We start from the raw sequence: 230,686 nt of genomic DNA, 5'->3' as shown, positions 1-230,686 counted from the left end.
GATTCTACGATATGATCCAACATAGTGAGGAGATGCAGTCAATATGAGTGAAGTAATCAGAGTTGCCGTGATCGGAGCGGCTGGCCGTATGGGCCGTGAAGTTGTGAAATTGGTACTTCAGGACCCGGAATTGGAGCTTGCAGCGGCTGTCAACCGCTCCGGAGCAGGCACGGATGCAGGAACCCTTGTTGGTTTGCCAGCGTGCGGGGTGCTGGTGACTGATGATATCGAAATGGCTTTTGCCGAAACAAAACCTCAGGTTATGGTTGATTTTACAGTGCCGCAATATGCTTTTACACATACCGAAATCGCAATCCGTCATGGAGTCAGACCTGTCATGGGTGTTACCGGCTTTACGCCGGAGCAGATTGAACAGTTGGACAAGCAATGCCAGGACAAAGGAATTGGAGGGCTTATTGCCCCTAACTTCTCGATTGGTGCCATTCTGATGATGCGATTCGCAGCACAGGCTGCCAAACATATGCCAAATGTGGAGATTATCGAATATCACGGGGATCAGAAGCTGGATGCTCCTTCCGGAACTGCGATCAAAACTGCCGAACTGATTGCTGCCAATCGGGAAGAACTTCGTCAGGGTAATCCGAATGAGGAAGAAACGATTGAAGGATCACGCGGCGGTTATTACAACGGCTTCCGAATTCACAGTGTACGATTGCCTGGCGTATTCGCGCAGCAGGAAGTTGTTTTCGGAGACTATGGACAGTCTCTCAAAATTCGGCATGACTCCTATGAGCGCGCAGGTTATATGCCTGGTGTTAAGATTGGTGTGCAAAAGGTTATGGAATATACAGGAATGATCTACGGATTTGACCACTTTATCGACTAAAGGAGATTGTCATGTTGAAAATAGCATTTATCGCCCATGATCGTAAAAAAGAAGAGATGGTTAACTTCGTGACGGCATATGAGCCTGTTTTTACGGACCATCAATTATATTCTACAGGAACAACAGGCCTTCGTATTATGGAAGGAACGTCTCTGAAGATTCATCGATTCGAATCAGGCCCACTGGGCGGAGATCAGCAGATTGGAGCTTTGGTTGCGCAAAATGAGATGGATCTGATTATTTTCCTGCGCGATCCACTGATGGCACAACCTCACGAGCCGGATATTAATGCGTTGCTGCGTCTTTGTGATGTGCAGGGAATTCCACTTGCCACCAATATCGCAACCGCTGAGATTCTGGTTAAGGCTCTGGATCGTGGCGATTTTGCCTGGAGAGAGCTGGTACATAAATACAAGCCGGAGGCTGGATTGAATTCGGGTGATTCCGAATGAGTCTGGATATTCTCATCTTTGGAGCACATGCAGACGATGCGGAGATTGGTATGGGTGGAACGATTGCCAAACATACCGCTGCTGGCTTGAAAGTAGGCGTGTGTGATCTGACTCGTGCTGAGATGTCTTCCAACGGAACAGTAGAGCGCAGAACCGAGGAAGCGGAGCAAGCCTCCCGCATCCTCGGTCTTTCGTGTCGAACGAATCTGGGGCTTCCTGATCGTGGCTTGTATCTTACTCCTGAACATGTAGAGGCGGTAACGGCTGAGATACGGCGTCATGCCCCTCGGATGGTGTTTGCTCCGTATTGGGAAGATCGTCATCCGGATCATGTCAATTGCAGTAAGCTTGTGCAGGAGGCTGTATTTAACGCCAAGCTTCGGAACTACATGCCGGACATGCCTGCCGTGCAGGTGAAGGAACTTTATTTTTACTTTATTAATGACATCGGCCCTACGGATTTGATTGTCGATATTACGGAACACTATGGGCAAAAAGAAACATCATTGCTCTCTTATCGTTCCCAATTCGAACTGGGAGACGGAGCGGTCTCGACGCCATTGAATCAAGGGTATATCGAACGTGTAAGAGCCCGTGATTCCTTGCTCGGACAACGCAGTCTTATCCCGTTTGCAGAAGGTTTTGCTACAATTACGCCTTACGTGGTTCATCAATTTGGGCCGGGTGCCCAATGAACGATTTCACATTTTACGTTTAATGAAACGAAGGGTTTCATTATTCTGTTGTATTATATCAACCTGCATGAAGCGGGAGATCAAAGGAGCGTCCACAGGATGGATAAAAAGCTAAAAATCGGCATCACCTGTTATCCGTCCCTCGGCGGGTCTGGCGTTGTCGCAACGGAGCTGGGCAAATTACTTGCCGAACAGGGGCATCAGGTTCATTTTATTGCCAACAGTATCCCGTTCAGACTGGGTACGTTCCAGAAAAATATTTTTTATCATGAAGTTGAAGTAAATGATTATTATGTTTTCCGTTACCCTCCGTATGACCTGTCACTGGCAACAAAGATGGCTCAGGTGGCTAAGTCACAGCAGCTGGATCTGCTGCATGTTCATTATGCCGTGCCGCACGCAGTATGTGCTTTTCTTGCGAAACAGATGGTAGGAGACGGTCTTAAAGTGGTTACCACCTTGCACGGAACGGATATTACGGTTCTGGCTCAGGATGAATCTCTGAAGGATCTGATCCGTCTAGCCATTAATGAAAGTGACGCGGTTACTGCCGTATCACAAGATTTGATTCGGGAAACGGTCGAATTGCTGGATATTCAGCGCCCAATCGATCTAACCTATAATTTCATTGACAAACGAATATATTATCCGCGGGATGCTGCCAGTCTGCGAAGAGACTTTGCTGCGCCCGACGAAAAAATATTAATGCACATCTCCAATTTCCGACCGGTGAAGAGAACTCAAGATGTGGTAGAGGTCTTCCGTCAGGTCCAGGAGCAGGTTCCTGCCAAACTGTTATTTGTTGGTGAAGGACCAGATTTGCCGAAGATGCAATGGAAAATTAATGATCTCGGCTTGAATGATAAAGTTCATTTCCTTGGCAAACAGGATGACATTGCTCAGGTCATTTCCATGGCAGACGTGTTGATGCTTCCATCGGAGAAGGAGAGTTTCGGACTTGTGGCGCTCGAAGCAATGGCTTGTGGCGTACCGACGATCGGTTCACAGGCCGGGGGAATTCCGGAACTGGTCTTACATGGTAAAACGGGGTATTTATCCGCGATCGGGGATACACAATCCATGGCCGAGAACACCATCCGTTTGTTGACGGACGATCGTTTGGCTGCGGAGTTCAGGGAAGCATGTCTTCAGCGTGCGCATCACGACTTTTGCAATGATGCTATCCGGCATGAATACGAACAGATTTATTACCGGGTGTTGGGAAGGGAAGTTCCGAATCTGAAGCCGGTTTGTGGTTAATCATTTCTTTGACGAAATCATACTGTGCATACCACAACAGGCAAGAGAAGAGGTGATATGTGGTGGTTCAATGGACACAGGTAGATCATGAAATGGCAATGCAAAGTGAGAATGTACTCACAACATTAAACAAACATGGCTACAAGGCATATTGGGTAGGTGGTTGCGTTCGTGACGAATTGCTGGGACGAGTTGTAGACGATATGGATATCACGACATCTGCTTCTCCTGAGCAAGTCATGGAACTGTTTGACGATTGTATTCCTACAGGTCTGCAACACGGTACGGTTACCGTTCGTTCAGGCGGTTATTACTTTGAAGTGACCACATTTCGAACAGAATCCGAATATCAGGATAACCGCAGACCTGCTACGGTTCAATTTGTTCAGGATATCAAGGAAGATTTACAGCGGCGCGACTTCACGATGAACGCTCTAGCCATGGACGTCACTGGGACAATCGTTGACCCTTTCGGTGGGCAGGCAGATATCAAGGAAGAGCGAGTCAGATGTGTAGGTTCTGCGATGGAACGATTTGGTGAAGATGCACTGCGCATGCTCCGCTGTGTTCGGTTTGCTTCCGTATTTGATTTCAAAATTGCCCATAACACGTGGAAAGGTCTTGTAAGGCAGAAAGACCTGCTTCAACATATAGCAATGGAACGGGTACGTACCGAGATGGTAAAAATGATGTCTGGACCGCATCCTTTAAGAGGGTTGGAGCTGTTATACAGAAGTGATTCCCTTGCGCATATCAAAGCGCCGGTAAGCTCGACCCGATTTAACAAGATGTTGTTATCCAATCTGGAACAATTGTCAGGTCAGCATGTGTTGCTTCGTTGGTCACTCATCCTGATTGCTGGCGGTTATAGCAAGGATGAAGCAGATGTATTATTACGTCAGTGGACATTCTCCAATGAACATCGTTCTCGAATAACAGGGGTTCTTCAGGTGGAACAGTTGATTCATACTTCCGTTCAGGAGCAGAAGGATATGGTCAGTCTTCGTTCCGATTGGATCGTTACTGTTCTGGCTTGTGGCGTTCAGGCGGCGGATGATTGGCTTCGAATACAGTCTACATTGCCAGCAGGATGGCGGAATCAGTCCGAACAGGCAGAAATGCAGGTTGTTTTGGTTCAAGAGCTTGCAGGCGAATGGAGTCAATCGATCCCTGTGCATGACTTGAAAGAGCTGGATATCACAGGGGAACAAGTGTTACAAATGGTACAGCGCAAAGGCGGACCTTGGCTGGGTCAACTGATGAAACATTTGTTACGAGAAACAGCGATTGGAACGATAGAGAATCAGCATGCAGCACTAAGTGCAGAAGTGAAGCGGGTGGTTCAAGATGACCAAACATGAAGATCTGTTACATATGTTATTAAATGCAGAAGGACGATTCGTATCGGGTGAAGAGATCAGCCGTAATCTGTCCATCAGTCGGACCGCTGTGTGGAAACATGTGAACAAGTTGCGAGACATGGGTTATGAGTTTGAAGCCGTATCCCGCAAAGGATACCGTCTGGTAACGAAGCCGGATAGCATTGACGCTACTGCCCTCCAATTGGCACTGGATACAACCGTATTTGGCCGTAAGGCTGTTTTGTTGACTTCGACCCTGACTACGCAAGGGGATGTTCTCAAGCTAGCTGAGCAAGGGCAGGCAGAAGGTGCTGTGGTCGTTGCGGAAGAACAAACAGGAGGAAGAGGACGTTTTGGTCGACAGTGGTTCTCTCCTCCGGGTAAAGGAATCTGGATGAGTGTTCTGTTACGCCCTGATCTACCACTTCAGCACACGCCGCAGCTAACTTTATTAACAGGAGTGGCTGTATGTCGTGCCGTTCGAGCTTGTTCAGGAGCTGATGCAGGCATCAAATGGCCAAATGATCTGTTGATTGATGGACGCAAGGTATGTGGCATATTGCTTGAATCCACGGTGGAAGATCATGAAGTCAGATACTGTATTGCAGGTATAGGTGTTGACGTGAATTTTGATCCAGAGGATTATCCGGAAGATCTTACAACTATAGCTACTTCGCTCAAGATGGAGACGGGTCAACCCGTTGATCGCACCAAACTAACGGCTGCCATTTTGACGGAGCTTGAACAGTTGTATTATTTGTATCAAAAAGAAGGATTCGGCGTGATCTCAGCACTATGGGAGGCCCTGTCCGTATCGATGAATCGAGAGATTACTGTGACGAATCCTCATGGTGTCATTGAAGGGAAGGCCATCGGTCTTGACCCTTCTGGAGCACTTATCGTGGAGAAGCGCGATGGAGAACATACACTAATCATCTCTGGTGAGATTTCCTGGAAATCATAAACAATTTGTCGAATTTTCACTGGTAAAATGAACATAAGACGTGAAGTTTGAGCAGAACTTTGGTATACTGTGTTCGTGAGGCGATATCGGCTAATGCAGACCGAATTGCACTCCCGTAACAGTAACCTTTGTTCTGCTTGAATGGTTTTATATAAGCAGACCGCAGTGCAAGAATGAAATACGTTTAAGTGAGTTGTTGGATTCTGCTCTGAGCCGAAGAGGACCGAGACAGAAGGGACGATCGCAAGTGACTCTTTTTTGACTTTTCGGGACTTTTTAGTGGAAAACTAAAAGGTTTTTTTTGTTGCGTTTATTTGAAAAGAAGAAAGGAGCCATGAGAGAAAATGGCGAACAAACAAGCGTTGAATATTGTGAAAATGAAAAAATATAAGCAGGATGGCGTGCCACTTACCATGATCACGGCTTATGATTATCCAACAGCGCTCCTCGCAGAGGAAGCAGGTATCGATCTGATCCTGGTTGGTGACTCACTTGGTAATGTAGTACTGGGTTATAATTCGACGCTTCCGGTAACCATCGACGACATGGTGTACCACACACGTTCCGTAGTGCGCGGTGCTGAGAAGACGTTTATTGTGGCTGATATGCCTTTTATGACTTATCATGGCAGCGTGGATGAGACGCTTAAGGGTGTACGTCGACTGATGCAAGAGGGGCATGCCCATGCGGTTAAAATGGAAGGCGGAGTTGAGATAGCAGACACCGTCAGAGCAGTCGTGCAAGCAGGCGTGCCTGTTCTTGGACATATAGGACTTACACCTCAATCGGTTAATCAGATTGGTGGTTACCGTATTCAGGGCAAGGATGCAGCGGATGCAAAACGTCTGATGGACGAAGCCAAAGCCTTGGAAGCTGCAGGCGCGTTTGGCATTGTGCTTGAACTGGTTACGGAAGAAGTTGCACGGGCGATCTCGGAGGAACTGTCCATCCCTACTATAGGAATTGGAGCAGGACGAGGCTGTGATGGTCAGGTACTGGTATTCCATGATGTTGTTCAATACGCCTCTCCGTATACGCCCAAACGTTTTGTCAAAACCTATGGAGATGTGGGTACATTAATCAGAACCAGTATCGAAGCTTACGTAAAAGAAGTGAAAGATCGTTCGTTCCCGGCCGAAGAGCATGTATTCAATGCTGCGGATGGTGTTCTGGATCAACTGTACGGCGGACAACGCAAGGAAAAGGTGGGGAATAACTCATGAAAGTATTACGGACAATCGCAGAGTTAAGACAGGAACTAAGCTTGAAGCGTCAAGCGATTCGGTCCAGTGCGTCCGTTGTAGGTCTGGTACCAACAATGGGTTATCTTCATCAAGGTCATGCAAGCTTGATGCAGGCAGCCAGACAACAGAGCGATATCGTGGTATTAACCATATTTGTTAATCCAATTCAATTTGGACCTAATGAAGATTTTGACAGCTATCCGCGGGATGAAGCCAGAGATGTGGAGACAGCACGTTCACAAGGAGTGGATATCGTATTTATTCCCTCTGTTGAAGAGATGTATCCACAGGCAACGCAAACGACGGTATCTGTCTCCAAACTGACGGAGCGCCTATGTGGCGCTTCCCGTCCGGGGCATTTTGACGGGGTAACGACCGTAGTCTCCAAACTGTTTAACATTGTACAGCCACAGCGTGCATTTTTTGGAATGAAAGATGCTCAGCAGGTTGCGGTCATTCAACAGATGGTGAATGATTTGAATATGCCTGTAGAAATTGTACCTTGTCCGATTGTTCGCGAAGAGGATGGTCTTGCCCTCAGTTCACGTAATGTCTATCTTAACGCAGAACAGCGTAATCAGGCTTTAGTTCTGTCGAAGGCACTGTGTGCAGCTCAAGAAGCGGCAGATAAAGGTGTAGCTATAAACGCCGCAGATATCCGTCGTATTCTGCGCGAGCAGATTGCAAGTTCACCGCTTGCTGTTATCGACTACGCCGAGATTCAGGCTTTTCCAAGTCTGGAGCCGCTCGCAGATCAGGAAGAAGTTCAAGGACGTGACGATCTGCTCATCGCACTTGCGGTGAAATTTGGAAAAACAAGATTGATTGACAATATAAGGTTGCAAAAATCGGAGGTACTGTCCCATGTTTAGAACACTGATGAAATCCAAAATCCACCGGGCTACGGTAACGGAAGCCAATTTGAACTATGTGGGTAGCATTACCATAGATGAAGACTTGATGGAAACATCCGACTTGATGGAAAACGAAAAAGTGCAAATTGTGAACAACAACAATGGTGCACGTCTGGAAACTTATGTGATTCCAGGGCCGCGCGGAAGCGGGGTCATATGTCTTAACGGCGCAGCTGCACGTCTGGTGCAGCCTGGAGATAACGTCATTATCATTTCTTACGCCATGATGTCGCAAGAAGAGGCAAATACTCACAAACCAACCGTTGTATTTGTAGATGGACAGAATAAACCTGTACAAACGATGAAACAGGAAGTCCACGCAACAATTATGTAATCGACTGGTAAGGAGAATGAAATCGGACCTTGAAGCAAAAAATGAGTACAGGTCACTGCACTAATCCATTTTTTCAAGGGTGGGGATGCATCGATGTTCCAGCATGTTTTCGCAGAAATGAACGACATGTTAGATGAAATTATCAAGAGCTATCCTTCCGCTGAAGGCCTGAACAAACAGGAATTGCTGCAAAAGTGGAATTTGCTTAAGCGGATGAGTGACGGAATGCTGGATGAATGGCTGATGTTTGAAGAAAAGATGAGCCAGGTGAGGGAGCGGGAGATGGATAAGCCTGCTTCCCTTGAACCGGAACAGGAAGCTGTTACCGCTCTGCCTGAACTCCATCTGGAATGTTTCAGTCGAGGTCAGGGCTATTTCAAATTACAGATGTATCCGCAGGCGATCATGCAGTTCTCCCGGGTTGTGACCGACCATCCGGAGAGTGCATTGACTCGTTTTTACCTGGCGCTCGCGTATCTGAATCTGGAACAAATGGCGGAAGCCGGGACACATTTGCAGCAGATCATGTATCTTAAGGGTTCGCCTCGCTTAAAAGGGCTTGTATGTAACGCCCTGGGCTGTATTCAAGCCAAGCTTGCGAATCCCGAAGCTGCATGTTCACTCTTTGCACAGGCCCTTCAGTATGACCCGACATTGACCGAACCACTGTACAACATGGAAGCTTGCAGGTTGAACAGGGGAAAATTGCAATATGCTAATCAGCTGACGACCCTTCATTAAGCGGGAATTCGGCGACAAAAAACGGTGTTCCCTCCTTTGGCATAGCGGCGGGGACACCGCTTTTTTGTCAGTTAATTTTCAAATCCCCTTTTTTTTGCTATGCTGTAACATAGACTGGAATGGAAGGGACCGTACATTGCAATGAAATTTGCCGTATTGGATTTCGAAACAACCGGCACGCAGTCCGACGGTGAGATTATACAGGCCGGACTTGCCATCATAGATCATGACTACAGCATAACTCAAATATATAGTTCTTATGTGAACCCTGGTGTACCGATTCCCCCGTTTATTTCGGGGTTAACGGGTATTACCGATGAAGATGTGGCGGACGCTCCTTCACTCGAAGAGATGATGATGGAGATGGTTCCGCTGCTTAATGATGTGGTGCTTGTTGGACACAACGTCGCTTTTGATTTTCACTTTTTGCAGAATGCTCTCGACCGTTGCGGTTATTTGCCGTTCACTGGCCGCATTCTGGACACGATTGATTTTCTGAAGATTACATTCCCATCACTGGGTTCTTATCAACTCGGTTATGTGTCTTCCGAATTTGGATTTCAACATGACCGCCCTCACCAGGCAGACAGTGATGCACTGGCGACAGCCTATGTGCTTCTCAAGTGTCTGGATGAGTTAAAGGAATTACCGCTCATAACGATTCAGCGCCTCAGTGACCTGTTTGCACCAGAAGACAGTGACTTGGGTTGGTTCTTGGACGGAATGCGCAGTGAGAAGGAAGCAGAGCCGATTCAGGATCTGGACGGACATACCTATTATCGTCAGCTTGCTCTTAATGTAAGTGATTGGACCGATATTGGTGCACCACGCGATGAGCGGGAGGCTAACCCCCTTGATGGTGTAAGCTTCGAACAGTTTATGGACCAGGTTCGGGAGAACCTGAAGGATACACTGGATCATTACGAAGAGCGTGAAGCGCAGACTCAGATGTTCAGCAGTGTAAGGCAAGCCCTGGATGAAGAGAAACATCTCTTGATCGAAGCAGGAACAGGCACTGGTAAATCTCTGGGTTATCTCTTGCCTGCTATTTACGAAAGTGTGAAGCAAGAACAGAAAGTTATGGTTAGCACGCATACAATCAATCTGCAGGAGCAATTGAGAGAGCGAGACATTCCGATGCTGACCCAAGTGGTTCCGTTCCCGTTTAAAGCTGCTGTCTTCAAAGGGCGTGGACATTACCTGTGCCTGCGCAAATTTGAACACAAAATCAATAAACGTGAATTCGCCACACCTAAAGAGGATTATTTCACAGCAGCTCAGATGATTGTCTGGCTTACGCAGACCGAAACCGGAGATGATGAGGAGCTTAACCTTAGCGGACGCGGAGGGGACTTCTGGGAGACCGTACAGAGTGAATCCGAATCATGTCTGGGAAGATCCTGTCCATGGTTCCGCAAATGTTTCTACCATCGTGCCAAACATGAAGCAGGGTTGTCTGATATCGTAATCACCAATCACTCCAAATTATTTACGGATGTGAAAGCCGCGCATCAGCTGCTGCCAGCCTATGAGAGTCTTGTGATCGATGAGGCACATCATCTGGAGGATGTCGCTGGTAAACATCTTGGAATGCATATGAAATATTTCACCTTGGTTCATACACTGACCCGCCTATTTAAAGACAGTCGTAATGGTCAGCTGCCTATGCTTCGTTCCCAGTTATCCGGGCATGAAAATTCAGTGCAATGGGGCTCCATGGTGGATCAGATGTTCCCGCTGGCTGTTGAGGTCAAGGAACTGTGGGATCGTATGAGCGATGCCTTGTTCGGTCTGTTGCCTGAACGAAGTGATGCTTCACCGGGAGAGACGGGGCAATTTTCACTGCGTCTGAAAGCATCTCAGAAACCGGCAAAATGGGAGGAGCTGCAGGATCTGGAGAACCAGATCTATGTGACTCTGGGTGATTTGGTTCGCAAAGGGGACAAATTGCTGCTTGAGGTGAAAGAGGATCAGGATGATTATCAATCGGATAGTCTGATCACGGACATTACAGGATTGTTGAAAGATCTGACCACATTGAAGGAGAATCTTCGTTTCTTCATGCGCATGGATGATGCCAAAACGGTATACTGGATGGAAGCTAGCGGCCAGTTCCGCAGTAAATCTCTCCAGCTGTATGCCGTACCTGTAGATGTCAGTGCACAGCTTAAGGATTTGTTTTTTGACAAAAAGAAAAGTGTTGTGCTTACATCGGCTACGCTCTCTGTGGATAAGTCATTCCAGTTCATGATTGAACAGCTTGGCTTGCAGGAAGCTTCCGAGAATAATCGGCTGTTAACGTCGATGCTGCCATCACCTTTCAACTATCGCGATCAGGCACTTCTGGTGATTCCGCGTGATTTCCCGAGTGTGAAGGGAAGTGTGGGTGATGCGCACTTTGTTAATATGCTGGTGCAATCACTCGCAGAGACGGCAATTGCTACGCGTGGACGCATGATGGTTCTGTTTACTTCATACAAGATGCTGCGACAGGTCTATGATCCGCTGAAGGAGGCACTGTCTGGTAACGACATCTCGTTGCTTGGGCAAGGCGTTGACAGTGGAAGTCGTTCCAAATTGACTCGCAGGTTCCAAGATGCCAAAGCAACGGTACTTTTGGGCACAAGCAGCTTCTGGGAGGGTGTAGATATCCCGGGAGAGGCCCTAACCTGTCTCGCTATTGTTCGACTGCCTTTCCAGCCACCGAATCATCCGTTGGTGGAAGCCAAGAGTGAGCTGCTTCAGGAACAGAAGAAAAATCCGTTCATGAAACTGTCCGTGCCGCAAGCGGTCATTCGTTTCAAACAGGGATTTGGCCGGTTGGTGCGTACAGCGAAGGACAGAGGAATTGTCATTGTTTATGATACACGGGTGATTGAAGCGTACTATGGTAAATTCTTTTTATATTCATTACCTGGTCCCAAAATGGAACACATGCTCACGGAGCAGATGGTTCCACGAATTACCGAGTGGTTGGAAAAACCTGCTAATGAACAAAAATAATGGTTGTTTTGTTCGTTACATCATTGCATGACACTATTGTTTGGCGTTAAACTTTATTAGATATTTCCGTATCCGATTAAAGCAGTTGCACGTAAGAACTTATAACCTAAATTACAAGGAGCATTCTGTATAAAATGTCACGTTTATCTTTGAGTTTATACAGAATGCTCATCTTTTCATCTATTATTTTATCGTGGTCTTGGTAAGGGGGAGCAAGAATGAAATCGGATAAAATTTCGGAAGCGGTGGTACGACGTCTGCCTGTATACTTGCGTTATTTGAACGAGTTGCATCAGCGTGAGGTGGCTACTGTTTCTTCTCAAGAGCTTGGACAGAGGCTGGATCTGAATCCGGCCCAAATTCGTAAAGACCTGGCTTACTTCGGTGATTTTGGTCGTAAAGGGATCGGGTATGATGTATCCTATCTGATCGAGAAAATTCGTCACATTCTCAAGATCGATCAGCAAATTAATGTAGCTCTGGTAGGCGCGGGTAATCTAGGTCAAGCCTTGTCCAACTACAACGCATATCTGAAAGACAACATGAAGATTGTTGCTGTATTTGATGCATATGGACCGAAGATTGGTAGTCAAATCAACAGTTTGACGGTAAAACCAATGGATGAATTGACGGAAGCGGTTAAAACGGATAACATCCGCATCGGAATTATCACGGTTCCGGATACGGAAGCCCAAAATGTAGCCGATCAGCTTATTGAATCCGGAATCGAAGCGATCCTTAATTTTGCACCAACAATTCTAAAAACACCGCCGCATATCCGCATTCACCATGCTGACTTTACAACGGATCTGCTTAGTTTGGCCTATTACTTGGAGACTGGAAAGGACGACGAGGAAGATGACAACAAATAGATGGGTAATCCACAACGGCAAATTTGCCGTTAATGAAGGCGGCACAACATGGAACGTGGTCCAAGGATACATGGTTGTTGAGAATGACAAGATTGTGCATATTGGTGAGACATTGCCGGATGAAGACAAAAATAGTACCAAGGTAGATGGAAAAGGACTGTTCTTCCTGCCGGGTCTGATCAATACGCATGGTCATGCAGCGATGTCGTTGCTCAGAGGGCACGGAGACGATCTTGCATTGCAAGTATGGTTGCAGGAAAAAATGTGGCCGATGGAAGCGAAAATGACTTCAGAAGATGTATATTGGGGAACCTCGCTATCGGTGCTTGAAATGTTGAAAGGCGGAACTACAGCTTTCCTGGACATGTATGATCACATGGATCAAGTGGCCAAAGTTGTGGAGCAATCCGGCGTTAGAGCAGCACTGGCACGTGGTGTAATCGGGCTGTGCTCGAAAGAAGAGCAATTGCGGAAGCTGGAGGAGTCGGCAGCGTTTGCACGTGAGTGGAATGGACAGGCAGATGGTCGTATTACAACCGTAATCTCGCCACATGCCCCATATACATGCCCTCCTGACTACATAGAGAAGCTTGTACAGGTCGCGAATGACCTAAACCTTCCTCTCCATACACATATGTCTGAAACGCTTCGTGAGGTGGAGCAGAACGTGGCTGATTATGGACTGCGTCCTGTGGCACATCTAGAGAAACTGGGATTTTTCTCCCGTCCATCCCTGGTTGCACATGCGGTGCATCTGAATGATGAAGAGATTGAGATTCTGGCCCGTCATGATGTGGCTGTATCCCATAACCCGGGAAGTAACCTGAAACTCGCTTCCGGTGTTGCGCGGGTACCTGCGATGCTGAAAGCAGGAGTTACCGTGTCACTCGGAACAGACGGACCAGCAAGCAACAACAACCTGGATATGTTCGAGGAAATGAGACTGGCTGCATTGATCCACAAAGGTGTATCTGGTGACCCGACGGCAGTACCGGCAGGCGAAGCGTTACTACTCGGAACGTTATATGGTGCCAAATCCATCTTCTTGAACAATACCGGAGCGCTTCAGGTCGGCATGAAGGCTGATTTTATCGCCCTTGATATTGAACAGGCACATTTCTATCCACATACAGACCTGATCTCACATACGATCTACTCGGCTTCTGCCAAAGATGTTGAGCACGTATGGGTGGATGGAAAACAAGTGGTGAAACATGGCGAATGTCTGACGCTGGATGAAGAACGTATTTTGCGTGAGTCTCAATTGGCATTTGATGGTCTGCTTGCTCGTTAATTGCAGGACAGCATCATAGGGAAAGGAAGTTCGGCTTTTGAAGAAAAAAAAGAAGTGGATATGGATTTCGCTACTTGCACTGGTTCTGATTCTGTTTGGACTTCAGCGTTATTACGTCTATGTCACGCAGGACCAGCGCAAGGAAGAAGCGCTCGCTATAGAGGCAGCACAGAAGCAACTGGGCATTACATCCTATGATGAATTGCGCAAGTACATCTGGGGAGACAAAGAAGGCTCTGACAATATCTACTGGACCCTGATCGGCAAAAATAAGGATAACCAGGATGTTATGGTCTGGGTTAAATTCGATGCAAACAATCAACCGGCTAAGGGTGCAAACGCTGTACACAGTGAGCTGCTGCAGAATGGCATGTCCGAAGCGCAGATCCGCAATCGCTTCAGTTCTGAAGTTCCTGCCGGTGAGATTAAGCGAATCATGCCCGGAGTTGTGAATGGAATATATGTGTGGCAAGTGTATTATAAAGACGGTACGCATAACCACTATCGCTTTTATCGTTTTAGCAACGGAGAACAGGTGGACCTGGTCTACACCCTCCCGAACAGCTAGAACAAATAGAGTGACATAACTAGAGAATTTAAAGAAATGAAAGAACCGGCAGACGGATATCCGACTGAACCGGTTCTTTGTGTTGTCTGTAAACATTTTTGATTTAAATAGTTAAAATTAATAATTTATTCATATTTTCGCCTTCGAAATTGTATATACGATGTGATATACTCAGATATGTACTCAAAGTTACATTCAAAACAAATAAACCTGTCGAAATTATCGCAGGAGTCAATGTGCACATATTCGTATATACCAATAAGCCAGTAGGTTAGGCCAAAATCTGGGAGGGGTAATTCACTTGAAGCTAAAAGTATTGCCTATTGCTTTAACTGCCGTCATTTCAGCCGTTGTGTTGTTTGGAGGTTGGTTTGTATATCGTCAGGTGGCCGTGCAGAATCCGATTGAAAAGATGGTTACCCAGTACGATGGAGTCAATGACGTTCAATTAACTATTAACCGCAATGACGTACAATTGAAACTGGATCTGCAACCTGATGTTGATTTGGGCAGACTGGTACAATATATTCACAAAGAAGGACAGACGGTGATTGGTTCACGCTCGTTAAAGCTGGATGTTGTGGATCATTCCAACGAGGCGCTTGAGAACTGGTGGGGTGATGCCATGTTTACCGTAGCCCAGGCGATGGAGAACAAGCAGTACACCGAAATTACACCAACGTTGTCGAAGATGGCGACGAACGGGATTAAAGTGAATACAGCTATGGATGACAACAATGTATATGTCAGTCTCAGTGACGGAGATGCTAGCAAGTTTATAATTCTGCCGCGTGTGCCCGGTCAGATAGGAGTGTGGCCTAATGCCTAAATGGACAAAAGAAGTTGCCATCGGATTTTTTCCTGTGTTGATTATTTTCCTTGCGTTTACTGGTGTTAATATTGTTCCGATTCTTATTGCGGCGGCGGTTGTCGGTGGTCTGCTGTTCATGATGCAAATGCGTGGCGGGATTACAGTAGGCGCTGCACAGGAACGTAAACGTAAGAAAAAAGGACCTTCCAAGCTTACTTTTGAAGAAATTGGCGGACAGGACAGTGCCAAGCAGGAATTGCGTGAAGCGCTTGACTTTCTGATCAAACATGAAGAAATCCGGAAGTTCGGGATTCGCCCGTTAAAAGGGATCTTGCTGACGGGCCCTCCAGGGACAGGGAAAACGTTGATGGCGAAGGCTGCTGCACATTACACCGATTCTATTTTTGTAGCAGCATCGGGTAGTGAATTCGTGGAAATGTATGTTGGTGTGGGTGCCAGCAGAATTCGGGATTTGTTCAAGGACGCGAGAACCCGTGCCACCAAGGAAAATAAGGAAAACGCTATTATCTTTATCGATGAAATCGATGTCATCGGGGGGAAACGTGAGGGTGGTCAACAGCGTGAATATGATCAGACTCTGAATCAGCTCCTGACGGAAATGGATGGAATCTATTCTTCCGATACGCCAAGAATTCTGGTTATCGCTGCAACGAACCGTAAAGAGATGCTGGATAGCGCCCTAACGCGACCGGGACGTTTTGACCGTCACATTCAAGTGGACTTGCCTGACAAAAAGGGCAGAAAGCATATTCTGGAACTGCATGCGGTGAACAAACCTCTGTTGAAGGAAGTTAATCTGGAGAAAACAGCGGAAGAATCATATGGTTTCTCTGGTGCACAACTCGAAAGTGTGATGAACGAAGCGGCAATATACGCCATGCGGGATGGGCTGTTGAACATCGAACAGCGGCACTTGTCTCTGGCTATTGATAAAGTCATGATGGGTGAAAAGACAGACCGTGAGTCCAGTGTGGAAGAGAAGAAAAGGGTCGCTATTCATGAGTTGGGACATGCCATTATGGCTGAACTTGTTCGTCCAGGCAGTGTTAGTCAGGTGGCACTCAGTCCGCGTGGTCAGGCGCTGGGATATGTCCGTCATAACCCGCAACAGGAACAGTTCCTATATACGAAGCGCTTCCTGGAAGAGCAGATCATGATTGCACTCGGAGGAGCAGCTGCGGAGGAAATGTACTACGGTGGTCGTTCCACAGGTTCACGCAATGACTTCGATCAGGCAACCAATGTTGTGCAGACGATGATGGCTTCCGGATTGACTTCACTTGGGATTGTGAACATGGATATGGTGACAACCGAGGAACTGATGAGAGAGAATAAATTAATTCTGCAAGAACTGATGGAACAGACGAAGCGGTTGCTTGAAGAACAACGGACAATTTTCGACAATTCACTCGACATCTTGATTCGTGAGGAAGTTTTGTCTGGCGAACAATTTCGTTGTCAATTTCGTGACAGTGCCCTTCTACCAGCATAATTTATTTATGCTGGTTATTTTTTTTTACATTTCACTCGTGCTAAGATATTATTATATGTTGGGTCGAAATTTGTAATTTTCGGCGAACAGGGTACAATAGAGAAATAGAGAACCGAAAGGATGGAGCAGAACCATGTTTTTCAAAAAAATAGGAGTTGTCGGCGGCGGTACGATGGGACAAGGTATTTCCCAGATGCTCGCAGCCAAAGGACTTGATGTGCTTCTCGTGGAGCATACAACACAAAAGCTGGATCATGCATATGACATGATCGAAACCAATCTGGATAAACAACTGGAGAAATGGGCGATTACAAAAGCGGAGAAGAAATTGATTCTTTCCCGCATTACCAAGGTAGCTCATTTAGCTGAACTTGGAACTTGCGACATGGTCATTGAGACAATTTCAGAGGATCTGGATGCGAAAAAAGCAGTATTCAGCCAACTGGACCAAGTTTGTCCAAGCAATGTCATTCTGGCAAGTAATACATCCACGCTGAGTTTGACCGAGCTTGCAAGCTCGACCAAATATCCAGAGCGTGTTATTGGCATGCACTTTATTCACCCGGTATCCCGGGTTGATCTTGTAGAGATTATTCGTGGACTGAAAACTTCGGATACAACATTCGAAGAGACCAGACGTTTTGTTGAAGAAGTAGCGGACAAAAAAGGAGTCATGATTTATGAATCCCCTGGATTCGTAACTTCCCGTCTGATCTGCCTGCTGATTAACGAAGCGTTGCATGTATTGCAAGAAGGTGTTGCATCTGCTGAAGATATCGATGATGCAATGCGTATCGGATACAACTTCCAACATGGACCACTCGAAATGGCTGACCGTTTCGGATTGGATTCTGTTGAAGCTGCACTCGAAAGAATGTTCCGTGAATTCGGAGAATTGAAATATCGTCCTTCTACAGTCCTGAAGAAAATGGTGCGTGCAGGACACCTGGGTGCCAAAACAGGCGAAGGATTCTTCAAGTACGACAAGGATGGTGACCGACTGTGAAAGTACTCGTAATTAATGCGGGGAGTTCCTCGCTCAAATATCAACTGTATAATATGACTGACGAATCTGTACTGGCTAAAGGTTTGGTAGAACGGATCGGAATGGATTCCTCCATCCTGACACACAAACCGACAGGCCGTGAGGATGTTACAGAAGTTAGTGAGATTCTGGAGCATACAACAGCGATCCGTAAAGTCATTGATATTTTGACTCACAAAGAAAATGGTGTACTGGATTCTGTAAGTGAAATTCAAGCTGTTGGACACCGTGTTGTTCACGGTGGTGAAGCATTTAAAGAATCTGCATTGGTAGATGATGCTGCCAAAGCTGAAATTCGTCGTTTGTTCGACTTGGCTCCACTTCATAACCCTGCAGCAATGATGGGTATTCGTGCGGCTGAATTAAATATGCCTGGTGTGCCACAAGTTATGGTCTTCGATACAGCGTTCCATCAGACGATGCCTGAAAAAGCTTACCTGTATGCTATTCCGCGTGTACTTTACAAAAAATATAAAGTACGTCGCTACGGCGCACATGGTACTTCCCATGATTTCGTAAGCAAGGCAGCTGCTGAATATCTGGATCGTCCAGTGGAAGATCTGAAAATTATCACTTGTCACGTCGGTAACGGCGGTAGTGTAACAGCAGTTAAAGGTGGCGTATCCGTTGATACTTCGATGGGTATGACTCCGCTTGAAGGATTGATGATGGGAACGCGTTCTGGTGACCTTGACCCAGCCATCGTACCTTATGTAATGAACAAGGAAGAACTGAGCGTAAGTGAAGTGAACTCCATGTTGAACAAACACAGTGGATTGCTTGCGATCTCCGGAATCAGCAGTGACATGCGTGAGATTACGGAAGGTATGGAGAATGGCGATGCCAACTCCACGCTTGCTTTTGAAATGTACGAATACCGTCTGCGTAAATACATCGGCTCATATGCAGCTGCAATGAACGGTGTAGACGTGATCGTCTTTACGGCTGGTGTAGGTGAGAACTCCGTTGTACTTCGCCAAAAAGTATGTGAGCAACTCACTTATCTGGGTGTTGAACTGGATGAAGCGTTGAATGCCATTCGTTCTGGCGAACCACGCCGGATTACAACAGCGAACTCCAAAGTGGAAGTTCTCGTTGTGCCAACAAACGAAGAATTGGTAATTGCACGTGATACACACCGAATCGTATTGAATTCTCAGTAATCTAACTGTAAAGTAAATATAGAATGACAAGGAAGTGCAGGGGACAGGCATAAGCCTGCCCGCTGCATTTTCAAATTCAGGAACCAAGGGGAGATATGGGCATGAATACGAATTGTGTAATTCGTAATGTGAACGAGCATGTAGGCGAAACCGTAACAATCGGTGCCTGGATTAACAACAAACGTTCCAGCGGTAAAATTCAGTTTTTGCAGCTGCGTGATGGAACCGGATATATCCAAGGGGTTGTTGTAAAAAGTGAAGTTAGTGAAGAGATCTGGAACAATGCCAAGAGCCTGACCCAAGAAAGCTCTTTGTATGTTACAGGTATTATTCGTGAAGAACCTCGCAGTGCGTCCGGTTACGAGATGACTGTTACAGGGGTTGAGATTATTCACCTGACTGAAAACTATCCAATTACGCCTAAAGAGCATGGTGTTGATTTCTTGATGGATCATCGTCATCTGTGGCTTCGTTCCACGAAGCAGCGTGCTGTTATGGTGATTCGTGCAGAGATTATTCGCGCTGTTCAGCAGTTCTTTGATGGTAACGGATTCACACAAGTTGATCCTCCGATTTTGACACCATCGTCTGCGGAAGGAACAACGAACCTGTTCCACATCAAATACTTTGATGAAGATGCTTATCTGACACAAAGTGGTCAATTGTATATGGAAGCTGCAGCTATGGCGCTGGGCAAGGTATATTCCTTTGGTCCAACATTCCGCGCAGAGAAGTCCAAAACACGTCGTCACTTGATTGAGTTCTGGATGATTGAGCCGGAAATGGCATTTGTAGATCACGAGGAAAGTCTGCGTGTACAAGAGAAATTTATCGCTCATGTCGTTCAATCCGTGGTGAAAAACTGCCGTGCAGAACTGGAATCTATCGGTCGTGACGTATCCAAACTCGAAGGCATCGTAGCGCCATTCCCGCGTATTACGTATGATGAAGCTATTGAATTCCTGCATGGACAAGGCTTTGATATTCCTTGGGGAGAGGACTTTGGTGCACCGCACGAAACAGCAATTGCTGAGAAGTATAATACACCGGTCTTTATCACACATTACCCTGCTGGAATCAAGGCTTTCTATATGAAACCAGATCCAAATCGTCCTGAAGTTGTTCTCTGTGCGGATATGATTGCACCAGAAGGCTACGGAGAGATTATTGGCGGTTCGCAGCGTATCGATGATCCGGAATTGATGCAACAACGTTTTGAGGAGCACAATCTCTCGGATGAAGCTTACCAATGGTATCTGGATTTGCGAAAATACGGATCGGTTCCTCACTCCGGTTTCGGTCTGGGATTGGAGCGGACGGTAGCATGGATCTGTGGATTGGATCATGTACGTGAAACAATCGCATTCCCACGTATGCTCTATCGTCTGTACCCTTAATGTTTAACCGAGGAGCGTCTATGGAAGACACTACATCCAAAGCTTGGTTGGATGGAGCAGCTTATGGCATGACTTCGGGTACAGCCCATCTGCCGTATGCCTTGTTACGTTATTATCACCAGCTTGGCCTATCAGATGCAGAAGTTCTTCTTCTGATTCAACTGCTAGGGTTCCGTCAGGCAGAGTTCAATGAGTTTCCCACGCTTGAAGAGCTTGCGGCGCGCATGGGACTTGCACCTGAAGGCATTGCCAGAATGTTGCAACGTCTAATGAGGGATGGGTATATTGCTATTGACGAGCACCGTGACGAAGAACGGGACATCCAGTACGAGCGATATGATTTACATGGATTATATGCCAAGCTTGCAGCATGTACTGCTGAAGAAGTAGCCGCATTCCGTGCGGAGCAGCAGCGCAGCAATACAGCACGTCAAGATTCGAACAGTGTTCAAAAAGAAGAGGAAGAACGGAACATGTTCTCCATTTTCGAAAAAGAATTCGGACGTCCGCTCTCGCCAATGGAGTGTGAGACGATATCCGGCTGGTTGGATCAGGACCGTTATCAAGAGGAATTGATTCTCATGGCTCTGAAGGAAGCGGTGTTTGCAGGCAAAGTACATTTTCGGTATATCGATCGAATCCTGCTTGAGTGGAGTCGCAATCGTGTCAAGACCGTTCAAGACGCGAAGGCGTACACACAGCGGTTTCGTAATGGTGGACGTTAATTCCAGCGTAGACAGGGACAAGAAACAGGCCAGAAGTCATTCTGTGCCTGTTTTTTTTGGATTAAAGATTGGATGAGTGATCAGCAACATCAACCTTTCAGGCAATGATTTCATTTTGTTTTACAAAAATTTGATGGATCACGCAGGGGTTAACACACAAGCTGTCGTCTATAGTATTGGAGAGGAGGGGAGAGTTATTGATGAAGCGCGCGTAATCGAACAAATCCGTCAAGGAGATACATCCCAGATGCGTACTCTGATTGATAAGTATAGCCAGCATGTATACCATGTGGCCTATTCCGTACTCAGGAACGATCAGGAAGCACAGGATGCAGCTCAGGAGGCGTTCATACAGATGTATAAGTCTCTCCCCGACTACCGTTCTGAAGGTTTCAAAACGTGGTTAACCCGAATTGCCTTTCACAAAGCGATTGATGCCAAACGCAAGCTGGGCAGACGAGCTGCTGAGGATCCGGGTGGAGAAGAAAAAATAATCAATATGCCCGGACGGGATGAAGACGTTCTTACCCGTCTCGTTCGTGAAGAACGTCAGGATAAACTTCGCGAACGAATTAATCAGTTGCCTGCTCAGCATCGTGACATTATCACTGCGTATTATCTAAGCGAAAAAAATTATGAGCAGATTGCCAGTGATGCACAGGTGGCTGTGAAGACCGTGGAATCCCGCTTGTATCGTGCCCGGCAGTGGATTCGAAAACATTGGAAGGAGGATGAATGGCGTGAGTAAACAGGAGAAGTATACCGCTGCGCAATGGACTGATTATATTGAAGGCCATATGAGTGAAACTCAAGCGAACCAAATGGAACAGCTTCTGCTGGAAGATCCGGATGCGATGGACATATATTTGGAAGCGCTCGGTATCCATGGGGAACTGCCTCCGTTGTCTGACCCGGCAGGGTTTGCGGATTCAGTCATGCATCGGATTGAAGACATTCAATCCTCTAAGTCTCAACGTAAATCCCGCGCTGGACGAAACCGGCGCTGGCTTGAACATAAAGTGTTTCATTATGCGGTAGCAGCCTGTCTGACATTGATCTTCCTCTCATCTGGACTTTTTGACAAGGTAGCCCCTTATCACAAGTTCCAGGATGGCGACCACAGAGGGTCTTTCACCGAGAAATGGACGGAGACAGCCACTTCATGGCTGGATAACCTCAAGCCTAAACCATAAATGGTTTCGCATTGCCTGAAAAGAAAGGATGACGACTGTGCACTCAGATCGTAACAAATTACTCGCATTTCTATTAAACCTGATACCCGGTCTTGGTTTCATGTATTGGGGACGGGCTGCAAGAGCCGTGATTTATCCATTGCTTTTCTTCGGAACAGCTGTTGGTTCATTCATGTTAGCCATGGTCACTAATGAACAAGATTTATTGATTTTCGGTGCACTTTTTGCTGCTTTCTTCTGGGGGATCAGCATGCTGGATATGGTTATTGTTCTGCTCCGTACACCTTCTGCCCGAGAAGCACATTATAGGGGATACGGTGCGGCTTATGGAGCGCCTCCACACCAAGGGGCAGCCTACCAGGGAGCATACATGGGTCAGCAAGGGCCTATGGAGCAGATGAATGAAGATGAGCTGCATCAACATCCAGGTGGTGAATATGGCCATCCTGAGGGGCCCTATGGTCAACCCATGTACCAAAAAGGCAGTGAGGGTGAACGATTCTTCACTATTTTGCTCTCATTTGTTCCAGGATTGGGACATCTTCATCTGGGATTGTTGCATCGCGGGTTGTCCTTCCTGATGGCGTTCTTTGGTTCATTTGCCATGATGGTTTTTGTAGCTTCGATCACCAATGAATCGGTATTTTTGATGTTCCTACTCATACTGCCTGTAATATGGGTATACTGCATGTTTGACGCGGTACAGCATGTCCACCGTAAGCAGGCTGGTGAGATATTGCAGGATCGGACATTATTCGAAGAATTGGAGATGGGCAGAGTAGCCGGACGACGTAGCAAAGTGCTTGCAACGCTGCTATCTGCTTTTCCAGGTGCAGGTCATCTATATCTTGGATTGCAGAAAAGAGGCATGCAATTGATGTTCCTGTTCCTGGGCAGCATCTATGTTCTGGACCTGCTTCATTTATCGGTGTTTCTGTTCATGATTCCGTTGATCTGGTTCTACAGCTTCTTTGACGGGCTACAGTGCTCCAGTCGCTATGGACGCGAGCCTTTGGTTGATCAACCGATCTTCAAGGACTGGGCCCGCCATCAGCGTCTGATTGGATTCGGGATTGCCGCGCTGGGTCTATATTACCTGGCGATCCGTCTTGTCATTCCTCAGCTGAATGAACTCTTCCCTAATGCATTTATGACGTATGAGATACGTTCCTATTTAAATACCGTCATCGTATCCTTGCTGCTCATTTTTGGCGGTTTGAAACTGCTGTTTGGCAAGCAACGGGGGACGGGTATCCAAAGTGGTACTCATCGAAATGATGAGGGAGCAGACAGTCTCTTTTTATTCAAGGATCGGGATGATCGACTGTAGAGTGACCTAAAGATTATTTACACTGACACTACGATGACAGAGCAACCTTTCAATCGCTGTTATCCCACAACAAAAACACGCCAAGGGCTATGTATATCAGCCTCTGGCGTGTTTTTGGTTGTGCAGCTTTGATTTCGAATAAATGATTGCTATTTCGTAGCGCCCTTCAGCAGAAGTTGACGGTACATCACTTCGAACAGGAATTCGAACGCTTCCAGATGACGTTTCGCTTCAAAAGCATCTTTACCCCACGCATATATGCCGTGGTTCCGAAGTAAGATCCCTGGTACGTTGGCATCAAGTACACCTGGCACCAATTCAGCGATAGATGGAATATCTGCAAAGTTAGGAAGGACAGGTACACGAATCTCCGTATTTTCTTCCCAGATGTTGAAAGCCTTGATCAATTCAATACCTTGAATCGGTACGTGTCCATCTGCTCCAAAAAATTCGCTAATCAGGTTGTTAAACACGGTATGCACGTGGAATACAGCACCACAACCGGTCAAACGATAGATTTCACAGTGAATCAACGTTTCGGCACTTGGTTTCAACGTTGTTGTCTCAATCGCTTTGCCGTGTTTGTCCACAAAAAGGAAGTCTTCCGGTGTGCGAAGAGATTTGTCTTTGCCTGAGGCGGTAACCGCAAAATAAAATTGCTCCGGATCAAAGTCTCCTACACGCATCGACAGATTGCCACTTGTTCCAGGGAACCAGTTACGACCGGCAAACAACGCTTTAATATCAGCCAGTTCTTCCAGGACCTGACGTTTGTGTTCCAATGTAATCTTTTCAAAGCCCATCGTTTACAGCACTCCTTGTGTTTGCTTCTGTTTCATATCTTCGATGATATCGTAAAAGGTAACGAATGGCACATGGTCCACACCAAGTTCAATACATTTATCCGTCAAAATGGAGCGGGAGTAGACGAGATCGGCAATCTTTGCACCCTCAAAATCTGTCAGGCTGTCTCCAATAAGAATTCGATTATATTGACCTTCCGGGAAGGTACGAATCACTGTTGTTTTGCACATGCCGCAGCCATTCTCACAAGGAGGTTGACAGGGATTCGGCCATTCAATCTTAATGGTTTCACCCGAGAAGTCAGCTCCGTTGCAATAGACATGATCCTGCGGGATATGAAATGGTGCGAGTAACGGTTCAATGAAAAAGTCCATGCCACCACTGGTCACATTGAATTCGATCCCTTCGCTGCGAACGTAGTCAAGAAACTCGCTGAATCCTTCACGGATCCCCGCTTGTCCAAGCACGAATTCCACAATTTCTTCTTTCTGCGACGCAGGCAGAAGAGCAAACATAGCTCCAACACCTTCACGCAACGAGATGTTCTGCTCAATCGTATCTTTCATAATCGCTTCAATGCCCTCAGGCTTGAAATGTTTCATGATCGCTACGATGTTGTCCGAGAGGGTAATCGTACCATCAAAGTCACAGAAAATGACTGTTTTTTTATCACTTCTCATCGTTCGCCACCCCACAGGTCCAATGCGCTTTTCAGCTCAGGATGCTCGGTTGCATATTGCGCGAGTGGAATGGAACGCTGGGCTGCCTCAATCGCTTGCAGGAATGCACGTCCGCCTGCCTCAGTGCCCATCGGATGCCCATGTATACCGCCACCAGCATTAACGATGACATCTGTGCCAAAGTCGCGCAAAATAAGCGGTACAAGGCCTGGGTGTATACCGGCTGAAGGCACTGGCATACTGGTTCGTACTGGCAGATCAGCTGTCAGTAATTGCTCCGTGATCGCCATGTTTTCTTCCTTCGGCATCGTAACCGAACCATAAGGAGAAGGGAAGAGCACCAGATCGGCACCCGCAAGACGCATCAGCTGGCCAAGTACAACCGAAGCCGAGATGCCGTAATGGGGTGAAGGATACAGTGCACCTGCAAGAGCAGGGTGAGCCATAATCGGCACATTGATATCAGGATCACTGCTGAGTTCATGCAGGACATCATATCCGTATGACAATACGTTGAACAATAATGCATTTGCTCCAGCGCCAATGGCACGTTCAGCTTGTTGCTTCAGACGAGATGTAGGTCCTGTAAGATTGGTTGCATACAGAAGTTTCTTGCCGGTCTCCTTGCGTGCCTGTTCGGCAGCTTTCATGCAGACCTCGACTCTTTTTTCGATGGGTGTCAATTTATTCTCGAACAGAATTTCATCGTCCTTGATCAGATCAACGCCACCAAGAGCCTGACGAATAAATTGTTCACGCAGTTCGTCTGCATTTAGCCCAATAACTGACTTAAAGATACTCATTAACAGTGGACGATCATGCACACCAAGCAGATCACGAACACCATTCAGTCCAAACTTGGGTCCAGGGAATGCACTGAGGAAGCCATCCGAGAAACCAAGCTTTGTTAGTTTGATCCGGCCATCCATTGAGATTTTGCCAAAGACCGTCACGAGCAGGGCAGGGATATCACGGCTGAAGTTAACATCAGGATATCCAATGGTAATATCAGCGTAACGCTCACCCGCAGCCATTCCTTCAGCTTCATGGACTTCTACGCTGATGACTTCGCCCAGATGTTTCTGCATCGCTTCACGCTGGGCTTGTGGCAACTCCGTCCAGCTACCCACGGTCATGCCAATCGCGATGGACTGAGCTTTCTTGCGAAAGTCTGCATGATCATCATGCAGCCGATATGTGGCTGTACACATGTTATTCATTTTAAATCCCCTTCCAAAGCAGCTCCCATCTCCCGTGAGCGCTCTGCACAGCGGTTGACGGCTGCGATTACATTTTCAAAGAAATCTCCTTCGTCCAGCGTTTTCAGTGCTGCCTGGGTTGCCCCTCCCGGGGATGTCACATCACTACGAAGCTTCATCGGTTCCAAACCGGTTTGTTGTACCATTCGTGATGCGCCCAGCACCGTCTGAACAGTGAGATCACGAGATTGCTGGCTGGATAAACCACCACGAATACCTGCGGCAATCATGGCCTCCATTAAATAGTATACATAAGCAGGGCCGCTTCCGGAAATCCCTGTGAGCACTTCGAGTTTATCTTCAGGCACGATGGTCACGATACCAACCGCTTCAAACATGGTCATTACCGTACTGCGCTGATCATCCGTAATCTCCGCAGAGAAGGCAAGACCGGTTGCGCCAAGTCCGATGGTACTGGATGTGTTCGGCATGGTTCTGGCGATCGGTTGTTTACGACCGAGCAAGGAATGCATCGTGCGGATTGATAATCCGGCAATGACAGATACGATCAGTTGATCAGGTGATAACAGCGGACCCAGTTCGCGCAGTGCTGCGGCAGCATCTTTGGGTTTCATACAGAGTACAATGACTGGAGTGGAGGCAAGATGATCCAGAGATTGTGAAGCCGTTCCGGTATGTACTGCATAACGGGTGCTGAGCTCCTCCTGACGTTTCTGGTTGCTGCGGTTCAGCATCGTAATATCCTGAGGACGAACGACTAGGCGGGAGATCAGTCCGCGCACGATGGCTTCAGCCATCGCGCCTGCTCCGTGGAAAGTAATCTTCTGTTGTAGTAACGTCTGTTGCTCTTGACTCATATTTATCGTTCCTCCTATATAACTGGTGCTGGGATATTATTGACGAATCTGTCCATTGCCTGTAATCCGATATTTGGTTGATGTCAGTGCTGGTAGTCCCATCGGTCCACGAGCATGCAGTTTCTGAGTACTGATTCCGATTTCGGCTCCATAGCCAAATTCAAATCCGTCGGTGAAACGTGTGGACGCATTGTGATAGACGGCTGCTGCATCCACATCATGCATGAAGCGCTCTGCATGGGCTGTATCCCGGGTTACGATACACTCGGAATGTTTGGTTCCATAATGTGCGATGTGCTGCATCGCTTCGTCAAGGTTCTCGACCACCCGGATATTTAAAATGTAGTCGTTGTACTCGGTCGCATAGTCTTCCTCGGTTGCCTCAAGGGCAGAAGGAACAAGACGGCGCACCGTGTCGCAACCTTTCAAGACCACACTGGCCTCACGGAATTGCTCGGCAAGAGCAGGCAGATGCTCTTCCGCGTATGCGGCATGCAGCAGCAACGTTTCCATGGAGTTACATACGGATGGACGTTGTGCCTTGGCATTGATGGCAATTTCGGATGCCATAACTGGATCGGCTGATTCATCCACATAGGTATGGCAGATGCCAGCCCCGGTTTCGATGACAGGTACCGTTGCGTTGTCAACCACATTACGAATGAGGGAAGCTCCTCCGCGTGGAATGATAACGTCCAGCAGCCCGTTCAACTTGAGCATCTCATCTACGGAAGCACGATCTGCATCTTCAACCAGTTGCAAAGCATCAGCAGGCATGTCTGTCGTTGTGAGTGCCTGATGCAGCACCTCCACAATTTTACGATTGGAAGACAGGGCAGAGGAGCCGCCGCGCAGAAGCACCGCATTACCTGTTTTGAGACATAATCCGGCTGCATCCACGGTTACATTAGGTCGAGCTTCGTAGATGATACCGATCAGACCAATCGGCACTCTAAGTTTTTCAACATGCAATCCGTTAGGACGGGTAAATGTCTCCAATACTTCACCGACTGGATCAGGGAGATCCGCAATCTGACGTAATCCTTCAGCAATGCCAACAATGCGCTCTTTATTGAGGGCGAGTCGATCCAGCATGGATTCCGGCGTACCTTGTTCTCTGCCGCGTGCCAGATCTTCGGCGTTTGCCGTAATGATGGAATCTGTCTCCTTAATCAAAGCATTTGCCATGACACGCAGGGCTGTATTTTTCTGTTCTGTATTCAATCGGTTCAGCTGTGGAACCGCGGCTTGGGCCTTGATGGCTTTTTCTCTGACTTCACTCATCTTAATTCCTCCTCATATATATAAAGTTAAAATTTTAACCACTATATAGCTTCATAGTTATTTTAACGTAATCCATTCGTCTCTATGAATAACTTCAAGTCTGTGGATGCTAGAAAGTTGTTTCATCACTTCGCCACTGGGAAGTCCGGCAATAAGTCGAAGCTGGTCATCATCATAATTGACGATACCGCGACCGAGCAAGGTTTCATCCAAGCCAATCACCTCTACGACGTCTCCTGCATGGAATGTTCCCAGTACTCGCTTGACCCCTACAGGTAGAAGACTATGGCCCCCATGGACAAGTGCTTCTTCAGCACCATCATCCACAACGACGGTTCCCAGCGGTGTAGACATGAAGCCGAGCCACTGCTTTTTACGAGATAACGAAGCGAGTCGTGTCTCAAAGTAAGTTCCTTTGCCCGTGCCATCAACCGCCTTCTGCATATCTCCGGGTTCTTTCACACTTCCCACGAATACAGGTACGCCTCCACGTGTAGCAACCTTGGCTGCATCGACTTTGGATCGCATTCCGCCTGTACCAACCGTTGATCCTGAACCGCCGGCAAAAGCGTAGATCTCAGCCGTTATCTCGGGGATACGGTCGTAACGAACGGCAGAAGGATCTTTACGCGGATCTGCGGTATACAGTCCGTTGGTATCGGTAAGAATGATCAGATGCTGTGCCTTCACCAGGTTCGCAACCAATGCGGACAACAGATCGTTATCACCAAACTTCAATTCATCCACCGATACCGTATCATTCTCATTGAAAATTGGAATCACTCGCTGTTTGAGCAGCTCTTCTACGGTCATGCCTGCATTACCCATGCGTTTACGACTGTGAAAGTCTGTACGAGTTAACAGAATTTGCGCCGTAGTAACGCGGTGCGCTGCAAAAGCCTGTTGATATGCCTGCATCAGTAATGCCTGCCCAACGGCCGCTGCGGCTTGTTTCTCATGTAGTAGTTTGGGGCGCTGAGGATAACCGATCTCCCGGAATCCGGCCGCTACCGCTCCAGAGGTGACCAAAAGCACTTCATGGCCCTGATCAGCCAATGCTGCAATTTCTCCGGCAAAAAAAGTGATCGAACTGCGATCCAGACCGCCTTCTTCCGTTGTAAGCGAGCTGCTTCCAATCTTAACTACAATACGTGAAGTCATGGTTTCACTTCCTTAAACATGATTAATAAGTGCTTCTGGAGCAGGCTTTTGCGGGTACAAAAAAAACTCCCGCCCTTTAGTTAAAAAGGACGAAAGTTCGTTACTTCCGCGGTACCACCTTTATTGATGATTAAATCATCCGGCTTCATGCCCTGTAACAGAAGGCACTGTCCTGTACGTAACAGGCCGCTCAGGGGTAGGTTTCAGAGAAGAGTCACGGTAAATTCTTTCAGCAGGGTGGAATTTACTCTCTGGGCGCGACTGATATTCTCTTACTGGTCCCGTCATCACGTTTCGTTCAATATTTCTTATAACATACCATGGAAACTTGGCATATGCAAAGGGGTTATGGTCCTGTAAATTACTTGAATAAATTCAGCTTGCCAATCCGCTCCACAGCTTCGCGTAATCGGTTTTCATCACTTAGCAGTCCTGCGCGCACATAGCCTTCACCATGCGAACCAAAACCAATACCTGGGGCTACGGCCACCTTGGCTTCTCGCAGTAACAAGTCTGCAAATGAAGCGGAGGTATAACCGGCAGGTACAGGCAACCAACTGAAGAATGAACCTGCTGGTTTCGAAGCTTGCCAGCCAATGGAGGATAGAGCGTCATAAAACGCATTGCGACGGGATTCGTAACGTGAAACCAGCGAGGCAACACATTCCTGGGAGCCAGTCAGTGCTTCTGTTGCCGCAGCTTGAATCCCACCGAAAAGACTGACATAGATATGATCCTGAAGCAGATTGATTTTAGAGACAATCTCTGCGTTACCGAGTGCGAATCCAACACGCCATCCAGCCATATTGTATGTTTTGGATAACGTATAGAATTCAATGCCCACTTCTTTGGCACCAGGGGCTTGCAGGAAACTTACTGGACGATGTCCGTCGAATCCAATTGCACCGTAAGCAAAGTCGCTGGCTACTACGATTTGATTTTGAATGGCGTATTCTACCGTATCTTCGTAGAACGAAAGGGGCGCCGTTGCTGACGTTGGGTTGTTGGGGTAGTTCAGGAACATCAGCTTGGCCTTCTCCCGATCTTCCGCAGTAACGGCTTCGTAATCAGGCAGGAATGCATTGGACTCCAGTAAAGGCATAAATGACATGTTTGCTTTGGCAAGTGCAACACCAGACCAGTAATCCGGGTAACCCGGATCTGGAACGAGAACGGTGTCGCCGGGGTTAAGCAGGACCTGGGGTAACTGAACTAGACCTGTTTTGCCTCCGAACAGAATCGCAACTTCAGTCTCGGGATCCAGATCAACGTTGTAATCTTCCTTATAACGTTTGGCGACAGCTTCTTTCAGGAAAGAGTACCCTCTAAAAGGGGAGTATTTGTGGTAGAGGGGATTTTCAGCCGACTCTTGCAGTGTTTTCACAATATGGGCTGGTGTCGGTGTGTCCGGGTTCCCCTGACCCAGATTAATCACGTCATGACCATTTGCGATTTCACGATTTACATTTTGAACAAGGGTAGCAAAAAATTGCGTTGGCAGCTGTGCCATCACATCAGAAGTCGGTATCGTAAAGGCTGAACGAGCAGTTATATGGTCTGAATGGGTCATTATATTCATCACTCCGGTTATTAAAAATGGCAAATAGTTCTCATTAATTTATCACGCCAATCCCGAGCTGTATAGAGGGAAATCCACTTGAATATGCAGTACACGGGAGCAAAGAGCGGAGTATTGTACAAAATTGAAAGTGCTCATTTCGTTTTGTCCATTGAGCTGAGAGAAGCCATGTTTTATGATAATATCCGATAATGATAATCAATATCATTAATTCCTTACACTACGCACATGATATAGGGGGAGAAATAGAAATGAAAAAGGGCATACGAAATACGGGAGTATTATTAACGATCACATGGTTATCCATTCTGCTACTGGCTTGTGGAAATCAGGCTGCAACACCTGCTGCTGGCGCTGATGATTCCAAAGCAGCCACAGAAACAACAGAGACCACGACTGCAGTGGAAGAAACGAATGAGGGCGAGACCCGGATATTCAAAGACTGGACTGGCCATGAAGTTGAGATTCCTGTAAATCCGAAGCGAGTTATCTATCATGGAGAAGTTACAGGGGATCTGCTCGCGCTTGGTGTTGTTCCTGTCGGCATACTTCGTCAAGAGGGAACCGTATTTGATGATCAGGTTGCTCAGGCAGAAGATGTAGGATTTCCGATCAGTGTGGAAAAGGCGTTAGACCTGAATCCCGATCTGATCATTTTCTCTAACAGTGATGAAGCTCAATATGATCAGATCGCAAAGGTTGCACCCACAGTTACATTTGATTCGTTTGGTTTAATAGAAGATCGCATGCGTATCCTTGGCGATTTGTTGAATAAGAAGCAAGAAGCGAAGGATTGGATTACGGCTCATCAAAAAGCGACGGAAGAGATGTGGACGCAACTTCATGAGAACGGATTAAAAGAAGGGGAGACAGCCTCGGTATTCACCATGTATCCCGGGAATCGTCTGTTTGTCATGGCGGGTGCAGGATTGCCACAGTTGTTATACGGAAAAGACGGGCTGAAGCCAACCGCGGAAATCCAGAAAGTATTGGATGAAGACATGGGATTCGTAGAGATTTCAACTGAAAAATTATCTGAATTTGCCGGTGATCGGATATTTATTCTGGATCCCGTGACCGACGATGCGAAACAATCCACCAAGGAATTGCTGGATAGTTCGATCTGGAAGAACCTGCCTGCGGTGAAAGAAGGGAAGGTATATCGCTTTGATATCGCAAAAGCTTCGAGCGATGCTCTTTCCAGAGAGTGGCTGCTGAAAGAGTTGCCAAAACAGATGATCCAATAATTGTTGATGAGTTAGCAAGGCATGATGAACACTATTTGCGGAATGCAGTTTCCAAAAAAGTAAGAGGGGCCTTCAACATTTCGTTGAACGCTCTTTTTTGCTGAATAAAGTCATATCTGGATTATTAACAATCGCTCGCTTATAATCAGACCATACAGAATGATTGATAATTATTCTCATTTTAGAAAAACGAGGTGAACCGACATGCAGGCTTTGGATGCCGATGGGGGAGCGTTGTTCTTTTCAGCATTCATGTTTCGGCTGGATCATCTGGTACGTCGAATTGAACCACCTGAACAGGTGATGCTGGAAGTTGCTTGCGAGAAACATGCCTTCCTGATCTGTGAAGAAGGGGATGGGCGTTTATATATAGGACATGAACAGTTTCCGTTTACTACGGGATGTGTTTATCCACTTTCTTCGGGAGAGGGGTACCAGATTGAACATCGTAATAACTCGGAATTGAAATATATCATAATGGCTTTTGATGTTATTAATGTGTTGACGGGTGATCCCGAGCTCTTTACCCGACCTGTATTTGAGCACAGAAACCAATTGAATGGTTATCCCTATGCTCCGTTAAGTGGGTTGCTTGAGCAAATGTATGTCCTTCGGAATTATAAAACAGATGCCGAATACAGTCATTTGAATGCACAGTTCCAAAAATGGATGGAGGTGATCATTACCCGGTACACTTCTCCAAAGACGGAACAGAGTATTGAAGCAAGACTACACAGTACGATTCAGTATGTGGACGACCATTATGCTGAAGAAATCACTGTACAGAAACTGGCACGTCTTGCGGAGATCAGACCTGTACAATATACGACTCTTTTCAGACAACTCACGGGTCACAAGCCGCTCGATTATGTGAATCATGTTCGCATCAAACATGCCAAGGACTGGCTTCGCAAATCAGATGAACCACTTCGGGATATAGCGAGTCGCGTGGGGTTTAAGGATGAGTATTATTTCAGCAGGCGTTTTCGCCAAATGACTGGTTTGTCTCCTCGTCAATATGACAGATCGATTCAGCAGCAGACATTAGTACAAGATTGGTTGGGTCATGATGTGAATATTCCAGTAAATCCGGAGCGAATGATGTATTACGGAGATTCCGCTGGGGATCTGATGATACTGGGCATTCAGTTACTGGGAGATCAGACATATGACGCGGTCGCTCCAGTTAATGTGGAAGCCGCTGTTATCATGAAGCCGGATTTGATTATTTTTGATAGCAGCAATGAACAACAGTATGAACAACTTTCCCGGATTGCACCGACGCTTGCTTACAATTCACATGCCACGTTGGAAGAACGAATGCGCAGATTGGGCAGCTGGTTTGACAGACAACCGGAGGCTGAACATTGGCTAACCTCCTATGCGGAGCGTACTGAGCAGATGTGGGCGAAGATCCATACTGTGATTGAAGAGGGGGAAACGGCATCCGTATTTACATACCATCGGGGTGCACGATTATTTGTTATGGGCAATATCGGTCTGGCGCCTATATTATATCATCCAATGGGATTCAGGCCAGTTACCAAAGTGAAGGAAGCACTTGCGGCAGGCAGAGCCTATAAGGAAATTTCGGCTGAAGCGGTACGTCAGTATGCGGGAGATCATGTATTTGTTATGCTGCCTGAGGAAGTTGTGGCAAGACAGGCTACAGAGATGCTGATGAAAAGTCCCAGTTGGAAGGTTCTTCCGGCTGTGCGGAATGGACGGGTATACCCTGTGGAGGAGTCAACATGGAATGTGGGTGATGCGCTCACGAGTGATCGATTGTTGACCCTGCTGCCTGAGTTGTTATGTGGAAGTTCATAACAAAAACAGGCTTGCAGTCTTCAGGAGGATCAAGCTATGATAGCAGGTATTACGGTTCAGAGGAGTGCTTGTCATGACAGAAAAACAACAGGGAGAAATGCGTGTAGCCCTGATTCAGGGCGATATTCAACTCGGAGACCCTGAGGCCAATCATAAACATATGCAGATGTTGCTTGAGCGTGCGGTAGAACAATATCCGGATCTGGGGCTGGCTGTGTTACCTGAGATGTGGAATACGGGCTACGCTCTGACGCAAATTCATGAACTCGCTGACCCGGAAGGCCAGAAATCTCGGGAATGGCTGTCTGCATTTGCTCAAAAACATCAAATTTCCATCGTTGGCGGGTCAATCGCTGAGAAACGGGATGGTCAAATATACAATACAATGTATGCTTATAATCGTGAAGGAAAACAGGTAACACGATACGATAAATTACATTTGTTCCGTCTGATGGATGAGGAGAAATATTTACAGCCAGGTGCGGAACCTGAAATTTTTGAATTGCAGAACGGTCTTACAGCGGGGGCTTCGATCTGTTATGACATCCGCTTCCCGGAGCTTGCCCGCACCCTTGCTTTGAATGGTGCCAAGGCATTGATTGTACCCGCCGAATGGCCGAAACCTCGTCTGCACCACTGGCGTACGTTACTTACCGCACGAGCGATTGAGAATCAGATGTATGTGATCGCATGTAACCGTGTGGGTAAAGGGGGAGAGACTGAATTTTTCGGACATTCCCTCATCATTGATCCTTGGGGTGAGATTGTGGCTGAAGGTGGCGAAGGGGAAGAGATCGTGACCGGAATTATTCGTCCATCTCTGGTAGATGAGGTTCGCGGAAGGATTCCCGTATTTGAAGACCGTCGACCTGGCGTTTATTTTGGCGAAAAATAAAAAAAAGCGGCAAAAAATTTTCGTAGAAGTGTTTATTCTTCCAGGACGCGGGTAATGATAACTATCCCGTCACCAAGGAGGATGATCAATCAATGGACAACCATGTGAAAGATACGCTCAGGAGACTGGAACAGGATAACACAAGGGAAGATCACTTAAGGGCATTCTTAGAGAATGGAGCAGGAGGGCTATCACCCCCTGATTCAACTGTTCAGGACGAAGGCCGTGTAATGAATCAGCAAAACAGGCTGACAAGCGATCGTAATTTGCGTAAATAAACCGCCAGACATGGAGTTTTCTTATGTACGTTTCTACGTTAACATTATAAATTAGCACTGTAGCTAAACAGCTTAACAAGCAACATTGTACTGTAATCAGTTACTGTGATTGCAATGTAAGAACTCTATCCTGCGGATGCGGGAAACGAGTATATGACAAAGGCTTGGCCCATAAGGGTCAAGCCTTTGTTTTGGTTCAGTACCATATGTCTCCATACCCATAGGAGCAATTCCTTAGTCTCCCTTTGACAGTTCGGCCACGGTTTGTTGAAACGTATGGATGAATGCTTCGGCTGCCTTCGACAGTACTCTTCCTTGACGATAAGCGACAACAAGTGTTCTGCTGGGAGTAGGCTCAGCAAGTGGCACATATACAGGTACGAATTCACTGCGCGGTGCACGGGCAATAAAGCGTGGAACCAGGGTAATGCCCATACCTGTGGCCACGAGCGACTGAACGGTTTCAATATTGGTGCTCTCAAACACAACTTGGGGATCAAAACCGGCCTGCTCACAGAGATCAAATGTAAGTTTGCGGAAGCCCTGTCCTTTTTTCAATACAACAAAGGGTTCATCCCGAAGCTCTTCAATTCGCACAGGAATCGGATGTTCCGGATCTGCCCTGCGTGCCAAAGGGTGATTCGGGGGAACAGCCAGATCAATCCGTTCCTCTCCAATGGTTACATAAGACAAGCTTGGCTCTTGTAAAGGAAGAGATAGCAGACTGAGATCTGCTTTGCCGCTTGCTGTCAATTTCTCAAGCGTAAGACCGGAGTCCTCCAATAAGGTGACCTCAATCTCGGGATAAGCTTGTTGGAACGCTGGAAGCACATGTGGGAGCAAGTGTGAGCCCGTGATCGGCATGCTGCCTACAACGACTTTACCTTTGCGAAGCTGGGAGATGTCTGACATTTCCTGACGCAATAGCTCCATGGCATCTACGATCTTTTGGGCTTGCTCGACAAACGTAACACCCGCATGGGTTAACTCCACGGTACTTGTATTACGCTGAAATAGCAGGACTCCCAATTCTTTTTCCAATTTGGATAATTGCTGGCTTAATGAAGGCTGGGCAATATGCAGCTTCTCTGCTGCCCGGGAGAAATTGCGTTCGGCCGCAATTTGAAGCGTATATTGAAGTTGTCTGAATTCCATCGTCATTGGTCAGTCCTTTCGTTATGCCACCATTATATCATTACAGGTGAAGAAATCATTAATTTCGCTTAACCGCTTGCACTCCATCAGAAGAGTTGATATACTGATTTTGAAAACGCTTAATAAGAATCACTTACCCGGGTAAAACAAAATCAACGTTTTCATGCGTGCCAGTTTCAAATGTTAGTACGGAACCATTTCAAATGTTCATATTCTTTTTCGTTTATATAATTGAATAACATTCATCCAACGATGGCGTGTTACTGTTCGGCAGGCAAGACCTAGATTGGGTGGGAAGAGTTTCTCTTTTCCTACCCTTTTTAGGTCTTTTTTTGTTCCCATCAAGAAAAAAATGGCGGAGGTGCACCATGAATCACAAACAATTAGCCCAATCGATTATGGAGCTGGTCGGTGGCAATGATAATATCAACACGTTAATTCATTGCTCTACCAGGCTCAGACTTACCCTGAAGAATCCGGATATGGCGAAGACCCAAGAAATTAAGAGCCTTGATGGTGTTATTGGCGCAGTGAATAGCGGCGGGCAATATCAGATTATTATCGGTAATGACGTCGCGTACGTCTACAATGAACTTGCCAAGATGATGGATACTCGGCAATCAAACGAAATTCAGGAGAAACAAAAAGCGGATTATAGCCCCAAAGGACTGTTTAATACTTTTGCCAGTGTTATTGCAGGCATTTTCCAACCTATTATCCCAGCCATTGCTGCCTCGGGCATGCTTAAGGCACTGTTGCTACTGGCGACCGTGACCGGCCTGATGTCTAAAGAGAGCCAGACATATACCGTTTTGAGTGTCATGTCTGATGCTGCCTTTTACTTTCTTCCGATTCTACTGGCCTATTCCAGTGCAAATAGATTTAAAACCAACCCCTTTGTTGCCGTTCTGTTTGGTGGAATCATGTTACACCCGAATATGATTGGTCTGCTAGGCGATGAAGATCCGGTGTCCTTTATTGGCATACCTGTTGCATCCGTTCAATATGCGACATCCGTGGTACCGATTATTTTAACGGTCTGGTTCATGTCTTACATTGAAAAGTTCGCGGACAAGATCTCACCAGGGCCGGTCAAAATTTTCCTTAAACCTTTGATTGTTATTCTCATTGTTGCTCCAGTTGCCCTGATTATACTTGGACCTCTAGGGATGTATCTCGGAACGGGAATGTCCAACCTGATCTATTGGATTCAGGATAAGATTGGATGGTTGACCGTTGTCATTATGGCTATACTGATGCCTCTGATTGTCATGTTCGGTATGCATAAAGTATTTTATCCTATTATTTTCGCAGCCTTGGCTTCCCCTGGATATGAAACACTGGTGCTGGTCGCGATGCTGGCATCCAATATGGCGCAGGGAGCAGGCGCACTAGCAGTGTCATTCAAAACCAAAGACATCAAGCTGAAACAAGTCGCTTTGTCTGCAGGAATTTCAGGTGTATTCGGTATCACGGAACCCGCTCTGTACGGTGTACATTTAAGGCTCAAGAAAACGCTGTTTGCCTGCATGATCGGCGCCGGAGTGGCTGGGTTGTTCGCAGGTATTGTGAATCTCAAGGCATATGCTGCCGTGGGTCCGGGGATTGCATCTATGCCTATGTTTATCAGTGAAGATCATATGAATATTATCTATGCGATCATTACCATGCTGATTTCTGCCATTGTCGCGTTTGTCGCCGTATATATCATTGGATTTCAGGATGTTGTTCCAACAGCAGTTTCGATGGAAGGCAGTCCTACAAACAAAGCGAGAGGTGAATCTGAAATCCAGCCATCCACAGGGATCAAATCGAAAAAGATCGTTTTTGCTCCTTTGGAAGGTAAAGTTCTGCCATTAAGTGAGGTGAAGGACGAGGCCTTCTCGCAAGAAGCGATGGGACAAGGTATGGCGATTCAGCCAAGTGTTGGCAAGGTGTTTGCCCCGTTTGATGGTACCGTTGAGACGGTGTTCCGCACCAAACATTCCATCGGTCTGAGATCGGTAGAGGGAGTTGAACTTCTGATTCATGTCGGATTGGATACGGTGAAACTGAAAGGCCAGCATTTTGATGTCAAAGTGAACGAAGGAGAACAGATCTCTCATGGTCAGCTCCTGATCGAGTTTGATCTTGAAGCTATACAAGCCGCAGGTTATGACACGACGACCCCTGTAATTGTGACCAATTCCTCCGATTATCTGGAGGTACTGGGCAATGAATCTGCAGCGATGACGGGACCGGGAAAACCATTAATTACGGTGTTATAAACCGCTGAAATATGAATGAAAGGCAGGCAGCCTGATATGGAAGTCATAAAAATATTGAATTCGAGCATTGTTCTTGCCAGACGTGGTGAGGATGACAAGGAAATTATTGTGATGGGAAAGGGCATCGGCTACAGGAGCAAACCGGGAGATGTCGTGGGCGAGGATGAGATCGAGAAGATCTATGTCCTTGAAAATGAAACGATCTCTTCGGATCTCACCGCTCTGATGAAGGAAACGCCAAAAGAATATCTGATTCTGGCTGACGAAATCATCTCCCATGCCAAAAATACATTGTCCCGCCATCTGAGTGATCATCTCTATGTCGCATTAACGGATCACCTGTACATGGCCATGAAGCGATTCAAGGACAATATGACGATCCAGAACCGAATGTTGTGGGAAGTGAAAAAGTTCTATCCGCAGGAGTTCAGTATCGGGTTGCATGGTCTGTCTCTCATTCAAAAACAGCTCGGTCTCTCCCTGCCTGAGGAGGAAGCGGCAAATATTGCCTTTCATCTCGTTAATGCGCAGCAGAATGATGACAATATGAATCAGGTCATGATGATGACCAATACAGTCAAGGATGTACTCAATATTATCAAAATTCACTACCAAGTGGAGCTGGATACACATAGCATCAACTATTCACGCTTTTTGACCCATTTGCAGTTTTTCATTCAACGGCTCTTTGAGCATAAAACATTAAACACGCAGGATCATGAGCTCTTTGAGCAGATCGCGAATAAATACCCGCAGGAAGAAGCCTGCGTACTACTAATCAAGGATTATATTGAAGCCCGGTTTGAACATACGATCTCCAATGAAGAGATGATGTATTTGATTATTCATATCAATCGGGTCATGAGTCGCAATTGAGCAAGAATGAAAGAGTCACAGAGATAATCCAAGGAGGAATACACAATGACCAATACAACAAGAACGTTTCCAGAAGATTTTCTATGGGGAGGAGCGATTGCTGCCAATCAGGCAGAAGGAGCGTGGAATGTGGATGGCAAAGGTCTGTCTACAGCCGACATTGCTATCTATCGCAAAGGTGTAGCCAAGAGTGAGTATAAAAAACATAATGCGATCAATGAAGAGCAGATCAAAACTGCGATGGAGTCTACCTCGGATAGAGAATACCCGAAACGCAGAGGCATTGATTTCTACCACCGTTACGAGGAGGATATTGCCCTGTTTGGGGAGATGGGACTCAAAACGTTGCGACTATCCATTGCATGGACCCGAATTTTCCCAAATGGCAATGAAACAGAGCCGAATGAAGCTGGTTTGCAGTTCTATGACCGTGTTATTGATGGCATGCTGGAACAAGGAATTGAACCTTTGATTACGTTGTCCCATTATGAAATGCCGATGTATCTGGTGAATTACTATGGTGGATGGACGGATCGGAAAGTCGTCGATTATTTTATTCACTTTTGCAAAACCGTGTTCACCCGTTATAAGGACAAAGTGAAGTATTGGATTACATTTAATGAAATTGACAGCATTGTTCGTCATCCGTTTACGAGTGGTGGTATTGTTCCGGAGCGTTTCGAAAATGTGGAGCAGGCCGTATATCAGGGGTTGCACCATCAATTTGTAGCAAGTGCGCTCGCAGTGAAATACTGTCATGAGATCATTCCCGGTTCCCAGATCGGATGTATGCTTACCAAACTGACGACGTACGCTCATACATGTAATCCCGAAGACGTACTCGTTGCTTCCCGGGATAATCAATTCAATCTTATGTTTACGGATGTACAGGTGCGTGGAGCGTATCCGTACTTTACGAAGAGATTTTTTGCCGAAAAAGGAATTAACCTCGATATGCTTGAGGGGGATGAAGAGATTCTGAAAGTGCACACTGTGGACTTTATCTCATTCAGTTATTATATGTCCCTGGTATCAAGTGTGGATGGCGACCGATTGGAGCAGGTGAGTGGCAATACAACTGGAGGGGTGAAGAACCCGTATCTGCAAACGAATGATTGGGGCTGGCAGATTGACCCGGTAGGTCTGCGCATCTCACTGAATGAACTGTATAGCCGTTATGAGGTGCCCTTGTTTATCGTTGAAAATGGGATTGGAGCGGTAGACACGATTGAAGCTGATGGCAGCATTCAGGATGATTATCGTATTGATTATTTCCAATCTCACATGGAACAGATGCATGAGGCAATTCTGGACGGTGTTGAACTGCTGGGCTACACCAGTTGGGGAGTGATTGATCTGATTAGTTATTCTTCTTCAGAGATGGAGAAACGATATGGCTTTATTTATGTAGATCAGGATAATGACGGCAATGGAACACTGGAGAGAAAACGCAAAAAGAGTTTCTATTGGTACAAAGATGTGATTGCGAATAACGGTTTGTAATACAGTAGTCGGACAAGCGCTCTCTATAGAAGGCGTTGATATGATAACTTTCATTTTATAACAGCAACTAGGAAAGCAGCTCTGGATTCAGGGCTGTTTTGTTATGATCTAGATAAAAAGCATTGACAGCGAAGCAGCGAAAACGTAGTATAAGACTTATCTGATAATGATAATTGTTATCAATTGAAACCTCTGCGATGAGCAGTGGTTTATTTGCTTTTCCCTCACTATAGGTTAAACCTATTACATCTATAGATATCAAGCAGTGGAAAACACTGCTGTATAAGCATTCCTAGGGTGGTGTTATAGTAAATGGGGACGGATTGGGGACGATTACTTAATTTCTTTATTTTTTGTGCTAAACATGTCGTCAAACTTGTTGGCTGCATCATGGTCAGCTTTACGGAAAACGTGGCCATAAACATTCATTGTTATGGCTATGTCTGAATGACCCAAGCGTTCTGAAATGACTTTTGAATGTACACCTTGATTAATTAATAAAGACGCTGATGTATGTCTTAAAGCGTGAAATTTAATGGGACGTAATCCATGTTTACGAACAAAGTTGTGCCATTTGCTTGAAACATACTCTGGTCCAAATGGAGAACCAGACGAAGTGGTGAAGACAAATTGACGCTCTAAACTACCTTTCCACTCTGAACCCATTTTATCAATATTGACAACTGTCTGCTTACGCAAAGTTTTTAGGAGATCTACCACTACTCTAGGGATCGATACTTTCCGGTTGGCATCCGCCGTCTTCGGTGGTGTTATAGCTTTTTGGGTTTCCTTTGTGTATACCATTTGCTGCTCAATTTCGATAATTCCTTTATCTAAGTTAATATGTCTCCATTCGAGACCACAGATTTCACCTCGACGCATACCGGTTGTTATTGCTAAAGTAACAATTGCCTTCCAAACTAGGGGTTGCGACTCTAAGGTTTCTAAAAGTTCCTTGCTCTCTTCCTCATCGTAGCACTCAGCCTTAACTTTAATTTTCTTTGGATACTTCAATCCTTCCATGGGTGAGTCCTTTATAACCTTCCAGGTTACGGCTACACCAAATATATTCCGCAATATTCTGTGAAGGGATATAAGAGTAGATGAGGACAGTGCCCCTTTGTAACTGAAAAGCCTTTTTTCGGAATCTTCTATATTACTGAAATACTGTACAATATGCATTGTTTTAATATCACTCATTTTTTTGTTCCCTAAGTGTGGAAGTAGGAGAGTAAACATGTACTCGTTTAGTTCAGTTGTTTTAGGAGCATACTTTTTCCCTTTTGCAAACTTCTCTCTCCATTCATCTACGAATGCGGCAAACGTCATTTTTTCTGGTGCAATATACTGTCCAGATTCTACTTCTATTTTGAATTTAACTAATTCTTCATTGAGTCTCTCATCCAATTTCTTTGGTGATAATTTTTCATCGATGCGAATCGTTTTCTTTTCACGTAGCCTTTTCCCGTTAGAATCGTAACCAGCTTCAACGGTTAATCTCCAAGAATTGGTCCCACGAGCTTCAATAGATGCCATTTTCCTTACTCCTCTCAGTAAAGTAACAGTTGAATCTAGAATGGTATTTCATCTAAAATTTTAAATTGTGGTGCTGTACGTTCTCTTTTTTCTTCTTCATATTCCATCTCCGCTTCCATTTCAGCTTCTTCATCAAGATGTTCAAGATAACTTTTGTGTTCTTGCTTTTTCCCGAGTTTATATTCCAGTTCCCAAGGGAGAAGTAAATCATTTTGGTAAAAGGTTGTTGCGTGACCACATTTAGTACAAAATCTTGCGTCACCTTCAGCTAATTCATCGCAAATAATTTCAAGGCTGTCATTCCAACCGGTTGTTCTGTTATCACAACGATTTATCACATAAATGCCGCAAATTTTGCAATAATTTCCTCCGTGTATTTCCTCGTTATTACATTTAGGGCATACCATGGCACGGCTAAATTCATCAAGTTGCACTTTGTCATATTTCATATCAAATTCAACCCTTTTATTAGAGATTTTTTTAGATGCACATACTGGACAATAATTGGGGTTAGTCTTTATGAAGCTGTGTTTACAATTATTGCAATGATGTTCGTTGTTTATAGTAAAAATGAAGTCTGAATATTTTTTTACTAAGAAGTCTTTAGGATTATGTGTCTTACCAAGTGTAGTACCTTTACTAAAAAAACTTAGAATGTTTTTAGCAGCAAGAAATGAAATATCAAACCAATTGCTCAGATCCTTAGCGTTGAATTTTTTGAGGGCATAAAGAACACTTGACGGAACTAATAAAGATCGAGCAAAGCAATCTGCTTCTTGTTCAAATGATTTGTATTGATCTTTTGTAAGGGAACTTCTTGAGATTATTGTCTTGTTAGAAATTTCATTGTGCCTAAGAACGTAATGACCGATCTCATGGGCAATTGTCCAACGTTTTCTACCGGGGGTAGAAATTTTTTCGTTGTAGAGTATTAAATATTGGTGATTTTTTTTTTGATAATAACAACAGCCTTCTTCGCTTTCAGCAAATGTACAAACCTCTTCGAATGTCATATTTCTGTTTTTTGCAAACCAGGTGTAAGTTCTAATTTTTAGATTTTCAAATTCCTTTGCCATATCCTTTACTTTTATGGGGAATCTGTCGGTTGGAATTTCTCTCAGTAACCTGTATGCTGACGTTTCTGCTTTTTTAAAATTTGGTTTAAATATCATCATCATCCTCATAATCTTCTTCATTGAAGGCATCTTCGAAGGCCGCATCTAAAATTTTTACTGCTTTTTCTAAAACATCTGGAGACACCTTCCTTGCGAATCTTTCAATTTTTCGATAATTCTCGTCTAAAGTGGCATCTTCTTCATCAGATATAGTCTCTTTAGGTTCATCAGTTCTTCCTAACAAATAGTCTAAAGATACATTAAAGAAGACTGAAAGATGCCTCACAGTATCAAGACGAGGATCTCCAAGATTGTTTTCCCATTTTGATATCATGCCTTTATTTATAGTTGTATTGAACTTTTGATTAAGTTTTTCTGCCAGTTCATCTTGTGAAAGTTTGTGTTTATTACGTAAACTTTTGATAATTTTTCCGATTGGTTGACTCATCTCAATTCTCCTAATTATTCAATTTAGAACTGTCTAAACTCATAATAAAGTACAGGTTTCGAAAAAGCAACTTTTGTTTAGATATTCAGCAATAAAGTTATTGACATTGAAACCAGAGATAGATATACTCACCTCACAAGGTTTCAAAACAGAAACCGGAAAGGAGTGGTGAAATTGAAGCAGACAAAGCGTAGACACATCCCATACACTAAGTTCAAGGCATATTTAGATGAATGTGGTGTTCAACAGAAACATGTTGCTGAAATGCTAGGCAAATCACCGTCTGCATTTAATCAAAATCTTAATGGTACAGGTGGAGATTTTTCGATTGCTGAGTTAAGGGTTCTTTGTGAGAATTTCAAAATTAGTGCTGATGATTATTTTTTACGCCCTGAGGTTTCTAATAAGAAACTTTAAATGTTTTGAAAATAAATGACTATAAAGCTAGGAAGGAGTCTTCATTATGACAGAAGATCAAGAACAAATACTTGGAGAAGTCCGTTTAGAAGTGGCACGTATCATGGCAGTTACTATTGATCAAACACGTCTTACTGTTGCTGAAGCGGCTAGATACTTAGGGATGTCAGAAGATACTGTTCGCGTGCTTTGCAGACAGAAAAATCTTCCTCATTACAGAGCCGGGGGATCAACTTCTACCAAAGCTAAAATTTTATTTAGAGTGGAAACCTTGGACAAATGGATGGATCAACAGGAAAAAGAAAATTGCGTTGGTTGGGAAGGAGAGAGTGTATGACTCAAAATAAAATGGTGTTATTTGAAGGACAACTATCAATCACTATCCTTATGCCAGAGGAAGTCAATTTTGATTTTGTAGGGGACTTCATCATTGCGGCTAAGGACGTCGCGGTCGGTCTGGAGTATCAAGGTGAATCAGCAACAAACGAGGTATTGAAGTTTTGTAAACCTGATCATATTTATCATGTGAAAAACTCTAACATGGCGAATCACCATGTTAGGAAATTGCATAACACTGGCGAGAAATTCATTTCTAATCTTTCTTTAAATCGTGTACTTGGTCAATCAGACCAACCTAAAGCATTACCATTTCAAGATTTCTTGTATGAAGAAATGCTCCCTTCTGTTCAAAAGACCGGAAGATATGAAAGACCTGGAATTGCTGAACCTGATCTAGCTCATCTTAAGAAGGAAGCATACATGCTTGGTATATCAGCGGAAATCCTTCGCTTACCTGAGAGCGGTAGATTGAAACTGTTAGGTGACTTTAACAAGCAACACGGTTTTAACATACCATTGCCAGCATATGCCGATGAGCCAGATACCAAGTCAGCAACGATCCTTCTGAAAGAGCATGGGCTACAAATCGGGGCGAAAACATTTAACGAATTTCTCATTCAGCAAGGATTGTTGGAAGTAAAGGAAAGACCGTCACGGGGTAGTGGTGTCAAATATTTTAAATCTCTTACGAAGGAGGGCATTGAGTTTGGTAAAAACTTGATCAGTCCTAACAACCCAAGAGAAACAGCACCACATTACTTTCCTAATAAATTTGTTGATCTACTAAAACGAGTCGGCTTAGAAAAGTAACTTTAGTAATGGAATTCCAAAAAACATGCGGTAATGATCCGCACCAAAGGAGAAAACACAAATGACAACAACTGTAACTATCCCATGCACTGCAAAACATGTTCAGCATCTTATCAGCGTCTTGGAAAGTGAAAATGTCGGCTGCGGAGCAGAAGTGCAAATCGAACTTACGACTGATCCGTTGATTAGAATTCCCTATGCACCAACTTCTACGGATTATGTAAGTTCACCAGATGGTGATTGTTTAGTCATTGATATTGGTGATGCTGAATTTGGTTTTAATGTGAACGACATTGAATTCGCCTATCACATTTCAGATATTCAAATCACTGTTGTGGCAATGCATGAACATTATGCTGTTTGGTTTAACAGTAGCATCCTCACTGCGGAAGGAATTGCAATGGCACGAGGCTATGAAACTGATTTCGAAGACAAAATCATTCATATGGAAGTTACCTCAGATGACTTCGAGGATGCTTTCCAGTTCTTAACGAACCTGATCCGTGAAGGAAGAGTCATCAAGAGTGTGAAGGTGCTGGGAGACGCGAATCAAGTACTGACGGTGGGTTACGTTGGTAAGGTGAGTTCATGACCCTTCCTGAACTGGCTCGACTCTGGTTCGGTAACCCCCTTCAACACGCCATTATTGTACGAAACATCCGAAAACAAATCAAAGGAGCGAAAATCCATGAAGCTGTCTGATCAAGAATCAGCCCTGATCCAATACATTCGAACGCTGAAGTTTGAAACCATGTTAGACGCCTGTGATGCAATCGGGGAATCATCTCGTGAATCCAAACGAAATGCCTTAGAAGAGTCCTATGAACGTAGTAACGCCGCTAGCGTTGCAGTGTGGTTTGTTCGTCACGATCAATTAAGTAAATTACAAAAGCTGCTTGGAGCGGCGAACAAAGACTACCAGGAGCGGATTTCTGATGAATCCAACTGAGATTCAAACTTTGCTCAGCCGCCCCCTCACCCATGTAGAACGTCAAAAAATAGAATGGATGAACGGATGGAAGCGGGATACTCAGACTGTGGTTTTGGGTTTGCTACAAGCGGCGTATAAAGCCGGAGCGAAGGCGGCTCCCGCTCTTGCTCCGGATGTTATCCAGGACTACAAGGAACGCATGGTTAAAGAACTGGATTATCACGGTTTTGTACGTGAAGAGTCCTACACTATTAACGCACATGCAGTCATGAGTACCGATCTTCCCGACAATCAGAAGTTTGAGTATGTTCAAGCGTTGGACGATGTGTACACGGATTTACAAGATAAGGAGGGGAAGCTATGACCCATTCTAAAACAAAAAACCGTGGTATGAGGGAAGAACTTCGGACGATTTACAGTCAAATCCTTGAAACTACGGATGTCGAACTGCAAGCGAATTTGAGAGTGAGAGCCCAGCGGATTTCGAATAAGTTGAAAGATAAAGAAGAAAACAGAAGCATGGAAGAATTCAGAATGGACAGGTATACCGCGGGTTATTGCATGAACTGCGAATATCACGTTCATGTCTGCGATCCGAGGAAAGTTATTGTGAAGGGTTACCTGTATTGCTGTGAAGGTTGTGCGGTTCATGATCAAGAGATGTCAGGGTATAGAAAAATGACCGCGTCTCGCGAACGCAGTCACCCATTTGAGCACTTTTACAATTCATATGCAGTCATCTTACCAAAGTTCATTAAAAAGGACAAGCATGCGTATTCTGGTGGTCTTTCATGACATTCGAATATCGCCCTTACACTAAATCGCAACAGACCGGCAGTAAGCGTATCAAGCCCACACAACGACAGTTGGGTGACATTCGCAAATCGGTAGACAAGTCACTTAAAAAGCGTTCAGGTGGTGTTTGTGAAGCATGTGCCGAAGCGAGGGCAACGGAACGGGCTCATTTGACTGGCCGTAAGCAGCTGGACCATCGCACTGAGGTTTATGATTTAGCTCATTTATGCAAAGAGTGCCATGTCATGTTGGACGAGACGATCCAAGGGTTAAGGTTTCGACGCATGGCGGCGACGATCATAGCATCAATTTTGAAATAAAGAAAGAGTAGGTGAGACGGGTGACCGACTCTCGCAGGAAGAACGGATATGTAGCCATTGCCAACGAGATATGGGATGAGGTCATTCGTCGGGATTTCACCAAGCGCCAGAAAGATATTTTATTCTTCATTTGGCGGCTTTCCTACGGCTGTAATCAACAGGTTGCAGTAATCCCGATGCAGAAGGACTTCTCTCTCTGTGGCGTGGGCAAAGGTCACATAGGAGCTGAACTGAAGCATCTGGAAACCTGTAAGGTGATTACACGAACGGACGCCGAGTATTGGTTTAACGAAAATTATGACTTATGGAAAATCGACTCGGTTCGTGGTTGGGAAAAAGAACGCTTTCATGAACTCATACATTTGAACTTAAAAAATAGTCGCTTATCTCGGCAAAAAGTTACTGAAACAGGAACCGAACCACTACCAGATTTGAACGACAAACCGCCAGATGATGGTTACCGAAACAGTAACTCAGAACCTGTTCCAGAGTTACCAAAACAGGAACCGAAGATTATTCCTAAAGTTACTGAAACGGGAACCGGAATCGGAAACGAGTTACCAAAACAGGGACTTGAGGTTACTGAAACGGGAACTGAGAGTGCCGATGATCCTATACAGGACGCGGCTTCTCAGTCCTCTAAAGACAGTTTAAAGACATTAAAAGATAAAGACAGTAAAGATATGTCTGTTTCGGATTTCGAAACCTTCTGGTCTGCCTATCCAAAAAAGGTTGCGAAAAAAGCAGCATTGAACATGTGGGAGAGAGCAATCAAAGCGAAGGTAAATCCCGCGCTATTGATCCGCTGTTCCGAGAACTATGCAGCACATTGCAAGGTAAGCAGAACGGAAGATAATTTTATCCTTCACGGTTCAACCTTTTTAAACCCAAAAAACGAACGGTATGCCGATTTTGAAGAAACTCCAGAACAAACAACAGTTGCTCCGGTGATTAAAGGCCAAGGCAATTCCCGGTCAGATCGGAACAAGGAAATTTTACAAAAGCGGATGGAGGCAGCGCGATTTGAACAATCAAGAGGTACTGAGCATTTTGGCGGTAGTGGTTACAGCCTACCCCATAGTGGAACTTACCAACGAAATGGTCACGCTTTGGGAACGAATGCTTCACGATGTTCCTTTTTCACAAGCTGAACAGAACCTTTCACACCACATCAAGACATCGCATTTTCCACCAGCGATTTCACAGATATACGGAAATCCAGCACCTTCTAACGTAGATCGTCTCCGGGCTGAGACACAGGAACGTTTTGCTCTTATGGAGTCTTGGGAGAAAAGCGCTGTGCCGCTTCTGAAAGCCGGTGAACCGAATGAATAACCTTTACAACCTACAGGCTGAACAAGCGGTAATAGGCAGCCTTCTGCTAGATCGTTCAGGAGATAATACAGCACTTGCTGTAGCTCTACTTACCCCGCAGGACTTTTCTTCACAGCACCGCCTAATTTTTGAATCGGTAATAGTGTTGCATGAATCCGAGAAGGCCGTTGACCTGGTTACGCTCTATTCAGATCTGGAGACGCGAGGTGTTACGGAAGACATCGGAGGTATTGACTATCTTGGCAATCTGGTTGAAGCGGTACCGACCATAGCGAATGCAAAGGAATACATCTCGATTGTTCAGAGTCTCGGACTGAAACGGCAGGCATTGCGATTGTTGGAGGAACAACGCCAATCTCTTGAAGAATCTGCGGACCCGCTTGAAGTGATTGCGGGCATCAAGGCAGGGGCGGAAGAGTTATCAGGACGATCACCAGTTGAAGGTGGCATGGTCAAGATTAATGACGTGATGACAGGCCATGATGACGATCTGGAGACACGTAGCAAATCCAAAGGCATAACGGGCGTTCCTACGTGCGGTGTTGACCTGAACAGGCTCACGGGTGGTAGACAGAAGCAGGATTTAATCATTGTCGCTGCAAGGCCTTCGGTGGGAAAGACAGCTTTCATGCTCAACAACTCCAGAGCGGCGGCCATGTCTGGTGTGACTGTAGGGATATTCAGCCTTGAAATGCCTGGTAAGAAATTAGGGGAACGTCTGATAGGCAGTATCGGGAATTTGGATGGTACTTTACTTCGGACTGGTCAACTTGGACCTGAACACTGGCCGGAATACACGATGTCCCGATCTATTTTGAACGAGCTGCCAATCTACATTGACGACACTCCTGGTATCACCATTCAGCAGATAGCAGCCAAGGTGAAAAAGCTCAAGAAAGAGCATGATAACTTGTTTATCCAGATTGATTATCTCCAGTTGATCAGCGCAGGCAAAAAGTTCTCAAGTCGTGAACAGGAAATCGCCTATATCAGTCGTTCCTTGAAGCAAATTGCCCGAGACAATGATTGTCCGGTGGAAGTCCTTTCACAACTCAGCCGGGGTGTTGAGCAACGACAGGACAAGCGTCCAATGATGTCAGATTTGAGGGAGTCCGGTTCTATTGAACAGGATGCAGACGAAATTGATTTCTTGTATCGGGATGACTACTACAACGCCGAGACAGAGAAGAAGAACATCGTAGAAATCATTGTAGCCAAGGGACGGAATACAGGTACCGGACTTGCAGAGATGATCTATCTCAAGAATTTCAGCAAATTCGTAAATATAGAACGCATGCAGTACTGATGCAGTGCTGATGAGAAAGGCGGGGTGAAGATGACAAGTTCAGCAGATGAACTGGAGATCGAAAACAGCGTAAGGCTGATCATGAGATATCAAATCATGTTGATCAGCCATTTGGAAAATGCGTTGAAAAACGGTCGAGTCGACGAACACACATTCACCCGTCTGAAAAGTCAGGGCTGCATTGCTCAAACGCATGACGAAATATTGGATCATTTCGAGGGGATTTTTCACGAATTGCTGGCCTATTATCAGGATCGGTTACGAGAACGGATTGTGAGGGGCGCGGAATTTATTGATTCGCTTTCCCCAACAGATCCACGCAGGGAACCAGCGTTAGAGAAATACGACAGGCTGTGTGAGCAGCTAAGGGGGAGCAAGGTTCCCGGATAACAGAGGAAAGGAGCAGATGAAACGTGGAAGCACTTAACATATACGAAATCTCATACCCTGGGTTCTTTGATGATTATCCAGATTATTCAGTAACTAAAACCGCAAAATCAGCAGGAGCTGCTAAATACGATGCTTACCTTGGGTTCAACGATGGTTATGTCATGACATTCCGAGAATACCTGAAAATTATTAAGGTTCGTAAGATCGGGCAATCAACTCCGGTGAGAAACGAAAAGCCGTTCCCGGGCCAGAACAGAATTGACACGGTAAACGCCTTAATTCGTGAGATTGGCAGCAGGGGAAGGAAGTTTTTGTATTCGAGCAGGCATGACAGATTTGCTTCTTTCCATTGGGCAGGAGGAAAGCTGTGGTTAACGGACGATCACACAGGTCTACCCCTTGTTATGCATGAATCAATGCCTGATGAGCATTACCATTTCAGTCATGGTGGAACACTTTGGGCATTGATGTGTGATTTCCGAGATTATATCAGCGGTGACGACAACGCGAATCATAACAACGGATACGGCGGTCTGTACTGCCCTCATTGGGGATACCCAGCAGAGGATATGGAAGTCATTCGTGCTTATGCTACTAAACTCGGATATTTAAAACCACGGGTGTAGGCCCACCAAAGGAGAGATATACCATGGGCAGCTTAATTACAACAGTCATTGGCAGGTTCAAGTTGTTCAAGCAGCCTTACAAGGTCGGACAAACCATAGAAGTTCGTGGTGAACCGTTGCTTGTATTAGGGATTGAGAATTTCGAATTATTCAGCTCTACGATCCTTATACGGTACACCTGCCAACGGCTCAATAAGATGGATTTTGTGAGTAAAGCGAAAGCGTATAGGCAACCTTTCAACGTTGAGCTGGTCATTGAAATTCCCCACAAACAGTGGGAAGAAATAGTTCCAGGCATCCTATTAGGTTCTATTCATTCGATAAAGGGAGAAGTATACAAGGTTACAGAATACACGGGCATAGCGTTGAAGAGCACGGATCTGGTCATAGACATGATAGCCCGTCCTGTTTACCCGATAGATCGTAAAGAGGCAAAAGCCAAGTTGTTTAGTGAACGGCGGAAAAAACTGAAAATTGAAGTGCTATAAGGAGGGAGAACCGTGATGAAGGCTATAACAATTATTCAACCATGGGCGACTCTGATTGCCATTGGAGCAAAACAATATGAAACACGCAGCTGGCCTACAAAGCATCGGGGAGAGATTGCCATCCATGCCGGGAAGAAGATTGACAACGAAGTCTGCAAAGAGCCTGAAATCCGTGCAGCACTGGAACAGCACGGGTACACAGTGGACAATCTGCCGACAGGCGTGGTTGTGGCGACAGCTAAATTAACCAACTGCCTTAAATCGGTTGATACATGGACGGATGGGTATGAGCTTGAGGGTAACAGATTGGTTTACTCTCCAGAATACGAATTTGGAGACTTTACACCCGGCCGGTATGCATGGGAAATGTCGGATGTAAAACTTCTGGACGAGCCGATATCAGCTAAAGGGCAGCAAAGGCTTTGGAATTGGAATGAGGAGGAAGGAAATCAATGAGTAATGAAAAAGTAAAAGCTAATACACATTGGGTATGGACAGCAAAGGCTGCTGCTAAAAACCCAGCGAATTCTCTTGTGGGCGAACCCATATGGCCCCATTTCAAAACAGCTGCTCCAAAAGATTGGTTGGAAGAGGGTTTGATCCAAGATGCATCGGAAATTGAACTCGAAGGGCAAACGACTATAGATGATTTTATATAAGGGGTGTAAGGAATGGGGGAAACTGGTCAGATGGAGTTATTCCCGTCCCCCAGCCCTTCAGACATCCAACAGACTCGCGAACTGTTGAACAAGTATGTTCGGATGAGGAAGGCAGTTCAGGAAATTGGGACAATGACTAATCCATCAGAAAGATGGAAACAAGTTCAGGTGGAGTATGAGGAGAAAACAGCTAATATTGAAATGGCTGTACGTTTAATTGTTGATGATAATGTACGGAGAGTCATGGACTTTCGGTTCATCCGAGGTAATCCAAGATGGGGAACTATTAAAAGATTCAGCAGTGTAACAGATAGATCAATAGATAGGCAAATTGTTAGAGGAATTGAGTCAGTGGCAGAAACTCTCAAACTAATTGGAGTAATTTAGACAAACTTTAAATTATTACAAAAAAAAGAGGGTGTACATCCCTCTTTTTTTGCTCCACAGCTATGTAGTTCGGCCATACTTTCTTAAAACTTTCTAAGTATGAAATACAACATTGCCCATAATAGCGTAGCTGGTACTAATCCCATTGAAGATGCATATACACCCAATAAGAAGAGCATGTACTCCAACAATGTCCTGGTAGTTTGATAACCCATTTATTTCGCCTCCTCTAACAAATATACAAGGGTAGTCCCTTGCTGGGGAAAGGATTCTCACCTTTCCCCAGAGTTAGAAGAAGTTAATTAATGGGAAATACCAAGATATTGCGGTGGATATTAGTGTGAGGTAGTAAATCAGGCTCAATGACATAAACCATAATAGAGGAGTTCTAAATGGGCCGGTTACCCTACCAGGAGTAAGCCGTTCATAATTACCAGAAAAATTAACGATCAATGATCACTTTGATAAATGGTATTTAATCAAGTAATACAACAAGACGTTAATTTTCTCTTGAAACATCCTTCCCTATATGTATTTTATGTACGCTTGATTTTCCTCACGTAAATCATTATATTTTCGAATGAGAAAACAATCAAGGGATTATATGGTAATTCTTATTCGTTTATAGTTTGGCATGTCTGTATCGTGTCTTGAGTTAGACACTAGTATGACAACATGCCGTCTTGGGTTTGGAACTAAACTAAGAGACATAAGGCAATTGCCTGGGTGTCCCTGCAAACCCGACGTCTATTCGATGCAGGACTCGACCGTACTGTGGGAATAAATCCTTAGACGTGGATCGTCAGGGGTGCGGATTGTGGGGAGCACGGGTAAGATTCCCGTGATTTAAATGTGACCTATTGGTATGAGCCGGGTTCGATTCCCGGATAGGTAGGTAATAGTTCTAATGACATAGGAAAAAAAGACTACCACTATATTGATTTTAAAGTTACAATATCCTGTATATTCCAATACAGGAGGGTATCTATGAACTATAGAAAAGTTAGGTTTGAATATTATCAATTAGCGTATCGACAAAGTACCGATCGCGAACACGATAGAGACCGTTTGTTTGACTTGCCTCAATGGATGGAGCTAGCTCAAGGCAAATCGCTAGAAGGAAGAACATATAATTATAGGCAAGAACAAGCGAGACTGGAAGACGCCTACTGGGATGACGAACTGAGCTACTATTTTTTACATTTTGTAAGATTGAGAGAAACAAACATACCTTCTACGGCCAGACAAGCCGGGCAGGTAGTGCCATTAGAGCTTGAAGACGACGAGTTCATCGGTGAAGAAGTTTCTGCTTTGTATGATGAAAATACTCACGTACTTATGCTACAGCGTAATAAATACAGTTTGGGACCCGAGGGTATAGAGGAATATTTGAACCTTTTGTGGAATAATTCAGACGAGACTATTTACCTTAGACCTATCTGTCCGCCTAATACGTTTGAACTTGCTCGTAGAGCTGCCGAGTACAGAAAAATTAACATTAGACTAGCGGATATGCGAGAGACTAATGTTGCAAGATTAATGGAGAGATTCAGATCTCCGATTAAACATATTATAGGCTCTTGTAGTGAATATAATGGAGCTAATGTACAAATCACGATTACTGTAGGTAATTCGAGAAGTTCTGTTCTTGACGATGATACAGTTAGCGATACCTTGACTGATATTGAGGAGAATCCAGAAGTTTTCCAGAGAGCTGAATTGGCTGTTAAAGAAGAAGAGGATTCAAGAATAGAACTTATTGATTTGTTTGAACATAAGGCACATGATTTTGGAACATTTCGAATGGAACGCAGAGGTACCCTTAGTCATTTTGCTATTGCGGCAGAAATGCACTCAATCTACAGTCCTGCTGAAGGGTGTTCAAATCGACAAAGTGATATAAATCATTATCTTAGGTAGGAGTGTTGCCTGTGAGTGGAAACTCACGTTGGAGTATCGTTGGAAAAATCGCAACTTTGATTTATCCCTTGCTTATTTCTCTAATATGTATGTTCTTCGCTTTAAGGTACGGATTAACTTACAAACTTCCAAACTTTGACAAGGTTTTAGATGGAGCTATCACTTTCAGTTCTATTGTTGTGGGTTTCTTAGGAGCTTTGCTAGGTATCCTTATTAGTATTAAAGATTCTGAAATTGTCGACAAAATATTTAGATCAAAAGAAAAACAAACAATTAAATTCTTATTCTACGAACCTTTCATTTTAGGACTCCTTGTGGTCGTGACATCGGCTCTTATGCATGTTATGAGGGCATATGAGAATTTTTCTTCAGAGATCACATTTTTAGTTTGGTTCTTTGTAACAGTGTGGTTTGTTCCTTCGACGTTCAGAGTTGTAAATACCTTCATGAGTGTGTTCTTTGTTTCAAACAATACATCAAGTAGACCTAGCGGAAATATCGAAACGGATTCTGTGGCTAGGCAGCAAAGAAGAGATAGGTTACGCAGAGATAATAACAGTTCAAATGATATCAATTAAATGTCTAATCTAATCGCTGATAAAAGTTGGTGCTTACAGATAGTTAAAGAGCGAACAGTTGCCAAGGGAGTGTTTGTATTAAATGGATAAGTATCTTGTGAATGGATTTGGGTTACCTGGCCAACGAAATGTGGAACGTGAGTTAGAAACGCAGAATGGGGTTCCTATCTGTTGTGGTGAGGTTACAGAAGTAATAAAAGCTGCACCGTTGGGAGATTTCCACTGTAAACAATGTAGGTCCATGTACACAGGTCCAAAATAAGCGCAACCAAAGCATCCTTTTCTGGATGCTTTTTTTATATCCATAATGTGAGGTGGTGGTATGAATGAGGTTCAACCGATCCGGGACAAGGCGGTTGTCGAGCAGATCAAAAATTACCTAAAGGTGACAAACTTCCGGAATTACATTTTCTTTAGTATGGGCGTTCATAGTGGATTGCGTGTATCAGATTTGTTGCAGCTCAAAGTGGTTTCCGTTCGGGATCAGGAGCATATCAATTATGTGGCTCAAAAGACCAAGAACCGGAAACGCAAGAAGCGCAAGCGAAAAAAATTCATTATTCACCCTGATATCTATGATGATCTGATGATTTACATTGCAGATATGGACGATGATGATTATTTGTTCCCTAGTAGGCAGCGTAAGAAGATCACAGGAGCCGTAAGAGAACCGATTCATAGAGTAACAGCCTATAAAATGATCAACGGCATAGCCAAACGTTTTGGCCTTACAGACATCGGTGTCCATTCACTCAGGAAGACGTGGGGTTATCACCTTTATAACGATGATCCACGCAATCTGGCGTTACTAATGGAGATGTTCGGGCATGAGGATATGGCAACCACACTGATGTATTTGGGTATAACCCAGGACGCCATGGACGATGCTATACGCCGTTTGAGTTTTACACAATCCGGCTAATGTTGCACTCAAACGTGGGAATGGGACAAAGCTTGATTTAATAAGATTCTTGATCTTTCTCCAGTGCAACAGAAATAGAGTTATGTTTCACTCTACTTACTTAATTTGGTTTGAAATGGATCAAAAATGGTTTTTATTTTGGGTTGGATTTGATGAAAAACAATTAGAAGTTTGTCTATTTAGACTGATTCTAAGAAAACCGACTCAATTATGTCTGTATAAACGATGAATAAACGCCCCATTTGAGGGCAATAAGCCGGGAAATAATCAAAATCGGCAAAATCGAAAAATACAGTAATGACGCGGGTTTTCGGGTTTATGCATAAACTATGTATAATCGCACAATTCAGTTAGGTGCCAAAAAGCCCGTAAAATCAGGGTTTTCGGCGTGGTTGTGGGAAAGTACATATGTACAAAACACTGGGTTTTGAACACATGTCTTTGCATAAATATTGCATATACGATGTCAGGGGTGAGGTGCATTATGTAATGGCGAGAGAGAGAAGCCCGGACCGCAAGAAAGCATTAGCGATGTGGTTCGCCAGTGGCAAAGAAATGAAGCCAGGGGAGATTGCCGAAAAGCTTGGAATCAGTGCTGGTCTTGTTCGTAAATGGAAAAGCCTTGATGAATGGGAGAAGCAGCCTGAGCCACGCCCGGGAGCGCCCAAGGGCAATCAGAACGCAGTAGGCAATAGAGGTGGGCACGGTGGCCCATACGGCAACGATAAAGCCGTAAAGCATGGTTTATTCCGTAAGTTTCTGCCAGATGATGAAGAAACGCAAGAGATTTATGACACGACAGCCGAGCTTTCCACGTTGGACATCCTGTGGGAAGGCATACGCATCCAGCTCACGAACATTATACGCGCTCTTAAAACACAGCATGTAACGGGCAAGGATGAGATGATAAAGGAAGTCAAAAAGCAGAAATTTGAGATCCATAACACGGGTACCAAGAAGGAACCTAAGTTTGAACAAATGATGACCGAACAGGAATACGAATTCCAATTTTCGTGGGAACGATCAGCAAACAGCCTGAAAGCCATGGCTGCTGCATGGACGGCGCTGGGCGGCTCCATTAAGAAGTATGAGGATGTTTTGCGGCTGGCTTCCCCCGATGAGGTGAACGAAGTCCAGAAGCAGCGCCTGGAGCAGATCAAGGCCAGCATTGCCGTGATGCGTGGCAAGGTGCCAGATAACAGCAAGCTTGACCTGAATCAGCAAATTACCGCCTTGGCTGACTTGATTAACAACCCTGTGCCGGAACGGGTGATAGACGATGACTGACACAGCCCTGATTCCATATGCTCCATTTAATACGAAGCAGTCGGAATATATCCGGCGTTGCCAGGACTCGTGGCTGAACGTAGCTGAGGGCGGCAAGCGTGCAGGCAAGAACATCATTAACCTGATTGCCTATGCCATGTGCTTGGAGGTTCACCCGGACAAGCTTCACTTGGTCGCTGGGGTGAGCATGGCAGCCGCGAAGATGAACGCCATTGACTCGAACGGGTTCGGGCTGCAATGGCTGTTCAAGGGGCGTTGCCGGGAAGGGGAATACAAGGACCGTGCAGCACTCTTCATTCAGACCAAGACAGGCGAGAAGATTGTCATTATTGCTGGTGGCGGTAAGGCAAACAACGCCGCACTGATCAAGGGTAACTCTTACGGGACAGCCTACGTGACGGAGGTTAACGAGTGTCATCCATCGTTCGTCAAAGAGGTATTTGACCGGACGTTGGCGTCCACCAAGCGGCAACTGTTCTTTGACCTTAACCCGAAACCCCCAGCCCATTGGTTCTATGCAGACATCTTGGACTTTCAGGATGAGTTGTTGAAGCAAGGGGAGAATGAGGGGTACAATTACGCACACTTTACCGTGTTTGATAACCTGAGTATCCCAGACGACCGACTCAAGGCGATGCTGATCACTTATGACAAGTCCAGCCTGTGGTACAAGTCAGAGATTAAGGGTGAACGGACGGCAGCTACAGGACGGATATACACGGGCTACACTGTCAAGGATGTCATTATTACTCGGGAGCAGATACGGGCCGAGCGGTTCATTGAGTTTTCGATTGGCATAGACGTTGGGGGCACTGACGCCACGGTTGCCACGCTAACCGGATTCACGCCACGACATGGCACGGTTATGTTGCTGGATGGCTATTACCATAAGCAGGGCAAAGAGAATGGCTATACACATGACCGGTACGCCAAGGAAGTCGTGAATAAGATTGTCGAGTGGTCGGAAACCTATCCGGCCTTTTTGTCGTGTGCCCACATTTTTGCGGAATCCGCTGACAAGTTGTTTCGGCAAGCCCTGGCTAATGAGCTAAGGCGGCGGGGTATACACATTCCAGTTGTGCCTGCTTACAAGAAAGAGGGCATCGTGGACCGGATCCGGCTCACAACTATTCTCATCAACCAGGGCAGATACAAGGTGATGGCCCATCTAAAGCAGTGGCAGGAAGCCCTAGAGAATGCCACATGGGATGAGAAGGAGCGCCAGAAAGGTGAATGGGTCCGGACGGATGACGGCAGTTACCCGGTTGACTGCTTGGATAGTAGTGAATATGCCGTGCAGCCGTTCAAGCGCAGATTGGAGGTATGAGGATGTTCAAGGCAGATGGACAGTGTAAGGATTGCCTATTTTTGCGACTTTGCATGGCTGCTGAATTACCGCATTGCGATGGAGCATATGCAGTAGATAGGAGTGGTGAGAGTGGGGTGGTTTCAGAATATGGTCATGAAGATATTAAGAATTCAGCCAGCACCGGAGAACAAGTCATTCATCATTCGTGAGCCGTTCAGCTATCGGACCAGTGTCCTGCGTAACCGGCTCTGGTATCGTGGAGATCCATCTGAGCTGGAACAGTTCTACAAGCAGTCGGTCACAGATAACGTGAGTCGTTCCCGATTCTGGGCAGCGGTACCGAGTGAGAACCGGCATATTCGGAAGATCCATTCAGGGCTACCAGCTATGATCGTGGAACGTCTGTCTGACATCGTGGTTTCGGATATGGACCAGATCGAGCTGAAGACATCGGAGCAGACAAAGCTGTGGGAGGAAATCGCCAAGGATAACAACTTTGATGAGTTGCTGGGTAGTAGTCTGATTGAAGCGCTGGTAGAGGGGGACGGGGCGTTCAAGGTGACTCTGGATACAGACATTACCCCGTACCCGATTATTGAGTTCTATGCAGGAGATAAGGTTCAGTATAGACGAGAACGTGGCAGGCTCCAGGAGATCATCTATTACACGGAGTACCGTCATAACGATAAGGATTACCAGCTCGAAGAGACATTTGGCAAAGGGAAGATCAATTACAAGCTGCTGAGTGCGGACGGGAAAGAGGTTCCTCTGGCTATGGTGCCTGAATTGGCTGGCTTAGATGAAACGACATTTACGGGTGACTTCATTTGGGGCGTGCCGCTGTCTGTGTTCAAATCATCCAAGTGGCCGGATCGAGGCAAGTCCATCTATGAGAGTAAAGCAGATAGCTTTGACGCTTTGGATGAGGTTATCAGTCAGTGGTGGGATGCCATTCGATCCGGACGAGTGCAGAAGTACATTCCGGAAGACCTGCTTCCTCGGGATCCGAACAACGGAATGCCCATCAAGCCGAATCCATTTGATATGGACTTTATCGCTGCGGGTAGGACGATGGCCGAGGATACCAAGGATCAGATTTCCCTGGTGCAACCGGCAATTCTCTATGAGGCGTTCGTATCGTCATACGCCTCTGCATTGGACATGTGCTTGCAGGGGATTGTATCACCGTCAACGCTTGGCATCGATCTGAAGAAGACGGATAATGCCGAGGCGCAGCGGGAGAAAGAGAAGGCAACGCTGTATACCCGTGGCAAGATCATTGAACGCTTGAATGAAGTCATTCCGGAATTGGTGTCTATTGTGCTGAGGGTACACGATAACAACCTGCAACGGAATCTAGGGGAGTATGAAGCATCCGTCAAGTTCGGTGAATACGCTAGTCCTTCATTTGATGCTGTTGTTGAGACGGTAGGCAAGGCCCGGACGTTCGGTGTAATGAGCGTAGAGCGTGCGGTCGAAGAGATGTATGGCGATACTTGGACGGATGAAGAGAAGGCAGAAGAGGTTAAACGCCTGAAAGATGAACAGGGGATCACCTTTGAGGAACCGGCACTGAATCGTGATGCTCCACCAGATACAGAGGAAGAGGATCCAGAAGAGGATGAGGTATGAAGAAGAGATATGACATCCGTCAAATCTTCTCTGACATGGAAATGGATCTGATCAAGTCCATGAAGCGCAACCTGAAACGTCATGAGCTTTCCGAAGAAGAGGAAGGCAAGGAATGGGAGCAGTGGCAACAACGCAAGCTGCAAGACATCCAGCAGTACCGCAAGGAGACACGCCAGATATCCAAGCGCTATGAACCGGAAGTCAAGAAGGCAGCCGAGGAAGAGGTTAAAGGCTCCTGGCGGCGTGGGGCTGATCGGGTGAAAGATACGGTAAAGAGCCTGTGGAACAAGATCACGGGCAAAAAGCCGGATATAGAGCCGGAAGATGGTTCAGACCGCAGCTTCTTCAAGCTCAATGAGAAACGGGTTAACGCTCTGGCTGATGCAGCACAAAACAATCTGCAAATTGCCCGTCATGCCATGCTAAGACAAGCAGATGATGTGTACAGACTGACCATCTACAAGTCCCAAGTATATTTGAACAGTGGTGCCGCTTCGATGAATCAGGCTATAGATATGGCGACCAAGGAGTTTCTGGAGAAGGGGTTTGACAATATCACCTATGCCAATGGACGGCGGGTGAACATTGCTTCCTATGCTGAAATGGCGTTGCGTACATCTTCACAGCGTGCGGTGTTTGCCGGAGAGGGTGCCAAACGGGATCAACTCGGCATTCGAACCGTGGTCATATCTTCACACGGCAACTGTTCGAAGCTGTGTCTGCCTTATCAGGGCAAGGTGTTCATTGACGATGTGTATTCCGGGGGATCGGCTGCAGACGGGGAGTACCCGCTTCTGAGTACCGCCATAGCCGGGGGCTTGTTCCATCCGAACTGTCGTCACAACATGACCACGTTCATTCCAGGTACCAGTTCATTACCAAAGCCTGTTGACGATGAGAAGGCACTATCCAACTATCAGGCCGAACAGAAGCAGCGATACATGGAACGCCAGATACGCAAGTACAAGCGCTTGGAAGCAGGGAGCGTGGACGAAGAGAACCAAGCGAACTACAAGGCCAAGATTAGACAATGGCAAGCTCAGATAAGGATGCACCTGCGAGAACATGATTACTTACGTAGGGATTCCAAACGTGAAAAACTTAGGATACCGCCAATTTAGCACCTTCTCATGCAGAGGGTGCTATCTGTGTTGCCGTCTTTTTGGTATTGAAGACGTTAAAGAACAAGACATCACCGGACGCGACCGGGTAAAAAGCGAAGATGAATAGGGAGGCAATTGATATGAACAAGGAACAGTTTATTGCATTGGGATTCACAGAGGAACAAGCGGAGAAAGCAGCTACTGCTTCTCAAGATGAGCTGAAGGGCTTTATTCCTAAGACGCGATTTGATGAAGTAAACACAGCAAAGAGTAAAGCGGAGAATGATGTTGCTGATCGAGATAAGCAGATTGCAGAGTTGGGCAAAACTGCGGGACTGTCTGAGGATCTGAAACAACAGATAGAGACGTTGAAAACTGAGAATCAGATAGCCAAGACGCAATATGAATCCGATCTGAAGGAAGTCAAGATCAGCAACGCCATTACGGCTGCATTAACCGGCAAGGTTCATAACGAGAAAGTTGTAACGGGGCTGATCGATAAGACGAAGCTGGTCCTTGGAGACGATGGCAAGATTGTTGGTCTTGATGAGCAGCTGACGGGATTGAAGACGTCGGATGCGTACTTGTTCAAATCGGATGATCAGGAACAGCAACAACAGCAGCAACCAGGCATTAGAGTAGGTGCTGGTAGAACAGAGCCGCCTGCTGGTGGACAACTCTCCTTGGGAGATGCAATTGCTGCACAATTAACAAAATAGAATAGGAGCTGATTTGAATGGCAGTAACATTGGCAGAAGCAAAGAAAAACGTACAGGATGCAATTACACTTGGGGTGATTGATGAATTCCGGAAGAATAACTTCCTACTGGAAAACCTCACCTTTGATGATGCGGTTTCCCCAACTGGCGGGGGCTCTACATTGACTTACGGTTATACCCGTTTAGTCACGCAACCTACAGCTCAGTTCCGTGCAATTAATACTGAGTACGTACCACACGAAGTAACTAAGCAGCGTCACACCGTTGATCTGAAGGTGTTCGGTGGTACGTTCCAGATTGACCGAGTTATCGCTAATATGGGCGGAATCGTGAGCGAGGTTACGTTGCAAATGGAACAGAAGGTTAAAGCTGCACAAGCGCTGTTTAACGATACGGTTATCAACGGTGATTCCGCAGTGGACGCTTTGGCTTTTGATGGCCTTGACCAAGCCTTGACAGGTTCCAGCACAGAGTTTATCCCTGGAACCGCTCTTGACCTTTCGAATGCTGCGGCAGTTAAGGAAAACTACGTTGATTTCCTCCACATGCTGAATAAATTCCTGAAGAAACTGGACGGAAAACCTTCCGTTATCGCTAGTAACTCAGACATGATTACAGCAATTCAGCTTTGCGCTCAGTTGGCTGGACGTTATCAAATCTCTACTAATGAATTTGGAGAGCAAGTTGAATCATACAATGGCATTCCTTTGCTTGATTTGGGTGAGAAAGCAGGAACAAATGATCCTGTAGTAGCGACAAATGGCGCCGGAGAAGCACCGCTTTTCGCTATGCGTCTTGGTTTGGACGGATTCCACGGTGTATCTATGGCAGGCGTAGCGCCTGTACAGACGTGGTTGCCTGACTTCACCACATCGGGAGCAGTGAAGACGGGTGAGGTGGAGATGGTTGCGGCCGTGGCACTGAAAGCGACCAAGGCAGCTGGCGTAATGCGTAAAATTAAAGTTTCCTAGGGAGGAATAGATCATGGCTAAAGTAATTGCACCAAATAAGGAATACACAGGGTTGTCTGCAGGTGTTGCTTTCGCAAATGGCGTGGGTGAGACAGACAACCCTCATTTGCTGAACTGGTTCGAGTCGAAGGGCTACGAGGTTGAGAAGGATCCCGTAGATCAACCTGATGATGTACCTGTTCTTAATCTGGAGCCTGGTGATATCACAGGTGATGAAGCAACGGATCTGCCCGCTGATCCGCCTGAAGATAAATCGGCAAAAAGCACTAAAGCCGGAAAGTAGGTGCCATATGCCCTACGCTACACCGGATGAATATGAACTGTATGGGGGCGACATGATTCCGGCTGAGGACCTGAATAAGGCTCTTAGTCGGGCATCCGACCAAATAGACAGCCTGACATACAATCGCATCGTGCAACGTAGCCTGGACGGCCTGACAGCCTTTCAGCGGGGGAATGTGGTCAAGGCCGTATGTCAACAAGCGGATTTCCAGTTCCAATATGGGGATTACCTGGACTTTCCTCTCTCTGGATACTCCGCCGGCAGCGTCAGCGTATCATTTAAGGCCGTTGAAGGTGCTGGTGGGGTTAAGACTACCGAAGGCGTTACAAGCCTGTTGAGGGCAACCGGGCTGATGAATAGGGGGTTGTGAGGATGCGAGGTAAGTTTCCGTTTCCGCACTGGATTAATAACGCAACGGTTGAAGTATTTAAAACCGAGCTGTCAGAAGACGGGGAGCCAGTTGAGACACAGCTCTATTCAGGGCCTTGTAACTATGATGAGAAATCAAAACAAGTGCTGGATAAGGAGCGCCGACTGGTCCGCCTGTCTGGCCGAATAATCATTGAAGGCGATATAGCCCCCGGTCAACAGATCGAGGGGCTTGTTCGTATTGTTGGTGCTGAAAGAACAATTTTTCGATCCGAGCGGCCACGAAATCCAGATGGCAGCATATTCAGTACTGAACTGGAGCTGAGCTGATGGTTAAAGTGAAAGTGACTATGGATCCCCGGGCTATGCGGGAGCTTGCAAATGCCCCGATCAAGGCGCTTGAAGTCGTAGCGAACGGGAAGGAACAGAGCATTTTGACCGAGATTGCCAATGCTGCTGTTGTTCCGAAGCAGACAGGTGAGTTGGAGCGAAGCGCCTGGGTAGACAAAACGGGGCTGAAAAAGGGCCAGGTCAAGATTGTCTATGACACGCCGTACGCACGCCGTCTATACTGGCACCCAGAATACAACTTCCGCAGGGATAAGAACGCCAACGCCCAAGGGTTGTGGCTGGAAGCTTGGCAACAAGAGCAGAAGGGTTGGATACGCAAGACGTTTGAAAAGCTGGTCAAGAAGTTTGGGGGTGGGTTCATCAAATGATGCTGTCCGAGATTCGGGATTGGCTGAAAACACAGATCGATTCCCCAAATTGGTACATTGGCAAGATCGACGGCAAAAAGGAACAGTCCGTTGGGATTTACAACTTGAACACCGGACAACCTTACATTGCCATCGGAGGGCTGGAGAACACCAGCTATGCCAGCAAGTCCATATCCATCCTGGTTCACTGGTCAAAGAATGCAGATACAGCGGAGCGTAAGGCCCATGAGGTCTATGCTGCGCTATTTGGTCGTACCGATGGTGAGATTGCGGGCCATCGTGTCATTGCCTTTGAGATGCGGACACCATGGCCTATTGATGTGGGCACGGATGATGCAGGGACTTACGAATACGTGATTGAGACAAAGATTTATTACGAGAGGTAGGGGAATGGAATGCCGACAACGGGCGTATTTCCGGTTCATAACAATATTTTCAAAGTAGGTATCAAGGGCCGTGCTTCCACAGATTCAGAAATGATGATGATCAAGGATCTGGAGAATTTCGCGCCAGCCATCGACGGTAATACCGAAGAATGGAGTTCGATGGACCAAGCGGGCTGGACAAGACGTGCGGTAACAGGTAAATCCTTGTCGTTCAGTTTCAGTGGGAAGCGGAACTATGGCGATCCAGGTAATGATTACATTGCAGGTTTGATGTTGGGGACGGGTCAACAGGTGGAAACGGTATTTGAATGGACCATGCCTTCCGGTGCGAAGCTGACCATGAATTGCGTTATTAACTTGACCACACCAGCAGGCGGCGACAGTACGAACATTGACGGTCTGGAATTCGAGCTGCTGTCTGACGGTAAGCCGGAGTTTGAGATAGCACCAACCACACCATAACTCATAAACCAAGGGGGATTTTAAGATGGCCAACATTATTAATCTTACAGATAAATTTGCAACAGACGAGGTAGCATCCATTCAGATCGGAAACAAAAAGTATCCAATCAACAATTCCGTTGAAGCTGTATTGGGTTTTGAAGAACTGGCAAATGACGCATCCGTGAAAGGACTCCTGAACGCAATCGAAGGGTCTTTGGGCGAGAAGGCCGTTACTGAAATCGGTGTGAGAAAAATGAGCGTCGAAAACTTGAAAGTGCTTATGTCTGGTCTGGTTGCAGCCATGCAGGGCCTATCCTACGAGGAAGCCGCCGCCCGATTTCGACAATAGTGCCGCGCCGGAAAACTGGTACGATTTGCGCGAGGACTGGTCTTTAATTGAAGCCAGTCTTGCCAAACAGTACGGTATCCGCATCCGGCAGCACGGAGACATGCCGTGGGAAGAATTTTGCACATTGGTTGGGGGCCTTATGCCGGATACACCATTGGGAAGCATCGTAACCATCCGAGCGGAGAAGGACCCGAAGACGATCAAGGGTTTCAGTGCGGATCAGCGCCGCATTTACAATGACTGGCGTAAACGGCAAGCAAACCAGAAGTTGACTGATCCTGAGAAGTTAGATCAGGAGATGAAGAGTCTGGAAGCGGCAATGGCCCGGATGTTTGGGGGTGGGTAGATGGCTAGCGCAGGACGGGTAGATTTAGACCTAGGACTCAATTATGGGCCGTTTCAAAGTCAACTTAACGGAATCGCTGGCACAGCTACCAACCTTGTCGGCGGGGCCTTTAGGGGCCTTGGCGGCATCATTGCTGGAGCCTTTGCGGTTCACAGCATAAAGAAATTCGGCGAGGAAGCCATCAACCTGGCATCGGATCTGGCGGAAGTGCAAAACGTGGTGAACGTTACGTTCCGTGCAATGACCAGCCAAATTAACAACTGGTCCACTAACCTGATTGACGACTTTGGTTTGTCGGAGCTGGCAGGGAAGAAATATGCATCCACTATGGGTGCAATGTTGAAAAGTTCGGGAATCACAGGAGAAGCCATGAAACAGATGTCCGTTAAATTGACGGAATTGTCTGCTGACATGGCTTCTTTTTATAACCTGAAAACAGACGATGCTTATTACAAAGTGTTCTCAGGTATGGTCGGTGAAACTGAGCCACTGAAGCAATTGGGTGTCAATATGTCCGTGGTCAATATGGAAGCCTACGCGATGTCCCAGGGCATCACGAAATCATGGCTATCCATGACACAATCGGAACAGGCCATGCTTCGGTATGGCTACTTGCTACAGGTAACGGCCGATGCTCAGGGTGACTTTGCCCGTAACGGCCAATCATGGGCGAACCAGATTCGAATCATGGGCGAACAGTGGAACATCTTTAAAGGCACGATGGGTGCGGGCTTTATCAACATATTGGCCCCTATCGTAAAAGGGCTCAATTGGGTTATAGCTAAGTTGCAGATTGCAGCAGCCTATTTCAAGGCATTTACGGAACTGGTCTTTGGTGATGCCGTGAACGCTGGTGGTGCCGGAATGACAGTGGCTACCGATGCCATGGGCGGCATGGGGGATGCAGCGGCCGCGGCAGCTCCTGCTGTAGAAGATACAGGGAAAGCGGCTGAGAAGTCAGCCAAGAAGGCGAAGAAAGCCGGAAAAGACATGAAGGGCAGTCTGGCCGGATTCGATCAGCTCAATACACTTGCTCAGTCCGCGGCGTCCGCTCTGGATGATGCAGGTTCTAAAGCTGCTGGAGCTGGCAAAGGAATAGGCGGGGGCTTGGGCGGTTTGGCTGGGTTTGGTGACTTGGACTTGGGAACACCATCCATTGAGGTGGACCCGATCAAGCAGCAAGTGGCCGCTTTCCTGGAAGACATCAAATCTCGTTTTGCTCAAGCTTGGTCTTTCATATCCGCAGGCTGGGCGGGAATCGCTCCGGCTTTCCAGCCTTTTGTGGACATGATGGGCCCTATTGGTAAGTCCATTGACAATATGGGCCAAACTTTCCAACGGCTCAAAGATGGCGTCCTGGTACCGATGGCAAAATACATTTTAGGGAATTTCATCCCATCTATTGTTGGTGGGTTTGTGAAGTCTTTCGCCCCGGTGATTGCGGATCAGATCGTGTGGGCGTTTGATTTGCTTGATCGGACATTCGAGAATTCAACTAATCAATCCATTAAGCTATGGGATACTGTGTGGTTGCCGAGTCTTAATAAGGTGAAGAACGCATTTGTTACTAACATGCCGCTCATTGCAGCATCGTTACAAAGCTTGCTGGATGGGACGCTTAACCCATTCACCGACTTCATGCTTAATGAATTTGCCATTCCTATATCGGCTACATTGACCGAGACACTTGTCCCGATCTTCACGGATACACTGGTCTGGGCGATTGACACATTCGCAAAAACGTTTGATAACGCAGTCAATCACATCAACGATTTGTGGGCTGGTACGTTGAATCCGGCACTGGAGAAGTTCAGGGATTTGTTCTTGGACATCATTCCACAGATCGGTGATGCATTTGATAACTTGCTGAATGGCACAATTAAACCATTTGTGGATTATGCATTAAATGAATTCATCATTCCTATTGCCGCAAAGATCATTGATACGCTGGTGCCGATCTTTACAGACGTTTTGGTGAAAGCATTTGAGGAAGCGGCCAAGACATTCAAATGGGCCGTAGACATGATCAATGATATCTATAACACGGTGTTGAAACCCGTCTTTGACCTGATCAAGAAAATTGTCTTGGATACGCTCCAGATCGTTAAGGACCTATGGAATAAGTATGGGAAGGATATCCTTGACAAGATATCTGAGATGATGGAATCCACACGAAAGTTGTTCCAGAAGCTATGGGACGATATCCTGAAACCGATCATAGAGCCGTTCCTCAAAAAGCTGAATGAAATTTGGGACGGTACGCTCAAAGGGATCATTAAGCAAGTGGGCGAGGTTGTCATGAAGCTGGTAGCGGCGGCGCTGGATATCTACAACAAGTTCATTGTTCCATTAATCAGCTACATTATTGACAAGCTGGCTCCGAGCTTTACCAAGGGGTTCAATATCGTATTGAACATTGTCACCACTGTAGTTAAAAGCGTAGGCGACATCATCAAGGGTCTGCTGAAAACGCTTGGCGGGATCATTGATTTTGTTGCAGGCGTATTTACGGGTGATTGGAAAAAGGCCTGGAACGGTGTCAAAGACATCTTCGGTGGCATTTTCGATTCATTGTATGGCTTGGTTAAAGCGCCATTGAATTTGATCATTGACGGAATTAACAAGGTAATCGGAGGGTTTAACAGCCTTAGCGTTACCATTCCGGAATTCGAGATATTCGGAAATAAAGTGGGCGGGGGCAGTGTCGGCCTTCCTAATCTTCCGAAGATACCGAAACTGGCGAAAGGTGGTTTGGCCTATGGTCCAACGCTTGCCATGGTCGGGGATAACCGGGGCGCTTCCGTTGACCCAGAAGTCGTGTCGCCGCTGTCCAAGCTTCAAGACATGATTGGCGGCAACAATCAGCCTATGGTTGAACTTCTATCCATGATCTTGGATGCCATACGGAACAATGACAAACAGACTGTCATACAGCTCAATGGTACGGAGCTGGGGCGTGCTGCTGTAAGTGCCATAAACGACATTACAAGGCGTACAGGCCGTTCGCCATTAACGACATAGGAGGGATTACAGTTGGAAATAAAAATTAATGGTCAGGAAATTGCCGCTTATCCCTCCACGTATCAGGTGACGGTGCTTGACTTGGATGACGCTAATTCATCCGTTCGTACAGCAAACGGCACGCTGAACCGGGACCGGATAGCAGTCAAACGGCAGATCGACATGGCTTGGGGGATGCTGACCTGGGCTGAAATGTCCTCCATCCTACAAGCCATGTCCAATGTGTTTTTTGATTTTACCTACCCGGACCCACAAACTGGCAAGCACGAAACGAAGCGGATGTATGTCGGCAATCGGCCTGCACCCTTCAGTGTGATGAGTGGCGGCGTGATATACTGGTCCGGGCTCAAATTGACGTTGACAGAGAGGTGATCACATGTATCCAATATCGCCGCTCTACACGGATTATTTAAGACGACCGGACAGGGAATTTATCGTTAAAGCCCTGGTACAGTCAGAGGAATATGATAGCAGTAAAATTGTGGACTTTAGTATTGAAAATAGCTTGAGCCTGAACGATGGCTTTGAGATCGGAACGGCCATTCCGAGCAAACTTACGATCAGGTTGCGAACGAATGAAATCATCCCGGCAAATGCGCGAATCGTGCCGTACCTGTCCTTATCCATGGCGGGGATGACTTGGCTACAAGCGCAGTACCCATGGCAGGATATGCATGTGTCTTGGACAGGGGACGGAACGGACTGGCTTCCGCTGGGAGAGTTCTTTGTTGATGGCCGAGAGAAGATCAATGACGTATGGACCTTTACCTGTTATGACAAGCTGGTTTTTGCGGATGTGGCTTACATATCATCCTTGACGTATCCGACCACGCAACGTGCTGTGTTCAATGAGATTTGCAACCGGCTTGGATGGACGTATGACAGCAGCGTGGTGATCAATCCAGCGTATCAGATACAGGCAGGGCCAGCGGGGTACAGTATGCGTCAGGTGCTGTCCTATATTGCTTCTGCGAATAGTGCCAGCATTTACATCGACAAGGCGGGTACCGTGAAATTCAAACGGTTCACGGCTGCTGATACTCCTGTGTTCGATATGACTACGGCTGATTACGTACAGGTGAAGCAAACCAATCCAGTGAAGACATACACACGGGTTGTGGTCACCTACAACACCGAAGATGAATTGAAGTATGAAGCTGGGACAGGTGATGATAACCATACGCTCTATGTGGAAAATCCCTTTGCTACACAGGCGGTCACAAACGGCCTTCTAGCAGCTTTGAACGGGTTCTCCTATCTGCCGCTCACAATGGACGCTAGGGGATTCCCACAGCTAGAACAGGGTGACGTCATCGGGTTTGAACAGCAGGAAGGCACAACCTGGGACGAGACGGTATCGACATGGCAGGATACACATATTCCGTGGGATGGCATCATGCGATACAAGACGGTCATTCTTCATCAAGTGTTCAACTTTGCTGGTGGTCTACGGATGACGTTAGAAGCACCTTCTGTATCGGAGCAGCAAAGTGAATTTGTGGTGGATGGCACGTTAACAACCGCTGTCAATAAGCTGAACAAGGAAGCTGTGAAGGAAGGTAAGTCCTATTACGGTGCAACCATTACCCGTACTGAGGGACTGACCATTGAGCGCGAGGACCATGCCAGTAAGGTGATTCTGAACAGTGATAAGATGTCGTTCCAGGTTGACGGACAAGATGCTATTTATTTTGACATCCCAAGTAGAAGGTATAAGTTTAACGGGACGCTAGAAGCCACGGATGGGGTCTTTACTGGAACGCTTCAAGGTGTTGACGGGACATTCAGTGGTACAGTATCTGGTGGTCGCATTGTCGGCGGTAGCATCCAGATTGGCAGTTCATTTTCCGTCAACGAGTCCGGCCATATGGTTGCGGTTGGCGGGGAGTTTAGTGGCACGATCACGGCAGCAGTCATCACAGGAGGGCAGATCAATGGTGGTAACATCAACGGTTCAACCATCATTGGTTCGGTCCTGAAAACAGCAAATAGCGGAAGAAGAATTGAGATCGATACGGCTGGCTTCCGATCCTATGATTCCAATGGGCGTAATCGTGTACAGATTGCCACCTCAACTGATTCCTCTGTTGCTGCGGTAGTTTGGAGAGATACCAACGGGTCATCCGTGGGAGAGATCAACTCCTATGAATCTAGTGGGCAGCTGACTATATTCAGTAATAATCTGTGGCTAGGATCAAACAGCAACGCAAACCCAATTCGCCTACAAGGTGCTGTGACGTTTGGTGGGGCAGTGAATGGCTTGGATATTTCAGATATAAGTGGGTTACAGAGTCAAATACAATCTCTTCAGAATCAAATAAACACATTGAATTTCACACTAAGCAACCATAGACACACAGTAACTACAAGTAATCATAACCACGGCAATTCTGCAAACCTACCGAATACTGGTGGCGGAACCTTTACGACCTCTACTCCCTAATGTAGAATAATAGGAAAATAGCACTAATACGGAGGTAGAGTCATGAAGAAGTTTGCACATAAAGTTGCATATATTGCTGGTGGTATCATTATCGGTGTGGTTTTTTCGACATCAGCAGGGGCATTTGCGGATACAGTTAAGAGTATGGTGGGGAAAAAGGTGACTGGAGAATACACAGTCATTGTGGATGGTGAAAAATTGTCGGACAAGGGAGCAGTTATTGATTCCCGAGCAAATGTACCAGCGCGCGCATTGTCCGAAGCTTTAGGAGCTGATGTGAAAGTGAGTGGTAAGACAATAAGTATTACTTCAAATACTAATGAGAACAATGGCTCAGTTAGTGCAGAGCCTGTTTCACCTGCCCAGCCAAATAAATACTTTGGGGGATCGAAATCAAGCTTAGAGGATCTTAGAGATAGCACAAAGAATCTCGTACTTGCACCTGCCGTAGCTGGTCTTGAGAAGGTCACTAAAGAATACGAAGCCATTAAAGCTGCTGGACAAGACGACGTTACCGCTCTGGCTAAACAAAAAGTTGATGAGTATCAAAAATTGGTGGATGATGCACAAGCTGAACTGAAGCTGATCGACGAGGCATTGGCTGCAATTAAGTAGCCTATCTGGCGTAAGCGACAAATAATTCCAAAATAACACTTAACACATCCAGTTATGCATGGTACTATATTCCTATATAATAGGAATATAGTGGGGGTTATGGTGTGAACAAGAAACCATGGTACAAAAAATGGTGGGTATGGTTGATTATCATTTTCGTTGTAGGTGTTTTTGGATCAAATATGCAAGACGATGAGGCAAAGCCTGTTACTGCTGAAGCAAAGAAGACATCTTCAACTTCAACAACTGAAAAGAAAGAGGCTGTTAAGGAAGAGCCAAAAGAACTTGCAATTACAGAGATCGGAACAGGTATTCAAACCAAGAATTTTAAGGTTTCTGTTGAAAGTTTGACTAAACCAAAAAGCGATAATATGTTTGTTACTCCTGAAGAAGGAAACGAATTCGTTTCGGTAGGTCTGTTAATTGAGAACATCTCTGAAAAAGACTACACGATTAGTTCAATGATCATGTTCGATGCATATCAAGATGGTTTCTCTATTAATGAAGACATAACAGGTCATGCGTTAAAAGGTTCGGAAAAGACGATGGATGGTGCTTTGGCCGCAGGAAAAAAAATCAGAGGTACTCTGGTTTACCAAGTACCAAAAGACTGGAAAGAACTTGAAGTTAATGTTGATCTCACAAAGCTAAGTTTTAGTAACGATGGTGAGGTTAAGATAGTTTTGCCAAATAAATAGATCCAAATGAGAGTCCATATGCATGGGCTCTTTTTTGTTGCTCAGAAAGGGGATGACGTCTTGGAAGTGAACGGTATTATCTATAATAAACCATTGGCGTGCTGCGGATTTTGTGGCACGTCTGTTTTTGTTTTGCACAAGACTGTCCGGGCAAATGAACAGATTTTTGAAAGTATTTTGAAATCTAAAGGGATTCCACCACAGGCTGATCCCTTCCCTGATCAACAGCCACGCTGTGCTACTTGCGGGGAGGCTTGGACTCAATCTGATTTTACGTTACGGGAGGGTGAGTTTGATGAAGATTAAGAAAGTATTAGAACTAGCAATTGACGTTGAGGACATTGCAAACGAAGTACCCCAGGTGCTCAAGGCTCTGCTGGAGATAATGCCAACCCGAGATGGAAAGCTTGGTTTACTTCGGCTAATCAAGATGGACGTAGATAATTTTTTGGAAGGAGCTGAGACAGATGGCGAACCGGTTCGCGAACCTGGAGGGCAACAAAAAGATCAGTGAGGATTTTAATAATATCAATATTGGATTTGATCGGGTTCAGGCTGAAATGGACACCAAGGTTACTCCTGCAGATGCCCAGGCTAAAGCCGATGCAGCTAAGACGGCTGCTATTGCCGCGGCTTCTGCTGATCTGACAGCCCACAAGGCCCGCGGGGCAGATGAACACCCAACCGCAAAGGGTAACGCAGCGGGGTTCATGAGTGCGGCCGACAAGCTCAAATCTGATGCCAGTACCAACGCCGCAACCCCTGACACGCTCATGCAACGTGATGCAGCAGGCCGCGCCAAGGTGACGGCTCCAATAGAAGCGGATGACATTGCCCGGAAGGCAGAGACAGACGCCGTACAAACGAATCTGGACAGCCATGCAGCGGATATGGATATTCACGTTACTGCTGATGACCATGCAAAGTTGGATGGCATTGCTGAAGGTGCTGAGGTCAATCAGAATGCCTTTGCTCAGGTGAACGACGTTGTGGCTTCTGACCCATCCGATACAGTTACTTTTGTGGGTGGTACAGGGATAGCCGTTACAACGAATCCGTCTACCAAACAGGTAACGGTAACCGCTACTGGAACGGCCACTCCTGGTGCCCATGCATCATCTCACGTTACTGGTGGGTCTGACGTGGTTCCAGATGCTGTGACAGACGGAGCCAGCGGCCTAATGAGCGGTGCAGATGCGAAGTTTGTCCGAGTGGACGGGGAATCTAAGGCAGGGGCGCAGGCAAAGGCAGACGAGGTTAAGGACTACATTGAGAGCAGATTGGACAACCCTGAGCGTGCAGCTATTACACTCCAACCAGGTATCCGCGTAGTTCAGGCAGATCAGGACGCAGCGTTCAGGCTGGCGGAGCTACAAGGCCGGACAGTGCTTAACTACCAAAGTCAGGTCGGTATCTATGGGGTACTTAACCCGTATGTCATCCGGTACGGGGAGAATTTGATTCCACCGTTTTATGAATGGACGAAAACCGGACATACAAGCAACGATACCGACCCATATGGCTTGCTTGGTACATTGGTTTCTGCTGCAATCGGGAGTGACGCATTCGCTTCTTGCAATATAGATGTGATTGGTAATCAGGATTATACCTTGAGCAATCCGGTCATCTCTACAGGCTTCTTGCGTATTTCAACATACAATAGCGCTGGTACAAGGATTCAGGGTATTTTCGTTAAGCCGGGGGAATCCAAAACAATAAAAATGGCTGCTACTGCTGTGCGTTTGAGTGTGGTTCTGTCGGGGGTAACTGCATACACAGATGAATTCGACTCAACTAAATGGACTTGGCAAGCAGGTACAAGTCGTATTTTCACAAATCCAATGCTAGTCATCGGAAACACAGCAAAAACTTTTGTCCCTCGTCAAGATGCCATCCTTGCCCTTCAAACAGAGCTACACGCCAATCCAGATACAGGAGCTAACCCGGATATGGTGTTTGAGCGAGATGGGCAGTATTATAAATTGGCGAAGTGGCGTAAGGTTGTACTGGATGGCAATCTTGGTTGGGCGGTTGCATTAAGTCCATCAGGATTTAAGCAAATCGAAATGAATTCTTATAACTTTCCTGTAACCGGAAATCAAGGATATACGACCAAATATAATGGAGCCGTTTTACCTAACTTTTCAGGGATTCCTGTATCGGCGGATTTAGGAACAATCAGTCAGGCCACAGGAAGATATTATGTTACACTCGCCAACGCAGATAGTGGATGGGGAGACTCCTACACACCTACAATAGAGGAGATTAAGGCGTATTTCATGGGATGGGTAATGTTCAACGGATCGGCGGGTACAGGATCAGGTAATAGTCCTGATAGGCCTGCAAACAACGTATACAACGGTACAGGAACAAAGTGGTGGGTACGGAGATCAGATGGAGTAACACGTACTTGGGCAGATGCTACTAGTATAGTGCCCACGACCCTAGCGCCAAACTGGACTCCATATCAACTCCTATACCAGCTTGCAACGCCAGTCGTGGAACCGATCACGTCTGAGGGGCAATTGACGTTTGTTGAGGGAGCTAATCAGGTCGAGGTTGGTACAGGTATTGTGTTACGTGAGAGTGCAAAGCCTCAAATAAGTGATTATGGGACGTACATCAACTCGGCTTTTCCGGGCTTCGAGCAAACAAAATTAAAGTATCGGACAAGCAAAATTCTCACTCTATTTAAAAACGGAAAATTTGATCCTTCTTGGGTAAGGAATACGTTAGATGCATACGGACTAGAGCGAGCGGTGCTATCCGCCTACGATCCTTCGGCAGCTTACAGCGTCACATACCAGATGCTGGACAAGTATCCATCTGCTGATTTCATCGGAACATATGCAGAGAATGAAAAGGCTCTTTTGCTGGATACTGTTCGGACGCTCCATGAGAATACGACACGTATATCGGTGCTGGAGTCGAAAAAGGCTGAGAAGGACGCTCCCGCATGGATTGCACCAACGCTGCTTAATGGATGGACGAACTATTCAACAACATATCAGCCTGCTGGTTATTACAAAGATAGCCAAGGTGTAGTCCACTTGCGCGGTTTAATTAGTAGCGGAACAAGTAACACCGGAACATTCGTTTTTAATTTGCCCAAAGGATATCGCCCTCAAAAGGCAACTCTATTTAGTGTGCTTACATCTAATGGCACCGTTCTGGTGGCCGCCACATTGGAAATTGCGTCGAATGGAGTCGTGTACTTAGGCTTTGCAGGCGGTAACACCTGGCTGAGTTTAGAAAACATTTCATTTCTAGCTGAACAATAAAGGAGGGGTCATATGAAAGCCGTACCTAAAGTGAATACAGACGGACTCTATTTGGAGGACGAGTTGGTGGACGATGCCTTTTCCGGTGTCGTCCCTTTTTATGCTGATCCTGAGCCTATGGTGTTTGATCCCGAAGCGCCTGAACAGCCTACCGAGACTGATATTCCGGAAGACGAGGAAGAAGAAAGGGAGATTGCGGGGTATATCATAGGCGTGCCGGTTCCTGCTGGCCTGTTTCGTCCTCGCTTTGACTTAGCAGCTTGGGAAGCCTACCAGGGCGCTATGAAGGATGGTCCGCAGGAAACTTTTCCTGACCTGTGGGTGGAGGGATTAAGCCAGGCAGAGATTGACGAGTTGACCAAGCCGTTACCTACGGAGCCAACCGAGCTGGATCGTCTTGGCGAACAGCTTTTACAGCGAGAGCTGGAAGCCCTCGAATTAAAGCAGCAGAATGAAATCTTGGGTCAACAGATTGTGATGAGGGAGTTGGAAGGCGCTGACCTAAAGGCACAAAATGAAGCGTTAGGCGGCCAGATTGTTGGTCTGGAATTACGAGTATTAACTGTGGAAACACAATCGAAGGGAGACGAGGCAAATGTTTAATTCTGACTTTGAAAGACTCCAATACTACTACGAAAAGAAATGGGCCAAGGAACTGCAGCTCAAGCAGTATGTTTCCTTTGGGGTAATTACACCAGAAGAATTTGAGCAGATCACAGATAAGAAATTCGAGGTTTAAGGCGTTCCGGAAATCGGAGCGCTATTTTTGTGCCCTCTGGAGTGGTCAGGGGGCTTTTCATATTATACAGATCGGGGATAGAACATTGGAAAACGTGGGGAAATGGCTTTTGGCTGTGGGTAGTTGGTCGGTGTCTTATTTATTTGGGGGTTGGTCTGGAGTGTTGGGAGTATTGTTGGTGTTCGTGGTGTTTGATTATCTAACGGGTGTTGCTGCTGGGTGGATGTCAGGTGAGCTTAGGAGCAAAATCGGGATGTTTGGCATCGCCCGTAAGGTATTTATTTTTGCCATGGTGGCTGTCGGTCACTTGGTGGATGGCATCCTTGGTGATGGCCACTTATTCAGGGATACGGTGGCGTTCTTCTATATTGCGAATGAGCTGCTGTCCATCACCGAAAATGGCGGCAAAATGGGAGCGCCTATCCCGGCCGTAATTAAACAAGCCATTGAGGTTCTGAAGGGCAAAGGCGGCAACGATAACGATAAAGGGGTGCAATCGTAATGACACTCACATTGGATTATGTAATGAGCAAGTCTGCTGCCAAGCTGACTGGTTTATTACCTGTCGTGCGTACAGCTTCGGAGCGGCTTATACAGCGCTCTTTTGCTATGGGCATATCAATACTTATAACACAGGGTTTGCGGACTGTAGCAGAGCAAGATGGTCTGTATGCGCAGGGTCGTACAAAGCCAGGTAAAGTCGTAACTAATGCACGAGGTGGATACAGCTATCATAACTTTGGTGTGGCCGTGGACTTTGTGCTGTTAATGCCTGATGGCAAGGCAGTGAGCTGGGATACTGTTCGGGACGGTAATGGAGACAAGCGGGCTGACTGGCTGCAGGTCGCTGGAATCGGCAAGGAGTTAGGTTTCGAGTGGGGTGGCGATTGGACGAGCTTTAAGGACCTTCCTCACTTTCAGATGACTTTCGGACTTTCCACAGCTCAATACCGATCCGGGCAACGTCCAACACAGGCTCAGATTAATGTTGCTATGTCAAAATTACAAATCAAGGAGGATGAGCCAATGACACAACCAGTGATAACAAGAGACATTAACATGTCGAGCAAATGGGCAGAAGCAGCATGGGCAGAGGTTACAGCCAATGGTTATTTGGACGGTACCCGTCCGGGGGCACAGATCACGAGGGAAGAAACGGCGGTAGTCCTTAATCGGCTCAGGAAAAATTTCCTTGCCTTGATTGCAACGACAAATGGCAATGTTACCGACCTGGACAAGCGCCTGAAACAGATCGAAGCAGATGCCTAAGTATCATCAAATAAAAAGAATCCCTACTGTTATATTTGCAGTAGGGATTCTAAATTATGGTATTAACTTTCTCATTAGCGCGGTAAGTATTGTCCCCATGACAGTCACGCCGATTCCTACGGACCAAAGTATTATGGACAATTTTGCTTTGCTTACTTTTGAATCAACAAATGTTTCTGTGGCGATTTTGTTGGTAGAAAATTGCTCATTCATAATAGTTTTGACTTTATCCTCATTTGGTATTGATCCAATGTCTTCTTTTAAAGCAAGTCTTAATTCTAAAGACATATTTTTCAAATCAGCTTTTGATGGGATATTATCAAGGGTTTGCTTTAACTCTCTTTGGTTACGCTCAAGATCATCTAGCCTACGAAGAACGTCATTCATACCGCCGCCACCTCCACTTCCGAATTCGTGTCCTACAGAGATTTCCTCTTGTGCTATTCCTGAATAATTTAAATATTCCTGCTGCTTCTTACTTTTACTACTTTCTTTCTTTTTCATTACGCCACCCGAAATGACTACTAAATTACTATCATTTGATAGATTATTTTTTATAAAATCATTCATTGGCATCATCACTTTTAGGCTTAACAAGTACACTGGCCCTACCTAATTCAGTTTCTCCATTAAGCAGAACTACAAAACTATATTCACCGTATAGTTCCATTTCAAAACCTAAGGTACTGGCACTAATATTCGCGCTAAATGATTGGATTTCATCCAAATTTTCCTCATCGCTAAAAATAATATCATTTAGGATTATTGTGCTTAATGGTTTACCTTCAGGATCTCTGAACTCAGCTGTCAAAGCATTCTTTGAAGGATCTACTATCAGTACTCCCATAACAAATGTAAATGGCAGCAGAGTTGGTAATTTTAGCTCTTTTCTAAAGAAGGGCTCATAAATCATTACCTTTTTTACTTCACCTGGAGTACTTCCTACTGAAGCCAAGTCTTCAGCAAGAACTACGTAATAAACCTTCGATTGGGACTCAAGTTCCATATGTATTTCAGCTCCTACGATATCTTTACGTTAATGATACTATACGTGTTCAAACTTTACTAGTTTATCCATGGGATAATGTTCCAAAAATAATGATATTATTAAAGATCAGTTCACTAGTTAAAATTTTTAAATTTACAAATTTGATTATCCTCACTAATCATCTGATGCAAAGTTCTATTGATAAATGGTGACTCCAAGCGATTAAAAACATAAAGGCCCTACCAGTTTAATCTGGCGGGCCTTTTTTGTTCACATACCTTATTGAAAAGAACAAAACCCAGCATAATTGCTGGGGTCAAGTTGGGGACGATGGGGACGGATTGGGGACGATTTGTACAATAATCTACATATTCATACCCGACACTACCGTAGTATCGTGGTGTAGAAACCCACATACAGCAATATTTGTACGTATTTGCCCCAAACCACCCTATAGGATAAAGCTATTACATCTATAGATATTATATCTTGGAACAATGAAGGACAGGGTGATATATTTATGTCATTCAAGAGCTTCACTTTTTAAAGAAAACAGAGGCTCTTCCAAGGACCGAACTTATAATGAGGTGAAAATGATGAGTAAAAAAACGATGTTTGAGAAAATTTGGGAAAATCACGTAATTCATCAAGAAGAAGGCAAACCAAGCATTCTGTATATCGATCTGCATCTGGTGCACGAAGTAACTTCTCCACAGGCATTTGAAGGTCTTCGTCTCAGCGGACGTAAAGTTCGCCGCCCTGAACTGACATTTGCGACAATGGACCACAACGTTCCAACGAAAGACCGTTTCAACATTACAGATCCTATCTCCAAACAACAAATTGATACACTTTCGCAAAACTGTCGTGATTTCGGCGTGAAATTGTATGATCTGGACACGATTGATCAAGGCGTTGTACACGTTATGGGACCTGAACTGGGTCTGACTCACCCGGGTAAAACGATTGTATGTGGTGACAGTCATACGTCCACACACGGTGCGTTTGGCGCACTGGCATTCGGAATCGGAACAAGTGAAGTTGAGCACGTTATGGCAACGCAATGTTTGCAACAAGCAAAAGCCAAAACGATGGAAGTTCGTTTTGTCGGCAAACGTAACCCGGGTGTAACCGCAAAAGACATGATCCTCGCAGTCATCGCCAAATATGGTACAGACTTTGCAACAGGTTATGTTATTGAGTACACAGGTGAATCCATCCGTGAGTTGAGCATGGAAGAGCGTATGACGGTCTGCAACATGTCCATCGAAGGTGGAGCAAGAGCAGGATTGATCGCTCCGGATGAAACAACATTTGAATATCTGCGTGGACGTGAATACGTACCAGCGGATGCGAAGTTTGATGAAGCGGTAGAGGGTTGGAAACAACTTGTAACCGATGAAGGTGCCGAGTTCGACCATGTGGTTGAAATCGATGTGGAGACATTGATTCCGCAAGTAACTTGGGGAACAAGCCCAGGTATGGGAACCGACATTTCTTCGAAAGTTCCTGTTCCGGCTGAATTGCCTACTGAAAACGAACGCAAAGCGGCTGAAAAAGCGCTTGAATATATGGGACTTGAACCGGGAACACCAATCGCCGAGATTCCAATTGACTATGTATTTATCGGTTCTTGCACCAATGGACGGATCGAAGATCTTCGTGCAGCAGCACAAGTGGCTAAAGGTCACACGGTATCTAGTCAGGTTACAGCAATTGTTGTACCAGGCTCAGGACGTGTTAAAATTCAGGCTGAACAAGAAGGTTTGGATAAAATCTTTACGGAAGCCGGATTTGAATGGCGTGATGCGGGATGCAGTATGTGTCTGGCAATGAACCCGGATGTATTGAAGCCAGGTCAACGTTGTGCTTCGACGTCCAACCGTAACTTTGAAGGACGCCAAGGACGCGGAGGACGTACGCACCTGGTATCCCCGGCAATGGCAGCAGCAGCAGCGGTTAAGGGTCACTTTGTGGACGTACGGGACTGGAATTTCAAAACAGAAGCAGCGATCTAATCTATAACAGACAGAAGGGAGAACGTTTAATATGGAAGAATTCAAAACATTACAAGGCATCGTTGCACCGGTAGACCGGGTCAATGTAGATACAGACGCAATCATTCCAAAACAGTTCCTGAAACGGATTGAACGTACCGGATTTGGACAATTTTTGTTCTATGAATGGCGTTTTGATGAAGAGGGCAACAATAATGCTTCCTTCGAAATGAACAAACCTCGTTATGAAGGGGCATCCATCCTGATCTCACGTGCCAACTTTGGCTGTGGATCTTCCCGTGAGCATGCGCCATGGGCGATTTTGGACTATGGATTCCGTTGTGTCATCGCTCCATCTTATGCAGACATCTTCTATAATAACTGCTTTAAGAACGGAATCTTGCCAATCAAGTTGTCAGAAGAGCAAGTTGAAGACTTGTTCCAACGTACAGCGACACATGAAGGCTATGAGATGAATGTAAATCTGGAAAACAAAACGATTACTGATGCATACGGACTGCATATCGATTTTGATCTGGATGAGCACCGTCGTCAATTCCTGTTGCAAGGATTGGACGATATCGGTCTGACTCTTCAACATGATGATGAGATCGCTGCTTACGAACAACGCCACGCGGCAAAACTGTTCGGTTAATTACTAAAGTATCGTATAGAAGAAAGCTTCTGCCTCGCCAAAGGGACCTGTTCCCATCGGTGAGACAGAAGCTTTTTGTAATTTCAGAAGCTAAATTAGCTTAATAAGTCAGCCATACATAGAACTCTTAATCCTTCTTGGCCGAACACTTCAACAGATACAATAACAGCCGACGAAATAGAGAATCTAAAAATCCATTACTGAGGTGAATCCAAACGGTCGTTTTTTGTATTCTGAAAATAGACATAGATATAACAAGCCAAATGCACGAAGTTCACAAGTGACCATACCATAAGCCATATGATTGGAGTTGATAGGGTAGTCCAGATGCCAAACCAAGGCAACACACGTCCTCCGCCGATAAATGTAACTAATGGGAACAGAGACAAGAGAATTAGAACCGGGATCAGTCTACCCACCGTGATCATAATCAATTTGCTGATCGTTAGGCGGTGGTTTTTCCGAAGTATGCGAAAATAGCCGTAGATGCCCCATGCAACCGTAGCGATGATCAGCACAATCATGATCATTTCCATATTCCGACCGTTTACAAACGAGGTTTGGGGTTCCTGCCCCCTCATGATATCCGCTATTCCATCAATAAATGCCGAGTAATTCACATAAGCGTTTATACCAGAATTAAACATTACGGCAATGCCCATTTGCTCGTTCAAATAAACCAGTTCTTCTGACTTGTAGGTCCAGAAAATGCCGCTGTGGGAGATCGTTTGGCCGCTAGACGCATCTTGGTTTGCAAGCCAGCCCATGCCGTAAGGACCGATCGCTCCTGCGGCATGATATTGTTTCATCAGCACAGGGGAAACGAGGCGGCCATTATATTGGGAAAGCATCCAAAGGGACATATCCTCTGCGGTTGAAACGATGCCGGCGGGGCCCTCAATGAACCAAAGCGGTTCGGATTGACTTATAGCGCGTCCCAAACTCAGGTAATGTCCTAGCGGGATAGTATTATTCTCATAGAATTGCTGCGTTGTACTGACACTGAAGGTATGATTCATTCCTAGTGGTTCAAAAATATGTTTTTTCAGATAATCCGAAAAGCGCTCTCCGCTAACACTTTCCACGAGGTTCGCCAGCAGCACGTAATTGGGATTATGATAGCTGTAGGCTGTTCCGGGGATATGAGCAAGTTGAACCGTGTTTAATAATTGGTTCGCTTCAGCCAGCGATTGGAATTGCGGAGTCTTTGTCATATCGGGATTTATCTTGTCATTGAGACCACTCGTCTGATTCAGTAAATGACGAACCGTGATATCAAGAACGCGGGGGTCCTGTGGAGAAAGCTCTGGAAAATAGGAAGCGTAAGTAGCATCCAAGTTGATCCGACTCTTGTCCACTAGCTGCAGAACAGCCAATGCAGTAAAGGACTTGCTTAGTGAAGCAATGGGAAAAGGGGTGTTGCCCGTAACCTTCTTGCCGTCCGCGAATGTCCCGTAGCCTTTTGCGTAAAAGACCTCATCGTTATTGGCAATTGCCAGTGAAGCAGCCTTAATGTGATTGGCCTTCATGCTCCGATTCATATATTCGTCGATCTCCTGCAGAACTTCTGTCCTGTCTCTGGCTTCATTGGCGGATAAGGGGGACGCCCACGCGGTACATAACAACAAACAGCTAATGGTGATATACATTCTTTTTTTCAGTTTTAGCATGATAACACTCCTTGAATTCAAGATAAGGAGATGTTATCAGATCATTTTCAACTATTTATCAACTTGCGTCCCAATACTTGCCGTTACGCTTCCACCTCCGTTAGGACCGTTTGCAATCCGAAGACTACCTTCATGTTTTTCGCAAAACACCTTGCAAACGTAAAGGCCCAGCCCGCGATGTTCGCTCGCATCCCATACTTCGTCTCGGTAAAAAGGGAGAATAGCCTTACTCAGGGCTTCGTTAGAGAAACCAGGACCGTCCTCGGAGACGGTAATCTTCATAATGCCCCCCTGCACGTCATAGTGAACGTTTAATTGACTGGCTGCGTATCTTGCCCCATTAGCCACTATATTCTCGAAAATCTGCATGACGAGATAGGGATCTACATGTACTGAGGCATTATCATATTCCACGGAAGAGACGAAACGTATACCGTACTGTTTCGCGATTTGTTCAGCGCTGCCGTCCAGCAAAGCCGTCAATGAGATCGTATCCATCGATTGGATGTTCAACGGCACATCCTCCAGCCTCTGAATGGAGTTCATGGCCTCTGTATAACTCTCCAGACGCAAGATGTGAAGGTTCATGGTATGGATCAGCTCCAGCACCTTTTCTTCCGACAACTTCTTCTCTGGAAGATAGGTGGCGAGAAGCTCGGCGTTTCCTTTTAACACGGACAGGGGTGTTCTCAGATCATGGGCAAAAATAGCATTGATCTGCTTGCGCTCTTCAACCGAACGCCAAAGTGTCTTATGGTTTTTTTCCAATTGTGAGCGCATGTTTTCAAATAGAGCGATCAGCTCGCCCATCTCATCCTGGCTGTCATAGGAAATGCGGAAGTCTAGATCGTTGGCCGAAATGTTTTCGGATGCTCGTTTTAATAGCTCGAGCGGACGTTTTAGCTTCCATCTGTAAAATAAAACGGCCATGGTGACAATTCCAGTCGCTACGGTGAGCAGAACCGCCGTGACGAGGGAGGGCATCACCCAATCCGTTTCTCCGAAACGCAGCCGAAGCTTCTCCGCCCAAGCAAACTCCATGGTTATGATGGCCAGCACGGCAATGAGTGTGACCACACACAACAGCATAAAAGAGTGCAGTAAGGACAATCGCTTTAAAAACAGGAGTCTAGTCATGAACTTGGCCATTTGTAGCCTACTCCCCAAACGGTCTCAATTTGATTATCACAGCCGTATTCCTTTAATTTATAGCGAATTCGCCGGATATGCTCTGCGATGACGTTACTGTCGCCTTGCTCGTCCATGCCCCAAATCTTTTCGTATATGCGTTCCTTTCCAAACACCATATCAGGATGCGTGGACAGCAATTCGACAATATCAAACTCTTTTTTGGGCAGTGAAATTCGCTTATCCAGGTAGTAGAGCTCCCTGGCCGTATAATCAATGACCAATTCATTGCTAAACCTTACCGAAGATTTAGTTTGGATTCGTTGTTCCCTGCGTATATGTGCTTCGACCCTGGCGCCCAACTCGCGAATGCTGAAAGGTTTCAGAATATAGTCATCACCTCCGGCACGAAATCCCGCTATTTTATCAGAATCTTCGATTCGGGCCGTTAAAAATAAGATCGGGCAAGAGACGAAGTCCCGAATTTTCTCACATAATTGAAGGCCGTTCTGTTCAGGCATGTTGATATCTAACAAAACGAGATCGGGCTGTTTTTCCACTTTCCGCAGCGCTTCCCGGCTGTCCTTGGCCGTCATCACGGAATATCCGTTAATTTCAAAATAATCAGTCAGTAGCTTTCGAAGATCTGCTTCATCGTCCACAATCAGTATTTTAGGCATCAAGGCTCAATCTCCTGTATTCAAGTATTTGAACTCAGCATAGCAAAAATGGATGAGGAATGTAATTTCCATATGATTTTGGGAACTGGACTAATGAAGAAAGTAAGCTTTTCGCCACTCTGTTTCCGACTAAATATGACAACGTTGTAACCGGATGATCAGACAATTTCTGATAAACTGATTAGTAGATTATGGAAGGTTACATATTGTCATTGATGTTACGCTGCAGAGAGTCAGGTCGGATGTTCAAAAGACAAAAAGAATGGTGGATGAGGTATGAAAAAATGGTCGGCAGCAGTCGTTTTTCTTCTGTTCCTATGTTTATTCCCAGTCTTGGCCCATGCAGACACCACTCCCTCGATTGTACTCGACGGTGTAACCATTAACCAGCAGACGGGTGCACCTGCAGAGAATATCGGGAAAACGGTCATGGTTCCAATTCGAATTGTATCCGAGAACCTGGGTTATAAGGTGAAGTGGGAGAAGGAAACTCAGTCAGTCCAGGTTCAAAAAGGAAACAGCATGATTCAAATGACGGCTGGCAAAGATGCAGCTACAGTGAATGGAAACGTGGTGAACTTGGATTCGCCCCCACTGATCAAACAGGGAACTACGCTTGTTCCGTTACGCTTTGTTGGGGAAGGCATGGGTCTGCGTGTTGGCTGGGACAATGGAACCAAGACAGTAAGCCTATTTAGTATTCCTCCCGTAGTTGAAACGGAAGGTGACAGTGACCCCGTCGAGGCACCTGTCCCGGATGGTTTGACAGAACTTCAAGGCATCAGCTTCAGCGGAGATCGCTTGATTGTAGCAACCAACGGTAATATTAGCCCCAAAGTATCCAGTATTGGTGGGCCAGACCGAATTATTGTTGATCTGCCTTCAGCGACATTCTCTCAGGAATTCATACAGGGACAAGCCTCTAACCCGGATGGCAGTGGACAGATTCTCGTTACGGATTCATCAATAGTTTCCAAAGTCCGGTATGCCATGTTCAGTAAATCGCCTTCTACCGTGCGTGTCGTTCTGGATCTGAATCAGACGGCTACAGCCAAATGGTCTGTTGGAGATAACAATGTCTTGCTCGTTGACCTGACAGCCACGAGTGGAGAACCGACAAGCCAACCGGCAGTACCTACCAATGATGGCAAAACGATTGTGGTCATTGATCCGGGACATGGTGGTCGTCAATCGGGTGCAGTGAGTTTGTCAGGAGCTTATGAGAAGGATTTCAATCTGGCTGTAGGACTGAAGGTACAGGCGATCCTTCAAAAATACCCAAATATTCAAACAGTCATTACACGCCAGGATGATACAGAACTTTCGCTCAAACAGCGTGTGGATATTGCCGAATTGAATCAGGCAGATGTTTTTGTATCCATTCATGGAAACAAATTCACTACACCGGTACCAAACGGCATTGAAACGCTCTACAGTCGTAAAGAAAGCAAGACTTTGGCTGACACCCTTCACAAATATGTGTTGCCGGTAACAGGACTCAAGGATCGTGGGGTCAAAACGGCTAGTCTGCATGTGACGCGTGAAACAACCATGCCTGCTGTGTTACTTGAACTTGGTTTTTTAAGTAACCCTACCGATGAAGCAGTCATGCTCACGGAAGAATACCAGGACAAATGTGCACAGGCAATTGTGGACGGAATTGTTGAATTTTTGGGACTGTAAATTGAATTGTGCGCAAATATGAAGGTTAGGGTATTACGTTGTTTAGAGATGTATATTTGATAAATAAGGAAAAAAGAAGACATTAAAATGTAAAAAAAGCTTGATCTGACAACGTTTTTTTTCTGTTATGTTGGAATATATTCGCAACTTTTGAGAGCGAGGGGCGTCTAATAGGTGTCTGGTAATGCCCAAGCGGTCAGTCGGAGTTGGAAAATGACAACATGCGGCAAAAAAATATGAGAATGGTAGGGGTGAAGGATGAAGAAGTTCGGTTTTTTGGTACTGTTATTTGTCTTTGGGCTCGTATTCCCGGGCTATAGTCACGCAGCAACAGACACGAAAATTATCCTAGACGGAAAAGAAATCGTACAGCCATCGGATGCAAAGGCGGAAATTATCAACAGCAAGGTGATGGTTCCGATCCGGGTTGTGTCTGAAAATCTTGGATATAGCGTGGAGTGGAAGCAGCAAACGCAAACGGTGACTATTAGCAAAGACAACACTGCCATGCAGATGATTGTTGGACAGAAGACGGCAACGGTGAACGGCAGTAACGTAAACCTGGATGCCCCGCCACTCGTGAAAAATGGTACTACGCTCGTACCTCTTCGATTTATTGGTGAGGAAATGGGTCTTAAGGTGGGTTGGAACAATACCACGAAGACGGTAACATTAGTTACCCAGAATTCAGGTTCCGGAAACGGGACAACCACACCTCCGAACTCTGGCAATGAAGGCGGAGGATCGGATCAAGAAGGTCTTGTACTGGTGAACGGCATCAGCTTCAGCGACAACCGCTTCATGATTGCAACAAGCGGAAGTTCGAAGCCGAACGTCTTCACGATGACAGGACCAGATCGAATCGTTATAGACTTGCCGAATACCGCATTTGCTGATTCGTTCAGTGAAGGACAGGCTCTAGACAGCAACCAGAATGGACAACTCGTCGTTAGCGGTTATCCGGATGTGTCTAAGATTCGTTACTCGTTATACAGCAACAGTCCATCTACAATTCGTTTTGTAATCGATCTGTCCAGTTCAAAAGGGTACAGTGTGCAAAATGATTCCGGACTGGTTATGATTAACCTCGACAATCAAAGTGGTACACCTGCTCCTCCAGTTGGAAATAATGGCAAAAAGGTTGTCGTTATCGATGCAGGTCACGGAGATCAGGATCCTGGGGCAATCGGTGTAACTGGTAAACGTGAAAAAGACTTCAATCTGGCAATGGCTCTGAAAGTGGAAGCCTTGTTAAAAAAAGAATCCAAAATGGACGTTGTGTTAACGCGCAGCGATGATACATTTTTGGCATTGAAAGAACGTGTGAAGATTGCACAAGACATAAAAGCGGATATTTTCATCTCCATTCATGCTAACAGTGGCCCTGCTGCTGCGAACGGTGTAGAGACATTCTATACACGCTCCAACAGCAAAGCACTTGCTACAGTGATGCACAAGTATCTTTTACAGTCTTCCGGACTGAAAGATCGTGGAGTGAAAACGGCAAGTCTCCATGTGACCCGTGAAACGACAATGCCAGCAGTTCTGCTGGAAGGTGGATTCCTTAGCAATAAGAGCGACGAAGCAGCCCTGTTCACGGAGAGTTTCCAGAACAGTGTTGCCAAAGGGATTGTTGCAGGAATCAAGGAGTATCTGGGAATTCAATAAGGGACAAGCCCTTATGTTGAGGAGGCGGAGTTAGAATGAACAAGAAAATATGGATTGCAGCCTTGCTGGTAACGGTTATGGCAGTTGCTGCTGGATGTGGAAGCAAGCCAACAGCTGCTCCGAATCAGACGCAAGGCGCAGGAACTGAAAACAATGTAACCGAGGTTGAAGGTGAAACAATTACCGAACCGGTAACTGCTGAGCCTGAAGAGAATACAACGCCTACAGAATCGACGGAAAGCAGTTCGGAGGAAGAGACTACAACTACTCCGCCAAGCGAAACGTCTACGGAGAAGCCGGCAACTTCCGAAAGTAATGAAAAGAAAACGATCACTGTATTCTATACGGATGAAGAAGAACTGGAGTTGCACAAAGCTTCGGCAGAGATTTCATACGCATCGGATGATGCCAAATATAAAGCTGCCTTTGAATCACTGCAACAGAGCAAAGACGCTAAACTTGTTCCGCTGTGGTCTAAAGAAATTGAATTGAAGTCTGTTCAGTTCAAGGATGGAGCTCTTACGCTGGATATTCATATGCCAGATACGGCACGTCTTGGAGCAGGTGGAGAGTCTTATGCACTGGATGCTCTAAAACAAACGTTCTTCCAGTTTGATGAAGTAAAATCACTTGATTTACTGGTGGATGGTCAGCAGACGGAGAGTCTGATGGGCCATGTGGATCTTGAACATCCAATGACAAGATCCGAATAGGCTGTACAGCATACTGTTGTACCGTGAATCCACGGAATATGGGTCGTTTTACATGAGAGAGGGGAATCATAGGTGACTTTTAAATATAACAATCCATCACACTCTAAAAAAGTAGTATCAGCCGTGCTTGCAGGCATGATGGCCCTTAGCGCCGGCGGAGCTGCCATGGCAGCAGAATCAACAGAAACGGGGCAGGGTCAGACTGCTGCAATAACAAATACGGCTGCACCAACTGGTTTGTTCAGTGACATCAAGGTCGGATACTGGGCTGAAAAACATGTCTACAAACTGGCATATCAAGGTATTCTTCTCGGTAACAACGGCCTGTTCCGTCCAGGAGATGCGGTAACACAGCAAGAAGCTGTAACGATGGCAATCCGTTTTATGAATCAAGAGGGCCAGTTGAATACCGACACGGCTGCGGCATTACCGACAAACATGGAAGTGGGAAATTATTTCAAGCCATATGTCGCGCTGGCACTTCAACTGGGACTGATTGACAAAACGGAAGAATCAACGGTGGATGTATCCAAGACCTCCTGGGGTCAAAAGCCGGCTTCACGGGAATGGATTACGAAATTGTTAATCCGTTCATTGGACAAGGATGCTGAAGCGAAGGCACAAAACAATCAATCTACCGGATTTGCTGATAATGCAAGTATTTCCGAAAGTGGTAAAGGTTATGTCAATCTGGCTGTTAGCCTGGATCTGGCCAAAGGTGTGGAAGGCAACAAATTCAATCCAACCGGTTCCGTAACCCGTGCTCAACTGGCTACCTTCTTCAGTCGTGGTGAATCGTTAACGGATACAACGTACCCGAACACATCCACGGGTTATGTGACAGGATTGAAAGATGGGCAGATCACGCTGGTTGTGGACGGCAAAGCCGTTAACTTCGCAGTGAACAGCAGTACGCCTTACTTTACGAAAGACAGTGAAACTCGTGCTTCCGCCACAGATGTGAAGCTGTATACAAAAGTTATGGTTGTAGGTTCTGCAGGTGGGGCTTCCTATGTGGAAGTTGTTGATGCTACACCGCAGGTGGAAAGTGTTGAAGGTACATTTGCACGTTCATTGTCTGGTAATAAAATTGGTATCTTTGTGGGCGAGAATTACGAAACGTACAGTTATGATGAGGCAACTGCATTCATCGATCAGAATGGTAATGCAATCAAACTGTCCGATATTACGGCAGATAGCATCATCGAAGTACAGCGTGAGACGTTCTCGACTGACAAAAAAACAGTTGCTATTCGTGTGAAATCCGGCATTGTTAACAAGAGTGATAATGGCGTAATTGCTGAAGTATCCACTTCTGGCAAAACGATCAAACTTGTCAATGCAGCGGGTGCAACAGAGCAGTTTGCATACAATGACAATCTGCTTATCACATATCAAAACCGTATCATGTCAGTAGCTGATCTTAAAGCCGGCAGTGCCGTGAAATACACTGTAAAGGACAGTGTTCTGCAAACTATCGCATTGTCTCAAGGTGTGGAGCAATCTGTGCGCGGAACATTGGTTGAGATCGGTGGCAACCAGTCCACGTTAACGTTCAAACGTGAAGGGGGTTCCCTTGAGGCGAAACTGCTGACTGAAAAGCCGGAAGTCATTATCAATGGCATTCAGGATGCAACGCTGAATGATCTCATCACGGATGCAACGAACGGGGATCAGGTGGAGTTGACATTGAACTCTGACGACCAGGTAACGCGTATTCAGGTGATTGGACGTCAAATGGAACCTATGAACGGAGTAAAGGTTGTATCTTACAACAGCAAAACAAAGGTACTTACCGTGTTGGACACCAACAAGAAACCGTTTGTATTTACATTGGATGAGAAAACCAAACTGGACTACAATACGACCAAACCTACACTCGCTGGTCTGGAGTCGATTTTAAATGATGGCCGCAAATTGGATCTGACCTATGTGGGAACACGTGCGTTGTCCGTTAAAGTGATTTACAAGTACGAAGGTACGATCAGCAACATTGACACATCGGGCAGAAAAATCAGTTTGTTGTCTGGTAATCAGACGATTACAGTGCCTTATACTACCGCACCTACGGTTGAGATCTATAACAAATCGGGCGCAAGTCTGGGAGATTTGAAGATTGGTGACAAAGTGACTGTAACGCTTGGGGCAAATCAGGATGTAGTGCAGAAGGTTGCACTGAACACTGTGGCTCAATTCGAAGTGGTTGCCTTGGAAGCAAATAGTCGTATTCGCGTAAAATCCGATCTGTTGACAAGTCAGTTCTACGTGGATCAAGCGGTACTGACAGGAGAGAGTGGTCAGACGATCACACCTTCACAACTGACAGCAGGCAACCTGATTAATGTAACGTTTGAAGGAGCTGCGCCAAAAGCGGTTCAAGTCGTGAAGCGTACGCTGGCTGAAGTTACAGCGGTGGATGCTTCATCTGTAACGCTCAAGCAGTTTAACGGCCAGACTGAAACCGTGCCTGTTAGCGGTTCGGTTAAAGTCGTAAAATCTGGCTCCATATTAACTTCATTGACTAGTCTTACGGTCGGAGATCGTGTGGAAATGACAAAAGATACGGATAATTCCACACGTTTCAGAGTACTGACTGTCATGAGCAAACAATTCTGGTCTTATGATGGCGTGGGTAACCAGATTTTGGTTAAACGGGAAACGACAACAGACACCAACTATCGTTTTGCACTCGGATCAAGTGTATTTGTTCACCAGGGTGACAATACTTTAAGCGTGCAATCTCTCAGAGATAATGATAATATTGTATTGTATCTCCTGAACAATGTTATTCTGGAGATTCAAAAACAGTAATCGTTTCTTTTCGAGGATCAAAAGAATGACCGTCTTGATACGGGATCTTTCCCGCATCAAGACGTTTTTTTTGCAAGCTTTTTGAGGTCCCCGCAAAGTACTCGGATGAAGCTTCGAAGTAAGGCTCCGCAGAGTGGAGTCATTTTGTGGGAGGTAGCTCTTCATGAATGCAGCGACGGTTAGACATATACTCGAAACTATGGAAGCAATGTTTCCTGATGCACATTGCGAATTAAATCACAGCAATGCATTTGAATTGACGGTAGCTGTCCTTTTGTCTGCCCAGTGCACCGATGAAACGGTGAACAAGGTAACCGCAGATTTGTTCCAGAAGTACAGAAGCCCAGCAGATTATCTGGCAGTTCCTCTCGAAGAGTTGGAACAGGATATTCGGCGAATCGGTTTGTACCGGAACAAGGCCAAGCATATTCAGAACATGTGCCGAATTTTAATAGAGCAGTATGGCGGTGATGTACCGCAGGAACATGATCAGCTTGTGACGCTACCAGGTGTCGGGCGGAAAACCGCGAATGTAGTTGTTTCCAATGCGTTTGGAGTACCGGCAATTGCGGTAGATACTCATGTTGAACGTGTATCCAAGCGGCTGGCGCTTGCGGGTTGGGATGACTCCGTACTTGAAGTCGAAAAGAAACTAATGAAGCGCGTACCCCGGGACGAGTGGACTTTAACTCACCACCGGTTTATATTTTTTGGACGCTACCATTGCAAGGCACAGAACCCTGCGTGTCATATCTGTCCATTGCTGGACATATGCAGGGAAGGGAAAAAACGTATGAAAACGTCCCAAATCAGGAAAGATAAGGAACGTGTCACCACCCGAAAACGAAAAATAAATTAATGAGTAGAAAAGGATGAATAATCATGAAATGCATTTCCGTGTACACTGACAATTTTGAGGCCTTCTCCGATATCTTTGAACAAATCGTTGAACAGGAAATGGCTGAAAATGAAGAAAAAGAAGTAGAAGGTATCACAGTAAGCCACTCTGGCGACGTGCCTGAACATTATCTGGAGCGTATGTCCGTTAAACCAGAAGTTGTTGTTATGAGAGACAAAGGCAGAGACATTACAATTCTGCAACATGGACAAGTATTTGAAATCTTGCTGCCTTCCATGGAGAACGCAGTTTCATAAGAAGTGATTACACTATTGTTTCTGTTGTATTAATGTCATGAGGATCGTTGTGGTTAAGGTGATCACATCGCATTCATGCAACAGACACTTGGCGTAAGCATTTGCTAAATACCGAGTATAAAACGTATTACAGATAAAACCGACTTGTTCGGTTTTATTTTTTTTAGATTATAGAACTTATACGTCCATTTATGTATATTCAATTCCAACCGTTCAAATTCAAACTTGATAATGTTAAAATAAATGTTGTAAAAGAGATAGACGTCGAAACGGATGTCAAATTAGAGGAGCCAGGGGGAAGGCCAGTCATGTCCAGAACAGATTACCCAAAAGAAATGGCCAAACCTCTGCTTCCGCTGCGTGAAGCGATGGAGCAGACAGGGGACCATACGGCTGTACAGGCTATAACGGATTTAATCAGCAAGGCTGAAATGAAACATCTGACGATTGCGTTCTGTGGTCATTTCTCTGCAGGCAAATCGAGTCTCATCAACAGTTTATGCGGTAAACGGGTCCTGCCTTCAAGTCCCGTGCCAACAAGTGCAAATGTGGTATCCATACGTAATGGTAAGCCAAGAGCGCTTATTTACACTACGCCAAACGTAAGCGCTGACAATGGAGCAGGAACACTTGAAGTTTCTCCAGAGGAATTGGAGGCGTATTGCAAAAATGGTGGAGCTTACAGCTCGATTGAGGTATGGGATGATATTCCTCTGCTGAAAGATGATGCTGTCCTGCTGGATACACCAGGTGTGGATTCAACAGATCGCGGACATAGTCTCGCGACCCATTCCGCGCTTCATCTGGCAGATGTGGTCTTCTATGTCATGGACTATAATCATGTTCAGTCCGAGACAAACCTTTCATTTGCCAAGAGTCTGTCGGATTGGGGCAAACCGTTGTTTTTGATCGTGAATCAGATCGACAAGCATCGGGAGCGTGAGCTTTCCTTTGACCAATATACCGAAGGTGTCGAAGCTATATTTGCGGCCTGGGAAGTCAGATATGACGGACTATTGTTTACTTCCTTACGCGACAAGCAGCATCGCTACAACCAGTGGGATATGCTGCCGGAACTTATTGGACACATGATGCAAGAGAAGGAAGCGTTAATTACGCACAGTTTGGCAAGTTCGGCCAGTCATGTAACGGAGCAACATCTGACGAGAGAAGCGGAGAAACGTGAAGACGAAGAGAATTCCCTGCTGGATGAGATTGGTGGCAAGGAAGGAATTGAACGCTTGGAACGAGAGTTGGAGCTTCTTGATATACAAGCAACAGACATTCGTACTGGGCCTTCGCGAGTGCGTGAGAAATTCCGGGCGGAGCTTGAACCTCTTCTGGCAAATGCAAATCTTACACCTGCGGATATTCGTGCGTCGGCTGCTGCCTATTTGGAGAGCCGCAAACCAGGTTTCAGGGTAGGTTTATTGTTCTCAGGTGGCAAAACCGAGCAGGAGAAACAACGCCGAGCTTCTGAGCTGGTCAGACTGTTACAGGATCAGGCTTCCGGACAAGTTGAGGTACATATTCGTACGATGCTTAGACAGCTGGGTGAGTCCCATCAGCTATGGGGAGCGGAGTGGGAGCAGGCGCTTAATACGGAGCTGCCTGCTGTAGATGAAGCACTATTGGAGATGAAACGCAGTGCCAGTGCAGAGGTATCTCCAGAGTATGTGATTCAGTTCAGTAAAGATGTGCGGGGCGAGATTGAGGCCCGCTATCGCAGATCGGCCATGATGCTGGCCGACCGCATGCTGGAAGCGCTGGCAGCGCAAGGCGAAGCCGCGCTCCAGGCGCTGGACGCCAGCCGCGCAGCGCTGCTGGCGCAATCCGCGGCGGCGGCGCGCTACACGGCGCTCCAGCGCAGCGCCGCCGCAGAGGCAGCAGGGCTGCGCAGCCTGCTGCCTGATGCGGGCCCCCTCCCCTCCGGGCTATTGCCGGAGGTGAAGGGCCCGCACGTGCCCGCGGTGCCTGAACCGGGCGAAGCCCCCGGTCCGCATGCGGGCACGTCAACGTCTGTGGCTGCGCAGCCACAGACGCCAGAGGCACCGCCGCAGCAGCGCGCAGTCGCAGCGGCGGTGCCTGGGCCATCGGCGGCGGCTGGCGCTGAACGCCGGCGACGCCTGGACGCAGCAGCGGCACGCCTTGAAGCCGCTGCTGCGCTGGTAGAGCCGTACCCCGCCATGGGGTCGGCGGTACGGGATCTGCGTGCCCGCGCGGCTTCGCTTGCGGGTGGCACGTTCACTCTGGCGCTGTTCGGAGCATTCAGCGCCGGCAAATCCTCCTTCGCCAACGCGTTGCTGGGCGAAGCTGTACTACCCGTCTCGCCGCATCCAACAACAGCGGCGATTAACCGAATCATGGCTCCTGCCGGGGGCGCGGAGCATGGAACAGCCCGGGTCCGCATGAAGACCCGGGACGCCTTCCAGGAAGACCTCGCTTATTCCTTCCGTTTGCTCGGACTGGGTGAGCCTGGAGCGGAGTGGCAGAAGCGAGTACGCTCCCTCTCACCACAGGATGTGCATCCGGCGGGGCGCCCGCATTACAGCTTTTTGCAGGCGGCAGCAGCCGGCTGGGAAGAAACAGCGGACCAGTTAGGTCAGGATGTGCTGGTGGATCTGGACGGTTATCGTAACTTTGTCGCAAACGAGAAGAAGTCCTGTTTTGTGGACAGTATCGATCTCTATTACAGTTGCGATGTGACTGAACAAGGCATTGTACTGGTAGACACACCAGGAGCGGACTCCGTGAATGCTCGTCATACGGGTGTAACCTTCAATTATATGAAGAATGCGGATGCACTCATTTTTGTAACGTATTACAACCATGCTTTCTCACAAGGAGATCGCCAGTTCCTCAATCAGTTGGGACGCGTTAAGGATAGTTCTGCCATGGATCAGATGTTCTTTGTTGTGAATGCCAGTGACCTGTCTTCCTCCGAGGAAGAACTGGAGCAGGTTCTCGATCATGTGAGCACCCAACTGCGCAGTAATGGAATTCGGGCACCACGACTCTTCCCGGTATCTAGCATACTGGCGATGGAAGGCAAGATGGCAGGTGATTCGAAGTTGCTTGAGCAATCTGGTTTTAACCGTTTTGAGGAAGAGTTCAACCAATTTGCAGGCAGAGAATTAGCCGATCTTGCTGTAAGTGGAGCTTGGGAAGAGATGGCACGTGTCATTCAGCGGCTGAAGAATCGTGCAGAGGATGCGGCTCAGGGTGAAGAAGTATTGCAGCAGCGGCGGGATGAACTAGGGACTATTCAGGGGCAGTCACGTCAGCGCATACAGCAACTTGCAGCAAGATCGATGAAGGAAGAACTGTCACAGGAAACAGCAGAATTACTCTTCCATGTGCGGCAGCGGCTTGCCTATCGCCTTGGTCTATTCATGGCAGAAGCATTCCATCCATCCGTACTTCGGGAGGATCGAGGCAATCTGAAGATGGCTTTTGCAGCCTGTGGACGTGAACTGTTACGCATGATTGCCATTGAACTGGAGCAGGAACTGCTTGCTACCACCCTCAGACTTGAACAGGCAGGTCAGACCTGGCTGATGAAGCAAGTTACGGAATGTATAGATGAGGTGAGACAGTTATCAGGGGGCGTGGATGTGTCACTGCCACTGAACGAACGCTGGACTACACCTGTGCTTGAAGAAGTTCGTCTGGAAGAACCGTCTGGATGGAAAAGCTATTTGAATTATTTCCGCAATCCGAAACAGTTCTTCGAAGGGGATGGACGTCAGCGGTTACAGGGGGCACTTGATCCTGTCCTCAAACAGATGATCATTGAAGTTCTTCCTGCTGCGCAAGAAAAACTGATTCAGTTTTATGACAACCAGCTTTGTCAATCATTGCAACACCAATCCCGTCAGTTGGAAGAGCGTCTAGACGAGGCGGTAAGTGGAATTCAAGATACACTGGAAAGCGGAATTCCGGCGGAGCAATGGACCAGCTTGTCTAACCAACTGGAACAGATCGAACACAGTTAAAATCACGGCATGACGTGTATTCTCTGGAAGTCTTTGTAAAACAAAATGAATGATACAGCAACACATTGAAAATGTTGCGAAAATCAATCCAAAAAGGCCCCTGCCGAAAAGGCATATAGGGAGCCTTTTTTTGCTACGAACAACCTGAAATAAAGAGAATATTCAAACATTTGATTGAAAGGTGGGTATTTACCTTCGTTAATGCGTCAATAAGCTGAAAGCAGGCAGAATATGGTCTGTTATTCGCTTTGCCGCGAATGGGGTACGGTGATAAACTTCATAAATGTTCATAGTATTTTTGAACGACATAAGAGGAGGAGAAACATGGATGTTCTTAGGCAACTGCAAATCTTTTTTTGGGAAAAGCGAACGTATTTATTTGTATCAATCTTGTTCCTCGCCTTAGCGACCGCACTTGGGTTGGTGTATCCGTACATGCTGAGGATACTGATTGATGATATTATTGTTCCGCGAACTTTTGAAGACGTTCCCATCATTGCTTTGACTGTGTTAGGTGTAGTTATTTTGAAAGCGGGAATGCAGTTTTTACACGGTTTTTTTGGAGGACGCTTGGGTAACTTCCTGGCGTACAGACTTCGTAACGCATGTTACGAAAAGCTTCAATTTTTATCCTTCCGTTATTATGATACGGCCAAGACAGGTGATCTGATGTCCCGCCTCACGGGAGATTTGGAAGCCATCCGTAACTTTATCGGATTTGGTTTCGCCCAGATTCTCAACATGGTTTTGATGGTCGTGTTCGGCGCAATCATGATGATGACCATGAGTTGGCAGCTTACGCTGTTCACACTCATATGCATCCCATTACTTGCCTTCGTTGCGCTGAGATTCGAATCCAAAATTCACCCTGCATTTCAGGAGATGCGGCTGGCGCTCAGTTCACTGACGACAGCGGTACAGGAGAATATCACTGGAGTACGTACGGTAAAATCCTTTGCACGTGAGCCTTATGAAGTGGAGAAATTCTCCACACGCAATGAGCGTTACAAGACGAATCAGATTCATGCCGCAACATTGTGGAGTCGCTATTTTCCAATCATGGAGATTCTTGCTTCGGTGAGTATCGTTTTGTTGCTGATAATCGGTGGAAGAATGGTTATACAGAAGACGCTGACACTCGGTGAACTCGTTGCCTTTTTCAGTTTGATCTGGTACATAATCGGTCCAATGTGGAACCTTGGGTTCCATATCAACAACTATACGCAATCCAAAGCTTCAGGTGAACGGGTGCTCGAACTGCTCAATACGCCAGTGGATGTGGAAGAAACGCAAGATCCGGTCATTGTGGAGGCAGATCAGGTCAACGGCCATGTAACGTTTGAATCCGTTACCTTTGCCTACGGCAATAAAATGCCAGCGGTAACCGATATTAATTTTGATGCTGCACCCGGTTCTGTAATCGGTTTCCTCGGGGGAACAGGGTCAGGTAAATCGACCATTATTCAGCTCCTGATGCGTGCCTATAACGTGAACTCGGGAACGATCAAGCTGGATGGCAAAAACATCAAAGATATAGGTATCCGTAGTTTGCGGAGTCAGATCGCTTCTGTTTTCCAGGAAACATTCCTGTTCTCATCCAGCATTCGCAATAACATATCATACGGACTTAAGAACGTCACTATGGATGAAATTATCCGTGCAGCCAAGCTGGCCAAGGCTCATGAATTCATTATGGAGTTCCCGGACGGATATGACACGGTGGTTGGTGAACGCGGTATGGGATTATCGGGTGGACAGAAACAGCGGATTGCGATCGCAAGGGCTTTGCTGAAAAATCCGAAAATTCTGGTACTTGATGATGCAACCAGCGCCGTGGACATGGAGACAGAACACGAGATTCAGTCCGGTTTCCAGGAAGTTATGCGCGGCAGAACAACATTTATTATTGCACACCGGATATCTTCACTACGACATGCAGATGAGATTCTGGTGCTCGATGAAGGTCGCGTGGTACAACGTGGCAAACATACCGAACTCATTGAAGTGCCTGGACCATATCAGGATGTTTATAAAATTCAATATGCAGATTATATTGCCCGCGGTAAGCGGGAGGCTGGGGAGCAGGTGAATTCATGAGTGCCGAAACGATAGCAGACAGGCGCGAGGCAAAAGTGGCCTCTGAGAAGAAACTGAATGAACGATTTGTGTATCAGGATGATGAAATTATTGAAAAACCGTTTAACTGGAAAGAGTTCGGACGTTTATTTGCATACATGAAACCTTATGCAAAACAATTGTTACCACTCGTTATTCTAATGATGATCTTGGGTACCATTACGAAATTGTCCGTACCTTTTCTAATCAGTCTGGCGATTGACCGGGCCATCGCACCGGCAACGGGGTTGCCAAGCATGACTATGCTATATCTTATCGCAGGCTCCATATTTGTGTTGTATCTCATTCAGTGGGCTGCCAATACGTACCGGATCAAATTGACAAACATTATCGGACAGCGTGTTATTTATGACCTTCGCTCGGATCTGTTCAAGCATATCCAGAAGCTGTCCTTTAACTTTTTTGACAAAAGACCGGCAGGTTCCGTACTGGTACGTGTTACAAATGATATTAACTCCCTTCAGGATCTGTTCACGAACGGTGCAGTTAACGTCATGATCGACTGCGTACAGTTGCTCGGCATCATTGTGATCTTGCTGTTGATTAACTGGAAACTGGGTCTTGCCGTGATCATTACGGTGCCAATCATGTTTATCATCTCGACCAAACTGCGGGTGCTGATCCGTCGGGCTTGGCAGGATGTGCGCATGAAGAACTCTCGGATTAACTCCCACTTGAATGAATCCATTCAGGGGATTCGAGTGACTCAGGCTTATACCCAGGAAAAAGAGAACATGAAATACTTTGACAACATGAACCTGTCCAGCAAAAAGTCATGGGATAGAGCATCAGCGATGAACCAAGGCTTCGGACCGCTGATTGAGATTACCGGCGGTTTCGGTACATTAATCCTCTTCTGGTTTGGTGCTTACCTGATTCAGGAAGGTCAGTTGACTGTGGGATTACTTGTGGCTTTTGCCAACTATGTCGGCAACTTCTGGGACCCAATCAACCGTCTGGGACAGATGTACAATCAGTTGCTGGTTGCGATGGCATCATCGGAGCGTATCTTCGAATTCATGGATGAAAAACCAAGTATCGCGGATAAACCAGGTGCCAAGCCACTTCCTTCTATTAAAGGAGATATCGCATTCGAAAATGTGGTGTTCGAATACGAGAAGGGCAGACAGGCGCTGAAAGGAATCAGTTTCTCGGCGGCTGCGGGACAATCGATTGCACTTGTTGGTCATACGGGCTCGGGTAAAAGTACGATCATCAATCTGATCAGTCGTTTCTATGATATATCCGGCGGACGTCTCACCATTGACGGACAGGATGTGCGGGATGTAACGGTAGAGAGTTTACGGAGCCAGATCAGCATTGTATTACAGGATACTTTCATCTTCTCGGGTACGATTCGTGACAATATTCGATTTGGACGACTGGATGCAACAAATGAAGAGGTGGAGGACGCAGCCAAAGCAGTCAATGCACATGAGTTCATCATGAAGCTGCCTGGCGGATATGATACCGAAGTAGAGGAACGCGGGAACGTATTATCCATGGGACAACGACAACTGTTATCCTTTGCCCGTGCGCTGCTTGCTGATCCACGCATACTGATTCTGGATGAAGCTACAGCGAGTATTGATACAGAGACAGAGCTTAAAATCCAGGAAGCGTTGAAGGTGCTGTTGCAGGGAAGAACATCCTTTATGGTCGCTCACCGTCTCTCAACCATCCGGAATGCAGATAACATTATCGTCCTGGATCATGGTGAAATTAAAGAAGAGGGCAACCATGAGCAGCTTATCCAAAAACAAGGCGTCTATAATGGATTAATAGAAGCTCAATACAGATTTTTGTGATGAAAATGAAAACTTCGGATGCTTGTGAAGCGTCTGAACATCTATGAACTTATAACACTCTGGTGTTCTATAGCCTGTTCTTTCAATAATAAGTGCATCTTATTCATTGAAGACAGGTTAGAGGATAGCCGGAGTGTTTTTTTTAAACGTTAGTGTGGTATGTTATATTTTTGAAGAATGAAATCAATACTATCGTTCATGGCTGGAGGGAGATCAATGCAGATGGACAACAACGAAATAAATTCAAAGCATTTGGATCACCTGGATCATATGATTTTTAGGCTCCTTCACGTGAATTATACAAGTGATCCTGCGACGGAGTGGTTTCTGAGGAAACACTTCATTGAAACATACATGTTAATATTTGTAGCCAGTGGACAAGGGTGGTTGAAAATAGATGGCAGTTTCATTGAATTAAAGGCGGGAGGACTGTATGTAGGCTTCCCGGGGCAACTGGTTGAGGCAACTGTGCATTCGTTGGATGAACGAGGTGTGTATCACATGGATTTTGATGTCATGTACGCACTGGAGCAGGAGGGTGGAACAGCCCTTGAAATGATGAAGCAACTTTTACGTAATGAAGTGAATGGCGAGGTCAGCTCATCTTCGCTCGTTGCTGTTGGCGTGATCTGTCAGATGATTTACCACCACACGTTGAAGAAGGATGGTTTGCAAAGGTACTATGGTCAGATTCGTTTTCAGGAACTATTGTATACCATGTTTTACGAGGTGGCCTGTGCCGAAAAGACGGATCTGGCTTCACCAATTGAACATGTTAAAAGTTACATGGAGCAGAATTATTCGAAGAGATTAACCATTGAGGAATTAGCAAATGTGGCACGAATGAGCCCTCGACACTTCATGCGTTTATTCAAGAAAAGGTATGGTTACAGTCCAGTGGACTATTTAACGCTATACCGAATTAAACAAGCCCAGATCTTAATGAGAAATGATCACAGTTATCGACTCAAGGATGTGGCATCGTACGTGGGTTATCAGGATGAGACGTATTTCCGGCGTAAATTCAAGCAAATCTCTGGCATTCCACCAGCAGCGTTTATACGTAATAGCAAACAAAAAATTGCTGCGGTTCATTCTGTGAGCATTGGTATACTGCTTGCATTGCAGATCATTCCCTGTGCCGCGCCGGCAAGTCATCCGTGGACATACTATTACCGACGTAAATATGAAACGGACAAAGTTATGCCACTCGCAGAGAGTGAGACCACCTGGCTGGAACAGCTTCGATTAGTTAAACCTGATTATATTATTACTGTTGGGACGGAGTCTGAGGATTTGCAAAAACAGCTTCATTCCATTGCTCCTGTGTGTGACCTCCCGTTGGGAAAAGGAGATTGGAGAGAGCATTTGAGATATGTTGCAAGCTTTTTGGACAGGTCTGATATTGCAGAGGTATGGCTTCAAAGATATAAAGAGAAGGCAACGACCATAAAGGACCAGCTTGAGGATTTCATACGAAAAGACAGATTAGTTGTACTCAAAGTTTATGGTGAAGCGTTGCAGATGTTAGGCCCAAGGAGTATTGCTTCCGTTTTTTACGTTGATATGCAAATGGAGGGTCCCGAAGGAGTTGAGACTTATTGGGAACGGGGCACAGTAACCATTAGGGAGTTGTCTGTTCTCAACGTTGAAAGAATATTACTGATTGTGGGTGATGATGAGACATCCAGGCAGACATGGTCTGCTGTGCGTAAGTCTGAAGAATGGCTTGCGTTGTTAGCGGTACAGAATGGCAGAATGGATATGCTTTTGTCGAGCGTCCTGCTGGACTACACTGCATTTACCCATGAGCTTATGTTGGATGAAATATTAAAGTTATGGCAAGATCGTCCATAGCAAAAAGTCTGAATAGTCAATATCATACCTGAACATATTTTAATATACTTACTCCTATATCAAATGATAATGATAATTATTATTAATTAGACGTTGTCATAACTAAATGCCATATAGGGGGTACATAAAGAATGAGATTCAGATGGTTAACGGTACTATGCACCATGATGTTGGTGCTCATTATTTCGGCTTGTGGTGCAGCGGGGCAAGATGAGGCTACGAGCGAAGGTCAGAAGACTGGTTCTACCAATACATCCACAACAGAAACAAGTCAGGTAAAAAAAGTGAACACGGAAATGGGAGAAGTTGAAATTCCGGTGAACCCACAAAAAATAGTTGGTTTGTCGGTTGTATATCCAGAATTTTTATATTCACTTGGCATCGTACCCATTGCTGTACAGAACTACCATGAGGATTTTCCTTCTTACTTGCAAGAAGCATTCGCAAACACGATGAAAATGGGAATAGGAAGAACGCCTAACTTTGAAGCACTCATGGAGGCAGCTCCGGATTTAATTACCGCTCCTGACTGGTGGTCCAAAAAGGACTATGATCAGCTTACTCTGATTGCACCTACCGTACTTTTGCCACAGCGTGATGATTGGCGCGATGAACTGCGGGATATGGCCAAAATTTTGGACAAAGAAGAACAGGCAGAAAAGGTGATTCAGGATTTGGTGGATAAGGAGAAGGTAGCTGCTGCCAAATTGGATAAGCTGATTGGAGAGGAGACTGTTCTCTACATTAGAGTGATGGAAAAAGAAATCGTACTTCATGGTGAGAACCTTGACCGAGGAAACTTTGTCCACAAACGATTGGGAATGAATCCACTTCCTAATTTCCCGAAAGATCAAACTGCCATGTCCGTATCCTTGGAAGTACTGCCTGAATACAACGCAGATCATCTGATCGTTCAGCTGGATGATGAGACTAATCCGGAAATTAAAAAGAAATTTGAAGATATGTTATCTTCATCATTATGGAAAAATCTGAAAGCAGTCAAGCAGGACCACGTCTATATGGTGGGTGGCAAGGAATGGTTCAATCTGGGAATGTCTCCACTTGCCGATGAATATGTCATTGATGATATTGTTGCTACTTTTGAAGCAAAAAACAAATAAAGCAAACGGGTAAAGTGACATGTATCTAGAGTTCATAACTAAATTAACAAGGTGTGTTTAAAATGAATGAAGAAGATATCTATGATGTAACCATCATCGGAGGCGGCCCTGCTGGCATGTATGCGGCTTTTTATGCAGGGATGCGTGATATGAAAGTTAAAATCATCGAAGGTAAAGACCAGCTTGGTGGATTTCTGCACACCTATTCGGAAAAAACAATTTGGGATGTAGGCGGTCTACCGCCTATGAAATGTTCGAAGTTGATCGAGTGGCTTGTTCAGCAGGCAAATACATTTAATCCAACGGTTGTATTGAATTGCAAAGTGGAAAGGTTCACTCGACTGGATAACGGAATATGGAGTATGTATATCACTGGAGGGAAGATACATTATACGCGCACGATCATTGTTGCAGTGGGCCGCGGTATCGCAGAAATTCAAAAATTGAAGCTTCAAGAGCCAATGGAATGTGAGTATGAAAATCTTCATTATACCGTCCAAAATCCAGAACATTTTTCAGGGAAACGTGTGCTCATTTCAGGAGGAGGCAACAGTGCAGTAGATTGGGCAATTGAACTTGCTCAACTTGCTCGCAGTGTAGTTGTAATCCACCGGAATAATGAGTTTCGTGCAATGGAACGCAATGTTAGCGAGATGAACAATGTAACGGATGTCAGAACACCATATAGCATCACACGGCTTCATAATCATGGTGAACGTATCCATCAGGTTGTAATTACGCATATGGAGAGTCAGGACAATGTATTTTTAGATGTGGATGAAGTCGTCATTAGTCATGGGTATAAAAGCAATCTAAGTGATCTTGTCAGTTGTGGCTTAGCAATGGACGATGGAATGGTTCTAATGAGTCATCATGCACAGACGAGTCTGTCGGGTGTTTTTGCAGCAGGAGACTGTGCGACGCACGAAAGCAAAGTTAGACTCATTGCAGGAGCCTTCAATGATGCGATCGTGGCAGTTAATAGTGCGAAACAATATATGACGCCAGGTGCACCAAAGATGGCTTATGTTTCTTCCCATAATGAAATCTTTAGAGAAAAAAATCGACAAATCCCAAGTCTTTAAACTTGGGATTTGTTTGCGTATTTTGATTCGTTGGAGTATTAAAGTCTGCTCTGTTAACATTTCCTTAATTTTGGGAGGAATGGAAGGAGTATCGAATCCGAGAGCAGTAATTGTAAAATTTGATCGAAAAAACACAAAAAATCTTGTAAAATTCACAAGAAAAATAGGGAGCACTCTTGCAATCTTTAACCAAAACCCCGAAAATAGAGAGACAGACAGATATAGAAGATTTCTCTTTGGGAGGATTGGAAAGAACATGTGGGGTGCTCCTTTTACGGCTCAAGCCAAAAAAATGCTGCTACTAGGCAGTGGAGAATTGGGAAAAGAGGTCGTTATTGAGGCCCAACGACTGGGAGTAGAGACGATCGCTGTTGATCGTTATGAGAACGCACCTGCGATGCAGGTCGCGCACCGGTCTTACTGCATCGACATGCTGGATGCCGAAGCTTTGAAACAATTGATCCGTAAAGAAAAACCTCATTACATCGTACCTGAGATTGAAGCTATTGCAACAGAAGCTTTACTGGAGCTTGAGGAAGAGGGATTTTGTGTAGTACCTACTGCCCGAGCTGCACGTTTAACGATGGATCGCGAAGGCATCCGTCGGCTTGCAGCCGAACAATTGAAACTTCCGACAGCTGACTACCTTTTTGCGGACAACCTGGAACAACTTCAGGAAGCCGTACGTAAGCTTGGCACACCTTGTGTCATTAAACCATTGATGAGTTCTTCCGGCAAAGGGCAGAGTGTATGCCGAACACCGGACGACGTGGAGGATTGCTGGAATATTGCTCTTTCGGGGGCTCGTGGCAAATCCGTTCGTGTTATCGTGGAGAGCTTTGTGCAATTTGACAGTGAGATTACATTACTCACCGTTAGATCTGTATCAGGCACCGTATTTTGTCCTCCGATTGGTCATATTCAAAAGGATGGGGATTATGTCGAATCCTGGCAGCCTCATGCAATGACTCCTGAGCAATGGCAGCAAGCTTGTCATATTGCCAAATCCGTCACGGATGAACTTGGCGGGTATGGACTGTTTGGAGTGGAATTGTTCCTCACATCGGATGGGGTTGTGTTCAGCGAGGTATCTCCTCGTCCGCATGACACGGGTATGGTTACAATGGTGACGCAAGACAGTTCCGAGTTTGCGCTGCATGTACGTGCAATTCTTGGTTTTCCGGTCACAGGTGTACATCTGTTGACACCGGGAGCTTCAGCAACGCTGAAGGCTAATGATGAAACATCTGACTTTACTGTAGGCGGGATTGAAGAAGCACTGGCTCTTCCTCGTACTCAGATTCGTGTATTTGGCAAACCTGAGACCAAAGTAGGACGCCGAATGGCTGTAGCCTTAAGTGCTGGCCAAGATGTGGAAGAAGCTCGTAAAACAGCGGTGCAAGCCGCTAATATGCTGAAAGTGGAGGTAAATCATGTCCAATAATGTTGAGGCCCCTGTACTGATGATCCGAGAGTGTGAGCTGCGAGATGCTGAAGCGGTAACGGGACTGATGCGAGAGGTCAGCTATCCGACAACAACCAATGTCATGAAAGAACGTATTGAATGTTTGGAAACCAATCCAAATGCATGCATGCTTGTTGCCGAAGTGGATGAACAAATTATTGGTGTGATTGGCTTGCAATGCGTGCAAAGTCATGCCTATCCAGAACCTGCCGCACAAATTACTTCCCTGATTGTAGGTCAAGAACATCGTGGTGGTGGGATTGCCCGTCGTCTGATGGCTCGTGCCGAAGATTGGGGCAGACAGCAAGGTGGTAAACAACTGTTTGTCACGGGTGCAAACCGTGAAGTGACTTCAACAACGTACTCTTTTTATGAGCACATTGGTTTTCAGAAGAGAGGTTATCGGTTCAGTAAAGTTCTTCTATAGTATAAATAAAGTTTCTTCTATTGCATGGAAATTCTCATGATATCCTGATCTGCAGATTCTTGTGTGGTGAATGATAAATAGATGGTGAAGCGACATTCGACTAGCATTTTTAGTCCGAATGTCTTTTTTTTATGCTTTTGTCGATGGGGGGAGAGCCTTACAGGATAAGCCCTCAGTCAAATCTGTAACATTCTAAAAAATGACAAAAAAGTTACTTTTCCATATTTTATAGGTTCACAATCTCCGGTTGAATTGATATACTGCTAGAGTATTAATTACAAAGTTGTAATAACTAATCTTAAGGAGATGAATGAATTTGAAAAAGAAATGGATGAAAACTGTCGTAACGAGTAGTCTGACAGCCGTACTGGCCGTAGGGGTAATGCTTCCTGCTTCCGCGTCTGCTGCAGATTCAACATATAAGACTATCACAACGTACAAAATTACAAGCACAGACAGCTTGAAAGCTTATATTGAGAAATGGCTCAAACAAAATGGATACACCGTATCCGAGGGGCAAATTGTAGAGAAACCTGCTACGCAGCCTGATCAAACGACAAAACCTGCTGAGCCGACCACAAAACCAACTCAACCAACAACAAAACCTGCTGAGCCTACAACTAAGCCGGAGCAACCGACTAAACCAGCACAACCAGCTCAAGAAGAAAAACCGGCAACTACACCGGCAAAAGATCCTTCAAACACAGGTAACAATACAAGTAATAATGGTAGCGAAAGCACACAATCCGACTTTGCTACTCAAGTTGTAAAACTTGTGAACGCTGAGCGTGCTAAAGCAGGTCTGAACGCACTGACTTCAGATGCACTTCTGGACAAAGTAGCTGTTGCGAAAGTAAAAGATATGAGTAACAACAACTATTTTGACCACCAGTCACCTACGTATGGTTCTCCGTTTGATATGATGAAACAATTCGGAGTAACATACAGCTATGCAGGTGAGAACATTGCCCAAGGACAAAAAACACCACAGGAAGTGGTTACAGCTTGGATGAATAGTGAAGGTCACCGCGCTAATATCTTGAGCAAAAACTTTACACATATCGGTGTAGGTTTCTATAACGGATACTGGGCACAAGAGTTTATCGGTAAGTAATCGATTTATAATGAAGAAAGTATGATTTTCTTTTCCACAAGGTTATGCCAGTACACAGTTCATATCTGTGTATGGTATAACCTTTTTTCCGTAAAATGACATATAAAAAATGAATTCTGCGAATGCAGCGCCAAAGTTTGCAAATTAACGACAGAACATTTATGTTATTTAGGAATAGCATCATCAAGGCGTGTCTGAAAACTCCGAAGTAAGCGGATTTTCAGACACGCCTTAATGTAAAGTCATTATAAATTATAAAGCACCCGGATTGGTGTACATGAGCGGAGATGTGATGATGAAAAAGAAAAAAAGCCTTGATTCAGCACCATGGATCTGGAGAACTGTCAGTACAGTATCCATCTTGGCAACTTTGCTGTTGTTATTTGGATTTGGATACGCCATAAAAGACGTGATTTTCCCCGAGGGAGATTCCGCATTAACTACAGGTCAGGAGGCAACTGCTCCATCTAAGGATATCGAGGGGAAACCCGCTGTCGTGGAAGATGGCAAGATTCGGATGGCCGTCATCGGCGATTCCCTGGCAAGAGGCACGGGGGATGATGAAGGACTCGGTTTTGTGAGACGTGCAGGGAATCTGCTTAAAGATAAAGGATATGATGTTCAGGTTCTTAATAATCTGGGTGTGAACGGTTTGAGAACAGATGCTTTATTGGAAAAACTCGATGAGCAAGGCGTGCGTTACGTCCTGCAACAGTCCAATTTTATTTTGCTCTCGATCGGCGCAAATGATTTGTTCCAGGGAGGACAAGTTCTCCAGGGGGAAGATCCGCCAACAGCAGAGCAGCTGGCAGCGGCTTTGCCGGAAACGTCCAAGCGCCTTCAAGAGATATTGAAGAAAGTCAAAGAAATTAATCCCGATGCACAGATTGCGTACATAGGGCTGTACAATCCATTTGGTGATGTGAAGGAACTGGAGAAGCCGGGTAATGCAGTAGTTGCTGCATGGAACGATGCTGCACTGGCTATTTTGAACAATGAGGACAAGATGACACTGGTCCCTACATTCGATTTATTTGAAAATCATCTGGGGGAGTATCTCTCGTCAGATCATTTCCATCCCAACGGACAAGGTTATGAGCAAATTGCAGTTCGGATTGCACAGGAATTCCAGGCAGATACATCGGCAGAAGGGAGCGGAAATTAAATGGCAGAGCAGCAGTATGATTCCGTCCTATCCGTACAGAATCTGAAAAAGCGGATCGGACGCAAATGGATCATTAAGGACGTTACATTTGACGTGAAACCGGGTGAAATCTTCGGATTTCTCGGTCCCAACGGTGCCGGCAAAACAACTACGATACGGATGCTGGTCGATCTGATCAAACCAACAGAAGGAAAAATTAAAGTCTGTGGTTATGATGTGAATCGGGACCCTGAGCGTGCTTTGAAGTATGTAGGCTCCATTGTTGAAAATCCGGAGGTATATACATATCTGACAGGGTGGGAGAACCTGGAGCATTTCGCTCGCATGCAACCAGGTGTGGACAATGAACGAATTCAGGAAGTTGTAGATATTGTGCGTCTGGATCAGCGGATTCACGATAAAGTCAGAACGTACTCATTGGGTATGCGTCAACGGCTCGGTATTGCACAAGCGCTGCTTGGGCGACCGCGTCTGCTTATTCTGGATGAACCGACAAATGGTCTTGATCCAAAAGGGATTAAGGAACTTCGTGTCTTTATTAAGCAACTTGCCAGTGAAGGTATGGCTGTATTTGTCAGCAGTCACTTGTTAAGTGAGATCCAGCTTCTCTGTGACAGAGTAGCCATTATCAGTGCTGGGCGTGTGCTTGCTGTTGGAGGTGTAAGCGAACTGATTGAAGATCATTCCAAGTTGGCCATATGGCATGTTTCACCACTGGAGCAAGGCAAAAAAATGTTGCAGGATGCAGGCATTGCTCTGGTAGGTCGACCTGCGGATGTGATGGATGATACCATTGTTGCGGGCCTTGGTCCCAACGCTGTGGTTGCCGAGATGCACGAAGATCGAATTCCTGATATGGTGCAACAGATGGTTCAAGCTGGTGTACAGGTTGAAGGGGTACAGCGGATTCAGCCTACGCTTGAACAACTATTCTTAAAAATGACAGAAGGTGAATCCATTGAGTAATATCATGCCGCTGATCCGCAATGAAACGATTAAGATGGTGAAGAAAAAACGGCTTTATATTATATTTATTGTACTTGCGGTCCTCGTACCGATGTTTACGTATGCCCAGATGAAATCTGCGGAGAATAATCGCGACAAGTTTGGCGGCGATTGGCGTCTTGAACTGCAACAGGCCATCACAGACAATCAAAATTCGCTCGGTAGCGATCGGGTACCTGAAGAGTACAAAAAATATAGAACAGTATATATCCAGCAGATGCAGTATTATCTTGAGAATGACATCAATCCCAAAGAACCGGGCGGTGTCACCTTTACGCGGGAGTTCATGAACAACGCGGTTGGATTGTTTATTCCACTGTTAATCATGGCTATTGCTTCAGATCTTGTTTCTGGTGAACGTACGACAGGGACGATTAAAATGCTTTTAACGCGTCCGGTTAGACGCTGGAAAGTGCTTCTGAGTAAATTAATTACGCTGATTATGTTTGTTTCGATCATAGTGGTATCAGCCTACATTATATGTTATGTCATATCGGGCGCGGTCTTTGGTTATAAAGGCTTCAACATGCCAATCTTCACAGGATTCAAAGTTGTGGGAACAGATGTCGATATGTCGGCAGTGCATGCTGTAGACCAGTGGCTTTATATGCTAATGCAGGCAGGACTGATCTGGTTTGTGAGTGTAATTGTGGCTATGCTTGCATTTATGGTATCCGTGCTTGTGCGCAGTACTGCTGCAAGTATCGTTATCATGATGGCCGCGCTGATTGCAGGAACAATCTTGACCAGTATGGCAGCATCTTGGCAGACAGCGAAGTATTTGTTCATGGTTAACCTCGAACTTCCGAATTATTTGTCTGGCGGGTTACCTCCAATCGAGGGTATGAATTTAGGTTTTTCCCTTATTGTGCTTAGTGTTTGGGGCATTGCTTCACTCATTGTGTCATTCCTTGTCTTTACGAAACGGGATATCTTGAATTAAAATGGACAAGGATAAGAAAACATCTGTTTGCATTTTAGGCATTTTTTTAGTTGCAAGTTAAGAAGGGGGAGCATGAATGGTCGAGCAAATCGATATGTCGGCAGGTTCGACAGGCGGAGGACAGGGGTCTTCAGGCTACGACGCGGACGACATTCAAGTACTTGAAGGGTTGGTAGCGGTACGGAAACGGCCGGGGATGTATATCGGCAGCACCAGCACTTCAGGTTTACATCATTTGGTATGGGAAATTGTCGACAACGCTGTCGACGAACATCTCGCCAAATTCTGCTCCAAAATCGATATCACGCTGCATAAGGACGGTTCTATTACGGTTCAGGATAACGGAAGGGGAATTCCGACAGGTATACATAAAACAGGGATTCCTACTCCCCAGGTCGTGTTTACGATTTTGCACGCAGGCGGAAAGTTCGGTGGATCAGGATACAAAAAATCAGGCGGTTTGCACGGTGTAGGTGCGTCAGTTACAAACGCATTGTCCGAGTGGCTTGAAGTCGAGATTTTCCGTGATGGCAAGATTCATCGTCAGCGATTCGAGTATTGGAAGGACAAAAAAGGGATTGAACATGTCGGTGAACCGGTCTCCGGTCTCGAAGTGTTGGGCAATACCAATCGGACAGGTACAAAAGTTACATTTAAACCGGATATTCGGGTGTTCCAGAGCGGCATTCAATTCAATTATGATACATTGGCAGAACGTCTTCAGGAGATTGCTTTTCTGAATTCGGGTCTGAGAATTGTGCTCAAGGATGAACGTTCGGGCAATCAGGATGAATACATGTATGAAGGCGGAGCAAGCCAGTTTGTTGCTTTTCTTAACGAAAATAAAGATGTGTTGCATGATGTAATTCACTTCTATGCGGAGAAGGATGACATTGAAGTCGAAGTGGCAATCCAGTATAACGCGGGTTATACGGAAACACTGGCTTCGTTCGTGAACTCAATCCCTACTCGGGGCGGCGGTACTCATGAGACCGGATTCAGGGCTGCGTATACCCGTGTAATGAATGATTACGCGCGGCGTACCAGCATGATCAAGGAAAAAGATAAAAATCTCGAAGGTAATGACCTGCGTGAAGGTATGATGGCCGTCATCAGTGTCAAAATGTCAGATGTTGAGTTCGTAGGTCAGACCAAGGATCAGCTCGGCAGCGCTTCCGCTCGAAGTGCAGTGGATTCGGTCGTGTCCGAAAATATTCAGCGGTTCCTGGAAGAAAACCCTCAGGTAGCGCAAACGTTAATTCGCAAAGCGGTTCAAGCTTCCAGAGCCAGAGAAGCGGCTCGCAAAGCACGGGATGATATGCGTACAGGCAAAAAGCGCAGTGAAAGTTCCAACCTGAACGGCAAGTTGACGCCGGCGCAATCGAAGGATTTTACCCGAAATGAGTTATTTATTGTCGAAGGGGATTCCGCAGGTGGTTCTGCCAAACAGGGACGCGACTCGAAGATTCAGGCTATTTTGCCGCTCAAGGGAAAACCGCTCAATCCGGAAAAATCGAAGCTGGCTGATATTCTCAAAAATGAAGAATACCGCGCTATTACAGCGGCGATCGGGGCGGGCATTGGAACCGAATTTGCAGTTGAAGACAGCAATTATTCCAAAATTATCATTATGACCGATGCTGATACCGATGGTGCACATATTCAGGTGCTGCTGTTGACCTTCTTTTATCGTTATATGAAGCCTTTAATTGATGCAGGCAAAGTATATATTGCTCAGCCGCCATTATACAAACTTACTCGTAAGTCTGGTAAGCTTGCGACAGTTCGATATGCATGGACGGATGAAGAGCTGGCTAATTACATGAAGGAATTCGGTAATAATGTTGAGCTTCAACGTTATAAAGGACTAGGTGAAATGAACCCGGATCAACTGTGGGAGACCACAATGAATCCGGAAACTCGTGCGATGCTGAAGGTACAGATTGTTGATGCAGCAAAAGCAGAACGTCGTGTATCTACGCTCATGGGTGATAAGGTTGATCCGCGAAAACGCTGGATTGTAGAGAACGTCGACTTTACAGAGTACGAAGAATAGAAGGTGCTTGGAATGAGTCCATCAGAACAATTTATGCCGGCCTTTCTCGAAGAGGTCGTTGGGGACCGTTTCGGTCGCTACTCCAAATATATTATTCAGGATCGAGCCATTCCGGATGTCCGGGATGGGTTGAAGCCAGTACAACGGCGTATTCTGTACGCCATGTACGATTCAGGTAATACGCCTGACAAGACTTACCGCAAGTCTGCCAAAACCGTTGGGGACGTAATGGGTAATTATCATCCACATGGTGACTCATCCATCTATGAGGGCATGGTGCGGATGGCTCAGCCATGGAAAATGGGCCATATGCTCGTGGACGGTCATGGTAACTGGGGATCACAGGATGATGACCCGGCAGCGGCGATGCGGTATACGGAGGCCCGTTTGTCGCCCATCGCGATGGAGATGCTTCGCGATATCGAGAAACGGACGGTTCTGTTTAAGGATAATTTTGATAATACGGCCAAAGAACCGGTTGTATTGCCATCCCGTTATCCGAACTTGCTGGTTAATGGCGTCAGCGGCATTTCCTCTGGATTTGCAACGGAGATTCCTCCACACAATTTGCGTGAAGTCATTGATGCTTCGATCGCTGTGATGGAGAAACCGTCGATTGAGCTGGACGAAATCATGATGTTTATGAAGGGTCCTGACTTTCCAACAGGCGGATTGATTATGGGCGGTGACGGCATTCTGGATGCCTATCGCACAGGTAAGGGACGGATCTATATCCGGTCCAAAACCGAGATTGAAAACATGCGCGGTGGCAAACAGCAGATCGTCATTACCGAAATTCCTTATCAAGTCGTGAAATCTCGTCTGGTTACAGCGATGGAGAACATCCGACTTGAGAAGAAGGTTGAAGGTATTGCCGAAGTGCGTGATGAGAGCGGACGTGAAGGTCTGCGAATCGTGGTTGAGTTGAAAAAAGAAGCGGACGCACAAGGTATTTTGGCTTATTTGCTGAAGAAAACCGACCTGCAGGTCACCTATAATTTCAATATGGTTGCGATTGTGAATAAAGCACCTCATCAATTAGGATTGAAATCGATTCTCGAGGCTTACATTGCCCATCAGCGGGAAGTTGTAACATTCCGTACCCGGTTTGAGCTGGAGAAGGCGCAAGACCGTGCACATGTGCTCGAGGGCTTGGTAAAAGCACTTAACATCCTTGACGAGGTCATTGCAGCGATCAAAGCGTCGAAGAACCGGCAGGATGCTCAGAATAACCTGATGTGGATGTTTGGATTCACGGAACGCCAAGCGGATTCCATCCTTACGTTGCAATTGTACCGTTTGACGAATCTGGAGATCAATTCTCTGGAGAAGGAACTCGGTGAACTGATGAAAAAGATTGCACAACTACAATCCATTCTGGATAGTGACCGCAAGCTCATCGGAGTCATCCGCAAAGAATTGATGGAGATTCGCGATAAATACGGAATAGACCGTCGTTCTGCGATTCAGGGTGAAGTGGAAGAACTCAAGGTTAATCTCGAAGTACTTGTGAACGCGGAAGATGTATTTGTTACGTTATCCAAAGAAGGATACGTGAAACGTACAGGCATGCAGTCCTTTACACGTTCTGGTGGTGAACGGAGCGGAAGTGGTGTGAAAGACGGCGATTATATCGCTCAGGTTCTGGAAGTAAATACGCTTGAGAACTTGCTTGTCTTTACGAGGAAAGGTCAGTACTTCCTGTTACCTGTTCACCAGGTACCTGAATTCAAGTGGAAAGATCCAGGCACAGCCATTGTGAATGTCATTCCCCTTGCGAAAGATGACCGTATTGCAAGTGTGCTTGCTGTGAAATCCTTTGAAGAGCCAAATCACAGTCTGGTCTTCGTTACGCGAAGAGGACAGGTGAAACGAACGGAGCTGAAGGATTACGTTACCAAGCGTTCCGGTGCAGTTGCGGCTTGTAAAGTGGGCAAGGAGGATGAAGTGTTATCTGTACATCTAAGTACAGGTGGTCAAGATATTATGTTGATTACAAAAGAAGCTATGGCGATTCGTTTCCGAGAGGATGAGGTTAATCCAATGGGACGTGTATCCGGTGGTGTTCGTGGTATTCAGTTAAGAGATACAGATGAAGTTGTATCCGCTCTATGGGTAGAAGGAGATGAAGGTGAAGTTGCCGTGTTGTCCGATCTGGGATATGGTAAACGATCATTACTTCTGGATTACGCTATACAGAGCCGTGGAGGCAAGGGGCTTGCCACATTCGAGTTCAAAGAAGGCAAACGTGTGAAACCGAATGGTAGCCGTATTGCTGGAGCGTTTTATTGCAAAGAGCAACGTAAGATCACTGTAATGACCAAAGAAGGCCAAGTGTTCCCGATCTCTTCGGAAGGTGTTCCGATTAGAGAGCGCAAACATATTGGCAAGCTGATCGTTCATGTGGATAAACAGGACGAGATCGTTGAACTTCTAAGGGACTTCAATGAGAATCAACCAGCATCATCTTCATAAAAACAAACAAACGAGACTTTTCGCAGAACAGCTAATCCTGTCATGCGAGGAGTCTTTTTTTGTTGTTCGAAGGCGGATTAGAAGAGGGCATTCATGCGAAGTTTAACAACCTTCGTCGATTACGGTCGATCGCTAGGAAATTGAAAAAAGGCAGCAGGAATGCGGCTTTGGAGCGCGAAAACTTAAGCAGGTGAAGTGATAACCGGTTGCAGAGAGGAGCGATGGAAGATGTATAATTCCGATTTTGCCAAGTGCTGGTCCAGGTTGACCAAAGATTATAAATTGCATATGGATCAAGAGCTGGCACCCTCATTAACGGAGGCTCAGCTGGCTGTTCTGGAGGTACTTGAAGATCATCAGAAGATGAAACCTTCGGATCTGATTCCTTATCTGTCGACTACGCCAGCTGCTGTAACCATGCTGCTCGATCGAATGGAGAAAAATGATTTGATTCGCAGGAATCGGGATAATCAGGATCGACGCATTGTGTGGGTATCTCTGTCAGAGAAAGGAAGAATGGAAACAGAACGGGGAATCACCATCCGTAATGAATTCATGAACTCTGTTCTCAGTAACATTTCGATGCACAATCAACAATTGCTGGTATATCTGTTAGGCAAAATGACCTCACCCAAGACCAAAGAGCCTGCCTTATCTACTTCGGTATGATACCATGCTGATTCTTCTGAATAACCATAGGAGTGCCTGCTCGTTTCATGCAGGAACCCTATGGTTATTTTATTTACAAATTACATATGATACAGACTGTGTCCAGGTTAGTTGAGTAAAGGCATGGATGTAACACAGTTAGTATGTCCTAATATTATTTTTGTGAATTCATATGTAAAGAGTTGACTATGTAAATATTTTTGTTATAATAAATAATTGTTCCCCTGATATTTCGTGTACGAAATATTATATTCCAAAAGTAAAAGGGTGAATCAATGACTGATACGTATGAAGTATTCTATATTATTAATTCGTTCCGCCAAGTGAATCAAATGCTTTTTCGAGCATTTTGGAATGAAAACAAGGAGATCGAGCTGACTTCGATCCAGTTTATGGTGTTATCCATCCTGAGGGAGCGTCCTTCCATTGGCATCAACGAAGTGGCTGAGCTATGCCATATGGGCAGCAGTTCCATGAGCGCTGTTGTGGAGCGGCTCGTCAAAGGCGAGTATATCGTTCGCACACGTTCAGATGCTGACCGCCGATCCGTTAAGCTTCAGATTACGGATAAAGGGGAACAGGCCCAACAGGAAACGCACCATTTGTGGATGGAAAGAGTGTCACCCATTCTGGATATATCGAAGGAAGACCTTGAGCACCTACTTAGAATTCATAGTCAAATGATTGAAAAGTTAGAAGGAAGAGAGATGAACAACATATGAGTACGACTACTGCTGCAGCTCCATCCTCAGCGATGGACAACATCAAGAAAGGCCCGATTGTAGCGGCATTGTTAATTGGTGCCTTTGTGGCATTCCTGAACCAAACCCTGATGAACGTAGCACTTCCTAAAATCATGGAAGACCTCGCGATCAATGCAAACAAAGCCCAGTGGTTAACCACGGGTTACATGCTTGTGAACGGTGTACTGATTCCGGTTACGGCATATCTGATTGCCAAATTTTCAACGCGTCAAATTTTCATTACAGCCATGACTCTATTTACCATAGGTACATTAGTCTGTGGTCTTAGTCCAACCTTCACCATTCTGATGGTAGGTCGTGTCATTCAAGCGGCAGGTGCAGGTATCCTGATGCCTCTGATGACCGTTGTATTCCTGACCATCTTCCCGATTGAGAAACGCGGTCAGGCCATGGGAACCATGGGGATCGCGATGATTCTGGCTCCTGCGATTGGGCCTACACTTTCAGGTTATGTGGTTGAGCATTATTCCTGGAGATTGTTGTTCTACATCATCTTGCCATTCTCTATTATTGCAACGGCAATTGGTATTGCTTTTGTCAAAAACGTAACACGTCAATCCAGACCTAAACTGGATTATCCAGGCGTTATTTTATCTACACTAGGTTTTGGTAGTTTGCTCTACGGATTTAGTGATGCGGGTACCGATGGATGGGGCAGTGCAATTGTCATTGGATGTCTCGTCGTAGGTGCGATATCCCTGATTCTGTTCGTTATTCGTCAACTGACAACAGATCATCCGCTCCTCGAGTTCCGTATTTTCAAGTACAACATGTACACATTAACAACGATTATCAATATGCTCGTGACAATGGCGATGTTTGCAGGTATGATCCTGCTTCCTATTTTCCTGCAAAACATTCGTGGATTCTCACCGATTGAATCAGGACTTCTGATGATGCCCGGTGCGATATTGATGGGGATTATGTCCCCAATTACAGGTCGCATATTTGATAAAGTGGGCGCACGCTGGCTTTCGGTTGCGGGTCTTGCCATTACGGCGATTACAACTTTTGGACTGAGTCGTCTGGCAATCGATACGACCTACGGCTACATGATGTTTATCTACACGGCTCGTATGTTCGGTATGTCGATGCTGATGATGCCAATCCAGACAGCAGGTCTGAATCAACTGCCTCAACGTCTGAACGCGCATGGTACAGCGATGTCCAATACATTGCGTACAGTTGCCGGTGCGATCGGTACAGCCATTCTGGTTACTATCATGAGTAGTAAGCTCAAAACACATCTGGCGGATGCAGTGGCTGCTGGCCAAGTTGACCCTAATAATAAGACAGCGATGTTAGCAGCTACAGCAGATGCAACGATTTACGGTGTTAACTATGCATTCATCGTGGCTACAGGAATGACCGTGGTTGCTTTGATCATGGCGTTCTTTATTCGGAAAACAAAACCAGCTGTTGAACCTGTTACTGTAGAACAGGAAAAAGCGACGGCTACAGCGTAACGAACATCAGATAAAAAAACAAAAAAGAGAACTCTAGCAGTTGAAAAGGGGTACCCCTAACTGCTTGAGTTCTCTTTTTTTGGTGTGCGCCATAGGAGGAGAGCACTTTTATTATTCGTGCTGGATCGTTGGATCGATAAGAAATACAGGATCGGGCTCATGACCGAACTGTTTGAGATTAATGGTTCCGTTTAGTTGAAACTCCACACCTTCGCTAATCAGTTCTGTTTCCTGCATCATGCGCGAGTGTTCATCTGGTATGGAGATTTCTCCTTTTGCATTGACGACACGGTGCCAGGGCAGACGTTCCTTGCGGCTCATCGAGTGCAGAATACGTACGACTTGTCTCGCAGCTCTTGGACTTCCGGCATGGGCTGCAATCTGACCGTAAGTCATCACTTTACCTTCGGGAATCGCCGCGATGATCGCAATGACTTGTTTGGTAAACGGGGTCACTAGGATGTCTCCTTTCTGTAAATTAGTTAATTAGCAGAAAATATGAAAAAACGTGTCGTTCAGATACAGAATCTGAACGACACGTTGTATGGACAGATGTAACCTGATCCTGTGCACTTATAGAGGTTGTTCAAAAAAACCGCTTTTGATTACGAATGATGCCTATCGGCCTCATAAGCATCGAATATGGAATTCAGCCGAAATGTCCGTTGCTCACGTAGCTTTTCTACGCTCCGCTACTCCATTTCTATCTTCATCCCATCTTCTCGGTACTGAAAACCAGTCTTTTTGAACACGTACTTATTGAGGTTGTCCAAAAGCCTTTTGGTACACGGCAGCGGGCCATTCTGCCCATGGGAATTCTCTTGCAGGTAAAGATTGCAGAATAACTTCTTCCTTGGTAACTGGATGAGGAAAAGCTGCAATCACAGACCATAGAGCAATCTGTTGCCCGGGTTTATTCACGCTTGCGCCGTATTTCTGATCCCCGTACAGAGGACAGCCCATTTCTTTCATTTGCACCCGAATCTGATGAGATCTGCCGGTGTGCAGTTCGATATGAATGAGACTGTATCGATCTGTTTCTCCAATAACCTGGTAATCCAGAACGGCATCCTTACCGCCAGCCGTACCTTTAGGTACAACAGTAACAGTATTTGTACGTGCATCTTTCAGGAGCGTGTGTTTTAACGTTCCCTGCTGTGCAGGCAACTTGCCGTGTACAACAGCTGCATATATTTTACGGAAATGACGTCCCCGCACAGTCTCGGACAATCTCGAAGCTGCTTTGGAAGTCTTGGCAAAAATCATTGCCCCTCCAACAGGACGATCAAGCCGGTGTACTAACCCGAGATACACATTGCCAGGTTTGTTGTATCGTTCTTTCAGATCCTGCTTCAGCAATGTAAGCAAATCCGGATCACCTGATGAATCTTCCTGGGTAGGTACATTGACCGGCTTCGTAATGCCTAACAGATGGTTGTCTTCGAACAGAACCGGAATCGCATCGTGGTCATGCCGATGTTCTGACATGATTAAGACTCCCAACGGCCCAGAATACCACAAGGCAGATCAAGACCACTACGTGTGATTGGCAGACCAATTTCACCTGCAGTAATGTCACCACCGTACTGAGCAGACATCGTCATGGTCAACATGTTGCGCAGAACCGTAGAGGAAATGCCCGTAGTGTAGGAGTTAACCAGCATGAATAATGGATTATCCGACAAGATTGTCATACAAGACTTCAAGAAAGGATATAGGTTCTCTTCCAGTTTCCATGTCTCTCCATTAGGGCCTCGGCCATATGAAGGAGGGTCCATAATAATGGCGTCGTAACGATTTCCGCGACGTTGTTCCCGTTGTACGAATTTGAATACATCATCTGTAATAAAACGAACAGGGCGATCAGCCAGTCCGGATAATTGAACATTTTCCTTGGCCCATTGAACCATGCCTTTAGCTGCATCCACATGCACAACAGAAGCGCCAGCGTAAGCTGCGGCTACCGTTGCTCCACCTGTATAGGCAAACAGGTTCAAGACAGAAATAGGGCGTCCTGCATTGGAGATTTTATCCATCATCCAGCTCCAGTTGGCAGCTTGTTCAGGGAACAGGCCAGTGTGCTTAAAGCTGGTAGGTTTAATGTGGAATTTCAGGTTTTCGTATCCGATCGTCCAACGCTCGGGAATGGGCTTTTTCATATCCCAGTTACCGCCACCGGAAGAGCTGCGATGATAGTGACCATGCACCTGACGCCATTCATTGGTTTCTTGCTCAAGGGGCCAGATAATCTGTGGATCGGGTCTGCGTAAAATCACATCTCCCCAACGCTCCAGTTTCTCGCCGCCTCCTGTATCGATTACTTCATAGTCCTTCCAATTCTTAGCTACGTACATAATGATTTATCCATCCTTCAAAAGTCATTTGGATACTATTGTACAACAAAAAAGGGCTTGTACGCCAGTTGGGGGACGGGAGTGCACCATATACTGAAAAACAAAGATAACCAAAAATTTAATTTGACAATGATAATCATTATCACATATGATTTTGTTAATCCAAAATTCATTCTTTCTTCATGAAGAGAATATAACATGATCAAACTAAAGCGAGGGAAAAATAGATGGCTAAATTGTTAGTGGCTTATGCAAGCATGACGGGAAATACAGAAGAAATTGCAGAACTGATTGTGGAAGGAATTACACAGGGAGGCCACGACGCAGATCTGAAATCCGTAACGGATTGTAATGCATCCGATGTATTGGACTATGACGGATTCATGATCGGTGTGTACACCTGGGGAGACGGGGAGTTGCCAGATGAATTCCTTGATTTCTATGAAGAGTTGGATGAGCTTGACTTGAGCGGCAAGAGAGCAGCTGTGTTCGGTAGTGGTGACACGTCTTATGAGCAGTTCTGCGGAGCGGTTGATCTCGCGGCTGCCAAGCTGCAAGAGCGTGGGGCGGAGGTATCTCCAGAGATGTTGAAAATTGAATACAGTCCGCTTGAGCAGGAGAAGGAAACATGCCGTGACTTTGGCAAACGCTTCGCTGCTGCCGGATTAAAGGTATCCTAAAGATCATGTTAAGACATAATGTTCAGGCAGCGATACCATTGGGAAGGAATGACCTTCCTGGACGTCTGCTTGAAGATTACAGATTGGAAGAAATGCTGCGCAGCCCACACCGATTCATCCGCCCTGAACCAGTGTCTGAGCAGCGTTCTCCACTGCAATGGAGGCATCGTGTACAATATGCGGTGAGTCACGCGGTCAATTCCTTTTACAGTCTCGACCCCGATGTTCGCAAAGAGGTACCTGTACAGTATTTACTTGAGAAATGGTGGCCCAGAAAGACGGATGGTTTCGAATCTGTTCTCCATTACTGGGATGTGAAGAACAAGATTACGGATGAATTGTCACTCGCCATTGCAATGAACGATGATCTGAAGCATCCAGCCATTCTTTTTGAACAGTGGAGAACGGAGTTACCTTCATTATCCATGCATTTATCGATGATATTCCAGGCGGCTTGGCAACCAGAAGGCTGGGATTCGCTGCTTATTCAGAAATATATGGTTGTCCACGATCCAAACGTAGTTGAGGCGTTTCAGCATATGGTCAGTGCATTCTGCTGGGAAGCCTTCGGTAAATTACCGGGTATGATCGAGATATACTGCTTGTTGGAAGGACGCAAAATTAGGTACATCCCTGGACGCCAGTCTCTGATCCGTTCCATGGACTACATTCGCTTGATACGTGACAGCATGCCTCAAGCAGAAGTGTTGGAGTCAGAACAGTTTACGACGCGTGATAAAGCGCGCATCCACGAAGAGGTGGATCGCTGGAGAACGGAAGCCGTTGAACCGAAGAAAACATGGTTGATGTGAAGGCGATTGAAGGATAAAGATATATCATGCAGATAGAGGAGGGGAAGTTGCCATGTCTACCGGTCTAAGTCAAGATATAAGCAGTGGTAAGAGACGTGCAGGAACTTGCGAATTCAGTCCGTTGCCAGTACCCCAGTCGGTTATACGAAAGCTGCTTGATGAAGCAGATCCTTCATTATATGTGATGAGTTCAGAACCGTGGAGGTTTATGTTGTTTGCAGGCGAAGGACGACAGCTTTATCTGGAAGCGGTCAGACAGAGCTATCCACCCCATCTGGCTGATCGCTACGGCGATTGGGCTACATATCAATACACGGAAGCAATTCCAACCCATCTGGTTGTCGTGGCGCATAGAAATGCCCGTGAGGATGATCTTCTGCCGGCCAAAGCCTGGAGCAAACGCTTTAGTATTCTGGCTGCGGAACAGGGGTTGAATGCTGTCTGGAAGATCAATGATTATCAACAACATCCTGTGTTTATGAATTTGATGGGTTTGACAAGTGAAGAGAAGGTGCTGGGGGTATTCCATATCGGTTACGGAGACCAGCCTGCATTGCGGGATATGGATGCAAGCAGACCAGCCTCTGAACTGATGACGGTCTATGACCATCTGGTATAAAAAAAGATTCATTAGTTCTCTTATTTGCTGGTGTTGAATAGAAAATCACGAACGAGCTGACGATTTGTCTGATCTTTCTTGTAAACGGAGAACAACCGATTGGATACCGTAAGGACATTTCCAAAAAAGAATCGTTCGAATTGGGTCTGTCTGCCCCCGAATGATCCAGCCCCAAGCTCCCAGATCAGGCGGAACAGAGCGTTGCGTTCGTGAGAAGCCATATCGTTCCCTTTCAGATATATATTCAGTGAAGGAGCGATATCGGATTGAAACTCTTCTTCCTGAGGGATCATAATCACACCGCTCGAACCCAAGAGCTGCAGAATTTCAATCATCTCAGGATAAAGTTTCGGAAAAAGGAGATTGGCTGCCATCAATGGTTTGGGAGCAGGTAATACAAATCCTCTTCCGTCTGGTATTGCACCTGCCTCCGCGGCCAAGGCCAATGCTTTTAACGATTCAAGACCTGCGAACACACGCGCGGTTTTCTCGACAACATGTGCTTCCGTATTCAGATCCAGCGTATCCGTGAGAAGCTGGATTGTACCGAGAACAAATTCCGTTTTGGCAATATAACGACACAATACCTGATGACCTGCGTGAATATGAAAGTTACTACCACTGAAGAGACGCGAGGACATTTCCTCACTTCCTGCAAAAAATATTCGTTCATGCGGAACGTGCACCCGGTCAAAGATGACGATATTGTCCATTTCTTCATATCTGGAACTCAAGGGATAATTAGTGTGAGATTCGGCTGCGTAGGTATCCCTGCAGACCAGACTGATTCCCGGAAGATCATTGGGGACAGCAAAAGAGAATGCAAATGGATTTTCGTCATCAAATGGGGCGGGAGAAGGTGACGGATAGACAAAAATCTCATCCGATGTGGCTGCTTGTGTAGCCATCATGAATGCTCCGCTAATGATGAGGCCTTCCTCGGTGCGATCTACGACCTTTGCAGCAATAGCATCTTCAGTAGCATCCAGTTGCCCTGAGATTTTGCTGGCATATGGCTGAATGAAGGCATGGGATAGCGTGATATCATGATCACGGCAATACGCATAATAGTTCTTGAGATTTTCTGCATATTGGGGAGATAGTTCGTTCAGGAGATCGGCACCTGTGTAAAAGGACATTATGGCTGTATTCATGTAATCGGGTGAGCGACCAAGAAAGCCATGATGCACATTTGTCCAGATATTCATCCCTTCCCGTCGTTTACGGAGGTCGTCGGCACTGGTTGGAGGCAGGAAGGATATGCCCACAGGTTTGCCGTCTGCCGGGGAGGCATACGTCATCGTTTCTGCAAATTTAGGATCAGATTGCAGATCATACATGTGCATCTGAGTCTCCATTAAACCAGCAAATGCTACATGTTCAGAGCGTTTTCCAGTAATAAGGTTACCTTTGTACCAACAAGGGACGGACTGTGCATCAATTCGTTCGCTATACTGTGTACCACTTTTAACAGGCATTGTTATTCACCTCTTGGTTCTAATCGTTCATAGGCATACTGACTTCTTACGTAGTGTACGTAGGTCATCTGTCCAATGTGCATTGAAGAGGTGAGAAGGATTTTTACAGAATAGGGCTTGATAATAATTATCATTCTTGTTACAATAGACAAAGAAAAAAGGAACCGGTAAGGGCTCCTTTAAGTGAATCACATGAAATTACTTATTTTACTTCAAAAGTCTTACAGTCTGTTTCAGCAGACTGACTTGCTTCTTTGTTACTGTGACTCACGATGTAGATCGAGGAAGCATTACATTTGTTCTCTTGAGCCCAGTGACGACAGGAATTAACTTCACACAATACGTCTTTTGCCATGATTGTTAACCTCACTTTAAATGGATTACAGTCGTTGGTATAAAGAATCCGGATATAACAAGTTGCCGCTTGTCAATCTGGAAAATTTTGTTGCTCTCACGAATCTAGAGGGCTTTTTTGCGTTATACACAACGATGCACACTTAGAATAGCAAATTTAATTGAAGCTTGCAACCAAATGCCCCCATCTGTGGCAAAATAGTGGACGTGCTGTGGTTATATTTGCAAAAAGGCAGTAGTATGTTATTATTTAATAGTAATAATTACGATTAAAAGTCTAATTGATTCTATATAAATTGAACTAAACATTTACACGAAACCAGAGAGGGCAGAAAGAACCTGAAGAAGCGGAGCGTTCGCCTTTATCCCCGGATTTCCCCTCAAGGAAATAACCAAAAAATCTGGGGATAACAGCGATCGGAAGGTTGTTCTGTCATCGAAGTGGTCAGTGTAAATATTCATTAGTTCAACTTAAATAACTTGAATCACGGACTGAAACCATAAATGAAGGAGCATGTGAATACATGAGCAAAATAAATCATATGAATCGGATTCCCCGAGCGAAAGGGATTGATATGGCTGCTTTTTACACGCCAAAAGAGTGTGGGCGAAAAGCCCAGCATATTGTATTTTCCGCAGAAAATGAGCGTATCATTGATGAATTTATCACCATTCTGGGCATGAAAGAGAAGTTCAGGGAGCACGATGTATCGATCCCCAACAAAATGGTCATGTTCGGGCCACCCGGTACGGGAAAAACATTAACGGCTTCACATCTGGCGGAGCGCCTTGATCTGCCATTGGTACTTGTGAGATTAGATGCAATCATTCATAGTCATCTTGGGGAGACCGGAAGTAATGTACGCAAGTTATTCGAATATGCACGTATTAATCCCTGTGTACTATTCTTGGATGAATTTGATGCCATAGGCCGGACACGTGAGAGCAATGATGAAGTGAAAGAGATGGCTCGTGTCGTCAATACGTTATTGCAATGTCTGGACGAATTCGATGGGGACAGCATTCTGGTGGCTGCAACGAATCTGGAAACCCAACTGGATCACGCCATTTGGCGGCGGTTTGATACCAAGATGACCTACGGTATGCCTGATGATTCGAGTCGCAAATTATATATCAATAAGTTGGTGGGATCATTTGAACAGGAGACTCGGCTGGAAGATTACATATGTGAACACTTGACTGGGTGCAGTTATGCGGATATAGAGCAGATCGTTTTGAAAGCAAAGCGGAAAGCAATCATTGCCAGTAGTGCACTTCATAAGCAATTGATCTCGGATGCTTACGATGAATACAGACCACGTGTATTAGAGTGTTGACTGTTTCCGTTTTGGATAGTTTGGATAAAGCAACAAGGAACACGTTGAACTAGCCCAGTCTCCTGAATGGAGTTCTGGGCTAGTTGTCATGTTAGCGAGGTGCGTTATACTTTAACGGCTGCTCCGTATGCTTTTTCTGTATTCATGGCTTCTTGTGTAGCAGTCCAGCGTGGCAGGCTTAATCTGAACATGCTGCCTTCCGGGCTGCTGGAGACAAGTGTCAGTTCACCACCCTGTTCCTGAGCGAGTAGACGGCTATATGTTAATCCTAGACCCAGACCGCGGTTACGACGTTTTTTGAGTTCTCCACGATAGAACCGTTCGAAGATTTTGGGTTGTTCTTCGGCTGCGATGCCTGTGCCGTGGTCCTTAACATCAACGTACAGCATCTGTTCTTCTACGCGTAGATAAATATCGAAGACAGCCTTTTGTTCAGGAGCTGTGGCATGAAGTGCGTTATTAAGCAAATTGACAAGGATCTGCTGAATGCGGAGAGCATCCCCCATGGTAAAGAAGTTAATTGGAGGGGCGTGCAGCTGAACCTCTGGCATTTTGTCCTCGTACGCAATCTTCCACTGATAGATGATCTCACCGACCAACAGCTTCAGATCCGTCCGTTCCTTGCGAACGGCAACACTTCCTGCAGCCATGGCATTATAGTCAAGCAAATCTGCGACCATTCGCTCCATGCGTTCAGATTCCTTCAAAGCGATATCCAAAAATTCTTTTCCTTCCTGTGGACTCACGACATCGTCACGTACTGCCATAACGAGCCCCTTGATGGAAGTTACCGGTGTCTTGAGTTCATGACTTACCCCTGCCAGCGAAAGTGTACGCCATTCTTCGAGTTGTTGGAGACGAGTAGCCATATCGCGAAATGAATTTACAAGTTCATTGATCTCACGCTCTCGTGTATTCAAGTCAAGACTCACATCATAATTGCCACCTCGAATCTGTTCAGCGGCATAGGCGACCTGACGAATCGGTCTGGATAACTTTTTGGACAGGAGATAGATTGTAAACCATCCACAGAGGATTAGTCCTCCGAGGATTAGAGCCACGAGCCATATCGTCTCTGGACCAAATGTAATGGATTGTTTGGACTGCATGACCCACACTTTACCCAAGGTTTGATCGCCTTCGGATATGTTGACCGTTACACCTGCATATTTGTTGTTCCGCGGTTCAAGATAGTCGTCTGACAGTCGATAATGCACATCTTTTTGCTCCATTTTAGGCTGGGAAAAAATCAATTGATTGTTGTTGTCCAAGATCATGACACAAAAATAATGATCTGTGTTGAATAGTTTCTCTCGTTTGGTTACCAGTCTGTCCAGATCGGGTGGAACCCGAAGCATATTGTTTTCACTAGTGACTTGATCAGCGATCTCCAGACCAAGCAGTTCTGCGGTTTTGAGGCTTTTTTCAATAGAGGTTGTTCGAATCCAGTAAAGTGCGCCTGCCACAATAATCGTGAAACCAATACACAAAATGAGAAAATATCGCAGTGTCCAGTGTGACAAAATGGATATGGTTCGTTTGGGTTTCTTTGGTTTCAGTTGGCGATCCAAAATTGATACCCCATTCCTCGTAACGTCCGAATTTCTCCTGTTTCGGGCAACCAGTGGGAGAGGGCCTGGCGCAGTCGTTTAATTGATAAATCCACAGCACGATCACTCCCGTCATAATCCATCCCCCATACCTGCTCAATAAGATGATCCCTGGTAAACGTCCGATTCGGATAATCGGACAGGAATAGCAGTAACGACAGGTCACGAGGTGTGAGTGCAACCTCTGCACCGTTCAGCAGCACCTGCTTGGCAGCAAGATCAATGACGAGATTTCCAAAGGAACGCTTCTCTTTGCCACCTGAGGTCCAATGTGGATTACGGCGCAACACCGCATTAACTCTGGCGACCACTTCTTCCGGTACAAAAGGTTTGCTCATATAATCGTCAGCACCGGCATTTAGTCCGTTGAGACGGTCTGAAATGTCATCCAGTGCAGTTAGCATGATCACGGGACAAGCACTTTTTTCACGAATAATCCGCAGCAGATCCCATCCGTCCATTCCTGGCAGCATCACATCAAGTAATACAAGGGAAGGCGTTACGGTATCAAAAAGGGTAAGTGCAGTCGGTCCATCTGCTGCATGATGAACTTCAAATTCTGCTTTTCTCAGATAAGCAGCCAATACTCGTGCAATAGCTTGCTCATCCTCGACGATAAGTATGGATTTCAAAAAAAGCGTTCTCCTTTCGCTTTGTAAACTTGTACTGATTTTACATGAGCCAGAGCGTAAAGCCAATCCTGTATTACGGATTTCAAAAAAATATGGGACTTGTCTTATCTTGACTTCTTCCTGACACATTCAATTGATATGATTCACTCCAAGAAGCAACCTAAACAATCATGTACTGGAGGAAACATAGAGATGAACAAGAAAGCAAAAGCATGGCTTATTACAGGTGTAGCGGCGGTTGCCGTAATCGGTGGCGGTGGTTACTATATCACAAACAGTTACTTGGGTAATAACGTGGAGATTGAACAGGTGCTTCCTGCGAGCACAGCGACATCGACAACAGCTGTAGATAGCACAGGAACGGTTGTGACCAATGAAACTGCTGGAGCTGAGCAACTGAATGGAGACTGGAGCATCAGCGAAGGTTCCAAAGTATACTTCTCCGTAACCACATCACAGGAGACAGTTAACTTTGTGGACGATAAGGTAACAGGCAATTGGACCATTAATGTTGACGATGCTGCTCAGATGAAGGCAGAAGGACAGATCGAGATGGACGGAATTGATTCCGGGAATGGACAGCGTGATGGTCACGTGAAGCAAGCCGATTTCTTCGACATTGCTACACATCCACAAGCTACATTTACAGCGACTTCATTCGAAGGGGTACCTGCGGAATGGCCTGTCGGTCAAACGGTTGATATCAAAATGAATGGTACCATTACGGTTAAAGGTATTGAAAAAGAAGTAACTTTTGATGCAAAGGCTGCTTATGAGAATAATGCAGTATTGTTATCGGCGACATCGATGGTAACATTCGAAGATTTCGGAATGGAAAATCCACACTCCGTTGTGCTCTCGACAGAAAATGATATTCAGGTACAGCTTGAATTGAAACTTTCTAAATAAGTGTAGCAACGATTTATCTGAAAATCTGTTCTGTTCTGCCTTAGGGTGGGCGGGCAGATTTTTTGCTTTCTTTTGCAAAATAGTGTGATCGATATAGCTCAAATGTAACTGTCACAGGATCATATTGTTAAAATAACTGCTGTTTCCTTTGGATTATGCCGTGTCGCCTATCGCTATTAAGCGCTTACAATGAGGAGGATTCATAACATTCATTGATCCATGCACAATCAAACACAAAAAGGGGGAGATCAAGAGTGAATAAGAGGTACATAAGCGGGTGTCTGGTATTACTGATGCTATTCTGTGATCTGGGGTTAATGGTTCGTCCAGCGGCTGCAGAAGATGCAAAAGTGAACGTGGCACTTAACAAGGCGGTTACGGTAAGTGAGCAAGATCTATTGTATGAGGGACAAAAAGAAAAGGCGGTGGATGGTGATGTGAATACTCACTGGAGTGCGAGCTCACCTTCTTCTGAAAGCAATCCTCATTGGTTGACCATAGACCTAGGTGCGCCATATGAGCTTTCCGGAGCGGAGTTGACTTGGAAGGACAAAGACCAAGTTGTAAAATATTTGATTGAAGTGTCTGATGATGGTAACAACTGGTCGACTGTTGTGGACCAAACGACTAACGAAATAAAACAGACTGTTGCTAGTGAAGAATTCCAGACCAGTACATCTGTCCAGTATGTGAAGGTTACGATTCCGTACTATGCGGGAGCAACTTGGTGGCCTGGGATATCCGAGCTTAAAGTCTGGGGAGAAGAGGAAGAAATTGATCCAGCAACCATTACAAGTTACGATCCCGTTAAGGTCAATACAGTAGCTGGGGTTGCACCTGTTCTGCCTACAAAAGTGACAGCGAAGTATCTGAACGACAAATCTGGTTCGGTTCCAGTAGAATGGGACAGTATCGACCCTTCAGAGTACGCAAATGCGGGCAGCTTTACCGTGACGGGTGCAGTATACGGTGCTTCCTTACCAGCAGAAGCTAATGTAACGGTAGGGGGATATCGAACGGATTATGTTAGAGGAGTAGATATCTCTACTTTAACAGCGATTGAGGATAACGGCGGCAAATACTTAGATAGTAATGGCACAGAAAGGGACTTGCTCGATATACTCAAGGACCGCGGTGTCAATTATGTGCGTCTTCGTCTGTGGAATGATCCACAGAAATCAGGGGGATACAACGACAAGGACGATGTCATTCGTTTGGCCGAGCGGGTGAAGAAAAAAGGTATGAAGATCCTGCTGGATTTCCACTACTCGGATGAGTGGGCGCACCCGGGCCAGCAGCTTCGTCCCAAAGCTTGGGAAGGTCTTTCGCCCGAAGAGCTGAAGCAGGCCGTATACAACTATACGGTTGAAGTTGTGGGAGAAATGAAAGCTAAGGGCGCCATGCCTGATATGGTGCAGATCGGTAATGAGATCAACAGTGGTGTTCTGAACGGCTTGAGCAGTGACGTGGATTTCGAGCAAAATGTTGCATTGCTAAAAAGCGGAGTTGATGCTGTACGTGCAGTAGAAGGAGAGATCACCGATAACGCGGATAAGGTGAAGATCATGATTCATCTCGCAGAAGGCGGCAAGGCGGATACGTTCGACTGGTATTTCAGTGAGCTGGAGAAACGCGAACTGAAGTACGATATCATCGGACTTTCGTATTACCCGTTCTGGCATGGGACGTTTGCAGATGTACAGAAAACGATGAATGAAGTGTCAGCCGAGTTTGGCAAAGATGTCATTATCGCTGAAACGTCCTATCCGTTTTCCTACAAAAACGGGGACGCTCATGGAAACATCATCGGATCGGACGAAGCGCTTCATGTTGGGGGAGCAACATTCCCTGCAACGGTACAGGGGCAATATGATGCTATTGCTGGCATTATGGATATGATTGCTGACGTGCCGGAAAACCGCGGAGCAGGCTTCTTCTATTGGGAGCCCGCGTGGATTGCCGCCAATGTAGGCTGGATTGATTCCGAGGGAGATGCATGGGAAAATCATGCCATGTTCGACTATGATGAATTTCCGGGGAATGGTGGATACTCCTACGAAGGACGTGCCTTGCCATCACTGGATGTGTACAAACGCGGACTGGAGCTTCTGCCCGCAGACCGCCAGCAACTGGATGCGGCACTTACACGAGCCAAATCATTGGTACAGACTGATTTTACTCCAGAAAGCTGGGTGACTCTGGCTCCGGCAATCTCGGCAGCGAATGATGTATACCAACAGGCATACACGCCGGGCGGGGTGAATCAAGCAGATACAGATGCAGCGACAACAGCATTGGAACATGTGATGCAGCAGATGCAGGTTATCACCCCGCAGCTTGACGAGCTCAGAGCTAAAATAGCGGAAGCGCGTACGTATCAGCAGACTGACTGGTCTGCGGCCACTTGGGGGGTATTGACCAAAGCGCTGGAAGGCGCTGAGCAGGTCTTGAATGATCCAAGAACAACACAGACGGATGCGAATACAGCGGTTAAACGTTTGCATGATGCCATTCAAGGTCTATCCAATGTGGACAAAACACAACTGCACCAGTACATTCAACAAATGCAGCAGCAGACTAAATCTTCCTATACACGCCGGAGCTGGTCTGTGTTGGAACAGTCTTTGCAGGCAGCGATCCAGGTCCGAGATAACAATGCTGTTGTCCAGTCTGAGGTCAATTCAGCACTGAGTACGTTGAAACAAGCCTTTACTAATCTGGTCTCTCTGGAGGCTTTAACAACGGGAAAAACGGCAACGGCTTCAAGCAGTGCAGGGACAGGAGGCAATCAAGCCAACTCTCCTGAAGGTGCAATTGACAACAATCCGAACACTTCATGGGGGACCGATAAGAGTATTGACAGCTTGTGGCAAGTGGATTTGGGGCAAGTCGCAAACCTGCGCAAGATCGAGATGTCGATGTGGAGTGGCGGCATCAAATATACGATCGAAGTGTCCAATGATAACAAAAATTTTGTGAAAGTAGTGGACACCACAAGTGATGTTGTTGTATCGACCGCACCTAGCCATGTACTTCCAGAGGGCACGGAGGGACGTTATATTCGGGTAATGATTAAAACAGGTCCCACATGGGTAGGATTCATGGAATTTGAAGCATACGGTACGTTCCCGGCAGACAAAACTGCACTGCAAGCTACTGTAGATGCCTCTGAGAAATTAAAACAAACCGAATACACGACATCAAGCTGGAATGTATTTAGTAAGACGCTTTCTGAAGCGAAGGCATTCATTCTGGATGTTGAATCTTCAACGCAAGATGTGAGCAATGCGGATCGTGCGTTACAAGATGCTGTGAGTAAGCTTGTACGTCAAGATGGTACACCTGGCCCTGGCCAGCCCTCACAACCAAGTGTACCATCCCAACCATCCAACCCGGGAACAGCACCATCGACGGGGAATCCGTCTGTAACACCACCGGTTGGATCAGGTACTGTACCAGAGAAGGGTTCAATAACGGTAAAAGGAACAGCAACCGGGGAAGACAAGTATTCGATTCGTCCAGATGTATTCCTATTAACTCAGGCACTGCAATCCATGGATATAGGAAATCGTACGTTGAAACTGATTGCAGATGTGCCTGACACAGCCAAGAAAGTCACATTTCAGTTGGCTGCAAGTCAACTGGCAGCATGGATTCGTTCCGAGGAAGTGAAATCCCTGGATGTAGTTGTAGGACAGACTACTGTTCGTGTTCCTCTAAAATCACTCCCGCTAACTATTGCGGAGACTGCAGGAACGTTCGACATCGTAGTGGCAACAGGATCGACAGATACACTGTCCACATCTCAAAAAGCAACGATAGGTAATCATGCAATTGTTGATGTGAATTTGTTAATGAACAATAAGCCATTGCAATGGACAAACAGAGCGGTTGAAGTTGCTCTATCCAATGTGGAGCAACCTAAAAAGAATGATGTAGTGATGGTTGTACATTCCATATCTCCAAGTGGGGAAATGAACCCTGTTACGTATTCCAAGTACGATGACAAGACGAAGACGATGGCGTTCAAACCGCTGGAATCCGGCAGTTATGTCATTGCAGAAGTTGAAGTGCCATTACTTGATCTGCAAAATCACAATTGGGCCCTCCAAGAAGTGCAGAACCTATACGGTAAGGGGATTATTACGGGGATGAGTGCAACTCGTTTTGCCCCGCAAGGTGAACTGACCAGAGCACAATTTTTGCAAATGATTATTAAAGGTATTGGTGATACACGTAAGCCGGATCCATCTATTTCGATCCCAACAGATGTGAAGGATGGGCAGTGGTATGCCGATTCAGTACGACTTGGAATTGAAATGAACATTATTCAAGGCCGAGCAGATGGAAGCTTTGGAGCCAATGAACGTATTTCACGAGAAGATATGGCCGTTATGCTGAATCGAGTGCTGCAGGTTGTGCAACATGATCAGGATGCGACCAATGCTGCACAAGGAAATACGGTGTTTGTAGACAACGCTGAGATCGCTGGTTATGCGAAAGAAGCTGTAGCCTCGATGCAACAACTTGGACTGTTAAACGGCATGCCTGATGGCACGTTTGCTCCGAAAGAAACGGCGAACCGTGCACAAGGGGCTGTTGCAGTCGCCAGACTGATGGAACAACTCTATTAGAGATAGTTCAAAAAGTCCGCTTTTGATTACGAAAGGTGCCTGGTTGCATCATCAACACGCATGAATAGAAAAAACAAAGCAGGTAAAGAGATCGGATCATATGATCCGGTCTCTTTATTTTTTGCGGAAAAAAAAATGGGGGTTCAGACTTCATCCCTTTCTCTAAATAGGCATATGAACATTTTGTTAATGTCGTATTGACAATATCGAATTCGTTTGTTATCATTTCGATAATATCAAAACGACAATATTAAGAAATGGGGAATGAGCCATGTTTGGATTCCGATTTGTGAAATTTCAACCCAGTGAGTATGTCATGAAGGTGAAAAATGGTGAGGTACAGCGTCAAGGTGTGGGATTGTCCTTCTATTATTATGAGCCGACCACATCGGTAGTGGTTCTACCCGTATCCTCGGTGGATGTACCGTTCATGTTCGAAGAGATTACGGCGGATTATCAGACGGTTACTGTGCAAGGGCAGCTAAGTTATCGCATTGTGGATTATCTGAAAATAACCCAGAGCCTGAATTACACGTACAATTTGCGCAAAAATCGGTATATCTCCGACGACCCCGGCAAGCTGGATCAACGGGTGATCACCACAGCCAAAGTACTGACCAAGAAACATCTGGAGCAAATGCCGCTGAAGGAGGCCATTCAATCCAGTGAACGGCTGGCGAGCAGCATGAAACGCGAGGTTGTGCAAAGTGAAGAGTTGGAGAAACTGGGCGTTGAGTTGATGAGTCTATCGATACTTGCCATTCTGCCTAATAAAGAGACGATGCGTGCATTGGAAGCACAAGCGCGGGAAGAGATTTTGCGTCAGGCAGACGAAGCACTCTATGTGCGTCGCAATGCATCCATTGAACAGGAAAGACGAGTGAAAGAGAACGAACTGAACACCGAAATTGCCGTAGAGACAAAGAAACAGCAGATTCGTGAGACCCAATTACAGGCAGAACGCTCGGTGAAACAGAAACAAAATGAGATGGAGCAGGAGCAGCTTCAGTTCAATACAGCGATGGAGGAACGCAAGCAGCAACTGATTGAGTTAACCATTGCCAATCACAATGCCGAGGCAGATGCAAAAGCCTATGAGATTGCTGCCGTGATGAATTCATTGCAAAATGTACAGCCGAATGTATTGCAAGCAATGGTGAATATGGGCATGAATTCTGATAAGCTGATCGCACTTGCATTCCAGGAACTGGCTGAAAATGCTGGCAAGATTGGGCAACTTAATATCTCTCCAGATCTGTTGCAGGGATTGATGTCTCCTGCGCAGGGCAGAGATCAGGGAGGTCGAGCGAGATGAGATTAGGAAGAAGAGAGCAAGCAGAGCAGGCAGGGAAATCAGTACGTCAGCAGGCCACAACGGACGATCGAATGACCGAACACAAGCTGATTTTGGTGAAGCGCCGGACCCGACTGGAGGAACTGGTGGTTCGATATAACACGGTGCAGCAAGCTCAGTTCTATATTGAACGTCTGGGCGCAGACTTCAGTGATTATATGGAGGAAGACCGTCGTTATCGGCTATCTGTGCAGCAGGCACAGCAGCAACTGGGTCAATTGGGACGGGTTCAGACGATTGATCGGGAACATGTGCCCAATTTTATCTTTGGAGATCAGGATATCGTGGTCGTAGTTGGACAGGATGGGCTTGTAGCCAATACCCTCAAGTATGTGACCGAGCAGCCGCTCATTGGTGTGAATCCGGACCCGATGCGTTGGGATGGCGTGTTATTACCTTTTACCGTGGAAGATCTAAGCTTCATTGTTCCTGATGTCATTCGAAAGCAACGAACCTTGAAAGAAGTCACTCTCGCCAAAGTGGAACTCAATGATGGACAGTATCTATATGGTGTGAATGATCTGTTCATTGGTCGGAAGACACATGTATCGGCTCGTTATGAAGTGCGTTTGGGTACATCGACAGAACAACAATCCTCTAGTGGTATTATTGTATCCACAGGCATGGGATCGACAGGCTGGTTCAAAAGTGTGCTGGCGGGAGCCACCGGAATTGTAGGCTCCGCTGCATGGCAGAACATGAATTCTGAAGCAGAGGTCGCTACAGCATCGGCATCCATTCATGGAAGCAGGCAAGAGCTGAATCATTTTAACTGGGATGCGCCTTATTTATATTTTTCAGTACGTGAACCGTTCCCGAGCCGGACGACTGCGGCCAATCTCGTGTTTGGACAGATCCATTCAAAGCAACCACTGCACATTGTATCCCAGATGCCAGAGGATGGTGTTATTTTCAGCGATGGGGTCGAGCAGGACTTTCTTGAGTTTAACTCAGGGGTGGAAGCTATCATTGGGTTGGCAGAGAAGAGGGGGCGTCTCGTGGTCTGACCCTTTATTTTCAAGCCGTTTCCGACTAGAATGGGTAACTAGATGTGATACACTGACGTCAGGAAACGGAAAGAGGGTTAACGATGCAGTCGATATTGTTGGTTGAAGATGATGCCAAGTTAGCAGGATTACTGGCGGCTTATCTGACCCGAAATGGATTCCAGGTACAGGTCACCGATGATTTTCGTCATGTACTGGATGAATTTGTGGAAGTGAAGCCGGACCTTGTGCTGATGGATGTGAATTTGCCTCAATATGATGGATACTACTGGTGCAGGCAGATACGCACACATTCCATATGTCCCATTTTATTCATATCGGCTCGTGATAGCGGTATGGATCAGATTATGGCGTTGGAACATGGAGCGGATGATTATATTACAAAACCTTTTCAATATGAAGTCGTTCTTGCCAAAGTACGAAGTCAGTTGCGCCGAGCCTATGGTTCTTACGCTGCTGTTCAACAGGAAGTGAAGGTGAAGAACGGTCCCATGATCTTTTATCCTGAGCGATTTGTATTGGAATATGATGAGCGTTCTACCGAGCTAACACAGAAGGAAGCGATACTGGTGGAAGCGCTGATGGCGAAGGCAGGGCGAGTTGTCAGCCGAGAAAAATTGTTAGAACAAATGTGGGAAGATCAGCATTTTATTGATGATAATACGTTGAATGTCTATATTACACGTGTTCGCCGGAAGTTGAAGGAGCTGGGTGCAGAAGAGATTTTGGAGACGGTTCGCGGAGCGGGTTATCGTGTGTTGGAACTGGATTCATCCGCACAGGGGAAAGGAAAATGAGACTTTTCCTGAAAGACCACCTGATGTTAGTCGGATTTTATGTGTTACAGATGCTGCTGGTTCCGTGTGTCTACTGGCTCTCTGGTGAGGGCCGTCCGATGAAGATTGTCCTTTATGGCATGCTGATCAGTATCGTGGTATTGATGGTTTATCTGGTCACTCGTTACTTCCAGTTGCGAGCATATTACCGTCTACTTCAACAACCACGCAAACTGGTAAACGAGCCTTTTCAAACGCTTGGAAATTCGGTCGTGGCGGAGGCCATCCAGGAATTGTTACATGAACTGGAGCGTAATCGGCAGAACGAGATGGGTCAGTTACGTACTAGCAAGGAACAGCAGGTGGTATTCATGAATCGCTGGGTTCATCAGATGAAGACCCCGTTGTCCATCATCCAACTGACCTTGGAAGATGTGGACGATGAGACGGCTGGCAGTATTCAGGATGAGCTGGATAAGCTGCGCAAAGGACTTGAAATGGTCTTGCATTCATCAAGGCTTGAACAGTTTGAAGGGGATTTTCGTGTGGAGCTGTTGTCTTTGCAAGAAGTGCTTCGGAGTAGCATTGCTGAGAACCGACGTTTGTTTATTCGCAGAGGCATTACGCCGGATATTCGTATGGAGGACGACCTTCAGATATATAGTGACTCCAAGTGGCTGCGGTTCATGTTCACCCAGATTCTGACCAATGCCGTGAACTATTCCGATAGCAAATCTGGCAAAAAAGTGATCATTACAGGCTATAAGCAGGAAGAACGTACAATCCTGGACATTCAGGATGAGGGAATTGGCATCTCGTCCGAAGATATTCATCGCGTGTTCAATCCCTATTTTACAGGCGAACGGGGCAGACAATACCATGAATCTACGGGAATGGGATTATATCTGGTTCGTGAGATCAGTGCCCGCCTGGATAACCGTGTCGAGTTGTTTTCGGAGCCAAATGAGGGAACGTTGGTTAGATTCAGCTGGATTCATTCGAAATATCCGAAGTGAAAAGTGCTTTGCCCATGGGCGAGGTGCTTTTTTTAATGCACAGAATTGTGATAGAGGAGGTAGGGGAACAAAACCTTAAACGGGCTGTAAGAGAAGTTTAAGGTAATTCGATAGCACCGTTAGGGGAGGTCGGTTAGGATAAGAATAGAATTAACGTATAAAGAATGATGGATCAGGAGGGAATTACGAATGGAAATGTTACAGGTATCGGGACTGAACAAAGTATATCAGGGCAAAGTGCAGACTCGGGCCCTTAGTGATATTCATCTGACAATCAAGCAAGGTGAGTTTGTGGGTATTATGGGCCCGTCGGGTAGTGGCAAAACCACATTGTTAAACATGGTCTCCACCATTGATGAACCCAGCTCAGGCAAGGTGCTGATTAATGGCATGAACCCGTTTGATATGAAAAAGAAAGAACTTGCCATGTTCCGACGTCGGGAACTCGGATTTGTCTTTCAGGATTTCAATCTGCTGGACACGCTGACTGTTGCTGAGAATATTGTGCTTCCATTGACACTGGACAAGGTCAAACTGAAGGAGATGGAGAGCAGACTTCATCGCATTACAGCGAAGCTCGGGATTGATCATATTCTGGATAAACGAGTCTACGAAATTTCGGGCGGACAGCGACAACGGACAGCCATTGCGAGATCCATGATCAATATGCCTTCGATTGTTTTGGCGGATGAACCCACCGGTGCCCTGGATTCTACGTCATCCCAAGCGGTCATGGAGTCACTTGAACAGATTAACCAGCAGGAGAAAACAACCATTATGTTGGTTACACATGACCCGCTTGCTGCAAGTTATTGCAACCGCATCGTGTTTATCAAGGATGGAAAACTGGCAGCCGAGGTACACCGCGGAGATAATCGACAGACGTTCTTCCAGCGGATCATTGATACTTTATCCTTCTGGGGAGGGAATTCACATGAGCTTTCCTCAGTTCGCGTTTAATAACATTCGCCGGAATGGGCGAGCGTATATTGCTTTTTTTCTTAGTAGTGTGTTTATGGTCATGATTTTCTTCGCGTATGCGGTATTTATCTATCATCCATATGTGGCAGAGTTGCCAATGGGTGACACAACCGCTACGGGGATGCAGATCGCTTCGGTTATTGTGTATGTGTTTGCATTTTTCTTTGTTATGTATTCCATCAGTGCTTTTCTCAAATCACGGAACAAAGAGTTTGGCATTCTGACCATACTTGGTGCGGAGCCTAGGCAGATTCGGAGATTGGTCATTCTGGAGAACATGTTGATCGGCTGCCTGTCCATTATTGCCGGGATCGGCGGAGGTATGTTGTTGTCCAAGCTGTTCCTGATGTTAACTACTCGTTTTATCGGGATGGATGATCTGCCCTTTTATTTTCCGGTGAAAGCGATTCTGATTACGATCGGGGCCTTTCTGTTATTATTTTTCTGCATATCACTCTTCACATTGGTTTTTATCGGGAACAAACGAACGTTAGAACTTTTGACGGGAACCAGCAAGCCTAAAAAAGAGCCCAAAGCTTCATGGTTCTTCTCACTTCTGGGTTTTGCATTACTAACAGTAGGTTTTGTGGTACTCCGCAGCGAGTTAAATGGCGGAACAATCATGATTGCAGCTGTAACAGGGATAGCGGGAACGTATTTTTTCTACTCTCAACTGTCTGTCATGATCATTCGCTTATTGAAACGTAATCGTAAAACCGTATGGCAGGGTACACGTCTGTTATGGATCTCAGAGATGAGTTATAAAATGAAGGATAATGCACGCATGCTCTTTATGGTGACCGTGGTGATTGCGATTGCTTCAATGAGTGCAGTTGTAATTTTGTCACTGGATCAGGAGAACCGGGAACAGTTTACGAACAACGATTTTCCAATTCAATACAACGTCTTCAGACCAGCGGAGCAATTGGATATGAGCGCTATTGATTCGAAACTTGAAGCCGCAGGCTTGGATTATCAACAGATATATCTGGAATATCTGTGGTCCTCTGCAGATCAGAGTGCTGTCTCGGTTATGCCGCTTAGTCACTACAACCAATACAATCGGACACAAGGGAGAAAGATGTTCCAATTGGATACCGGATCCGTTTTATTTGTGGATACCCGCAATGAGAAGGATCAGGGTCAGATCGAGCGCAACAGATTTCGTAATTATGCGAAGGGAGACAAGTTGACGTTGAATCTGAACGATAGCCCTCTGGAAGCCCGGGTTACGGATACAGATATCGATCCACGGTTTGGAACCCTACTCTATGCTACAGGTGTAGTTGTTCTCCCGGATGAGAAGTATGAAGAGATTGCCCAACAGATCAAAGAGAATATGATATCAGGAAAATATCTGTATCAGATCCCTGCATGGGGCCATGCTGTACCTGACCGCCACTCCTCGGAAGCCATGGTTAGCGATCAGCTTCTATTCTCCGTAAATTCCATTGGAAGCAGCAACGCTTCAACGGATAACAACTCTGGATATCTGACTACACGATATGGAGATTTTGAGAGATACAGACAGGGTACAGCACTCTTTACCTTTCTGGGTATATTTATCGGATTAATCTTCTCGATATCTTCCGCAAGCTTTCTGTATTTCAGACTGCATACCGATCTTGAAGCAGATGGAAGGATGGTGCATTCTCTTTCGAAAATGGGCCTCAGTTTCCAGGAGATGAAACGATCATCCACCGTTCAGATTGCCATTCTGTTCTTTTTACCGATTGGGGTAGCTATCATTGAAACGTTGGTAGTGGTTAAACCATTCCTGACTGAGTTTGGTATTACCAATTATACGATGCCGGTGTTGACTGTTTTTGGTGCCTTTGTACTTGCACAGACGTTTTATTTCATCGTCATACGTTCCAGATATATCGCTTCTCTGCGCAAAATGATGGTGTAACTATCTTAAAAACAAACGATCATAAGGGACCGACTATGATTTGTTCATTTGCCCGTATTTCTTGATTCAGATCAAGGAAATGCGGGCTTTCTTGCGATAAGATGAATGTATTCACAGATTACATTATCGAGGAGGACGATTAGGATGAGTATCACGTCATTGCAAGAAGTCAAAGCATTCAGTGAGGAGCGTTTTACTAAACGAGTTTTATTCCAACAGGGTGGTGGAGTGACCTTTGTACTTCATTTTCTGCCAGGTCAGCAGCTTCCCGTTCATAAACATCCAGGCACAGACGTTATTTTGCTGGTGGTCGAAGGCACAGGCACACTTATGCTGGATGGAAAAGAACAAGAAGTGAAACAAGAGGATGTAATTCATTGCGGCGGTGAAGTGGAGTTTGCATTCCATAATACAGGAGCTCAGGAGGTTCGTTTGTTCGTGGTGTTAAACAAAGTGCCAGCAGCATCCTATGCAAAGGACATCTAACATCGAATATCAAGGAAGCGATACAACGATTCACTGATCGGAACTAATATAAGGGGAACTCTATTCTGGAGTTTCCTTATTTATTTTTATTCAAGAATATCTTAATCAAGTGTTTCCCATCGCAAAACAAAAAGCATACTTGAGTCTGAGAACATCAGATTTAAGTACGCTTCTTCGTATTCCGCCAGCAACTTGTTCATTATCCGGTCTATAGTCATTCTGCCTAGAAGTATCCCAGCAATTCCTTGGCTTCATTCGACATCATCTGTGGAGACCATTGTGGCTCCCACACCACTTGAACGTCAATATCAGTCTTATTCGTATTTTCCTGTAAAACCCATTTCACCGCACCAACGATGGTATCGTGCAGCGGACAACCTGGTGTAGTTAGCGTCATCCGTACATGTACTCGTTCAGCTTCTTCCTTTACTTCATACACCAGACCAAGGTCAACGATATTGACACCTAATTCAGGGTCATATACTTCCTTGAGACATTCCAGTAAATGCGTTGTTTGTTCCATCATGTTCACCCTCCAATCTACCTTTTTAACATTAACGTCTGAATACCAAAGCAATATTCGCTATATAAACGATGGAAACCAGAGATAAGGCTGTTCCTCCAACCATCATAACCTCTGCCAGATTAATCAGAATTCCACTGACTAGCAGAAGGCTTCCAGCCACCATGGCGATCATCCCCCAATTGACGTTCCGTTCACTCAGCATACCAGCCATTAGCGGTGTTCCGGGTCTGCCTGCCTGCTTGCCGTATTTGTGGGTCCACCAGAGAAAAGGCACGATTTTGGAGGCATATCCGAGTATGGTGAGGGACACCCAGCCCCCGAGATATACCCATCCAGACAGAAGAACAACCCTTGGATGGAGCAGCAGTTCGGTTCCTTGCGCCGAATAGATCAGTAGGGCGACAGCATATGCGGCAAAGGCACGGCTTACATACACAGACCAGCGAATACCCGGCCCGGGGTTGCTTTTGTGACGTTTCTCCTGAATTTGCTCCAAGTGATACACATAGAAGAGTAGGGCTGCGGTTAGGAGCAAGAGCGCGAACCAGAGCAAACCTCCCTTAAGCCCAGTCAGAAATGCGACAACGCCTGTAATTACAGCTGCATTCCACAGAACCAGGACCACTTTCTGTAATCGAAGGGAGTAATCGTGGGACAGGTAGAACATGGGCAGCATTTTGTAACTGAATCCGGTAATTAACATGCCAAACCAGCCGAGTGTTCCCATCCAGATATGTGCGCCGAACAAGCGTTCATGCATACCATTCCAATCACCAAAGGCAAAATTCAGACCCATCAGCATACCGGATAGCCCGGTAAGAACCAGATAAAGACACGAACATGCTGCACTAATCGTTACCGGATTCCATTGTGAGGCACGTAAGAGGGTAACAGCCATATTCCATCCGAACAACAGGATGCCAGAGAGCGCGAGTGTCGCAGAACCGGAAATCCAGATGACATCTGCACAAATGAAGCCGTATAACATGCCTACGATTCCGATACTGAACAAGACATAATGACAATAACCGAGAACCAGACTGTAGATATTGGATTGCAAAATAACATGTATCAACTGATAAACGGCACCCATTGCGAGCATGGTTGCCCACCCGAGCACAAACAGATGAGCATGAAACCAGCCTTCGGGTCCTCTGAGTTCATCACCAAGCCAGCCTGTCAGCGAGAGCAGGGAGAAGGCGTGATACATTACAAATCCAAAGATGCCCGTGATGATGAAAAGAAACGGCAACCTGGACATGGCTTTCTCCTCCTTACCCTTTTTCAATTCTCACTTTGGCTGTGCCATCGGCTTGATCTTCAACCGTGTAGGTGCAACCTAGATTGTTTAACTCTTCAATCAGGAATACAGGTACACGGTCATTGTGAATCAGTACGATTTCCCCAGGTTTGCAACGCTCCAGAGCGGCAAGTGTTCGCATCATGGGCTGTGGCGGTTCCAATCCGCGATTGTCCAGTATAACTTTGGGTGCCTGTGGAGTTTCAATGTTTGCAATCGCAACAGCTTGCTCCTCCGGATGTCCTTTGCATGAAGCTGATTCTTCGTCTGAACCGGGCTCCGAATTAACTTCTGATCCAGGTAAAACCATTGCAGATAATGCTTTTGCACCGGTTTTATTTTTTTTGTGCACAAATGTGGTAACCCAGTGATCTGAACCTTTTCGTTCCGATGTGCTGGAATATCCTTTCAGCTTGAGAATACCGAGCAGAGGCGTTGGTTTGAATGGAGCATGTAGGACAAACACATCGTCATGCTGAAGGCCCTTGACCGTGTCCATAATCAGCTGAAACGGCTCCAGCTTTTTACTCAGATGAGGGCGCACATCCAATTCAACCATACGGATATCAGATGGAGACATGTGCGTTCACATCCAATCCTGCACTAGCTACATCCGCCTGTTGTACCAACTGCAGAGATGATTCATACAGGGCGGCCATTCCACCGTACAGCGCGTAGAAGAATGACTCCGGCGCATCGAGGGAGAAGGACAGATAGGCTTTGGGGTCCATGCCGAGCACACGCTCAAAAAGTCTTGCACTGTCATAGGCGTAAAAACAGAAGTGAGTATATTCGAACACAGGCATTTTTTCGTAAATGGTAACAATCTCTTGCGCATATTCGGCCTGTTCACGCTGTGCTATCTGCACCATGGTTGTGGCATCTTCCAACCTCAGCGTGATGCGAAGTGTAGTATTGTCAATGATTTCAACGTGGGCCATAGCGGTTCAGCTCCAATTCTATAGTTTGCTGATCTTGACCTGGAAGGTTGTAGGGCCCTGCTCAATATACTCCCAGTTGAAGCCATCAGGATGTGTGGACTGGAACTGGAATCGAAGTGGCTTTGGATCGTGATCATTGATGAGCAGCATGGATTCCTGTGGTTGCAACTGATCAAACGTTTCGAAAATAACTTTATGTTTCAAATGCGGTGGATACTCCGTGGCATTAATGGTTGCTGCGTATGTGTTCATGTGTCATTCCTCCAAATAGGGATAGTGTGGTGCTGCAATTTGATTATAGAAAACGTGAAGAGGGGTCTGTGTGAGCAGGCTCACACATTTCTTTTTGCCATAATTTAGACTTATTTAGACCAGAATCCTGTTTGGAAAAGGGCTGGTGAGCATATATAGATGTGCAACTGTGCGCTATGTTTCACTTCTTGTGATATTTTGCACAGTTCAGCGAGTGAGACATCCTTATATTTAGCGTCAAGATGACACTGGATGAGAGAAAACAGGTTTCTCCTTCGGCTGATGTGAATACAGCACCCTAGAGAAGGGAGGTATGTGTATGGAATCAAAATTAATGGACCCGTTTGGAAGAAAACATGATTACTTAAGAATTTCGGTTACGGATCGTTGTAATCTCCGCTGTGTGTATTGCATGCCAGAGGAAGGAATGCAGTTTGAACCGACAGAACGAATCCTGTCCTATGAAGAAATCACGTCCATCGTTAAGGCGCTTGCTCCATTGGGCATTCGGAAATTGCGTTTAACTGGAGGGGAGCCTCTTGTTCGTAAGGGGCTGGATCAACTGATTGCGATGTTGTCCGCTATTCCAGGAATTGAAGATATCGCATTGACCACCAATGGCATCTATTTGGCAGCTTATGCGGATCTGCTGAAGGCTGCGGGGCTAACACGGGTGAACATAAGCCTGGATTCTTTGAAGCCAGAACGATTCGCAAGCATTACCCGAGGCGGCAAGGTGCAGCGTGTGCTGGACGGCATTAAGGCCAGCCAAAAAGCCGGATTTCATCCGATCAAGCTGAATGTGGTGCTGATGAAAGGCGTGAACGACGATGAAGTGGAAGACTTTCTGAGGATGACCCGGGATGAACCCATTCATATTCGTTTTATCGAGTACATGCCTATTGGTGAAAGTGGAGAAGGTTGGAGATCTGGGTATATGCCCCTCGAACATGTGCTGGAAACATGCGGAGCACAATGGGAGTACGAAAGCTGTGGAGAGATTTATGGGAATGGACCTGCAGATAGTTATCGCATTGTGGGAGCTGCCGGAACCTTTGGTCTGATTCATCCGGTGAGCAGCCATTTCTGCGGAAATTGCAATCGGCTCAGGCTGACAGCAGACGGAAATATCAAACCTTGTCTCTACTGGTCAGATGAGTTCAATGTTCGTCCACTCGTAGGTGATGACAAGGCGGTGCAGGATTTATTTTACAAGGCACTCGGAGCCAAACCCGAAACACATGACATGTTAAAAGCCTTAAACGGGCAACAGATTGACGGCACGCCAACGCTGCGACATATGTCGCAAATCGGAGGTTAGCAACAGCAGTTCAGGATTCAACTTGCATCAACAGGTCATATATGTGGGAGGACAACAATGAGTAACAAAAGCATGCCCTGGATGGGCAAACTCAAATATTTTGCCAAACGTGAAAAAAGTGCGGAGGGCTGGAGTGAGATGTCCCCAGTTAACCGGGATTGGGAAGATGTCTACCGCCGCCGCTGGCAGCATGACAAAGTGGTGCGTTCCACACACGGCGTCAATTGTACCGGATCATGCAGCTGGCAGATCTATGTGAAAGACGGCATTGTCACTTGGGAAACGCAGGCTACCGACTATCCTTCAACCGGACCGGATATGCCGGAATTTGAACCACGAGGTTGTCCGCGTGGAGCGAGCTTCTCCTGGTATCTGTACAGCCCGCTGCGTGTCAAACATCCTTATGTACGTGGTGCGCTGCTGGACATGTGGCGTGATGCGCTTCAGACACATGGTGACCCGGTTCAAGCGTGGTCCAGCATTGCGGATGATCCGGCCCAAGTGAAAAGATACAAATCGGTACGTGGTAAAGGTGGATTAATTCGCGCTTCATGGGGTGAAGTGACACAGATTATTGCCGCTTCGCTGATTCATACGATCAAAGAATACGGACCGGATCGGATTATTGGTTTCTCTCCAATTCCTGCTATGTCGATGGTCAGTTATGCAGCAGGGTCGCGCTTCTTGTCCCTGATGGGATCACCATTGCTCAGCTTCTATGACTGGTATGCGGATCTGCCGCCGGCTTCACCTCAGATCTGGGGCGATCAAACGGATGTGCCGGAGAGCAGTGACTGGTACAACTCGGGATACATTCTGGTATGGGGCTCGAATCTGCCAATGACGCGGACACCGGATGCCCACTTCCTGGCTGAAGCACGTTATCGGGGAACGAAAGTGGTGTCGATCAGCCCGGACTATGCGGAATATGTGAAATTTGCAGATACATGGATGTCGGTAAAACAAGGAACGGACGGCGCTCTGGCGATGGCAATGGGCCATGTCATCCTGAAAGAGTTTTATATTGAAAAGCCCACGGACTATTTCATGCAATATGCCAAACAGTATACGGACTTTCCAAATCTGCTGATTGTGGAAGAAAAGGACGGGATACACACAGCAGGCAGATTTCTCGTTGGGGAAGACCTGGGTATTACGGGCAACAATATGGCATGGAAAACGCTTGTATACGATGAGAACAGTGGAACCTATGCGATGCCAAAAGGAAGTTTGGGCTTCCGTTGGGGTGAAGAAGGCACATGGAATCTCAAAATGGAACAGGTGGAGAACGGTGAGCCGATTGATCCTAGACTATCCATGCTCGGAGTCCATCATGATCTCGTAACCATTCATCTGCCGTACTTTGATGATGAGGGAAAACATGTCATGAAGCGGCAGATTCCTGTACGCCAGATCTGGCTGGGGGACAGATGGATTACGGTAACAGCCGTATACGATCTGGTACTTGCCAAATACGGAATTGAACGTGAAATGACACGTTCTTCGGATTCAGCAGAAGTAGTCACTGGTGCGGAGCAGTTGAGTGTACGTGTTCACCGTGGAGACGACATCTTGAATGCACCACAGGTAAAACCATTCACCCCAGCGTGGCAAGAGAAAATCACTGGTGTGGACGAAGAGACTGTCGTACAGATTGCACGTGAGTTTGCACAAAATGCGATCGATACCAAAGGGCGTTCCATGATCATCATGGGAGCCGGTATTAATCACTGGTACAACTCCGACGTCATCTATCGCGCCATCATTAACTTAATACTGATGACAGGCTGTCAGGGTGTGAACGGTGGAGGTTGGGCGCACTATGTTGGTCAAGAAAAACTGCGTCCGGCTGAAGGCTGGCAGACGATTGCCTTTGCTCGTGACTGGACCGGACCTGCACGTCTGCAGAACGGAACATCTTTCTTCTACTTTGCAACAGATCAATGGAGATACGAGGAGACCCAAGTAGGAGAGTTGACTTCGGCGCTTGAGGGTGAACCGCGGTTCCAGCATGTGGCTGATTATAATGTGATGGCTGCGCGTATGGGCTGGCTTCCATCTTATCCACAATTCAATCGTAACTCGATTGATCTGCATCAGGATGCGCTGCAGGCTGGAGCAACGACGAAGGAAGAGATCGGTGCTTATGTAGCCTCAGAATTGCAGAACAAAAATCTGAAATTCTCAATCGAGCAACCGGATGATCCAGCGAACTTTCCGCGTGTACTATTTGTCTGGAGAGCGAATCTGATCTCAAGTTCCGGCAAAGGACATGAGTATTTCCTCAAGCATCTGCTCGGTGCAACGAACGGATTGCTGAATGATGATGATCATGGACTGCGCCCAGAGCATGTGGAATGGGTGGATGAAGCACCGGAAGGCAAACTCGACCTGATGATCAATATGGATTTCCGGATGGCAGGTACGGCGATGTATTCCGATATTGTTCTGCCAGCAGCGACCTGGTATGAAAAAAGCGATCTGAGCAGTACGGATATGCATCCGTTCGTTCATCCATTTAATCCGGCTGTAGCCACGCAGTGGGAATCCCGTTCGGACTGGGATACCTTCAAGGAAATTGCACGTGTATTCTCCGAGATGGCTGCGCAGCAATTTGATGGTCCACAGAAAGAGATCATAGCTACACCGCTGTTGCATGATTCACCAGATGAGCTTGCTCAACCGTACGGAGAGATCAAAGACTGGAGTGCGGGAGAATGTGAAGCAATCCCGGGTAAAACGATGCCGCATATTCAGGTCGTGGAACGTGACTATGCTGCCGTATATAACAAAATGATCAGCCTTGGACCTGTGGTGAAGGATAAACCAATCGGTACCAAAGGCATATCCTGGTCTGCCAGTGAAGAGTATGAAAAACTCAAGGGCATCCTGGGCGTGCATCGTAAAGATGGCGTTGGACAAGGATGTCCGGATCTGAGCACAGACCGTAATGTTGCTGAGGCCATTCTGACCTTGTCCAGTACAACGAACGGCAAAATGGCTGTGCGTGCGTGGGAAGCGCTTGAACAGAAAACAGCATTGCATCTGAAAGATTTGGCTGAGGAACGGTCTGAGGAATGTTTTACGTTTGACGAGATCACTTCCAAACCGAAAACGGTCATTACCTCGCCTGCATTCAGCGGATCGGAAAAAGGCGGACGAAGATATTCGCCATTCACCACCAATGTGGAGCGCCTGATTCCATGGCGTACATTGACGGGCAGACAGCAGTTCTATATTGATCATGCGATGCTCCGCGAGTTCGGAGAGACATTAGCGACATTTAAACCTGTGCTGAAGCATACGCCGTTCCATCCAAACAGCAAACGTCCGATCGAAGGGGGAAAGGAGATTGTCCTGAACTACCTGACACCGCATAATAAGTGGTCGATCCACAGTATGTACTATGATGCGCTGCCGATGCTGACGTTGTTCCGAGGTGGCCCGACAATCTGGATGAACTACGAAGATGCAGAAGAAGCCGGACTGGTTGACAACGACTGGATCGAATGTTTCAACCGTAACGGAGTAGTCGTTGCCCGAGCCGTAGTGACCCACCGTATTCCTCGCGGCATGGCATTCATGTATCACGCTCAGGACCGTCATATTAACGTTCCGGGCACCAAAATATCACAGACACGTGGGGGGACGCATAACAGTCCGACACGTATTCATGTGAAGCCCACCCATATGATCGGTGGTTATGCCCAGTTAAGTTATGGCTTCAACTACTATGGCCCGACAGGCAATCAGCGTGACCTCAATGTCATCATAAGAAAACTGCAGGAGGTGGATTGGCTTGAAGATTAAAGCACAAGTCAGTATGGTCATGAATCTGGACAAATGCATAGGGTGCCATACATGTAGTGTTACGTGCAAAAACACCTGGACCAATCGTCCAGGTGCAGAATATATGTACTGGAACAATGTAGAGACCAAGCCAGGGGTGGGTTATCCGAAACAATGGGAGGACCAGAAGCGTTATCGCGGTGGCTGGGAGATGAAGAATGGCAAACTGGAATTGAAGTCCGGCACACGGGCAAGACGCTTGCTTAACATTTTCCATAACCCGGATCAGCCTACCATTGATGATTATTACGAGCCATGGACCTACGAGTATGAGAAACTGACGAACAGCCCGGAGAAAAAACATCAGCCTGTAGCAAGACCGAAATCCCAGATTACCGGTGAATATATGAATCTGGAGTGGGGACCTAACTGGGAGGATGATCTGGCAGGTGCCCATGTAACCGGGATGGAAGACCCCAACATGAAGGGTGTCGAGGATTCGATCAAGATGGATTTTGAACAGGTATTTATGATGTATCTGCCACGGATCTGTGAACATTGCCTTAACCCAGCCTGTGTGTCCTCCTGTCCTTCCGGAGCGATGTACAAACGGGAAGAAGACGGGATTGTACTGGTTGACCAAAATGCATGCCGCGCATGGAGATTCTGTGTATCGAGCTGTCCGTACAAAAAGGTCTATTTCAATTGGCAGACAAACAAAGCCGAGAAATGTACGCTATGTTTCCCGCGGATTGAAGCAGGTCTGCCAACGATCTGTTCCGAAACCTGTGTGGGACGTATCCGCTATATCGGCCTGATGCTGTATGATGCAGACCGTGTTGAAGCTGCTGCTTCCGTTGAAAATGACCAGGATCTCTATGAATCCCAGATGGATATTTTCCTTGATCCGAATGACCCTGAGGTGATTCGCGAAGCGCGTGAGGCAGGAATTCCCGAGGATTGGATTATTGCAGCGCAGCAGTCCCCTATTTATAAAATGGTTATCGACTGGAAAATTGCGCTCCCGCTTCACCCTGAATACCGTACCATGCCAATGGTATGGTACATTCCACCGCTTAGCCCGATTACCAATCGGGTAGAGGGACAGGGAAGTTCACTGGAGGCTAATGATATTTTCCCTGCGATTGATAACATGCGTATTCCGGTGGAGTATCTTGCCAATCTGCTTACAGCAGGAGATACGGATCGAATTCGTGAGGTCCTGCGGAAGATGGCCGTTATGCGCATTCACATGCGTAATCAGCAGACGGGTAAGACCAGTGAATCGGCATTGTTGGAAAGAGTAGGCATGGATGCGCAGGAAGTGGAGGACATGTACCGACTGCTCGCGATTGCGAAGTATAATGATCGTTTTGTCATCCCGCCAGCCCACCGTGAGGAAGTGGAAGATCTCTTCAGCGAACAGGGCAGCTGCGGACTTGATTTTGCAGGTGGTCCTGGTTCTTGTGGGGTATTTTGATGGGAAAGGAGACAATGACAACGATGACGATCGAACCCAATGAGGGAACAGGTCAGGCTCTGGTTTACGATACGAATACGAGAAGAATGGTCTGTAAACTGATCTCCTACCTGTTGCAATATCCGGATACAGCGTGGAGAGAAGGACTGCAAGGAGTGAAGGAAGCTATACAGTCCATTTCCGATGAGATGGTGAACCAGATCTTGCTGACATTTGTAGATGAAGCACAGTCGGTAAGCTCGATTGAGTGGCAGGATGCCTATGTTCGTACATTCGATTTTGATAAAAAGTGTAACCTCTATCTCACGTATGCTCTTCATGGAGATGAACGGGATCGGGGCCCGGCTCTGATTGAATTGAAACGCAGATATGAAGCTGCGGGATTTTATATGGAAGTGAGTGAGTTGCCGGACTATTTGCCTATGGTGCTTGAATTTGTAGCTGAGGCTCCCGAGGAAGATGCCTTAGGGGTGCTCTCCAGTTGCCATAAGGCGTTGGTCACAATGAGCGAAAGCATTACGGGACAGAACAGCCCATATGGACCATTGCTCAGTCTGATGTTACAGGTCATTCCTGAGCCTCCTGCCCCTGATGTGCCAGAACAAGAAAAAACAGTTAACCAACAACCAGCAGATCTTATGCAGATCGCTGCCCAGATGAGGAGGGGGAATCGTTGAGTACACTGGAACTGTTGTTATGGGGCGCTCTTCCCTATATGGTCATTGTTTTCTGCATTACGGCGACGATCTGGCGTTATGTGACGAATCCTTTCAGTTGGACGTCCAAGTCCAGTGAGATGCTGGAGAAACGCATGCTAAAATGGGGCAGTTTACTCTTTCATATCGGGATATTCGCTGTAATCTGTGGACATATTGCCGGTTTGCTTGTTCCAGTGGAGTTCTATCGCTGGATTGGCCTGAGTGATGAAGGATATCACTTGATGGCTATTGCAGGAGGACTTCCTGCGGGGATCATTGCATTTGCAGGTGCTGTCATTTTGCTGGTTCGCCGTTATGTTGCTCGCAGAGTGCGGGCGACAAGCAGCATCGGGGATTGGATGGCACTTGCCATGTTGATCATTGTCATTGTCACCGGAATACTGGCGACCTCGGCTAATGCGGTGAATCACACAGGTTTTGACTATCGAACAACGATTAATCCGTGGTTGCGCGGTCTGATCGTATTCCAGCCTGATCCCGTTCTGATGCAGACAGTACCGATGAACTTCAAAGTACACATTCTGCTTACCTTTGTACTGTACTGCGTGTTTCCATTTACACGTCTGGTTCACATGCTGAGTATGCCACTGGGGTATTTGAAACGCAGTTATGTGCTGTATCGCAGAAGAGATGGAGCAGTGTATCCGAATCAGGAACAAAAAAAGGAAAGGGCGATGTAAATGCAACATAAAGGAAAGGTTCAACTGCCCTTGCAAACCGCAAGTCTGGTTCTGGGTTTCATGGTATGGGTTATCCTGTCATCTCTGATGCCATTTATTAAAGAGGATATTACGCTTACGTCTTCCCAGCTTGCGTGGGCGACAGCGATTCCCGTATTGATCGGATCCATCGCCCGTATTCCGATTGGTTATTGGACGAATCGATATGGAGCACGCAATATTTTCATGATCAGCTTTGTCCTGCTGCTGGCCCCGGTATGGTGGATTAGCCGTGCGACGTCGTTCAGTGATCTGGTGATTGGTGGATTGTTCCTCGGTATCGGAGGAGCTGTCTTCTCCGTCGGTGTAACTTCACTGCCCAAATATTATCCGAAAGAGCGACATGGATTTGTTAACGGGATCTACGGAATTGGTAACCTGGGTACAGCACTGTCTGCATTCGGAGCCCCGCTGATCGCTGATCGAATGGGATGGTCTACGACGGTTCTGCTCTACAGTATTTTGCTATTAGGGATGGCGGCGTTGAATTTCGTTCTGGGTGACAAACAGGAAGTACGAGTTAACGCTCCATTGATGCAGCAACTGAAGGCCATATCACGCAACAATAAACTATGGTTGCTCTGCTTGTTTTATTTTCTGACATTTGGCTCGTTCGTGGCATTTACGGTGTACTTGCCGAATTTCCTGGTTAGTCACTTTCAGATGGATAAAGTCGATGCTGGTATTCGTACAGCGGGATTCATTCTCGTTGCAACCATTATGCGGCCCGTGGGAGGCTGGCTTGGAGATCGATTTAATCCATTCAAAATATTAATGTTTGTGTTCGGCGGGTTAACGATCGCAGCGATTGTATTATCCTTCGCGCCATCATTCTATATCTATACGATTGGATGTCTGACTGTGGCATTATGCGCAGGGACAGGTAACGGAACCATTTTCAAATTAGTGCCAATGTATTTCGTTAAACAACCAGGTGTAGCGAATGGGATGATCTCCGCTATGGGGGGACTGGGTGGATTCTTCCCTCCGTTGATGTTGACTTTGTTGTACAGCATGACCGGTCATTATGCCATTGGTTTCATGGCTTTGTCTCAGATCGCGTTGGTCAGTCTTGTACTTGTGATCTGGATGTTCTACCAGGAGAAGCTTCAGTTATCTGCGAGCATTCTGGAGAGTACCATTGAAGCCATTCTGATCACAGATACGAACAGTGTTATTACATCCGTGAACCCGGCCTTTACTGCGGTCACTGGTTACAGTGCTGAAGAGGCGGTTGGACAGAAGCCAAGTCTGCTGAAATCCGGTAAACAGGACAAACGTTTCTATGACCAATTATGGATGGAATTACGTGAAAAAGGATATTGGCAAGGCGAGATCTGGAATCGGAAGAAAAACGGAGAGATCTATCAGGAATGGCTAAGTATTACGGCAATCCGTAATGAGGCAGGCGATGTCAAATATTATGCGGGCATGTTCAGTGACATGGGCAGGCCAGAGCTCACAATCGCCTGATACATGTATCGGTAATTGTGCATACAGCAAGAGACCTTAACATCGATTGCAGGCGTTAAGGTCTCTTTTTGCACACAGAGATTGGTGTAAGAACTTGGAATAACCCCAGTAGAGCTGGGCGGTCAGGCATCCCTTTGTTGCTTCAATGCTTGTAAATCAAGAATGATAATTCGGCTGCGATCCACTTCGATCAAATGCTCTTTTGTAAGCTGATTCAGAAGCCGATTCGCTGTTTCCCTTGTTGTACCAATGGAATTGGCAAACTCCTGGTGTGTCATGGGCAGATTGATGATAATTTGGTCTCCATGCGTCTGTCCGTGTTGTTCTGCGAGCATGAGAAGGAAGGAGAGCACGCGGTTGCGCACGTCCTGACCAGAGAGTACCTGCAATTTATCCTGTAATTCTCGTATTTTGTCTCCGAGTACACGCATGATTTTGATCGCAATCGATGGAGTGCTCAGCATTAAACGTTCGAACAGTCTGACGGGTATGGCCAGTAATTCGGTAGGTGTAATCGCTTCAGCGGTAGCCGGATAGGGGTGTGCGTTAAAAAAGCCGGTGTGCGGGAACATATCTCCTGTTTTGAGAAAAGAGACAATCTGTTCATGTCCGTTCTCATCCGTTTTATATGCTTTTACGATGCCGGTACGAATGAAAAAAACAGCTTCTTTTTCGCTACCTTCGCTAAAAATGACCGTTTTCTTATGAATGCTTCTGGAAATGGCGATATCTTCGACCTGCATTAATTCTTCTGGACTAAGGTCCTGAAAGATGGGGAACTGTTGTAGAAACTCCGCTGCTGAATCTTTGTTTACCCTGCTCATGAGAATCTTTCCTCTCTGTGTTCATATTTCTAACTTCGATATCATTCAATCCTAGGAGGTTAACTGTGAAGTGAAAACCAATACGCATTCAATCGTTATCCCTCATGAACATGGCGGCTGGGCCATGGTTAGTGTGCCTTTTCTGGTAGGTGTGATTGCAAGTGGTCCGCACTGGCTGCATGCGCCCTTATTTGTAGCTTGGCTTGGATTATATCTAACCGCGTATCCCTTACTACAGTCTTTGAAAAAGAATGCCAATCGACATCGTCTCTACAAGTGGGCGGTAATCTACGGTACAGTGGCTCTAATCTGTCTGATCCCACCCGTTCTGGGTCAGATCTCACTATTATTCTTTGGCCCGGTACTGGCTGGCTTGTTGCTGGTGAACATCTGGCATGTGAGACACAAAGTAGAACGCTCGCTTACCAATGACCTGTGTGCCATGCTCGTATTCTCTCTGGGGGGAGCAGCTGCTTATCTCATAGGAGGCGGGCACTGGGACTATGGAATGGCAATCGTCGTTTTGTTCTCTTTCTTACATTTTACAGGAAGTACGTTCTTTGTGAAATCAGTCTTTCGAGAGCGAACGAATAAGCGATGGCTGATGCTAACTCGCATGGTACATATCCTTCTAATTATCATACCGATGGTGATCGGATATCCATGGATGTCTTTGGCGTATATCTATTCCGCTGTACGCACCTTCATATATGCAGGCAGAACACTGCGTCCTATGAAGGTCGGTATCATTGAAATTATTGGAGCCGTACAGTTCCTGATCTGGTCTGTTCTGTTGTAAACCGTATCATTTCATCATAGCGTGATTTTTGAACACAGCAGGTGATATAGGTCACAACGTCACAGGATTGTTTTTGATTCGTCGGCAAGGGTTAATGGAATGATAGAAGATTATTGAACAAGAGAGGGGGCGACCCGGATGTGGACTGCATTCATGTGGGGCGGCATCTCTGCCTCAGCGGTTGTCATTGGTGCACTCGCAGCCCTGTTTCTAAAGATTCCTAAACGAGTCATTGGATGGATCATGGCTTTTGGGACAGGTACATTAATCGGGGCAGCTACCTTTGAACTACTCGGAGATGCGCTGAATGATGGGGGGATTATCCCTACAGCCATTGGTTTTACGGCAGGTGCCGTCGTGTATACCTTGTTTGACCTGCTCATCTCGGCAAAGGGTGGGGCAGGGCGTAAACGCTCGGGAAGGTCAGGAGACTCGAATCAAAGCGGCTTGGGGATCTTTGCAGGCACAGTAATGGACGCTATCCCGGAATCCATCATGCTTGGAGCCAGCTTGCTGGCCGGCAACGGTGTCAGTGTGGTGCTGGTGGTATCCATTTTTGTCAGCAACATCCCTGAAGGTCTGTCGAGTACGGTTGGATTGCAGGGCAGCAAGTACAGTCGTGCGAAAATTATGTTGATGTGGTTAAGTGTATTGCTGATCTCCGCGTTTGCAGCTCTGGGTGGATATCTGTTTCTCGAGCAGCTTCCTGAGGAGATGGGGGCAGCAATTGGTGCATTTGCAGGTGGTGGAATCATTGCGATGATCTGCTCGACGATGATGCCAGAAGCCTTTGAGGAAGGCGGACCTGTCGTGGGTTTGATTGCATCCATGGGATTGCTCGTATCACTATTGTTGGATCTGTAGATGACAGAATAAGCTTCCGATCGCTGTCCACTACATAGTCGTGTAAATATTAGTTAAATCTATATAAAAAGAGTATCCGAACAGAGTGGTTTCTGATCGGATACTCTTTTTATTATTCAGACAAAAGATAATCTTAGTGGTTGCTGGAACAACTTCCTCCACACCCGCAAGCCTCTTTACCCAGTTCATTCGCTTCGGGTAGACGGTTCATTTCCACGGATTTCGTGAAATAGTGACTGATCTGCTGATGCAGCTGGCTGAACTCGCGCTGTGCATAGATGAACCGTCGAATGAGGGGATGATCATAAAGAGCGCGTTCTTCCTCTTCATATACCTGAATTTCAGAGGCAAGCAACTCAATATTTTGCCGTTCTTTCTCCTCCAGTGCCTGATGTTTCTCCATAAAACGCTCATACTGGGCTGTGGCCTGTTCATCTGCTGCAAACTGATCAATCATGTCCCGCATCTCTTTGTATCCTTCATCTTGTAACAGTAGTGAACATAACTCCTGCATTTTGTGCATAATGATCTGTTTGTCCAATTTAACAACCGTATTCATCGCAAAACCCTCCTGTAGATCTTTTCTTAACTGTATACGCTAACGTAAGCCCGCACTGTGACGATACTCACATCTGATGTGAAATATAATACTTGTCCAAATACGCTGTTATTCTGTCATCTCAGTGTTATTGTCAAATCTTTAGTTCAGTGAGTAACCTTTTCCCTAAGCTGCTCCAGTTGAAGAATAAGGATGCAGTTTCCTGTAACCTGAAGCAGCCCCTGAGTTTGCATCATGGTAAGTTTGCGACTTAGTGTTTCGGGTGTGATACCGAGTAACAGAGCCATATCTTTTTTGAAAACAGGCAAGCGGATCTCATGCCTTGCATGATTTCGGGTATGGAAATACAAAAGCAGCTTGGCAATCTTCTGTTCCGTTGTCATCGCACTGAGCGAACTGTTCCATTCATCTGTTTCGCGGAGAAGATTGGAAATGGCAAGCAGGAAATGGTAAGCAAGCTTCGGATCATGTTCAAGTAACTGGCCAAAGTCATGCTTGCTAATGGAGCAGATGGCCGAAGGCTCCAGAACTTCGGCGTTTGCCGCATGTGCTTTTTGATGTAAAAGGGAATCTTGTCCGAAAAAATCTCCGGGAAACAGAAACCGGATAATATGTTCCTTGCCATTTTCGTTGTATTTGGATAACTTCACACATCCCTGATGAACCACATAAAGCGTATCTGAACGTTCACCCTCCTGGACGATAACTTCACCTTTGTTATAAGTACGGGTATGCAGAAGGGAGGTCAGCAATGCTGCTTCGGATGGATCAAGATGTTGGAACAGAGATACTTTGGAGAAACAGGCATCCTTCGCTTCGTGTGCACAGATCATCGTTTAATCACCTCGAATGGTTCAGGATAGTCATAGCCATTGTCATGTTTCAGTGAGACATTGCGGGTCCGCCATGATCAATACCGTCCTTGGTTACACGGAGAACAGCGGAAGCTCCTTTGGCTACATGATTGAACTGATGGGTTACAATCGCATAATCGCCTTCTTCAGTTACGGTGAACTCTACGACGGCTCCACCACTTGCGGGAAGCATAACCGTCTGTATTCCATACTGGATGTTACGTGGGTTACCATCGGTATACACACGGTCCATTATTGTCCCGACAATGTGGAAGGATGAGACTTCATTGGGTCCGGCATTACTGACATAGATCCGCACTGTATCTCCTACTTTGGCTAGCAGCGGATGCTTGGTCAATCCATAATCATTGCCGTTAAATACGACATATTCCGGTTCCCCGTTCAAAAAGGCTTCGTAATCATGTTCTTTATACCATTCACTCTGAACAAGGGTATATTCACGATCAACCAAGTGATCAGAAGGGTATCCAGCCTTGGGTTCAACAATAATCATGCCGTACATACCGTTCGCGATATGGGCAAGGACAGGTTTGGTTCCACAGTGATACATGAATACACCGGGTGAGGAGGTTGGGTAGGTGAACGTGCCTTCCTCGCCTGGCATAACATCAATAAATTTGCTGCTGGGGGCAGCATGTACAGCGTGAAAATCCATGGAGTGAGGCAAGCTGGAATCTTTATTTTTCAACGTGAACACCAGTGTGTCTCCCTCGGTCACTCGTAGAACGGGTCCAGGGACGGTACCATTAAATGTCCAAGCGTTGTAGATCACGCCTTTGGAGATTTCGATATCTGTAACCTGGGCAGTCATTTCAATATATACTGTGGTGCCTTCTTTGCGGATGATCGGGTCCACCGGGGCTTGGCTGATGGCCGTAGGTGAGATTTCATTCTGGTGAACAGGTGGAACTGTATCGGTTGAACTACAATGAGACAGAGTGGCTGTGAAAATGGTGAATACGAGTGACCATTTATATACATTCAGGTTCAGTAATGAAAACATAGCTGCACAACCTTTACTCAAGTGGTGTTTTTCACAAACTAAAAAACAGGCGTTCTTTCACTCCATTCGTTATGTAGTAATAGATTACGTTATTAGAGCAGGAATGGGTGTGATGAGGCACACACTTGGGTAAGTCGTATTAGAGTGATTCCCAATCGTCTTACCTTCGTTCCTTGTGCTGAGGAACGGAGTTTCATATAATTTTGGAGAGATGGATTGGTAAATGTTGAGTATTCTGACGCGGTGTGTGTCGTAGTTTCAGGAGAAGGGTGGATACGGAATGAAACGTTTCGAAGATGAAGGTGCATATAAGTACAGTTTCTATTCGGTTCTTCGACGGGGAGAGCGGATTGATGTGAAATGTCCCAAATGCGGTGGGCACGCTTCGATTGAACAACGGAATGATCAACTGGGTTGGAAGTGTTACGAATGTTACGCTCAAGCTCTTGAAGAACCAGTGTATCAGTATAACGCCAAGGGTAATTGTGCTGTATGTGAACGTTGGTTTAACGTGGAAGTCACGGACGAGAAGAAGACGTCTCACCGATCGACGCATGTGGAATGTCCGCATTGTGGTTCTGTTAATCAGGTTGAATTACATGCCAAGCCGACATATGAAAGGTATTTTGCCGAGATTCGTGCAGGGAAAGATCCTGTATTCGGGCTGGAATTATACTTCATGGATGATTTCAGAGGGAAAATAATATGGGCTGTGAACCGGGAGCACTTGAGTTACCTCATCGCTTATGTTTCCGCAGATCTGCGTGTAAAATACGGAAATCTGCCTATAAGAACGGCTTCACATAGTATTCCGGCTTATATCAAGGATGCGAAGAACAGGGATGTGGTTGTGCGTACACTGTCAAAGCTTCAGCACAAGACTGGATGAGAATGAAATTGAAGAGTTAAAGCCGCAAGGAGAGAAGACATGAAACTACGATTTAAATTAACTATTTTTGCAATCATTCTGGGTATGTTGATGATTCCTGCTTATTTTATTTTACAGACTTATGGCATATTTCAAAAACAGACAGTCTTATCTGACTATGCTCTCGCGGTTGATGTTAAAGGGAAGTCCTATGAAGCCTGGCCGCTGATTAACAGTTTTGCAGCGATGGATAAACAAGAGGATAACCGTCAGTTTTATTACCGGATCGATATGAGTCATATCCAATACCTATTTAATCTGGCCTATCAAGAGTATGATGTGAAGCCCGGCGGGGACAATCCGTATCTGGCTGGTACGGTAAACTATCAACGCACAGATCACAACTATGTACAGGCCGAGAGACAGTATGAGAACGCCAATGATTTCACAACGGTTTTGAATCTGTATGATCAGGATGGGCAGGTGATCTACACCTACAATAACACCGGCAAGGGAGATAAACAGCTCGTAGAATCCATTATTCATCAGGGAATGAGCCGTTCTACGAATGGTGGCGGCGGTGAAGCTGTTCGCGACCCTTATATCAATATTACGGCGTTATTTCGCGACAAGTTAAACATCGATGTGAAACTGACGGTGGATGAGGAACACAAAGTGGTTACCATTCTAATGAGCCAATCGGAGGCGAGATGATGAATGAGTATGGTGTACAACACGGACCTGCTTATCTGGAAGGATTAATTAGGAAGAAAGAAAACATAAAGTCCGCTGAAGTGGAGTGGACAGGCAAACTTCAAACGAGTGATGGTCATGATAAATTCCATATTTTTTATTATGGTGACTTAACCGAAGATGATCTGATTACCTGGCATGATTCGACACCTCTTCTTGTATATGCGGAGCATACGGTCACGGGTGAACGCTATCTGCTCATTGATACCGCCAAGCACGGATATGATGCCATGTTATGTGAGACCTATTCGGAAAAAGCACTACATGACAGACCCCTTCGTCCTTACCTGGATGTTGAAGGAGAGGACATCTTTGAAGTAGAGTTGACGGCCTACTACAATGTGCCTTGGGATGAAGAGTTTGGCGAAGATGTAGATGAAAATGGTGTATATGAACTAATTACGGGAGAGCGCATGGGGTTTGATCAGGTCAAGCGTGATGGATATGATGCCTTTGCCATTCGCATTCTGAATCGTAAAGGGGTATGGACTGAAATTGTACAGGAAGAACTGGCTTAGATTCTGTAAACGAATGAACCAAACTGAGATGGGAGATGTCAACTAATGTATATTGTATCCCGTGTACTTAAGCCGGTTCCAACAGAGGAACTGGATCACTTCGAGCAACAGCACGCCATCTCGCTACCTTTGTCGTACCGGACCTGGATTGAACAATACGGAGAGGGTACATACACGGGATGGATGAATGTGCAGAGGCCGGACCCGGAAGTGTTGAAGCCTTTTGTGGAATATGATTTTTGGATACATACGGATGATTCGCCTATAAGTCAGCATCAACTTGAGCAGTGCATCTCCATCGGCAGTTCTGTAGATGGAGATTTCCTTGCTGTTCATCCGGAAGTTGAGGGGCTGTTGTGGCTACCGCGTCATGATGAGAATATTACCTTATGGACATGCTCGGAGACTGAATTTGGTGAAACGCTGGACCGGATCTATTGTGGGTATTACCATCAGGATAAACCGATAACGCTACTATACTTTGAACCGTGGAATGAGCTGCGGAAACATACGTTTTACCATTTTTCAGGGACGGAACAAGGAAGCTCCATGAAGGAACTCGCCGATACATGCAAAACAGAATTTAAGTGGGATGCCGTGTTGGAGAATGAGTACATGTGCAAGATGTTTATGGTATCGATGGGAGGATATTTACGATTTAACTATGCAACGGGGAGAGAGGTTGCCCTGTTCTATGAAGAAAAGAATGGTGCAGAGGAGGCGACGGATAACGAAATCAGTATGTTCTTGCAGGCACATCATTGTACGGCATATGAATAGGGGCAGAGTGGAGGGGAATAGATGAGTTGGTTAAAGGAAGACATTGCAGAACAATGGCGTAATGAAGGCAAGCGTTATGCAAGGGATGTCAATGCATTTGTCCAGAGAAGTATGCAGGGAGAGCAACCGGATGAATCCGAGCTGGAGGAAGACTCCAGAAGCGGAATGAGTACTGAAGTATTCCAGATGGTGAGACAGGCCAATCTCCACGGTGATGTGGAGGTGCTTCGACGTGAGCTACCCGCAGCGACGTGGCCATTGAACGAGGCGTTTCAGGGTTCCATGCAAGCGGTCAAAGTTATAGGTTATCTGAACGAGGAAATGATTGTATGTCATACGGGGATTTTCACAGAGAATAGTCAGATATATACGATGGATCAGCACGGATGGCAGTTGATCACTCCATATACTTTTGCAGGTTGCTCATCGGATGGACTTGACTATGCGCTTGCAGGACCGGATGGGATTCGTATCATTCGTCAGCCAGATCGCAAGTTGGAAGGACAGGAGATAGCGACATATCGATGGGAAGATATTCAAGCCCGGATACAGTCGGCATTACCTCGGATTGAATCACTTGCGGACTGTGAGCATCCCGAACGGACACTTGAAGGACTTATACCTATGGATGAAGGCAAAGCACTACTCATACATTCAAGATACGGGATATATCTTGTAACGCAAGATCGATTGACCTTACTTCATCCCGATCTGGCAGAGATCGAAGAATATGAGCTAGAGGATACACAGATAGATATGGGGCATGCAGCGGTATCTCGGGATGGTCGATGGATTGCATATGGTAGCCAAGGGAGCAATCATATGGTGATGGATCGCCAGCTGAACAAGACATACTCTCTCTATCCAGAATCGAGCTACCCTCATTATGCAGCATTCACCAGTGATAACCAGACCGTCTGGTTTAACGCATGTCATTTCTATAACGGGGTCACGATACAGGTTCCGCTGGAATCAATTGCAGGCAACGAAACAAAGGAAAATTGGCCAGTGATGGATGAGAATGCACGTGTGTATGCAGCAGCTGAAATAGAGGCGGGCATGGTGCTTGGAGATGCATACGGTTATCTGTATTGTGTGAATAACAAGGGAGAGGAAGTATGGCGCCATTTTGTAGGTAGTACGATCTATTCTTTCGCCGTATCACCAGAGCGATCCAAACTTGCAGTTGGCACATATGGTGGCATGCTGCACATGCTCGATCTTCGTTCCAAAGAAATGGACGAGTACGGGATCGGTACAGGCACTCTTCGTGAGTTGGAGCGGTATGTGTTGTGGCGTGGAGAAGAACCTCTGCGCTGGTGAGGCAGCATGACAACCTGCAAAGGGGTGAACGAATGGAACGTGAAGAGGCTGTAACGTTATTAAAATGTCATTCCTTTTCCTATGATGATCTGAGTCATCCCAAGATGGAGAACGGTTTTATTGGCAGTCTGCGGCCCTTCCGTGGACAATTAATTGAGGAGAATTTTCATGAGTTGATGGAGATACTGCGGGTTCTGGCACCAGAACTTGCACAGCTTTCACTGGATCGGGAAGTCATGGCATGTCTATGGGGAATTACTCATATGGCACGTGCCTGGGCCGTTGAACCTGAGGGTATGCTTCGTAGCAACAACCTCATTTTGGACGAACAGGTGGCGTTGATGGAAGAATGGCTTAATTTGTTATCTTATGCAGTCATGATTCTGATTGAAGGCGGCGGAGAGGAAGAAGCGTTTTGGGGATATCATCAGTATCTACAAGAAGAGAAGAACTGAGATAGGGGAGGTGTGGTGAGATTGGAGCCGAATGTATCATTAAATGTGTTAATGGATGAGCTGAATCACTTGTTAAATGAGAGAATACAGGATCAAGAGATTCGGCAATTGTTCGAAGAATATCAACATCGGGAAGGTGCATCCGAGGAAAGTCTGGATCTATTCGAAAAGGAGTATGGCGTCAGGCTACCTGGCGATTTTCGTACCTTTTATCAAAGGAAAGATGGCAGTGGTTACGGGTTGCATGTGCTATACCCAGGGGATGCCGAGGAGGGTCGATGTACACCCTTTTATCTGATGTCATTGGAAGAGATTCGAGAGACCAAACAATACTTCTGTGAAGTGGATGAGAAGCTTGAAGAGTACTATTCTGAGGAGGAGATCAGCCAGTTGGACCCGGAGATCGAGCCATACCTGTTCCATAAACCATGGATTCCTTTTGCAACGATCGCCGGAGGTTCACTGTATCTGATGCTCGATTTTGATCCGACGGAGGAAGGGACGTATGGACAGATTATTATGTACGTACACGATCCGGACTTTGTTTATTTCCTAACGCCTACTTTCACTGATCTGCTCGTTATGTCGAACCGTAATTTGAAGACGATGGATGAGATTACGTATTAAAAGTCCTGCACGATTAGACAATTCCTTCAATAATAAAGAAGCTGCCGAAGCAGCTCCTTCATCTAATTTGTAACTGACCTTGTATAAGTCTAATGACTACGATTACCACTGAAAGAAACGATGTCCGTGAAATCCTCCGCCTATAGGTCCTCCGTGTCCACCGGGACCACCAGGTCCACCGCCGTGAGGTCCGCCTGGATAACCACTTCCTGGGAAATGACCAGGGTGTCCACCGGGATAGCCACCACCGGGGTAACCACCACCTGGATATCCACCATGCCACCAAGGACCACCGATCGGATATGGTAGTGGAACAGGAACGATGGGCGGGTATGGATACGGATAAGGGTAAGGATACGGTGAGGGTGGCGGAGGTGGTGGATAATAAGGGTAAGGATAACCCGCAGGTTGCGGGGATGAAACTGAACCAGGGCCGTATGCCATGTAATAAGCCTCCAATGACTGGATTGATGATATCAGCCTATGCCACAGTGGTTTCAGATGATACAGCAGATTGAATATTAATGAATTATAGAGTAATGAGGGGGAACATATGGTAGCCGTAGCTTTTCACACTGATCCAAGAGGGACTGCCTATGAACTGTTGATTGACGAATTGATCGAGAAGGCAGATCGTTTCATGCTGGTAGACAGAAAATATGCTAAAGAAGCTACACCTAAAAGAGTTGCCAAAGTGTTACAGAGACTGGAGCCCTATCTAATTGAAAGCAGTAATATGGAAGAAATGATGATGAAAAGTGGCGCCATTTATTCAGAGGGGATTTATTACATATATCGTTGCACGCCGGAATCAGGGCAGATCCTTAAGGAGGAAGCCAACCGCTTTCATGACTGGTTATATCCCTCAATGCCAGATGATCTTTGTTTTCTGAACGAGGATGGAAGTGACTACTTCTACACTGTTGCTCATGAGAATATGTATGGCATGCATATTACACAAGAAGAAGCGATTGAGCTAATGGAGCGAATCACTGGGTTGTTTTTTAGATTAGATCGGCATCAGGACATTCATTGCTTACTGGACGATGCGATTAGACATCAGACGGATGTGCTGAATATTAGTTCACATTACTTGAAAGAGATTCCGGAACGTATTCGGGAATTAAAGCACTTGAAACGTTTGACGATTTTTGAGCAGGATGTTTATACGCTTCCTCCAGCCCTTTTTGAACTGACTTCATTGGAAGAATTGGAGATCATGACTGCGGATTTGGAAGGTATTCACCAAGACATTGGAAAATTGAAACAACTTCGAGAGCTTAGAATTTATTGCGGTAGTTCTTATCATGTTCCTACCGGGTGGAAGCCAAAGGAAAAGTCGGATCTTGGTCTGAAACATATTCCATCCGAGATTGGTGAATTGAGCGAACTCGTAAATCTGGATATTGGCTACTCGGGCATACGTGAGCTTCCGCCTGAACTGGAGAAACTAAAAAAACTACGTTATTTGAGTGTAACTAATGGTTTGATCGAGGGAATGCCAGACATGGTCAAGCGAATGAGTTGGCTTCAGAGTGTAAATTTGAATAGTACTCCATTAGGGATTAGTTGCGAGGACTTCCCCGACTGAGCAGAATCTTAGTAACAAATAGAGCCCTGCTCGGGATGCCCGAGTCAGGGATATTTGTTATGCGACGATAACTTGGCGGAAATGGGCTCACGAATCTGGGCGCTGGGCATAAGCTGGGATATAGGTTATGACCTAAACCGAGAGCGAAGGGCAGGCGTTTTATTTTGGCAACCTCATATATGGATTTTACTTTACCAACCACCGAATTTACTTACGATTTGAGCAAAAATCCGTTATTCAAAAAGGACGAGAACAACTATATTAACGCACTTTCCATCAAACAGTTGAACACATTGGGCAATGCTTCTTTACTGGATATTTTCCTCAGCACTGGCAATGTGGTTGAACCACACATTCATCAGAATGCAACTGAACTGGTATACTGCATCAGCGGTTCGGCCGTCGTGTCCCTCATTAATCCGTTTACCAATGAATTGCTTCATTTCCCGATTACTCCAGGGCAGGTGGCTAATGTACCTCAAGGTTGGTGGCACTATGAAATGGCTACTGTAGATCATACGCACTTACTGGCGATCTTCGATGCACCTGTGCCTGAAGCGATATTTGGCTCAGACATCTTGCGTCTTACCCCTGCGAATGTTCTGGCTCATACGTACTGTCTGGACGAGACAAAAGTTCAAGAAGCGCTCGCCCCCATCCAAAAAACAGTGATTATTGGCCCACCGGCAGATTGCCAGGCTTCAACTGCCCCTGTCTCTAACAGTGCTCCAAATGTGAATCATCAGCCTTACGTAATGCCGAATGTACAGCCAAACATGCAACCAAACACACAACCAAACACACAACCAAACACACAACCCAATGTACAACCAAACATGCAGCCCAACACACAGCCAAACAACCAACCAAACATGCAACCTTACGTGAACCGTCTTCCGTATTGGGGCACTTGGGTTGATCCACGTATTATTCATGAGCCGGGCTGTCCGTATTATAGAGAGCTTCCTATGAATACGAATAATCAAGAGGAAAGATGACGTTAATGAGGCAAGGTTTATTTAATACACATAGGTACTTCAATTAAATTAGGTAAAGCAAAAGAAGCGTCCGCGAAGGAACGCTTCTTTTTTTTTGATTAAAGGTGTCTTCAAATCTGTTGAAAGCCGATGCATACCTGAACGTGTCCGGGAGCATGGAGTGCTAACGAATCGTAGGCGTCTTAATCATTGATTTGAAGCGTGCCCAGAAATCTAAAGAATCTGAGACACGTTATATCAGAATAAACAGCCGTATGAAGTGTTTTATCGGGGAATTTTGGGAAATAACGAGTCTGAGATTCCTTACAATTTAAAAAGAGAACCTAGAGGCCAAATTAGATGTCCTGAGTTCCTAAGAAAATTTTCAACACATTCCCCCAGAGTCCGCAGGATGGTACTTCAAGACTTTTAGGCGCTGACATGCATCATCGATAACTTGCCTGAGGTTAAAGAAGAACACCTATATAATTTATGATGTGTAATTTCGTCCCAAGCCAAGCTCCGTTAATAATTGACGATAAGCAATCGAAGTACGGTCTGCGGGAATATGGGCCTCGGCATGCAGATCAAGGGGCAGATCCTCCGGTTTCTGTGACTCGACCATCTCGCGGTCTTCTTCAAATACCTGCAAGTTGAACTTGATTGTGTCTTCAATTGGAGCGTCTTTGTCAAAGTTGCGTGTGATTGGACAGAATAAACGTGTATAACGAGCAGAGATCGGCGAAGCACAATTCAGAATATTCAGCTTGTCGTCTCCTGGGAAATGTACCGTAAGAGAAGCCGCAAAAGGTGGGAACACTCTAAACTCGCGCAGCCATTGGAAACCTTCAGGTGCAACAAGATCTTGCCCTTTGCCATAGTTACTTACCGTACTCCAATACTCGGCCAGTAACTCATTACCTTCGCGTTTCACTTTATATTGGGGGACTTCTGTGTTGTTTCGGTCACCAAACGTTTCGGTATGCACATAGGCAAAATGGGATACATCCAGGAAACCCTCCATTTGACGTCCAGAGGAACCAGCAATGTCAAAGTTGGGTGGCAAAATATTGATATAATCTGGATCATCCCATCCAGGGAAGGAGGGGATCTGTTCTTCTGTTCCGGCCAGTGTGGTCCATATTAAGCCATAACGTTCGACTGCCGGGTACACAATGAGTTTGAGCTTGGGCGAGATCTTGGAGCTTGGGTGTGCAGGTACTGCAGTACATTTTCCTTCACAATTATAACGGAAACCGTGATAAGGGCAGACAATCTCACCATTTTCTACCCAGCCTTTGCTAAGTGGAGCCCCGCGGTGAAAACAAAGATCCTTGGCTACCACAATCTGATCATTACTGCGATAGAGAACCAGCTTCACATCCAGTAATTGAGCAGCCAGGGGTTTGTCTGTTACTTCGGTTACCTGTGCTACCGGGTACCAATATTGGGATAATACATGCCAGTCTTCAGCAGTGAACGTACACCCTCTAGGTAATTCGGAAGTCATCGTATGGTTTGCGTTGGAAGTTATCATAGGAAACACTCCTTGCTGATATGGATAAACGATTCGCTTTTTTATGTCAGAAAAGTTAACTTGATTAGCCGTATGTTACTACTCTTTTGGTCAAAGTATCAATATATCCAACCTACTTTTGGTTGAAATCACAAACGGTACAGCTAAAACAGTACATGAATACGGAAATTTTCGGATTTACATTACGTCAGATGTTAATTGTAAAAAAGAGAACAACCTTTTAGTATGTTTTTCCATTACTGATTATTGACTCCATGGAGGTTGTCCTGGCATCAGAATCTCAGTGTGAATATTTGTTAGTTGAGCTGAAATCCTTGTGGGCATAAAAAGATTTTCGCAAAAAATGTCACAGATCCCGGCTGTCATTTGTCTACAGTATGTAAACCAAATAACGGAGGCGAATGAGAAATGAATTTAAGAACGAATTACAGAGCAGTGAGTCCAGGCGCATTTAAAGCGATGATGGCAATGGAGCAATATATTTCCGGGCAATTTGAAAATAAAGTATTGTATGAGTTGTTAAAAATCCGAGTGTCCCAGATTAATGGCTGCGCCTTTTGTCTCGATATGCATGCCAAAGATCTGATGAAACTGGGAGATTATGCGGATCATATTCTTTTGCTGAGTGTGTGGCGTGAAGTGCCTTTCTTCACGGATCAAGAACGTGTTATGCTGGAGCTGGCTGAAGCTGTGACTCTAATCTCGGAACAGGGCGTACCCCTTGCGTTGTACGATAAGGTTCGTGAACATTTCAGTGAATCCGAACTGGTGGATCTGATCCTGGCCATTAACACGATTAATAACTGGAACCGAATTGCGATTACAACTGGGATGTATCCGGGTTGCTTTAACTAAAAATACACGTACCACGCCAGAGGAGGCTTCTTATGAATTCCAATCTCCACGCCAATGAGCCAGAAGTGTCTTCTCTGGATGTTGGTGAGTTGTATATTCGTTATAAAGAATATGCATTTTCAATAGCTTACCGCATGTTGGGTAGTGTGGTAGAAGCTGAAGATATTGTGCAGGATTGTTTTGCGGGGATTCAGAGCACGTCTGCTCAGGATATTCGAAATCCCAAGTCCTACATCGCCAGATTGGTCGTGAACCGAAGCTTAAATCTGCTAAATTCCGCGCGTAATCAGCGGGAAAGTTATGTTGGTGAGTGGCTGCCAGAGCCGATAGGTGACAGTGTAGAGGCGAACATGCCAGAGGAAACGATGGAGAAAAAAGAACTGATTTCCTACGCCTATCTGGTCATGTTGGAGCGTCTATCGCCCATGGAGAGGGCTGTTTTTGTCCTTCGTGAAGCGTTCCGATATGATTATGCCGAAATAGCGGATTGGCTGGGCAAAACGGAGAGTAACTGCCGTCAAATCTTTAGCCGTGCCAGACGAAATCTGCCCGAAAGACTACCACCGATCGAGCAGAGTGATGCGGATATGATAGCCAAAGGTGAATTGCTGAGCCGTTTTACAACGGCATTCCTTCGTTATGACATCTCTGCCATGCTCGAGTTACTGGCGGATCAGCCTGTATTTACAGCAGATGGAGGTGGCGTTGTGCATACGGTTATGAGAACAATGAACGTGCACAAAGGTGTGCTTGCACTCCTGACCTCACGGCGTGTCCTTACGCGATTGCGTGAAAGAGAATGGGTACCCATGTGGATCAATGGCGAGCTTCAACTCGCATTGATGAAAGAAGGGCAGTTGTCCGAGGTACTCTGTTTGGAGTTGGACGCTTCCGGAGAGCGGATTGAGGGCGTGTATCTCGTTGTAAATCCGAACAAACTTACATCAATAGACACTTCAACTCTTTGATCCAAACGTAGGGACTTGATATGTAAACTTAAAAGCGGCAACCTCTGTCTCGAGGACTGCCGCTTTTTTGGCATTCACATTTTGCGATTCAGCATCCGATCATTCACGGGCAAATTGTTGTTGAACAGGTTCAATGATTGCTCTGACTTCAGGTGTAAGCTCATCATTGTTCTGATTGAGGACCAGTAAAATCTTTTCCATAGTGTCCAGAAGAAGACTCTGCGTATTGTGCTCCCGGTAAGCCAAAGTTTTCTCGTAAGCCTGTTTCACCTCAGGGTCCATGGTGCGGATTTCTTCATCCGTGTACCAATCATAAGCAGGCGTGTTGTCACTTCCGTAAAAGAGATAATCCACAAATAACCCTTGCTTCACTGCTGATGTGCGATTGGAATTCGGATAGTTGTTCAAAAAGGCTTCTTTCTCCAATGCACGCTGGATTAATTCGTTCCAAGAGATGATAATGCCCCCATCTGAAGTTGTCATTTGGTTGGACTCGGTAGCCATAATATCAATGTATGCAGCAATATCAGCCTTAACAAAAGGTTTGAACTTTTGATATATCTCATAATTGATGATGGGGTAATACAAGCCTTCACTGGTTTCCAGTTTGAACCCGAGATCTGAAGCTTCCTGCAAAAGTTTCTTCACGGTCGGATCTTTAATTTCTTTGAGCAGACGACTATATGTAAGCTTCTGTTCGTAACCAAGTTGTTCATGGGCTTGAGATATGGCCTGCTGAAATTGTTCCGTATACATTTGGTGATCCATATCAGCCAATTTCACGTTCTGCATGTTCTCCAATTGCAGTGTCATTAGTGTGGCCTGCCAAGGGTCGACTTTATCGATATGATTCATCAAGTATTTACGCGCTTTAACCAGACTTTCTGTGGACTTTACTGCTTCTGTTCGATAGGCTTGGAATTGATGATACACCGCTTTGGAAGCGGGAACAGGTGCAGCTAGTGTTGTTGAAGGTGTGATTATTGCGCCAATGGCAGTACAGCCGAGAGCCATAGCCAGTAAACCCAGTTTAGCAGGTTGATTCCATCTCATTTGTATACCTCCCCATAATGAAGAAAAAGCCATTTGAATTCTCGTATAACCGCATTTCACCGTATTTTATATGTATGATCCGTATGTTGAATATGTACGGGTTTGTCTTTGATTAAACCAGTTTCTGGTAAGCGAATCAAGTGTCTTCAGTAGGAAAATGAGTACAAATCATTAAAGAACAGCCCCTAAAACCCGCATGGGTTGAAGAGACTGTTCTGGGGAAGCGGATTTTATTTTCTAATTAATGAAGTGGTTTATTGTTAATAGGCATCTGAGGTGCTCCGGTTGCTGGAATGTATGCCTGAAGCATCTGTTGTGTATCACTTGGAGTGAGTTGAGGTACTTGATAATAGGCGTTTTTATTCTGGAACATGAAAATTTCATAGGCCATCTCGATAAAATGCTGGATCTGCGAAGCGACGACTCGGCGAACCGTTCCATTTGTGATCTCGTTGCAGGTCATGCCGAGCAGACTGGCATGTGATTTGATCAGTCCCAGCATATGACCGCTAATGCCGGCATCCTTTACATCAGCCAAGCTCTGATTTGGCTTTTTCGGTGCTGATGGCTTAAGGCCATATACCGGTGGTACGATGTTGGGGATCATGTAGGTTGCCGTCTCTTCATGAGGCTTCTGTCCGGATGCAAAACACTCTGCTGTCAGATTGTACTGGGATAAGATGAAATTGTACTGCCGGTCCAGAATGCCAATCAGTTCCTGGCTCTGCACAAATGTACGAAAGATCATGTATTGATCCAGCACGTTAATGGTGGAGGACAGAATCTCATGCACATCGAACATCTCATGGCCGCCATGATTCATGTTAGGGGTGACATTTGGATTAGCATTTAATGTGGGTTGTACTAAATTCTGAGGGTTCATGGAATTTGGATTCATTGTAAATTTGATTCTCCTTTGGTAAATGGTATGATTCTAGTATGCTTGGAGAGTAGTAAATTTATGTATTGTGTATGGATAAAAGCGTAAGCACAAATAGGAACAGGTATGGTGGTGGTTAAAGAAAGATGGAAGAGACCCATTGGAGTGTAGCAAAGGATTTGTTCGTCAAACATTACGGGAGCGCTATACAGATGCATCGAGAAGGCGTGTATGCAGACTATAAGCGATGGGACGTACCCCAAGAGTTAGAGGAACAATGGATAGGGGAGCGAATTCAACAATTAAGTTCCGAGCTGTCTATCATGAATTGGGATGCGGTGGATGAACTTGCTTTGATTGCCAAACATCGGACAGAACCGACAATTGTTACGGCAATTACTGCATTTGCTTCAAGACAATTGAAGAGTGCGGACAGTATGGTTCGTCTCGTGTATGCTGAACGTCTGATTGAGCTGATTAAACGGTATGAATCCTCTCTGTCGATGGACAAGTTACGGGAAACCTATCAATTGACGATGGACTTGCTGGTCGATGTGGCAACTAAACCGTTGGTGATTGATCCAGGCCATGAATTACAACAGTATGGATTAAAGGATAAGCGTGGATTGAATTTGCGTGTTGAAAAGAATAAGGAAGAAATCATCCGCTATTTTCGAAACTAATTGAATTTTACCAAGTGAGGTCAGAATCATTGAGAAAACTGAATTATATTCGCATATTTATTTTCCTTAGTGTGGTCACAATAGTAACGCTTGGGTTGTACTATGTAGCCGCAGATTGGCTGGATCAGCGTTATTTCCGCTTCCTGATCTGGAATCTGTTCTTGGGCTGGATTCCTTTTGTGTTCTCTTATGCAGCCTATCTTCTAAGTAATGTGAAATGGAAAGGTGCCGCATGGCTTGCAGTCGCAAGTGGTCTGCTGTGGTTGTTGTTTTTCCCGAACTCCTCTTATATTGTTACGGATCTGGTTCATCTGACAGCGAGGAGTTCCCGGTATTATGGTGGGAACGGAGTGGACTACACGTATTGGTACGACTTGAGTGTTGTATTAATGTTTGTCTGGACTGGACTTCTGCTTGGATTCCTGTCGATGTATCAGCTTCAGGAAGTGATCTTTCACCGAATTGGGCGCTGGGCATCCTGGATCTTTGTACTGGCAGGCTGTGCTTTGGGAAGTTACGGGGTATTGCTTGGACGTGTATATCGACTGAATAGCTGGGATGCACTGACGAATCGCGAGACGCTGATTGAACTGATGCACGAGAGTGTAAGCCGCCCGTCTCTGGCGTTTTGCCTGTTTTTTGGCACGTTTATCACTACAATCTATGTCACATTGTATTATCTGATCAATACGAGGTCTCCCCGTGAAATGAAGAATAGTGCAGGGAGTCCAGAGTCGGACCTGCAAGCGTTACGCTAACATATTTTTTAAAAAAGCCGAACTTATTAGATCTAATCTTAATGTACATTGCTTGAAGGGCTGTTCCAAGTCATACACATGGCTATTGGAACAGCCCTTTAACATTGGATCGAGCGGAGGATGTTCTGAAGAAAAATACCTCTACTTATCAGAGATTAGCTCAAGGATTGTTTTCACAACCAGTTCAGGTTCATCGTGAATAATCATATGCCCACTGCGGGTGGCCACAATGAGCTGACTATCCTTCGATATATTCAACATGTTCCGTTGTCCCGATTGCCATATGGATTCGAGCTTCTGCCCAATTTCAATCGAAATCCCTGCACTAGCATAGTCTTGAGGACGTCCTCGTGCAATGATACGTACAGGGATTGATCCAAGACTTTGGCCACGAATGGCATCTTCTGTTGAATGGGCGAGGAGGGCTTCTTCTTCTTTGGCGTGAAAATAGGAAGGGGTAGCAATCACATTAACAAAGGTATCCCGATCTTGCTTGGCAACCAGACCATCAAGCATAAAGTCTGGAAATAATCTGAAAGCTCCAGATACCTTCAGTAAAGATAACAAGGAGGCAGGCGGGTTTCCCTGAAACTGAGCCTGTTCCAACAGAGCCTTTGTATTCTGTTCATCATCCTCAGGTCTCGCATCAATGAGGACAAGGCTCTGAACCTCATTTGAATAGGTCTGTGCAAAGAGTCTGGCATACATCCCCCCAAGTGAATGACCTACCATAACGTAAGGGCCGCGTATGTTCTCCTTCTCCAGAGCTGCATGTAAATCTTTGACGATATTTGCACCTGTACGTTCTGTAGGTGCAGATTCACTCCAGGCATATCCTGCGCGATCATACGTGACCACCGTTGCATGTTGGGCTAGTTCCGCAGGAATGTCCCTCCACGACAAACTGGTCTCACCACTTCCAGCCTCCATAAGTATGGTCGGTGAACCATTGCCTTGTTTATGAATGTGTAGTTGGTAACCGCCGACTTGAACTAACGTACCTGGAGGTGGAAAGTCCTTTTTGGCCTGCGACGAAGCAAACCACTCATAGAGGAATGCGGCACCGATCAGTAGTAGCATTGTGCAGAATAACCTTATTATGAAGATGGAAAACCTGAATTTCTTGCTTTTTGAGGCTGGGGTAGTTGTATGCATGATCTTATGAATTCCTCTCCTACAGCTGTTTTTATATTTTAGTACAATGTATTAAAAAGATTATAGCACAGTGTATTACAAAAAGAGAAGTTTGTTGTATAATGTTGTCATGCCAAAAATCGTAGATCATGAAGCTCAAAGGAAAATCGTTGCTGATGCAGCAATCCGGGTCATTCAAGAGCATGGACTTGAGCATGCTACCGTTCGGAATATAGCAAAGGAAGCGGGACTATCTGTAGGTTCCATGCGTCATTATTTTGCCACACAGGCCGAATTGTTCACCTTTTGCATGAATCTTTTTGCAGAACGGGTACAGAAAAGGGTGGAGGCATTACAGATGAGTGGATCTGTACTGCTGGATATGAAGAATCTGCTCTTGCAATTTCTCCCGTTGGACGAAGACAGAATGATGGAAATGGAGGTCTGGTTTTCGTTTACAGCCAAATTATTGGTGTACCCCGAATTAAAAAAGTTAAGTGATCAGATGCATCAGGGGATGTATCGATCGGTTCAATGGGTGATAGAGGAGTTGCAGAAGCAGGGGATGACACATCCTGAACTGGATGCTGAGATGGAGATAGAGAAGTTATATGCTCTTGTGGATGGACTCGCCATTCATATGTTAATGCAGCCAGATAGACTTACGGTAAAACGAGTGGAACAAGTGATTGATCAGCATTTGAGCATGCTATGTCAAACTTAATCTTACGTTGTCTGAAGAAGGGTTATTTCCTTTTATAAGGAGTAATCCTTCTTTTTATGAAAATTTGGCAGGTATGCAGGATATGACGAAGAATTAAGAATGAGAAAGTAATAAATACATAGACAAGCAGGTGAACAACAAAATGTTGAATGCAGTAGAGCTGACAACAAAAGTGGAAGAAGTCATGGAACGCGTGAATTTTTCGGGTGTTGTATTACTCCAGCAAGCCGGGAAAACCCTTTTGAATATGAAACGTGGTTATGCGAATCGCAGTGAAGAGCTTGCCAATCAGGTGGACACACGCTTTGGAATTGCATCAGGATGTAAGATTTTCACGGCAGTGAGTATATGCCAACTAATTGAAGCGGGTAAATTGTCTGCTGATTCCAAGCTTACGGATGTATTGGATGTGGAGTTTCCACTATGGAACGAAGGAATTACCATTCAACAGTTGTTAACACACACGTCAGGCATTCCGGATTATTTCGATGAAGAAGTGATGGAAGACTTTTCAGAATTATGGAAAGACAGACCCGTTTACGCGATGCGGCGATTAAGTGACTTTCTGCCCATGTTTCAACATTTGCCAATGAAGTCTGAGCCGGGTGAACGTTTTCATTACAATAATGCGGGTTTCATTGTGTTGGGGCTTATCGTGGAGCAACATTCAGGACTGTCGTTTACAGATTATGTGGAGGAGCACATTTTCAAAAGGTGTGGCATGAAGGACTCCGGTTATTTCTTAACAGATCAGCTTCCGCGTAACACAGCTTTAGGGTATATCGATCATGAAGATGGCTCTTGGAACACTAATATGTTCTCCATTCCTGTCAAAGGTGGATCAGATGGTGGAGCCTATGTTACGGCACCGGATATGATTCGATTCTGGGATGCTTTACTGGGTCACCAATTGTTAAATGAAGAGACGACACAGCAGTTATTAACTCCACATGCTCATCAAGAGGATGAAGAGTACTATGGGCAGGGTATCTGGATTGACCGCAAGGGGGAAGACATTTTCAAATTTCATGTTATGGGGTTCGATCCAGGTGTGTCGTTCATGTCTTCCGTGTATCCGGACTATGATCTACAACTGGTTGTGCTCTCTAATCAAGAGTCTGGTCCTTATCCAATAACAATTGCTATAGAAGAAGCTTTGGCATGACGAATAAACCCTCAACCTATGGGCTGGTTATGGCCACAAGGTTGGGGGTTCATTGTCAAACAGGATAGAAGGATTGTTCTCCGTTTATAACATTTTCCATAGCTCAGGGGCGATTAATCGAGGAAAAACATCCAGCGGAGGTTTCTCTTTCTTTCGTTTGTCATTGGTTAACACCGTAACAAGTTCGAGCTCTGGGACAATATATACATACTGACCACCAAATCCTCGCGCGTAATAATAATGGAGATTGGGTTTGTCGTCTTCAGCAGCAATATTTTCGGAGTCAGACCTTTCGTTCGGATAGACATCCACCCACCAATGCCAAGCATAACTGCCGCGATTCGGTGGAGTGACTGTAATGAAAGGTTGTGTCGAACGGGAAACGAGATCACTTGAAATGAGAGACTCACCCTCCCACATACCTTGCTGTAGAAACAGCTGACCGAATTTCAGCAGATCTATGGGTAACATTTTAAGACCGAATCCGCCAGTATGAACACCTTGTGGGTCGCTTTCCCATTCATATTCCTTAATTCCCAACGGGCCAAAAAGATAACGTTCCGCGAACTCGGCTACGTTCATACCTGCATTTTGCATCAGGATGGCGGATAGGATCTGTGATACTCCTGAGTTGTACTCCATATATGTACCGGGTACATGGCTTAGGCGTTGTTCCAACGCAAAATCCACCCAATGATCGGTGCGGGTCATGCGAGGGAATGAATTCTGCCCGCCGAACTCATCCCAGTTGAATCCGGCTGTCATGGTAAGCAGTTGTTCCAGCGTGATCGCTGGTTTGCGCGGGTCAGGATCGGATGTCAACTGTGGGAAAAAAGTAGAGATTGGGGCCGATGCCTCTGGCAACAAACCTTTATCCATCGCTATACAGATGAGGGCGGATAGCACACTCTTGGTACATGAATTGATTTTTGCAATATCAGTCGCAGCCTCTTGGTTGCGGTAGTGTTCGTACATAATCTCACCGCGCACGCTGACGAGGCAGCTACGCAGATCCAGCGGTGGAATGATCTGTTGTAACTTGGATGACAGTGATGAAGGATTCATAGTGTCCTTTCTGTGCGGTTGATTTGTTATAGGATTTGTAGAAATGGGTGTCCATTATCTTAGCATACTCCCGAGGTAGGGCTCAACAAGCGCTACATTATTATGTCAGCGCAAGCATGCAAAATGCGATATCCTATGAAAGCTATAAGAATCACATGCGAATATTGCATAAATCCCCAGCATTGTCTGACAAACTTATATAATTGTCATGAGAAGAGCACAAGACATTTATAAGAGAAAGGGGGCTGTGATGTGGGAAATATAATAGAAGAATTATATTACGGTAACCTGAGACCAGAGGAGAATATTGTTCCTAAAGATTCGGAGTATCGATCTATTCATAAGGAGATTACAGCTTATATCGAAAAATTCAAGAGAGAGCTTTCGGAGGATGACTTTAAACAGTTGGAGGAACTATTAGATATGACAGATCAAGTTCACTCTATGCATTCAAAAGAGGCTTTTGCCAGTGGTTTCAAAATTGGGACGTTGATTATGATCGAGAGTGGATCCTCAAGCTAATATCTTGATTTTTCACAACATGTGGTTATATAGTTACCTCTTTCCTATGAAGATATGGAAGAGGTTTTTACTAATATAAACATGCCAATATAGGAAAAATATCATATGATAAATGAACTATGTTAGTGCGTATTAAGGTTAGAAATGGTAAAATATGAATGCCTAAACATGGAACAAGTAGATGAAAAATAATTAAATATAGGAAATAATGTAGAATCAGTGTTTTAGCAAAAGAACTTTATAGTAAATTATAGTAATCTAATACTGAATTGAGGAATTAAACATGGCGATTATTGACGTAATTAAGTATGATGGCTCACCTGATGTATTTGCTTGGAAACATCCCGAGACTGAACTGGGAACATGGACTCAGTTAATTGTGAATCAATCTCAACAAGCAATTCTTTTCAAGGATGGAAGAGCGCTTGATATGTTTGGACCCGGAAGGCATACGCTGAGTACTGCGAATATCCCAATCTTGAACCGTCTCGTTAACCTTCCGTTCGGAGGAAAGTCACCTTTTGCAGCAGAAGTATGGTATGTCAATCAAGTAAGCGCATTGGACGTTAAATGGGGAACGGCGAATCCGATTCAGATCCAGGATCCCAAGTATAATATTATTGTTCCCGTAAGAACATTTGGACAAATGGGAATTAAAATCTCGGATTCACGAAAATTTTTGGTCAAGCTTGTGGGAACACTGCCTGAATTTAACCAAGCTAATATGATTAATTACTTCCGTGGGTTGATTATCATGAATATTAACTCCATGTTGTCATCATATCTAATACATAGAAAAGTAAGTGTTTTGGAGATCAATGCATATATCGCCGAGATATCACGACATTTTGCAGATACGGTAGCTTCTACTTTTGAAGAATTTGGTATTGAGTTAATCAACCTGTATATTCACAATGTTAATCTGCCTGAAGAAGACCCTTCCGTCATTCGATTAAGAGAAGCGTTGGCACGCAAAGCTGAGATGGATATTATTGGGTACACATATCAGCAAGAACGTTCGTTTGATACGCTTGAAGGTGCAGCGAAGAATGAAGGAAGCATGCAGTCAGACATCATGGGCGCAGGGCTTGGTATGGGGATGGGAGTTGGTCTAGGGGGTTCTTTCAGTGGCGAGATGTCCCAGATGTCTAAAGTGATGTCTACGAAGGAAACGCCTGCAGTAAGTATATGTAAGCAGTGTCATCATCCGAACCAGGAGAACAGCGCTTTTTGCAGCAAATGTGGCAATTCATTAGCTGAAAAATCCGCAGCGACAACTGATTGTAACAATTGTGGACATGCCTTGCCACAGGGAACCAAATTCTGTCCTAACTGTGGTGACAAATACCATGCATGTCCATCATGTGGGGCGGATAATGCGGAGAACGCATTGGAATGTATCCAATGTCATCAACCGATGCCTAGCCCATGCCCTAACTGTAACCATATGAATTCCGGTCATACAAAATTCTGTGGCAACTGTGGCACAAGTTTAAGCTTGAAATGTAGTCGGTGCCAACATGAAGTAAAACCCGGCCAGAAGTTCTGTCTCGATTGCGGAAACAATCTGCAAGAAGGAGGACAGGCATAGTGATGGTAAAACGGAGCAATCTCTTGATTTTGGATGTCGTCTATTTGATATGCATGTTAGTATCGTCAATCGTTTCTTTTACGGTGTTTAATCATGCGCTTCTATCGTTTTCTTTTTGGATGAATCTTGTTGCTTCTTATGTAGCGATTACGGCAATTTGGATCTACGCACGGTTCATCATGCAAAATATGGATCGGTTTAAACGGTTTGTTCCAGGTTACACAGCGTTAGGTGTAGTATTGGTTATTTATCTGATTTGTGTGATGATCTACACGTTGTTAACAGGTTCAGCAGATCATGCGCTTCGTTGGTTCGTATTGTTACACACGGTAACGATTGCGATCGCAATTATTTTGTGCGGAATCATTATGATCTATATTCAGAGTGCGCGCCGTCATGAAACAGATGAACATACAAAAATCGCAAACTTACAATTAATCGAAAAAGCCTTACAGCAATTGCTTCATACCATGGTGCAACATTCCGTCCTAACTGTGGAAGAGGAGCGCAAAACCGTTCAGTCATTAATTGAACTTGTAAAGTATAGTGACCCAATCACTCCGGATTCCCTTGAGAAAAATGACCGCCAGATCTTGCTGGACATTGAGTTGATGAACAGTGAGCTTGCAAATCAGTACGAAGCAGGGGAATTGGTAAATAGTGAACGTTTTGCTTCGCAACTATCCCAGTTAAGGTTCCGTTTGAAAGAGCGCAATCAACAGATTATGACAAGCAAATCATAAATTGCAGGAGGAAATGCCGTGAAAAGATTTTTTGGAATTATATTAATTATCATTTCGTGTCTGACGATCCTGTTCTCTTTAATCATGCTGTCTGAAGGAACGGAGATGGCCATTTTTAGTACAATTGTGTTTTTTATACCAGGGGTTATCGTACTTGTTACGGGAATTAAAATGTGTGGTCGACCTAAATCTCGTTCTAACACTGATCAATACCATCACAATTCTAATGATAATCAATATTACGAAGATCAGCATAATGAGAAATATGAAGAGAAAGATGAACTTCAAGAATCTGTAGCCGTGAATTGTTCAGGGTGTGGGGCCAAGGTAAAGGTATATCCTACTTTGTCTGCGGATTGTGAGTATTGTGGAACGACAATGAGGATCTCTTAAACTGCATAGCTGACTCAATGACTTCTTTTACGGATACTTGTAATATACACAGCTAGGTGTAGTGTGATGTTTTAAGGAGGAATCGTGTTGTTAAGGAAGTTATTTGGACTCTTTTTTATGTTTTATGCCATTGCGATCCCGATTGCCATGTTTAATGCAAATAATTTCAGAGGTACTAAAAATCTCATTGCTATGGCTGGATTTATGATCGTTGAATTTTTGTTTTTATATTTTGGTATTAAATTGCTTAGGAAAAAACGTGTCCCGGAACGAAAGTTTTATGGAGGAGACTATGGAGGTCATCTTGATCGCGAAAATGTGAATCCGCATACTTATTCAAGTTACAATAGCAACACCGTGAGTTACAGTAGTCATAATACAATTAACTATACAGAGATCAATTTTTCAGATAAGGAAAACACTGAAGAGAAAGCCGATGAAAAAGTTGAAGAGCCACAAAGGCCTGTTTCAGTGAGTTGCCCGGGGTGTGGGGCGAAGGCAAAAGTGCTTCCTAAGCAATCAACGGATTGCGAGTATTGTGGAACAACAGTTGTAGCAACTTAGAACGGTTCAGAATGGATACGAGAAGGATTAAGCCTGATTCCTATGGAGTCAGGCTTTTTATCTCTTCAATTTAGAATCTCTAAAAGACTCTCAAACGATCAAATCGTCATATAATTCCACGTGAGTTGCCTTAATGTGGTCCCTTTAATGAAACGTTTCGAATTCACATTTATTAATAATCCATATTATATTCAGCGCTTGTAAGCGTTCTATTTTCTTGTTTACGGAAATGGGAAAATTATGATAACATATACACGAAACGTTTCGAATCCATTTGAAGGGAGAAAATCATGAAAAAAGTAAAACAATTCAGCTTCATTTTAACTTTTTGTCTATTAGCTAATCTAGCTTTAACTCCTATGGCTTCAGCAGGTAACTCAAACCATTTAATTGGATTTCGAGCAGAATTGAAAGCGATTGCATATAAGACCTATACGTTTTTTGAGGACTATACGGATCAGAACACTGGCTTGACTTACGATGAAGTACGGCACACTGAAAACGAGACAGAAGAAGCTAAACGTACCTCGCCCACAAACATCGCAATGTATATGATGAGTACCGTTTCAGCGCAACAATTGGGCATTATTTCGAAGAAAGAAGCTGTACATCGCCTGCAAACGACTATAAATTCCCTCGAGAAGTTAGAAAAGTGGAACGGTCTATTTTATAACTGGTATAACACAGATGACGGTTCGGTGAAGAAAGATTGGGGCCAATTTATTTCCCAAGTCGATAATGGCTGGTTATCCGCTGGTTTAATTGTTGTTGGGCAAGCCTATGAAGAACTTCATGGGGAAACAAGCAAGTTGGTTACAAATATGAATTATACTCCGCTATATGATCCTGAAGTCGGCCAATTCCGCGGCGGTTATGATGTGGCTAAAGGAGCGCTGACGGACCACCATTATGGGATGTTTTATACGGAACCACGTGTAGGCAGCTATATTGCTATTGGGAAAGGTGACGTTCCTCAAGATCATTGGTGGAAGATGTATCGCACATTACCTCAAGAATGGGATTGGCAAGCTCAGATTCCTCAAGGCAAATCCGTTAAGTACGATGGAGTGGATGTGTTTGAAGGAAGTTATGTATACAAGGATAAAAAGTTCGTACCAAGCTGGGGAGGCAGCATGTTTGAAGCTCTTATGCCCGGTATGGTCATAAAGGAAAAAGACCTGGGTACTCAAGCTTTGGGATTGAACAATCAGCGTCATGTCGAATTGCAGATCGAATACGCCAAAGAAAAAGGGTATGCCGCATGGGGCTTCTCACCTTCTGCCACTCCGACAGGTTACAGTGAGTTTGCAGCAACGCCGTTAGGTACCTCAGGTTACAAAGATGGAGCAACGGTAACAGCACACGCAACATTCCTTGCTCTGGATTATGCCCCAGAAGCTGTTCGAAAGAACATTAAAGCTTTAAAGAGCTTCAAAATGTTTGGCAAACATGGGTTCTATGACTCAGTCAATGTTGAAACGGGAGAACTTGCAAAAGCTTATCTGGCACTGGATCAAGGGATGATTATGGTGTCGATTGCCAACTATCTTCAAGATGGAGTTATACGCGATTATTTTCACAGTGATGTGATAGGGCAGACGCCAGAAGAATTATTGAAAAAAGAAGTGTTTTCCATCCAATGAAGGAGAGGAGAACTTGTTATACCGATTGTTCAAATGGAACGAAGCAGCGTGTTTTCTGCTTCGTTCCATTTGCATTTGTCGACCATCGGGCCTTTTTAAAGTTAATTGGACAATCATAGCGCAATTGCTTGCCGTTCACTTGATGAAATAGTCATCAAAACTTGAAGACAATACGGATTGGAGAGGTAAATAAACAGCAAATGTTCGCATTCCTGCTCCGTGACCGTCCACACAGTACACATCACCAACTCCGGGGATCATGGATGTTCCTTTTGTTCTGCACCATTCGATGCTAAGCTACTTGTAAACGAAGTACTCTGTAGAACTAATAATAGATGAATTATGTCAAAGTCATTCAGAGACTACCATTTTGGGATAGAGTCGAATAGGCTTGAATACTTTTATAAAAAGGAACGATGTCTATGGATACAGGTATGAGCCGTAACAAAAAACTGGGTGAGTTTTTGAAATCACGGAGAAGCCGCATTCAACCGGAACAAGTTGGCTTGTCAGGATCTTATGGACAGCGGAGAACACCCGGTCTACGGCGGGAAGAAGTAGCGGTGTTGGCTGGTGTCAGTGCAACGTATTACACATGGCTCGAACAGGGCAGGGAGTTGGCGGCTTCACGTGAAGTGATGCAGAGTATAGCGGATGCGCTCCGTTTAACCCCGGAAGAGAAGAGTCATCTGTTTGACTTATGGGACCCTAATACGGAACATGAATTCCTTGCTTCGTATTCGCAACTGGAGCCAGGTTGGCAGAGTATTATTGGTCAGTTGACCCATCCTTCTTTTATTACCAATGAACGTTCTGAGGTACTTGCCTGGAATGAAGCTGCAGATACGAACCTCTTCAACTTCTCGTCGATGAATGTGAATGAGCGTTTAATGATGCGGATTTTATTTCTGGATACAGCGCTCAGGGAGCGTATGCACAACTGGGAGGAATTCGCGCGGCACTCGGTAGCGGTATTCCGTACTTATTATGACAAGTATACGAGCGACCCCGAATTTAGCAGAATCGTGAAACAATTAAGTGAAGAAAGTGTGGACTTCCGAACGATCTGGAACCTGCACCAAGTTGAGTTCAAACAAGTCAATCGTGTCCTGCTTGAAACGACAGATCGGGCAGATGGCGTTGTGCATGCATATGATATTTTTTCCATGAATAATCTGAACAGCCAATCAGGCATTCATTGTTGTATTTACGTTCCTGTTGCCATATAGAAAATTGATCAAACTGGTAATTTCTTTACTAGCATAAATAGAGTGTGGTTGGGATCTCGGGAGTGAAATAGAATGAACTCAAGTTCATACGTATCTAGTTGACGTTTCTATTTCAAGATGAAAAGAGGGAGCCACATGCTCAAAACAAGAACACTGGGAAATGATAAATTACAAATATCTGCGCTCGGCCTGGGTGTAATGATGATGCCAGATAATGACGAATCGGTACATACCATTCAGGGCGCGCTAGATGCAGGAGTTACCATGTTTGATACGGCGGATCTGTACGGAGCGTATGAAAAACAGCAATTTGGAGGGAATGAAAAACTGCTTGGGCGCGCACTTCAAGGTCGAAGATCCAAGGCAATCGTTGCCACCAAATTTGGTATAACACACACGCAGGGCCCCAAGGGAGATCCAGCCTACATCAAAAAATCAGTAGATGCGAGTCTCTACAGTCTGGGAATGGATTATATCGATCTGTATTATCAACATCGTCCTGATCCGAATACACCCATTGAAGAGACGGTAGGCACACTTGCCGATCTGGTTCAACAGGGGAAGATTCGATATATTGGTTTGTCCGAAGCGCCAGTAGAGATCATTCGGCGTGCACATGCTGTTCATCCAATTACAGCGTTACAGACCGAATATTCATTATGGAGTCGAGAGCTTGAGGATGAGATTATGCCTATCCTGCATGAATTGAACATTGGCTTGGTTCCATACAGCCCATTGGGACGTGGCTTCCTGACAGGTCAGATCCGTTCAATAGAAGATCTGCCGGAAGATGATTATCGTCGTCACTATCCACGTTTCCAAGGTGAGAACTTTCAGAAAAATCTGGAGGTAGTTGGCTTGATTCAAGAGATGGCTAAGCAAAAAGGATGTACAGTCTCTCAACTTGCTCTGGCCTGGTTGCTTGGAAAGGGAGAACATATCGTTCCGATCCCGGGGACTCGCAACCTGGATAGAGTTCATGAGAACTTAGGAGCGCTGCAGGTTTCGCTTACGGATGATGAGATGAACCAGATCGATCACATATCACCTCAAGGCATTGCAGCTGGAGGCAGATTCCCTGGTCAAGTTTAGTTTGTTTATACATGATGCCAAGCAACCTAAAGTTCAGGATTAAAACACTATATAACATGTGTCAACGGTATTATCTTTCTATTCTCCGGCATACAGTACAACAATGAGATGTATGCCCAAGGAGGAGAAATGATCGTATGATAAATCCGATTTTGCAAGCCCCGAATGTTCCGCTGGCAGCCGATTCCAATGCGGTTGTCAATCATCAGAGGGATTCACGCAACTATGTAACCCAGTTGTTTGGAGAACAACTGCCGACCATTGCGAATGGGTTCTTCAACGTGTACTTAAGCAAAGGAATCATCGTGCAGCCGCACTGGCACACCAATGTCACGGAGATGGTTGTTGTCATCACCGGTGAAGTTACAGCATCAGTCTTTAATCCGTTTACGCGTGAACGATTGACATATCGTCTGAAACCAGGGCAAGTTGTGGTATTTCCGAAAGGCTGGTTTCACTGGTTTGTCGCTGAGACAGATGATGTATATTTATTAACAATCTTCGATCAACCAACGCCTGAAATTGTGTTTGGAGCGGATTTCTTGGCAGCTACACCGCCGGAGGTGGCTCACCGTGCGTACTGTTTGGATGAGGAGGCATATGCGAGAGCTGTTGCTTCTATTAAAAATGATGCGATTCTGGGCCCTCCAATAGGGTGTGATACGCAGGTTTCTGATCAATCGACTTCACCCTCCAAGACGTCCGTGTCACCATCCAATAAACAGGAGTCTTAATTCAAGCTTCCTTATTCATGATCAAAGTACAAAGCCTGTAACTGGAGAATAACAGTTGCAGGCTTTTTGATGTGTCGATGTAATAATTGTATGAAGTCCAAGGGATTGACATTATATTAGAAAATAATTTAAAAGCCTGAGTCAGTGTGTTACGTTCTCTGTTAATATAGTATGAACATCCAACAAAACGGAGGACTCATGAATGAACATATCAGAACTGAATACGCTTGAAACTGCAATGAGTTATGCACCGATTTTGATGTTTGACAGAGCCGAACCCTTTTATCCTGATTTTGTTGGCATTTCTGTGTTGCATCAATCTGGGCCTTCACCATCGTTCAGAAGAGACATTAAGTTTCCGACCGAGGCAGTACAATATGTAATTGAATATGCAATCTGGTGGGATTATGAGATTGGACATCTGTATGAAATGGAACATGTATGGGTTTATGTGGGTCATGACGGAGAGGTAGTAGACTGTGAAGCCAGCTTTCATGGGAAGGTGCTGCGCGGATTGTTGAAGGAACGGGTCAATGTGATTGGACGTCATGTATGTCTGTACTCGCAGCCTGGCAAACATGCTTTCTCGCCACTTCCGGTTGTATTTGAGTTACTGCCAAACCTGTATAGTGCAGCAGGTGCCGAAGCTGGATGTGATGGGCTACTTGTGAATGAGTTGTTTCAAGATTATTTTGAAACGAATGAACAGATCAATGCTCAGGTAGAGCGTTATCTGCAGACCAAAGCGTTTGTACCTACCATGGAGTTTGAAGAATATCTACTAAAACCGGAGATGTTCATGACGTGGGATAATCTGTTTGGTATTATTCCGCATAGGATCAAGGTTCGCTTAATTGAACTGGAGCAGTTATATAACACATAATTAATTAATTTTAAACGGGTTTTATATTAATTTAAAGTATATTTTATCGCTTCAAAACCAAACTTTGTTGATTCGGGTTTGGTTTTTTTTTATGGGAAAATAGACTCAGAATGGGTGAGATTTTATTAGACTTAAGTCTTGAAATGTTGAGTGTGTACAGCGAAACACATCATTTTTTTGCATGGAAAATGATATTTGTTATACGTATGAACTATACAACTTCTTATGTAAATATAAGAAGATCATGTCACATGAAATTTTATATGGAGATGTAAGTATAAGTCAATGCAGAATTTAGATTATACGTATGTATGTAAATGGAAAATGAAATTTAATAGGTAAAAAGTATAATTTATATTAAAAAGAAGATTCTTTATATCTGAAATAAAAATTCATAATAGTGCAAATTTATAGAAATAAAAATCTCCTATTCAGTTTTAATATATTTATGTCGAAATAGATCGTAAGTTGTCTAGAGCGCGACCTAGAGAAGGGTTTACCAAGCGTTATATACATAACTGGACACTACGATGCCTAGGAGGAGATTACATGAAGTGGTTTGGGAATTTGAAAACAGCAACAAAGATTATCTCAGCGTTTTTAATTGTGTCGATAATCCTTGCGGCGCTTGGCGTCTACTCTGTAGTAACATTGAGAAGTACGAATGAACGAATGCAAGAGATGTATAACAACAATCTAATCTCAGTTCGTGAGCTCTCTTCAGCTCAGGTTGATTATCAGAGATTACGAGTTAACGTACGTGATTTGAATTTCGAAACTGTAGCAGCAGAACAGACCAGAATTACAGAAAATATTGCCACGATTCGTCAATCCATGGAGGAGCGACTTGCTACGTACCGTCCTCTTGCGACTACCCCGGAAGAAATGGAATTGCTTCGTAAGTTAGATACCCAATACAGTAGCTATATGAAACTTTATGATCAAGGCGTCACTATGGCGCTATCAGAGGATGATGCAGCTTTTATTGAATTCCTGAAATCGACATTGAAATCACCTGGTGATGAGATTGTAAAAACACTCGCGGACCTGGTGAATCTTAATGTAACGTTGGCAGATCAGGCTAACACGAAGTCTGAAGAAGCCTACACAACGGCCTTTACCGTTACAATTGTTATGGTTGTTGCATCTGTACTCTTCAGTATTCTGATCGGTTACATTATCTCTCGTTCCATTTCCAAGCCACTCATGGCCATGTTGGGTCTGGCAACGGAAGTCGCTAACGGAAATCTGACTCTCCAGTCAGACATCTCCAGCAAAGATGAAGTGGGTCAACTGGCCGCAGCTCTGAATCGTATGGTCGACAATCTGAAAGGGTTAGTCAACAATATCGTGATGAACTCCCAAAGCGTTGCCGCTTCTTCGGAACAGATCTCAGCAAGCACACAGGAAATTGCGAGTACCAGCACAAGCCAATCCAATGAGGCAGGAAATATCTCCGAATTGTTCAAGGAGCTTTCACTTGCCATTAACTCCGTCGCTGCAAGTGCGGAAGAAGCGGCTGAACTGTCCAACGATACGGTGAAGACTGCTCGTGAAGGTGGGCTTGTTGTACAGACTTCATTGGAAGGTATGCAAGCTGTTAATACAAAAATGACCAAGCTTGAAGATGATTCTCGCAAAATCGGTGACATCATTGAAGTGATTGACGATATCGCTGAGCAGACCAATCTGCTCGCGCTGAATGCTGCTATTGAAGCGGCACGTGCCGGAGAACAAGGACGAGGATTCGCTGTAGTCGCAGATGAAGTCCGGAAGCTTGCCGAACGAAGCGGAGAGGCGACCAAAGAAATTACAGCCATCATCAAAGCAATGCAGGAAAATACGAGACAAAGTGTGCAAGCCGTAGCAGCCAGTGTTGAGCAGTCTTCCATGACTGGACAGGCTTTTGATCAGATCATTGATATGGTCAATAACTCTTCACAGAAAGTAAACGAAATTGCTGCTGCATGTGAAGAAGAAGCAGCCCAAGCCGCAGAGGTGATGAGCTCTGTTGAATCCATCTCGGCTTCCAGTGAAGAATCTGCGGCTGCATCGGAAGAGACTGCGGCAACGTGCCAGTCTTTGGCACATCTGGCGGAAGAGCTGGCAAATTCGGCAGCGGCCTTCAAAACAAATTAATAAAATTGAATTGAGGGTGAATTGATGTCTTCACTTCAGAAGGAACAATATATTGAACTGTCTGTAGGTGCAGAGACCTGTGCCATTCGAATTGAAGAAATTCACGAAATTATTAAAATGCTCAGCATTACAGATATCCCATTCAGCCGCCCAGAGATAAAAGGGGTAGTTAATCTGCGTGGCAAGGTTGTATGTGTGATGAGTCTGCGGAACCTGCTGGGTATGCCGGATGAACCGGACACCAGAGCCACACGTATTATCGTAGTTCGACATCAGGAAGAATATATTGGCTTGATCGTGGATCGCGTGAACAAGGTAACCACATATTCGGACATACATCCGCCAACTGGCGGATATGGTCGTAACCGTGAAGATTTATTCCATGGTGTGGGTCAACAGGAAGACAAGCTTGTGGGCATTTTGAAACTGGACGAAATATTGGGCGGTTAGGGAGGTATATACGAATGATGGATTTGTCTGCCTACCGTGACATCTTTATCGAAGAACTGAATGATCAACTGGAACGTATGGATCAGTCTTTATTGGCATTGGAGCTTACGCCTTCTGTAGAGCTGGTTCAGACGCTGTTTCGGGCAGCCCATACCATCAAGGGATCGGCATCCACAATGGATTTTCGTGAATTAAGCGACCTCACGCATGAAGTGGAGTATGCTCTTGAATGGGTCCGGGAGAAAAAACCGGAGATGACTTCGGAGCTAATTGATACGTTGTTCCGCTCTTTGGACGCCATGAAGGTGCTTCGTGATCAGTACATCCGTGGGGAAGCCTATGCGGACTTTCGAGCGGTAGTACGAGAAATAAAGGATTTAATTCAGACCCCGGCAGTAGTTGGGCAACTTAAAGTACCTCAATTGCAACCAGCAGAATCGGTTATGGCACAGGTGGCTATAGTATCAGGCAAGCAGTTATTGTCCCTTCATATTGTGCTGGAGCAGAAGTGCATGATGAAAGCGGCCAGATATCATATTTTACGGCAAAGCATTGAGGACATCTGTGGTACGGTTATCGCTACTTCGCTCATGGAGAGCCAACCGGGCGCGCAGAATGAAGATGATCAATATGGTCAGTTCATCATCATCGTAGCAACATCGAAGGACCCACAGCAGCTTAAGGGAGAGCTGTCTTCAGACTTGGATATTCATAGGCTGGAGATTGATCCATATCTGCTGGAATCCAATGAGGTTGCAGCGACTTCTGCACCACTTGAATTAATCTCTGAAACAGAGCAAACGAAACCAAGCTTGCCTACCGTGAATACAACTGGCTCGGATGAGAAAGTGAAAGCTGCTCAACCTACAGTTCGTGTGAATGTTGAGCGTCTGGACCATTTGATGAATTTGGTCGGTGAACTGTTAATTGATCAGACATCCCTTGCGGATCTTAGTGGATCGGGCGCGCGTAAGGAGTCTTCAACACTCATCCAGAGTATTAGTGGTGTATCCGATCATATGGGCAGGGTGATCAAGGAACTTCAAGAAGGTGTAATGAAGACACGGATGTTACCCATTGATCAACTATTCAGTCGCTTCCCAAGATTGGTTCGTGACCTTTCTCAGAAGCTGGGTAAGGATCTGGAACTGGTTATCCAAGGTGGAGAGACTGAGCTTGACCGGATGATTATTGAAGAATTGAGTGACCCGCTGATCCATCTCATCCGCAACAGTGCAGATCATGGCATTGAAAGTGCAGAGGTTCGGGCGGAGAACGGTAAACCGTTCAAAGGACGTATTACATTAACTTCGTTTCATGAAGAAAATCATGTTGTCATTCGTTATTCGGATGATGGCAAAGGTATTGATGGTGAGAAGATCAAAGCTTCCGCCTTGGGCAAAGGTATCATTAGTGAGGAACAGGCTGCACGTCTAACAACACAGGAAGCTGTCCATCTCATATTTGAGCCCGGTTTCTCCACAGCTTCTTCTGTCAGTGAAGTATCGGGGCGCGGCGTTGGAATGGACATCGTGCGTAGCCAGATCGGGCGGCTCAACGGTATCATTGATATTGATACGGAGGTTGGTGTTGGCACCACGTTTACGATTCGTCTACCACTTACTTTGGCGATTATTAAAGGTCTGTTAGTCAAAGTATCGGGTCGTGTTCTAATCTTGCCGATGTATAATGTTGCTGAGATTGTTCGAATTTCACCTGAAGATATTCAGATGATCCAGGGACAGCAAGCGATCCTGAATCATGGACGAATTGTACCTTTTCACCGATTGTGCGACAGGCTCAACTATCCACGAACGGACCGTAAATCCAAAACCATTCCACTGGTGATCGTGCGTTCCGTTGATAAAATTGCAGCTTACGCAGTAGATGAGATTATAGGAAATCAGGAAGTCGTTATTAAGACGCTAGGTACGTATCTGGGAGCGATGAACCATCTATCTGGAGCAACGATCCTCGGTAATGGTAAGGTTGCCCTTATCTTGGACGCGTCCTATCTGGTGAGTCTTTAATTGTTAGATAAAAACAAACATGATGCAGGCCAAAGAGCCTCATCATCCATAACTGGATGGTGGGCTCTTTGTTGTACCTTTTGACATTGTGATCACTCAGGATTTGAAAATGAGATCCATAAACCGGTTGGCAGCCAGAGAAATTGGCATATTACGTTTGGTCATAATCCCCACATGGGAAGGGGGGAGCGGGACATCAAGCTGAATTTCGAAGAGAGAACCTTCCTCCAGCTCTTTGGAGATGAACTCACGTGTGACATAGGAGATCCCCAGTCCTCGACGCGCAAACTCAATCAACAGATCAACGCTACCAACCTCAATCTCAGGTTTCAACGTGTAATTATAGCTGTTAAACAACTCGGTAATAGCCATCCGAACCCGGCTGTTCCGGGAGAAGAGGATAAGTTGATGCTCGAGAAGCATCTCAAGTGTCATGACTTTACCCTTCAACTGAGCATAACGTTCCCCAGCTACAAAACAGTCCTTCAACTGAATACTTTCCCTGACTTCTAGCTGTGGATCAACAATGGGCATCCGAACAACACCAAGATCGATCTTGCCTTCTTTCAGAAAGGTAATCACTTCCGGCGTGGTTCCATGACTTAGATGCAGCTTGATGTTAGGGTACAAGGTGTGGAATTCCTCTAGATACGCCAGCATGTAATGCTTGAACAGGGAGTCACTGCCACCAATCCGGAGTTCACCATTGTCGAGATTCTTCAGTGCGGCCATTTTTTCTTCCGCAAGTGAGATCAGAATCTGGGATTGTTCAATATAGGAGTATAGACTGGCACCTTCCTGTGTCAGCGCTACACCCTTGGAATTTCGATAAAACAAGGTAAGACCAAAGCTCTCTTCCAATTGCTTAATGGCATGACTGACGCTGGGTTGAGTGATATACAGTGCTTTCGCAGCCTGTGTCAAACTTCCCGTTTTGGCGGCCCAATAAAAGACTTTATATAGTTCGTAATTTGTCGTCATAGATGTGGTCTATAGCTCCTGTGAAATATATTAATTACTTGTATGGCTATAAAACGTATTATAGTGTAACTACAACAAAGAAACCAGAGTTACTTGGAAGGAGAACGGTGAGATGGAACCAACTACCATTGTTTTATTTGGTGCTACTGGCGATTTAGCCAAAAGAAAAATATATCCTGCCTTATATAACTTATATCTTGAGCAGAAGCTTCCTGAAACCTTCTCATTGATTGGTCTGGGGCGTAGAGAGTGGTCTGATGAATTCTTTCAGGCACAAGTGGAAAAATCATTAAATGAATTTTCCAGACGCCAGGCTGATCCTGAAGTTGTGAAGTCATTTGTGAAAGCTTTCCGCTACAGTGTATTGAATATAAGCCATAAGGAAGATTATATAAAGCTGTTAGGATTAGTTGAACAAAGAGAAGCTGAGCTTGGCATTCCGTCCAATCGCTTGTTTTATCTCTCGGTTGGTCCGGAATTTTTCGAACCGATTGCCGAGAACATTCAAGAAAGTGGACTGGGTTCCACAGAGGGCTGGAAACGTCTCGTCATCGAGAAGCCATTTGGTCACGACCTGCAGTCTGCCAGAGACCTTAATCGCAAATTAAGCGAATCTTTTACCGAGGAAGAGATTTATCGGATTGACCACTATTTGGGCAAACCGATGGTACAGCGTCTGGAGACGTTGCATCAGAGTAACCCAATCATGAAGGCATTATGGAACAACCGTTACATCTCCAATGTTCAAATTACGGCGAATGAGACTGTAGGTGTTGAAGAACGTGCATCCTATTACGATCATGTTGGTGCAGTGCGAGACATGTTCCAGAATCATATGTTGCAATTGCTCATGATGATGGCGATTCAGCTTCCATACAACAGTACTTCCGAAAAAGTTGGATTGAAGAAAAAACACATTATGGAGTCAATTCAGCCGTTACAAAAACAAACTGTGGGCGCAAACATCATTCGTGGACAGTATGCAGAAGGTAACATTCAAGGTAAACCGGTAAATGCGTATGCTGCTGAACCGGGCGTAGCCGAGAATACGATGAATGACACATTCATTGCTGCCAAATTGCAAATTGATGATTTCTTCTGGCGCGGTGTTCCGTTTTACATTCGCACGGGTAAAAGAATGAAGGAGAAATCAACACGTATCGTGATTGAATTCAAAGAACCTTCAGGACAGACAAATGTGCTGAAAAACAAGGGTTCCAAGCCAAACCTGCTCGTCATAGAGATGAGTCCGGATCAGAGCATGACATTGCAACTGAATGCAAGTGATCCTGAGAATAAAGGTGAATTCAAACCGGTTCATATCGATCTTTCTCCGGATAAAGGTGACCTCGCGGAAGCTTACGAAAATCTGATTCGTGATGCCTTGCTGGGTGATCCAACTTTCTTTGCCCACTGGGATGAAGTAGAATTGTCATGGGCGTGGGTGCAGCCAATTCTGGATGCATTCCAAGAAAATCTGTTACCACTTCACCTGTATCCTGCGGGTAGCTATGGACCGGCTGAGTCAGATACTATGCTTGAAGAAGAAGGTCACCACTGGTGGTTTGATGAGTCGTCGGATCAGGAGTCTGTAGTTACAGATAGCATCCCCTTGGCAGTTAATGCAAATCTCTAAACCAAAATAAAAAAAATATATCTGGAGGTAATTAAATCATGAAATTTTTTATCGATACAGCTAACGTGGAAGATATCCAAAAAGCATACAAAATCGGCGTATTGTCTGGTGTAACAACAAACCCATCTTTGGTAGCCAAAGAGGGCGTGAAATTCGAAGATCGTATTGAAGAAATCTTGCGTTTGGTACCTGAAGTGGAGTCCGTTTCTGCGGAAGTGACACCAGATGCCCTTACTGCTGAAGAAATGATCGCGCAAGCAGACGAATTGATCAAAATTAACAACAGCGACAAAAACATTACGATTAAATTGCCAATGACACTTGCGGGACTGGAAGCTTGCCGTTACTTGACCAAAAAAGGCGTGAAAACCAACGTAACATTGATCTTCACTGTGAACCAGGCGCTTCTGGCTGCTCGTGCTGGTGCGACATATGTATCCCCATTCCTGGGACGTCTTGATGATATCTCCGAAGATGGCGTACAATTGGTTGCCAAAGTTGCCGAATTGTTCCGTACACATAACCTGGATGCACAGATTATTGCTGCTTCTGTAAGACATCCGGATCACGTTACACGTGTTGCAATGGCTGGAGCACATATTGCTACTGTTCCATTCTCCGTCATTGAACAAATCTCCAAACACCCGCTGACAGATCAAGGTATGGACAAATTTGCAGCGGACTGGAAAAAAACAGTACAATAATCTATAACCATTCATTCGTTTCAACTTACTATATAAATAATGGAGTATTGGGAGGACATAATGAGTAAACAACAGATTGGTGTTATTGGATTGGCAGTAATGGGTAAAAACCTGGCTTTGAATATTGAAAGCAAAGGTTTCTCGGTAGCGGTATTTAACCGTTCCCCGGAGAAAACGAACGATCTTCTGAAAGAAGCAGAAGGTAAAAACCTGACAGGTGCGTTCACCATTGAAGAATTCGTGGAATCCCTGGAGTCTCCGCGTAAAATTCTGATCATGGTGCAAGCAGGTAAAGCAACAGATGCAACGATCGAGCAACTACTTCCTCATCTGGATCAAGGCGACATTATTATCGATGGAGGTAATGCTTACTTCCCTGACACACAACGTCGCAGTAAAGAGCTGGAAGAAAAAGGTTTCCGCTTCATCGGAGCAGGTGTATCCGGTGGGGAAGAAGGCGCACTGAAAGGCCCGGCAATCATGCCAGGCGGTCAGGAAAGTGCTTATCAGTTGGTAGAACCGATCCTTACAGCGATCTCTGCCAAAGTTGGCGATGACGCTTGCAGCACATATATCGGACCAGACGGTGCCGGACACTATGTGAAAATGGTGCATAACGGTATCGAGTACGGAGATATGCAGTTGATTGGTGAAGCTTATCACTTGCTCAAATCCGTATTGAACGTTTCCGTTGAAGAGTTGCATGAGATCTTCACCGAGTGGAATCAAGGGGAGCTGGACAGCTACCTGATCGAAATCACGGCAGATATCTTCTCCAAATACGATCCAGAAACAGGCAAACCAATGGTTGACGTTATTCTGGACGCGGCTGGACAAAAAGGAACAGGTAAATGGACAAGCCAAAGTGCGCTGGATCTCGGCGTTCCATTGTCCATGATTACGGAATCCGTATTCTCCCGTTTCCTCTCTGCGATGAAGGACGAGCGTGTAGCAGCTAGCAAAATCCTGAATGGACCAGCGACTGAAGCGTTCTCCGGCGACAAAAAAGCGTTCATCGAGAACGTGCGTAAAGCATTGTTTGCAAGTAAAATCGTATCCTATGCACAAGGATTTGCACAAATGCGTGCAGCTTCCGATGAATACGGCTGGGATCTGAAATACGGTAACATTGCCATGATCTTCCGTGGTGGTTGCATCATCCGTTCGCAGTTCTTGCAAAACATTAAAGAAGCATATGACAAAGATGCAGAACTCAAAAACCTGCTCTTGGATCCTTACTTCCAAAACATCGTTGAATCTTATCAAGGCGCATGGCGTGAAGTTATAGCGGCTGCTGTAAAACAAGGTATTCCAGTACCTGGCTTCTCCAGCGCACTGTCTTACTACGACAGCTACCGTACAGAGCGTTTGCCAGCAAACTTGCTGCAAGCTCAACGTGACTACTTCGGTGCTCACACATTCAAACGTGTGGACAAAGAAGGTTCATTCCACTTCCAGTGGATGGACACAAACGAGTAATTTTAACCGAAAATAAAGCATTCCTGCGGTTGTCTTTGAATTTAACTATTCAGGGCGACTGCAGGAATGCTTTTTCTGGTTTATGGTACGAATTTGAATATCATCAAATTGTAATAAAATGTACCTATCTGGCTTTTGCAAACAGGTGATCTGACCCTTCAACTACGTTATACTTGTTCAGACGGACTTGTGTCCGTGATGAAAATTCAGAATACAACTTATTGACGTGGAGGTTAGACCGGGCATGTTTGTATTAGCGGGTATATTGTTTTTGGTTGTATATGGTTTATTAGTGTTCTACATAGGCTGGAGCGGTTGGAGTTGGATGAAACCTGTCGTGTCCGCCAGATTTCGGTGGTTGTATATTATAGGGCTTGTATTCCTTGCCATTTCCTTCATATTGGCACGATTATTTGGAAGCATTTCGTTCCTCGGTATTATCGGTTCTTACTGGCTAGCGATCTTCTCGTTGTTATTGTTGATCCTGCCCGTCGTTCACCTCACGATGTGGTTGCTGAGATTAACTCGTATTCCTAGACATCACACCCAGAAATGGGCGGGGGTCGTTACGCTGGTGCTGTTAGTGTCCACAATGGGTTACGGAATTTTCAACGCCTATAGCCCGGTAGTCAGAACATATAATATCCAGATTGATAAAAAAGTAGAAGGTGTAGACAAGCTCAACATTGTCATGGCTGCCGATATGCACTTCGGACTTCTATCTGGCCCTGCACATGCCAAACGCATGGTGGAGGAAATTAATGCACTGAAGCCGGATCTGGTGCTGTATCCTGGAGATATTATTGATGACAATCTGGATATGTACCTCGATAGCGGAATTGCCGATATTATCAGTGATATTCAGGCTCCATACGGCGTCTATGCTTCACTCGGGAATCACGACAAGTTCGATGGTCCCATTGAAGATCTGATTGCTGCGCTGGAGAAGAGCAACATGCAAGTTCTGTACGATAACAAGATTGTTCTGGATGACAAGATCACCCTCATTGGACGGAAAGACCGAACAGAGAAGGATCGTGCAGAAGTATCTACGTTAATGCAAGGTACTGACTTGAACCAACCGGTACTTATGATGGATCACCAGCCGTATGATCTGGATATTGCGGAGCAGAACAATGTAGATCTGGTCGTATCCGGTCACACCCACCGTGGACAGATTGCCCCGGCTCAGTTCATTACACAAGCGATCTACGAGAATGATTGGGGTTATCTGCAAAAGGGCTCTATGCACTCCATCGTAACGTCAGGATTTGGATTCTGGGGACCTCCGATTCGCACAAGCAGTCGTTCGGAGATTGTACAGATTAATGTGACGTTCCAGCAATGATGAAAGGCCCTTCGAAAGAAGGGCCTTTTAATAACTATAGTTTTACCATTTTCTTGGATTTGAAGTTCCATTCGTAAACTTCCCCTGTGTACATGTGTATGTAGTAAAGGCCATAAGTTACTTCATGTGTTTCTCTGTCAGAGTATGAACGCATTACATAATAATCTCCGTCTTTTGGTTCCTCATCAACAGTTAGACTATACATTTCGATTTCTTTTTTTATTTTTTTATATAACAGTTCAAACGCTTGATTCCCTGTTAATTTAATTAATGGTTGTTTGCCGATGTACAGATTATTTGACTTTAAAGCTACGTTCTCACCGAGTGCAGTACTTATACTTCTAACTGGTACATATGTAGTGTTGTTATAGGTTATTGAATTAGCTGTCAACTTCTTTGTTCCGTCTACATAAATATTTACTTTCTGTAGTAAAGCTTTTATTGGCGTTCCTGATGCTGCATAAGCTGTAACTCCTGTAAGCATTGATCCAATTGTGATACCAATGAGTAATCCTTTTACTTTGTCCCTCACGAATAAATCCCCTTTATCTAAAATTACTTCCTATCAATTAAATCATTTCTCTATTTAAGGTGAAAAATCCTTCAAAACATTTACTTTAGTTATAATCTCATACAATTCAAGCGATGAGTCGTTGGGAATATTTCGTTTGAATCTGCATCAAAATGTGAATATTAAAACATATGAACCCCTTAAACGTGGGAGCGTAGGGAAATGACTCATATAAGGGAAAGAACCGGAATAGCAGCATTACTATTTTTTTAGTTGACACCGTTTTCAGGTTATGATAAATTAGTTCCGAGGCTTGTTACCGGTAATGCGGGCAAAACCACGATGGAAATGATTTTATTATTTCTGTTTTGGTTTTGCCCTTTTTTATTCCTCAAAAAAAACCAGGTGGGTCCATAATGATTATTAAACAGATATTTAATAACAATATTGTCAGTACCGTGGATGACAAAAATCAGGAACTACTGATCCTCGGCCGGGGTATCGGATTTAAGTTCAAAGCTGGCGATGAGATTGATGAAGAGCGGATTGAGAAGGTATTTCGTCTTCAGGATGCATCAATCTATGAGAAATTCAAATCCATCGTAGCTGAAGTGCCGATTGAGATTTTGCAGGCAACCGATGATATTGTGACACTGGCACGAACACAATTGAACAAAACCATCAGTGACGGGATCTATGTCTCGCTGTCTGATCACATTCACTTTGCTGTTCAACGCTTGGAAAAAGGAATGATTACTCGTAATCCACTTTCTTGGGAAGTTCAGCATTTCTATAAGGCGGAGTATGATGTGGCCAGAGAAGCACTGACCTTGCTGAAAGAAAGACTGGATATTGAGTTTCCCAAAGATGAGATCTGTAATATTGCCTTGCATTTCATCAATGCGGAAGTCAATGATTCCATGAACGATGTTACCCATCTGATGCAGCTGTTGCAGGAGATTATGAATATCATCAAATATCACTTCAACGTTGAATTGGATGAAGATAGCGTCAATTATTTCCGCTTCATCACCCATTTGAAATATTTCTGTCAGCGTGTCATTACACATTCTTCACATGATGATGCTGAGGAGTATTTATATGAAGTGGTTCGGAAAAACTATCCGGAGACATTCAAATGTATTGGCAAGATCGAGACTTTTATCCATAAGAACTATCAGTATGACATGACTCACTCTGAGCAGTTATATCTAACGCTCCATCTGGAACGTTTGATGAAAACCAAGCGGGACGAGAAGTCCACGCAATAGAATCAAATCACAACTGGATATCCTATGGGCTTGTTACTGTTCAATCAGGCAATACCCGAATGAGATGGCGCCATCCATATGCGCTAGATTCGTTCGGGTATTTTTTATTGGAAAAATGAGGAGGAAAACATCATGAAACATCAGGAAACGGCGCAGGAAATCATTAAAGCCGTTGGGGGAACAAACAATATTAACTCCGTTTATCACTGCGTCACACGTTTGCGCTTTGATCTGAAAGACAACGAGAAAGTTGATAACGGCTCACTCAAGAAACTGGATAAGGTCATGGGAACGAATATTTCCGGCGACCAATTCCAAGTCATTATCGGTAATGATGTGGCAAAAGTATTTGATGCCATGGTGAAGGAAAATCCGGCAATCCAGCAAACTACAGAAAATAAAGAACCAAAGTCGGATAAAAAACAAAATGTCGTGCTGAAAATTTTTGAAACAATCGCAGGTGTCTTTGCCCCGATGCTTCCAGCGATTACTGCGGCAGGTATGCTCAAAGGATTACTTGCACTATTTGTATCCGTAGGTTGGATGTCTGCCGGAACGGATACGTATCGTATTCTTTCAGCCATTGGTGACGGCGTATTCCACTACCTGCCTTTACTGATTGCAGTCAGCGCTGCTCGTAAATTCGGCAGTAACCCGTTTGTTGCGATTGCCCTAGGTACGGCACTCATGTATCCAGACATGACAGCATTGTTATCTAGCGGTGAATCAGTTGGATTTTTGGGAATCCCGGTTACAGCAGTAAGTTATGCTTCATCGGTTATCCCGATTCTTCTTGCAGTATGGTTGATGTCCTATGTTGAGAAATGGGTTGACCGCGTTATCCCTGCTGCACTCAAGCTGCTGCTTGTGCCGCTGATTACCTTGCTTGTTATGGTTCCGGTGACACTGATTGCGATCGGTCCTTTGGGTACATTTGTAGGTAGCGGATTGTCTGGTGGTATCAACTGGCTGCTGAATGAAGGCGGATTGATTGCAGGTATTGTTCTTGGCGGCGCGATGGCGCTCATTATTATGACAGGAATGCACTATGCACTTGTGCCGATCATCCTGAGTAATATCGCTACACTGGGCTTTGATAAATTCTTGCCGTTGACCTTTATCTCCAATATGGGTCAGGCGGGTGCAACACTCGGCGTATTCTTCCGGGCAAAAGATAAAAAACTCAAAACCGTGGCATTGTCCACGAGCTTTACAGCGCTGATGGGTGTAACGGAGCCAGCTATGTACGGCGTAAATATGAAATACAAAAAACCATTTGCCGCAGCGATGATTGGTAGCGCAGTGGGTGGCGGATTCGCCCTTGCTTTTGGCGCGAAAGCGTATGTACTTGCGGGTAACGGTGGTCTCCCAGGACTTCCTTCCCTGATCGGACAGACCTTCTGGTATTCCTTTGGGGGTATGATTTTGGCCTTTATCGTGGGTGCGATCATGTCTACGATATTTGGTATCAAGGAAGAAGAAGGAGACGCAGAGGCGTTGGCTCAATTCTCACCGGGTGCTTCTACTGCACCAGCGAAAGTAACTTCCAATGACGCTGCAACCGTAAATGTAGACGACATGGGCGATCCAACACCAACGAGTGATGCAGTAGCTGTTGCACCGATGACAGGTAAATCCATCCCGCTCAAAGAAGTCAACGATCCAACATTTGGTGATGAATTGATGGGTAAAGGTGTAGCATTTGTTCCAACGGTGGGCGAATTGGTTTCTCCAGTGACAGGTACCATCATGAATGTGTTCAAAACAAAACATGCGATCGTTGTCCGCAGTGATAACGGAATGGAATTGTTGATTCATGTTGGAATTAACACGGTGAAGCTGCGTGGACAGTATTTTGATGCACATGTTGCTACTGGAGCACGTGTACAGGCTGGAGACAAGTTACTCACGTTTGAACTGGCCGAGATTGCAAAAGAATACGATATCACAACCGCTATGGTTGTTACCAATACGGCTGATTACAAGCAGGTTCTACCTGTGAAATTGGGCGAAATCACGATGGGTGAAGACGTCTTGAAAGCTGAGATCTAAATGGTCCGTCTTAGGACTAACAATATTAACAAAAGAAGGAGAGATTCGAATGATTAATCGACAAGGGTTCCCGGAAGGTTTTCTATGGGGCGGCGCTATTGCCGCTAATCAGGCTGAAGGTGGATTCGACGCTGGTGGCAAAGGATGGTCGACAGCCGACATGGTTCCTTATTTTGAGAAAAAGGACTACACCAACCTTAGAGAACTGATGCATGTTACCAGTGCCACGGTTGAGAAAGCAATGGCACATCATAGTGCAGAAGGTTATCCGAAGCGTTACGGGATTGATTTTTATCACCGTTTCAAAGAGGATATTGCATTGTTCGCCGAACTGGGCTTCAAGACATTCCGACTGTCCATCAACTGGCCGCGTATTTTCCCGAATGGTTATGATGCCGAGCCCAATGAAGAGGGACTGCGTTTCTATGACGAAGTGTTCGATGAACTCCGGAAATACGATATCGAACCACTTGTAACCCTCTCGCATTATGAGATGCCTATGGCACTTGTTCTGAAATACAACGGCTGGGCTGGTCGCGAAGTGATTGGACACTTTGTGAGATATGCCGAAACCGTGATGAACCGATACAAGGACAAGGTCAAATACTGGTTGACGTTTAATGAGATTAACACAACCATTATTGAACCGTTCACAGGTGGCGGTATTATTGAAGACCGGGTTGAGAACACGATGCAGGCTTCTTATCAGGCACTTCATCATCAATTTGTAGCCAGCAGCCTGGTAACAGAGAAAGCACGTCAGATTAACCCGAACTTCCAGATCGGATGTATGCTTGCGCGTATGATTCACTACCCGGCGACATCGAAGCCAGAGGATGTGCTGCAAGCACAGATCGATAATCAGCTGAACCTGCTGCATACGGATGTACAAGTTCGTGGCAGTTACCCAACGTTCATGGCTCAGTACTGGGCAGAGAACGGGATTACGATTGTCATGGAACCGGGAGATGAGCAGATCCTGCATGAGCACACGGTTGATTTCATTTCGTTCAGTTATTACACATCCTTGGTGTCCGCAGTGAACCCAGAGGAATATGGAGTGACGGGGGGTAACCTGTACAGTACGATCAAGAACCCGAATCTGGAGCGTACAGAGTGGGGCTGGCAGCTTGATCCGATCGGTCTGCGCGTTGCACTGAAAGAGCTGTATGACCGTTATCAATTGCCACTGTTTGTGGTGGAGAATGGCCTTGGCGCGAAAGATACGGTTGAAGCAGACGGTTCTATCAACGATGATTACCGGATTGATTACCTGAGAAAACATATCACACAAATGAAAGAAGCCGTTATGGACGGAGTAGACCTGATGGGATATACCAACTGGGGAGCGATTGATATCATCAGTGCATCCACTTCGGAAATGTCCAAACGTTATGGCGTGATCTACGTGGATCAGGATGACAACGGACAAGGCACATTAAATCGTTATAAGAAAAAGAGCTTTGGCTGGTACCAAAAAGTCATTGCCTCGAATGGCGAGAACTTGGAATAGATTAATCTATATAGGCACCCCGGGCGTAGCTGGTATTATGGCGCCGGGGCGCCTTTTTTATATGATCGTGTAGTATTCTCATCAACGCTATTGGCATTTCAAGGTAAAAAAGATGACTACATAACATACTGGATGGTATACTGTGATCGTATTGGGGGAGGGGTAACCATGAAGAAGCCTATTATTGCTGTAGATATGGATGACACGATATGTCATCTGGTCAAGCGGGCTATATATCACAACAACCTCAACTTCCCGACCCATCCGCTTCGCTACGAGGATATGATTCATTGGGATACATCCCATTTGCGTCATCCAGAGAGCACGCACGATGTATTTTATGGTCGGCCGGGTTTGTTCGAGGAATTGGAGTTATACGACGAGTATGTTGTAGATGAGATGCGAAAGCTGAACGATGCCTATGATGTTATTGTTGTAACGGCAGCGGAACCAAGAACAGTTGTTGAGAAGTGGAACTGGCTTCAGCAGCACATGCCTTTTATAACCGCAGAACAGTTTATTACATGCAAAAGAAAAAACCTGCTCGCTTTTGATTTGCTTATTGATGATGGGGCACATAATTTGATTCCAGCGCATGAGGATGGCAAAAAGGTCATCTGTATCCCGCATCCATGGAATATACAGGAGCGTGAGCAATACAACTTTCCGTTAATGTCTTCATGGAAAGAGGCCAAGGCATACATAGATGAAGTGTTACAGGTTGTTGGTGTCTGAAAGTAAATCTTATTGTCCAGAGTGCTGTGCTCTGGATTTTTTGCGATAGGCGAGAGGTGTTTCGCCTGTTATTTTTTTGAATGCAGCATAGAATGAATCCATATCCCGATATCCGACCAGCTCGGCAATCAGACTGACTTTGTGCTGTGAACTCTTTAGAAGTTCGCAGCTTTTTTGTATACGGAGGTGTTGCAGGTAGCTGCTAAAGGTCTGACCGGTATGTCGCAGAAACATTCGGCCAATTTGTTTTTCGCTAAAGCCCGATACACGTACCAGATCAGACATCCGAATACGATTGCCTAAGTGTTCCTTGATATAGTGAAGGATGTAATCAAGACCGGTGGAATGATTCTCTTCATCATGATCCTTTTGATAAAGTTGTCTGTAGGTCATCAATACCAACTGGCTCACCAGGGTGTATAACATGGTAGACGAACCGATTCCCTGAACGGATGATTCACGATATAGCTTCACCATTACTTCTTCAATCCGGTCGTTGTGATCCACAACGGATATATAAGGAACCTGATTTTGTTCCAGATCCATCAGATGTTGAATGATTTCTTTTTCCTGAATGATTGCTGTCAGCGTGTGGATCAATTCAGCATTAAATAAGCAATTATATATAATTAACGGATGCTCGGTTACGTTGGTGCTGACAGGACGAAAGACATGAGGAACGCCGACAGGAATGACAAACAGCATCCCCTTTGTCACCGGAATGACATCTTCACCGATATGATGAAAGCCCTTTCCTTCGGCAACATAACTATACTCAATAAAATCATGTGCGTGAAAAGGGAGTACAAAATCTTCAGAGCAACGATTGACAAAAAGTTGCAGATGATTATGCAGAAAGTATTCGCTTTTCATGAGTTGTACAGATGAATTCACAAGCAACCTCCTCGCACAGATGGCTGAATCACCGGATGAAATAGTCCTGATTACCGGGTATTTAGGGCAACAGGATCGATATAATTATATCGTAACGCCGAATGGGAAGCCAAGATGGAAAGGACGATCTGCTAATGTTCAACGTTAGTCACCTTCGCTGTGAGTATAGAATCAATCCGATAGGCCTTGATGTCCAATCACCGAGATTAAGCTGGCAGTTACAGTCTGATCGTCGAAACTGCATGCAATCCGCATACCAGATCCAGCTGTCCCTGTCAGAAGATTTTGATGAGATTGCATGGGATTCTGGCAAGATAAGCAAGGATCAATCCATACATGTGGAATTAAACCATTTTCAGCCTTCTCCGCAAACGCGATACAACTACCGAATTCAGGCATGGGATGATGCAGGAAGTGATTCGGGCTGGTCCGAAACGGCTTATTTCGAGATGGGACTTATGGATAGTCATAACAAGTGGCAAGCAGTATGGATCACAGCTCAACCATCAGATGATGGAGATACGTCATGCCCACGTATGCGCAAGCATTTTAATGTGAAACAACCTGTTACGTCTGCCAGAATATATGTGACAGCACTTGGATTATACGAGTTGCATATGAACAACACAAGAGTAGGAGAAGATTATTTTACACCTGGTTGGACCTCTTATCGTAAGCGATTACAATATCAAACCTATGATGTAACTCATCTACTTCAGGATGGGCAGAACATATTAGGCGCTTATCTGGGTGATGGCTGGTATCGAGGGTATCTCGGCTGGAACAAAGAACGGGAGATATTTGGTCCAACGTCCGCATTGCTGCTGGAACTGCATATGAAATATGCAGATGGTTCGGAGGAATGTATTCTATCCAATGGGGAGTGGACGGCTGCTCCTAGTGCCATTCGCATGTCGGACATCTATATGGGGGAGACGTATGATGCACGAATGGAGTCCGATTGGTCGGATTCATCTCAGACGAATTGGTCACCCGTGAACGTACTGGAGCATCCCAAAGATATCATCGTTGCGCAGGAGAACGTACCCGTCACCCAAGTAGAACAACTACAGCCAATCGCCTTGTTAACAACACCACAGGGAGATCGTGTAATAGACATGGGGCAGAATATGGTGGGATGGGTGAGATTCAGCATTCAAGGTGAGGCGGGTCAGACGGTTGAGCTGCACCATGCTGAGATATTGGATCATGAAGGCAACTTTTACACCGATAATCTTCGCGCCGCCAAGCAGTGTATTCGCTACACCTGCAAGGGGGATGGCGTGGAAACATTTGAACCGCATTTTACGTTCCAAGGGTTTCGCTATGTGAAGCTGGTTAACTTTCCGGAACACGTCCGTCTGGATGAATTCACCGGAATAGTGCTGCACTCGAATATGGAGCCAACAGGTCAGTTTTCATGCTCCAGTCCACTGGTGAACCAACTGCATCACAATATATTGTGGGGGCAAAAGGGGAATTTCCTTGACGTGCCGACAGACTGTCCACAGAGGGATGAACGTCTCGGGTGGACTGGCGATGCACAGATGTTTGTCCGCACATCTTCCTACCTGATGAATACGGCTCCCTTCTTTACCAAATGGCTGCGGGATCTGGAAGCGGATCAGGGAGAAGATGGAGGTATTCCATTCTTCGTTCCGGATCTGAGAAGTTCCACCACAGAAGGGTGGGGAGACATCAGTCATTCTTCCGCCGCTTGGGGTGATGCTGCAGTCATCTGTCCTTGGACCATCTATGAGATGTATGGGGATGCCAGATTACTGGCCGAGCAATATGAGAGTATGAAGCGGTGGGTTGAATACATTCACGTGCAGGGTGACAATCCGTATCTGTGGAACACGGGATTCCATTTTGGCGATTGGCTGGGACTGGACTCCAAGCCCGATAGTTATGTCGGTGCAACGGACACGGATTATGTGGCAACTGCATTTTATGCCTATTCAGTGTCGTTAACTCAAAAGGCAGCTGAGGCACTTGGAAAGACAGATGATGCTGAATATTACAAGCAGTTGCAAACAAACATTGTTCATGCGTTTCGAAATGAATTCGTGACTCCAGCCGGCAAAATTGCTGTTCCTACGCAAACAGCACATGTTCTTGCGCTCCAATTTGACCTGCTGGAAGCGACTGCCCGATCTCGTGCTGTTGAACAATTGGCAAAACTCGTGAAAGAGGCGGGAAATCATCTTACTACAGGTTTCGTGGGCACACCTTATCTGAATCCGGTATTGAGTGATGCAGGTCTTCACGACCTGGCTTATACATTACTTTTTCAAGAGGATTATCCGTCCTGGCTATATCAGGTGACTCAAGGCGCAACGACCGTTTGGGAACATTGGGATGGGATAAAAGAGGATGGAAGTCTCTGGAGTGCTGATATGAACTCATTTAACCACTATGCGTACGGAGCGATTGGAGAATGGTTGTATCGTTACGTTGCCGGCATTCGGTCCGATGAACATCAGCCAGGATTCCGAATGGTGCATATCGAGCCGCAACCCGGACCTGGACTGGATTGGGTGGAAGCGAGTCTGGAGACGATGTATGGTCAAGTTGCTTCAAGCTGGCACCGGCTGGCGGAGGGTGAAATGGAGATACGGGTGCATATTCCCACCAACACGAGGGGTACGGTACGTCTTCCTGGAGCAGGTGCACAGATCGTTCTGGAACAAGGGAAACCATTGGATCAGATAAGTGGTATTCAGGATATTCAAAACATTGGAGGCGATGTTGAAGTCACACTTGGATCTGGGAGTTACCAATTCACTTACAAAGACACGGATGCGAAAAAGGATCGGGATGTTCAAAAGTCTACATTGACAGAGTCCGTATAATGATAGAATAAGCCGTAAGAAGTATAATTGAAGAGGACCTGCACACGCAGGTCCTTTTTCGAACTTGTTTGAGAGTGAATTTGTTGTTTTTGAATAATGAAAGGAGCATGACCATGGCAAAACCTACATTTAAAGATGCGCCTTTGCGCCGTGAGATTGAGGATCTGGCTAAGCAAAAGGATCACCATACATTGGCCTGTTGGGCTGCGGAGTGTGCGGCACGTGTCTTGTATATATCTGAGAAGAAGACGGAGGATATCCGCGCCCGTGATGCCATTGATGCAGGAAGAGGTTGGATTCGTGGAGAGATTTCCATGGTTGACGCTCGAAAGGCAGCTTTTGCAGCTCATGCTGCTGCACGGGAAGCCGATCATGTCGCTGCCTCTGCTGCATCTCGTGCGGCGGGACACGCAGCTGCAACGGCCCATGTGAAAGACCATGCGGTACATGCCGCAACGTATGCAGTGAAAGCTATCTTTTATGACTCTTTGAAGGAAGAGCAAGAACGTCGTGTCCTGGAAGAGAGAACGTGGCAATATCAATATCTGTTGGGAGGATGTAATGATCATGGGGAAAGAACAAGTTAGATTAATTAAACCATCAAAAGCCTATAAGGATGCGTATCTGGCATTCTATGAAGACTGGGTCAGAAGTGGAGAATTGATGGTACCTTGGGTCATTTCCAAAGATCCTTATGCGTTCGATGAGATGTTGGCATTTTTGCAGCGTAATGAACAAGGGATCGACATCCCGGAGGGCTGGGTCACAGACAGTACATATTGGCTGGTCACGGAGAGTCAACAAATCGTGGGTGCTGTGAATATAAGGCATGAGCTTAACGATAAATTGTTTAACAGTGGAGGACATATTGGATATGGTATTCGTCCAGGAGAGCGGCACAATGGCTATGGTTCCGAAATTCTCAGTCTTTCTTTGGAGAAAACGAAAGAGCTTGGAATTACCAAAGTATTGGTCGTATGCGATGCGGTTAATGATCCTTCCAGAAGGGTTATCCTTCGAAATGGTGGCACTCGGGATGAAGACTATGTGGAGTCCAATGGCAACGTTGTTGAACGATTCTGGATAGAAAATGTCGAATAATGCAGAATAATGATGTAATATAACGAAAATAATATGGATTATGATTGTATTACCCTCGTGTGCTGATTAAAATGAAGCATAGAATCTGGATTGCGGCCGGAAACTATCATCCCATATCAGGCACAAGTGAGGTTATCTTTATGAATCAACCGGTTAATCGGCCCCGGCGAATTGAGTATCTGGATCTCTATCGTGCTTTTGCCATCATGGCAGTGGTAGCTATTCATGCAACTTCAACAGCAGTTGCGCATTACCCCAAGCATACATTAGATCATGATGTGTATTACTTCTGGAACACGTTTTTGCAATTTGCCGTTCCGGCGTTTCTATTTCTGTCGTCCCTGGTCTTGTTCTACAACTACAGCTCCAAGGTGAATGAGAAGGGTTGGATGCTCGCTTTTTATAAGAAGCGCTTATTTAATGTATTTGTACCTTATGTGGTGTGGTCCCTTATTTACTTTGCCATTAAACAATTGCTTGCGGGCAAAGAACCTTTGACCCATAGTGTTCAATTTGCCAAACAATTAGTGATGGGAACTGCTCATACGCACTTGTACTTTTTTCTGATTATTCTTCAATTCTATATCGTTTTTCCATGGCTTCTGTCCCTTACACGCCACCGTTTGTTTAATCGTTATTTGCCATTATTCTTTATTGCGGGCCAAGCGATCTTCTATGCACTACATTTGCAGTTTCACTTCGAACGGACAGGAAGTTTGTTACCCAGTTATCTGATCGTGATTGGATTTGGCGCATGGGTTGGGTTGAACTTTGAGTGGGCATTGAACAAACTGTATACTCACCGTTATATGCTCATAGCTGCGTTGTTAGGTGGAGGTGCCATTTTTATATATGGTAATGCTTATATCAAAACCGCTTTTGCTGCATACCCGGTTATTACCTATACCGTGCTGTTCCTGTTCCGAAATCTGTTTACCTTGTCAGCCTGTTTGCTCCTGTTGATCTTCAGTGAACGAATGGGCACAGGAAAACATACCGAGGTTCGAAAAGCTACGCGTATTCTGGACTCCTTGGGTACAGTTGCGTTCGGTGTGTTTTTAATGCATCCACTCGTACTGCTCTTCTGGAGACGTGAATTCACAGATGACCTGGCTCGGCACTTCAGCGTGGGCATCATTCTATCTTATATTGTGGCGCTCCTGATCTCATGGATCTGCGCGATGGGTTTGCGCCGGATGAAGTGGGGATGGGTACTGATCGGACGGTAAGTTAAAATAAACATATGTAATTTAAGATAAGAGATTTCAAGCCCTCACGCGTTGAGGGAATCACTTGAAACCTCTTTTTTATTTGCCCTAAAGAAGTTATTATAGAGTTTAATGTCCATAAAATTGAATTAATGGAATGAACACTACCTTGTCAGGAGTGATCGAAAATGAAATTAGTGATTATTTTTGGCCCACAGGCTGTGGGCAAGATGACGGTTGGGCAAGAACTGGAGAAGATAACAAAGCTAAAATTGTTTCATAACCACATGACCATTGAATTGGTGTCTCCTTTCTTCAGCTATGGCACACCACAAGGCAAAAGACTGGTGAGTCTGTTCCGGCAGGAGATTTTTGAAGAAGTGGCAAAGAGTGATTTGCCGGGTCTGATTTTTACATTTGTGTGGGCTTTGGACGCAGAGTCAGATGGTGAATACATCCGTAAGATCAGTGAGTTGTTTACATCTCAAGGAGGTCAGGTCTGTTATGTGGAACTGGAGGCCGATGCATCGGAAAGACTAGAGCGCAATAAAAGTCCGCATCGTCTGTTACATAAACCAACAAAGCGTGACATTGCGTGGTCTGAGCGAGATTTGCTGGATACGATGAAGCATTATCGATTAAATTCGGAACCGGGAGAAATCAAGCATGAGCACTACATAAGGATTGATAACACACACAAGAGCCCGGACGAGGTGGCAAAGTTAATTCAGGAACGATTTAATTTGTAATCTGAGAAACATCTATTTTAGCAAAGTAGATGCTTTCTATGAGAGGGGCACTACATCATGTACTTTGTTATATTTTTGCTCATAGGACTTGTTTTATGTTTTCTGATCCCATTTGGTCCAATAGTGGCCGGGGGCATTATTTTTGCACTTGTTGTAGACCAATACCGTCAGACGATGCATATGCGTGAAGATATCCGGGATATCAAGAATCATCTGGGCCTAATGAACAATAATGAGGCAAAAGAGTACGAGTTGGATAAAGAATATACGCAAGTTGATCAATTGAGTTCAGAAGAAATGAACATGATTAATCGAAGAATCGAAGCGGAACTGGAGAAAGTCAGCAAAAAACAATAAACCGTAAATCCTTGTAAAAAAATTCTTGATTTGCTTACTCCTGTGAGTATATTTACCTAGATCGGGAGTCATGCTAATTCGATATTAACTTTTTGTTGCACTGTGTAGAAGTTTGTAATATTATGAGGGAAGCGCGTACAACATATCGGGTTGTAACTGTTGAATCAGGCAAAGCCGTATACCTTGAGAAAAGGGATTGGTTTGTCTTTTTCTGTATATTGGAGTGATAAAGTGAAAATCGAGAAGGTGCTGAACAATAATGCTGTAGTTGCAATGAATGACGAACAGGAAGTTATTATCATTGGCCGGGGGATTGCTTATCAGAAGCGGGCGGGTGATATGGTTTCCGAGCAGCATATCGACAAGATATTTACTTTACAGAATGAAGATATTCAGGAAAACTTCAAGGCATTAATCTCAAGCATTCCTCTGGAATACATGAAAGTATCCGAGGAAATCATCGCTTACGCCAAATTAAAACTTGGCAAGAAATTAAATGAGAGCATTTACTTACATCTCACAGACCATATTCACTTTGCCATTGAGCGGTATCGCAAGAATCTGCCCATACGCAACGGCTTAATCTGGGAGACAAAGCAGTTATACAAAGAGGAATATGAAGTCGGAATGGAAGCGCTCAATATGATCTGTGATCAGTTTGGTGTAATCTTGCCCGAGGACGAAGCCGGTTTTATGGCACTTCACTTTGTCAATGCAGCTTTGAACGAGGAAATGCCGAACATCAAGAGTATGACGCAGGTCATGCAGGAAATCTTGACAATCATCAAGTATCATTTCAAGATTGATTTTGATGAGAACTCACTGACATTTTATCGCTTTGTGACACATTTGAAGTTTTTCGCCCAACGTTTGGTGAAGGGAAAACATTACAAGAGCAACAACGACGATGAACTGTTCCTGATGATTCAGAAAAAGTATCCGGCAGCGCACAAGTGCTCGGAGAAAATCAAGAAATTCATTGAAAGCAACTACACGTATCAACTAACTGACGAAGAATTGATGTACTTAACGATTCATATTGAGAGAGTTGTGAATGCAACTTCTGAATAATCCCATAGATCAGCTTGCAGGGTTGCAACCACTAGGGCAAAACCTGAACGCTTGAATGACAGAACATACCGTTAACCGGATGTTCCATACATTCAGATGTTCAGGTTTTTTTATTCTCTCCAATATGCTTCGAATCCGTGTCTAGCCAGAAAGGAAGAAAAGACTTCATGAAACACGAGCAATTAGCCAAAGACATTCTGTCTGGCGTTGGTGGAAAACAGAACATTAACAGCGTGGTGCACTGTGCGACCAGACTTCGTTTCAAATTAAAAAATGACAATAATGCCAAAACAGACGAACTCAAAAATTTACCTGGAGTTATAACGGTAATGCAAAGTGGGGGGCAATACCAGGTCGTTGTGGGTAACGAAGTGTCTGATGTCTATAAAGCCTTGTTACAAGTGGGTAATATGAATGCGGATGAACCGGTCTCAACTGATGATTCAGAATCTTCCGGTAAAAAAGAGAGTCTCTTGGGTCAGTTTATCGACTTGATCTCGGGTGTATTTACACCCATTCTCGGCTTACTTGCTGCTACAGGGATGATCAAAGGTTTCCTGTCCATGTTTACTTCTCTCGAGTGGTTGGACCCGGCTTCAGGAACATATCAACTGTTGAATGCCGCAGGAGACTGTCTGTTCTACTTCTTCCCAATCTTCCTGGGTTACACAGCTATGAAAAAATTCGGTGGATCTCCATTCCTCGGGATGGCCATTGGAGCATCACTTGTATATCCGACCTTATCCGGTCTTAGTGGTGGGGAACCGCTCTATACGCTGTTTGCAGGCACATTGTTTGAATCACCGATTCATATCACGTTCCTGGGTATTCCCGTTATCTTGATGAGTTATTCCTCATCCGTCATTCCGATTATTATTGCTGCTTATTTTGGAGCAAAGGTAGAAACGTTCTTCAAAAAAATCATTCCTTCTGTTGTGAGAACGTTCCTCACGCCATTCTTTACAATTCTGATTGTTGTACCTGTAACATTTCTCTTGATTGGTCCAATCGCGACATGGGCAAGTCAGCTGATTGGTGCCGGGGTATCGGGCATCTATGACTTGAGTCCGTTGGTAACTGGTATTGTTGTGGGTGGATTGTGGCAAGTGTTGGTGATCTTTGGGTTACACTGGGGTATCGTACCAATCATGCTGCTGAATCTGTCCACACTGAAAGCAGATCCGATTCTGGCGATGATGTTCGCTGCTTCTTTTGCTCAGATTGGTGCTGTTCTTGGCGTTATGCTTAAAACAAAAAATACCAAACTCAAATCACTGGGTGTGCCTGCCTTTGTGTCCGGGATTTTTGGTGTAACTGAGCCTGCTATTTATGGCCTTACGTTGCCATTGAAAAAACCATTTATTATGAGTTGTATTGCTTCTGCAACGGCTGGTGGTATTATTGGCTTTGCAGGTTCCAAAATGTTTGTATTTGCTTCAGGAATCTTTGGTGTTCCAGCGCTGATTAGTCCCACAGAGGGGATCAACTATGAATTCTGGATGGCCATGATTGCCACTATCATTGCTTTTGTACTAGGTTTTGTTCTCGTTTATTTTGTAGGATTCAAAGATCCTGCTAATCCAGAGGCTGCCAAACAGGCTCCAGAGCCAGTAAAAGAAGAGAAGGCTGCACTTGAGCCTAATCCCAACAATCGCTACGAAATTGCCAGCCCGATGACGGGTGAGGTAGTTCCTTTGCAAGAAATTAACGATGCTACATTTGCTGGTGAACATATGGGTAAAGGGATCGCTATTCGCCCAACCAGTGGGAGAGTTGTATCCCCGATTAATGGTGTGGTACAGACGATTTATCGTACCAAACATGCAATTGGTCTTGTAGATGATCAAGGTGTAGAGATTCTGATCCATATCGGTCAGGATACGGTACAGCTCAAAGGTCAACATTTCACTGCACATGTGAAAGATGGAGATCGTGTGAGTGTTGGAGATCTGATCGTTGAATTCGATCTGCAGGCCATTATTGAGGCGGGATATGAGACCGTAACACCGATTATTGTAACGAATACGGCTGATTATTTGGACGTGGTTGCTACAACAAGTCGTGAAGTGCATGAAAAGGATAAATTGGTTACGGTTATAGGTTAATTCTGCTTTAGTACGTATTTTAATAATGTGAACATTAAGCTATATAGAGACCACTTTGATGTTTTCGAAGTGGTCTCTTTTTTTTATTTTCGGTCAATCAAATGTATTTGCGAACTTAATAAAAATAAGTGTTGCAAACGTAGTTCAGATGTACTATGATGAGTTCAAGAAGTAAGCGCATACATCAATCGGATTGTAACTGTTCAATCAGGCAATGCCGACCATCCTCAGTTCAGAGGGGATGACATGCAACTTACTTTCGTTATCCAAATAATTAAATACCAATGTGTACAGCCTTACAGGGTTGCAACCGTTAAGGGCAAAACCTGAATTGCTGAATAACACGACTGATTTCCGGACGATCCGGTATGTTGTGTATGTTCAGTGGTTCAGGTTTTATTTGTTTCAAAAGTCATGGGGAGTCTACTTAGAGAGGGAGAATTACAATGAGCAACTACGATCAATTAGCTAAGGACATTCTGTCACGTGTAGGTGGTCGCGAGAACGTAAACAGTGTATTCCATTGCGTAACAAGACTGCGGTTTAAACTGAAAAATGAAAGCGTAGCCAAAACGGAAGAACTTAAAAATCTGCCAGGTGTTATTACCGTCATGCAAAGTGGTGGACAATATCAGGTCGTTATCGGCAATGAAGTGCCGGATGTATATAAAGCAGTTGTTAAAGTAGGGAATTTCCCAAGTGAAGGACAAGTTGAAGAGGAAACGGACAACTCAGGCAAAAAAGTAGGGTTGTTCAGTCGATTTATCGACATGATCTCCGGTGTGTTCACACCACTACTCGGTTTGCTGGCTGCAACAGGTATGATCAAAGGTTTCACAGCCATGTTTTTATCCTTTGGATGGATTACAGACACCTCCGGAACGTACCAATTGTTGAATGCAACAGGTGACTGTCTGTTCTACTTCTTCCCGATCTTCCTGGGTTACACTGCAATCAAGAAATTTGGCGGTTCACCGTTCCTGGGTATGGCGATAGGTGCTTCATTAGTTTATCCTACGCTGTCCGGTCTGACTGCTGGAGATCCACTGTACACCCTGTTTGCAGGTACATTGTTTGAATCACCGATTCACATCACGTTCCTGGGTATTCCGGTTATTCTGATGAGCTATTCAACATCGGTTATTCCAATCATTATCGCTACATTCTTCGCTGTTAAAATTGAAAGATTCTTTAAAAACATTATTCCTAAAGTCGTTAGCACGTTCCTTGTTCCATTCTTTACTTTGCTCGTTATCGTTCCGGCAACATTCATTCTGATTGGTCCAGTATCCACTTGGGCAGGCCAATTGATTGGTGCAGGAGCAACAGGTATTTATGATTTAAGTCCAGTTGCTACAGGTTTGATTATTGGTGGATTGTGGCAAGTGTTTGTACTGTTTGGTCTTCACTGGGGACTCGTGCCGGTTATGCTTCTCAACCTGAGCACATCCGGAGCTGACCCGGTGGTTGCGATGTCTTTCGCCGCTTCCTTTGCTCAAACAGGTGCTGTACTTGCCGTAATGTTGAAAACCAAAAACACGAAATTGAAATCATTAGGTATTCCTGCATTCATCTCGGGTATCTTCGGTGTGACTGAGCCAGCCATCTACGGTCTGACACTTCCACTGAAAAAACCGTTTATCATGAGCTGTATTGCAGGTGGTATCGGTGGCGGTATCTTGGGATTGGCCGGTTCGAAATTATACATCTTTGGTGGACTGGGCGTGTTCGGTTTCCCAAGCTTCATTAATAAAGCAACAGGCGTTGATTCAGGTTTCTATATGGCTCTGGTTGCATGTGGTATCGCATTTATCCTTGGTTTTATTCTGACGTACGTGGTTGGATTCAAAGACAAAGTGGAAGCTACACCAGCTCCAGCACCAGTACTTGATCCAAATCCGAACAGCAGATACGAAATTGTAAGCCCAATGGCTGGTGAAGTCGTTGCATTGAACGAAATTAATGACGTAACGTTTGCAGGTGAGCACATGGGTAAAGGGATTGCAATTCGTCCAACCAGTGGTAGAGTGGTATCTCCAATCACCGGTGTTGTTCAAACCGTATATCGTACCAAACACGCCATTGGTCTTGTCAGCGATGATGGTGTAGAGATGCTGATCCATATTGGACAGGATACGGTCAAGCTGAAAGGTCAACATTTTACAACCCATGTGAAAGATGGAGACCGTGTTAACGCAGGTGACCTGATTGTTGAGTTTGATCTGCAAGCCATTAAGGATGCAGGGTATGAGACGGTTACACCGATCATTGTTACTAATACTTCAAATTATCTGGACGTTGTAGGAACAAAAGATGCATCCGTTCATGAGAAAGATAAATTGATCACGGTATTAAGCTAATTGAAATTACAGATTGTTTAGGAGGGGCTCCTCAATGAATGAAAAGTTTACAGCCTTCCCGGAGAATTTTCTCTGGGGAGGAGCAACCGCAGCGAATCAATTGGAAGGTGCTTATCTGGAAGGTGGCAAAGGTTTAACAACGGTAGATCTGATTCCGATTGGTGCTAATCGATGGAATATTGCTCTGGGTAATCTGGATTCGTATGAGCCCAAAACAGGAGAATTCTATCCTTCACATGAAGCCATTGACTTCTATCATCGATATAAGGAAGATATTGCGTTATTTGCAGAAATGGGATTTAAGTGCCTCAGGCTTTCCATAGCCTGGGCACGAATTTTCCCTAAAGGTGATGAAGCGGAGCCAAACGAAGTAGGCTTGCAATTTTATGATGATGTCTTTGATGAGTTATTAAAATACAACATTGAACCTGTGGTGACGATCTGCCATTTCGATGTACCTGTACATCTGGTCGAGACTTACGGCGGCTGGAAGAATCGTAAGATGATCGGTTTCTTTGAGAAATATGCGACGACTTTATTCAATCGATATAAGAATAAAGTGAAATACTGGATGACGTTTAACGAGATCAACATGTTGCTGCATCTTCCGTATATTGGAGCGGGCATTGTCCTTCAGGATGGTGAAAACAAAGATCAGATTCTGTATCAGGCAGCACATCATGAATTGGTAGCGAGTGCACTTGCTGTTAAGGCTTGTCATGAGATCATTCCGGATGCACAGATTGGATGTATGTTAGCCGCTGGAATGGTGTATCCATACAGCTCTAATCCAGATGATGTATGGAAAGCCATGGAGAAAGATCGCGAATCATTCTTCTTCATCGACGTGCAATCGAAGGGAGCATATCCGGGTTATACAAAAAGATTTTTCAGGGAAAATGACATTCGGATTGACATGCAACCGGAAGACGCAGAGATCTTGATGCAGAACACGGTCGATTATATCGGTTTTAGCTATTACGCAAGCCGATGCACCAGTACAGACCCTGAGATTTTGAAAGATTCGACAGAAGGCAATGTATTTGGTTCGGTGAAGAACCCTTATCTGCAAGCTTCCGAGTGGGGGTGGACCATTGATCCTAAGGGGCTTCGAATTACGCTTAATCAACTGCATGACCGCTATGGCAAACCTTTGTTTATCGTAGAAAATGGACTTGGCGCAACCGATGTGTTGTTAGACAATGACTCCGTAGAAGATGACTATCGCATCGAATATTTGAATAGTCATTTTGCCGAGATGGCTGAAGCGATTCAAGACGGTGTAGAGCTCATAGGTTACACAAGCTGGGGACCGATTGACCTGGTCAGTGCGGGTACCGGAGAGATGAAGAAACGTTATGGCTATATCTATGTAGACCGAAATAATGATGGTACGGGCACACTTCGCAGAGTGAAAAAGAAGAGTTTTCACTGGTACCAAGATGTCATTGCGAGTAATGGCGCACAATATTTCTGATACAAGCTGTCCAACGCTATAGAATAGACATAGAGCAGTCTCGTTATTACGGGATTGTTCTTTGTCTATGAGGGGATGAATTTGACCCATGATGTGGCTTTCAGATATAATAGAAAAATTAAGAGAATCTTGTCACTTAAGAAGGGAGGAGCATCCACTCATGAAGAAAAAATCACTTGCGTTTATATCTTCGGGATATGGATACTCCACTGCTGTCTTTTTCTAGAATCTATTCCAAGGGTGAAGTCTGCCCAAAATCGGAAGAAAACTAGGAACTAACGCAGAAAAATCTTAAGAATGATGAGGTAATCCAAATGAATATTGACAAAATTACTAGAACAAATCCAGCAAATATGCCAGCTCCTGTAGGTCAGTACACGCATATTACAAGAATCCCGAGGAATGCAGAGTTATTTGTGACTTCAGGTCAAATTGGAGCAGATCATAATGGACTCTTTCCAGAGAGTCTGAATGAGCAAGTCACTAATACATTTAATAATATTAAGACAGTGCTCGAATCTGAGCGTTTAGATGCTGAACATATTATCAAAGTGAACGTCTGGGCAACCGAGGAAATCGATTGGGATTTCTTATACGCCGAGTGGGGACAATTATTTAGTACGGATTATCCTGCAATGACGATTGGATATATTACGGCGTTAGGTCTACCAGAGATTAAAATTGAAATAGAGCTTTGGGCAGCAAAAGTGTAACATCGAATACTTTTTAACCAAACGAAGGAGCATCTAACTTACAGATGCCCCTTCGTTTTTTAATTTGTGAAAAATGGAAAGGATATGCCCTGTGTGCAATCATGAGCGATAGTAGGTGTATTATGGCACCTGCAAGCTCTGATAAGCATTCAGTCGACCATATGTCCAGTAGATCCCGGAGCCTGATACCGGATCAGAAGCGAAACACAGCGCATCCCGAATCTGGGCATTTGTTTTCCCTTGTGCAGCGAGAAGTGCAGCCACTCCAGCCACATGTGGGGCAGCCATGGACGTACCGCTAAGGTAGGCATAGGAACCTCCCAGGTATGTGGATAGAATGGTATCACCCGGTGCAGCCATATCGACCCAGGAACCGTAGTTGGAGAAATTGGATTTGAGATCGGAAGGGTTGGTTGAAGCGACAGCAATCACATTGGGATACGATGCGGGTACGATTGGGAATGAAGTGTTATCGTTACCGGCTGCGGCAATAATCACAGCTCCTCGATCCCAAGCATACTGTACGGCAGCTTGAAGGAAAGCATTTCCCATTGGCCCACCAAGGCTCAGGTTAACAACCTGTACACCGTTGTTGGCAGCAAAGACAAGCCCGTTACCGACATTACCTATCGTTCCTTGCCCGTTGTTATCCAGTACCCGGAGCGGAACGATGGATGCGAGTGGTGCAGCGCCGGCGATGCCCACACCATTGTTGGTTACGGAGGCAGCGATCCCGGCTACATGGGTGCCGTGGCCGTTCCCGTCCTCAGGGATGTTATCATAATCAACATAATCATAACCGGGGAGGAGCTTGGAGGCCAATTCTGGATGGTTCAACTGTACACCAGTATCGATAATGGCGATTTTGACAGAGCTGTTACTCTGAGTAATATCCCATGCAGCGGGTGCATTGATTTTGGACAGGTTATACTGATAAGGAAAGAAAGGGTCATTGGGAGTGAAGGATGCCTCAACGAGGTAATTCGGCTCTGCATGTTCAATAAGCTCATGATCTTTGTAATGTTTCAGCATCCGGTGCATTTTTTTGCGGGATTCCACACGGTACCATCCTAAATCTTCATAGGTCTCAGCGACCTTACATCTCCCTTTTTTGTGAAGTGTGTGCATCTCATCATCTGTTGTACCCTCCTTGAATTGGACTAAGAGCTGCTTGGGAGCGTGAGGGTGAAACCTGCTCTCAGCAAGTTGGTCCAGATAACGATACACGAACACGATTGCTAGCAAAATGAAAGCAAAAACACCTAACCATAACCACATGAGCGTTTATCCCTCCAATATGAATTGTGACACGCCTTATCGTATGCGAACTCTATCAGACGGCGTGGGCACTCTTGCAATTTGGTTAGTAGTGTAGATAGGTTGATAGGAAGGGATAAGTTCGGTAAGATGAGATGAAGAGAGCAGATACTGGCATGAACAAGCTTTAAGGAAGGGGCAAGAAGCAGCTCCTAATACAGAGGATAAGGAATGTGGATTTATTGACACAACTTCAGGGTATACCGACAGTCACACCAGTTCAGACACACCAGATTCATGATGCCATTGATTTTGCCATGCGTGTGCGCAGAGAAGTGTTTCCGATGATGGATCATACGAAATTGCCTGTGGACTTCGAGCAGTTCAGAGAACATTATCTGGACTCCGATGGTTCGATCTTTCTTGTTGCAATGATGGGGGATGCGGGGATCGTCGGTTCTATTGGGATATTACCATATGATGGACGTATTGAAGCTGTGGATGGTCGATATGCAGCCCAGTCTGCAGCCGAAATAGTAAAATGTTATGTAGATCCTGCGTATCGCAGATACGGCATTGGTTCGATGATGTTAAAGGAACTGGAGAATGTGGTAAAGGATATGCACTATACGACACTGTATTTGCATACACATCGCTTCTTGCCAGGTGCCGTAGATTTCTGGAAACGCCAAGGGTTTACGGTTATTGCTGAACAGGATGATGACTGGCAAACTGTACATATGGACAAGTTGGCTTGTAAGTGACCTTTGGAATTTATTGAAGGAAAATGACATTGTGATGGTAATGGGAAGCTGGAGCTGTTTGTACCGGACGAGGATGAATATTACTATTTTGATACGCGGATTCTTTTGCCGAATTTTTGGAGAAGTTGATCGATCAGCGAACACCACGGAATAGGTAATTTTGTATAAGGAAAATGCCTGTCGGCACTCGCTCGGTTAGACATAGACAACATACATGATGGGGGCTAGGCAGATGAACGAAACGAAGCGAAAGATTGTTTTTATTGATATTGATGGCACATTGGTTGACGATGATGGAAACATTCCGTTGTCAGCACAGAAGGCTTGTAAACAGGCCAGAGAGAACGGACATCTGCTCTATTTATGTACAGGCCGATCCAAAGCAGAAATTTATGATTCCATCTGGGATGTCGGATTCGATGGTCTGATTGGTGCAGGTGGGGGTTATGTGGAGTTTGGCAAGGACGTGTTATATCACAAAAGGGTAACAGCGGAAGATGTTCGACATATGGTCGATTTCTTTAATGAAAATGGCATTGACTTCTACCTTGAATCCAATTCGGCATTGTATGCGAGTAACAATCTGCAGTCTCATCTGGAACGCCGCATCTACGGTGATGTGGAGAATGACCCTGTAGCCAGAGAGAAGAAGGAACTGAAACCGCACCCGTTTATTGCCGGATTAACGTATGGTGAGGCGGACCTGTACAAGGATGATGTGAATAAAGTATGTTTCTTGGAGAGCTCAGTCATCCCGTTTGAGCGGATCAAGCAAGAGTTTGAAGGGAAATTCGAAGTCATTCAGTGCACTGTGCCGATCTTTGGTGAAGGAAGTGGTGAACTGATGATCCCTGGCATTCACAAAGCCATTGCGATCGCCGATCTGCTGAAGCATCTGGGCATGTCCCAAGAAGATACTTTTGCCATCGGTGATGGCATGAATGATGCCGAGATGTTGGAATATTGTAACATCGGAATTGCCATGGGTAATGCAAAGCCAGATCTCAAAGCCATTGCAGATGATATTACTGGAACAGTTGAGGAAGATGGATTGTATCATAGTTTTGTGAAGTATGGATTGATCACTTGATAAAGAAATGAGGCAATCTGAAAAACAGTTAATACGTACACCCTTTGTCCCAAACCTTATTTTAGATCCTGCATATTATTGCAGGGTCTTTTTTTCACGTTCGTTGCAGTATAGGATTCCAGGTAAGGAGAATCGCGAGTCTTGAATGATCAGATCAGAATAGAACAGGCATCTCCTCAATGGAGGTGTCTATTTGCATTATTACTCAGACTACAGACAAGATCCAGTAAAGGACAGCACCAAATGTTCCATCACAGAGGCAAGCAAGGAGCCCAAAAAGAATCACGAATTTTTTTCCGTTCATAGGAATAGGTGACCCTCCTTTTGACTTTATTTGCATAACTCCCAATGAAAGTTTATTATAAATTTTGAAAACAAGGAATTTATTGGTTTTTAGTTATCGAAGTGCATAAAATATAAAGTTGATACATGGAGGATGCTGGATGAGTAATGTAGCTCTGTTGTTTCCTGGACAAGGTTCTCAGATAGTTGGAATGGGGAGAGACTTTTGGAATAACTTCGATGTGGCTAAGAAGTTATTTGAAGAAGCCAGTGATGCCATTTCTTTCGATTTGAGAAAGTTATGTTTTGAAGGTAGCATGGCTGATTTGACAATGACGATGAATGCTCAGCCTGCACTTTTGACTGTTAGTGTCATAGCATATCAGGTGTATATGCAAGAAATAGGGATGGAACCCGCTTATTTGGCTGGGCATAGTTTGGGAGAATATTCGGCTCTGGTATGCGCTGGTGTTCTATCTTTTCGTGAAGCTATTAAACTTGTGAGACAACGAGGGATCATTATGCACAATGCAGACCCGGATCAGAAAGGTACCATGGCCGCCATTTCAGGTATTCATTTAGATACACTTCAAAACATATGCGAACAAGTTTCCACGATCGAGCGCCCTGCCTGTGTGGCTTGTATGAACGCTGACCAGCAGTTTGTCATTTCGGGACATCGGCACTCTATACAAGAAATTATTAAAAGGACAGAAACTCTGGGAACGAAACATTCTTATATCAATGTAAGTGGTCCCTATCATTCACCCATGATGCAAACCGCAGCAGAACAATTCAAAGTTGAATTGGATCAATATCAATATGCCCATGCAAATTACCCGATTATTTCCAATGTTACAGCAGCAGCCTATGAGTCTGATCGATCTGTCGTGGATTACTTAAACATGCAGATGACGATGCCTGTAAGATGGTCAGAGTCTATGCGCTATCTGGTTGCAAATGGGGTTAGTGAAGTTATAGAGTTGGGTTCTAAACATGTGTTAGTTAGTCTTATGAGTAAAATAACGAAGCGTATTGTACCTTACTCGCTAAGTCAACCTTCCGATTTACTAATGCTTACAAATATACAAGAAAGGAAAAATAAACGGTTAACGATTCGTAAAAAGTTGTTATCAGAACTAATGGTAACCGCACTCACTTCACGGAATTATAACCAAGATTCGATATCATATGCCAAAATGGTTGAGCCATTATTTCATCATTTACAACGGGTACAGGAACAAATACACAAGAATGGATACGAACTCGGTGAAGAAGAGATAAATGATGCTCTACAGGTATGTCATTCCATTATTATAGCAAAGAAAATTCCATTGGATGGAACCGCGTTGATTGATGCAATCTAGTACCCGAACTGTTCTTTTGCAAGATCTATATTACAGCGACAGACTGCCTTTTTATAAGGTAGTCTTTTTGTCTTTTAATGCATCTAAACTTGTTGAAACTTCAGATGTTTGGTATTAAATATGTCAATAACTCACGAATCAATCTCTATTTTTTACCATATAGTAACAATAAATTGATTGATTTTACATATATTTCTATGGTAAAATTTTGCTTGAAATATGTGTAAATAATTAGATAAGCTTGTTAGAGATGATTCATTTGGAGGAGAGATATGTATACTAATCAGTTTCAAACATTGGTGGATGTTATCCGTGACAGAAGTAAAATAACGGACCGTGGTATTCGTTTTATCGATGCGGACAAACGAGAAACTTTTATATCTTATCATCAATTATTTACTGAGGCACAAGGGTATTTAGGTTATCTACAAGCCATCGGAATTAAACCTAAACAAGAAATTATTTTTCAGATCCAAGAAAACAAACGGTTTTTAGTCGCATTCTGGGCTTGTATACTCGGTGGAATGATCCCTATCCCTGTAAGTATTGGTGAAGATGAAGAACAAAACTTGAAAGTATGCCGTATTTGGAATTTGCTAAATAACCCTTTCATGATTGCATCTGAGAAGGTGCTGGATAAAATGAAGAGATTTGTTTTGGAACATGACATGCTTGATTTCCATCATCAATTAGAAGTTAGAACGGATATAATCCAAGACACCATATATCATTATGAATCTATTAATAATATAGTTGAACCTCAGTCTGATGACTTGGCATTTATTCAATTTTCTTCTGGATCAACCGGAGACCCCAAAGGCGTGATGCTCACCCATCGAAACCTGATTTATAATACTTGTGCTGCTATTAATGGCACACAAATTAGTTCAAACGATAGTTTTCTCTCCTGGATGCCCCTTACCCATGATATGGGTTTGATTGGATTTCATCTCGTACCCCTCGTGGCAGGAATTCATCAATATTTGCTCCCAACGGAATTATTTATTCGCAAACCGATTCTATGGATGAAAAAAGTAAATGAACACAAAGCAACCATACTGTCTTCCCCTAACTTTGGTTATAAATACTTTCTGAATTTCTTTCGCGAAGACAAAGCGGAGGGATGGGATCTGTCATCTGTCAGAGTCATCTATAATGGGGCAGAGCCTATATTACCCGAAGTGTGTGATGAATTCCTAAATGTATTGTCAGCATATCACTTAAAGAAAACAGCCATGTTTACCGTATATGGACTAGCAGAGGCCTCTGTTGCCGTCTCCTTTCCCAAGGTAGAAGAAGAGTTTACTGCGGTGTACGTTCACCGGGATCATCTGAACTTGGGGGAGCGTGTCATCGAAGTCGAGAAACATGCTGAACATGTGGCATCATTTGTTGCCGTTGGCGAAGCAATTGATTATTGCCATGTTAGAATTTGCGATGAGGAAATGAACAGTGTTCCCAATTTGGTTATTGGAAAAATTCAAATCAAGGGGGATAACGTCACCCAAGGTTATTATAACAATTCACTAGCAACGGAGAAGTTATTAACGCACGACGGATGGGTGAATACAGGAGATCTGGGTTTTATCATGAACGGAAAACTGGTTGTAACAGGGCGGGAAAAAGACATTATCTTTATCAATGGTAAAAATGTATATCCCCATGACATTGAACGTGTTGCCATCCAATTAGATGATATTGAACTCGGAAGAGTTGCTGCTTGTGGTGTGTATGATTCGAATAGTCAAAGTGAAGAAATTATTGTGTTTGTCGTGTACAAAAAAAAGATCGAACACTTCTTGCCGCTTGTTAAAGAAATCAAAAGACATCTATATAAACATGGGGGATGGAGTGTCAAAGAAGTACTACCCATCAAAAAATTACCCAAAACAACAAGTGGGAAAATCCAGCGCTATCAGTTGGCCAAGCAGTATGAAGCAGGCAAATTCTCAACAGAATCTGCATTCATCCATGACTGGATCAAGAATGACAATGACAAGTCAAAAGAAAAGGCAGCTGTTTCGGTTCGAGTCATGGAACGTGAATTAACTTCACTATTTTCTGAAGTGCTGGTTGGGAAAAAGGTTGAACTTGAGGATAGCTATTTTGATATGGGTGCAACTTCATTACAGCTGGCCCAAATCGCTGAACGTATAGAACAAAAATATGGAGAAGAGCTTGCTGTTACGGACCTCTTTACCTATCCCTCGATAACTGAATTGGCAGCATATCTGGCTAGAGGTTACAGCGAGACCATGCAAGTCAACAAAACTCAAGAGGATCATACGCCATCCAAAGATATTGCTATTATCGGTATGTCTTTGAATCTCCCTGGTGCATCAAATGCAAGCGATTTTTGGCGTGTTTTGGAAAATGGAACGCATAACATTCGGGACTACCCTGAAAGTCGGATAAAAGACGCTGCGGATTATATACAATCCATGCGAAGTGAATTGAGCGAAGTTCAATGGATCAAAGGTGGTTACTTGGATCAGATTGATCAATTCGACTATTCTTTCTTTGGCATAACCCCAAAAACTGCACAATTTATGGACCCGAATCAAAGGATGTTCTTGCAAACGACATGGCATACGATTGAAGATGCTGGGTATGCAGGGGAAGGAATCAATGGAAGAAATGTGGGCGTGTACGTGGGGTATTCCAAAGTTGGGTATGATTACGAACGGCTCGTGACGGCGAGTTACCCCGCAGAACTCAAAAATTATATCATTGGAAATTTACCATCTGTACTGGCGAGCAGAATTGCATATTTCCTGAATTTAAAAGGCCCGGCCTTAACAATTGATACCGCTTGTTCCTCCTCACTTGTTGCTGTTCACATGGCATGTAAAGGATTGCTCGCTGGAGACTGTGAAATGGCAATCGCAGGAGGCATTCGAACGGCATTATTACCGATAAGTATCGGACTGGATATGGAATCTCCAGATGCATTCACGAGAACATTTAGCGAAGATGCCAACGGCACGGGATTTGGCGAAGGTGTTGGGTCGGTCATGTTGAAGCCAATGCAGCAAGCGATTAAGGACGGGGATCATATCTATGGTGTGATTAAGGGAAGTGCGATTAATCAGGATGGCAAGACGGTAGGAATTACAGCACCTAGCCCGGAGTCACAGACCAATGTGATCGAACAGGCATGGAAAGAAGCCGGCATTTCTCCTGATACGCTTAACTTTATTGAAGCACATGGAACAGGGACCAAATTAGGTGATCCGGTTGAGTTCAATGCTTTGCGTAAAGCTTTTGAGAAATATACGGATCGGAAACAATTTTGTGCAATCGGATCTGCCAAAGCTAACATTGGACATGGTTTTGAAGCGGCGGGGATCGCTGGATTAATTAAATCTATTCTTATGTTTCAACATAGAAAGATTCCACCATTGGTTCACTTTGACAAGCCTAATCCCCTGCTTAAGTTTGAAGCTTCACCTTTTTATGTGAATCAGGAACTAATGGATTTTGGTGAAAAAGAGGGTCCATTACGATGCGGGGTTAGTTCTTTTGGTTTCAGTGGTACCAATGCGCATGTGGTTCTCGAAGAATATGTTCCTTCCCCAACCGTAGATAAAAGAATGTCCCAAGAGCCTAATCTATTTGTTCTGTCTGCTGCTACGGAACGGGCGCTGGATGAATTGGTCAGAACGTATCATGAATATCTAACCGATCACACAGATGTTTCCATTCAACAAATCTGTTATACAGCCAGTACGGGAAGGGCTAATCTGGATTATCGACTTGCCATTGTAATAATGAGTACACAAGAATTACATGAAAAATTGCATCACATTGCAATGGGAAAGGACAAGCTGCCCAATGTCTATTTTGGTTACGCCAAGAAGGACAAGACGCTGGATACCGATCATCTCTATGTTCAGGGAAAGGCAGAATCTTTAAATGCACTCGGTCAGTTATATACACTGGGGGCAGTGATTGATTGGGAAAGATTTTATAATCATGAAGTCATTCGGAAAATTCCATTGCCTCTATATCCATTTGAGCAGAAGCGGTGTTGGATTGAAGTCAAACATACGATACCAGCGGAACATAGGTCAGAGAGGAATGAGGTTCAAATGGAGATAAATATAAACGATATTGAATTAAAGATTAAAACAAGCATCAGTCGTGCATCTGGTTTGAAGTTGGAAGAGCTGGATCATCAAGCTCATTTTCTCCAAATGGGATTGGACTCCATCATTCTTGTGCAAATTCAGAAGGAGATCTCAGAGCTGTTCCGCTTGGATATCCCTATGGAAATGTTTTTTGAAACCCTTACAAATATTAATTCCTTAGTTAAATATGTGTCAGAGAATATAAAGCATCATGATGTATCTGAAAATATAAATAATCAAACAGTTCAGGAGCATGCTGAACAACAAAATCTGGCATCTGTGAACAATATAAACACGGCAAAATCCTCAGGGAATGTGTCGGAACAAATTGTGATGTCTGCAATTCAGCTTATGGAGTCCCAATTAAAAAGTTTGAATGTGCTGTTAGGCGAGCAAATGAATACTGTTCAATCGCCTCTTTTGGAGATGAAACATCATAAAACCAAACCAACCCAAGAGATCCAACCGGATTCGGAATCGAAGGAAGAAAAAAAACCTTTTATACCGTATCAATCGTTGAAGATTCATGAAGAGAGCGGATTATCACCGCTTCAGAACCAGTATGTTGAACAATTTATAGCCAAGTATACCGCAAGAACCAAAGGCTCCAAATTAAAAACAGGCCAAACACGTTTGGTTCATGCGAATAATCGCAATGTGTCCGGATTTCGTTCGTATTGGAAGGAAATGGTGTATCCCATTATTTCAACGCGTGCAGAGGGATCTAAGATATGGGATATGGATGGGAATGAGTATTTGGATCTGACGATGGGATTTGGTGTAAATCTATTTGGACATAATCCCGCTTTTATTCGAAATGTAATGGCACAAAGTCTTCAGGAACAGATGCCCCCATTGGGCCCTATGTCAGACTTGGCAGGAGATGTCGCAGCTAAAATTTCCGAGCTGACAGGTGTAGAGCGTGTCGCATTTTATAATTCAGGAACAGAAGCTGTTATGGTTGCACTTCGTTTAGCGCGGGCGGCAACGGGGCGTTCGAAAGTTGTATTATTTTCCGGATCGTATCATGGTACACATGACGGCGTGTTGGGTGTAGCGAATCCTGGGGATGCTTTATCGTCTGCACTGCCTATGGCTCCTGGTATTGTAAATAGCGCTATGGAAGATTTGATTATTCTTAATTATAACCATCCGCAATCCCTGGATATGATTCAGAACCTGGGTGATGAATTGGCTGCTGTGCTTGTAGAGCCGGTGCAAAGTCGAAGACCTGATATGCAGCCAACACAATTCTTACGGGAACTTAGAGAAATAACAAATCAAACTGGGACTGCACTTATTTTCGATGAAGTCATCACTGGATTTAGAATTGGTCTGGGTGGAGCACAGGATTGGTTTGGGGTTAAGGCAGATTTGGTTACCTATGGAAAAGTGGTCGGTGGCGGGCTGCCTATTGGCATAGTCGCGGGTAAAGCTGAATTTATGAATCCGGTAGATGGTGGAACCTGGAACTTTGGTGATGATTCTTACCCTTCCGATGCAGATAAGAAAACGTTTGTCGGTGGAACCTTCTGTACACACCCTCTTACGATGAGAGTGATGTTAACGGTACTACAGTATCTTCAATCTGAAGCAGAAACCTTATATAAGGAATTAAATGAAAAAACAGATTATCTTGTAAAAGAATTAAATACGTTTTTCAAAACAGCGAATGTACCGATGCAAATGGTGAACTATGGATCTTTATTTCGATTTATATCATTTGGAGATATGGAATTATTCTTCTACCATTTAATCTATAAAGGTTTATATATTTGGGAAGGCCGTAACTGTTTTATATCAACGGTGCATTCCATAGGTGACATGGATACGATAATCAGAATTGTGAAAGAGACGATCCATGAACTTCGCGAGTGGGGTTTTATCCCTGGTGAATCGCCCATGTCGGAATATCCGCTCTCTTTAGAGCAAAAACAATTATTGTTAACTTCATTACATGGGAAAGATGCGAATGCTGCATTAAACCAGAGTGTTATTTTAAAAATGACAGGCGACATAAAGCTTTCTGCACTAGATCAGGCCGTGAATCAAATCGCACAGCGTCATGAAGCCCTGAGAACAGTCATTCATGCCGATCGTGAAACACAACAAATCAGATCCGTAATGGAATTTCAATGTACATGGTTGGATTTCTCGGCATATGCGGGTGAGGATCAAGAACGGGAAATTT

General features: G+C 45.2%; 215 protein-coding genes and 1 other annotated feature (1 of these 216 running past the window's edge). Of the genes, 173 read left to right on the top strand and 42 right to left on the bottom strand.

All coding sequences use genetic code 11. From position 1 onward, the window contains the following. The first annotated feature begins 43 nt into the window (after positions 1-43). The 23 genes from dapB to AC4E8D_RS19570 all read left to right on the top strand — a co-directional run bounded on the left by dapB (position 44) and on the right by AC4E8D_RS19570 (position 23,726). Entirely contained in the window at positions 44-847 is an 804-nt protein-coding gene (gene dapB / locus AC4E8D_RS19680) for a 4-hydroxy-tetrahydrodipicolinate reductase (protein ID WP_076209932.1), read from the top strand. Positions 848-858: 11 nt separating this feature from the next. After that, positions 859-1,299 carry a methylglyoxal synthase gene (gene mgsA / locus AC4E8D_RS19675; RefSeq protein ID WP_017687735.1) on the top strand — a complete coding sequence of 147 codons (441 nt, stop codon included), beginning with the start codon at positions 859-861 and terminating at the stop codon, positions 1,297-1,299. After that, complete coding sequence (gene bshB1, locus AC4E8D_RS19670; protein ID WP_221820342.1) at positions 1,296-1,994, top strand: bacillithiol biosynthesis deacetylase BshB1; 699 nt, start codon at positions 1,296-1,298, stop codon at positions 1,992-1,994. Before mgsA ends, bshB1 begins: the two co-directional genes overlap by 4 nt. Before the next feature lie 99 nt (positions 1,995-2,093). Continuing rightward, positions 2,094-3,254: an N-acetyl-alpha-D-glucosaminyl L-malate synthase BshA gene (bshA, locus tag AC4E8D_RS19665; protein WP_076209934.1), complete on the top strand. Its 1,161-nt coding sequence runs from the start codon at positions 2,094-2,096 to the stop codon at positions 3,252-3,254. Positions 3,255-3,316: 62 nt separating this feature from the next. After that, positions 3,317-4,615, top strand: coding sequence for a CCA tRNA nucleotidyltransferase (locus AC4E8D_RS19660; protein WP_313771432.1), 1,299 nt, complete (start codon positions 3,317-3,319; stop codon positions 4,613-4,615). Next, the gene (locus tag AC4E8D_RS19655) at positions 4,602-5,579 is read left to right on the top strand and encodes a biotin--[acetyl-CoA-carboxylase] ligase (protein WP_221820345.1); all 978 of its coding nucleotides are present in this window, start codon (positions 4,602-4,604) and stop codon (positions 5,577-5,579) included. The genes AC4E8D_RS19660 and AC4E8D_RS19655 overlap by 14 nt, the downstream gene beginning before the upstream one ends. A 344-nt stretch (positions 5,580-5,923) precedes the next feature. After that, the gene (gene panB / locus AC4E8D_RS19650; protein ID WP_339304799.1) at positions 5,924-6,802 is read left to right on the top strand and encodes a 3-methyl-2-oxobutanoate hydroxymethyltransferase; all 879 of its coding nucleotides are present in this window, start codon (positions 5,924-5,926) and stop codon (positions 6,800-6,802) included. Next, positions 6,799-7,695 (top strand): pantoate--beta-alanine ligase, encoded by an 897-nt coding sequence (gene panC / locus AC4E8D_RS19645; protein ID WP_221820350.1) that lies wholly within the window; start codon positions 6,799-6,801, stop codon positions 7,693-7,695. Before panB ends, panC begins: the two co-directional genes overlap by 4 nt. Then, a complete protein-coding gene (gene panD, locus AC4E8D_RS19640) occupies positions 7,688-8,071 on the top strand; it encodes an aspartate 1-decarboxylase (protein ID WP_017687742.1) in 384 nt (127 codons plus the stop codon). Before panC ends, panD begins: the two co-directional genes overlap by 8 nt. A 117-nt stretch (positions 8,072-8,188) precedes the next feature. Continuing rightward, positions 8,189-8,812, top strand: coding sequence for a tetratricopeptide repeat protein (locus AC4E8D_RS19635; RefSeq protein ID WP_313771433.1), 624 nt, complete (start codon positions 8,189-8,191; stop codon positions 8,810-8,812). Positions 8,813-8,953: 141 nt separating this feature from the next. Next, on the top strand, positions 8,954-11,815 hold the full coding sequence (gene dinG / locus AC4E8D_RS19630; protein WP_221820352.1) for an ATP-dependent DNA helicase DinG: 2,862 nt from the start codon (positions 8,954-8,956) through the stop codon (positions 11,813-11,815). Between the two features lie 218 nt (positions 11,816-12,033). After that, positions 12,034-12,687 (top strand): redox-sensing transcriptional repressor Rex, encoded by a 654-nt coding sequence (locus AC4E8D_RS19625; protein ID WP_076209939.1) that lies wholly within the window; start codon positions 12,034-12,036, stop codon positions 12,685-12,687. Beyond that, the gene (locus AC4E8D_RS19620; protein WP_221820354.1) at positions 12,674-13,981 is read left to right on the top strand and encodes an amidohydrolase; all 1,308 of its coding nucleotides are present in this window, start codon (positions 12,674-12,676) and stop codon (positions 13,979-13,981) included. The genes AC4E8D_RS19625 and AC4E8D_RS19620 overlap by 14 nt, the downstream gene beginning before the upstream one ends. A gap of 37 nt (positions 13,982-14,018) precedes the next feature. Further along, the gene (locus AC4E8D_RS19615) at positions 14,019-14,549 is read left to right on the top strand and encodes a DUF5590 domain-containing protein (protein ID WP_076209941.1); all 531 of its coding nucleotides are present in this window, start codon (positions 14,019-14,021) and stop codon (positions 14,547-14,549) included. Positions 14,550-14,850: 301 nt separating this feature from the next. Further along, positions 14,851-15,378 carry a hypothetical protein gene (locus tag AC4E8D_RS19610; RefSeq protein ID WP_091017992.1) on the top strand — a complete coding sequence of 176 codons (528 nt, stop codon included), beginning with the start codon at positions 14,851-14,853 and terminating at the stop codon, positions 15,376-15,378. Next, entirely contained in the window at positions 15,371-16,873 is a 1,503-nt protein-coding gene (locus AC4E8D_RS19605; protein ID WP_221820356.1) for an AAA family ATPase, read from the top strand. Before AC4E8D_RS19610 ends, AC4E8D_RS19605 begins: the two co-directional genes overlap by 8 nt. A 133-nt stretch (positions 16,874-17,006) precedes the next feature. After that, complete coding sequence (locus AC4E8D_RS19600) at positions 17,007-17,879, top strand: 3-hydroxyacyl-CoA dehydrogenase family protein (RefSeq protein WP_017687750.1); 873 nt, start codon at positions 17,007-17,009, stop codon at positions 17,877-17,879. After that, the gene (locus tag AC4E8D_RS19595) at positions 17,876-19,081 is read left to right on the top strand and encodes an acetate/propionate family kinase (RefSeq protein ID WP_036671987.1); all 1,206 of its coding nucleotides are present in this window, start codon (positions 17,876-17,878) and stop codon (positions 19,079-19,081) included. Before AC4E8D_RS19600 ends, AC4E8D_RS19595 begins: the two co-directional genes overlap by 4 nt. 101 nt (positions 19,082-19,182) lie before the next feature. After that, positions 19,183-20,478, top strand: coding sequence for an asparagine--tRNA ligase (gene asnS / locus AC4E8D_RS19590; protein WP_017687752.1), 1,296 nt, complete (start codon positions 19,183-19,185; stop codon positions 20,476-20,478). 20 nt (positions 20,479-20,498) lie between these two features. Further along, a complete protein-coding gene (locus AC4E8D_RS19585) occupies positions 20,499-21,203 on the top strand; it encodes a DnaD domain-containing protein (RefSeq protein WP_221820358.1) in 705 nt (234 codons plus the stop codon). Between the two features lie 76 nt (positions 21,204-21,279). Continuing rightward, complete coding sequence (locus AC4E8D_RS19580) at positions 21,280-21,951, top strand: RNA polymerase sigma factor (protein WP_339304793.1); 672 nt, start codon at positions 21,280-21,282, stop codon at positions 21,949-21,951. Next, positions 21,944-22,396 (top strand): hypothetical protein, encoded by a 453-nt coding sequence (locus AC4E8D_RS19575; RefSeq protein ID WP_221820360.1) that lies wholly within the window; start codon positions 21,944-21,946, stop codon positions 22,394-22,396. The genes AC4E8D_RS19580 and AC4E8D_RS19575 overlap by 8 nt, the downstream gene beginning before the upstream one ends. Positions 22,397-22,424: 28 nt before the next feature. Further along, positions 22,425-23,726, top strand: coding sequence for a multi-tm2 domain protein (locus AC4E8D_RS19570; protein ID WP_221820362.1), 1,302 nt, complete (start codon positions 22,425-22,427; stop codon positions 23,724-23,726). 149 nt (positions 23,727-23,875) lie between these two features. On the opposite strand, the gene mtnB is transcribed toward AC4E8D_RS19570, so the two are convergent. From mtnB to AC4E8D_RS19535, 7 genes are all read right to left on the bottom strand, one after another. Continuing rightward, on the bottom strand, positions 23,876-24,529 hold the full coding sequence (gene mtnB / locus AC4E8D_RS19565; protein WP_221820364.1) for a methylthioribulose 1-phosphate dehydratase: 654 nt from the start codon (positions 24,527-24,529) through the stop codon (positions 23,876-23,878). Between the two features lie 3 nt (positions 24,530-24,532). Then, the gene (locus AC4E8D_RS19560) at positions 24,533-25,210 is read right to left on the bottom strand and encodes a 2-hydroxy-3-keto-5-methylthiopentenyl-1-phosphate phosphatase (RefSeq protein ID WP_221820366.1); all 678 of its coding nucleotides are present in this window, start codon (positions 25,208-25,210) and stop codon (positions 24,533-24,535) included. Further along, entirely contained in the window at positions 25,207-26,430 is a 1,224-nt protein-coding gene (locus tag AC4E8D_RS19555; RefSeq protein ID WP_221820368.1) for a 2,3-diketo-5-methylthiopentyl-1-phosphate enolase, read from the bottom strand. The genes AC4E8D_RS19560 and AC4E8D_RS19555 overlap by 4 nt, the downstream gene beginning before the upstream one ends. Further along, positions 26,427-27,287 carry a pyrroline-5-carboxylate reductase gene (gene proC / locus AC4E8D_RS19550; RefSeq protein ID WP_221820371.1) on the bottom strand — a complete coding sequence of 287 codons (861 nt, stop codon included), beginning with the start codon at positions 27,285-27,287 and terminating at the stop codon, positions 26,427-26,429. Before proC ends, AC4E8D_RS19555 begins: the two co-directional genes overlap by 4 nt. 36 nt (positions 27,288-27,323) lie before the next feature. Next, complete coding sequence (locus AC4E8D_RS19545) at positions 27,324-28,571, bottom strand: glutamate-5-semialdehyde dehydrogenase (protein ID WP_490205137.1); 1,248 nt, start codon at positions 28,569-28,571, stop codon at positions 27,324-27,326. A gap of 57 nt (positions 28,572-28,628) precedes the next feature. Beyond that, complete coding sequence (gene proB, locus AC4E8D_RS19540) at positions 28,629-29,732, bottom strand: glutamate 5-kinase (RefSeq protein ID WP_221820375.1); 1,104 nt, start codon at positions 29,730-29,732, stop codon at positions 28,629-28,631. Positions 29,733-29,814: 82 nt separating this feature from the next. Continuing rightward, positions 29,815-30,029 (bottom strand) — a binding site (T-box leader). A 64-nt stretch (positions 30,030-30,093) separates the two neighbouring features. Then, positions 30,094-31,302 (bottom strand): pyridoxal phosphate-dependent aminotransferase, encoded by a 1,209-nt coding sequence (locus AC4E8D_RS19535; protein WP_449003581.1) that lies wholly within the window; start codon positions 31,300-31,302, stop codon positions 30,094-30,096. A gap of 260 nt (positions 31,303-31,562) precedes the next feature. Between AC4E8D_RS19535 and AC4E8D_RS19530 the strand changes: the two genes are divergently transcribed. The 4 genes from AC4E8D_RS19530 to AC4E8D_RS19515 all read left to right on the top strand — a co-directional run bounded on the left by AC4E8D_RS19530 (position 31,563) and on the right by AC4E8D_RS19515 (position 35,558). Beyond that, positions 31,563-32,558: an ABC transporter substrate-binding protein gene (locus tag AC4E8D_RS19530; protein WP_490205136.1), complete on the top strand. Its 996-nt coding sequence runs from the start codon at positions 31,563-31,565 to the stop codon at positions 32,556-32,558. Positions 32,559-32,762: 204 nt separating this feature from the next. Further along, positions 32,763-34,385 carry an ABC transporter substrate-binding protein gene (locus AC4E8D_RS19525; RefSeq protein WP_449003583.1) on the top strand — a complete coding sequence of 541 codons (1,623 nt, stop codon included), beginning with the start codon at positions 32,763-32,765 and terminating at the stop codon, positions 34,383-34,385. Between the two features lie 73 nt (positions 34,386-34,458). Continuing rightward, positions 34,459-35,280: a carbon-nitrogen family hydrolase gene (locus AC4E8D_RS19520; protein WP_449003584.1), complete on the top strand. Its 822-nt coding sequence runs from the start codon at positions 34,459-34,461 to the stop codon at positions 35,278-35,280. A 92-nt stretch (positions 35,281-35,372) separates the two neighbouring features. Next, the gene (locus AC4E8D_RS19515) at positions 35,373-35,558 is read left to right on the top strand and encodes a hypothetical protein (protein WP_017687767.1); all 186 of its coding nucleotides are present in this window, start codon (positions 35,373-35,375) and stop codon (positions 35,556-35,558) included. 234 nt (positions 35,559-35,792) lie between these two features. On the opposite strand, the gene AC4E8D_RS19510 is transcribed toward AC4E8D_RS19515, so the two are convergent. Further along, a complete protein-coding gene (locus AC4E8D_RS19510) occupies positions 35,793-36,713 on the bottom strand; it encodes a LysR family transcriptional regulator (protein ID WP_221820383.1) in 921 nt (306 codons plus the stop codon). 368 nt (positions 36,714-37,081) lie between these two features. Here AC4E8D_RS19510 and AC4E8D_RS19505 point away from each other — a divergent pair, with 368 nt between their 5' ends. The 3 genes from AC4E8D_RS19505 to AC4E8D_RS19495 are packed head-to-tail and all read left to right on the top strand — an operon-like array spanning position 37,082 to position 41,359. Then, positions 37,082-38,980 (top strand): beta-glucoside-specific PTS transporter subunit IIABC, encoded by a 1,899-nt coding sequence (locus AC4E8D_RS19505; protein ID WP_490205135.1) that lies wholly within the window; start codon positions 37,082-37,084, stop codon positions 38,978-38,980. 36 nt (positions 38,981-39,016) lie between these two features. Then, positions 39,017-39,856 carry a BglG family transcription antiterminator LicT gene (gene licT, locus AC4E8D_RS19500; RefSeq protein ID WP_490205134.1) on the top strand — a complete coding sequence of 280 codons (840 nt, stop codon included), beginning with the start codon at positions 39,017-39,019 and terminating at the stop codon, positions 39,854-39,856. A gap of 45 nt (positions 39,857-39,901) precedes the next feature. Then, a complete protein-coding gene (locus AC4E8D_RS19495; RefSeq protein WP_490205133.1) occupies positions 39,902-41,359 on the top strand; it encodes a glycoside hydrolase family 1 protein in 1,458 nt (485 codons plus the stop codon). Between the two features lie 333 nt (positions 41,360-41,692). On the opposite strand, the gene AC4E8D_RS19490 is transcribed toward AC4E8D_RS19495, so the two are convergent. The 3 genes from AC4E8D_RS19490 to AC4E8D_RS19480 are packed head-to-tail and all read right to left on the bottom strand — an operon-like array spanning position 41,693 to position 44,458. Further along, positions 41,693-42,895 carry a site-specific integrase gene (locus AC4E8D_RS19490; protein WP_490205132.1) on the bottom strand — a complete coding sequence of 401 codons (1,203 nt, stop codon included), beginning with the start codon at positions 42,893-42,895 and terminating at the stop codon, positions 41,693-41,695. 35 nt (positions 42,896-42,930) lie between these two features. Further along, positions 42,931-44,073, bottom strand: coding sequence for an ImmA/IrrE family metallo-endopeptidase (locus AC4E8D_RS19485; protein WP_490205131.1), 1,143 nt, complete (start codon positions 44,071-44,073; stop codon positions 42,931-42,933). Beyond that, complete coding sequence (locus AC4E8D_RS19480; protein ID WP_490205130.1) at positions 44,057-44,458, bottom strand: helix-turn-helix domain-containing protein; 402 nt, start codon at positions 44,456-44,458, stop codon at positions 44,057-44,059. Before AC4E8D_RS19480 ends, AC4E8D_RS19485 begins: the two co-directional genes overlap by 17 nt. Positions 44,459-44,632: 174 nt before the next feature. Between AC4E8D_RS19480 and AC4E8D_RS19475 the strand changes: the two genes are divergently transcribed. The 46 genes from AC4E8D_RS19475 to AC4E8D_RS19250 all read left to right on the top strand — a co-directional run bounded on the left by AC4E8D_RS19475 (position 44,633) and on the right by AC4E8D_RS19250 (position 78,664). After that, complete coding sequence (locus tag AC4E8D_RS19475) at positions 44,633-44,875, top strand: helix-turn-helix domain-containing protein (protein WP_411735033.1); 243 nt, start codon at positions 44,633-44,635, stop codon at positions 44,873-44,875. 46 nt (positions 44,876-44,921) lie between these two features. Beyond that, complete coding sequence (locus AC4E8D_RS19470) at positions 44,922-45,212, top strand: helix-turn-helix domain-containing protein (RefSeq protein WP_490205129.1); 291 nt, start codon at positions 44,922-44,924, stop codon at positions 45,210-45,212. Beyond that, positions 45,209-46,024: a BRO family protein gene (locus tag AC4E8D_RS19465; RefSeq protein WP_490205128.1), complete on the top strand. Its 816-nt coding sequence runs from the start codon at positions 45,209-45,211 to the stop codon at positions 46,022-46,024. Before AC4E8D_RS19470 ends, AC4E8D_RS19465 begins: the two co-directional genes overlap by 4 nt. Before the next feature lie 61 nt (positions 46,025-46,085). Beyond that, positions 46,086-46,616: a hypothetical protein gene (locus tag AC4E8D_RS19460; RefSeq protein ID WP_490205127.1), complete on the top strand. Its 531-nt coding sequence runs from the start codon at positions 46,086-46,088 to the stop codon at positions 46,614-46,616. 96 nt (positions 46,617-46,712) lie between these two features. Beyond that, positions 46,713-46,973: a hypothetical protein gene (locus tag AC4E8D_RS19455; protein ID WP_490205126.1), complete on the top strand. Its 261-nt coding sequence runs from the start codon at positions 46,713-46,715 to the stop codon at positions 46,971-46,973. Next, positions 46,960-47,319: a hypothetical protein gene (locus AC4E8D_RS19450; protein WP_490205125.1), complete on the top strand. Its 360-nt coding sequence runs from the start codon at positions 46,960-46,962 to the stop codon at positions 47,317-47,319. The genes AC4E8D_RS19455 and AC4E8D_RS19450 overlap by 14 nt, the downstream gene beginning before the upstream one ends. Further along, positions 47,316-47,750 (top strand): hypothetical protein, encoded by a 435-nt coding sequence (locus AC4E8D_RS19445; protein WP_490205124.1) that lies wholly within the window; start codon positions 47,316-47,318, stop codon positions 47,748-47,750. Before AC4E8D_RS19450 ends, AC4E8D_RS19445 begins: the two co-directional genes overlap by 4 nt. Further along, positions 47,747-48,070 (top strand): hypothetical protein, encoded by a 324-nt coding sequence (locus AC4E8D_RS19440; protein ID WP_490205123.1) that lies wholly within the window; start codon positions 47,747-47,749, stop codon positions 48,068-48,070. The genes AC4E8D_RS19445 and AC4E8D_RS19440 overlap by 4 nt, the downstream gene beginning before the upstream one ends. Before the next feature lie 20 nt (positions 48,071-48,090). Further along, a complete protein-coding gene (locus AC4E8D_RS19435; RefSeq protein ID WP_490205122.1) occupies positions 48,091-49,221 on the top strand; it encodes a replication protein in 1,131 nt (376 codons plus the stop codon). Continuing rightward, complete coding sequence (locus tag AC4E8D_RS19430) at positions 49,130-49,405, top strand: replicative helicase loader/inhibitor (RefSeq protein ID WP_490206496.1); 276 nt, start codon at positions 49,130-49,132, stop codon at positions 49,403-49,405. The genes AC4E8D_RS19435 and AC4E8D_RS19430 overlap by 92 nt, the downstream gene beginning before the upstream one ends. Next, on the top strand, positions 49,398-50,711 hold the full coding sequence (gene dnaB / locus AC4E8D_RS19425; protein WP_490205121.1) for a replicative DNA helicase: 1,314 nt from the start codon (positions 49,398-49,400) through the stop codon (positions 50,709-50,711). The genes AC4E8D_RS19430 and dnaB overlap by 8 nt, the downstream gene beginning before the upstream one ends. Before the next feature lie 30 nt (positions 50,712-50,741). Then, entirely contained in the window at positions 50,742-51,101 is a 360-nt protein-coding gene (locus tag AC4E8D_RS19420) for a hypothetical protein (protein WP_490205120.1), read from the top strand. 23 nt (positions 51,102-51,124) lie between these two features. Beyond that, positions 51,125-51,727, top strand: coding sequence for a hypothetical protein (locus AC4E8D_RS19415; RefSeq protein ID WP_490205119.1), 603 nt, complete (start codon positions 51,125-51,127; stop codon positions 51,725-51,727). A 23-nt stretch (positions 51,728-51,750) separates the two neighbouring features. Next, positions 51,751-52,215 carry a hypothetical protein gene (locus tag AC4E8D_RS19410; protein ID WP_490205118.1) on the top strand — a complete coding sequence of 155 codons (465 nt, stop codon included), beginning with the start codon at positions 51,751-51,753 and terminating at the stop codon, positions 52,213-52,215. Between the two features lie 15 nt (positions 52,216-52,230). Further along, on the top strand, positions 52,231-52,671 hold the full coding sequence (locus AC4E8D_RS19405; protein ID WP_490205117.1) for an ASCH domain-containing protein: 441 nt from the start codon (positions 52,231-52,233) through the stop codon (positions 52,669-52,671). Next, positions 52,668-52,874: a hypothetical protein gene (locus AC4E8D_RS19400; RefSeq protein WP_490205116.1), complete on the top strand. Its 207-nt coding sequence runs from the start codon at positions 52,668-52,670 to the stop codon at positions 52,872-52,874. The genes AC4E8D_RS19405 and AC4E8D_RS19400 overlap by 4 nt, the downstream gene beginning before the upstream one ends. A 12-nt stretch (positions 52,875-52,886) precedes the next feature. After that, the gene (locus AC4E8D_RS19395; protein ID WP_490205115.1) at positions 52,887-53,261 is read left to right on the top strand and encodes a hypothetical protein; all 375 of its coding nucleotides are present in this window, start codon (positions 52,887-52,889) and stop codon (positions 53,259-53,261) included. A gap of 987 nt (positions 53,262-54,248) precedes the next feature. Further along, positions 54,249-55,181, top strand: a complete 933-nt coding sequence (locus AC4E8D_RS19390; protein WP_490205114.1) for a DUF6731 family protein — start codon at positions 54,249-54,251, stop codon at positions 55,179-55,181. Between the two features lie 11 nt (positions 55,182-55,192). Further along, positions 55,193-55,759: a hypothetical protein gene (locus AC4E8D_RS19385; RefSeq protein ID WP_222215879.1), complete on the top strand. Its 567-nt coding sequence runs from the start codon at positions 55,193-55,195 to the stop codon at positions 55,757-55,759. A 322-nt stretch (positions 55,760-56,081) separates the two neighbouring features. Further along, entirely contained in the window at positions 56,082-56,681 is a 600-nt protein-coding gene (locus AC4E8D_RS19380) for a tyrosine-type recombinase/integrase (protein ID WP_490205113.1), read from the top strand. A 489-nt stretch (positions 56,682-57,170) separates the two neighbouring features. Beyond that, positions 57,171-57,968 carry a phage terminase small subunit gene (gene terS, locus AC4E8D_RS19375; RefSeq protein ID WP_490205112.1) on the top strand — a complete coding sequence of 266 codons (798 nt, stop codon included), beginning with the start codon at positions 57,171-57,173 and terminating at the stop codon, positions 57,966-57,968. After that, a complete protein-coding gene (locus AC4E8D_RS19370; protein ID WP_490205111.1) occupies positions 57,961-59,295 on the top strand; it encodes a PBSX family phage terminase large subunit in 1,335 nt (444 codons plus the stop codon). The genes terS and AC4E8D_RS19370 overlap by 8 nt, the downstream gene beginning before the upstream one ends. Positions 59,296-59,430: 135 nt before the next feature. Next, on the top strand, positions 59,431-60,909 hold the full coding sequence (locus tag AC4E8D_RS19365; protein ID WP_490205110.1) for a capsid protein: 1,479 nt from the start codon (positions 59,431-59,433) through the stop codon (positions 60,907-60,909). Beyond that, positions 60,906-62,030 carry a phage minor capsid protein gene (locus tag AC4E8D_RS19360; protein ID WP_490205109.1) on the top strand — a complete coding sequence of 375 codons (1,125 nt, stop codon included), beginning with the start codon at positions 60,906-60,908 and terminating at the stop codon, positions 62,028-62,030. The genes AC4E8D_RS19365 and AC4E8D_RS19360 overlap by 4 nt, the downstream gene beginning before the upstream one ends. 122 nt (positions 62,031-62,152) lie before the next feature. Continuing rightward, positions 62,153-62,731, top strand: a complete 579-nt coding sequence (locus AC4E8D_RS19355) for a phage scaffolding protein (protein WP_490205108.1) — start codon at positions 62,153-62,155, stop codon at positions 62,729-62,731. Between the two features lie 17 nt (positions 62,732-62,748). Beyond that, complete coding sequence (locus AC4E8D_RS19350) at positions 62,749-63,702, top strand: major capsid protein (RefSeq protein ID WP_091014791.1); 954 nt, start codon at positions 62,749-62,751, stop codon at positions 63,700-63,702. A gap of 13 nt (positions 63,703-63,715) precedes the next feature. Further along, positions 63,716-63,985 (top strand): hypothetical protein, encoded by a 270-nt coding sequence (locus tag AC4E8D_RS19345; RefSeq protein ID WP_490205107.1) that lies wholly within the window; start codon positions 63,716-63,718, stop codon positions 63,983-63,985. A 7-nt stretch (positions 63,986-63,992) separates the two neighbouring features. Further along, on the top strand, positions 63,993-64,355 hold the full coding sequence (locus tag AC4E8D_RS19340) for a head-tail connector protein (protein WP_091014787.1): 363 nt from the start codon (positions 63,993-63,995) through the stop codon (positions 64,353-64,355). 2 nt (positions 64,356-64,357) lie between these two features. Then, positions 64,358-64,684, top strand: coding sequence for a hypothetical protein (locus AC4E8D_RS19335; RefSeq protein ID WP_490205106.1), 327 nt, complete (start codon positions 64,358-64,360; stop codon positions 64,682-64,684). A gap of 35 nt (positions 64,685-64,719) precedes the next feature. Continuing rightward, on the top strand, positions 64,720-65,073 hold the full coding sequence (locus tag AC4E8D_RS19330; protein WP_490205105.1) for a hypothetical protein: 354 nt from the start codon (positions 64,720-64,722) through the stop codon (positions 65,071-65,073). Continuing rightward, positions 65,070-65,459, top strand: a complete 390-nt coding sequence (locus tag AC4E8D_RS19325; RefSeq protein WP_490205104.1) for a minor capsid protein — start codon at positions 65,070-65,072, stop codon at positions 65,457-65,459. Before AC4E8D_RS19330 ends, AC4E8D_RS19325 begins: the two co-directional genes overlap by 4 nt. A gap of 9 nt (positions 65,460-65,468) precedes the next feature. Continuing rightward, positions 65,469-65,921 carry a phage tail tube protein gene (locus AC4E8D_RS19320; protein ID WP_490205103.1) on the top strand — a complete coding sequence of 151 codons (453 nt, stop codon included), beginning with the start codon at positions 65,469-65,471 and terminating at the stop codon, positions 65,919-65,921. Between the two features lie 25 nt (positions 65,922-65,946). Beyond that, positions 65,947-66,252, top strand: a complete 306-nt coding sequence (locus AC4E8D_RS19315; RefSeq protein WP_490205102.1) for a hypothetical protein — start codon at positions 65,947-65,949, stop codon at positions 66,250-66,252. Beyond that, on the top strand, positions 66,197-66,598 hold the full coding sequence (locus AC4E8D_RS19310) for a Gp15 family bacteriophage protein (RefSeq protein ID WP_490205101.1): 402 nt from the start codon (positions 66,197-66,199) through the stop codon (positions 66,596-66,598). The genes AC4E8D_RS19315 and AC4E8D_RS19310 overlap by 56 nt, the downstream gene beginning before the upstream one ends. Continuing rightward, positions 66,599-69,619, top strand: coding sequence for a phage tail protein (locus tag AC4E8D_RS19305; protein ID WP_490205100.1), 3,021 nt, complete (start codon positions 66,599-66,601; stop codon positions 69,617-69,619). It abuts the gene before it with no gap. 12 nt (positions 69,620-69,631) lie between these two features. Continuing rightward, complete coding sequence (locus AC4E8D_RS19300; RefSeq protein WP_490205099.1) at positions 69,632-69,991, top strand: DUF6711 family protein; 360 nt, start codon at positions 69,632-69,634, stop codon at positions 69,989-69,991. Positions 69,992-69,995: 4 nt separating this feature from the next. Next, positions 69,996-72,062 (top strand): hypothetical protein, encoded by a 2,067-nt coding sequence (locus AC4E8D_RS19295; RefSeq protein ID WP_490205098.1) that lies wholly within the window; start codon positions 69,996-69,998, stop codon positions 72,060-72,062. Between the two features lie 42 nt (positions 72,063-72,104). Beyond that, the gene (locus AC4E8D_RS19290) at positions 72,105-72,677 is read left to right on the top strand and encodes a stalk domain-containing protein (protein WP_490205097.1); all 573 of its coding nucleotides are present in this window, start codon (positions 72,105-72,107) and stop codon (positions 72,675-72,677) included. A gap of 104 nt (positions 72,678-72,781) precedes the next feature. Next, positions 72,782-73,375, top strand: coding sequence for a DUF4352 domain-containing protein (locus tag AC4E8D_RS19285; protein ID WP_490205096.1), 594 nt, complete (start codon positions 72,782-72,784; stop codon positions 73,373-73,375). 60 nt (positions 73,376-73,435) lie between these two features. Beyond that, a complete protein-coding gene (locus AC4E8D_RS19280) occupies positions 73,436-73,681 on the top strand; it encodes a hypothetical protein (RefSeq protein ID WP_490205095.1) in 246 nt (81 codons plus the stop codon). Further along, the gene (locus AC4E8D_RS19275; protein ID WP_490205094.1) at positions 73,671-73,889 is read left to right on the top strand and encodes a hypothetical protein; all 219 of its coding nucleotides are present in this window, start codon (positions 73,671-73,673) and stop codon (positions 73,887-73,889) included. Before AC4E8D_RS19280 ends, AC4E8D_RS19275 begins: the two co-directional genes overlap by 11 nt. Then, the gene (locus AC4E8D_RS19270) at positions 73,843-76,656 is read left to right on the top strand and encodes a hypothetical protein (protein ID WP_490205093.1); all 2,814 of its coding nucleotides are present in this window, start codon (positions 73,843-73,845) and stop codon (positions 76,654-76,656) included. The genes AC4E8D_RS19275 and AC4E8D_RS19270 overlap by 47 nt, the downstream gene beginning before the upstream one ends. A gap of 12 nt (positions 76,657-76,668) precedes the next feature. Beyond that, complete coding sequence (locus AC4E8D_RS19265; RefSeq protein ID WP_490205092.1) at positions 76,669-77,259, top strand: hypothetical protein; 591 nt, start codon at positions 76,669-76,671, stop codon at positions 77,257-77,259. After that, complete coding sequence (locus AC4E8D_RS19260) at positions 77,252-77,395, top strand: XkdX family protein (RefSeq protein WP_490205091.1); 144 nt, start codon at positions 77,252-77,254, stop codon at positions 77,393-77,395. The genes AC4E8D_RS19265 and AC4E8D_RS19260 overlap by 8 nt, the downstream gene beginning before the upstream one ends. Before the next feature lie 85 nt (positions 77,396-77,480). Further along, a complete protein-coding gene (locus tag AC4E8D_RS19255; RefSeq protein ID WP_490206495.1) occupies positions 77,481-77,897 on the top strand; it encodes a phage holin family protein in 417 nt (138 codons plus the stop codon). Next, positions 77,897-78,664 (top strand): M15 family metallopeptidase, encoded by a 768-nt coding sequence (locus AC4E8D_RS19250; RefSeq protein WP_490205090.1) that lies wholly within the window; start codon positions 77,897-77,899, stop codon positions 78,662-78,664. Before AC4E8D_RS19255 ends, AC4E8D_RS19250 begins: the two co-directional genes overlap by 1 nt. A gap of 54 nt (positions 78,665-78,718) precedes the next feature. On the opposite strand, the gene AC4E8D_RS19245 is transcribed toward AC4E8D_RS19250, so the two are convergent. Together AC4E8D_RS19245 and AC4E8D_RS19240 are read right to left on the bottom strand one after the other, a co-directional pair. Further along, positions 78,719-79,234, bottom strand: a complete 516-nt coding sequence (locus AC4E8D_RS19245) for a hypothetical protein (protein WP_490205089.1) — start codon at positions 79,232-79,234, stop codon at positions 78,719-78,721. Beyond that, the gene (locus tag AC4E8D_RS19240; RefSeq protein WP_490205088.1) at positions 79,227-79,670 is read right to left on the bottom strand and encodes a hypothetical protein; all 444 of its coding nucleotides are present in this window, start codon (positions 79,668-79,670) and stop codon (positions 79,227-79,229) included. The genes AC4E8D_RS19245 and AC4E8D_RS19240 overlap by 8 nt, the downstream gene beginning before the upstream one ends. Positions 79,671-80,248: 578 nt before the next feature. Here AC4E8D_RS19240 and leuC point away from each other — a divergent pair. Next, positions 80,249-81,670: a 3-isopropylmalate dehydratase large subunit gene (gene leuC / locus AC4E8D_RS19235; protein WP_036607575.1), complete on the top strand. Its 1,422-nt coding sequence runs from the start codon at positions 80,249-80,251 to the stop codon at positions 81,668-81,670. Positions 81,671-81,701: 31 nt separating this feature from the next. Continuing rightward, entirely contained in the window at positions 81,702-82,304 is a 603-nt protein-coding gene (leuD, locus tag AC4E8D_RS19230; RefSeq protein WP_036607574.1) for a 3-isopropylmalate dehydratase small subunit, read from the top strand. 197 nt (positions 82,305-82,501) lie between these two features. Here the strand turns inward: leuD and AC4E8D_RS19225 are convergent, their stop codons facing one another. Genes AC4E8D_RS19225 through AC4E8D_RS19215 form a run of 3 tightly spaced genes read right to left on the bottom strand, consistent with a single transcriptional unit; the run spans position 82,502 to position 85,782 of the window. Then, positions 82,502-83,974, bottom strand: a complete 1,473-nt coding sequence (locus tag AC4E8D_RS19225) for a serine hydrolase domain-containing protein (protein WP_490205087.1) — start codon at positions 83,972-83,974, stop codon at positions 82,502-82,504. A gap of 51 nt (positions 83,975-84,025) precedes the next feature. Continuing rightward, the gene (locus AC4E8D_RS19220) at positions 84,026-85,111 is read right to left on the bottom strand and encodes a HAMP domain-containing sensor histidine kinase (protein ID WP_490205086.1); all 1,086 of its coding nucleotides are present in this window, start codon (positions 85,109-85,111) and stop codon (positions 84,026-84,028) included. Then, positions 85,108-85,782 carry a response regulator transcription factor gene (locus tag AC4E8D_RS19215; protein ID WP_405117807.1) on the bottom strand — a complete coding sequence of 225 codons (675 nt, stop codon included), beginning with the start codon at positions 85,780-85,782 and terminating at the stop codon, positions 85,108-85,110. The genes AC4E8D_RS19220 and AC4E8D_RS19215 overlap by 4 nt, the downstream gene beginning before the upstream one ends. Positions 85,783-86,058: 276 nt before the next feature. Between AC4E8D_RS19215 and AC4E8D_RS19210 the strand changes: the two genes are divergently transcribed. The 23 genes from AC4E8D_RS19210 to AC4E8D_RS19100 all read left to right on the top strand — a co-directional run bounded on the left by AC4E8D_RS19210 (position 86,059) and on the right by AC4E8D_RS19100 (position 119,363). Then, positions 86,059-87,465, top strand: coding sequence for an N-acetylmuramoyl-L-alanine amidase family protein (locus AC4E8D_RS19210; RefSeq protein WP_405117806.1), 1,407 nt, complete (start codon positions 86,059-86,061; stop codon positions 87,463-87,465). A 258-nt stretch (positions 87,466-87,723) separates the two neighbouring features. Next, entirely contained in the window at positions 87,724-89,133 is a 1,410-nt protein-coding gene (locus AC4E8D_RS19205; protein WP_490205085.1) for an N-acetylmuramoyl-L-alanine amidase family protein, read from the top strand. 35 nt (positions 89,134-89,168) lie between these two features. Further along, complete coding sequence (locus AC4E8D_RS19200) at positions 89,169-89,846, top strand: GerMN domain-containing protein (protein WP_490205084.1); 678 nt, start codon at positions 89,169-89,171, stop codon at positions 89,844-89,846. 72 nt (positions 89,847-89,918) lie between these two features. After that, complete coding sequence (locus tag AC4E8D_RS19195) at positions 89,919-92,657, top strand: S-layer homology domain-containing protein (protein WP_490205083.1); 2,739 nt, start codon at positions 89,919-89,921, stop codon at positions 92,655-92,657. A gap of 163 nt (positions 92,658-92,820) precedes the next feature. Next, positions 92,821-93,516 carry an endonuclease III gene (nth, locus tag AC4E8D_RS19190; protein ID WP_036607558.1) on the top strand — a complete coding sequence of 232 codons (696 nt, stop codon included), beginning with the start codon at positions 92,821-92,823 and terminating at the stop codon, positions 93,514-93,516. Between the two features lie 23 nt (positions 93,517-93,539). Then, complete coding sequence (locus tag AC4E8D_RS19185; RefSeq protein WP_017687779.1) at positions 93,540-93,812, top strand: hypothetical protein; 273 nt, start codon at positions 93,540-93,542, stop codon at positions 93,810-93,812. Positions 93,813-94,120: 308 nt separating this feature from the next. Continuing rightward, positions 94,121-97,807: a dynamin family protein gene (locus tag AC4E8D_RS19180; protein ID WP_339304772.1), complete on the top strand. Its 3,687-nt coding sequence runs from the start codon at positions 94,121-94,123 to the stop codon at positions 97,805-97,807. A gap of 324 nt (positions 97,808-98,131) precedes the next feature. After that, entirely contained in the window at positions 98,132-99,904 is a 1,773-nt protein-coding gene (locus tag AC4E8D_RS19175) for an ABC transporter ATP-binding protein (protein WP_237174750.1), read from the top strand. Further along, positions 99,901-101,751, top strand: coding sequence for an ABC transporter ATP-binding protein (locus tag AC4E8D_RS19170; RefSeq protein ID WP_036613270.1), 1,851 nt, complete (start codon positions 99,901-99,903; stop codon positions 101,749-101,751). The genes AC4E8D_RS19175 and AC4E8D_RS19170 overlap by 4 nt, the downstream gene beginning before the upstream one ends. A 354-nt stretch (positions 101,752-102,105) precedes the next feature. After that, a complete protein-coding gene (locus tag AC4E8D_RS19165; RefSeq protein WP_339304769.1) occupies positions 102,106-103,608 on the top strand; it encodes an AraC family transcriptional regulator in 1,503 nt (500 codons plus the stop codon). Positions 103,609-103,739: 131 nt separating this feature from the next. Then, complete coding sequence (locus tag AC4E8D_RS19160; protein ID WP_339304767.1) at positions 103,740-104,729, top strand: ABC transporter substrate-binding protein; 990 nt, start codon at positions 103,740-103,742, stop codon at positions 104,727-104,729. Positions 104,730-104,791: 62 nt separating this feature from the next. Next, on the top strand, positions 104,792-105,814 hold the full coding sequence (locus AC4E8D_RS19155; protein WP_490205082.1) for an NAD(P)/FAD-dependent oxidoreductase: 1,023 nt from the start codon (positions 104,792-104,794) through the stop codon (positions 105,812-105,814). 256 nt (positions 105,815-106,070) lie between these two features. Beyond that, positions 106,071-107,258, top strand: a complete 1,188-nt coding sequence (gene purT / locus AC4E8D_RS19150) for a formate-dependent phosphoribosylglycinamide formyltransferase (protein WP_221820403.1) — start codon at positions 106,071-106,073, stop codon at positions 107,256-107,258. Then, entirely contained in the window at positions 107,248-107,706 is a 459-nt protein-coding gene (locus AC4E8D_RS19145) for a GNAT family N-acetyltransferase (RefSeq protein WP_036613284.1), read from the top strand. The genes purT and AC4E8D_RS19145 overlap by 11 nt, the downstream gene beginning before the upstream one ends. A gap of 316 nt (positions 107,707-108,022) precedes the next feature. Next, positions 108,023-108,820 carry a CAP domain-containing protein gene (locus AC4E8D_RS19140; RefSeq protein WP_221820404.1) on the top strand — a complete coding sequence of 266 codons (798 nt, stop codon included), beginning with the start codon at positions 108,023-108,025 and terminating at the stop codon, positions 108,818-108,820. A 292-nt stretch (positions 108,821-109,112) separates the two neighbouring features. Further along, positions 109,113-109,985 (top strand): GDSL-type esterase/lipase family protein, encoded by an 873-nt coding sequence (locus tag AC4E8D_RS19135; protein ID WP_490205081.1) that lies wholly within the window; start codon positions 109,113-109,115, stop codon positions 109,983-109,985. Beyond that, the gene (locus tag AC4E8D_RS19130) at positions 109,986-110,951 is read left to right on the top strand and encodes an ABC transporter ATP-binding protein (protein ID WP_100527270.1); all 966 of its coding nucleotides are present in this window, start codon (positions 109,986-109,988) and stop codon (positions 110,949-110,951) included. After that, on the top strand, positions 110,944-111,933 hold the full coding sequence (locus AC4E8D_RS19125; protein WP_036613298.1) for an ABC transporter permease: 990 nt from the start codon (positions 110,944-110,946) through the stop codon (positions 111,931-111,933). The genes AC4E8D_RS19130 and AC4E8D_RS19125 overlap by 8 nt, the downstream gene beginning before the upstream one ends. Positions 111,934-112,009: 76 nt before the next feature. Further along, complete coding sequence (parE, locus tag AC4E8D_RS19120; RefSeq protein WP_221820406.1) at positions 112,010-113,989, top strand: DNA topoisomerase IV subunit B; 1,980 nt, start codon at positions 112,010-112,012, stop codon at positions 113,987-113,989. 12 nt (positions 113,990-114,001) lie between these two features. Further along, the gene (gyrA, locus tag AC4E8D_RS19115) at positions 114,002-116,464 is read left to right on the top strand and encodes a DNA gyrase subunit A (RefSeq protein ID WP_490205080.1); all 2,463 of its coding nucleotides are present in this window, start codon (positions 114,002-114,004) and stop codon (positions 116,462-116,464) included. 228 nt (positions 116,465-116,692) lie between these two features. Next, entirely contained in the window at positions 116,693-117,133 is a 441-nt protein-coding gene (locus tag AC4E8D_RS19110; protein ID WP_221820408.1) for a MarR family winged helix-turn-helix transcriptional regulator, read from the top strand. A gap of 275 nt (positions 117,134-117,408) precedes the next feature. Continuing rightward, positions 117,409-117,855 (top strand): MarR family winged helix-turn-helix transcriptional regulator, encoded by a 447-nt coding sequence (locus AC4E8D_RS19105; protein ID WP_036613308.1) that lies wholly within the window; start codon positions 117,409-117,411, stop codon positions 117,853-117,855. After that, entirely contained in the window at positions 117,852-119,363 is a 1,512-nt protein-coding gene (locus tag AC4E8D_RS19100; RefSeq protein ID WP_047843512.1) for a DHA2 family efflux MFS transporter permease subunit, read from the top strand. The genes AC4E8D_RS19105 and AC4E8D_RS19100 overlap by 4 nt, the downstream gene beginning before the upstream one ends. Positions 119,364-119,474: 111 nt before the next feature. Here AC4E8D_RS19100 and AC4E8D_RS19095 read toward each other — a convergent pair whose 3' ends face one another. The 3 genes from AC4E8D_RS19095 to AC4E8D_RS19085 form a co-directional block, all read right to left on the bottom strand. Further along, complete coding sequence (locus AC4E8D_RS19095) at positions 119,475-119,819, bottom strand: MGMT family protein (protein ID WP_490205079.1); 345 nt, start codon at positions 119,817-119,819, stop codon at positions 119,475-119,477. Positions 119,820-120,119: 300 nt separating this feature from the next. Continuing rightward, positions 120,120-120,851 carry an RluA family pseudouridine synthase gene (locus AC4E8D_RS19090; protein ID WP_490205078.1) on the bottom strand — a complete coding sequence of 244 codons (732 nt, stop codon included), beginning with the start codon at positions 120,849-120,851 and terminating at the stop codon, positions 120,120-120,122. Positions 120,852-120,853: 2 nt separating this feature from the next. Further along, complete coding sequence (locus AC4E8D_RS19085) at positions 120,854-121,717, bottom strand: class I SAM-dependent methyltransferase (protein ID WP_017687801.1); 864 nt, start codon at positions 121,715-121,717, stop codon at positions 120,854-120,856. A 227-nt stretch (positions 121,718-121,944) separates the two neighbouring features. Between AC4E8D_RS19085 and AC4E8D_RS19080 the strand changes: the two genes are divergently transcribed. The 3 genes from AC4E8D_RS19080 to AC4E8D_RS19070 are packed head-to-tail and all read left to right on the top strand — an operon-like array spanning position 121,945 to position 123,828. Next, a complete protein-coding gene (locus AC4E8D_RS19080) occupies positions 121,945-122,397 on the top strand; it encodes a flavodoxin (protein ID WP_490205077.1) in 453 nt (150 codons plus the stop codon). Positions 122,398-122,402: 5 nt separating this feature from the next. After that, positions 122,403-123,209: a hypothetical protein gene (locus tag AC4E8D_RS19075; protein WP_490205076.1), complete on the top strand. Its 807-nt coding sequence runs from the start codon at positions 122,403-122,405 to the stop codon at positions 123,207-123,209. A 52-nt stretch (positions 123,210-123,261) separates the two neighbouring features. After that, positions 123,262-123,828 (top strand): nitroreductase family protein, encoded by a 567-nt coding sequence (locus tag AC4E8D_RS19070; RefSeq protein WP_490205075.1) that lies wholly within the window; start codon positions 123,262-123,264, stop codon positions 123,826-123,828. A gap of 20 nt (positions 123,829-123,848) precedes the next feature. On the opposite strand, the gene AC4E8D_RS19065 is transcribed toward AC4E8D_RS19070, so the two are convergent. Further along, positions 123,849-125,306, bottom strand: a complete 1,458-nt coding sequence (locus AC4E8D_RS19065) for a 4-hydroxyphenylacetate 3-hydroxylase family protein (protein WP_490205074.1) — start codon at positions 125,304-125,306, stop codon at positions 123,849-123,851. 202 nt (positions 125,307-125,508) lie between these two features. Beyond that, positions 125,509-125,661 (bottom strand): DUF1540 domain-containing protein, encoded by a 153-nt coding sequence (locus AC4E8D_RS19060; RefSeq protein ID WP_076209985.1) that lies wholly within the window; start codon positions 125,659-125,661, stop codon positions 125,509-125,511. A 523-nt stretch (positions 125,662-126,184) separates the two neighbouring features. Between AC4E8D_RS19060 and AC4E8D_RS19055 the strand changes: the two genes are divergently transcribed. Continuing rightward, complete coding sequence (locus AC4E8D_RS19055) at positions 126,185-126,997, top strand: AAA family ATPase (protein WP_490205073.1); 813 nt, start codon at positions 126,185-126,187, stop codon at positions 126,995-126,997. A gap of 104 nt (positions 126,998-127,101) precedes the next feature. Here AC4E8D_RS19055 and AC4E8D_RS19050 read toward each other — a convergent pair whose 3' ends face one another. Continuing rightward, positions 127,102-128,568, bottom strand: coding sequence for a HAMP domain-containing sensor histidine kinase (locus AC4E8D_RS19050; RefSeq protein ID WP_490205072.1), 1,467 nt, complete (start codon positions 128,566-128,568; stop codon positions 127,102-127,104). Next, positions 128,553-129,239 carry a response regulator transcription factor gene (locus tag AC4E8D_RS19045; RefSeq protein ID WP_339297238.1) on the bottom strand — a complete coding sequence of 229 codons (687 nt, stop codon included), beginning with the start codon at positions 129,237-129,239 and terminating at the stop codon, positions 128,553-128,555. Before AC4E8D_RS19045 ends, AC4E8D_RS19050 begins: the two co-directional genes overlap by 16 nt. Before the next feature lie 192 nt (positions 129,240-129,431). On the opposite strand from AC4E8D_RS19045, the gene AC4E8D_RS19040 reads away from it, so the two are divergent. The 9 genes from AC4E8D_RS19040 to AC4E8D_RS19000 all read left to right on the top strand — a co-directional run bounded on the left by AC4E8D_RS19040 (position 129,432) and on the right by AC4E8D_RS19000 (position 142,314). After that, complete coding sequence (locus tag AC4E8D_RS19040; protein WP_490205071.1) at positions 129,432-130,148, top strand: YceI family protein; 717 nt, start codon at positions 129,432-129,434, stop codon at positions 130,146-130,148. A 254-nt stretch (positions 130,149-130,402) separates the two neighbouring features. Then, on the top strand, positions 130,403-134,782 hold the full coding sequence (locus AC4E8D_RS19035) for a glycosyl hydrolase 53 family protein (RefSeq protein WP_339304751.1): 4,380 nt from the start codon (positions 130,403-130,405) through the stop codon (positions 134,780-134,782). 271 nt (positions 134,783-135,053) lie between these two features. Beyond that, positions 135,054-136,097, top strand: coding sequence for an SPFH domain-containing protein (locus AC4E8D_RS19030; RefSeq protein ID WP_490205070.1), 1,044 nt, complete (start codon positions 135,054-135,056; stop codon positions 136,095-136,097). A gap of 71 nt (positions 136,098-136,168) precedes the next feature. Further along, positions 136,169-137,143, top strand: a complete 975-nt coding sequence (locus AC4E8D_RS19025; protein WP_490206494.1) for a diacylglycerol kinase catalytic domain-containing protein — start codon at positions 136,169-136,171, stop codon at positions 137,141-137,143. A gap of 83 nt (positions 137,144-137,226) precedes the next feature. Continuing rightward, positions 137,227-137,940, top strand: coding sequence for a response regulator transcription factor (locus AC4E8D_RS19020; RefSeq protein ID WP_490205069.1), 714 nt, complete (start codon positions 137,227-137,229; stop codon positions 137,938-137,940). Next, entirely contained in the window at positions 137,937-138,935 is a 999-nt protein-coding gene (locus tag AC4E8D_RS19015; RefSeq protein ID WP_221820425.1) for a sensor histidine kinase, read from the top strand. Before AC4E8D_RS19020 ends, AC4E8D_RS19015 begins: the two co-directional genes overlap by 4 nt. Before the next feature lie 189 nt (positions 138,936-139,124). Next, the gene (locus tag AC4E8D_RS19010; RefSeq protein ID WP_221820427.1) at positions 139,125-139,895 is read left to right on the top strand and encodes an ABC transporter ATP-binding protein; all 771 of its coding nucleotides are present in this window, start codon (positions 139,125-139,127) and stop codon (positions 139,893-139,895) included. After that, the gene (locus AC4E8D_RS19005; protein WP_221820429.1) at positions 139,870-141,828 is read left to right on the top strand and encodes an ABC transporter permease; all 1,959 of its coding nucleotides are present in this window, start codon (positions 139,870-139,872) and stop codon (positions 141,826-141,828) included. The genes AC4E8D_RS19010 and AC4E8D_RS19005 overlap by 26 nt, the downstream gene beginning before the upstream one ends. A 144-nt stretch (positions 141,829-141,972) precedes the next feature. Next, positions 141,973-142,314 carry a cupin domain-containing protein gene (locus AC4E8D_RS19000; protein ID WP_221820430.1) on the top strand — a complete coding sequence of 114 codons (342 nt, stop codon included), beginning with the start codon at positions 141,973-141,975 and terminating at the stop codon, positions 142,312-142,314. Between the two features lie 223 nt (positions 142,315-142,537). Here the strand turns inward: AC4E8D_RS19000 and AC4E8D_RS18995 are convergent, their stop codons facing one another. From AC4E8D_RS18995 to AC4E8D_RS18975, 5 genes are read right to left on the bottom strand one after another with little or no spacing between them, the layout of a single operon-like run. Next, positions 142,538-142,837: a metal-sulfur cluster assembly factor gene (locus tag AC4E8D_RS18995; protein WP_221820562.1), complete on the bottom strand. Its 300-nt coding sequence runs from the start codon at positions 142,835-142,837 to the stop codon at positions 142,538-142,540. Positions 142,838-142,868: 31 nt separating this feature from the next. Further along, positions 142,869-144,101: a YceK/YidQ family lipoprotein gene (locus tag AC4E8D_RS18990; protein ID WP_221820431.1), complete on the bottom strand. Its 1,233-nt coding sequence runs from the start codon at positions 144,099-144,101 to the stop codon at positions 142,869-142,871. 13 nt (positions 144,102-144,114) lie between these two features. Then, entirely contained in the window at positions 144,115-144,720 is a 606-nt protein-coding gene (locus AC4E8D_RS18985) for a DUF2249 domain-containing protein (protein ID WP_221820432.1), read from the bottom strand. Next, positions 144,707-145,081 carry a hypothetical protein gene (locus AC4E8D_RS18980; protein ID WP_221820433.1) on the bottom strand — a complete coding sequence of 125 codons (375 nt, stop codon included), beginning with the start codon at positions 145,079-145,081 and terminating at the stop codon, positions 144,707-144,709. Before AC4E8D_RS18980 ends, AC4E8D_RS18985 begins: the two co-directional genes overlap by 14 nt. 18 nt (positions 145,082-145,099) lie before the next feature. Beyond that, positions 145,100-145,333: a DUF2249 domain-containing protein gene (locus AC4E8D_RS18975; RefSeq protein ID WP_036613358.1), complete on the bottom strand. Its 234-nt coding sequence runs from the start codon at positions 145,331-145,333 to the stop codon at positions 145,100-145,102. Between the two features lie 319 nt (positions 145,334-145,652). Here AC4E8D_RS18975 and moaA point away from each other — a divergent pair, with 319 nt between their 5' ends. Genes moaA through AC4E8D_RS18945 form a run of 6 tightly spaced genes read left to right on the top strand, consistent with a single transcriptional unit; the run spans position 145,653 to position 154,834 of the window. After that, positions 145,653-146,654 carry a GTP 3',8-cyclase MoaA gene (moaA, locus tag AC4E8D_RS18970; protein WP_221820435.1) on the top strand — a complete coding sequence of 334 codons (1,002 nt, stop codon included), beginning with the start codon at positions 145,653-145,655 and terminating at the stop codon, positions 146,652-146,654. Positions 146,655-146,711: 57 nt separating this feature from the next. Beyond that, a complete protein-coding gene (locus AC4E8D_RS18965) occupies positions 146,712-150,464 on the top strand; it encodes a nitrate reductase subunit alpha (protein WP_313771434.1) in 3,753 nt (1,250 codons plus the stop codon). Further along, complete coding sequence (gene narH, locus AC4E8D_RS18960) at positions 150,454-151,923, top strand: nitrate reductase subunit beta (protein ID WP_221820437.1); 1,470 nt, start codon at positions 150,454-150,456, stop codon at positions 151,921-151,923. Before AC4E8D_RS18965 ends, narH begins: the two co-directional genes overlap by 11 nt. Then, on the top strand, positions 151,923-152,600 hold the full coding sequence (gene narJ, locus AC4E8D_RS18955) for a nitrate reductase molybdenum cofactor assembly chaperone (RefSeq protein ID WP_221820439.1): 678 nt from the start codon (positions 151,923-151,925) through the stop codon (positions 152,598-152,600). Before narH ends, narJ begins: the two co-directional genes overlap by 1 nt. Then, positions 152,597-153,322, top strand: a complete 726-nt coding sequence (gene narI, locus AC4E8D_RS18950) for a respiratory nitrate reductase subunit gamma (RefSeq protein WP_221820441.1) — start codon at positions 152,597-152,599, stop codon at positions 153,320-153,322. The genes narJ and narI overlap by 4 nt, the downstream gene beginning before the upstream one ends. Beyond that, positions 153,323-154,834 carry a nitrate/nitrite transporter gene (locus AC4E8D_RS18945; protein ID WP_221820443.1) on the top strand — a complete coding sequence of 504 codons (1,512 nt, stop codon included), beginning with the start codon at positions 153,323-153,325 and terminating at the stop codon, positions 154,832-154,834. Between the two features lie 122 nt (positions 154,835-154,956). Here AC4E8D_RS18945 and AC4E8D_RS18940 read toward each other — a convergent pair whose 3' ends face one another. After that, positions 154,957-155,658, bottom strand: a complete 702-nt coding sequence (locus tag AC4E8D_RS18940; RefSeq protein ID WP_076210005.1) for a Crp/Fnr family transcriptional regulator — start codon at positions 155,656-155,658, stop codon at positions 154,957-154,959. A 70-nt stretch (positions 155,659-155,728) separates the two neighbouring features. On the opposite strand from AC4E8D_RS18940, the gene AC4E8D_RS18935 reads away from it, so the two are divergent. Together AC4E8D_RS18935 and AC4E8D_RS18930 are read left to right on the top strand one after the other, a co-directional pair. Further along, positions 155,729-156,457: a YwiC-like family protein gene (locus AC4E8D_RS18935; RefSeq protein ID WP_313771435.1), complete on the top strand. Its 729-nt coding sequence runs from the start codon at positions 155,729-155,731 to the stop codon at positions 156,455-156,457. 138 nt (positions 156,458-156,595) lie between these two features. Beyond that, complete coding sequence (locus AC4E8D_RS18930; RefSeq protein ID WP_076210006.1) at positions 156,596-157,321, top strand: ZIP family metal transporter; 726 nt, start codon at positions 156,596-156,598, stop codon at positions 157,319-157,321. A 133-nt stretch (positions 157,322-157,454) separates the two neighbouring features. Here AC4E8D_RS18930 and AC4E8D_RS18925 read toward each other — a convergent pair whose 3' ends face one another. The 3 genes from AC4E8D_RS18925 to AC4E8D_RS18915 all read right to left on the bottom strand — a co-directional run bounded on the left by AC4E8D_RS18925 (position 157,455) and on the right by AC4E8D_RS18915 (position 159,758). Beyond that, entirely contained in the window at positions 157,455-157,880 is a 426-nt protein-coding gene (locus tag AC4E8D_RS18925) for a YlbF/YmcA family competence regulator (RefSeq protein WP_076210007.1), read from the bottom strand. A 146-nt stretch (positions 157,881-158,026) separates the two neighbouring features. Next, positions 158,027-158,713: a Crp/Fnr family transcriptional regulator gene (locus AC4E8D_RS18920; RefSeq protein ID WP_221820446.1), complete on the bottom strand. Its 687-nt coding sequence runs from the start codon at positions 158,711-158,713 to the stop codon at positions 158,027-158,029. A 49-nt stretch (positions 158,714-158,762) separates the two neighbouring features. Next, positions 158,763-159,758, bottom strand: a complete 996-nt coding sequence (locus tag AC4E8D_RS18915) for a multicopper oxidase domain-containing protein (RefSeq protein WP_221820448.1) — start codon at positions 159,756-159,758, stop codon at positions 158,763-158,765. 280 nt (positions 159,759-160,038) lie between these two features. Here AC4E8D_RS18915 and AC4E8D_RS18910 point away from each other — a divergent pair, with 280 nt between their 5' ends. From AC4E8D_RS18910 to AC4E8D_RS18880, 7 genes are read left to right on the top strand one after another with little or no spacing between them, the layout of a single operon-like run. Beyond that, positions 160,039-160,647, top strand: a complete 609-nt coding sequence (locus AC4E8D_RS18910) for a hypothetical protein (protein WP_221820450.1) — start codon at positions 160,039-160,041, stop codon at positions 160,645-160,647. A gap of 39 nt (positions 160,648-160,686) precedes the next feature. After that, entirely contained in the window at positions 160,687-161,340 is a 654-nt protein-coding gene (locus tag AC4E8D_RS18905; protein ID WP_221820452.1) for a hypothetical protein, read from the top strand. Beyond that, a complete protein-coding gene (locus AC4E8D_RS18900; RefSeq protein ID WP_221820454.1) occupies positions 161,337-161,897 on the top strand; it encodes a hypothetical protein in 561 nt (186 codons plus the stop codon). Before AC4E8D_RS18905 ends, AC4E8D_RS18900 begins: the two co-directional genes overlap by 4 nt. A 45-nt stretch (positions 161,898-161,942) precedes the next feature. Beyond that, the gene (locus AC4E8D_RS18895; protein WP_221820457.1) at positions 161,943-162,677 is read left to right on the top strand and encodes an SMI1/KNR4 family protein; all 735 of its coding nucleotides are present in this window, start codon (positions 161,943-161,945) and stop codon (positions 162,675-162,677) included. A gap of 21 nt (positions 162,678-162,698) precedes the next feature. Continuing rightward, positions 162,699-164,000 (top strand): hypothetical protein, encoded by a 1,302-nt coding sequence (locus AC4E8D_RS18890; RefSeq protein ID WP_221820459.1) that lies wholly within the window; start codon positions 162,699-162,701, stop codon positions 163,998-164,000. Between the two features lie 32 nt (positions 164,001-164,032). Beyond that, entirely contained in the window at positions 164,033-164,455 is a 423-nt protein-coding gene (locus AC4E8D_RS18885; protein WP_221820568.1) for a hypothetical protein, read from the top strand. A gap of 21 nt (positions 164,456-164,476) precedes the next feature. Then, positions 164,477-165,082, top strand: a complete 606-nt coding sequence (locus AC4E8D_RS18880; RefSeq protein ID WP_260632695.1) for an SMI1/KNR4 family protein — start codon at positions 164,477-164,479, stop codon at positions 165,080-165,082. Between the two features lie 102 nt (positions 165,083-165,184). Here the strand turns inward: AC4E8D_RS18880 and AC4E8D_RS18875 are convergent, their stop codons facing one another. After that, entirely contained in the window at positions 165,185-165,526 is a 342-nt protein-coding gene (locus AC4E8D_RS18875; protein WP_339304742.1) for a hypothetical protein, read from the bottom strand. 109 nt (positions 165,527-165,635) lie between these two features. On the opposite strand from AC4E8D_RS18875, the gene AC4E8D_RS18870 reads away from it, so the two are divergent. Continuing rightward, positions 165,636-166,673, top strand: coding sequence for a leucine-rich repeat domain-containing protein (locus AC4E8D_RS18870; RefSeq protein ID WP_221820463.1), 1,038 nt, complete (start codon positions 165,636-165,638; stop codon positions 166,671-166,673). Positions 166,674-166,837: 164 nt separating this feature from the next. Next, entirely contained in the window at positions 166,838-167,671 is an 834-nt protein-coding gene (locus AC4E8D_RS18865) for a cupin domain-containing protein (RefSeq protein ID WP_490205068.1), read from the top strand. Positions 167,672-168,140: 469 nt separating this feature from the next. Here the strand turns inward: AC4E8D_RS18865 and AC4E8D_RS18860 are convergent, their stop codons facing one another. After that, positions 168,141-169,187 carry an aromatic ring-hydroxylating oxygenase subunit alpha gene (locus AC4E8D_RS18860; RefSeq protein WP_221820467.1) on the bottom strand — a complete coding sequence of 349 codons (1,047 nt, stop codon included), beginning with the start codon at positions 169,185-169,187 and terminating at the stop codon, positions 168,141-168,143. Between the two features lie 408 nt (positions 169,188-169,595). On the opposite strand from AC4E8D_RS18860, the gene AC4E8D_RS18855 reads away from it, so the two are divergent. Then, positions 169,596-170,042 (top strand): carboxymuconolactone decarboxylase family protein, encoded by a 447-nt coding sequence (locus tag AC4E8D_RS18855; RefSeq protein ID WP_221820469.1) that lies wholly within the window; start codon positions 169,596-169,598, stop codon positions 170,040-170,042. Between the two features lie 32 nt (positions 170,043-170,074). Beyond that, positions 170,075-171,010, top strand: a complete 936-nt coding sequence (locus tag AC4E8D_RS18850) for a sigma-70 family RNA polymerase sigma factor (protein WP_221820471.1) — start codon at positions 170,075-170,077, stop codon at positions 171,008-171,010. Positions 171,011-171,109: 99 nt separating this feature from the next. On the opposite strand, the gene AC4E8D_RS18845 is transcribed toward AC4E8D_RS18850, so the two are convergent. Together AC4E8D_RS18845 and AC4E8D_RS18840 are read right to left on the bottom strand one after the other, a co-directional pair. Next, complete coding sequence (locus AC4E8D_RS18845) at positions 171,110-172,063, bottom strand: hypothetical protein (protein ID WP_221820472.1); 954 nt, start codon at positions 172,061-172,063, stop codon at positions 171,110-171,112. Positions 172,064-172,304: 241 nt separating this feature from the next. Then, a complete protein-coding gene (locus tag AC4E8D_RS18840; RefSeq protein WP_397376252.1) occupies positions 172,305-172,946 on the bottom strand; it encodes a spore coat protein in 642 nt (213 codons plus the stop codon). Positions 172,947-173,089: 143 nt separating this feature from the next. Between AC4E8D_RS18840 and AC4E8D_RS18835 the strand changes: the two genes are divergently transcribed. Together AC4E8D_RS18835 and AC4E8D_RS18830 are read left to right on the top strand one after the other, a co-directional pair. Beyond that, positions 173,090-173,626: a hypothetical protein gene (locus tag AC4E8D_RS18835; protein ID WP_339304738.1), complete on the top strand. Its 537-nt coding sequence runs from the start codon at positions 173,090-173,092 to the stop codon at positions 173,624-173,626. A 29-nt stretch (positions 173,627-173,655) separates the two neighbouring features. Then, a complete protein-coding gene (locus AC4E8D_RS18830; RefSeq protein ID WP_221820478.1) occupies positions 173,656-174,384 on the top strand; it encodes a DUF1361 domain-containing protein in 729 nt (242 codons plus the stop codon). 141 nt (positions 174,385-174,525) lie between these two features. Here AC4E8D_RS18830 and AC4E8D_RS18825 read toward each other — a convergent pair whose 3' ends face one another. Continuing rightward, positions 174,526-175,464 carry an alpha/beta fold hydrolase gene (locus tag AC4E8D_RS18825; RefSeq protein ID WP_449004833.1) on the bottom strand — a complete coding sequence of 313 codons (939 nt, stop codon included), beginning with the start codon at positions 175,462-175,464 and terminating at the stop codon, positions 174,526-174,528. A gap of 184 nt (positions 175,465-175,648) precedes the next feature. Between AC4E8D_RS18825 and AC4E8D_RS18820 the strand changes: the two genes are divergently transcribed. After that, a complete protein-coding gene (locus tag AC4E8D_RS18820; protein ID WP_221820482.1) occupies positions 175,649-176,242 on the top strand; it encodes a TetR/AcrR family transcriptional regulator in 594 nt (197 codons plus the stop codon). A gap of 142 nt (positions 176,243-176,384) precedes the next feature. Continuing rightward, the gene (locus AC4E8D_RS18815; protein ID WP_221820484.1) at positions 176,385-177,407 is read left to right on the top strand and encodes a serine hydrolase domain-containing protein; all 1,023 of its coding nucleotides are present in this window, start codon (positions 176,385-176,387) and stop codon (positions 177,405-177,407) included. Positions 177,408-177,491: 84 nt separating this feature from the next. On the opposite strand, the gene AC4E8D_RS18810 is transcribed toward AC4E8D_RS18815, so the two are convergent. Continuing rightward, a complete protein-coding gene (locus AC4E8D_RS18810; protein ID WP_221820486.1) occupies positions 177,492-178,472 on the bottom strand; it encodes a serine hydrolase domain-containing protein in 981 nt (326 codons plus the stop codon). A gap of 252 nt (positions 178,473-178,724) precedes the next feature. Between AC4E8D_RS18810 and AC4E8D_RS18805 the strand changes: the two genes are divergently transcribed. From AC4E8D_RS18805 to AC4E8D_RS18745, 13 genes are all read left to right on the top strand, one after another. After that, positions 178,725-178,994, top strand: coding sequence for a DUF6809 family protein (locus AC4E8D_RS18805; RefSeq protein ID WP_339304734.1), 270 nt, complete (start codon positions 178,725-178,727; stop codon positions 178,992-178,994). A 283-nt stretch (positions 178,995-179,277) separates the two neighbouring features. Beyond that, entirely contained in the window at positions 179,278-180,585 is a 1,308-nt protein-coding gene (locus tag AC4E8D_RS18800) for an SPFH domain-containing protein (RefSeq protein ID WP_221820489.1), read from the top strand. Further along, the gene (locus AC4E8D_RS18795) at positions 180,585-181,328 is read left to right on the top strand and encodes a hypothetical protein (protein WP_449004841.1); all 744 of its coding nucleotides are present in this window, start codon (positions 180,585-180,587) and stop codon (positions 181,326-181,328) included. The genes AC4E8D_RS18800 and AC4E8D_RS18795 overlap by 1 nt, the downstream gene beginning before the upstream one ends. 18 nt (positions 181,329-181,346) lie before the next feature. After that, a complete protein-coding gene (locus AC4E8D_RS18790; protein WP_221820493.1) occupies positions 181,347-181,721 on the top strand; it encodes a hypothetical protein in 375 nt (124 codons plus the stop codon). Positions 181,722-181,808: 87 nt separating this feature from the next. Beyond that, on the top strand, positions 181,809-182,285 hold the full coding sequence (locus AC4E8D_RS18785) for a hypothetical protein (RefSeq protein WP_221820495.1): 477 nt from the start codon (positions 181,809-181,811) through the stop codon (positions 182,283-182,285). A gap of 290 nt (positions 182,286-182,575) precedes the next feature. Continuing rightward, positions 182,576-183,928 carry a glucoamylase family protein gene (locus AC4E8D_RS18780; protein WP_221820497.1) on the top strand — a complete coding sequence of 451 codons (1,353 nt, stop codon included), beginning with the start codon at positions 182,576-182,578 and terminating at the stop codon, positions 183,926-183,928. A gap of 416 nt (positions 183,929-184,344) precedes the next feature. Then, positions 184,345-185,157 carry a helix-turn-helix transcriptional regulator gene (locus AC4E8D_RS18775; protein WP_221820499.1) on the top strand — a complete coding sequence of 271 codons (813 nt, stop codon included), beginning with the start codon at positions 184,345-184,347 and terminating at the stop codon, positions 185,155-185,157. A 135-nt stretch (positions 185,158-185,292) separates the two neighbouring features. Then, positions 185,293-186,249 carry an aldo/keto reductase gene (locus AC4E8D_RS18770; protein ID WP_260632696.1) on the top strand — a complete coding sequence of 319 codons (957 nt, stop codon included), beginning with the start codon at positions 185,293-185,295 and terminating at the stop codon, positions 186,247-186,249. Positions 186,250-186,386: 137 nt separating this feature from the next. Further along, a complete protein-coding gene (locus tag AC4E8D_RS18765; RefSeq protein WP_221820503.1) occupies positions 186,387-186,983 on the top strand; it encodes a cupin domain-containing protein in 597 nt (198 codons plus the stop codon). 202 nt (positions 186,984-187,185) lie between these two features. Continuing rightward, the gene (locus tag AC4E8D_RS18760; protein ID WP_221820504.1) at positions 187,186-187,866 is read left to right on the top strand and encodes a hypothetical protein; all 681 of its coding nucleotides are present in this window, start codon (positions 187,186-187,188) and stop codon (positions 187,864-187,866) included. Positions 187,867-188,415: 549 nt separating this feature from the next. Further along, a complete protein-coding gene (locus AC4E8D_RS18755; protein ID WP_339304727.1) occupies positions 188,416-190,005 on the top strand; it encodes a methyl-accepting chemotaxis protein in 1,590 nt (529 codons plus the stop codon). Positions 190,006-190,029: 24 nt separating this feature from the next. Then, positions 190,030-190,455 (top strand): chemotaxis protein CheW, encoded by a 426-nt coding sequence (locus AC4E8D_RS18750; protein WP_221820509.1) that lies wholly within the window; start codon positions 190,030-190,032, stop codon positions 190,453-190,455. A gap of 14 nt (positions 190,456-190,469) precedes the next feature. After that, a complete protein-coding gene (locus AC4E8D_RS18745) occupies positions 190,470-192,485 on the top strand; it encodes a chemotaxis protein CheW (protein WP_339304725.1) in 2,016 nt (671 codons plus the stop codon). 96 nt (positions 192,486-192,581) lie between these two features. Here AC4E8D_RS18745 and AC4E8D_RS18740 read toward each other — a convergent pair whose 3' ends face one another. After that, on the bottom strand, positions 192,582-193,466 hold the full coding sequence (locus AC4E8D_RS18740) for a LysR family transcriptional regulator (protein WP_036672843.1): 885 nt from the start codon (positions 193,464-193,466) through the stop codon (positions 192,582-192,584). 112 nt (positions 193,467-193,578) lie between these two features. Between AC4E8D_RS18740 and zwf the strand changes: the two genes are divergently transcribed. The 4 genes from zwf to AC4E8D_RS18720 all read left to right on the top strand — a co-directional run bounded on the left by zwf (position 193,579) and on the right by AC4E8D_RS18720 (position 198,633). Continuing rightward, complete coding sequence (zwf, locus tag AC4E8D_RS18735; protein ID WP_339304723.1) at positions 193,579-195,102, top strand: glucose-6-phosphate dehydrogenase; 1,524 nt, start codon at positions 193,579-193,581, stop codon at positions 195,100-195,102. Positions 195,103-195,140: 38 nt separating this feature from the next. Next, entirely contained in the window at positions 195,141-195,806 is a 666-nt protein-coding gene (gene fsa, locus AC4E8D_RS18730; RefSeq protein WP_076210039.1) for a fructose-6-phosphate aldolase, read from the top strand. Between the two features lie 60 nt (positions 195,807-195,866). Next, positions 195,867-197,285, top strand: coding sequence for an NADP-dependent phosphogluconate dehydrogenase (gndA, locus tag AC4E8D_RS18725; RefSeq protein WP_036613463.1), 1,419 nt, complete (start codon positions 195,867-195,869; stop codon positions 197,283-197,285). A gap of 244 nt (positions 197,286-197,529) precedes the next feature. Then, entirely contained in the window at positions 197,530-198,633 is a 1,104-nt protein-coding gene (locus AC4E8D_RS18720; protein WP_490205067.1) for a metallophosphoesterase, read from the top strand. Positions 198,634-198,667: 34 nt separating this feature from the next. On the opposite strand, the gene AC4E8D_RS18715 is transcribed toward AC4E8D_RS18720, so the two are convergent. Beyond that, a complete protein-coding gene (locus AC4E8D_RS18715) occupies positions 198,668-199,165 on the bottom strand; it encodes a stalk domain-containing protein (RefSeq protein WP_339304719.1) in 498 nt (165 codons plus the stop codon). A 395-nt stretch (positions 199,166-199,560) separates the two neighbouring features. Here AC4E8D_RS18715 and licT (AC4E8D_RS18710) point away from each other — a divergent pair, with 395 nt between their 5' ends. The 4 genes from licT (AC4E8D_RS18710) to AC4E8D_RS18695 all read left to right on the top strand — a co-directional run bounded on the left by licT (AC4E8D_RS18710) (position 199,561) and on the right by AC4E8D_RS18695 (position 204,715). Continuing rightward, positions 199,561-200,415 (top strand): BglG family transcription antiterminator LicT, encoded by an 855-nt coding sequence (gene licT, locus AC4E8D_RS18710; protein WP_036613466.1) that lies wholly within the window; start codon positions 199,561-199,563, stop codon positions 200,413-200,415. Positions 200,416-200,547: 132 nt separating this feature from the next. After that, a complete protein-coding gene (locus AC4E8D_RS18705) occupies positions 200,548-202,467 on the top strand; it encodes a beta-glucoside-specific PTS transporter subunit IIABC (RefSeq protein ID WP_339186843.1) in 1,920 nt (639 codons plus the stop codon). 49 nt (positions 202,468-202,516) lie between these two features. Beyond that, positions 202,517-203,980: a glycoside hydrolase family 1 protein gene (locus AC4E8D_RS18700; protein ID WP_449004846.1), complete on the top strand. Its 1,464-nt coding sequence runs from the start codon at positions 202,517-202,519 to the stop codon at positions 203,978-203,980. A 168-nt stretch (positions 203,981-204,148) separates the two neighbouring features. After that, positions 204,149-204,715: a 5' nucleotidase, NT5C type gene (locus AC4E8D_RS18695; RefSeq protein ID WP_221820522.1), complete on the top strand. Its 567-nt coding sequence runs from the start codon at positions 204,149-204,151 to the stop codon at positions 204,713-204,715. Between the two features lie 9 nt (positions 204,716-204,724). On the opposite strand, the gene AC4E8D_RS18690 is transcribed toward AC4E8D_RS18695, so the two are convergent. Then, entirely contained in the window at positions 204,725-205,609 is an 885-nt protein-coding gene (locus AC4E8D_RS18690; protein WP_339304711.1) for a helix-turn-helix domain-containing protein, read from the bottom strand. A 134-nt stretch (positions 205,610-205,743) separates the two neighbouring features. Here AC4E8D_RS18690 and AC4E8D_RS18685 point away from each other — a divergent pair, with 134 nt between their 5' ends. The 11 genes from AC4E8D_RS18685 to AC4E8D_RS18635 all read left to right on the top strand — a co-directional run bounded on the left by AC4E8D_RS18685 (position 205,744) and on the right by AC4E8D_RS18635 (position 219,605). Further along, entirely contained in the window at positions 205,744-208,464 is a 2,721-nt protein-coding gene (locus AC4E8D_RS18685; protein ID WP_449004849.1) for a family 78 glycoside hydrolase catalytic domain, read from the top strand. Between the two features lie 113 nt (positions 208,465-208,577). Further along, on the top strand, positions 208,578-209,051 hold the full coding sequence (locus AC4E8D_RS18680; RefSeq protein WP_449004850.1) for a putative immunity protein: 474 nt from the start codon (positions 208,578-208,580) through the stop codon (positions 209,049-209,051). Beyond that, positions 209,026-209,565 carry a GNAT family N-acetyltransferase gene (locus AC4E8D_RS18675; RefSeq protein ID WP_449004851.1) on the top strand — a complete coding sequence of 180 codons (540 nt, stop codon included), beginning with the start codon at positions 209,026-209,028 and terminating at the stop codon, positions 209,563-209,565. Before AC4E8D_RS18680 ends, AC4E8D_RS18675 begins: the two co-directional genes overlap by 26 nt. Positions 209,566-209,636: 71 nt before the next feature. Next, positions 209,637-210,794 carry an acyltransferase gene (locus AC4E8D_RS18670; protein ID WP_490205066.1) on the top strand — a complete coding sequence of 386 codons (1,158 nt, stop codon included), beginning with the start codon at positions 209,637-209,639 and terminating at the stop codon, positions 210,792-210,794. A 167-nt stretch (positions 210,795-210,961) separates the two neighbouring features. Then, on the top strand, positions 210,962-211,522 hold the full coding sequence (locus AC4E8D_RS18665) for a DEAD/DEAH box helicase family protein (protein ID WP_339304702.1): 561 nt from the start codon (positions 210,962-210,964) through the stop codon (positions 211,520-211,522). A gap of 57 nt (positions 211,523-211,579) precedes the next feature. Further along, a complete protein-coding gene (locus tag AC4E8D_RS18660) occupies positions 211,580-211,879 on the top strand; it encodes a hypothetical protein (protein WP_339304700.1) in 300 nt (99 codons plus the stop codon). A 231-nt stretch (positions 211,880-212,110) separates the two neighbouring features. Next, on the top strand, positions 212,111-212,950 hold the full coding sequence (licT, locus tag AC4E8D_RS18655; RefSeq protein WP_036613486.1) for a BglG family transcription antiterminator LicT: 840 nt from the start codon (positions 212,111-212,113) through the stop codon (positions 212,948-212,950). A gap of 167 nt (positions 212,951-213,117) precedes the next feature. Further along, entirely contained in the window at positions 213,118-215,055 is a 1,938-nt protein-coding gene (locus AC4E8D_RS18650) for a beta-glucoside-specific PTS transporter subunit IIABC (protein ID WP_339304698.1), read from the top strand. A 446-nt stretch (positions 215,056-215,501) separates the two neighbouring features. Beyond that, positions 215,502-217,415, top strand: a complete 1,914-nt coding sequence (locus tag AC4E8D_RS18645; protein WP_339304696.1) for a beta-glucoside-specific PTS transporter subunit IIABC — start codon at positions 215,502-215,504, stop codon at positions 217,413-217,415. A gap of 34 nt (positions 217,416-217,449) precedes the next feature. Continuing rightward, complete coding sequence (locus AC4E8D_RS18640; RefSeq protein ID WP_339304694.1) at positions 217,450-218,892, top strand: 6-phospho-beta-glucosidase; 1,443 nt, start codon at positions 217,450-217,452, stop codon at positions 218,890-218,892. Between the two features lie 314 nt (positions 218,893-219,206). Continuing rightward, positions 219,207-219,605 carry a RidA family protein gene (locus AC4E8D_RS18635; RefSeq protein ID WP_490205065.1) on the top strand — a complete coding sequence of 133 codons (399 nt, stop codon included), beginning with the start codon at positions 219,207-219,209 and terminating at the stop codon, positions 219,603-219,605. A 120-nt stretch (positions 219,606-219,725) separates the two neighbouring features. On the opposite strand, the gene AC4E8D_RS18630 is transcribed toward AC4E8D_RS18635, so the two are convergent. Further along, a complete protein-coding gene (locus tag AC4E8D_RS18630) occupies positions 219,726-220,883 on the bottom strand; it encodes a S8 family peptidase (RefSeq protein WP_490205064.1) in 1,158 nt (385 codons plus the stop codon). Positions 220,884-221,095: 212 nt separating this feature from the next. Here AC4E8D_RS18630 and AC4E8D_RS18625 point away from each other — a divergent pair, with 212 nt between their 5' ends. The 4 genes from AC4E8D_RS18625 to AC4E8D_RS18610 form a co-directional block, all read left to right on the top strand. Then, on the top strand, positions 221,096-221,626 hold the full coding sequence (locus AC4E8D_RS18625; protein WP_339304690.1) for a GNAT family N-acetyltransferase: 531 nt from the start codon (positions 221,096-221,098) through the stop codon (positions 221,624-221,626). Between the two features lie 232 nt (positions 221,627-221,858). Continuing rightward, positions 221,859-222,716 carry a Cof-type HAD-IIB family hydrolase gene (locus tag AC4E8D_RS18620; protein ID WP_339304688.1) on the top strand — a complete coding sequence of 286 codons (858 nt, stop codon included), beginning with the start codon at positions 221,859-221,861 and terminating at the stop codon, positions 222,714-222,716. A gap of 443 nt (positions 222,717-223,159) precedes the next feature. Continuing rightward, a complete protein-coding gene (gene fabD, locus AC4E8D_RS18615; RefSeq protein WP_339304686.1) occupies positions 223,160-224,365 on the top strand; it encodes an ACP S-malonyltransferase in 1,206 nt (401 codons plus the stop codon). A gap of 272 nt (positions 224,366-224,637) precedes the next feature. Beyond that, on the top strand, positions 224,638-230,686 hold the 5' portion of the coding sequence (locus AC4E8D_RS18610; RefSeq protein WP_490205063.1) for an amino acid adenylation domain-containing protein. 5,843 nt of this gene lie beyond the right edge of the window; 6,049 of the gene's 11,892 nt are visible here — the first part of the coding sequence; the start codon lies at positions 224,638-224,640; its stop codon lies beyond the right edge, outside the window.

It is taken from the genome of Paenibacillus sp. SRL342, assembly GCF_984798905.1.
The sequence above is the reverse complement of the archived record's forward strand: the minus strand, read 5'-3'. Positions and strand labels throughout refer to the sequence as shown.

Coding starts and splice junctions, on each gene's coding strand:
- dapB (WP_076209932.1), top strand. CDS start 44: ATGAGTGAAGTAATCAGAGTTGCCGTGATCGGAGCGGCTGGCCGTATG.
- mgsA (WP_017687735.1), top strand. CDS start 859: ATGTTGAAAATAGCATTTATCGCCCATGATCGTAAAAAAGAAGAGATG.
- bshB1 (WP_221820342.1), top strand. CDS start 1,296: ATGAGTCTGGATATTCTCATCTTTGGAGCACATGCAGACGATGCGGAG.
- bshA (WP_076209934.1), top strand. CDS start 2,094: ATGGATAAAAAGCTAAAAATCGGCATCACCTGTTATCCGTCCCTCGGC.
- AC4E8D_RS19655 (WP_221820345.1), top strand. CDS start 4,602: ATGACCAAACATGAAGATCTGTTACATATGTTATTAAATGCAGAAGGA.
- panB (WP_339304799.1), top strand. CDS start 5,924: ATGGCGAACAAACAAGCGTTGAATATTGTGAAAATGAAAAAATATAAG.
- panC (WP_221820350.1), top strand. CDS start 6,799: ATGAAAGTATTACGGACAATCGCAGAGTTAAGACAGGAACTAAGCTTG.
- panD (WP_017687742.1), top strand. CDS start 7,688: ATGTTTAGAACACTGATGAAATCCAAAATCCACCGGGCTACGGTAACG.
- AC4E8D_RS19635 (WP_313771433.1), top strand. CDS start 8,189: ATGAACGACATGTTAGATGAAATTATCAAGAGCTATCCTTCCGCTGAA.
- dinG (WP_221820352.1), top strand. CDS start 8,954: ATGAAATTTGCCGTATTGGATTTCGAAACAACCGGCACGCAGTCCGAC.
- AC4E8D_RS19625 (WP_076209939.1), top strand. CDS start 12,034: ATGAAATCGGATAAAATTTCGGAAGCGGTGGTACGACGTCTGCCTGTA.
- AC4E8D_RS19620 (WP_221820354.1), top strand. CDS start 12,674: ATGACAACAAATAGATGGGTAATCCACAACGGCAAATTTGCCGTTAAT.
- AC4E8D_RS19605 (WP_221820356.1), top strand. CDS start 15,371: ATGCCTAAATGGACAAAAGAAGTTGCCATCGGATTTTTTCCTGTGTTG.
- AC4E8D_RS19600 (WP_017687750.1), top strand. CDS start 17,007: ATGTTTTTCAAAAAAATAGGAGTTGTCGGCGGCGGTACGATGGGACAA.
- asnS (WP_017687752.1), top strand. CDS start 19,183: ATGAATACGAATTGTGTAATTCGTAATGTGAACGAGCATGTAGGCGAA.
- AC4E8D_RS19585 (WP_221820358.1), top strand. CDS start 20,499: ATGGAAGACACTACATCCAAAGCTTGGTTGGATGGAGCAGCTTATGGC.
- AC4E8D_RS19570 (WP_221820362.1), top strand. CDS start 22,425: ATGACGACTGTGCACTCAGATCGTAACAAATTACTCGCATTTCTATTA.
- mtnB (WP_221820364.1), bottom strand. CDS start 24,529: ATGGGCTTTGAAAAGATTACATTGGAACACAAACGTCAGGTCCTGGAA.
- AC4E8D_RS19560 (WP_221820366.1), bottom strand. CDS start 25,210: ATGAGAAGTGATAAAAAAACAGTCATTTTCTGTGACTTTGATGGTACG.
- AC4E8D_RS19555 (WP_221820368.1), bottom strand. CDS start 26,430: ATGAATAACATGTGTACAGCCACATATCGGCTGCATGATGATCATGCA.
- proC (WP_221820371.1), bottom strand. CDS start 27,287: ATGAGTCAAGAGCAACAGACGTTACTACAACAGAAGATTACTTTCCAC.
- AC4E8D_RS19545 (WP_490205137.1), bottom strand. CDS start 28,571: ATGAGTGAAGTCAGAGAAAAAGCCATCAAGGCCCAAGCCGCGGTTCCA.
- proB (WP_221820375.1), bottom strand. CDS start 29,732: ATGACTTCACGTATTGTAGTTAAGATTGGAAGCAGCTCGCTTACAACG.
- AC4E8D_RS19535 (WP_449003581.1), bottom strand. CDS start 31,302: ATGACCCATTCAGACCATATAACTGCTCGTTCAGCCTTTACGATACCG.
- AC4E8D_RS19530 (WP_490205136.1), top strand. CDS start 31,563: ATGAAAAAGGGCATACGAAATACGGGAGTATTATTAACGATCACATGG.
- AC4E8D_RS19525 (WP_449003583.1), top strand. CDS start 32,763: ATGCAGGCTTTGGATGCCGATGGGGGAGCGTTGTTCTTTTCAGCATTC.
- AC4E8D_RS19520 (WP_449003584.1), top strand. CDS start 34,459: ATGACAGAAAAACAACAGGGAGAAATGCGTGTAGCCCTGATTCAGGGC.
- AC4E8D_RS19515 (WP_017687767.1), top strand. CDS start 35,373: ATGGACAACCATGTGAAAGATACGCTCAGGAGACTGGAACAGGATAAC.
- AC4E8D_RS19510 (WP_221820383.1), bottom strand. CDS start 36,713: ATGGAATTCAGACAACTTCAATATACGCTTCAAATTGCGGCCGAACGC.
- AC4E8D_RS19505 (WP_490205135.1), top strand. CDS start 37,082: ATGAATCACAAACAATTAGCCCAATCGATTATGGAGCTGGTCGGTGGC.
- licT (WP_490205134.1), top strand. CDS start 39,017: ATGGAAGTCATAAAAATATTGAATTCGAGCATTGTTCTTGCCAGACGT.
- AC4E8D_RS19495 (WP_490205133.1), top strand. CDS start 39,902: ATGACCAATACAACAAGAACGTTTCCAGAAGATTTTCTATGGGGAGGA.
- AC4E8D_RS19490 (WP_490205132.1), bottom strand. CDS start 42,895: ATGGCATCTATTGAAGCTCGTGGGACCAATTCTTGGAGATTAACCGTT.
- AC4E8D_RS19485 (WP_490205131.1), bottom strand. CDS start 44,073: ATGATGATGATATTTAAACCAAATTTTAAAAAAGCAGAAACGTCAGCA.
- AC4E8D_RS19480 (WP_490205130.1), bottom strand. CDS start 44,458: ATGAGTCAACCAATCGGAAAAATTATCAAAAGTTTACGTAATAAACAC.
- AC4E8D_RS19470 (WP_490205129.1), top strand. CDS start 44,922: ATGACAGAAGATCAAGAACAAATACTTGGAGAAGTCCGTTTAGAAGTG.
- AC4E8D_RS19465 (WP_490205128.1), top strand. CDS start 45,209: ATGACTCAAAATAAAATGGTGTTATTTGAAGGACAACTATCAATCACT.
- AC4E8D_RS19460 (WP_490205127.1), top strand. CDS start 46,086: ATGACAACAACTGTAACTATCCCATGCACTGCAAAACATGTTCAGCAT.
- AC4E8D_RS19455 (WP_490205126.1), top strand. CDS start 46,713: ATGAAGCTGTCTGATCAAGAATCAGCCCTGATCCAATACATTCGAACG.
- AC4E8D_RS19450 (WP_490205125.1), top strand. CDS start 46,960: ATGAATCCAACTGAGATTCAAACTTTGCTCAGCCGCCCCCTCACCCAT.
- AC4E8D_RS19445 (WP_490205124.1), top strand. CDS start 47,316: ATGACCCATTCTAAAACAAAAAACCGTGGTATGAGGGAAGAACTTCGG.
- AC4E8D_RS19440 (WP_490205123.1), top strand. CDS start 47,747: ATGACATTCGAATATCGCCCTTACACTAAATCGCAACAGACCGGCAGT.
- dnaB (WP_490205121.1), top strand. CDS start 49,398: ATGAATAACCTTTACAACCTACAGGCTGAACAAGCGGTAATAGGCAGC.
- AC4E8D_RS19420 (WP_490205120.1), top strand. CDS start 50,742: ATGACAAGTTCAGCAGATGAACTGGAGATCGAAAACAGCGTAAGGCTG.
- AC4E8D_RS19410 (WP_490205118.1), top strand. CDS start 51,751: ATGGGCAGCTTAATTACAACAGTCATTGGCAGGTTCAAGTTGTTCAAG.
- AC4E8D_RS19405 (WP_490205117.1), top strand. CDS start 52,231: ATGAAGGCTATAACAATTATTCAACCATGGGCGACTCTGATTGCCATT.
- AC4E8D_RS19400 (WP_490205116.1), top strand. CDS start 52,668: ATGAGTAATGAAAAAGTAAAAGCTAATACACATTGGGTATGGACAGCA.
- AC4E8D_RS19395 (WP_490205115.1), top strand. CDS start 52,887: ATGGGGGAAACTGGTCAGATGGAGTTATTCCCGTCCCCCAGCCCTTCA.
- AC4E8D_RS19390 (WP_490205114.1), top strand. CDS start 54,249: ATGAACTATAGAAAAGTTAGGTTTGAATATTATCAATTAGCGTATCGA.
- AC4E8D_RS19380 (WP_490205113.1), top strand. CDS start 56,082: ATGAATGAGGTTCAACCGATCCGGGACAAGGCGGTTGTCGAGCAGATC.
- terS (WP_490205112.1), top strand. CDS start 57,171: ATGGCGAGAGAGAGAAGCCCGGACCGCAAGAAAGCATTAGCGATGTGG.
- AC4E8D_RS19370 (WP_490205111.1), top strand. CDS start 57,961: ATGACTGACACAGCCCTGATTCCATATGCTCCATTTAATACGAAGCAG.
- AC4E8D_RS19365 (WP_490205110.1), top strand. CDS start 59,431: ATGAAGATATTAAGAATTCAGCCAGCACCGGAGAACAAGTCATTCATC.
- AC4E8D_RS19360 (WP_490205109.1), top strand. CDS start 60,906: ATGAAGAAGAGATATGACATCCGTCAAATCTTCTCTGACATGGAAATG.
- AC4E8D_RS19355 (WP_490205108.1), top strand. CDS start 62,153: ATGAACAAGGAACAGTTTATTGCATTGGGATTCACAGAGGAACAAGCG.
- AC4E8D_RS19350 (WP_091014791.1), top strand. CDS start 62,749: ATGGCAGTAACATTGGCAGAAGCAAAGAAAAACGTACAGGATGCAATT.
- AC4E8D_RS19345 (WP_490205107.1), top strand. CDS start 63,716: ATGGCTAAAGTAATTGCACCAAATAAGGAATACACAGGGTTGTCTGCA.
- AC4E8D_RS19340 (WP_091014787.1), top strand. CDS start 63,993: ATGCCCTACGCTACACCGGATGAATATGAACTGTATGGGGGCGACATG.
- AC4E8D_RS19335 (WP_490205106.1), top strand. CDS start 64,358: ATGCGAGGTAAGTTTCCGTTTCCGCACTGGATTAATAACGCAACGGTT.
- AC4E8D_RS19330 (WP_490205105.1), top strand. CDS start 64,720: ATGCGGGAGCTTGCAAATGCCCCGATCAAGGCGCTTGAAGTCGTAGCG.
- AC4E8D_RS19325 (WP_490205104.1), top strand. CDS start 65,070: ATGATGCTGTCCGAGATTCGGGATTGGCTGAAAACACAGATCGATTCC.
- AC4E8D_RS19320 (WP_490205103.1), top strand. CDS start 65,469: ATGCCGACAACGGGCGTATTTCCGGTTCATAACAATATTTTCAAAGTA.
- AC4E8D_RS19315 (WP_490205102.1), top strand. CDS start 65,947: ATGGCCAACATTATTAATCTTACAGATAAATTTGCAACAGACGAGGTA.
- AC4E8D_RS19305 (WP_490205100.1), top strand. CDS start 66,599: ATGGCTAGCGCAGGACGGGTAGATTTAGACCTAGGACTCAATTATGGG.
- AC4E8D_RS19295 (WP_490205098.1), top strand. CDS start 69,996: ATGTATCCAATATCGCCGCTCTACACGGATTATTTAAGACGACCGGAC.
- AC4E8D_RS19290 (WP_490205097.1), top strand. CDS start 72,105: ATGAAGAAGTTTGCACATAAAGTTGCATATATTGCTGGTGGTATCATT.
- AC4E8D_RS19275 (WP_490205094.1), top strand. CDS start 73,671: ATGAAGATTAAGAAAGTATTAGAACTAGCAATTGACGTTGAGGACATT.
- AC4E8D_RS19270 (WP_490205093.1), top strand. CDS start 73,843: ATGGCGAACCGGTTCGCGAACCTGGAGGGCAACAAAAAGATCAGTGAG.
- AC4E8D_RS19265 (WP_490205092.1), top strand. CDS start 76,669: ATGAAAGCCGTACCTAAAGTGAATACAGACGGACTCTATTTGGAGGAC.
- AC4E8D_RS19260 (WP_490205091.1), top strand. CDS start 77,252: ATGTTTAATTCTGACTTTGAAAGACTCCAATACTACTACGAAAAGAAA.
- AC4E8D_RS19250 (WP_490205090.1), top strand. CDS start 77,897: ATGACACTCACATTGGATTATGTAATGAGCAAGTCTGCTGCCAAGCTG.
- AC4E8D_RS19245 (WP_490205089.1), bottom strand. CDS start 79,234: ATGAATGATTTTATAAAAAATAATCTATCAAATGATAGTAATTTAGTA.
- AC4E8D_RS19240 (WP_490205088.1), bottom strand. CDS start 79,670: ATGGAACTTGAGTCCCAATCGAAGGTTTATTACGTAGTTCTTGCTGAA.
- leuC (WP_036607575.1), top strand. CDS start 80,249: ATGAGTAAAAAAACGATGTTTGAGAAAATTTGGGAAAATCACGTAATT.
- leuD (WP_036607574.1), top strand. CDS start 81,702: ATGGAAGAATTCAAAACATTACAAGGCATCGTTGCACCGGTAGACCGG.
- AC4E8D_RS19225 (WP_490205087.1), bottom strand. CDS start 83,974: ATGCTAAAACTGAAAAAAAGAATGTATATCACCATTAGCTGTTTGTTG.
- AC4E8D_RS19220 (WP_490205086.1), bottom strand. CDS start 85,111: ATGACTAGACTCCTGTTTTTAAAGCGATTGTCCTTACTGCACTCTTTT.
- AC4E8D_RS19215 (WP_405117807.1), bottom strand. CDS start 85,782: ATGCCTAAAATACTGATTGTGGACGATGAAGCAGATCTTCGAAAGCTA.
- AC4E8D_RS19210 (WP_405117806.1), top strand. CDS start 86,059: ATGAAAAAATGGTCGGCAGCAGTCGTTTTTCTTCTGTTCCTATGTTTA.
- AC4E8D_RS19205 (WP_490205085.1), top strand. CDS start 87,724: ATGAAGAAGTTCGGTTTTTTGGTACTGTTATTTGTCTTTGGGCTCGTA.
- AC4E8D_RS19200 (WP_490205084.1), top strand. CDS start 89,169: ATGAACAAGAAAATATGGATTGCAGCCTTGCTGGTAACGGTTATGGCA.
- nth (WP_036607558.1), top strand. CDS start 92,821: ATGAATGCAGCGACGGTTAGACATATACTCGAAACTATGGAAGCAATG.
- AC4E8D_RS19185 (WP_017687779.1), top strand. CDS start 93,540: ATGAAATGCATTTCCGTGTACACTGACAATTTTGAGGCCTTCTCCGAT.
- AC4E8D_RS19180 (WP_339304772.1), top strand. CDS start 94,121: ATGTCCAGAACAGATTACCCAAAAGAAATGGCCAAACCTCTGCTTCCG.
- AC4E8D_RS19175 (WP_237174750.1), top strand. CDS start 98,132: ATGGATGTTCTTAGGCAACTGCAAATCTTTTTTTGGGAAAAGCGAACG.
- AC4E8D_RS19170 (WP_036613270.1), top strand. CDS start 99,901: ATGAGTGCCGAAACGATAGCAGACAGGCGCGAGGCAAAAGTGGCCTCT.
- AC4E8D_RS19165 (WP_339304769.1), top strand. CDS start 102,106: ATGTTAATATTTGTAGCCAGTGGACAAGGGTGGTTGAAAATAGATGGC.
- AC4E8D_RS19160 (WP_339304767.1), top strand. CDS start 103,740: ATGAGATTCAGATGGTTAACGGTACTATGCACCATGATGTTGGTGCTC.
- AC4E8D_RS19155 (WP_490205082.1), top strand. CDS start 104,792: ATGAATGAAGAAGATATCTATGATGTAACCATCATCGGAGGCGGCCCT.
- purT (WP_221820403.1), top strand. CDS start 106,071: ATGTGGGGTGCTCCTTTTACGGCTCAAGCCAAAAAAATGCTGCTACTA.
- AC4E8D_RS19145 (WP_036613284.1), top strand. CDS start 107,248: ATGTCCAATAATGTTGAGGCCCCTGTACTGATGATCCGAGAGTGTGAG.
- AC4E8D_RS19135 (WP_490205081.1), top strand. CDS start 109,113: ATGATGAAAAAGAAAAAAAGCCTTGATTCAGCACCATGGATCTGGAGA.
- AC4E8D_RS19130 (WP_100527270.1), top strand. CDS start 109,986: ATGGCAGAGCAGCAGTATGATTCCGTCCTATCCGTACAGAATCTGAAA.
- parE (WP_221820406.1), top strand. CDS start 112,010: ATGGTCGAGCAAATCGATATGTCGGCAGGTTCGACAGGCGGAGGACAG.
- gyrA (WP_490205080.1), top strand. CDS start 114,002: ATGAGTCCATCAGAACAATTTATGCCGGCCTTTCTCGAAGAGGTCGTT.
- AC4E8D_RS19110 (WP_221820408.1), top strand. CDS start 116,693: ATGTATAATTCCGATTTTGCCAAGTGCTGGTCCAGGTTGACCAAAGAT.
- AC4E8D_RS19105 (WP_036613308.1), top strand. CDS start 117,409: ATGACTGATACGTATGAAGTATTCTATATTATTAATTCGTTCCGCCAA.
- AC4E8D_RS19100 (WP_047843512.1), top strand. CDS start 117,852: ATGAGTACGACTACTGCTGCAGCTCCATCCTCAGCGATGGACAACATC.
- AC4E8D_RS19090 (WP_490205078.1), bottom strand. CDS start 120,851: ATGTCAGAACATCGGCATGACCACGATGCGATTCCGGTTCTGTTCGAA.
- AC4E8D_RS19085 (WP_017687801.1), bottom strand. CDS start 121,717: ATGTACGTAGCTAAGAATTGGAAGGACTATGAAGTAATCGATACAGGA.
- AC4E8D_RS19080 (WP_490205077.1), top strand. CDS start 121,945: ATGGCTAAATTGTTAGTGGCTTATGCAAGCATGACGGGAAATACAGAA.
- AC4E8D_RS19075 (WP_490205076.1), top strand. CDS start 122,403: ATGTTAAGACATAATGTTCAGGCAGCGATACCATTGGGAAGGAATGAC.
- AC4E8D_RS19070 (WP_490205075.1), top strand. CDS start 123,262: ATGTCTACCGGTCTAAGTCAAGATATAAGCAGTGGTAAGAGACGTGCA.
- AC4E8D_RS19065 (WP_490205074.1), bottom strand. CDS start 125,306: ATGCCTGTTAAAAGTGGTACACAGTATAGCGAACGAATTGATGCACAG.
- AC4E8D_RS19060 (WP_076209985.1), bottom strand. CDS start 125,661: ATGGCAAAAGACGTATTGTGTGAAGTTAATTCCTGTCGTCACTGGGCT.
- AC4E8D_RS19055 (WP_490205073.1), top strand. CDS start 126,185: ATGAGCAAAATAAATCATATGAATCGGATTCCCCGAGCGAAAGGGATT.
- AC4E8D_RS19040 (WP_490205071.1), top strand. CDS start 129,432: ATGAACAAGAAAGCAAAAGCATGGCTTATTACAGGTGTAGCGGCGGTT.
- AC4E8D_RS19030 (WP_490205070.1), top strand. CDS start 135,054: ATGTTTGGATTCCGATTTGTGAAATTTCAACCCAGTGAGTATGTCATG.
- AC4E8D_RS19025 (WP_490206494.1), top strand. CDS start 136,169: ATGACCGAACACAAGCTGATTTTGGTGAAGCGCCGGACCCGACTGGAG.
- AC4E8D_RS19020 (WP_490205069.1), top strand. CDS start 137,227: ATGCAGTCGATATTGTTGGTTGAAGATGATGCCAAGTTAGCAGGATTA.
- AC4E8D_RS19015 (WP_221820425.1), top strand. CDS start 137,937: ATGAGACTTTTCCTGAAAGACCACCTGATGTTAGTCGGATTTTATGTG.
- AC4E8D_RS19010 (WP_221820427.1), top strand. CDS start 139,125: ATGGAAATGTTACAGGTATCGGGACTGAACAAAGTATATCAGGGCAAA.
- AC4E8D_RS19005 (WP_221820429.1), top strand. CDS start 139,870: ATGAGCTTTCCTCAGTTCGCGTTTAATAACATTCGCCGGAATGGGCGA.
- AC4E8D_RS19000 (WP_221820430.1), top strand. CDS start 141,973: ATGAGTATCACGTCATTGCAAGAAGTCAAAGCATTCAGTGAGGAGCGT.
- AC4E8D_RS18995 (WP_221820562.1), bottom strand. CDS start 142,837: ATGGAACAAACAACGCATTTACTGGAATGTCTCAAGGAAGTATATGAC.
- AC4E8D_RS18990 (WP_221820431.1), bottom strand. CDS start 144,101: ATGTCCAGGTTGCCGTTTCTTTTCATCATCACGGGCATCTTTGGATTT.
- AC4E8D_RS18985 (WP_221820432.1), bottom strand. CDS start 144,720: ATGTCTCCATCTGATATCCGTATGGTTGAATTGGATGTGCGCCCTCAT.
- AC4E8D_RS18980 (WP_221820433.1), bottom strand. CDS start 145,081: ATGGCCCACGTTGAAATCATTGACAATACTACACTTCGCATCACGCTG.
- AC4E8D_RS18975 (WP_036613358.1), bottom strand. CDS start 145,333: ATGAACACATACGCAGCAACCATTAATGCCACGGAGTATCCACCGCAT.
- moaA (WP_221820435.1), top strand. CDS start 145,653: ATGGAATCAAAATTAATGGACCCGTTTGGAAGAAAACATGATTACTTA.
- AC4E8D_RS18965 (WP_313771434.1), top strand. CDS start 146,712: ATGAGTAACAAAAGCATGCCCTGGATGGGCAAACTCAAATATTTTGCC.
- narJ (WP_221820439.1), top strand. CDS start 151,923: ATGGGAAAGGAGACAATGACAACGATGACGATCGAACCCAATGAGGGA.
- AC4E8D_RS18945 (WP_221820443.1), top strand. CDS start 153,323: ATGCAACATAAAGGAAAGGTTCAACTGCCCTTGCAAACCGCAAGTCTG.
- AC4E8D_RS18940 (WP_076210005.1), bottom strand. CDS start 155,658: ATGAGCAGGGTAAACAAAGATTCAGCAGCGGAGTTTCTACAACAGTTC.
- AC4E8D_RS18930 (WP_076210006.1), top strand. CDS start 156,596: ATGTGGACTGCATTCATGTGGGGCGGCATCTCTGCCTCAGCGGTTGTC.
- AC4E8D_RS18925 (WP_076210007.1), bottom strand. CDS start 157,880: ATGAATACGGTTGTTAAATTGGACAAACAGATCATTATGCACAAAATG.
- AC4E8D_RS18920 (WP_221820446.1), bottom strand. CDS start 158,713: ATGATCTGTGCACACGAAGCGAAGGATGCCTGTTTCTCCAAAGTATCT.
- AC4E8D_RS18915 (WP_221820448.1), bottom strand. CDS start 159,758: ATGTTTTCATTACTGAACCTGAATGTATATAAATGGTCACTCGTATTC.
- AC4E8D_RS18910 (WP_221820450.1), top strand. CDS start 160,039: ATGAAACGTTTCGAAGATGAAGGTGCATATAAGTACAGTTTCTATTCG.
- AC4E8D_RS18905 (WP_221820452.1), top strand. CDS start 160,687: ATGAAACTACGATTTAAATTAACTATTTTTGCAATCATTCTGGGTATG.
- AC4E8D_RS18900 (WP_221820454.1), top strand. CDS start 161,337: ATGATGAATGAGTATGGTGTACAACACGGACCTGCTTATCTGGAAGGA.
- AC4E8D_RS18895 (WP_221820457.1), top strand. CDS start 161,943: ATGTATATTGTATCCCGTGTACTTAAGCCGGTTCCAACAGAGGAACTG.
- AC4E8D_RS18890 (WP_221820459.1), top strand. CDS start 162,699: ATGAGTTGGTTAAAGGAAGACATTGCAGAACAATGGCGTAATGAAGGC.
- AC4E8D_RS18885 (WP_221820568.1), top strand. CDS start 164,033: ATGGAACGTGAAGAGGCTGTAACGTTATTAAAATGTCATTCCTTTTCC.
- AC4E8D_RS18875 (WP_339304742.1), bottom strand. CDS start 165,526: ATGGCATACGGCCCTGGTTCAGTTTCATCCCCGCAACCTGCGGGTTAT.
- AC4E8D_RS18870 (WP_221820463.1), top strand. CDS start 165,636: ATGGTAGCCGTAGCTTTTCACACTGATCCAAGAGGGACTGCCTATGAA.
- AC4E8D_RS18860 (WP_221820467.1), bottom strand. CDS start 169,187: ATGATAACTTCCAACGCAAACCATACGATGACTTCCGAATTACCTAGA.
- AC4E8D_RS18855 (WP_221820469.1), top strand. CDS start 169,596: ATGAATTTAAGAACGAATTACAGAGCAGTGAGTCCAGGCGCATTTAAA.
- AC4E8D_RS18850 (WP_221820471.1), top strand. CDS start 170,075: ATGAATTCCAATCTCCACGCCAATGAGCCAGAAGTGTCTTCTCTGGAT.
- AC4E8D_RS18845 (WP_221820472.1), bottom strand. CDS start 172,063: ATGAGATGGAATCAACCTGCTAAACTGGGTTTACTGGCTATGGCTCTC.
- AC4E8D_RS18840 (WP_397376252.1), bottom strand. CDS start 172,946: ATGAACCCTCAGAATTTAGTACAACCCACATTAAATGCTAATCCAAAT.
- AC4E8D_RS18835 (WP_339304738.1), top strand. CDS start 173,090: ATGGAAGAGACCCATTGGAGTGTAGCAAAGGATTTGTTCGTCAAACAT.
- AC4E8D_RS18825 (WP_449004833.1), bottom strand. CDS start 175,464: ATGCTACTACTGATCGGTGCCGCATTCCTCTATGAGTGGTTTGCTTCG.
- AC4E8D_RS18820 (WP_221820482.1), top strand. CDS start 175,649: ATGCCAAAAATCGTAGATCATGAAGCTCAAAGGAAAATCGTTGCTGAT.
- AC4E8D_RS18815 (WP_221820484.1), top strand. CDS start 176,385: ATGTTGAATGCAGTAGAGCTGACAACAAAAGTGGAAGAAGTCATGGAA.
- AC4E8D_RS18810 (WP_221820486.1), bottom strand. CDS start 178,472: ATGAATCCTTCATCACTGTCATCCAAGTTACAACAGATCATTCCACCG.
- AC4E8D_RS18800 (WP_221820489.1), top strand. CDS start 179,278: ATGGCGATTATTGACGTAATTAAGTATGATGGCTCACCTGATGTATTT.
- AC4E8D_RS18780 (WP_221820497.1), top strand. CDS start 182,576: ATGAAAAAAGTAAAACAATTCAGCTTCATTTTAACTTTTTGTCTATTA.
- AC4E8D_RS18775 (WP_221820499.1), top strand. CDS start 184,345: ATGTCTATGGATACAGGTATGAGCCGTAACAAAAAACTGGGTGAGTTT.
- AC4E8D_RS18770 (WP_260632696.1), top strand. CDS start 185,293: ATGCTCAAAACAAGAACACTGGGAAATGATAAATTACAAATATCTGCG.
- AC4E8D_RS18765 (WP_221820503.1), top strand. CDS start 186,387: ATGATAAATCCGATTTTGCAAGCCCCGAATGTTCCGCTGGCAGCCGAT.
- AC4E8D_RS18760 (WP_221820504.1), top strand. CDS start 187,186: ATGAACATATCAGAACTGAATACGCTTGAAACTGCAATGAGTTATGCA.
- AC4E8D_RS18755 (WP_339304727.1), top strand. CDS start 188,416: ATGAAGTGGTTTGGGAATTTGAAAACAGCAACAAAGATTATCTCAGCG.
- AC4E8D_RS18750 (WP_221820509.1), top strand. CDS start 190,030: ATGTCTTCACTTCAGAAGGAACAATATATTGAACTGTCTGTAGGTGCA.
- AC4E8D_RS18745 (WP_339304725.1), top strand. CDS start 190,470: ATGATGGATTTGTCTGCCTACCGTGACATCTTTATCGAAGAACTGAAT.
- AC4E8D_RS18740 (WP_036672843.1), bottom strand. CDS start 193,466: ATGACGACAAATTACGAACTATATAAAGTCTTTTATTGGGCCGCCAAA.
- zwf (WP_339304723.1), top strand. CDS start 193,579: ATGGAACCAACTACCATTGTTTTATTTGGTGCTACTGGCGATTTAGCC.
- fsa (WP_076210039.1), top strand. CDS start 195,141: ATGAAATTTTTTATCGATACAGCTAACGTGGAAGATATCCAAAAAGCA.
- gndA (WP_036613463.1), top strand. CDS start 195,867: ATGAGTAAACAACAGATTGGTGTTATTGGATTGGCAGTAATGGGTAAA.
- AC4E8D_RS18720 (WP_490205067.1), top strand. CDS start 197,530: ATGTTTGTATTAGCGGGTATATTGTTTTTGGTTGTATATGGTTTATTA.
- licT (WP_036613466.1), top strand. CDS start 199,561: ATGATTATTAAACAGATATTTAATAACAATATTGTCAGTACCGTGGAT.
- AC4E8D_RS18705 (WP_339186843.1), top strand. CDS start 200,548: ATGAAACATCAGGAAACGGCGCAGGAAATCATTAAAGCCGTTGGGGGA.
- AC4E8D_RS18700 (WP_449004846.1), top strand. CDS start 202,517: ATGATTAATCGACAAGGGTTCCCGGAAGGTTTTCTATGGGGCGGCGCT.
- AC4E8D_RS18695 (WP_221820522.1), top strand. CDS start 204,149: ATGAAGAAGCCTATTATTGCTGTAGATATGGATGACACGATATGTCAT.
- AC4E8D_RS18685 (WP_449004849.1), top strand. CDS start 205,744: ATGTTCAACGTTAGTCACCTTCGCTGTGAGTATAGAATCAATCCGATA.
- AC4E8D_RS18680 (WP_449004850.1), top strand. CDS start 208,578: ATGGCAAAACCTACATTTAAAGATGCGCCTTTGCGCCGTGAGATTGAG.
- AC4E8D_RS18675 (WP_449004851.1), top strand. CDS start 209,026: ATGATCATGGGGAAAGAACAAGTTAGATTAATTAAACCATCAAAAGCC.
- AC4E8D_RS18670 (WP_490205066.1), top strand. CDS start 209,637: ATGAAGCATAGAATCTGGATTGCGGCCGGAAACTATCATCCCATATCA.
- AC4E8D_RS18665 (WP_339304702.1), top strand. CDS start 210,962: ATGAAATTAGTGATTATTTTTGGCCCACAGGCTGTGGGCAAGATGACG.
- AC4E8D_RS18660 (WP_339304700.1), top strand. CDS start 211,580: ATGTACTTTGTTATATTTTTGCTCATAGGACTTGTTTTATGTTTTCTG.
- AC4E8D_RS18650 (WP_339304698.1), top strand. CDS start 213,118: ATGAAACACGAGCAATTAGCCAAAGACATTCTGTCTGGCGTTGGTGGA.
- AC4E8D_RS18645 (WP_339304696.1), top strand. CDS start 215,502: ATGAGCAACTACGATCAATTAGCTAAGGACATTCTGTCACGTGTAGGT.
- AC4E8D_RS18640 (WP_339304694.1), top strand. CDS start 217,450: ATGAATGAAAAGTTTACAGCCTTCCCGGAGAATTTTCTCTGGGGAGGA.
- AC4E8D_RS18635 (WP_490205065.1), top strand. CDS start 219,207: ATGAATATTGACAAAATTACTAGAACAAATCCAGCAAATATGCCAGCT.
- AC4E8D_RS18630 (WP_490205064.1), bottom strand. CDS start 220,883: ATGTGGTTATGGTTAGGTGTTTTTGCTTTCATTTTGCTAGCAATCGTG.
- AC4E8D_RS18620 (WP_339304688.1), top strand. CDS start 221,859: ATGAACGAAACGAAGCGAAAGATTGTTTTTATTGATATTGATGGCACA.
- fabD (WP_339304686.1), top strand. CDS start 223,160: ATGAGTAATGTAGCTCTGTTGTTTCCTGGACAAGGTTCTCAGATAGTT.